Annotated in this window: 225 protein-coding genes, 4 tRNA genes, 1 pseudogene and 1 riboswitch; of the genes and pseudogenes, 108 read left to right on the top strand and 122 right to left on the bottom strand. The window is 36.5% G+C overall.

Annotated elements, in window-relative coordinates; translation table 11 throughout:
- Nucleotides 1-971 (bottom strand): ABC transporter substrate-binding protein (locus B8780_RS06515; RefSeq protein WP_236719402.1); only part of this gene is annotated, 971 nt, incomplete at its 3' end.
- A 106-nt stretch (nt 972-1077) separates the two neighbouring features.
- Between B8780_RS06515 and B8780_RS06510 the strand changes: the two genes are divergently transcribed.
- Complete coding sequence (locus B8780_RS06510) at nt 1078-2049, top strand: NAD(P)/FAD-dependent oxidoreductase (RefSeq protein ID WP_084273076.1); 972 nt, start codon at nt 1078-1080, stop codon at nt 2047-2049.
- Here B8780_RS06510 and B8780_RS06505 read toward each other — a convergent pair.
- The 3 genes from B8780_RS06505 to sdx all read right to left on the bottom strand — a co-directional run bounded on the left by B8780_RS06505 (nt 2039) and on the right by sdx (nt 4817).
- Entirely contained in the window at nt 2039-2479 is a 441-nt protein-coding gene (locus B8780_RS06505) for a MarR family winged helix-turn-helix transcriptional regulator (RefSeq protein ID WP_011177977.1), read from the bottom strand. The two genes, B8780_RS06510 and B8780_RS06505, sit on opposite strands and share 11 nt — an antisense overlap.
- Nucleotides 2480-2561: 82 nt before the next feature.
- Complete coding sequence (locus B8780_RS06500; RefSeq protein ID WP_084273075.1) at nt 2562-4436, bottom strand: acetoacetate--CoA ligase; 1875 nt, start codon at nt 4434-4436, stop codon at nt 2562-2564.
- Nucleotides 4437-4481: 45 nt separating this feature from the next.
- Nucleotides 4482-4817 (bottom strand): sulredoxin, encoded by a 336-nt coding sequence (sdx, locus tag B8780_RS06495; RefSeq protein ID WP_084273074.1) that lies wholly within the window; start codon nt 4815-4817, stop codon nt 4482-4484.
- 152 nt (nt 4818-4969) lie between these two features.
- Here sdx and B8780_RS06490 point away from each other — a divergent pair, with 152 nt between their 5' ends.
- Nucleotides 4970-5284 carry a hypothetical protein gene (locus tag B8780_RS06490; RefSeq protein ID WP_011177974.1) on the top strand — a complete coding sequence of 105 codons (315 nt, stop codon included), beginning with the start codon at nt 4970-4972 and terminating at the stop codon, nt 5282-5284.
- On the opposite strand, the gene B8780_RS06485 is transcribed toward B8780_RS06490, so the two are convergent.
- The 4 genes from B8780_RS06485 to B8780_RS06470 form a co-directional block, all read right to left on the bottom strand.
- Nucleotides 5281-6156, bottom strand: coding sequence for an EamA family transporter (locus B8780_RS06485; protein ID WP_084273073.1), 876 nt, complete (start codon nt 6154-6156; stop codon nt 5281-5283). The two genes, B8780_RS06490 and B8780_RS06485, sit on opposite strands and share 4 nt — an antisense overlap.
- A 258-nt stretch (nt 6157-6414) precedes the next feature.
- Entirely contained in the window at nt 6415-7812 is a 1398-nt protein-coding gene (gene gcvPB / locus B8780_RS06480) for an aminomethyl-transferring glycine dehydrogenase subunit GcvPB (protein ID WP_084273072.1), read from the bottom strand.
- A gap of 1 nt (nt 7813) precedes the next feature.
- Entirely contained in the window at nt 7814-9103 is a 1290-nt protein-coding gene (gene gcvPA / locus B8780_RS06475; protein ID WP_084273071.1) for an aminomethyl-transferring glycine dehydrogenase subunit GcvPA, read from the bottom strand.
- A gap of 600 nt (nt 9104-9703) precedes the next feature.
- On the bottom strand, nt 9704-10843 hold the full coding sequence (locus tag B8780_RS06470) for an MFS transporter (protein WP_161939689.1): 1140 nt from the start codon (nt 10841-10843) through the stop codon (nt 9704-9706).
- Nucleotides 10844-11087: 244 nt separating this feature from the next.
- Here B8780_RS06470 and B8780_RS06465 point away from each other — a divergent pair, with 244 nt between their 5' ends.
- Both B8780_RS06465 and B8780_RS06460 read left to right on the top strand, forming a co-directional pair.
- Nucleotides 11088-12275 (top strand): glycosyltransferase family 2 protein, encoded by a 1188-nt coding sequence (locus tag B8780_RS06465; RefSeq protein WP_084273069.1) that lies wholly within the window; start codon nt 11088-11090, stop codon nt 12273-12275.
- Nucleotides 12276-12283: 8 nt separating this feature from the next.
- The gene (locus B8780_RS06460) at nt 12284-12892 is read left to right on the top strand and encodes a CDP-alcohol phosphatidyltransferase family protein (protein ID WP_084273079.1); all 609 of its coding nucleotides are present in this window, start codon (nt 12284-12286) and stop codon (nt 12890-12892) included.
- On the opposite strand, the gene glmM is transcribed toward B8780_RS06460, so the two are convergent.
- From glmM to B8780_RS06440, 4 genes are read right to left on the bottom strand one after another with little or no spacing between them, the layout of a single operon-like run.
- Nucleotides 12884-14215: a phosphoglucosamine mutase gene (gene glmM, locus B8780_RS06455; RefSeq protein ID WP_084273068.1), complete on the bottom strand. Its 1332-nt coding sequence runs from the start codon at nt 14213-14215 to the stop codon at nt 12884-12886. The two genes, B8780_RS06460 and glmM, sit on opposite strands and share 9 nt — an antisense overlap.
- An 18-nt stretch (nt 14216-14233) precedes the next feature.
- Nucleotides 14234-15247 (bottom strand): glycosyltransferase family 2 protein, encoded by a 1014-nt coding sequence (locus tag B8780_RS06450; RefSeq protein WP_236719401.1) that lies wholly within the window; start codon nt 15245-15247, stop codon nt 14234-14236.
- Between the two features lie 50 nt (nt 15248-15297).
- Complete coding sequence (locus B8780_RS06445) at nt 15298-15564, bottom strand: elongation factor 1-beta (RefSeq protein ID WP_201788789.1); 267 nt, start codon at nt 15562-15564, stop codon at nt 15298-15300.
- Nucleotides 15565-15568: 4 nt separating this feature from the next.
- Nucleotides 15569-15745, bottom strand: coding sequence for a zinc finger domain-containing protein (locus B8780_RS06440; protein ID WP_011177964.1), 177 nt, complete (start codon nt 15743-15745; stop codon nt 15569-15571).
- A 232-nt stretch (nt 15746-15977) separates the two neighbouring features.
- On the opposite strand from B8780_RS06440, the gene B8780_RS06435 reads away from it, so the two are divergent.
- From B8780_RS06435 to B8780_RS06415, 6 genes are all read left to right on the top strand, one after another.
- Nucleotides 15978-17117 carry an NRAMP family divalent metal transporter gene (locus B8780_RS06435; protein WP_236719400.1) on the top strand — a complete coding sequence of 380 codons (1140 nt, stop codon included), beginning with the start codon at nt 15978-15980 and terminating at the stop codon, nt 17115-17117.
- A gap of 57 nt (nt 17118-17174) precedes the next feature.
- A complete protein-coding gene (locus B8780_RS06430) occupies nt 17175-18965 on the top strand; it encodes a PINc/VapC family ATPase (RefSeq protein WP_084273064.1) in 1791 nt (596 codons plus the stop codon).
- A 42-nt stretch (nt 18966-19007) separates the two neighbouring features.
- On the top strand, nt 19008-19391 hold the full coding sequence (locus tag B8780_RS06425) for a DUF302 domain-containing protein (protein ID WP_084273063.1): 384 nt from the start codon (nt 19008-19010) through the stop codon (nt 19389-19391).
- A 29-nt stretch (nt 19392-19420) separates the two neighbouring features.
- Nucleotides 19421-20410, top strand: a complete 990-nt coding sequence (locus tag B8780_RS06420; RefSeq protein WP_084273062.1) for an aldo/keto reductase — start codon at nt 19421-19423, stop codon at nt 20408-20410.
- A gap of 79 nt (nt 20411-20489) precedes the next feature.
- The gene (locus B8780_RS08240) at nt 20490-20651 is read left to right on the top strand and encodes a hypothetical protein (RefSeq protein WP_011177959.1); all 162 of its coding nucleotides are present in this window, start codon (nt 20490-20492) and stop codon (nt 20649-20651) included.
- Nucleotide 20652: 1 nt separating this feature from the next.
- A tRNA-Ser gene (locus B8780_RS06415) sits at nt 20653-20735 on the top strand.
- Between the two features lie 26 nt (nt 20736-20761).
- Here B8780_RS06415 and B8780_RS06410 read toward each other — a convergent pair.
- Together B8780_RS06410 and B8780_RS06405 are read right to left on the bottom strand one after the other, a co-directional pair.
- A complete protein-coding gene (locus tag B8780_RS06410; protein ID WP_084273061.1) occupies nt 20762-21442 on the bottom strand; it encodes a stage II sporulation protein M in 681 nt (226 codons plus the stop codon).
- A gap of 21 nt (nt 21443-21463) precedes the next feature.
- Nucleotides 21464-23236, bottom strand: a complete 1773-nt coding sequence (locus B8780_RS06405; RefSeq protein WP_084273060.1) for a chloride channel protein — start codon at nt 23234-23236, stop codon at nt 21464-21466.
- Nucleotides 23237-23391: 155 nt separating this feature from the next.
- Between B8780_RS06405 and B8780_RS06400 the strand changes: the two genes are divergently transcribed.
- Nucleotides 23392-24426: a Y-family DNA polymerase gene (locus tag B8780_RS06400; protein ID WP_084273059.1), complete on the top strand. Its 1035-nt coding sequence runs from the start codon at nt 23392-23394 to the stop codon at nt 24424-24426.
- On the opposite strand, the gene B8780_RS06395 is transcribed toward B8780_RS06400, so the two are convergent.
- From B8780_RS06395 to B8780_RS06390, 3 genes are read right to left on the bottom strand one after another with little or no spacing between them, the layout of a single operon-like run.
- The gene (locus tag B8780_RS06395) at nt 24423-24620 is read right to left on the bottom strand and encodes a hypothetical protein (RefSeq protein WP_084273058.1); all 198 of its coding nucleotides are present in this window, start codon (nt 24618-24620) and stop codon (nt 24423-24425) included. The genes B8780_RS06400 and B8780_RS06395 overlap by 4 nt on opposite strands.
- The gene (locus B8780_RS08360) at nt 24617-24745 is read right to left on the bottom strand and encodes a hypothetical protein (protein ID WP_269087913.1); all 129 of its coding nucleotides are present in this window, start codon (nt 24743-24745) and stop codon (nt 24617-24619) included. Before B8780_RS08360 ends, B8780_RS06395 begins: the two co-directional genes overlap by 4 nt.
- A gap of 4 nt (nt 24746-24749) precedes the next feature.
- Complete coding sequence (locus tag B8780_RS06390; protein WP_084273057.1) at nt 24750-25025, bottom strand: hypothetical protein; 276 nt, start codon at nt 25023-25025, stop codon at nt 24750-24752.
- 75 nt (nt 25026-25100) lie between these two features.
- On the opposite strand from B8780_RS06390, the gene B8780_RS06385 reads away from it, so the two are divergent.
- A complete protein-coding gene (locus tag B8780_RS06385) occupies nt 25101-25820 on the top strand; it encodes a carbon-nitrogen hydrolase family protein (RefSeq protein WP_011177955.1) in 720 nt (239 codons plus the stop codon).
- Here the strand turns inward: B8780_RS06385 and B8780_RS06380 are convergent.
- Nucleotides 25807-27204 (bottom strand): annotated as a pseudogene (locus tag B8780_RS06380) (MFS transporter). The gene B8780_RS06385 and the pseudogene B8780_RS06380 overlap by 14 nt on opposite strands.
- Nucleotides 27205-27408: 204 nt before the next feature.
- Here B8780_RS06380 and B8780_RS06375 point away from each other — a divergent pair.
- Genes B8780_RS06375 through B8780_RS06365 form a run of 3 tightly spaced genes read left to right on the top strand, consistent with a single transcriptional unit; the run spans nt 27409 to nt 29863 of the window.
- The gene (locus B8780_RS06375; protein ID WP_084273056.1) at nt 27409-28455 is read left to right on the top strand and encodes an aldo/keto reductase; all 1047 of its coding nucleotides are present in this window, start codon (nt 27409-27411) and stop codon (nt 28453-28455) included.
- A 43-nt stretch (nt 28456-28498) separates the two neighbouring features.
- A complete protein-coding gene (locus B8780_RS06370) occupies nt 28499-29503 on the top strand; it encodes an alcohol dehydrogenase catalytic domain-containing protein (protein WP_084273055.1) in 1005 nt (334 codons plus the stop codon).
- Between the two features lie 36 nt (nt 29504-29539).
- Nucleotides 29540-29863 carry a hypothetical protein gene (locus B8780_RS06365; protein ID WP_048059499.1) on the top strand — a complete coding sequence of 108 codons (324 nt, stop codon included), beginning with the start codon at nt 29540-29542 and terminating at the stop codon, nt 29861-29863.
- Here B8780_RS06365 and B8780_RS06360 read toward each other — a convergent pair.
- Nucleotides 29860-30168 carry a winged helix-turn-helix transcriptional regulator gene (locus tag B8780_RS06360; RefSeq protein ID WP_084273054.1) on the bottom strand — a complete coding sequence of 103 codons (309 nt, stop codon included), beginning with the start codon at nt 30166-30168 and terminating at the stop codon, nt 29860-29862. The genes B8780_RS06365 and B8780_RS06360 overlap by 4 nt on opposite strands.
- A gap of 93 nt (nt 30169-30261) precedes the next feature.
- Here B8780_RS06360 and B8780_RS06355 point away from each other — a divergent pair, with 93 nt between their 5' ends.
- A complete protein-coding gene (locus B8780_RS06355; RefSeq protein WP_084273053.1) occupies nt 30262-31122 on the top strand; it encodes a pirin family protein in 861 nt (286 codons plus the stop codon).
- On the opposite strand, the gene B8780_RS06350 is transcribed toward B8780_RS06355, so the two are convergent.
- Together B8780_RS06350 and B8780_RS06345 are read right to left on the bottom strand one after the other, a co-directional pair.
- Nucleotides 31119-31736, bottom strand: coding sequence for a metal-dependent transcriptional regulator (locus tag B8780_RS06350; protein ID WP_084273052.1), 618 nt, complete (start codon nt 31734-31736; stop codon nt 31119-31121). The two genes, B8780_RS06355 and B8780_RS06350, sit on opposite strands and share 4 nt — an antisense overlap.
- A 37-nt stretch (nt 31737-31773) precedes the next feature.
- Nucleotides 31774-32616, bottom strand: a complete 843-nt coding sequence (locus tag B8780_RS06345) for an NAD(P)-dependent oxidoreductase (protein ID WP_084273051.1) — start codon at nt 32614-32616, stop codon at nt 31774-31776.
- Nucleotides 32617-32725: 109 nt separating this feature from the next.
- On the opposite strand from B8780_RS06345, the gene B8780_RS06340 reads away from it, so the two are divergent.
- The 7 genes from B8780_RS06340 (at nt 32726) to B8780_RS06310 (ending at nt 38813) form a co-directional block, all read left to right on the top strand.
- Nucleotides 32726-33379, top strand: a complete 654-nt coding sequence (locus B8780_RS06340) for a DedA family protein (protein WP_084273050.1) — start codon at nt 32726-32728, stop codon at nt 33377-33379.
- Between the two features lie 28 nt (nt 33380-33407).
- Nucleotides 33408-34640 carry an MFS transporter gene (locus B8780_RS06335; RefSeq protein ID WP_084273049.1) on the top strand — a complete coding sequence of 411 codons (1233 nt, stop codon included), beginning with the start codon at nt 33408-33410 and terminating at the stop codon, nt 34638-34640.
- Nucleotides 34640-35845, top strand: a complete 1206-nt coding sequence (locus B8780_RS06330; protein WP_084273048.1) for an MFS transporter — start codon at nt 34640-34642, stop codon at nt 35843-35845. The genes B8780_RS06335 and B8780_RS06330 overlap by 1 nt, the downstream gene beginning before the upstream one ends.
- A 38-nt stretch (nt 35846-35883) precedes the next feature.
- A tRNA-Arg gene (locus B8780_RS06325) sits at nt 35884-35958 on the top strand.
- A 216-nt stretch (nt 35959-36174) separates the two neighbouring features.
- Nucleotides 36175-37407, top strand: coding sequence for a hydroxymethylglutaryl-CoA reductase, degradative (locus B8780_RS06320; protein ID WP_084273047.1), 1233 nt, complete (start codon nt 36175-36177; stop codon nt 37405-37407).
- Nucleotides 37408-38121: a hypothetical protein gene (locus tag B8780_RS06315; RefSeq protein WP_084273046.1), complete on the top strand. Its 714-nt coding sequence runs from the start codon at nt 37408-37410 to the stop codon at nt 38119-38121. It begins immediately after the preceding gene.
- Complete coding sequence (locus tag B8780_RS06310; RefSeq protein ID WP_084273045.1) at nt 38118-38813, top strand: alpha/beta fold hydrolase; 696 nt, start codon at nt 38118-38120, stop codon at nt 38811-38813. The genes B8780_RS06315 and B8780_RS06310 overlap by 4 nt, the downstream gene beginning before the upstream one ends.
- Here the strand turns inward: B8780_RS06310 and coaBC are convergent.
- From coaBC to B8780_RS06265, 9 genes are all read right to left on the bottom strand, one after another.
- A complete protein-coding gene (gene coaBC, locus B8780_RS06305; RefSeq protein WP_084273044.1) occupies nt 38803-40002 on the bottom strand; it encodes a bifunctional phosphopantothenoylcysteine decarboxylase/phosphopantothenate--cysteine ligase CoaBC in 1200 nt (399 codons plus the stop codon). The genes B8780_RS06310 and coaBC overlap by 11 nt on opposite strands.
- 62 nt (nt 40003-40064) lie before the next feature.
- Complete coding sequence (locus B8780_RS06300) at nt 40065-41552, bottom strand: glycosyltransferase family 2 protein (RefSeq protein WP_084273043.1); 1488 nt, start codon at nt 41550-41552, stop codon at nt 40065-40067.
- Nucleotides 41549-42973, bottom strand: coding sequence for an RAD55 family ATPase (locus B8780_RS06295; protein ID WP_084273042.1), 1425 nt, complete (start codon nt 42971-42973; stop codon nt 41549-41551). The genes B8780_RS06300 and B8780_RS06295 overlap by 4 nt, the downstream gene beginning before the upstream one ends.
- Nucleotides 42974-43016: 43 nt before the next feature.
- Nucleotides 43017-44051 (bottom strand): SIS domain-containing protein, encoded by a 1035-nt coding sequence (locus B8780_RS06290; RefSeq protein ID WP_084273041.1) that lies wholly within the window; start codon nt 44049-44051, stop codon nt 43017-43019.
- A 58-nt stretch (nt 44052-44109) separates the two neighbouring features.
- Complete coding sequence (locus B8780_RS06285) at nt 44110-44331, bottom strand: hypothetical protein (RefSeq protein WP_011177938.1); 222 nt, start codon at nt 44329-44331, stop codon at nt 44110-44112.
- A complete protein-coding gene (locus B8780_RS06280; protein ID WP_084273040.1) occupies nt 44328-44678 on the bottom strand; it encodes a hypothetical protein in 351 nt (116 codons plus the stop codon). The genes B8780_RS06285 and B8780_RS06280 overlap by 4 nt, the downstream gene beginning before the upstream one ends.
- A gap of 1 nt (nt 44679) precedes the next feature.
- Complete coding sequence (locus tag B8780_RS06275) at nt 44680-44871, bottom strand: hypothetical protein (protein WP_084273039.1); 192 nt, start codon at nt 44869-44871, stop codon at nt 44680-44682.
- Complete coding sequence (locus B8780_RS06270) at nt 44868-46061, bottom strand: cytochrome b (protein WP_084273038.1); 1194 nt, start codon at nt 46059-46061, stop codon at nt 44868-44870. Before B8780_RS06270 ends, B8780_RS06275 begins: the two co-directional genes overlap by 4 nt.
- 9 nt (nt 46062-46070) lie before the next feature.
- A complete protein-coding gene (locus B8780_RS06265; RefSeq protein ID WP_084273037.1) occupies nt 46071-46928 on the bottom strand; it encodes a Rieske 2Fe-2S domain-containing protein in 858 nt (285 codons plus the stop codon).
- A 337-nt stretch (nt 46929-47265) separates the two neighbouring features.
- Between B8780_RS06265 and B8780_RS06260 the strand changes: the two genes are divergently transcribed.
- Both B8780_RS06260 and tatC read left to right on the top strand, forming a co-directional pair.
- On the top strand, nt 47266-47547 hold the full coding sequence (locus B8780_RS06260; protein WP_084273036.1) for a twin-arginine translocase TatA/TatE family subunit: 282 nt from the start codon (nt 47266-47268) through the stop codon (nt 47545-47547).
- A gap of 2 nt (nt 47548-47549) precedes the next feature.
- A complete protein-coding gene (gene tatC, locus B8780_RS06255) occupies nt 47550-48365 on the top strand; it encodes a twin-arginine translocase subunit TatC (protein ID WP_084273035.1) in 816 nt (271 codons plus the stop codon).
- Here tatC and B8780_RS06250 read toward each other — a convergent pair.
- A complete protein-coding gene (locus tag B8780_RS06250) occupies nt 48362-48661 on the bottom strand; it encodes a hypothetical protein (RefSeq protein ID WP_084273034.1) in 300 nt (99 codons plus the stop codon). The two genes, tatC and B8780_RS06250, sit on opposite strands and share 4 nt — an antisense overlap.
- A 96-nt stretch (nt 48662-48757) precedes the next feature.
- Here B8780_RS06250 and B8780_RS06245 point away from each other — a divergent pair, with 96 nt between their 5' ends.
- Nucleotides 48758-49264 (top strand): HPP family protein, encoded by a 507-nt coding sequence (locus B8780_RS06245; RefSeq protein WP_084273033.1) that lies wholly within the window; start codon nt 48758-48760, stop codon nt 49262-49264.
- On the opposite strand, the gene B8780_RS06240 is transcribed toward B8780_RS06245, so the two are convergent.
- Complete coding sequence (locus tag B8780_RS06240) at nt 49255-49935, bottom strand: dienelactone hydrolase family protein (RefSeq protein ID WP_084273032.1); 681 nt, start codon at nt 49933-49935, stop codon at nt 49255-49257. The genes B8780_RS06245 and B8780_RS06240 overlap by 10 nt on opposite strands.
- Before the next feature lie 131 nt (nt 49936-50066).
- Nucleotides 50067-50558 carry a hypothetical protein gene (locus B8780_RS06235; protein ID WP_084273031.1) on the bottom strand — a complete coding sequence of 164 codons (492 nt, stop codon included), beginning with the start codon at nt 50556-50558 and terminating at the stop codon, nt 50067-50069.
- Between the two features lie 128 nt (nt 50559-50686).
- Between B8780_RS06235 and B8780_RS06230 the strand changes: the two genes are divergently transcribed.
- Nucleotides 50687-51946, top strand: a complete 1260-nt coding sequence (locus tag B8780_RS06230) for an MFS transporter (RefSeq protein WP_011177927.1) — start codon at nt 50687-50689, stop codon at nt 51944-51946.
- Here the strand turns inward: B8780_RS06230 and B8780_RS06225 are convergent, their stop codons facing one another.
- From B8780_RS06225 to sfsA, 3 genes are all read right to left on the bottom strand, one after another.
- Nucleotides 51947-52345 (bottom strand): hypothetical protein, encoded by a 399-nt coding sequence (locus tag B8780_RS06225; RefSeq protein ID WP_153274228.1) that lies wholly within the window; start codon nt 52343-52345, stop codon nt 51947-51949.
- A gap of 96 nt (nt 52346-52441) precedes the next feature.
- Nucleotides 52442-53206 (bottom strand): MBL fold metallo-hydrolase, encoded by a 765-nt coding sequence (locus B8780_RS06220; protein ID WP_084273029.1) that lies wholly within the window; start codon nt 53204-53206, stop codon nt 52442-52444.
- A gap of 63 nt (nt 53207-53269) precedes the next feature.
- Nucleotides 53270-53950 (bottom strand): DNA/RNA nuclease SfsA, encoded by a 681-nt coding sequence (gene sfsA, locus B8780_RS06215; RefSeq protein ID WP_084273028.1) that lies wholly within the window; start codon nt 53948-53950, stop codon nt 53270-53272.
- A gap of 47 nt (nt 53951-53997) precedes the next feature.
- Between sfsA and B8780_RS06210 the strand changes: the two genes are divergently transcribed.
- Nucleotides 53998-54873 (top strand): MBL fold metallo-hydrolase, encoded by an 876-nt coding sequence (locus tag B8780_RS06210; RefSeq protein WP_084273027.1) that lies wholly within the window; start codon nt 53998-54000, stop codon nt 54871-54873.
- Here B8780_RS06210 and B8780_RS06205 read toward each other — a convergent pair.
- Genes B8780_RS06205 through B8780_RS06195 form a run of 3 tightly spaced genes read right to left on the bottom strand, consistent with a single transcriptional unit; the run spans nt 54866 to nt 58203 of the window.
- Nucleotides 54866-56902 (bottom strand): xanthine dehydrogenase family protein molybdopterin-binding subunit, encoded by a 2037-nt coding sequence (locus B8780_RS06205; RefSeq protein ID WP_084273026.1) that lies wholly within the window; start codon nt 56900-56902, stop codon nt 54866-54868. The genes B8780_RS06210 and B8780_RS06205 overlap by 8 nt on opposite strands.
- On the bottom strand, nt 56892-57347 hold the full coding sequence (locus B8780_RS06200) for a (2Fe-2S)-binding protein (protein WP_011177921.1): 456 nt from the start codon (nt 57345-57347) through the stop codon (nt 56892-56894). The genes B8780_RS06205 and B8780_RS06200 overlap by 11 nt, the downstream gene beginning before the upstream one ends.
- A complete protein-coding gene (locus B8780_RS06195) occupies nt 57340-58203 on the bottom strand; it encodes an FAD binding domain-containing protein (RefSeq protein ID WP_084273025.1) in 864 nt (287 codons plus the stop codon). The genes B8780_RS06200 and B8780_RS06195 overlap by 8 nt, the downstream gene beginning before the upstream one ends.
- An 88-nt stretch (nt 58204-58291) precedes the next feature.
- Between B8780_RS06195 and B8780_RS06190 the strand changes: the two genes are divergently transcribed.
- Nucleotides 58292-58954, top strand: coding sequence for a metal-dependent hydrolase (locus tag B8780_RS06190; RefSeq protein WP_084273024.1), 663 nt, complete (start codon nt 58292-58294; stop codon nt 58952-58954).
- Between the two features lies 1 nt (nt 58955).
- Here B8780_RS06190 and B8780_RS06185 read toward each other — a convergent pair whose 3' ends face one another.
- The gene (locus B8780_RS06185; RefSeq protein WP_084273023.1) at nt 58956-59312 is read right to left on the bottom strand and encodes a hypothetical protein; all 357 of its coding nucleotides are present in this window, start codon (nt 59310-59312) and stop codon (nt 58956-58958) included.
- Nucleotides 59313-59458: 146 nt separating this feature from the next.
- Between B8780_RS06185 and B8780_RS08135 the strand changes: the two genes are divergently transcribed.
- Nucleotides 59459-59596, top strand: a complete 138-nt coding sequence (locus tag B8780_RS08135; RefSeq protein WP_153274132.1) for a hypothetical protein — start codon at nt 59459-59461, stop codon at nt 59594-59596.
- Here the strand turns inward: B8780_RS08135 and B8780_RS06180 are convergent.
- The gene (locus B8780_RS06180) at nt 59593-60486 is read right to left on the bottom strand and encodes a 2-hydroxyacid dehydrogenase (RefSeq protein WP_011177917.1); all 894 of its coding nucleotides are present in this window, start codon (nt 60484-60486) and stop codon (nt 59593-59595) included. The two genes, B8780_RS08135 and B8780_RS06180, sit on opposite strands and share 4 nt — an antisense overlap.
- A gap of 84 nt (nt 60487-60570) precedes the next feature.
- Here B8780_RS06180 and B8780_RS06175 point away from each other — a divergent pair, with 84 nt between their 5' ends.
- Together B8780_RS06175 and B8780_RS06170 are read left to right on the top strand one after the other, a co-directional pair.
- Nucleotides 60571-61416 (top strand): CBS domain-containing protein, encoded by an 846-nt coding sequence (locus tag B8780_RS06175; protein WP_011177916.1) that lies wholly within the window; start codon nt 60571-60573, stop codon nt 61414-61416.
- Nucleotides 61417-61418: 2 nt separating this feature from the next.
- The gene (locus tag B8780_RS06170) at nt 61419-62837 is read left to right on the top strand and encodes a glycine--tRNA ligase (protein ID WP_236719399.1); all 1419 of its coding nucleotides are present in this window, start codon (nt 61419-61421) and stop codon (nt 62835-62837) included.
- On the opposite strand, the gene B8780_RS06165 is transcribed toward B8780_RS06170, so the two are convergent.
- Genes B8780_RS06165 through sufC form a run of 3 tightly spaced genes read right to left on the bottom strand, consistent with a single transcriptional unit; the run spans nt 62829 to nt 66213 of the window.
- Entirely contained in the window at nt 62829-64031 is a 1203-nt protein-coding gene (locus B8780_RS06165; protein ID WP_084273021.1) for a SufB/SufD family protein, read from the bottom strand. The genes B8780_RS06170 and B8780_RS06165 overlap by 9 nt on opposite strands.
- Nucleotides 64028-65470, bottom strand: coding sequence for a Fe-S cluster assembly protein SufB (sufB, locus tag B8780_RS06160; RefSeq protein WP_011177913.1), 1443 nt, complete (start codon nt 65468-65470; stop codon nt 64028-64030). Before sufB ends, B8780_RS06165 begins: the two co-directional genes overlap by 4 nt.
- Entirely contained in the window at nt 65470-66213 is a 744-nt protein-coding gene (gene sufC / locus B8780_RS06155) for a Fe-S cluster assembly ATPase SufC (RefSeq protein WP_084273078.1), read from the bottom strand. The genes sufB and sufC overlap by 1 nt, the downstream gene beginning before the upstream one ends.
- A gap of 87 nt (nt 66214-66300) precedes the next feature.
- Here sufC and B8780_RS06150 point away from each other — a divergent pair, with 87 nt between their 5' ends.
- Nucleotides 66301-66888: a helix-turn-helix transcriptional regulator gene (locus tag B8780_RS06150; RefSeq protein WP_011177911.1), complete on the top strand. Its 588-nt coding sequence runs from the start codon at nt 66301-66303 to the stop codon at nt 66886-66888.
- Here B8780_RS06150 and B8780_RS06145 read toward each other — a convergent pair.
- From B8780_RS06145 to B8780_RS06130, 4 genes are all read right to left on the bottom strand, one after another.
- Nucleotides 66883-68022 carry a pyridoxal phosphate-dependent aminotransferase gene (locus B8780_RS06145; protein WP_084273020.1) on the bottom strand — a complete coding sequence of 380 codons (1140 nt, stop codon included), beginning with the start codon at nt 68020-68022 and terminating at the stop codon, nt 66883-66885. The two genes, B8780_RS06150 and B8780_RS06145, sit on opposite strands and share 6 nt — an antisense overlap.
- A gap of 62 nt (nt 68023-68084) precedes the next feature.
- Complete coding sequence (locus B8780_RS06140; RefSeq protein ID WP_084273019.1) at nt 68085-68693, bottom strand: HAD family hydrolase; 609 nt, start codon at nt 68691-68693, stop codon at nt 68085-68087.
- A gap of 29 nt (nt 68694-68722) precedes the next feature.
- Nucleotides 68723-69016, bottom strand: coding sequence for a hypothetical protein (locus tag B8780_RS06135; protein WP_153274227.1), 294 nt, complete (start codon nt 69014-69016; stop codon nt 68723-68725).
- Nucleotides 69017-69029: 13 nt separating this feature from the next.
- Complete coding sequence (locus B8780_RS06130; RefSeq protein ID WP_011177907.1) at nt 69030-69884, bottom strand: ParA family protein; 855 nt, start codon at nt 69882-69884, stop codon at nt 69030-69032.
- A gap of 82 nt (nt 69885-69966) precedes the next feature.
- Between B8780_RS06130 and B8780_RS06125 the strand changes: the two genes are divergently transcribed.
- Genes B8780_RS06125 through pth2 form a run of 3 tightly spaced genes read left to right on the top strand, consistent with a single transcriptional unit; the run spans nt 69967 to nt 71436 of the window.
- Nucleotides 69967-70545, top strand: a complete 579-nt coding sequence (locus B8780_RS06125) for a CBS domain-containing protein (RefSeq protein WP_011177906.1) — start codon at nt 69967-69969, stop codon at nt 70543-70545.
- Nucleotides 70538-71092, top strand: coding sequence for a CDP-2,3-bis-(O-geranylgeranyl)-sn-glycerol synthase (locus tag B8780_RS06120; protein ID WP_011177905.1), 555 nt, complete (start codon nt 70538-70540; stop codon nt 71090-71092). Before B8780_RS06125 ends, B8780_RS06120 begins: the two co-directional genes overlap by 8 nt.
- A 2-nt stretch (nt 71093-71094) precedes the next feature.
- On the top strand, nt 71095-71436 hold the full coding sequence (gene pth2, locus B8780_RS06115; protein WP_084273077.1) for a peptidyl-tRNA hydrolase Pth2: 342 nt from the start codon (nt 71095-71097) through the stop codon (nt 71434-71436).
- Here pth2 and B8780_RS06110 read toward each other — a convergent pair.
- Nucleotides 71431-72588 (bottom strand): PLP-dependent transferase, encoded by a 1158-nt coding sequence (locus B8780_RS06110; RefSeq protein ID WP_084273018.1) that lies wholly within the window; start codon nt 72586-72588, stop codon nt 71431-71433. The genes pth2 and B8780_RS06110 overlap by 6 nt on opposite strands.
- 60 nt (nt 72589-72648) lie before the next feature.
- On the opposite strand from B8780_RS06110, the gene tmk reads away from it, so the two are divergent.
- Complete coding sequence (gene tmk / locus B8780_RS06105) at nt 72649-73257, top strand: dTMP kinase (RefSeq protein WP_084273017.1); 609 nt, start codon at nt 72649-72651, stop codon at nt 73255-73257.
- Here the strand turns inward: tmk and B8780_RS06100 are convergent.
- From B8780_RS06100 to B8780_RS06065, 8 genes are read right to left on the bottom strand one after another with little or no spacing between them, the layout of a single operon-like run.
- Nucleotides 73248-74384 (bottom strand): M20 family metallo-hydrolase, encoded by a 1137-nt coding sequence (locus B8780_RS06100; RefSeq protein WP_084273016.1) that lies wholly within the window; start codon nt 74382-74384, stop codon nt 73248-73250. The two genes, tmk and B8780_RS06100, sit on opposite strands and share 10 nt — an antisense overlap.
- Nucleotides 74385-74407: 23 nt before the next feature.
- Nucleotides 74408-75334 carry an alpha/beta hydrolase-fold protein gene (locus B8780_RS06095; RefSeq protein WP_084273015.1) on the bottom strand — a complete coding sequence of 309 codons (927 nt, stop codon included), beginning with the start codon at nt 75332-75334 and terminating at the stop codon, nt 74408-74410.
- 28 nt (nt 75335-75362) lie between these two features.
- Entirely contained in the window at nt 75363-76097 is a 735-nt protein-coding gene (locus B8780_RS06090; protein WP_084273014.1) for a metallophosphoesterase, read from the bottom strand.
- A gap of 35 nt (nt 76098-76132) precedes the next feature.
- Nucleotides 76133-76942: an ABC transporter permease gene (locus tag B8780_RS06085; protein ID WP_084273013.1), complete on the bottom strand. Its 810-nt coding sequence runs from the start codon at nt 76940-76942 to the stop codon at nt 76133-76135.
- The gene (locus tag B8780_RS06080) at nt 76939-77922 is read right to left on the bottom strand and encodes an ATP-binding cassette domain-containing protein (protein WP_084273012.1); all 984 of its coding nucleotides are present in this window, start codon (nt 77920-77922) and stop codon (nt 76939-76941) included. Before B8780_RS06080 ends, B8780_RS06085 begins: the two co-directional genes overlap by 4 nt.
- Nucleotides 77900-78331, bottom strand: a complete 432-nt coding sequence (locus tag B8780_RS06075) for a PadR family transcriptional regulator (RefSeq protein ID WP_084273011.1) — start codon at nt 78329-78331, stop codon at nt 77900-77902. Before B8780_RS06075 ends, B8780_RS06080 begins: the two co-directional genes overlap by 23 nt.
- Nucleotides 78332-78383: 52 nt before the next feature.
- On the bottom strand, nt 78384-79346 hold the full coding sequence (locus B8780_RS06070; RefSeq protein WP_084273010.1) for a BadF/BadG/BcrA/BcrD ATPase family protein: 963 nt from the start codon (nt 79344-79346) through the stop codon (nt 78384-78386).
- A gap of 39 nt (nt 79347-79385) precedes the next feature.
- A complete protein-coding gene (locus tag B8780_RS06065; RefSeq protein WP_161939688.1) occupies nt 79386-80438 on the bottom strand; it encodes an ATP-NAD kinase family protein in 1053 nt (350 codons plus the stop codon).
- A 69-nt stretch (nt 80439-80507) separates the two neighbouring features.
- Between B8780_RS06065 and B8780_RS06060 the strand changes: the two genes are divergently transcribed.
- Both B8780_RS06060 and map read left to right on the top strand, forming a co-directional pair.
- Nucleotides 80508-81191 (top strand): metallophosphoesterase family protein, encoded by a 684-nt coding sequence (locus tag B8780_RS06060; protein ID WP_084273008.1) that lies wholly within the window; start codon nt 80508-80510, stop codon nt 81189-81191.
- A gap of 32 nt (nt 81192-81223) precedes the next feature.
- Nucleotides 81224-82096 (top strand): type II methionyl aminopeptidase, encoded by an 873-nt coding sequence (map, locus tag B8780_RS06055; protein WP_084273007.1) that lies wholly within the window; start codon nt 81224-81226, stop codon nt 82094-82096.
- Nucleotides 82097-82112: 16 nt separating this feature from the next.
- Here map and B8780_RS06050 read toward each other — a convergent pair whose 3' ends face one another.
- From B8780_RS06050 to B8780_RS06040, 3 genes are all read right to left on the bottom strand, one after another.
- The gene (locus B8780_RS06050) at nt 82113-82892 is read right to left on the bottom strand and encodes a hypothetical protein (RefSeq protein ID WP_084273006.1); all 780 of its coding nucleotides are present in this window, start codon (nt 82890-82892) and stop codon (nt 82113-82115) included.
- 99 nt (nt 82893-82991) lie between these two features.
- The gene (gene glcS / locus B8780_RS08235) at nt 82992-84572 is read right to left on the bottom strand and encodes a glucose ABC transporter substrate-binding protein GlcS (RefSeq protein WP_201788787.1); all 1581 of its coding nucleotides are present in this window, start codon (nt 84570-84572) and stop codon (nt 82992-82994) included.
- A 144-nt stretch (nt 84573-84716) separates the two neighbouring features.
- On the bottom strand, nt 84717-85079 hold the full coding sequence (locus tag B8780_RS06040; protein ID WP_011177888.1) for a DUF302 domain-containing protein: 363 nt from the start codon (nt 85077-85079) through the stop codon (nt 84717-84719).
- 186 nt (nt 85080-85265) lie between these two features.
- Here B8780_RS06040 and B8780_RS06035 point away from each other — a divergent pair, with 186 nt between their 5' ends.
- From B8780_RS06035 to B8780_RS06025, 3 genes are all read left to right on the top strand, one after another.
- Entirely contained in the window at nt 85266-86582 is a 1317-nt protein-coding gene (locus B8780_RS06035) for a M20/M25/M40 family metallo-hydrolase (RefSeq protein ID WP_084273005.1), read from the top strand.
- A gap of 44 nt (nt 86583-86626) precedes the next feature.
- Entirely contained in the window at nt 86627-88303 is a 1677-nt protein-coding gene (locus B8780_RS06030) for an adenine deaminase C-terminal domain-containing protein (protein WP_161939687.1), read from the top strand.
- A 100-nt stretch (nt 88304-88403) separates the two neighbouring features.
- The gene (locus B8780_RS06025; RefSeq protein WP_236719398.1) at nt 88404-89705 is read left to right on the top strand and encodes an MFS transporter; all 1302 of its coding nucleotides are present in this window, start codon (nt 88404-88406) and stop codon (nt 89703-89705) included.
- 2 nt (nt 89706-89707) lie between these two features.
- Here B8780_RS06025 and B8780_RS06020 read toward each other — a convergent pair whose 3' ends face one another.
- The gene (locus tag B8780_RS06020; protein WP_153274226.1) at nt 89708-90631 is read right to left on the bottom strand and encodes an aminotransferase class I/II-fold pyridoxal phosphate-dependent enzyme; all 924 of its coding nucleotides are present in this window, start codon (nt 90629-90631) and stop codon (nt 89708-89710) included.
- Nucleotides 90632-90694: 63 nt separating this feature from the next.
- Between B8780_RS06020 and B8780_RS06015 the strand changes: the two genes are divergently transcribed.
- On the top strand, nt 90695-91174 hold the full coding sequence (locus B8780_RS06015; protein ID WP_153274130.1) for a hypothetical protein: 480 nt from the start codon (nt 90695-90697) through the stop codon (nt 91172-91174).
- On the opposite strand, the gene B8780_RS06010 is transcribed toward B8780_RS06015, so the two are convergent.
- Together B8780_RS06010 and B8780_RS06005 are read right to left on the bottom strand one after the other, a co-directional pair.
- Nucleotides 91145-92833 (bottom strand): MFS transporter, encoded by a 1689-nt coding sequence (locus tag B8780_RS06010; RefSeq protein ID WP_084273001.1) that lies wholly within the window; start codon nt 92831-92833, stop codon nt 91145-91147. The genes B8780_RS06015 and B8780_RS06010 overlap by 30 nt on opposite strands.
- 57 nt (nt 92834-92890) lie before the next feature.
- A complete protein-coding gene (locus tag B8780_RS06005; protein WP_052266632.1) occupies nt 92891-93490 on the bottom strand; it encodes a MarC family protein in 600 nt (199 codons plus the stop codon).
- A 76-nt stretch (nt 93491-93566) separates the two neighbouring features.
- Between B8780_RS06005 and B8780_RS06000 the strand changes: the two genes are divergently transcribed.
- Complete coding sequence (locus B8780_RS06000; RefSeq protein ID WP_084273000.1) at nt 93567-94298, top strand: sugar phosphate nucleotidyltransferase; 732 nt, start codon at nt 93567-93569, stop codon at nt 94296-94298.
- Here the strand turns inward: B8780_RS06000 and agl3 are convergent.
- Both agl3 and B8780_RS05990 read right to left on the bottom strand, forming a co-directional pair.
- A complete protein-coding gene (agl3, locus tag B8780_RS05995; RefSeq protein WP_011177879.1) occupies nt 94270-95424 on the bottom strand; it encodes a UDP-sulfoquinovose synthase in 1155 nt (384 codons plus the stop codon). The two genes, B8780_RS06000 and agl3, sit on opposite strands and share 29 nt — an antisense overlap.
- A 29-nt stretch (nt 95425-95453) precedes the next feature.
- Nucleotides 95454-96014: a DJ-1/PfpI family protein gene (locus B8780_RS05990; protein WP_084272999.1), complete on the bottom strand. Its 561-nt coding sequence runs from the start codon at nt 96012-96014 to the stop codon at nt 95454-95456.
- A 71-nt stretch (nt 96015-96085) separates the two neighbouring features.
- Here B8780_RS05990 and B8780_RS05985 point away from each other — a divergent pair, with 71 nt between their 5' ends.
- From B8780_RS05985 to ilvC, 4 genes are all read left to right on the top strand, one after another.
- A complete protein-coding gene (locus tag B8780_RS05985) occupies nt 96086-96817 on the top strand; it encodes a DNA adenine methylase (protein ID WP_084272998.1) in 732 nt (243 codons plus the stop codon).
- A 167-nt stretch (nt 96818-96984) separates the two neighbouring features.
- Nucleotides 96985-98706, top strand: coding sequence for an acetolactate synthase large subunit (locus tag B8780_RS05980; RefSeq protein ID WP_084272997.1), 1722 nt, complete (start codon nt 96985-96987; stop codon nt 98704-98706).
- Entirely contained in the window at nt 98663-98962 is a 300-nt protein-coding gene (locus B8780_RS05975) for a hypothetical protein (RefSeq protein ID WP_153274225.1), read from the top strand. Before B8780_RS05980 ends, B8780_RS05975 begins: the two co-directional genes overlap by 44 nt.
- Nucleotides 98934-99932 (top strand): ketol-acid reductoisomerase, encoded by a 999-nt coding sequence (gene ilvC / locus B8780_RS05970; protein ID WP_084272995.1) that lies wholly within the window; start codon nt 98934-98936, stop codon nt 99930-99932. Before B8780_RS05975 ends, ilvC begins: the two co-directional genes overlap by 29 nt.
- A gap of 23 nt (nt 99933-99955) precedes the next feature.
- Here ilvC and B8780_RS05965 read toward each other — a convergent pair whose 3' ends face one another.
- Genes B8780_RS05965 through gdh2 form a run of 3 tightly spaced genes read right to left on the bottom strand, consistent with a single transcriptional unit; the run spans nt 99956 to nt 102232 of the window.
- Complete coding sequence (locus B8780_RS05965) at nt 99956-100285, bottom strand: YidH family protein (RefSeq protein WP_084272994.1); 330 nt, start codon at nt 100283-100285, stop codon at nt 99956-99958.
- Nucleotides 100286-100322: 37 nt separating this feature from the next.
- Entirely contained in the window at nt 100323-101153 is an 831-nt protein-coding gene (gene folD, locus B8780_RS05960) for a bifunctional methylenetetrahydrofolate dehydrogenase/methenyltetrahydrofolate cyclohydrolase FolD (RefSeq protein WP_084272993.1), read from the bottom strand.
- Nucleotides 101153-102232 (bottom strand): glucose/galactose 1-dehydrogenase, encoded by a 1080-nt coding sequence (gene gdh2, locus B8780_RS05955; RefSeq protein WP_084272992.1) that lies wholly within the window; start codon nt 102230-102232, stop codon nt 101153-101155. Before gdh2 ends, folD begins: the two co-directional genes overlap by 1 nt.
- A 91-nt stretch (nt 102233-102323) precedes the next feature.
- On the opposite strand from gdh2, the gene B8780_RS05950 reads away from it, so the two are divergent.
- The 8 genes from B8780_RS05950 to B8780_RS05915 all read left to right on the top strand — a co-directional run bounded on the left by B8780_RS05950 (nt 102324) and on the right by B8780_RS05915 (nt 107846).
- Entirely contained in the window at nt 102324-102659 is a 336-nt protein-coding gene (locus tag B8780_RS05950; protein ID WP_011177870.1) for a carboxymuconolactone decarboxylase family protein, read from the top strand.
- Nucleotides 102656-103789, top strand: a complete 1134-nt coding sequence (locus tag B8780_RS05945) for a class I SAM-dependent methyltransferase (RefSeq protein WP_084272991.1) — start codon at nt 102656-102658, stop codon at nt 103787-103789. Before B8780_RS05950 ends, B8780_RS05945 begins: the two co-directional genes overlap by 4 nt.
- Nucleotides 103790-103943: 154 nt before the next feature.
- Nucleotides 103944-104660 (top strand): TrmB family transcriptional regulator, encoded by a 717-nt coding sequence (locus B8780_RS05940; protein ID WP_084272990.1) that lies wholly within the window; start codon nt 103944-103946, stop codon nt 104658-104660.
- Nucleotides 104641-105462 carry a deoxyribonuclease IV gene (locus B8780_RS05935; RefSeq protein WP_084272989.1) on the top strand — a complete coding sequence of 274 codons (822 nt, stop codon included), beginning with the start codon at nt 104641-104643 and terminating at the stop codon, nt 105460-105462. Before B8780_RS05940 ends, B8780_RS05935 begins: the two co-directional genes overlap by 20 nt.
- A complete protein-coding gene (locus B8780_RS05930; RefSeq protein WP_161939686.1) occupies nt 105452-106561 on the top strand; it encodes a DUF1015 family protein in 1110 nt (369 codons plus the stop codon). The genes B8780_RS05935 and B8780_RS05930 overlap by 11 nt, the downstream gene beginning before the upstream one ends.
- Nucleotides 106552-106624, top strand: a tRNA-Thr gene (locus tag B8780_RS05925). The genes B8780_RS05930 and B8780_RS05925 overlap by 10 nt, the downstream gene beginning before the upstream one ends.
- A gap of 47 nt (nt 106625-106671) precedes the next feature.
- Nucleotides 106672-107106: a 6-pyruvoyl trahydropterin synthase family protein gene (locus B8780_RS05920; protein WP_011177865.1), complete on the top strand. Its 435-nt coding sequence runs from the start codon at nt 106672-106674 to the stop codon at nt 107104-107106.
- Entirely contained in the window at nt 107097-107846 is a 750-nt protein-coding gene (locus B8780_RS05915) for a 7-carboxy-7-deazaguanine synthase QueE (protein ID WP_161939685.1), read from the top strand. Before B8780_RS05920 ends, B8780_RS05915 begins: the two co-directional genes overlap by 10 nt.
- Here B8780_RS05915 and B8780_RS05910 read toward each other — a convergent pair.
- Both B8780_RS05910 and B8780_RS08225 read right to left on the bottom strand, forming a co-directional pair.
- Nucleotides 107822-108661: a cryptochrome/photolyase family protein gene (locus tag B8780_RS05910; protein ID WP_201788785.1), complete on the bottom strand. Its 840-nt coding sequence runs from the start codon at nt 108659-108661 to the stop codon at nt 107822-107824. The two genes, B8780_RS05915 and B8780_RS05910, sit on opposite strands and share 25 nt — an antisense overlap.
- Nucleotides 108662-108874: 213 nt before the next feature.
- Nucleotides 108875-109105: a deoxyribodipyrimidine photo-lyase gene (locus B8780_RS08225; RefSeq protein ID WP_201788784.1), complete on the bottom strand. Its 231-nt coding sequence runs from the start codon at nt 109103-109105 to the stop codon at nt 108875-108877.
- Between the two features lie 82 nt (nt 109106-109187).
- On the opposite strand from B8780_RS08225, the gene moaC reads away from it, so the two are divergent.
- Genes moaC through B8780_RS05895 form a run of 3 tightly spaced genes read left to right on the top strand, consistent with a single transcriptional unit; the run spans nt 109188 to nt 110528 of the window.
- Nucleotides 109188-109613 (top strand): cyclic pyranopterin monophosphate synthase MoaC, encoded by a 426-nt coding sequence (moaC, locus tag B8780_RS05905; protein WP_011177862.1) that lies wholly within the window; start codon nt 109188-109190, stop codon nt 109611-109613.
- Nucleotides 109610-110086 carry a MogA/MoaB family molybdenum cofactor biosynthesis protein gene (locus tag B8780_RS05900; protein ID WP_084272986.1) on the top strand — a complete coding sequence of 159 codons (477 nt, stop codon included), beginning with the start codon at nt 109610-109612 and terminating at the stop codon, nt 110084-110086. The genes moaC and B8780_RS05900 overlap by 4 nt, the downstream gene beginning before the upstream one ends.
- Before the next feature lie 28 nt (nt 110087-110114).
- Nucleotides 110115-110528: a molybdopterin synthase catalytic subunit gene (locus tag B8780_RS05895; protein ID WP_011177860.1), complete on the top strand. Its 414-nt coding sequence runs from the start codon at nt 110115-110117 to the stop codon at nt 110526-110528.
- Here B8780_RS05895 and B8780_RS05890 read toward each other — a convergent pair.
- Entirely contained in the window at nt 110489-111832 is a 1344-nt protein-coding gene (locus tag B8780_RS05890; protein WP_084272985.1) for an MFS transporter, read from the bottom strand. The two genes, B8780_RS05895 and B8780_RS05890, sit on opposite strands and share 40 nt — an antisense overlap.
- 99 nt (nt 111833-111931) lie before the next feature.
- On the opposite strand from B8780_RS05890, the gene moaA reads away from it, so the two are divergent.
- From moaA to B8780_RS05875, 3 genes are read left to right on the top strand one after another with little or no spacing between them, the layout of a single operon-like run.
- Nucleotides 111932-112864 carry a GTP 3',8-cyclase MoaA gene (gene moaA, locus B8780_RS05885; RefSeq protein WP_084272984.1) on the top strand — a complete coding sequence of 311 codons (933 nt, stop codon included), beginning with the start codon at nt 111932-111934 and terminating at the stop codon, nt 112862-112864.
- Between the two features lie 3 nt (nt 112865-112867).
- Nucleotides 112868-113095, top strand: a complete 228-nt coding sequence (locus B8780_RS05880) for a MoaD/ThiS family protein (protein ID WP_084272983.1) — start codon at nt 112868-112870, stop codon at nt 113093-113095.
- A 29-nt stretch (nt 113096-113124) separates the two neighbouring features.
- The gene (locus B8780_RS05875) at nt 113125-113892 is read left to right on the top strand and encodes a winged helix-turn-helix transcriptional regulator (protein WP_084272982.1); all 768 of its coding nucleotides are present in this window, start codon (nt 113125-113127) and stop codon (nt 113890-113892) included.
- A gap of 108 nt (nt 113893-114000) precedes the next feature.
- On the opposite strand, the gene B8780_RS05870 is transcribed toward B8780_RS05875, so the two are convergent.
- Nucleotides 114001-115905 (bottom strand): M13 family metallopeptidase, encoded by a 1905-nt coding sequence (locus tag B8780_RS05870; protein ID WP_084272981.1) that lies wholly within the window; start codon nt 115903-115905, stop codon nt 114001-114003.
- A gap of 73 nt (nt 115906-115978) precedes the next feature.
- Between B8780_RS05870 and B8780_RS05865 the strand changes: the two genes are divergently transcribed.
- From B8780_RS05865 to B8780_RS05855, 3 genes are all read left to right on the top strand, one after another.
- Nucleotides 115979-117055 carry an alkaline phosphatase family protein gene (locus tag B8780_RS05865; RefSeq protein ID WP_084272980.1) on the top strand — a complete coding sequence of 359 codons (1077 nt, stop codon included), beginning with the start codon at nt 115979-115981 and terminating at the stop codon, nt 117053-117055.
- A 407-nt stretch (nt 117056-117462) separates the two neighbouring features.
- Nucleotides 117463-117783, top strand: a complete 321-nt coding sequence (locus tag B8780_RS05860; RefSeq protein WP_161939684.1) for a winged helix-turn-helix transcriptional regulator — start codon at nt 117463-117465, stop codon at nt 117781-117783.
- The gene (locus B8780_RS05855; protein WP_084272978.1) at nt 117780-118625 is read left to right on the top strand and encodes a fumarylacetoacetate hydrolase family protein; all 846 of its coding nucleotides are present in this window, start codon (nt 117780-117782) and stop codon (nt 118623-118625) included. The genes B8780_RS05860 and B8780_RS05855 overlap by 4 nt, the downstream gene beginning before the upstream one ends.
- A gap of 2 nt (nt 118626-118627) precedes the next feature.
- On the opposite strand, the gene B8780_RS05850 is transcribed toward B8780_RS05855, so the two are convergent.
- The 6 genes from B8780_RS05850 to B8780_RS05825 form a co-directional block, all read right to left on the bottom strand.
- Complete coding sequence (locus B8780_RS05850; protein WP_084272977.1) at nt 118628-122788, bottom strand: S53 family peptidase; 4161 nt, start codon at nt 122786-122788, stop codon at nt 118628-118630.
- A 313-nt stretch (nt 122789-123101) separates the two neighbouring features.
- Nucleotides 123102-123431 carry a helix-turn-helix domain-containing protein gene (locus tag B8780_RS05845; protein WP_084272976.1) on the bottom strand — a complete coding sequence of 110 codons (330 nt, stop codon included), beginning with the start codon at nt 123429-123431 and terminating at the stop codon, nt 123102-123104.
- 262 nt (nt 123432-123693) lie between these two features.
- Nucleotides 123694-124653, bottom strand: a complete 960-nt coding sequence (locus B8780_RS05840; RefSeq protein WP_084272975.1) for an FAD-dependent oxidoreductase — start codon at nt 124651-124653, stop codon at nt 123694-123696.
- Between the two features lie 40 nt (nt 124654-124693).
- Nucleotides 124694-125401 carry an asparagine synthase C-terminal domain-containing protein gene (locus B8780_RS05835; RefSeq protein WP_011177848.1) on the bottom strand — a complete coding sequence of 236 codons (708 nt, stop codon included), beginning with the start codon at nt 125399-125401 and terminating at the stop codon, nt 124694-124696.
- Nucleotides 125402-125462: 61 nt separating this feature from the next.
- Nucleotides 125463-126626 carry a (Fe-S)-binding protein gene (locus tag B8780_RS05830; RefSeq protein ID WP_084272974.1) on the bottom strand — a complete coding sequence of 388 codons (1164 nt, stop codon included), beginning with the start codon at nt 126624-126626 and terminating at the stop codon, nt 125463-125465.
- Nucleotides 126616-128010 (bottom strand): FAD-binding oxidoreductase, encoded by a 1395-nt coding sequence (locus B8780_RS05825; RefSeq protein WP_011177846.1) that lies wholly within the window; start codon nt 128008-128010, stop codon nt 126616-126618. The genes B8780_RS05830 and B8780_RS05825 overlap by 11 nt, the downstream gene beginning before the upstream one ends.
- A gap of 187 nt (nt 128011-128197) precedes the next feature.
- Here B8780_RS05825 and B8780_RS05820 point away from each other — a divergent pair, with 187 nt between their 5' ends.
- The 4 genes from B8780_RS05820 to B8780_RS05805 all read left to right on the top strand — a co-directional run bounded on the left by B8780_RS05820 (nt 128198) and on the right by B8780_RS05805 (nt 131049).
- A complete protein-coding gene (locus B8780_RS05820) occupies nt 128198-128608 on the top strand; it encodes an MBL fold metallo-hydrolase (RefSeq protein WP_161939683.1) in 411 nt (136 codons plus the stop codon).
- Nucleotides 128577-128843, top strand: a complete 267-nt coding sequence (locus tag B8780_RS05815) for a hypothetical protein (RefSeq protein WP_084272972.1) — start codon at nt 128577-128579, stop codon at nt 128841-128843. Before B8780_RS05820 ends, B8780_RS05815 begins: the two co-directional genes overlap by 32 nt.
- A gap of 89 nt (nt 128844-128932) precedes the next feature.
- Entirely contained in the window at nt 128933-130639 is a 1707-nt protein-coding gene (locus B8780_RS05810; protein WP_084272971.1) for an MFS transporter, read from the top strand.
- A 2-nt stretch (nt 130640-130641) separates the two neighbouring features.
- Nucleotides 130642-131049: a MarR family winged helix-turn-helix transcriptional regulator gene (locus tag B8780_RS05805; RefSeq protein WP_011177842.1), complete on the top strand. Its 408-nt coding sequence runs from the start codon at nt 130642-130644 to the stop codon at nt 131047-131049.
- Here the strand turns inward: B8780_RS05805 and thrC are convergent.
- Entirely contained in the window at nt 131041-132189 is a 1149-nt protein-coding gene (thrC, locus tag B8780_RS05800) for a threonine synthase (protein ID WP_084272970.1), read from the bottom strand. The two genes, B8780_RS05805 and thrC, sit on opposite strands and share 9 nt — an antisense overlap.
- A gap of 111 nt (nt 132190-132300) precedes the next feature.
- Here thrC and fdhF point away from each other — a divergent pair, with 111 nt between their 5' ends.
- From fdhF to fdhD, 3 genes are read left to right on the top strand one after another with little or no spacing between them, the layout of a single operon-like run.
- On the top strand, nt 132301-135231 hold the full coding sequence (gene fdhF, locus B8780_RS05795) for a formate dehydrogenase subunit alpha (RefSeq protein WP_084272969.1): 2931 nt from the start codon (nt 132301-132303) through the stop codon (nt 135229-135231).
- Nucleotides 135232-135633 (top strand): helical membrane plugin domain-containing protein, encoded by a 402-nt coding sequence (locus tag B8780_RS05790; protein WP_084272968.1) that lies wholly within the window; start codon nt 135232-135234, stop codon nt 135631-135633.
- Nucleotides 135630-136418 (top strand): formate dehydrogenase accessory sulfurtransferase FdhD, encoded by a 789-nt coding sequence (gene fdhD, locus B8780_RS05785; RefSeq protein ID WP_084272967.1) that lies wholly within the window; start codon nt 135630-135632, stop codon nt 136416-136418. Before B8780_RS05790 ends, fdhD begins: the two co-directional genes overlap by 4 nt.
- A gap of 14 nt (nt 136419-136432) precedes the next feature.
- Here the strand turns inward: fdhD and B8780_RS05780 are convergent, their stop codons facing one another.
- Nucleotides 136433-137824: an ABC transporter substrate-binding protein gene (locus B8780_RS05780; RefSeq protein WP_084272966.1), complete on the bottom strand. Its 1392-nt coding sequence runs from the start codon at nt 137822-137824 to the stop codon at nt 136433-136435.
- A 192-nt stretch (nt 137825-138016) separates the two neighbouring features.
- Between B8780_RS05780 and B8780_RS05775 the strand changes: the two genes are divergently transcribed.
- Genes B8780_RS05775 through B8780_RS05765 form a run of 3 tightly spaced genes read left to right on the top strand, consistent with a single transcriptional unit; the run spans nt 138017 to nt 140646 of the window.
- Nucleotides 138017-138850: a carbohydrate ABC transporter permease gene (locus B8780_RS05775; protein WP_011177836.1), complete on the top strand. Its 834-nt coding sequence runs from the start codon at nt 138017-138019 to the stop codon at nt 138848-138850.
- Nucleotides 138840-139655 carry a carbohydrate ABC transporter permease gene (locus B8780_RS05770; RefSeq protein ID WP_011177835.1) on the top strand — a complete coding sequence of 272 codons (816 nt, stop codon included), beginning with the start codon at nt 138840-138842 and terminating at the stop codon, nt 139653-139655. The genes B8780_RS05775 and B8780_RS05770 overlap by 11 nt, the downstream gene beginning before the upstream one ends.
- Nucleotides 139645-140646 (top strand): ABC transporter ATP-binding protein, encoded by a 1002-nt coding sequence (locus B8780_RS05765; protein ID WP_084272965.1) that lies wholly within the window; start codon nt 139645-139647, stop codon nt 140644-140646. The genes B8780_RS05770 and B8780_RS05765 overlap by 11 nt, the downstream gene beginning before the upstream one ends.
- Here the strand turns inward: B8780_RS05765 and B8780_RS05760 are convergent.
- From B8780_RS05760 to B8780_RS05750, 3 genes are read right to left on the bottom strand one after another with little or no spacing between them, the layout of a single operon-like run.
- On the bottom strand, nt 140643-141113 hold the full coding sequence (locus B8780_RS05760; protein ID WP_011177833.1) for an AAA-associated domain-containing protein: 471 nt from the start codon (nt 141111-141113) through the stop codon (nt 140643-140645). The two genes, B8780_RS05765 and B8780_RS05760, sit on opposite strands and share 4 nt — an antisense overlap.
- A gap of 47 nt (nt 141114-141160) precedes the next feature.
- Nucleotides 141161-142774: an ABC transporter permease subunit gene (locus B8780_RS05755; RefSeq protein WP_084272964.1), complete on the bottom strand. Its 1614-nt coding sequence runs from the start codon at nt 142772-142774 to the stop codon at nt 141161-141163.
- A 15-nt stretch (nt 142775-142789) separates the two neighbouring features.
- Entirely contained in the window at nt 142790-143596 is an 807-nt protein-coding gene (locus B8780_RS05750; RefSeq protein ID WP_011177831.1) for an ABC transporter ATP-binding protein, read from the bottom strand.
- A 735-nt stretch (nt 143597-144331) separates the two neighbouring features.
- Between B8780_RS05750 and B8780_RS05740 the strand changes: the two genes are divergently transcribed.
- From B8780_RS05740 to B8780_RS05730, 3 genes are read left to right on the top strand one after another with little or no spacing between them, the layout of a single operon-like run.
- Nucleotides 144332-146197, top strand: a complete 1866-nt coding sequence (locus B8780_RS05740; protein ID WP_084272962.1) for an NADH-quinone oxidoreductase subunit 5 family protein — start codon at nt 144332-144334, stop codon at nt 146195-146197.
- Complete coding sequence (locus B8780_RS05735) at nt 146194-147675, top strand: NADH-quinone oxidoreductase subunit M (RefSeq protein ID WP_084272961.1); 1482 nt, start codon at nt 146194-146196, stop codon at nt 147673-147675. The genes B8780_RS05740 and B8780_RS05735 overlap by 4 nt, the downstream gene beginning before the upstream one ends.
- The gene (locus tag B8780_RS05730) at nt 147672-148019 is read left to right on the top strand and encodes a hypothetical protein (RefSeq protein ID WP_084272960.1); all 348 of its coding nucleotides are present in this window, start codon (nt 147672-147674) and stop codon (nt 148017-148019) included. Before B8780_RS05735 ends, B8780_RS05730 begins: the two co-directional genes overlap by 4 nt.
- Here B8780_RS05730 and B8780_RS05725 read toward each other — a convergent pair.
- Genes B8780_RS05725 through B8780_RS05705 form a run of 5 tightly spaced genes read right to left on the bottom strand, consistent with a single transcriptional unit; the run spans nt 148016 to nt 153701 of the window.
- Nucleotides 148016-148879 (bottom strand): dihydrodipicolinate synthase family protein, encoded by an 864-nt coding sequence (locus B8780_RS05725; RefSeq protein ID WP_084272959.1) that lies wholly within the window; start codon nt 148877-148879, stop codon nt 148016-148018. The genes B8780_RS05730 and B8780_RS05725 overlap by 4 nt on opposite strands.
- Nucleotides 148880-148909: 30 nt before the next feature.
- On the bottom strand, nt 148910-149854 hold the full coding sequence (locus tag B8780_RS05720; RefSeq protein WP_011177826.1) for an acyl-CoA dehydrogenase family protein: 945 nt from the start codon (nt 149852-149854) through the stop codon (nt 148910-148912).
- Nucleotides 149855-149856: 2 nt separating this feature from the next.
- Nucleotides 149857-150930: an acyl-CoA dehydrogenase family protein gene (locus B8780_RS05715; protein WP_084272958.1), complete on the bottom strand. Its 1074-nt coding sequence runs from the start codon at nt 150928-150930 to the stop codon at nt 149857-149859.
- On the bottom strand, nt 150931-152118 hold the full coding sequence (locus B8780_RS05710) for an acetyl-CoA C-acetyltransferase (protein WP_011177824.1): 1188 nt from the start codon (nt 152116-152118) through the stop codon (nt 150931-150933).
- A 5-nt stretch (nt 152119-152123) separates the two neighbouring features.
- Nucleotides 152124-153701, bottom strand: a complete 1578-nt coding sequence (locus B8780_RS05705) for a fatty acid--CoA ligase (protein ID WP_084272957.1) — start codon at nt 153699-153701, stop codon at nt 152124-152126.
- A 151-nt stretch (nt 153702-153852) separates the two neighbouring features.
- Between B8780_RS05705 and B8780_RS05700 the strand changes: the two genes are divergently transcribed.
- Both B8780_RS05700 and B8780_RS05695 read left to right on the top strand, forming a co-directional pair.
- A complete protein-coding gene (locus B8780_RS05700; RefSeq protein ID WP_236719397.1) occupies nt 153853-155781 on the top strand; it encodes a 3-hydroxyacyl-CoA dehydrogenase/enoyl-CoA hydratase family protein in 1929 nt (642 codons plus the stop codon).
- Nucleotides 155782-155818: 37 nt separating this feature from the next.
- Nucleotides 155819-156781 carry a uracil-DNA glycosylase family protein gene (locus tag B8780_RS05695; RefSeq protein ID WP_084272955.1) on the top strand — a complete coding sequence of 321 codons (963 nt, stop codon included), beginning with the start codon at nt 155819-155821 and terminating at the stop codon, nt 156779-156781.
- Here B8780_RS05695 and B8780_RS05690 read toward each other — a convergent pair.
- Nucleotides 156775-157956, bottom strand: a complete 1182-nt coding sequence (locus B8780_RS05690; protein ID WP_084272954.1) for an MFS transporter — start codon at nt 157954-157956, stop codon at nt 156775-156777. The two genes, B8780_RS05695 and B8780_RS05690, sit on opposite strands and share 7 nt — an antisense overlap.
- Nucleotides 157945-158047, bottom strand: a riboswitch (TPP riboswitch). It overlaps the preceding gene by 12 nt.
- Nucleotides 158048-158141: 94 nt before the next feature.
- Nucleotides 158142-159740, bottom strand: coding sequence for an outer membrane protein assembly factor BamB family protein (locus B8780_RS05685; RefSeq protein WP_084272953.1), 1599 nt, complete (start codon nt 159738-159740; stop codon nt 158142-158144).
- A gap of 107 nt (nt 159741-159847) precedes the next feature.
- On the opposite strand from B8780_RS05685, the gene B8780_RS05680 reads away from it, so the two are divergent.
- The 3 genes from B8780_RS05680 (at nt 159848) to B8780_RS05670 (ending at nt 161187) form a co-directional block, all read left to right on the top strand.
- The gene (locus B8780_RS05680) at nt 159848-160321 is read left to right on the top strand and encodes a helix-turn-helix domain-containing protein (protein ID WP_084272952.1); all 474 of its coding nucleotides are present in this window, start codon (nt 159848-159850) and stop codon (nt 160319-160321) included.
- 81 nt (nt 160322-160402) lie between these two features.
- Nucleotides 160403-160669, top strand: coding sequence for a DUF211 domain-containing protein (locus B8780_RS05675; protein WP_011177817.1), 267 nt, complete (start codon nt 160403-160405; stop codon nt 160667-160669).
- Nucleotides 160666-161187 (top strand): hypothetical protein, encoded by a 522-nt coding sequence (locus B8780_RS05670; RefSeq protein ID WP_011177816.1) that lies wholly within the window; start codon nt 160666-160668, stop codon nt 161185-161187. Before B8780_RS05675 ends, B8780_RS05670 begins: the two co-directional genes overlap by 4 nt.
- On the opposite strand, the gene B8780_RS05665 is transcribed toward B8780_RS05670, so the two are convergent.
- Both B8780_RS05665 and B8780_RS05660 read right to left on the bottom strand, forming a co-directional pair.
- Nucleotides 161182-162258, bottom strand: a complete 1077-nt coding sequence (locus tag B8780_RS05665) for a TIGR04053 family radical SAM/SPASM domain-containing protein (RefSeq protein ID WP_084272951.1) — start codon at nt 162256-162258, stop codon at nt 161182-161184. The genes B8780_RS05670 and B8780_RS05665 overlap by 6 nt on opposite strands.
- A 69-nt stretch (nt 162259-162327) precedes the next feature.
- Nucleotides 162328-163128 (bottom strand): prephenate dehydratase, encoded by an 801-nt coding sequence (locus B8780_RS05660; protein ID WP_084272950.1) that lies wholly within the window; start codon nt 163126-163128, stop codon nt 162328-162330.
- An 81-nt stretch (nt 163129-163209) separates the two neighbouring features.
- Between B8780_RS05660 and B8780_RS05655 the strand changes: the two genes are divergently transcribed.
- The 4 genes from B8780_RS05655 (at nt 163210) to B8780_RS05640 (ending at nt 165438) form a co-directional block, all read left to right on the top strand.
- Nucleotides 163210-164364: an alpha-hydroxy-acid oxidizing protein gene (locus tag B8780_RS05655; protein WP_084272949.1), complete on the top strand. Its 1155-nt coding sequence runs from the start codon at nt 163210-163212 to the stop codon at nt 164362-164364.
- Nucleotides 164365-164448: 84 nt separating this feature from the next.
- Nucleotides 164449-164643 (top strand): hypothetical protein, encoded by a 195-nt coding sequence (locus tag B8780_RS08170; protein WP_161939682.1) that lies wholly within the window; start codon nt 164449-164451, stop codon nt 164641-164643.
- Entirely contained in the window at nt 164577-165089 is a 513-nt protein-coding gene (locus B8780_RS08130) for a hypothetical protein (protein WP_153274223.1), read from the top strand. Before B8780_RS08170 ends, B8780_RS08130 begins: the two co-directional genes overlap by 67 nt.
- A 97-nt stretch (nt 165090-165186) precedes the next feature.
- On the top strand, nt 165187-165438 hold the full coding sequence (locus B8780_RS05640) for a hypothetical protein (protein ID WP_084272946.1): 252 nt from the start codon (nt 165187-165189) through the stop codon (nt 165436-165438).
- 107 nt (nt 165439-165545) lie between these two features.
- Here the strand turns inward: B8780_RS05640 and B8780_RS05635 are convergent, their stop codons facing one another.
- The 3 genes from B8780_RS05635 to B8780_RS05625 all read right to left on the bottom strand — a co-directional run bounded on the left by B8780_RS05635 (nt 165546) and on the right by B8780_RS05625 (nt 168867).
- Nucleotides 165546-167771 carry a thermopsin gene (locus B8780_RS05635; RefSeq protein WP_161939681.1) on the bottom strand — a complete coding sequence of 742 codons (2226 nt, stop codon included), beginning with the start codon at nt 167769-167771 and terminating at the stop codon, nt 165546-165548.
- Nucleotides 167772-168315: 544 nt separating this feature from the next.
- Nucleotides 168316-168388, bottom strand: a tRNA-Arg gene (locus tag B8780_RS05630).
- The gene (locus B8780_RS05625; protein WP_011177812.1) at nt 168388-168867 is read right to left on the bottom strand and encodes an adenosine-specific kinase; all 480 of its coding nucleotides are present in this window, start codon (nt 168865-168867) and stop codon (nt 168388-168390) included. Before B8780_RS05625 ends, B8780_RS05630 begins: the two co-directional genes overlap by 1 nt.
- Nucleotides 168868-168941: 74 nt before the next feature.
- On the opposite strand from B8780_RS05625, the gene B8780_RS05620 reads away from it, so the two are divergent.
- The gene (locus B8780_RS05620; RefSeq protein ID WP_084272944.1) at nt 168942-169361 is read left to right on the top strand and encodes an FAD synthase family protein; all 420 of its coding nucleotides are present in this window, start codon (nt 168942-168944) and stop codon (nt 169359-169361) included.
- On the opposite strand, the gene B8780_RS05615 is transcribed toward B8780_RS05620, so the two are convergent.
- The 6 genes from B8780_RS05615 to B8780_RS05590 form a co-directional block, all read right to left on the bottom strand.
- Nucleotides 169358-170179 (bottom strand): GTP cyclohydrolase IV, encoded by an 822-nt coding sequence (locus B8780_RS05615; protein ID WP_084272943.1) that lies wholly within the window; start codon nt 170177-170179, stop codon nt 169358-169360. The two genes, B8780_RS05620 and B8780_RS05615, sit on opposite strands and share 4 nt — an antisense overlap.
- Entirely contained in the window at nt 170176-170547 is a 372-nt protein-coding gene (locus B8780_RS05610; protein WP_011177809.1) for a prefoldin subunit beta, read from the bottom strand. The genes B8780_RS05615 and B8780_RS05610 overlap by 4 nt, the downstream gene beginning before the upstream one ends.
- A complete protein-coding gene (locus B8780_RS05605) occupies nt 170541-170753 on the bottom strand; it encodes a KEOPS complex subunit Pcc1 (RefSeq protein ID WP_084272942.1) in 213 nt (70 codons plus the stop codon). The genes B8780_RS05610 and B8780_RS05605 overlap by 7 nt, the downstream gene beginning before the upstream one ends.
- Before the next feature lie 57 nt (nt 170754-170810).
- Nucleotides 170811-172307, bottom strand: a complete 1497-nt coding sequence (locus B8780_RS05600) for a sodium:solute symporter family protein (protein WP_084272941.1) — start codon at nt 172305-172307, stop codon at nt 170811-170813.
- Entirely contained in the window at nt 172291-172506 is a 216-nt protein-coding gene (locus B8780_RS05595; RefSeq protein WP_084272940.1) for a DUF3311 domain-containing protein, read from the bottom strand. The genes B8780_RS05600 and B8780_RS05595 overlap by 17 nt, the downstream gene beginning before the upstream one ends.
- Nucleotides 172507-172674: 168 nt before the next feature.
- Entirely contained in the window at nt 172675-173832 is a 1158-nt protein-coding gene (locus tag B8780_RS05590) for a nicotinate phosphoribosyltransferase (protein ID WP_084272939.1), read from the bottom strand.
- A gap of 111 nt (nt 173833-173943) precedes the next feature.
- Between B8780_RS05590 and sucC the strand changes: the two genes are divergently transcribed.
- The 5 genes from sucC (at nt 173944) to B8780_RS05565 (ending at nt 179232) form a co-directional block, all read left to right on the top strand.
- Complete coding sequence (gene sucC / locus B8780_RS05585) at nt 173944-175050, top strand: ADP-forming succinate--CoA ligase subunit beta (RefSeq protein ID WP_084272938.1); 1107 nt, start codon at nt 173944-173946, stop codon at nt 175048-175050.
- The gene (gene sucD, locus B8780_RS05580; protein WP_084272937.1) at nt 175051-175905 is read left to right on the top strand and encodes a succinate--CoA ligase subunit alpha; all 855 of its coding nucleotides are present in this window, start codon (nt 175051-175053) and stop codon (nt 175903-175905) included. It abuts the gene before it with no gap.
- A 36-nt stretch (nt 175906-175941) separates the two neighbouring features.
- Nucleotides 175942-176226, top strand: a complete 285-nt coding sequence (locus B8780_RS05575) for a hypothetical protein (RefSeq protein WP_084272936.1) — start codon at nt 175942-175944, stop codon at nt 176224-176226.
- Between the two features lie 200 nt (nt 176227-176426).
- Nucleotides 176427-178322 carry a 2-oxoacid:ferredoxin oxidoreductase subunit alpha gene (locus tag B8780_RS05570; RefSeq protein WP_084272935.1) on the top strand — a complete coding sequence of 632 codons (1896 nt, stop codon included), beginning with the start codon at nt 176427-176429 and terminating at the stop codon, nt 178320-178322.
- A complete protein-coding gene (locus B8780_RS05565) occupies nt 178312-179232 on the top strand; it encodes a 2-oxoacid:ferredoxin oxidoreductase subunit beta (protein WP_011177800.1) in 921 nt (306 codons plus the stop codon). Before B8780_RS05570 ends, B8780_RS05565 begins: the two co-directional genes overlap by 11 nt.
- Nucleotides 179233-179234: 2 nt before the next feature.
- Here the strand turns inward: B8780_RS05565 and B8780_RS05560 are convergent, their stop codons facing one another.
- From B8780_RS05560 to B8780_RS05530, 7 genes are read right to left on the bottom strand one after another with little or no spacing between them, the layout of a single operon-like run.
- On the bottom strand, nt 179235-179564 hold the full coding sequence (locus B8780_RS05560; protein WP_084272934.1) for a succinate dehydrogenase: 330 nt from the start codon (nt 179562-179564) through the stop codon (nt 179235-179237).
- Nucleotides 179561-180433, bottom strand: a complete 873-nt coding sequence (locus B8780_RS05555) for a CoB--CoM heterodisulfide reductase iron-sulfur subunit B family protein (RefSeq protein ID WP_084272933.1) — start codon at nt 180431-180433, stop codon at nt 179561-179563. Before B8780_RS05555 ends, B8780_RS05560 begins: the two co-directional genes overlap by 4 nt.
- A gap of 2 nt (nt 180434-180435) precedes the next feature.
- A complete protein-coding gene (locus tag B8780_RS05550) occupies nt 180436-181380 on the bottom strand; it encodes a succinate dehydrogenase/fumarate reductase iron-sulfur subunit (RefSeq protein ID WP_153274222.1) in 945 nt (314 codons plus the stop codon).
- A complete protein-coding gene (locus tag B8780_RS05545) occupies nt 181376-183058 on the bottom strand; it encodes a succinate dehydrogenase flavoprotein subunit (RefSeq protein ID WP_011177796.1) in 1683 nt (560 codons plus the stop codon). Before B8780_RS05545 ends, B8780_RS05550 begins: the two co-directional genes overlap by 5 nt.
- 26 nt (nt 183059-183084) lie before the next feature.
- The gene (gene mdh, locus B8780_RS05540) at nt 183085-184059 is read right to left on the bottom strand and encodes a malate dehydrogenase (RefSeq protein ID WP_011177795.1); all 975 of its coding nucleotides are present in this window, start codon (nt 184057-184059) and stop codon (nt 183085-183087) included.
- Nucleotides 184060-184099: 40 nt separating this feature from the next.
- Nucleotides 184100-184840 carry a precorrin-3B C(17)-methyltransferase gene (cobJ, locus tag B8780_RS05535; protein WP_084272931.1) on the bottom strand — a complete coding sequence of 247 codons (741 nt, stop codon included), beginning with the start codon at nt 184838-184840 and terminating at the stop codon, nt 184100-184102.
- Complete coding sequence (locus tag B8780_RS05530; RefSeq protein ID WP_084272930.1) at nt 184837-185718, bottom strand: phospholipase D-like domain-containing protein; 882 nt, start codon at nt 185716-185718, stop codon at nt 184837-184839. Before B8780_RS05530 ends, cobJ begins: the two co-directional genes overlap by 4 nt.
- Before the next feature lie 76 nt (nt 185719-185794).
- Here B8780_RS05530 and B8780_RS05525 point away from each other — a divergent pair, with 76 nt between their 5' ends.
- The 4 genes from B8780_RS05525 to B8780_RS05510 are packed head-to-tail and all read left to right on the top strand — an operon-like array spanning nt 185795 to nt 188105.
- Nucleotides 185795-186106, top strand: a complete 312-nt coding sequence (locus B8780_RS05525; protein WP_011177792.1) for a hypothetical protein — start codon at nt 185795-185797, stop codon at nt 186104-186106.
- 35 nt (nt 186107-186141) lie between these two features.
- Nucleotides 186142-186840: an SDR family oxidoreductase gene (locus tag B8780_RS05520; protein ID WP_084272929.1), complete on the top strand. Its 699-nt coding sequence runs from the start codon at nt 186142-186144 to the stop codon at nt 186838-186840.
- A 6-nt stretch (nt 186841-186846) separates the two neighbouring features.
- The gene (locus B8780_RS05515; protein WP_084272928.1) at nt 186847-187503 is read left to right on the top strand and encodes a uracil-DNA glycosylase; all 657 of its coding nucleotides are present in this window, start codon (nt 186847-186849) and stop codon (nt 187501-187503) included.
- Between the two features lie 23 nt (nt 187504-187526).
- Entirely contained in the window at nt 187527-188105 is a 579-nt protein-coding gene (locus B8780_RS05510) for an alpha/beta fold hydrolase (RefSeq protein WP_011177789.1), read from the top strand.
- 6 nt (nt 188106-188111) lie between these two features.
- On the opposite strand, the gene B8780_RS05505 is transcribed toward B8780_RS05510, so the two are convergent.
- Both B8780_RS05505 and B8780_RS05500 read right to left on the bottom strand, forming a co-directional pair.
- A complete protein-coding gene (locus tag B8780_RS05505) occupies nt 188112-189389 on the bottom strand; it encodes a cation:proton antiporter (protein ID WP_011177788.1) in 1278 nt (425 codons plus the stop codon).
- Nucleotides 189367-190116 (bottom strand): NAD+ synthase, encoded by a 750-nt coding sequence (locus B8780_RS05500; protein ID WP_084272927.1) that lies wholly within the window; start codon nt 190114-190116, stop codon nt 189367-189369. Before B8780_RS05500 ends, B8780_RS05505 begins: the two co-directional genes overlap by 23 nt.
- 53 nt (nt 190117-190169) lie before the next feature.
- On the opposite strand from B8780_RS05500, the gene B8780_RS05495 reads away from it, so the two are divergent.
- From B8780_RS05495 to B8780_RS05485, 3 genes are read left to right on the top strand one after another with little or no spacing between them, the layout of a single operon-like run.
- Nucleotides 190170-191714, top strand: a complete 1545-nt coding sequence (locus tag B8780_RS05495) for an oligosaccharide flippase family protein (RefSeq protein ID WP_011177786.1) — start codon at nt 190170-190172, stop codon at nt 191712-191714.
- Nucleotides 191715-191758: 44 nt separating this feature from the next.
- On the top strand, nt 191759-192136 hold the full coding sequence (locus B8780_RS05490; RefSeq protein WP_048059490.1) for a 30S ribosomal protein S8e: 378 nt from the start codon (nt 191759-191761) through the stop codon (nt 192134-192136).
- Complete coding sequence (locus B8780_RS05485) at nt 192133-192387, top strand: signal recognition particle subunit SRP19/SEC65 family protein (RefSeq protein ID WP_011177784.1); 255 nt, start codon at nt 192133-192135, stop codon at nt 192385-192387. Before B8780_RS05490 ends, B8780_RS05485 begins: the two co-directional genes overlap by 4 nt.
- On the opposite strand, the gene priL is transcribed toward B8780_RS05485, so the two are convergent.
- Genes priL through B8780_RS05460 form a run of 5 tightly spaced genes read right to left on the bottom strand, consistent with a single transcriptional unit; the run spans nt 192379 to nt 195914 of the window.
- Nucleotides 192379-193338: a DNA primase regulatory subunit PriL gene (gene priL / locus B8780_RS05480; RefSeq protein WP_084272926.1), complete on the bottom strand. Its 960-nt coding sequence runs from the start codon at nt 193336-193338 to the stop codon at nt 192379-192381. The genes B8780_RS05485 and priL overlap by 9 nt on opposite strands.
- Nucleotides 193335-194408: a M24 family metallopeptidase gene (locus tag B8780_RS05475; protein WP_084272925.1), complete on the bottom strand. Its 1074-nt coding sequence runs from the start codon at nt 194406-194408 to the stop codon at nt 193335-193337. The genes priL and B8780_RS05475 overlap by 4 nt, the downstream gene beginning before the upstream one ends.
- Before the next feature lie 27 nt (nt 194409-194435).
- Nucleotides 194436-194873, bottom strand: coding sequence for a GAF domain-containing protein (locus B8780_RS05470; RefSeq protein ID WP_084272924.1), 438 nt, complete (start codon nt 194871-194873; stop codon nt 194436-194438).
- Nucleotides 194874-194896: 23 nt separating this feature from the next.
- Nucleotides 194897-195292: a metal-dependent transcriptional regulator gene (locus B8780_RS05465; protein ID WP_084272923.1), complete on the bottom strand. Its 396-nt coding sequence runs from the start codon at nt 195290-195292 to the stop codon at nt 194897-194899.
- A gap of 31 nt (nt 195293-195323) precedes the next feature.
- The gene (locus B8780_RS05460; RefSeq protein WP_084272922.1) at nt 195324-195914 is read right to left on the bottom strand and encodes a hypothetical protein; all 591 of its coding nucleotides are present in this window, start codon (nt 195912-195914) and stop codon (nt 195324-195326) included.
- A 181-nt stretch (nt 195915-196095) separates the two neighbouring features.
- On the opposite strand from B8780_RS05460, the gene B8780_RS05455 reads away from it, so the two are divergent.
- Entirely contained in the window at nt 196096-197673 is a 1578-nt protein-coding gene (locus B8780_RS05455; protein ID WP_084272921.1) for an ABC transporter ATP-binding protein, read from the top strand.
- Complete coding sequence (locus B8780_RS05450) at nt 197666-199339, top strand: ABC transporter ATP-binding protein (RefSeq protein WP_084272920.1); 1674 nt, start codon at nt 197666-197668, stop codon at nt 199337-199339. The genes B8780_RS05455 and B8780_RS05450 overlap by 8 nt, the downstream gene beginning before the upstream one ends.
- Here B8780_RS05450 and B8780_RS05445 read toward each other — a convergent pair.
- The 4 genes from B8780_RS05445 to B8780_RS05430 all read right to left on the bottom strand — a co-directional run bounded on the left by B8780_RS05445 (nt 199320) and on the right by B8780_RS05430 (nt 201871).
- The gene (locus B8780_RS05445) at nt 199320-199691 is read right to left on the bottom strand and encodes a MazG-like family protein (protein ID WP_084272919.1); all 372 of its coding nucleotides are present in this window, start codon (nt 199689-199691) and stop codon (nt 199320-199322) included. The two genes, B8780_RS05450 and B8780_RS05445, sit on opposite strands and share 20 nt — an antisense overlap.
- Nucleotides 199692-199716: 25 nt before the next feature.
- Nucleotides 199717-200919, bottom strand: a complete 1203-nt coding sequence (locus B8780_RS05440) for an MFS transporter (protein WP_084272918.1) — start codon at nt 200917-200919, stop codon at nt 199717-199719.
- A gap of 102 nt (nt 200920-201021) precedes the next feature.
- Nucleotides 201022-201495, bottom strand: a complete 474-nt coding sequence (locus B8780_RS05435; RefSeq protein WP_011177774.1) for a hypothetical protein — start codon at nt 201493-201495, stop codon at nt 201022-201024.
- Nucleotides 201476-201871: a ribbon-helix-helix domain-containing protein gene (locus B8780_RS05430; protein WP_084272917.1), complete on the bottom strand. Its 396-nt coding sequence runs from the start codon at nt 201869-201871 to the stop codon at nt 201476-201478. The genes B8780_RS05435 and B8780_RS05430 overlap by 20 nt, the downstream gene beginning before the upstream one ends.
- Nucleotides 201872-202104: 233 nt before the next feature.
- On the opposite strand from B8780_RS05430, the gene B8780_RS05425 reads away from it, so the two are divergent.
- The 3 genes from B8780_RS05425 to B8780_RS05415 are packed head-to-tail and all read left to right on the top strand — an operon-like array spanning nt 202105 to nt 203778.
- Nucleotides 202105-202722: a translation initiation factor IF-2 subunit beta gene (locus tag B8780_RS05425; RefSeq protein ID WP_084272916.1), complete on the top strand. Its 618-nt coding sequence runs from the start codon at nt 202105-202107 to the stop codon at nt 202720-202722.
- Nucleotides 202719-203081: a type II toxin-antitoxin system VapC family toxin gene (locus tag B8780_RS05420; protein ID WP_011177771.1), complete on the top strand. Its 363-nt coding sequence runs from the start codon at nt 202719-202721 to the stop codon at nt 203079-203081. The genes B8780_RS05425 and B8780_RS05420 overlap by 4 nt, the downstream gene beginning before the upstream one ends.
- A gap of 31 nt (nt 203082-203112) precedes the next feature.
- Nucleotides 203113-203778 (top strand): winged helix-turn-helix domain-containing protein/riboflavin kinase, encoded by a 666-nt coding sequence (locus B8780_RS05415; protein WP_084272915.1) that lies wholly within the window; start codon nt 203113-203115, stop codon nt 203776-203778.
- On the opposite strand, the gene B8780_RS05410 is transcribed toward B8780_RS05415, so the two are convergent.
- Nucleotides 203779-205029: a glycosyltransferase family 2 protein gene (locus B8780_RS05410; protein ID WP_084272914.1), complete on the bottom strand. Its 1251-nt coding sequence runs from the start codon at nt 205027-205029 to the stop codon at nt 203779-203781.
- 76 nt (nt 205030-205105) lie between these two features.
- Here B8780_RS05410 and B8780_RS05405 point away from each other — a divergent pair, with 76 nt between their 5' ends.
- Nucleotides 205106-205732, top strand: a complete 627-nt coding sequence (locus B8780_RS05405) for a diphthine--ammonia ligase (protein ID WP_011177768.1) — start codon at nt 205106-205108, stop codon at nt 205730-205732.
- On the opposite strand, the gene pyrI is transcribed toward B8780_RS05405, so the two are convergent.
- The gene (gene pyrI, locus B8780_RS05400; RefSeq protein ID WP_011177767.1) at nt 205725-206180 is read right to left on the bottom strand and encodes an aspartate carbamoyltransferase regulatory subunit; all 456 of its coding nucleotides are present in this window, start codon (nt 206178-206180) and stop codon (nt 205725-205727) included. The two genes, B8780_RS05405 and pyrI, sit on opposite strands and share 8 nt — an antisense overlap.
- Nucleotide 206181: 1 nt before the next feature.
- The gene (gene pyrB, locus B8780_RS05395) at nt 206182-207096 is read right to left on the bottom strand and encodes an aspartate carbamoyltransferase (protein ID WP_011177766.1); all 915 of its coding nucleotides are present in this window, start codon (nt 207094-207096) and stop codon (nt 206182-206184) included.
- Between the two features lie 196 nt (nt 207097-207292).
- Between pyrB and ppcA the strand changes: the two genes are divergently transcribed.
- Together ppcA and B8780_RS05385 are read left to right on the top strand one after the other, a co-directional pair.
- Nucleotides 207293-208813 carry a phosphoenolpyruvate carboxylase gene (gene ppcA / locus B8780_RS05390; RefSeq protein ID WP_048059615.1) on the top strand — a complete coding sequence of 507 codons (1521 nt, stop codon included), beginning with the start codon at nt 207293-207295 and terminating at the stop codon, nt 208811-208813.
- Nucleotides 208814-208827: 14 nt separating this feature from the next.
- The gene (locus tag B8780_RS05385; protein WP_011177764.1) at nt 208828-209247 is read left to right on the top strand and encodes an NUDIX hydrolase; all 420 of its coding nucleotides are present in this window, start codon (nt 208828-208830) and stop codon (nt 209245-209247) included.
- The last annotated feature ends 120 nt before the right edge of the window (nt 209248-209367 follow it).

Genomic DNA, 209367 nt, shown 5'->3' with positions numbered 1-209367 from the left:
CGGTCTGTATGTGATAATCCGTATTTTATTACTATCTCCGGTATGTGTGCTGGCTGTGCTATTGCAGGTATCTGTGATGCATGGCCATTTACCCAGTAGTTTGGATTCTTTACAAGAACTATGGTGCTTAGACCGGATGATACACTCTTTATTGTGTATGGACCTGAGCCTATTGCACCATTATTATTTATATATGAGTTTTGAGTATTGTAAACAACACCCCCATGCTCATCAATGTATCCTGGATATAATATATCACCCCACCAGCCTGCTATATCCTGTAACAGGAATGGATATGGTTTCATTGTGTTTATTGTCACATTGTCATTTGAGTTTACAACAACTGCCTGGTCTTTATACTCCATGACCTTCATCTCTGTTGCATTGTAATTGAAGTTTGATAATATATTATCAAGATCAACTGCAGCCTGCTTGTACTGTTCTGTTAAATTGCCTGTTAATGAATAACCTGCATTTACCAGTGCTGCCCTTAATCCCCATGGTAATGATATACCTGTTATTCCCTCGTTTGTAGCATTGAATAATATTCCAGGGTAGTCTGCAACGTAGGGGCCCTGACCCATTACTATGCCGCGGTAGAATGAAAACCATACAGATGTTGCATTCAATGGTTCATTGTTACTGAATTTTGCAAAGCTCCATATATCAAATGTATAGTTCTGATCATTGTGATTATAAACATGCTGTGCAAGAACTGGAACGACCTGGGTTGCGCTTGAGCCATTGAATTCCAGTAATGTATTAAAAATTGCGGCAAATAATGGTCCGTTGGTTGTAAAAAAGCCGCTCGCAGGATCAAGGGAGCCAGGCGCCATGGTTTGGGCCGTGTCCGTAAATACATGTGCTGTCTCAACCTTCTTTGGATGGTACAGTAAAGCAAAAGAAAATCCTGCTACTATAATTATTATTACAACCACCACTGCTATTATAATCCTTGCTTTGCTATTCATTACCATGATAACAAATAGACATATATAATACTTTTAATTTTATATATCATTTTTAAGTTTTTAAATAAAATAAATTAATTAATATCTATTAAAAATATAACCTGTTATGGAAAGGATATTAATAGCGGGTGCAGGGCTTTCTGGATTATATGTAAAAAAATATGTAGGGAATTCCATAATTATAGATAAAAACAGTAAAATTGAGATCAAGCCAAATTTTATAGATTTTATGCTTGGTGACAATGTAGAAACATCAATTGAAAGGCATGTTGACATGCTTTTAAAAATTGATTCCATAGATTTTTCAAACAGATGCGTTATCTCTGGAAATAAAAAGATTGAATATGATAAAATCGTTGTTTCCCTTGGAAGCTCTTTTAATACGTCATTTATAAAGGGTGAAAATTTTCTTTACAAAATAAATTCAGAGAGAGATTTAAATAAACTTATAAAAGCCTCTAAAAAGGCAGAGAAAATAACAGTCATAGGTGCAGGTTATCTTGGTGTTGAACTTGCCGGTGCGTTTTCAGACAAGAATGTTACCTTAATAGATGCTGCGGATACCGTTCTGCCACATTTAAACAGGAAATTAATAGAAAGGGCTTTTATGGATCTTAATGAACTTAACATTGATGTTAGATTAAAAACAATGATTGATGAGGTTAATAAAGAATATTTAATTGCAAATGGAGAGAAGATAAAAAGCGATGTTACAGTCTTTGCCGGTGGCTTCTCCGGGAATAATATAATAAATGACAGTATAAAAAACAGGAATTCAAGAATAATAGTTAACAGGTATCTTAGATCAATAGAATACGATGATGTATATGCTTGCGGTGATTCCATGTTCTTTGATGCTTCCGTGCCAATGTCAGGAATAATTGCAAGGCAATCAGGGATAACCGTGGCAAAAAATCTTCTTGGCATTAAAACAGAGTTTAAACCGAACAACTTTGCAAATATCATTAGAATAAAAAATGATTACTTCGGAATGATAGGAAATGCCTTTGTTTCAGGAGGCGTTGCAAGATTCTTAAAAAAGGCATCAATGGCAATAACAAAAAATATTATTCGCTAAGTTTATTTACATTTTCCTGAACACGCTGCAGCAGCTTTATCATCTCGTTCATATCGTAATCTGTAAAGTCCTGAAGTGTCATATCTATGTAATTTAAATGAAGCTCCGCTATGTGTTTAAAGAACTCTATGCCCTTTTCAGTTATTGATATGTTTATAACCCTGCGATCATTCTGACTGCGATCCCTCTTAACGTAGCCATTTTTCTCCATTTTATCCACAACACCGGTAATCCACCCCTGGGTTACCATGTTAATGTTTGCAAGCTCAATCATGGGCAGAGGACCACGCTCGTAAAGGTTCTTTAGTATTCTGTATTCAACAGTTGATATTCCAAGATTTATTAAATTCTTTTCAGATGCCCTGTACCAGATCTTCCAGGTTTTTATGAATTCCTTCCATACCTCATAAGATTTTGGTGTTGTTATCATTTCTTTTATATATTATAATTTTCTATTTTAATATTTCCATCCTCTAAATTATTTTGATTTTAATTTTTTATAGATAAATAATTTATTTTAGTTTCATTGGTTTCATCTTCATTACCCTTTCGCGGAATTTTATAAAGAATTGCATGGATTCAGGATTAACCATTGAATCTTTATTATATGCATTTTTTATATCATATCCTGATAGTATCCTTTTTACAGGAACCTCCATCTTCTTGCCGCTGAGCGTCTCCGGTATGTCCGGGACCTGGATTACCTCATCAGGAACATAGCGCTTTCCAAGATCCTTTACTATTTCGTTTTTTATATTTTTTATTATATCATCGTTGATTCCTGTATCAAGCTTTACAAAAAGCGGCATGTAATAATCACCATTTTCAAGCTCTATGCCAACAATTAATGAGTCAATGACGTGATCTATTTTATTTAAAATTGAGTAGTAGTCACCTGTTCCTATCCTTATACCTTTCTTATTCAGCGTTGAATCAGATCTTCCATATATAATTACTGAACCGTCATCAAAGATTTTTACCCAGTCACCGTGCCTCCAGACGTTCTTAAAATATGAAAAATAGGCATCGATATATCTTTTATTTCCCGGATCATTTAAAAAATAGATTGGCATTGATGGCATTGGCTGTCTTATAACAAGCTCACCAACATCTCTTGTTTCAAGGCCATTTTCATCATATGATGAAACATCTGCACCAAGGGCTATACACTGCATTCTACCACGAATTACAGGTAATAGTGGATTTGCCGTGATAAATGCCGTGCAAATGTCTGTTCCACCACTTATTGGCGATAGCCATACATCATTGTTTTTATATATATAATCAAAAACCTCAGGCGGCATTGGACTACCGGTTGATCCTATATAATCACCATAAAATTTAAAATCATATCCTGATTTCATTAAACCTGAGAAGTATGGAGCCCCTGCACCAAAATGGGTGACTTTGTTTTTATTTATAGCCTTCCAGAAATCATCATTTCCCGGATAGTATGGATTTCCGTCGTATATTACCAATGTCGAGCCAAGAAGCAGGCCGCTTACCATAAAGTTCCACATCATCCAGCTTGTGTTTGTCAGCCACATAAACCTGCTGTTTTTTGAAATGTTTAAATGAAGGCCCAGGCTTTTTATATGCTCAAGAATGATGCCACCTTGGCTCTGCACCATGGCCTTTGGTATGCCCGTGGTTCCTGATGAGTATAGTATCCACAAAGGATCGTTAAAAAATGTGTTTGAATTGACATTTTTTGATGACCTTATATTATCAAATATAAATGAATCAATGTCACACTTATCAGTAACTATAACATTTTTTATTGATTTAACAGAAACGATAATTCTTTTTATTTCATTCGTTTTATCATAAAATACACCATTGTAGTAATAAAATGGTGATGCAATAAGAACCTTTGGATTTGACTGCTGGAATCTTGATATCACAGCACCAAGGCCAAAATCCTGCGATACACATGTCCATGTGCATCCTATAAGTGATGCTGCCAGGAAAGATATTATGGCATAATGATTGTTATTTATATAGCCTGCCACGACATCACCTTTTTTTAAGCCAATCTCGATGAGGAAGCCTGCAAGATTATAAACCATGACTGAGAGCTCATTCCATGATATTCTTTTTTCGTTTAATTTTTCATTTATATATATTATTGAATAACCATTTAAATTTTTATTTTTTAAAACAAGATCTGTATAATTTATCCTTGTTTCATTGAACCATGATGAATCTATAAAATTTTCACCTCTTTTGTATGATCCATTTAGCTCTATGCCATAAAAAGACGCAAGGGATTTCCAGAATCCATTTAGATCTTTTATTGAATTTTTAAATGCATCATGGTAATTGTTATTATTTATAAATTTCTCCATGTCTGAATTGTTTATATCAGGTTTAAATAATATACCCATAATTTATGATAAAATTTTTATTTATTAATATTTGTATCATTTTAATTAATAATCTATTTGCAGGAAGCCATCCTCTTCCTTTATATTATATGTCTTTAGACCCAGCTTTTCCATTGGTGAGTCCGGTGCTATGTATGGTGGCTTTACCATCTTTCCTGTTTCGAGTTCAAATTCGGCAAGATGGCATGGGCATCTTACATGCTTTTTATCATCGGTTACCTTTCCAAGTATGCACCTTAAATGTGTACATATACCATTCATTGCGTAAAGTTTTCCATCAACCCTGGCTATAAAAACAACAGTATCGTTGTCTATGCGCACAGAAAGACTGTTTCCTGCATTTTCAAGGGCCTTTGCACCCAGAATCTTCTTCCATGCCATGATAAATAATTAAAAACAAAAATTTATAGTTTGTTAAAAAATCATTGAATAATAAATATTATACAATCTTTTATATGGTTAAAAATATTAAAGGTCTTGTATCAATTTAAGTTAAATATTTATAAAAATATTCAATAATGAATCGATAAGAGATGATTATAAGCTTTGTCACCTTCAGGGATGGCAAGATGATTGAGCCCGAGCCCGGAATGGTTATGAATATGGATGACATAAAAAAGGCACTTGCATATGCATTTTTGTATGATTATAATGTAACGGTTTTCTCAAGCTCTGGAAACTACAGTAATGTTAAGATCCTGTCAATCAAAGTCAATGAAAAGGGGAATTTATTTTTCTCAGGGCTTGTTAATTCAGGCAGCTCAAAGAAGAGGCAGAACTTCTCATGGCGTGAGATATCAAGCGTGGTTATAGAGATAGAGAAGGCCATGGGCAACGTTTATTTTTAAACGATAAGAAGAGCGCCGGCTATGGATAGAATTATACCAAATAGCTGTTTTATTGATAATTTTTCCTTAAATATTAGTGAGCCTGTAATTGCAAGAGTGGCCGGTAATATTGCAACAAGTGCACCTGCTATAACAAGGAATCCAGAGGATATTGAAATTGAATAGAATACATTGCCAGTGCCATCCAGTATGCCTGCAACAACTGCAAGCCCAAAGGAGTATGATACTATGTTTCTATATTTTTTACTATAATGTACTAAATTGCCTTTTTTATCCCTTATTTTTTTATACATAAATATGGACTCAAATGCTATTAAAGTTATTACAAATCCTGAAATCCTTGCTATTAAAAGCGGTACATATGATGATCTTATCGAAAGTATTGCAAATGATAACGGCATATAATATATACCCCAGGAGATATTTGCTATTGCTGCAAGCAATAAATATTTATTTATCCTGAATTTGCCCTGGAGCGTCACAAGCAGGGACCCGGTTATTATTAATATAACGGCCGGCAGTATCAGTGATGATACCCTTTCCTTTAAAACAAAGAGGCTGAATGATATTATTATAACCTGCTGCATGTTTATTGTTACACCAGCACTTCCAAGATTTTCTGATTTTAACGATTTATAGAAGAGTATATAGCCAAGTCCGAGGAAGAATCCTGATGATATTCCTAAAAATAAAACGGTATCGCTTAATTTTGCCGGATCAAAAAGCAAAGACATTATCATCGGGATTATACCTGCACCTATAACAGTGACGGCTATAAGATCACTGTTCATCCTGCCGGATATGGACTTTATAAGACTGTTGGATGCGGTCCATATTAATAGCACAATGAATGGAAGCGCCAGCTCTATCATTTCAGCGCATATTTTTAATTTGAATATATAGATATCCAGAAAATGCAAGGTTTATCTTTAAAAAATAAAAATTTTTAACACAATATATACTATTTTTTAATAGATTTTTTATTCAAAGTTTTTAAAATCTTTTTATGGGTATATTAATATATCTTTTATTTTCTATTATAAATAAAATTTTAAACAATCTTCATTTATCAATAATAATTAGAAAAATGAGTGAAAACTGCTGTCCATTTTTATAAATAATTAAAATATTTACCAGTGAAGTTTTAGCTGCCTTGCAGCCTTAAGCTCGTCTATTCTTGAAACTGATGTGTTCAACGGAGCCATTTTTAGATCATTGTCATCTGCTTTCAGCGCATTTACCATTGCCTCTATGTAATAATCAAGATCCTTTTTTGTCGCACTCTCTGTTGGCTCTATCATCATTGCCTCCTTTACTATCAATGGGAAGTACGTTGTTGGTGGATGAATTCCGTAATCAAGAAGGTACTTTGCTATATCAAGGGCCTTCTTTCCTGTGTTCTCTGTTGAAAGGACAAATTCATGCTTTTTTAATTCCTTGTACGGTATTTTATAATATCCTGACAGCTGATGTGACATGTAATTTGAATTCAAAACGGCCTTTACAGTTCTCTCCTTAAGGTAATTCCCGTTTTTGATAATATACGATAATGCCCTTATAAGTATTGAAAAAGAACCATAATATGATGAGACCTTGCCAATGGTCTTTGGTATGTTATAATCAAGGTAATACATACCATTTTTGAATGATACCAGCGGCACCGGAAGATAATCTTTTAAAAATGATCTTACTGCGACAGGGCCTGCTCCAGGACCGCCACCACCATGTGGCGTTGCAAAGGTTTTATGTAGATTAAAATGAACAATATCAAAACCCATTATGCCAGGAGTCGTTATGCCAAGTATGGCATTGAAGTTTGCGCCATCATAATAAAGTAATGCCCCATTTTTATGCATAATCTCTGAGATTTTCATTATATTATCATCGAATATACCAAGGGTATTTGGATTTGTAATCATAAAGGCTGCTGTTCTTTCAGAGACTGCATTGTTTAGCGCATCCAGATCAACAAGGCCATTTTCATCGGATGGAACCTCTATGACATCAAAGCCGCCCATGGATGCCGATGCTGGATTTGTTCCGTGTGCACTGTCAGGTATTATTATCTCCATGCGTGTATCAAGCTGGTTCAAATCCTCAAAGTATTTTCTTATTATTAGTATTCCGGTGAACTCCCCATGGGCCCCTGCTGATGGCTGCAGTGATACATAATCAAGACCTGAGATCTTCTTTAGATAATCCTGAAGAAGATACATTACCTTTAATGTGCCCTGTGAACATTCATCATTCATTAATGGATGCATCTCCTGAAAGCTTTCCATGCCAGATATTTTATCGGCATATTTTGGATTGTATTTCATTGTGCATGATCCAAGAGGGTACATGCCAAGATCAACGGAGTAATTCATCTGTGACAGTCTTGTATAATGCCTTGAAACATCGAATTCATTATAATCCATTAATTTAATACTCTTTCTTTTAAGATTAATATCAAAATCAATACCTTTTATTGAATTAAAGCCAAGATCCTTAAGATACGGTTCATTATAATATGCCTGTTTGTACATTTTAATCACCAAGCTTTAATAGTGCATTAAAATCATTATCGTCATTCATCTCTGTAACGGAGAAAAAGCGCCAGGTATCTTCCCCAGAACCTGTAATATCCCTGTATTTTATGCCGCCTGCAATATCATTATTTTTAAGCTTCTCATCAAAGTCTTTTATTTTTACATTGAATAGGTTATCAGAAAAGCTCCTTTGATTAAATACAGGCTCTATACCAATGGATTTCATGAATCTCCGAAGCTTTTCGGAATTCTCAATTGTTTTCATTGCAATATTGTACAATCCTGATGCGCCATTAACCGAAAGATATACAGAGGCCGCTATTGCAAGCAATGCCTGGTTTGAGCATATATTGCTTGTTGCCCTGGCGCGTCTTATGTGCTGTTCCCTGGCCTGTAGCGTCATGACAAAGGCGCGCCTGCCGTTTACATCGTTTGATTCACCGATTAATCTTCCTGGAGATTTATGTATATAATCCTTCTTGAATGAGAAAAGACCAAGGAGCGGGCCACCATAGTTCATATGTATTCCAAGCTGTTGGCCTTCTGCAACGGCTATGTCTGCGTCATACTCACCTGGCGGCTTTATTATTCCAAGTGATACCGGATCGTAATAGCTTATAAGAATTGAATCCTTTTTTATGTCCTTGATTTCAAAGACATTTTTATCCAGGATTCCATATGAATTGGGAATTTCCCCAATAATGGCACATGTGTTATTGCTGATCTTATTGTTTAGATCTTCCAGATCTATCAAACCATTGTTAAATTTATATTCAATTAACTTTATGCCAAGGCCATGAATGTAATTATTTATAACGCTCCTCTTTGATTTATATAGATTCTCCGGAATTAATACCTCACTGCGGCCGTTTATTCTATATGCCATCCTCACAGCCTCTGCAAGGGCCGTGAAACCATCATACATTGAAGAATTTGTCACGTCCATCCCGGTTAAATCGCATATCAGGCTCTGGTATTCAAAAAGGGCTTGAAGTATTCCCTGAGATATTTCAGGCTGATATGGCGTGTAAGAAGTTAAAAATTCATATCTTGAGATAATTTCATCAACCAGTGATGGTATATACCTTCTGTATATACCATTACCAAGGAAGAAATGTTCCGGTTTTTTGTTCATTTTTGAAATCTCATAAAACTGCTTTATAAGCTCCATCTCGCCTATTTCAGGGCCAAGATCGATGTCTATTCTAAGTGATTCAGGTATATCCTTAAATAGATCCATTTTGTCCTTAAGGCCTATGGTCTTAAGCATGACATCATCATAATCCATGAAAAACGATATTTAGAGGATATTTAAATATTTATCATGGAAGTTTTTATATTTATAAACATTTTATTTTAATATGTATGAATTAAAATTTATAAATTGAACAAAAGCAAACATTCGTTTTATTACCTTGATAAAAACCATATCCTTAATATCAGGGAAATTTAAAAACTATGATATATGTCATAAAAGAGATAATATTGTATTAATAGCATGATCCATGCTTTGTATATAAATTGGTATATAATCAAGGATAGCGCAGGTAACTGGCTTTATCATGGAAAGCCTGCCATGCTTTGTATATAAATTGGTATATAATCCATGGATATATGATAAGAAGAATCAAGGTATAAAAAAAGAAATATTATAATATATATTGTTTCAGCATTTGCAGGACTTAAAACATAATATTATAAATAATATTGATTATTCAAACATAAAGGATCAGAGTCTTTTAAAAATTACATATAAAATTATATCATTCATGATGAAAAAATATAATATTATTCCTGGAAAATTATTATAAATGGTTTTTACCCATGATCATGAAATTGTGTAAAGATCTGTTAACGTTTTTATAAAGCCTTGATACTGGAGTTTAATTTAAAATGATTCAGTATATCTGTAAATTTCTATAAATACCTTCGATGAGACTATTATTCCGGTAAGTGATGCAATTGATATTAACATTGTTGCAATTCCAAGACCTATGATGGAAACAATTGTTGGAAATGCAAGCACGGCCAAGAATGATGGAACATTGCCTATGAAATTGCTTAAACCTATTGCAGTTCCACGGTATTCCCTGGATGAGACCAGGGCCTGAGCCGTCAATAATGGCTGATTGTTCCAGTGGTTTCCAAAGATAAAGATTACCATGAAGATTAATGTTATATAATAGCGGCCAAGATAGATCGATAAACCTGAGCCAATAAGTGATATAAAGGCAATTATAAATCCGTATGAGCCAAGTCTTTTAAGCCCAAGCCTTGGCAGCATCAATGGACCTATAATGCCTGCAGGTACACCAAAAGCGTATATTAAAAGAGTTATTATCCTGGAGCCTATTATATTATATATATGAAGTCTTGTTACTATATATGGAATGAAAAATGCAAATGTGCTTACCTCAACGCTGCTGCATATGCCGCAGATCCAGGAGTATAAAGTTGCGTGCCATTTTAAATTGTTTTCCCTTAGCTTTTTTATGAAGTTTATGTATCCATGATTATTTACACTTATATTATCAAGCCTGTTATAGTTTATTAATAATATTATATTTGGAATAACTGATGAAAATATAACTAATCTCCATATAATCTTTGATAGGTGTATAAGCAGCATTAATAATATAATAGAATTTATTGACAGTATTGCAAGTGTTGCCATTTCAGTGTTCATTGTTCCAAAGTACTCGCGTTTTCCTGGTGATGAGCTCTCCATTATATATGAATAAACGTTTGGTATGTCTGAGCCAACAGGAAATCCTGCAATGAATCTTGATACCGTGAACATCAAGACATTCCTTGAAAAAAGAGACGCAATTGCTGCTATTATAAAAATTATATTATTTATTAAAAAACTTTTTCTCCTGCCAAGAGAGTCATTAATAATGCCGCCCAGTATTGAGCCAATGGCAGCACCACCTAACGTTGCGCCTGTTAAAATGCCTGTCCACGCTGCGTCTGCATTGAAATATCTTATTAAAAATATGCCCAGCATTGGTACTGTAAATACATTCATATGCCCAGCATTGGTACTGTAAATACATTCCATTCATCGACAAAGATGGATAAAAGCATTAGTTTTGGCGTATCATTCTTCATGAACATTGATTATTTCGATAAATATTCATATTTTTAAAGGTGCATGAAATGATGACTATAAATAATATTGTAATAAAAATTTATTAATCGATAAAGTTTTCTCCTGCTTTATTAATAAAGATTATGAAATAATTTATATATAAATATGGGATTAGCACCGGATGGATATTGCACAGGATATTGGAATACTTCTAATTGTTGTTGGTATAGTCTATTCAATATACCAGTTTCCAATCCTGCTGATTGGTTACCTTCATTTTCATGATTATGATATAGATTTTGACTGGGATAATTATAAACCGCTTGTCAGTATAATAGTACCTGCAAAGAATGAGGAAACTGTTATAGGCAGGTGCATAGAATCCATACTTAGTCAGGCTTACGATAATTTTGAGCTTTTTGTTGTTGTTGATAACTCGGATGATGATACATATAGAATAGCAAAGTCCTATGAAAGGGATGGAAGGGTTCACGTCTTCGAGAGGCATGGAAACTTAACAAAGGCATCTGCATTGAATTATGCATACTCAATGAGTCATGGCGAGATCATAGCAACTTACGATGCCGATACAGTGCTTGAGAAAAACACATTGAAAAATGCGGTTTATGGCATGAGGTACATGGATGCCGATGTCCTTCAGGGATACAACACATACATAAACAGGGAGGAAAACATCTTCACAAGGCTTGCAGCCATAGATGAGATTATTGTAAAGGTTTCAATGATAGGCAGGATGTATTTACATCTATTTGTTCCCGTTGCAGGATCAAATCAGTACTTTAAAAGGGAAACAATAAGGATCATAGGTGGCTGGAACGGCAACTTTCTTACAGAGGATCTTGAAAGCGGCGTCAGGATGGCTGCAAAGAGGATGAGATCTGCATATCTGCCAAGCGCCAAAGTTTACCAGGAAACCCCGGCCACATATTCAGAGTACATAAAGCAGAGAATAAGATGGCTGCGTGGCTACCACCAAGTCCTCCTGCATTCAAAAAAGGAGCTATCAGGACTGAGCGGTCTTGATATATTAATGATTGTACTCGCGCCGACATTTTCCGGAATACTTCTATTCTCATCGATATATATATCGATACTAAACTTTTACAATCCATATGTCCATTCAATGAGAACATATTTTATATCGCTTTTATTCATATTTTTTATGATATACATTATTGCATTTGTCCTGGCATTAATAAAAAAGAAGGAAAATGCGCTTTACATACCATTGGTTTATATATACGTTGTTTTAAATGCAATTATATCAATATACACATTCTTCCTTGAGATTCTTGGCGTTAAGCGTGTCTGGTACAAGGTTAAGAAGACCGGTAAAACAACGATGTAGGTGTGTCAATGGTTCTTGATTCATACAGAAAGAGCGCGGATAAAATTATAGATCCATTATCAAGGCTGTTTTTAAAATTCAGACCGAATACAATTACAATATTATCACTGATCTTTGCACTTATGGCAGGTATATTCTATTATTTAAGCCATTTCTATTTAATAATATCTTTTATTTTTTTATTGTTTTCATCGCTGTTCGATGCCCTTGACGGAAAGATTGCAAGGATAAAAAACTTACAGTCATTAAAGGGCGATCTCATGGATCATACCTTTGATAGATATTCTGACATATTTATAATAACCGGCATGATGCTTTCATTCTATGGAAATATCTACCTTGGTCTTTTTGCAATCATTGGAATATTAATGACCAGCTATATGGGAACGCAGTCACAGGCACTTGGTTTGAAGAGAAATTACTCCGGAATAGCAGGAAGGGCTGACCGTCTTGTTCTCATAATAATATTTACATTGATACAGTTCCTTGTACCCGGATATTTTCTTATACATGGAATAAAAATAGATGCAACGGATATTTTATTAATATGGTTTGGCGTTGCCGGGAATATAACTGCGGTAACAAGGTTTATTGATGCTTATAAAAATTTAAATTAATTCGTTTAACAATGATTTGTATTTATTTGAAAGCTCTGCTGCCTTATCCCTGCTTTTAGATTCTGCGTATATTCTTATAATTTTCTCGGTTCCTGAGGGCCTTATAAGAACCCAGCCTTCATCTTCAAGGATCTTTAAGCCATCGGTTTCATCGATCTTTTTATCTATTCTTTCAATTAGATCCTTTCTTATTTCCTCCCAGCCACGCCTTCTTTCCACCGAGCTTTTTACTATCGTGTAATCCGGTATATCATTTAAAAGCTGTGAAAGCGTTTTCTTCTCTGATGCAAGCAGGTTCAACATTAACGATAGGGTCATTGCACCATCCCTGCAGTACTGATGTTTGCCGTATATTATACCGCCATTTTCCTCACCGCCTATTACTGCCATGTTTTCTATCATGGTTCTTGCAACTATCGGTGCCCCAACCCTCGTTTTTATAAGTTTTGCATTCTTTTCAGCACATATATCTGAAAGTGCATCAGAGCTGCTTACAGGTGTTACAACCGTATCTCCATTTTTTACTGTGTACTTTACTATAAGCGCAAGGCTCTTATCCCCATCAATAAAGTTTCCGTGCTCGTCTATAAAGACACAGCGGTCGGCATCGCCATCATGTGCTATGCCTATATCAAAGTTGCCGGATCTCATTAATGATATTAGGTCACCAAGATTTTCCGGTTTTGGCTCGGAATTTCTTGATGAGAATGTACCGTCAGGATTTGCATTCAATGATACTATGTGACAGTTATACTTTGATAGAAGGTACGGGCTTGTAAAATATGCTGCACCATTTCCGGTATCTATAACAACCTTAAATTTTCTATCGCGTATCTTATCAACATCAACAAGAGACATTATTCCGTTTATGTATTCATCTATGGCATTGCTCTCTGGATAAAGCCTTCCAGATGATTTCCATGAAACCTTTTTAAATTTTTTGCTATCAATGAGATCCTCTATTTCCTTTTCTGATTCCTCTGATATTTCAGTTCCATCACTGGCAATGCATTTTATGCCATTGTACTCCGGTGGATTGTGGCTTGCAGTTATCATTATTCCTGGCAAATTATGTTTCTTGCAGTAATACTGAAGCCCGGGCGTTGGAAGAATCCCAAGGTATTTAACATCGGTTCCGGTCGACATCACACCAGAGATAACAGCGTTCATTATCATATCGCCGCTGATTCTTGTATCCTTGGCAACAGCAATGGTTTTTGAATTAAAATACGTTGAGACGGCCTTGCCAACGGTCATTGATAGTTCTGTTGTGAGATCCTCGTTTGGAATGCCACGGATGCCGTTTGTACCAAAATATTTCATGGTGATTAATCGTTTTTATTATAATAAACTTTTATCATCAATATTATAGATACGGCCGCGCCACATTATGTTTTTCATCCTGCTTGCCTTTATTAAATTCGATGTGTATATAAAAGGAATCATAATACCTATAATTATATAAATTGGTCTAAACTTTTTTAACCTCAGTATACTTTTTGAAATATAAACAATGCATGGTATTAAAAATAAAAAGAATAAGGGAGAATAAAAGATGCCCATAATAATTCCAGAGAAGAATAAAAACATGTATGAAAAGAAGAACAAAAGGCCGTAATATAAAACCTTTCTTGATGCTGATATTGAAAGGGCCGTTTGCCTGTTTGCCCACTCATAGAATTCATTGAAGTGCTCTGGTGAATTAACGACCGGCATTGCAGATTTTACATATGCTATCTTCTTGTTTTGAGATTTACACATCTTTGTTAATACAGTATCATCTGAAACATGCTCGCTGAAAAAATCTATCTTATTATCTATAAGATCCCTTTTAAATGCAAGGGAGCCTCCCCAGCCAAACCTTGTCAGGTCAGACTCCATCAATCCCTGGCCAACAAAGCCCCAGAGCTCCTTTACCCTTGACCAAAAGCCGGCAACAGGCATGAAGTATGGAAAGGTTGTTGATATGCCAATGTCTTCGGATGACAATGGTCTTAAAAGGTTTTCAAGCCAGTCTTTATTTACTGTTATGTCTGAGTCTGCTATAACGTATGAATCATACACATATTTTGAAAGTGCTGTTGCAATGGCCCTAACCTTGCCGCTGCAGTTTTTGCAATGGTAATCGCTTTTAATATAGTCTATATTAAGCCTTTTTATAATATTTAATGATTGGTCCTTATCATCATCAACAACACATAGAACATTATAATTCTTATAATTCTGGTCTGTTATTGATCTTAGATTCTCTTCAAGGGAGTAATCAATTCCACGGCATGGAACAATTACAAGGCAGCTTTTATTGTAATCACCATATCTATTACAATTTTTAACAGGATGGAACTCTATGTACAAAAAACCTGCAGAGATCAGTATTAAAAATATAATATATATTATAATAAGGATCATATTAATGATATGTCTTTTGTATCCACCTGGCTTACGCCCTCTATGCCTGCAAGTATGGACTCGACCCTGTCTGCCCTGCCCTCCTCGTCGGGCATTATTGCCTGGACATTTAGCGCCTTTAGCCCAAAGCCGATTTCCTCTGTTTTTATATCGTTTATCTTGCAGACACCGTTTAATTTCTCCCTTATTTTGGATTCAAGCTTAGAAAGATCGTTATCGACATCCTCTGGAAGAACCCTGAAAACAACAAGAACATCTCCCATGATATCACGGCCCCTTAAAGCCACATTTCGGGCAGACATAATCTGTTGAGTGCTCGCGGCACTGCTTGCATCTACCAATAACAGCCTCGCCACAGTTTGGGCAGTCAAATATTGAATATCCTGGCTCGACAAGCCCTATACCACATGATGTACAGTTATCCGTGCTCTTAATATTTATCACCTGCCATAAAGCAATTTAAAGCCTTATGATTATATTTTATATAAATATTTGTTATTTTACAGGCATTGCAATTTTCAATGTTTAATAATGGATTATTATTTTAAATGGTTTTTACCAAAGATTTATTTAGGTATACCTAATTATGATTTAGTGATGCTGCTTGGCTGAAAATTTTAACAGATTCAATAAAATCAAATTTTATTTAAAGTTTGGGGGCCCGGCGTGGCTTGTAATGATGGCAGATATGGATGCCAGCAGCACACTTGGCGCGGCAGAAACCGGAGTGACTTTTAAATACAATTTAATATGGTTTATTCTTCTTTTAATTATACCGCTTTACATTATACAGGAGCTCTCAGGGCGTATAGGCATAGCAACATCAAAGGGCTTTGGTGATGTTATAAGAGAGAATTATTCTAAAAGAACATCTGTATTAATGTCCTTTCCGATGGCCATTTCGGATGTTGTTACTTACGCAATAGAGTACATAGGCATAGCCATAGGTTTGAATTTAATCGGCATTCCAATTATAGTATCCCTGCCCGCTGTTTATATAATACATTTATTTGTTGTATCAAAGAGGAAGTATGCAAGAACCGAAAGGATACTTATACCTGTATCATTTGTCCTGATACTTGCATTCATTATTGACCTTTTCCTTAGGGGTTTTATAGATTCAAACCCGGTTTACATAAAGTTTTCATATTCATATATATTCATGCTTGCGGTCAACGTTGGGGCCGTTATAATGCCCTTCATGCTGTTTTTCCAGGCATCGGCAACCGCGGATAAATATAAATTCGTAAGAAATGCATTCTCCATGGCAAATATAAAGAATGTGGCATTAAAATCCATGAGGAGGGAGACCTTTCTGGGCGCCGTTGTTTCAGAGCTATTAATGGTCATTGTGGAAATGGTCTTCTCCGGGATAAAATACAATGGAAGCTTTGCATCGGCGGTTGAGCTTTCAGGCGCCCTTGATAATGTTGCCGGGCCTTTCTCACCATACCTTTTTGGAATCGGTTTAATATCTGCCGGCTTCATAGCATTAATAGTAATATCGCTGGGCAGCGCCTGGGGCATTGTTGAATCACTTGGCATTGATAAAAAGCACACATTCAAGGTATATATTATTGAAAGCCTTCCGGCGGTGATGGCTGGAATGATTCTGCCACCATCGTTTTTAATAAATATCGTGCTTTACCTGCTTGTTGTCTTTGTCTTTGTATTGATAGGCCCCGGCATAATACTTGGTATTATAGGCATAAACAAAGAGATCATGGGTAATCTTAAATTATCCAAGGCAAATGCAATTGCATACTTTTTTTCAATAGCATTTGTTATAATTTTTGGTATTCTTGCAATAATATAAAATTAAATAAAACAATTTCTTTGAAATTATTTAAATAATAATATACAATGCATAAACGTGGAATACGTACCTGATACCTCTGTAATAGTTGATGGAAGATTCACATCGTTTATATCGGACAAGGCCGGTTCAAGGGTAATACTCGCAGAGGCCATGCTTGCCGAGGTAGAGCACCAGGCAAATGAGGGGAGATCCATTGGATTCGCGGCCCTTGAGGAATTAAAAAATCTCAGAAAGCTTGCAGATGATGGAATAATATACATAGATATCTATGGAAACAGGCCCCAGGACTGGCAGATACGCAGGGCCAAGAGCGGTGAGATCGACAATATTATAAGAAACATAGCACTGGAAAACGATGCAGTGCTTGTTACAGGAGATAACATACAGAGAGACATAGCAATGATAAAGGGCATAAAGGTTGAGTATCTAAACGCCATTGAAAAGAACACAAGAAACATTGAGGAATTCTTTGGTGAAAATACAACGTCTGTTCATTTAAAGGCAAACATGAAACCTGTGGTAAAGAACGGTTACCCCGGCAGGAACGTCCTGGAGGAGCTCGATGAAATAGTAAGCTATGATGAGCTTGAGAACATAGCAAGCAATATTGTAAAGCGCGGAAAGCTTGAGGATGAATCATTTATTGAAATGGACATGTATGGTGCCACGGTCATACAGCTAAAAAATATAAGAATCGTAATAACCAGACCGCCCTTCTCTGACAGCCTGGAAATAACAGCCGTCAGGCCAATAAAAAAGCTGGACATAGATGATTACAATCTTGATAAGAGATTAATAGAAAGACTTGAAAATAAAGCCTCCGGAATACTCGTTTCTGGTGCCCCTGGTGCCGGAAAGAGCACCTTTGTAACTGCACTGGCAGAGTTCTACGCTGGAAAGGGAAAAATTGTAAAGACCATGGAAAAGCCAAGGGATCTGCAGGTATCAAATAAAATCACGCAGTACACAAGCCTGGAGGGTGACATGGAAAAAACCGGAGACATATTGCTTCTTGTAAGGGAGGATTACACGGTATTCGATGAGATGCGTGTAACCAGCGACTTTAAGGTTTATTCGGATCTTAGACTCGCAGGCGTTGGTATGATTGGTGTTGTTCATGCAACAAAGGCCCTTGATGCAATACAGAGGTTTATAGGCCGTGTTGAGCTTGGCCTTATACCACAGATTGTTGACACCGTAATTTATATAGAAAATGGTGGCATATCACAGGTTTTGACAACAGAGTACACTGTTAAGATACCGGCAGGTATGAAGCAGGAGGATCTTGCCAGACCGGTTATAATAGTAAAGGATTTCCTGTCAAACAAACCTGTTAGCGAGATATATTCCTTTGGAAATGAGATCGTTGTTGTTCCTGTTGCCCAGGAGATATCAGGAAATGCAATATATGATCTTGCGTCACGTAAAATAGAGGATGAGGTTAAAAGATTTTTAAATACAGATAAGGTTCTTGTTAGAATAGATGATGACACCAGGGCAACTGTAAGCGTTCCTGAAACAAAGATACCAAGGCTTATAGGCAAAAAGGGAGAGAACATATCAAATCTGGAAAAGCAGCTTAACATAAAGCTTGACGTTGAACCATTAAAGGAAGATTTAAACGAAAAGCAGGAGGCAATTATAGAAATAAAAAATAAAACACTGTACATAGACGTTGGAATAAAAAACAAGCCTGTTAGATTATACGTTGATGGTATAATGATAATGCGCGCAAGGACATCAGCAAAGGGCATGGTTAGAATAAAAATAAACAGCGATACAGGTTCATCGTTATATAAATACATAAAGGATGGTAAAAAGATAGAATACATGGTTGAAGAATAAAATAATACTAAAAATTTATTTAATTAAATAGTATAACAAAACATGTACGCATATGAAAAGGTTGTTGATTCAGGGGCAGATCAGCTTTTCTCAAGGATATATAAAAAATTAAAGGATGAGAACTGGGTGGTTGTTTCCTATATTGATATATCAGAGATGATGAAGAAGCAGTATAATATTACAATGGAGCCTTACTATATAATGGATGTGTGCTACCCTCCCGCCGCCAGGGAGCTGCTTGATGATAACTACGACATAGGCGCCTTTATACCATGCAAGGTAATACTTGCCCAGAGGGACAAAAAAACAAAGGTTATAATTCCAAGGCCATCTATATTAAGCAGGGAGTTTTTGAATTCCAGTGGAAAGATAGCAGAAAAGTACGAGGACATTATAATAAATCTTGTTGATGCGGAAATAAAATAATCTTATATATTATTAAAATAATTAACATTATGGATTATACAAGACTTGGTAATTCAGGAACTATTGTATCAAGGTTATGTATAGGTACATGGCATCTGCCAGGAAATGGATCATTTAACAACGGCATAGAAAATGTTGATGAGGCTGCATTTTCAAGGATATTCAAAAAGGCATATGATAATGGTATAAACTTCTTTGATACATCAAATATATACCATGGAAGGGTGGAGCATAACGAGGACTGCATAAAATGCACCGGAAACTCGGAAAGAATACTTGGCAACATTATAAAGGAATATGAGCGCGAAAGCCTTGTAATAGCCACAAAGGTCAGGGGCCCCATGGCAGGGTTTCCAAACGGTGAGGGTTTATCAAGGAAGCATATAATGTGGCAGATAAGAGAATCATTAAAAAGGTTAAAAACCGATTATATTGATTTATACCAGATACACTGGAGCGATAATAATACGCCACATAATGAAACAATGAAAACATTGAGTCATCTTGTTGATCTTGATCTTGTTAGATACATAGGATCAAGCAATGTCTCTGCATCAGATGTAACTGATTTTATGAACATAGCGGAGAAAAATAATTATGAAAAATTTATAACAATGCAGGAGCCTTACAATATATTGAACAGATCAATAGAGGAGTCAAAATTCGATGTTGCAAGGTCAATGGGGCTTGGAATACTTGCATATGAACCATTGGAACAGGGAATATTATCAGGAAAGTACATGAAATCGAGTACTGGTAGGATAAGCTATTACAAGGATTTATCAAGAAGGATAGATGAAACCTCTGAAATGGTCATAAGGCTCAGTGAAATAGCAAGAAAACTTGATGTTACCATGGCACAGCTTGCAATAGCCTGGATATTAAAAAGGTCTGAGGAGGCATCTATAAATATAATACCAATACTTGGAGTAACAAATGAAAATTACCTTGATGAAAATCTTGAGGCGCTTAACATAAATATAAATAATACATACATGAAGATGATCGATGAATTATAATATAAATTTTTAATAATATTAGAAATAATAAGAATTTCATATAGAAAAAGATAATATATTAAAAATAATTACACTAAACATGGGAGATAAGCTGGCAGAGGTGGAGATCTCAAAAGACGGTGATATATACTACGTCAGGATCACACTACCAAACGGTGATGTTGTAAACATGGAAAACGAGAGCTTCGAGGAGGTGCTTGAACAGATAGCAAATGATCTCCAGGAGAGGTACAGCTCATAATGCGAGGATGGCCCAGGGGTACGGCGGCAGCCTGCTAAGCTGTTTCTCGTAATGAGAGCGTGGGTTCGAATCCCACTCCTCGCGCTTTTAATTATAAATAAAAATTATTTTTAGTATTCATTTGAATAATCCATATCCCGGATGTTGTTCTTCCTGTCTTCCCTGTTTATGTATCTGAACAGGAATATTAAAAGTAAGAATGCCGGTATTGAAACAGGCCAGACACGCTCCAGTATATAGTTCAATGGGTAGTTTGCCAGCTCCATGGTTATCGTCCATGTTTCAACTGCACCTGCAATGGCAAGCTCCAGCACAATAAAAAGGTACATCTCTATTAACCTTGTGAATAGCCTTTTTGTGCTGTAATTCCTTTTTCTTAGCGTTATTAGATAATATATTATATAAATATTCATGGCAGATGCTATTGCATAGCTTGGTATCTCGAGCCAGGTATCAGGTAATAAAAATAATGATATCGCCAGGAATAGTCCTGATACATGGTAATGCACGGTACCCTCGGCTGCAAGAACCAGTGATGTCTCTGTTATTGAATAAACAAAGAATATTACACCGATAACAGGAACTATAAATTCTATTGTTGCTATTAATAGATTGTGTGGAAAAATAGAAAGCCACATCGTTATAAATGGCTGGGAAACAATTGAGCTCTGCTCAAGCTTGAATGCATTGTAAAGTCCGGGATTGTTATAAGGTATTGAGGAAACACCAAGATAGATGGCTATTTCAAGTACGAAGAATATTATAAAGAGCTTGCCTGCAGTAACCTTCATGAAAGATAATTTAAATTATACTTAATAATCTTTATTAATCTCCGGGTTTTCCTCAAGGTATTTTTTGTAAACATCAAGAATTGTTTTTAATCTTACTATGCCTATAAAATTACCATCCTTGACAACGGGACACCAGGTTGTTCTGTTCTTCATCATAAGCTCCCATGCTGCCTCGGCATTGCTTTCAGGCCTTATAAATGATGTTGCCGGTACATAGTAATCGTTAACCGGGCCGTACCTTGCATTTTCAAGATCTGTTACATAGACCGTTCCCAAAAATTTCTGGTTCTGGACAACAGGCAGCGAGTAAAGTTCATAATAGTTCATTAGTTCCCTTGCGGAATATATTTCATCGTATGGTTCAACGTATATCTTTTCTATGTTTAGATCCTTAATAATTATATTTTTAAGCAGTGGGGATGAGAATTCACCCATGTTTGCAGGTGAATCCCTTCTTGTAAGTACCTGTGATTCATATATGCTGTATTTTGTACCTGAAACAATATATGATATTGCAACTGCAAGCATGGCACCAGGGAGTAATTGAAGGCTACCGGTCATTTCAACGACCATTAAAATAACAGAAAGCGGCACCTTTCCGGCAGCACCAAAAAAAGAAAGCATTCCAATGATAACAAATGGTGCAATGTTTGGTGCTATGTATGGAAAGCCAAGATGAACTAGATAACCAAGAAGCGCACCAAGTGATGCACCTATGAATATGCCAGGCGCAAAGACACCGCCTGAGCCACCGCTGGCTACAGTAAATGATGTTGCAAATACCTTCATAAATGGAAGGAAAACCAAAAATATTACCAGCGGCATGCCATAATAAACAAATTCATTGAACCTGCCGTATTCAAGGAGCTGAACCCAGCCATATCCTGTGCTCAGAACCTCCGGGAAAAACAGTGCAATAATTCCGGTAAATGCAGCACCTATTATCGGTTTGTAATACGGTGATAAATTTAACCTTTTAAAAAAATCCCTTGTGCCGTAGAAAAACCTTACGTAGAAAATTGCAAAAAGACCTGTTATTAAACCAAGGGTTGCATAGAACGGCAAACGCAGTGGATTGAATGGTAAAAGATAATAACCAAAAATTGGCTCAAAGCCGACAATTGAGGCAAATATTGAATAGCCTACTGATGCAGCCACTATTGAAGGAAATAAAACCTCGGTTTCCATATCCCTTCTGTACAATATCTCGGCTCCGAGAACAGCACCACCTATTGGTGCCTTAAATATTGTACCTATGCCAGAGCCTATGCCAACAGCAACTGCTATTCTTCTATCCCTTGGTGTTAGCCCAAGAAGATCTGCTATAAATGAGCCAAGGCCTGCTGCTATCTGGGCTGTTGGCCCCTCACGGCCTGCAGAGCCACCCGAGCCTATCGTTATTGCAGAGGCTATTGTTTTAACAACAGGTATTCTTCTTCTTATCTTTCCATAGTTGTAGTGAAAAGATCTTATTGCACTATCCGTTCCATGACCCTCGGCCTCAGGCGCAAACCTTTGGACAATGAAGCTTGATATTGCGGCACCAGCAATTAAAACGACCGGTATTAAATAGAATCTAAGTGCATAAAAATGATAGATGAGTGAGCCATTTTCACCGAGCGGTCTGGGAAGGTTTGTTCCAACAATCCTTGCAAGAAATATGTATTCGAAAAATCTTATTGAAAAATAAAAGATAGTAGCACCGAGACCTGATATAATGCCTATGATTAGTCCCATGATAAACCATTTCTCGAAATATGGCAGTGATGATAGTTTAAAGCTAATTCTTCGCATATATTCATTGGCATTATATAGTAATTTAAATATTTAACCAATTAAAATAAACTATAAATATCCCTATAAATATCCTGCATCAGGATATTTAAATATGGAATTTCAAGGACTGGTAATTGCAAAAAAATTTTATAGATATTAATATTTAAAAATTAATGATAATGCTTATAGACTTTGATTATTTCTTTGCACAGGTTGAGGAGATAAATGATCCATCACTAAAGGGAAAACCTGTCGTTGTATCCGTTTATTCTGGCAGAAATGAGAGAAGCGGCGCTGTTGCAACATCAAACTACGAGGCCAGGGCCCTTGGCATAAAATCAGGAATGCCACTTTACAGGGCACTTGAAATAGGAAAAAACCGTGCAGTTTTTTTACCGATAAGAAAGGATTTTTATCAAAAGTACTCTGATAAAATAATGGATATAATATCAGAATACTCTGAAAAAATGGAGATAGCAAGTATAGATGAGGCATATATAGATATTGATGGAAACGACTGTAAAATTGGCATTGCAAATGAAATAAAAAACAGGATATTAAATGAAACCGGAATAAAGGTCAGCATAGGAATAGGTATAAACAAGGTAATAGCAAAGATGGCCGCAGAGATGGCAAAGCCAAATGGCATAAAATGCATATCAGCTGATGAAACAGAGAAATTTTTAAATGACATAAAGATAAATGATATACCTGGAATCGGAAAGGTTCTTTCTAAGAATTTAAATGAGATTGGCATCGAGTATTTAAGGGATATAAAGAATTTTGATGTAAATAAGATAAAATCCATACTTGGTGAATCAAAGACAAATTATCTTTACGAATTGTATGAGAATAAATATTTTAGCCCTGTTGAGCCAAGGGTAAAAAAGAACTTTGGAAGATATTTAACACTGCCAGAGAACACAAGGGACATTGATAAGATAGTTCCATATCTTAAAAAGAGCATTGATGCAGCATATGAAAAGGCACCTGGAATACCACAGGAAATAAGCGTTGTTGCAATAATGGAGGATCTTGACATTGTATCAAGATCATACACAGGAAATGCAATAAAGAGGGATAATTCAATAAATATAGCATTGAACCTTTTAAATAAAATAATCTCAGAGGATAATAGAAACATAAGAAGGATAGGCGTAAGATTAAGCAAGATCTCAAAAAATAATACATTAGATGATTTCTTCTAAAGTTTTTTAAGATATTTATCGAAATAATATTTTATCTTTTCTTCAAGTTCTTTATCGATATCTATATCATTCAGCCTTGCCATTGCAATAAGTCCTGATGCCCTTATGATCTCATTTTTTATTGCCTCTGATGTTTCCAGCATCTCAGTATTTATCGCTGCAATTCTTGATTCAATCATGGCAAGCTTTATCATTTCCTCTCTCTTAGTTTTCTCGATATTATCGACTCTATCTCCGTTATTGTTTTTAGATCCTCCTTCATCTCCTGGAGCCTCTTTTCCATGTTCGCTAATTTTTCCTCCTCCTCCTGATAATTCATAATTTCACTTGCTTAACTTAAATTTTTTATCCATGTCATCCATACCCTGAACAAGCTCCTCAAGATCCCTGAGTAAATGCATCATATCAACCTCAACGGCCTCTGATAAAAGGCTTACCTCTGTTAATATTTGCTCATCATCGTCGTTTAATTCTAAATCATCTGTTTTATCATTTATTGATGTTACTGCATCCTCCATGGCATCGTTTAGCTTCGATATAAAGTCTTCAAGGATCTCCTTCTGTTTTTTAAGGTTTTCAATATCCGTTCTCACAGACATTATGCATAATCATAAACAATATAAATAAAGCTTTGCATGAATTAATTATTATATCTTTAAAGGTAATACAAAATTATGATTATAAAAGGTATCCAGGCTCAAAGGATGAACTATAAAGATGCTGTTAAATATCTCAATGATCTTTGTTTTGATTCAGATATAACATTAATGCCTGAAAAATGGATAACAGAAAGATTAAACAATGAAAATATTGAAAATATTATAAATATATTGATTGAAAAATCAAGGAATAAAACAATAGTCCCGGGATCATTCTCATTCATCGATGAAAAACTTTTCAACCGTTCATATATAATATCAGATGGTGCCTTAATTGGATATCAGGATAAGATAAATTTGTACATGGGAGAATCCATTTATTATAATCCAGGTAACAAAATAAATGTTTTTGAAACAATGCATGGAAAAATTGGCATAGCAATATGCTATGATCTGGATTTTCCATACTATGCAAAGATTCTTATAAAAAAAGGTGCGTCATTGATATTAAATCCCTCTTTAATAAGGTACGAGTTTCACAATGAATGGCATCTCTATGTTGAATCAAGGTCCCTGGAGAATAGAATACCTGTAATCTCTGTAAATTCTGTTTCAGATGATTTTAAAGGTGATTCAATTGCAGCTGTACCATATAAATATAAATACGGTGTAAAAATAAAAACATTCTGTGAAAAAAATAGGGATTTAATAATAGATTTAAAAGATATATTATACGATGAAATAAAAAAGAGAATTAATGAGGACAATGGTATTTACGATTTTATTCCTCCTTGAGCTCGGTTCTCTTTGCTGTGTGCTTTAGGCCACTCATTGAATTCATTGCATTCTCCTCAAGGGAGCGCCCACCTGTTTCCATTGATAGTGCATATAATATGATTCCGCCTATGATAACCATGACTATATCGTAGATTAAAGAGTTAAAAAGGCCTATTGCGGCGTAAATTACAAGTGCCGGAAGTGCCAGTCCGAATTCAAAAAGTTTTTCCCAGCCAACCGCGAGACCTCTTGAATTTGTTGTGGATATTTCTGCAGCCGGCAGGTACTGTAATGTCCCTATGAAACCAACGTTTATGAAGAAGAACAGGCCAAACATGCCTATTACCAGGTCAACGCTTATGAAGTGGTAAATATATGCGAATAAGAGCACTATTAATGGTATTGCACTTAAAACAAAGCCGAGAAGTCCCATAAGCCTTCTTCCAACACGGTCAGCAAGGATTAATGTTAGAACAACGCCGAATGTACCTATCAGATCTATTAGGAATGTGCCAAATGTTGCGCCTGCATATGATACATGGAAATCATCCTTTAAAACAGCTGACGAGTAAACTGAAACAAGGTTAACAGTAAGTGCATATGCTGCACCTATCCAGAATATGTATGCTATTGCCCTAATGTTTCTTCTGTTGAAGAACTCTCTTACATGCTCACCAATGCTTGTTTTCTTCTCAAGTTCTATCTTATCTGGATCTATGTATATTCCATGCTTTGCCAGCTTCTTCTCTATCTTTGGTATTAAATCCTTTCTTCCATTGGCCTTTGCCCATCTCAGGCTTGGTGGCATATCAAACCTTAGGCCGAAAAGTATTAATACCGGAACAGCTGCTATGAAGAAATCATACCTCCAGGCCAGTAAAGCGCCTACTTATGCAGTTAAATAGAATCCTATCAATGTTGTTGCAAGTGTTCCAAACATGAAGAAGATCTTCTCCATTGATAGTAATGATCCCCTTCTCTTTATAGGTGCGTATTCAGATACCAGTGGCAGGGCTGCAGCATAGTCAAGTCCTATGAATATTCCGAGTATTAACCTTGTAACAAAGAATGTAATAAAGCCCGTGGATAACCCGCTCAAAATTGCAAATATGGCCATGCCCAGAGTATCATACAGGAAAAGCTGCTTCCTTCCTATAGCATCAGATAGGATTCCACCAAAGATTGCACCACCGGCAACACCGACCCAGTATGCAGCATTTGCAAGTGCAGCGGCAACCAAGGACAATTCAAATAATGTTCTTACCTCTGTTAATGACACTGCCGCACCAAACTCGTTGAATGCATCCGTGAAAGGGCCAAGTGCGGCCGTTATTGTCAGCAATAACTGGAATCTTCCAAGCTTTGCACTGTCTATAGTTTGGAATTCCGTATTTGCATTCATGAATTTATATTAAGCCATACCTAATAAATATTATGAATAAACTTTATATATTAAATATTAAATTTAATATTAAATTTAATTAAATGCACTAATATTCTTATAAAACTTATTCCTGTAATTTAATAAATTATAGATATAATATTTAATAATTGTTTTTATAACATTTATGGATAATTATTTTAACATTAAATTATATTAATATATATGAAATACATACGTTTTGGCAACTCTGGATTAAAAGTTTCAGAGATAGCACTTGGCACCTGGCATCTTCCAAGCTCAAATGATGTTGATTCCTTTAATATAAACAAGGTCGATGAACCGGCGGCATTAAACATAATAAAAAGTGCCGTTGATTCCGGAATAAACTTCTTTGATACAGCCAATATTTACCACGGTGTAATGCAGAATCCAGATGTTTATCACACAGGCAACTCCGAGAGAATCCTTGGAAGAGCATTAATAGGATATGACAGGGAAAGCCTGGTAATATCAACAAAGATCATGGGCAGAATGGCAAATCATCCAAATGGCATGGGCCTTTCAAGAAAATACATAAGATGGCAGGTAAACGAATCATTAAAAAGGTTGAAAACGGATTATATAGATATACTGCACATGCACATGCCAGACATAACAACACCAATTGAGGAAACTATCGATACACTATCATCACTTGTATATCAGGGGTATATATATTATGCAGGAGAGAGCCATTTTCATCCACAGGATATAATTTACATTCTAAAGTATTCAAGGGATGTTCATTTGCAGATGATATCAATGCAGGAGCCCTACAATTTAATAGATAGATACATAGAAAAGGATAAGATTGATATAGCAAGGGTCTATGGCCTTGGCATAATGGCATACATGCCGCTGGCACATGGCTTTTTATCAGGAAGGTACATAAAAGAGGTGCCGCCAATGTCAAGGAGCGATAACCTATCAGTTTATATAAATAATGATAATATAAAAATACTTAATGAGATAAACGAAATAGCAAGAAGTCTTGATGCAAGTCTGGCACAGATCTCGATATCATATATATTAAAAAAGAGCGAGATCATGAACATACCAATTGTTCCGGTTATTGGTGTGACCAGGGTTGAACAGCTTAATGAGCTTGTTGAATCATTAAATATAAAAATACCTGAAGATTATATTAAAATGCTAGATGATCTATCCATACAGTTTAAAAATAAATACATTGAGGATTACAAAAGGATAATAAAGTATAATATCAATTAATTACCCCTGGAAAAATAGATTAGATTAATCATCATATTATACCATGAAGGCAGCATTTTTGAAAAAACTGAACTCAGAGCTTGAAATAGATGATATAGAGGAGCCAGAGCCAGGCGATGATGAGGTTGTCATAGAACAGAGATATACTGGAATATGCTACAGGGACATATTAACAATGCAGGGCTTCCAGCCCAGGGTTAATATACCTGTTATACCAGGTCACGAGATATCAGGAAGAATTATAAAAAAGGGAAAAAACGTTGAGTCATTTAATATCAATGAAAGGGTTTCAAGCCTGATATACATACCATGTGGAAAATGTGAATTCTGCCTTTCCGGAAATGAAAACCTTTGCGTAAACAAAAGGATCTTCGGTGAGTCCGTAAACGGCGCATACAGGAAATATATAAACGTAAATATGAATTCATTGGTCCACGTACCTGACAACATTCCTGAGGAAAGCTCCGTAATAGCGGCCTGCGTAACAGGCATGATAATACATGCACTCAGGATTGGGAATATATCAGAGAAAAAAACAGTTTTAATAACAGGCGCCGGCGGGGGCGTTGGCATGCACGCTATTGAAATAGCAAAAACCTATGGTGCCACGGTCATAGCTGAAACAACTTCTGAATGGAAGAAGAAGGCCATCTATGAAGCAGGTGCTGATTACGTTGTTTCAGGCAGTTATTCAAAAGACGTAAAAAATTACGGCGGTGCCGACATTGTACTTGAAATCGTTGGAAAGGATACATTTAATGAATCCTTAAGGTCCTTAAAGACCGGCGGCTCACTGGTATTAATAGGAAATGTGAGGCCGGCAAGTGCAGAGATGCCAATAGGTTTAATCATAATGAAGGGAAATAAAATTATAGGAAGCCTGAGCTCAACAAGAAAAGACGTCTCAGAGGCGCTTCAGCTATCATCTGAAAAAAGGATAAGTCCAAGAATCTTCGATAAGGTCTCTTTAAATGATGTTAACAGGGCATTTGATGATATGATAAATAAAAGGAACAACGGCAGGATTTTAATAGATTTAAATAAATAGGAAAATACTAAATACCATGAAATTAATTTATTTTCAATGGCTGTGGTACCAAAAAGATCAATAGCACCAAGAACTGGATTTATCTACAGAAAGAAGAGAAAGCATTCCTCCAGGCAGAGGTTCGAGCCCGGATATATAACAAGGCAGAGCGAGAAGAATAAAAAGGAAAAGGAGAATATATCGAATTTAAGAAAGAAATTAAATAAATGCAGGAACAGAATGGACTGTGTAAAAAAGGTCGTAAAATCATCAAATCTATGCTTTCACAACATCGGTGAGAATAGCGATAGAATATATCTAAAAAATGGTGGTTATTTCTATTTATACGAAAACAGATGGTTTTATCATAAAAAGCATTAATCCCATTTTTTCTCCCAGGATTCAAGGTTCTCTATAACATTTTTAAGATCCCTTCCCTTGTCTGTAAGTGAGTATATAACCGAGAACGGTTGCGTTGATACAACATTCCTTGATACTATGTTTGCATTTGATAGCCTCTTCAATGCACCTGACAGCGTTTTAGAGCTTATTCCATTTATTGATTTTAAAAGCTCGTTGAATCTCATGTCCTTTTCCAGGAGAAACCTTATTATTATAATATCCCACTCACCGCCGATATCCTTTATTGCTGATGACAGTGGACATTTCATTTTCTCATTGATCATGTTTACTGTAATATATCAGATGTATATAAAGTATCATAAAGTATTTAAGTATCATAAATATATTAAATTTATAAAGTAAATTGAGGGTAAATCATGGAGAAATTTATAGAGAAGGTAATAAATGGCAGGTACACGTACGATGGTGCAGGGGTCAAATTGATGAGGGTATTTTCAAACATAACGGATTTAACAGACCCATTTTTACTGCTTGACAACTTTGGATCAAACAGAATAGAAGATTACATCAATGGATTTCCGTGGCATCCACACAGGGGCATAGAAACAGTTACATATGTATTAAATGGAAAGGTTGAGCATCATGACAGCGAGGGTAACAGGGGAACAATTTATCCAGGTGATACACAGTGGATGACCGCTGGCAGTGGCATATTTCATGAGGAGATGCCAGGGTACATTGAGGAAAATAAAAAGATATACACAGAGATGTCCGGCTTCCAGCTCTGGGTAAACCTTCCAGGGAACAAAAAGATGACAACACCGGTTTACAGATCATTAAAGGCAAATGACATACCTTTAATAGAAATAGAAAACAGCAAAATAAAGTTAATAGCTGGAAGATTCGGCAAGGACTACGGGTACTACGATGGCGGAACCCAGGATGTAACATACATGCATGTAATGCTAAACGATGATGAGATAGTATTTAAAACAGTGGAATCCTATAGAACGATAATATACATCTTCGATGGATATATAATGATAAAAAATAACAGATACGAAAAGGGTGATGCCATTATACTTTCAGAACCGGGCGATCGCATAACGATCTATGGACAGGGTCAATTCATGTTTATGAGCGGAAAGCCTTTGAAGGAGCCGGTTGCATGGTACGGCCCAATAGTTATGAACACAATGGATGAGATAAACCAGGCAATAATAGATCTCAGAAGAAACACCTTTGTAAAGGAGAAAAACCCAATATTCGAATCCTAAAAAACCCTTATTGCCATTGCCTCCTTATCTGAAAACGATACATAGCCCTTGCAAATAACATTTATTTTATCGTTTTTTTCTATTTTTATCTCTGTGCCAGGAAATGCATTGATTTCAACAAGCTTTTTTAATATTGATATATCCTCATAGACTATCCTTGAGAGCGTATAAACGCCTGGTTCAACAGAAAATATGGATTTATCATTCATTTTTTGATCGGGATTTATTGGATTTCCATGGGGGCATCTATCAGGATTTCCCAGATTTTTAATAACGTATGGAACGTACTTATCGTTTATTGCGTGCTCTAAATCCATTACCTCCGAATCTGTTTCCTCCCATGGCACCTCAAAGATCTTTAATGCCATAACCTCGGCTATTCTATGTCTTTTTATAACTGGGTATGCAAGCTTCATACCCCTGTCCGTTAAAAGTATATCACGGCCTATACTCTTTATTAAACCGCGGTTCCTTAATTTATCAAGATACTCTGAAACTGTCGGCATTGAAACCTTTAACCTTTTACTTATCATTGATTCATTTGCACTGCCGAATGCATCCATGTTGTTATAAATCTCCTTTAAATAATCCTCAAGATTGTTCTTGAAGTTCATGTATATATATCATTAATTTTATAGATAACATTTTCCATTATTTATTTAATTTCTTATAGAGCTCTGCTATTTCTGATACATCCTTTGAACCAAGATTCATTTTAAGGCCCAGCTTCATCATGGTATTATTTAACTGAACCATGGGAATCTCCTCTATACCAAGCTCCCTTGATGAGTTTATTGCCATTTCTATTACGTGCTGGGCAAGTTCAAGAGAGAACGATGGCTCGTATTTGGATGAGATCTGCCACGGCAGCCTGAACAATTCAACGGTGTTTGCACCGCCAAGGGATAATGCCCTTATGGCAGTGTCCTTGTCTATACCAGCCCGTTCTATAACCACCGAGACCTGACCGAGAAGATCGACTATGGCCGTGCCTATCATATTGCTTATTAACTTCATCATTGTTGCCTGTTCATGGGTGCCTATGAAAACGTGTGTGCCAAGGGCATCAAAGAGATTATTTATTTTATTATATGTCTCCATGTCACCGCCGACAAACATTGCAAGGTCGCCCTCGTTTGCCTCCTTTGGGCCGCGTTCGAGCCTGCATGTTAGATAATTTTTTGAATTGTTTATTATTGCCAGATTTTCGTGCAGTTCCCTTATATCAAGTGTTGTTGTATCTATTATTATCGATTTATTATTATAACTTGAAAGTGCCTGCTTAACCTCAAGACCGGTTGGCAATGAAAATATAACTGCATCGTTATTATATAGATCGTCAATGGAGTCCGCAGGCTTGAAGTTTTTTATACCGTTAAATCTTCCGTAGGCCATCTTGTTTACATCGTAACCTGTAACATTAAAGTTCTTTTTTAGTAGCGTGTATGCCATACCACTGCCCATCCTTCCAAGACCAAGAACGCCAACGTTCATGATAATATAAAGATGACATGAATATTAAATTTACCACGAAGCCAAAAATTATTAATCATTGTAAAATAATTAAATATGGTTATATACATAATTTAAATTTCATTTTTAAATGAGCATAGGCAACATAATAGTAGCAATTATTCACTTCGTTGAGTATATAATAATAAAGCTTGGATATCCGGGAGTCTTCTTTTTGATGCTCCTTGAAGGCATGTTATTGCCGGTTCCATCAGAGGTTGTCATGCCATTTTCTGGCTACCTGGCATACTATGGCATGCTTGATCCTTTTAATAGATACGCTTCTATTATAATATTATTAATAGTTGGCACTGTCGGCAATTTAACAGGGGCCCTCATAGCATATGCAATAGGAAGGTATGGCGGCGATCCATTTATAATAAAATACGGAAGGTACCTAATGTTGAATAGGGATACAATAGATAAATCCAAGATCTGGTTTGAAAAATATGGCAAGCTGTCAGTTTTCACAACCAGGTTTTTACCTGTTTTCAGAACATTTATATCTATACCTGCAGGAATAGCAAACATGGATTTGGGTCAGTTTTCATTATATACTATCGCAGGGGATCTTGTCTGGGATTCGATATTAATATACCTTGGAATACTGCTTGGATCAAGATGGGAGACCATTCTTGGATTCTTTAATAATTTAACATACATTGCAATAATAGCCTTTATAGCGGCAATAATCATTGTTTACTATTACCTTGCGATAAAACCCAGGAAGACTTTAAACAAATAAATAATATAGTAGTAAATAATATCTATATATGTTCACCGATTCCTACGATGAGGTAGACAGATCATTTAAATTCCTCTTAATATCAAGGGCGGCCAGATCCGTTTCACTGATATTCGTTACTTTATCATTATCGCTGTACCTTCATGCGCTTCATTATCCGGTTACCTTTATAGGTCTATTATATGTCCCAATAACAATCTTCAATGTCTTTTTAACATTTTTCCTTGGAACGGCCGGTGATCGTATAGGTTATTCAAGGGTACTATTCATAGGAGAATTATTTCCTCTTGTAGGAATGCTGATACTGGCTGTTTCAACAAATATATATTTAATAGCCCTGGGTGCAATTATAGCCGGAATAACAGGCGGTGCTGGCGGAATGCGTGGAGCCTTTTCCCCTGGAATGACGGCATACGTTGCAAGCAGCTATGATGTTGACAATTTAAGGGTTCAGAGACTGTCTCTTTTGAATGCAACTGCATCATTCTTTTCAATATTTAGTGGCCTTATGCTTGGATCATATATAATATTCAAAAGCTATGTGAATATAATTGAGTTTTATCACATATTCTTCTACGTTTCATTTGCACTTGTTCTTGTATCTGTGATTTCCCTTGCAATGCTAAAGGAATTTAGAAGACCAAAGAAGACAACAAGGATGATGAAAAAGGAGAGCTTTAAATATTTATTAAAGATCATAGCGCCGAATACAATAAATGCAGCAGCGATAGGAATAATGATGCCACTTCTGCCACTCTGGTTTGAGTTAAGCTTTCACATAGGGCCATCTTATGTCGGTGATATATACACTGTTGCATATGCAAGCACTGCCATTGGCTCATTTGTATCTGGCAGGTACATAAACGGCAGGGTGAACTCGTTATTCATAGCGTCCGTTGCCCATGTTATTCAGGGAGCGTTCTTTGTTATACTTGCCTTTACGCCGTATTTAATTATTGCATCGGCATTATATATAATAAGAATGGGAATAGCCGGTATTGGCTCACCAATGCGTGGTGCCATAAATGTGCGTGGAATAAACAGGGAGGATTATGGCACGGGAACAAGCATACAGGGAGTTTCAAACAGGAGTGCGCAACTTACAACAGGTCTTTCTGGCTATTTAATGGATTACTCTCTGGGCCTGCCTTTGATAATAGGCGGCATAATACAGGCTATTGGAGGCATAGTTTACTATGATTTATTGAAATCATACTATAAGGGAAGGATCTTCACAAAAAGGGATGTTGATGCAAAGTGATGGATAAAAGGGTATGGTATCTAGGCCTCACAAGGCTGATAAGAACTACAGGTCGTGTTTCGTCGTTTATATTTCTTCCATTGATATTCGTTTTTATATACCATTTATCATTTATTTTAACAGGCATAATACTCGGTTTTTCAACGTTTTTAATGTCCCTTGTTCAGTATTACTCTGGCGCAATGACTGATAAAATAGGCAGAAGATTCTTTCTTATATTTATACCGATACCGGCCGGTTTCCTTTACATATTGATGTTTTTAACTGTTTATTATAATTTATCATATATAATATTAATAGCACTGTTTGAAATGACAATAATAGTAAATGCACTTCAATATCCGGCCATCGAGGCAGCAATAGCAGATATAACATCAGAATCACAGAGATTATCAGGTTATACCATAGTCAGGGTTCTTGCAAACGCCGGTGCGGCCATAGGCCCAATAGCAGGTGCTGTGCTTGCAACATACAATTTCGGATACATATTCTTGCTTGCCGGAATAGCAACATTTATTGAAATAATAATACTTTACTTCAACGTTAAGGAAACATACATACCAATAAAGGAGAAAATATATGCGAAAAAGCTAAGCCATCTCTTCAATGACAGATTCTTTTTAATATTTTCAATAATTGGCATAGTTCTTATGCTGTTTTTAAGACAGAGGGGCGCTTCATTAACACTGTTCGCATTTGATATAGAGAAATTGCCAATACTTTATCTTGCATATATATATGCCGTAAATGGCCTGCTTGTTGTTATTTTTCAGTATCCAATATATAATATATTAAACAGGATGAGCCCTGTTATAGGCAGATCAATAGGGGTTGTATTTTATTTTATAGGATATATAATACTGGCCTTTGGACATGACCTTGAATTCTTCTTAATATCAATGTCTGTAATGACAATAGGCGAGGATTTTGTTGCACCAACAACACAGACAATAATCACATTGATAGCACCATCAAATTTGAGGGGTACATACATAGGAATATACAATTTAATAACAAGCTTTGGCTCACTTTCAGGATCAATTATTGGGCTTTACGTTCTGTCATACTTTTATTCGGATGCATCAATATTCTGGATAATCTTTGGTATTGGCACCTTAATAACCGGCCTTTCCTACATTGCAATAAATTCAATGTTCTATTACAGTAAAAGAAAAGTGAACACAATAAAAATAGCAAGCAGATAGCATCGAAACTCTTAAATTTATATATAACATTACGAACTGGGCTCGTGGCCTAGCATGGATAAGGCACCGTCCTTCTAAGTCGGTGATCGTGGGTTCAAATCCCACCGAGCCCGTTTATATTATAATAAAATAATCAATGCTTTAATAAATATTTTAATTGCAATTATCATAAAAATTTCAACGTTCTCGGAAGCTAAGGGCATCATTTAATTATAAGATAACATCAGGTATTGATATAACATATGAGTATCTTCTTTATATTAATTATTAAAGATAATTTACAAAAATAATAAAAGAAAATTATTAATAAAATATGTTATACTCAATTAATGGAATCAAATATACATAATTTCCATAAGATGAGCATAAACGAAAGGCTTCAAAAATTAATGGAGTTTTCAAATTTAACAGATGAAGATATAAATAAATTATCATCCTGGGTTATGCCAATGGAAACCGCAGATCACATTATAGAAAATGTTGTCTCAAGGATATATTTACCAATGGGCATTGCCACAAATTTTCTTATCAATGGCAGGGATTATCTAATACCAATGGCAATAGAGGAGCCATCAGTTGTTGCCGCATGCTCAAACGGTGCAAGGATTGCAAGGGCAGGAGGTGGCTTCACTGCATATGCAAGCGAGCCAATGATGTATGGCCAGATACAAATTGTTGATATTAATGATCCTGAGCTTGCAAGGATAAATATAATGAAAAACAAGGCCAGGATCCTTGAGATGGCAAATACAAGAAGCAGTACGTTAAAAAGCCTTGGTGCCGGTGCAAAGGATCTTGAAATAAAGATCTTTGATGACATGATGATAATTTATTTAAAAATAGATGTCCAGGAGGCCATGGGTGCAAATATAATAAACACAATGTGTGAGTATGTTTCACCTTTTATAGAGGAGATAACAAAGGGACGTGTTATTTTAAGAATAATGAGCAATTTAACCCCGCTGAGAATGGCATATGCAAGGGCCGTTTTTCCAAAGGATTTAATAGGGGAGAGAACTGTTGATAACATTATATATGCATATAAATTTGCTGAGCATGATGTATTCAGGGCAGCAACACATAACAAGGGCATAATGAACGGTATAGATGCCGTGCTTCTTGCGACACTCAACGATTTCAGGGCACAGGAGGCAAATGCACATGCCTATGCATCATTGAATGGATACAAACCATTGACCAGATATTATAAAAATGAAAACGGGGATCTTGTTGGCAGCATAGAGATACCTGTTGCCATAGGTACAGTCGGTGGAACAACAAGGAGCTCAGAGATCTCAAGAATAGCAATGAAGATATTAAATGTAGAAAACGCAAGGGATCTATCATGTGTCCTGGCATCGGTTGGTCTGTCCCAGAACTTTGCCGCACTGAGGGCCCTGGCGGATGAGGGCATACAGAGAGGACACATGAAGCTCCATGCAAGGAATGTGGCCATTGCCGCAGGTGCAACAGGTGATGATATAGATAAAATAGCAGATAAAATGATAAGGGAGAATAAAATATCAATAACCAGGGCAATGGAAATATTAAAAGGTGATTAAATGGATGATTATAAAACACATATTAATAACGGTGATAAGCTAATGGATAAAGAAAAGTACATGGATGCAATCAGGGAATACTCCGAGGCTTATAAAATAATGCAGCCAGGTTCAGAAAAGGCCGAGCTCTGCTATAAACTTTCACAGGCATACCTTGCACTTGACCATAAAAATATAGAGAATCCTGTGAAATATGCAAAAGAGGCCCTTGAAGAGCATGAAAGATCAGGAGAAATGGAATTAAAAATACTTGACTTGATGAACCTTGGATATATATATCTTGATTCAAACAGGGATGAGGCATTAAAATACATAGAAAATGCATATAGAATAGCGGATGAGATAAAGGATGTACAGCTTAAGGCCATGGCACTTAATGCAAAGGCCGAGGCGATAAATGATAATAATGAGGCATTAAAGATATACAGGAACGTCATGGAAATTTCTGAGAAATCAAATGACTGGGACAACTACTTTGAGGCTGCCCTTGGTGAAATAAACATATTAAGGGATAATGACATAAACAGTGCAATGGAGGCCGCATACAGGGCAATGGATAAAATAGATAAAATACTCGAAACAATAAAAACAAAAAAGGAAAGAACAGAATTTAAAAAATCCCTGTCATATATATATGATTCGGCCTCTGATATGGCCATGGAGCTTGAGAATTTTGATGAGGCAATGAAGATTGCCGAGAGGGCAAAATCATGATAAGGAATTATTCTGAAACAAGGTTTGGAAGAATATCATATTTAATAAGGGATGGCAAAATACCATTGATCTTAATGCATGGTTTTGGCGGCACCGGAAACACGTTTCTAAGAATTGAGCCATACCTTAATGAGAATTTCAAGGTGATATTCCCTGACCTTCTTGGCCATGGCCATTCTGACAAGCCTGATATAGATTACACAATTCATCAGCAGGCACTTGCAATAAACGATATGATAAAATCATTAAATCTTGATAAAATAATAATTGGTGGCAACTCATATGGTGGCTGGATTGCCCTTGACTATGCACTTAATATAAATGAGCCGGAGGCACTGATTTTAATTGACAGCGCAGGAACAAACAGGACGTTTGCCGAGGATGGCATGGTAAATGAGGTTGTCGATGAAATAATGAAGGTTAGAAATTACAAAAACAGGGATGCATTAATAAAAATAGCTGAAAACAACGGAAGGCCATCCGAGAAGATAAACCTAAATGATTTAAAGAGGCTGAGCTGCAAAACAATCATAATCTGGGGTAAAAACGATAATACGATACCCATTTCAAAGGGATATGAATATAAAAATTATATAAGAAACAGTGAGATGCATGTACTTGACTCTGGACATACACCACAGATAAGCAATCCAGAGGAGGTTTCATCAATAATAAATAAAATTATAGAATAAAATCGGAACTTTTGTTAATTGATGATGCCCTTTCAAGTATTATTCTTGATAAAAGGCTCTTTTCAGCATTTATATTTTCCTTATTATTACCTGAAACTATTATATATTCCTGGGATGACTCACCAAAGGCGCTGTTTTTATATGAATTCACTATAACCATATCAGGCCTTGAATCCTTAAATTTTTCATCATTGTATTTAAGATCGCCCTCAAGTTCAAAGAGCACAAGAATGGATGACGGCGACATCTGCCTTATTCTGTTCCTTAGCTTGTTCCTGGGCTCAAGCTCTATTACATGTTTTTCACTGCTTGTTATCTTTTCCTTTTCCTCCTTTATATCAAAGTCAAGTACGGCCATGCACATTACAATTATATCAAATTTGTAAACGTTTATAACGGTATTAACCTCAATAATGATCTCCCTTAGATTCGTTCTTTGTATAAAGTTAACATAGTTCGGCATTCTGTAATTGGAGTTGCCGACATAGACTATTTGATCCGCCCCAAGCCGGAATGCCATTCTGGCAAGCCAGTATCCTGTGTATCCGGTTGATCTGTTTGATATAAATCGAACAGGATCTATTGAAAGCTCTGATCTTCCACCTATTATTAGTATATTTTTATTTTTTAATTTTTCCCCGTAGAATGAGCGGCATACATAATCAATGATCCTGTCATTGTCCGCAATCTTTGCCTTTTCCTCATCGTACTCGGGTTCAACAATTAAACAGCCGAGGTTTTTAAGCTTTTCAATATTTTCCAGATTTATTCTGTTTTCCATCATGTTTCTGTGCATTGCCGGAACTATGACTATATGCCCGGTGGCCTTTAATGCGTATGAAAAGAAGAGTGATGGTATGTTATCTGCTATGCCAGATGCCATCTTACCTATTGTATCGTAAGTTGCCGGTGCAAGAAGTAATAATGTATCGCTATCAAAGAGTGTAATATGCTCTATATTTCCGGTAATATCTGTTACAACATCATGACCTGAGGCCCATTTCATAACCTCCGGACTCACCATCTTTTGCGATGCATCGCTCATTGCAACCTTTACATCGGCCCCCTCCCTTCTTAAATCCCTTACAAGGTCAGGCACCCTGTATATTGATATGCTTGCCGATGTTGCAACAACAATTTTTCTGCCCTTAAGCATGCCTGCAAATCTTGTTTTATCTCCGGTCAACATTGATTGATTAGCATTTATTAATATTTATTTATTATTAAAATATGTATAAAAATATTAATTTATCATCTATTATAATAAAAAATGGACATGGATAATAATAAAAAGTACAGCATAAATGCACCATTGAAAATGAATTCCATGTTTCCTGATATTATATATCTGTAAATGGCGTATGCAAATCCCGCGGCGCTTATAAACATTATTGCATATTGTGCCTTTAATCCTGAAAACGGTATTTTCGATGAATCTCCTTTGGGCGTGACCTTAAATGAAGTCCTTTTATTAATAAATGCATAAAAGGCAGATTTTACAAATACTGGTGATGTTATAAAGGTTAATGATATATTTCTCAGCACAGGTATTATCGATTTTGTTTTTTCATATACCGTTGCGGTGAAGACAAAGAATTCAAATATTATATAAAATGCGAGCACAAATATGTATATTTCCGGTGTTATTAAAGAAATAACATTAAAAAATATAAAAAGCAATGGAAACAAGAGCATTATTATATTAACAACGCCTATAAAATACCAGGAGGTTGTTACAAAATACCCTATTTTCTGCCTGTAATTCATTCCGTTCCTTGAAAAAATACTTTTTAAAATACCATAAAAAAGGGATATAGAGCCCTGGGACCACCTTGACTGCTGTATAAAATACGCATTCAATGTTTCAGGGGCCTCACCTCTTACCAGTGGCAGATTATAATATATTGTTTTATATCCACGTTCATGGAGTTTTATTGTTGTGGCCATGTCCTCTGTTATATTTGTTTCAACAAAGCCGCCAATGCTTTTTATCGATTCTGTCCTGTATATTACATTTGAACCGCATGAAAACATGCTGTTTTCAAGGCTTTTTCCCTCTGTTATAAAAGTATAAAATACCATCTGTATGTCATTTGCGCCTCTTGCAACAGGTGTGTTATTATTATCATATATCTGTGGCACCTGTATCAATGCAATGTTCTCATCATCCTCAAGAACTGGTATCAGTTCATTCAAAAAATTCTCCATCGGCCTTTGATCCGCATCGAATACTGCAAAATATTTTGTATTTATAAATTTCAATGCGTCGTTCAATGCCCCTGCCTTGTATCCCCTTCGATTATCTCTATGTATATAATTTACACTGTATCTCATGCATAGATCCTTTATTGCTTTTGCCTTTTTAATATCTGTTGAATCATCAAGAACATATACAATACCATTTGCCTGTTTTGACATGTTAATGCAGGCTATTAATGTGTCTTCAAGAACGGTTTCTGATTCATTATAGCTTGCTATAAATACTGCAGTTTCAAAATTAAAGTATGTATTAAAATATTTATAGGTGCTTTTTTCATAGAATGTCCTTGCATTTATGTAATAATGAAGATATTCTATTGAATGTATTATAAAAAAGGCATTTATAATTATAAGCAGAAGACTGAGAAATTTTTCGATATATGTTTCATCAAACTTAATCAATGATATTATTAAAAAATATAAATAAAGTATTATTGCGATTATTGATATAAAATACAGTAATTTTGGGTTCATATTCATCTAAATACAAACTCACCATTGCTGTCAATTTCAACATCAAATACCTTTTTGCCTGGAATAAATTCACCGGATTTTTTTAATATAAATATCTCGTGCAGCTGACCGTTTGTTATCATTGTTCCCATAACGCCTATACCTGAAAAGTACATGTCCTCTATAGGATGCGAATCTATATTATCTATGTATTTTGTTGCTACAATAACACAGTCCAGCTTCCTTAAACCGTTGAAGAGGTATCTTATTATATTCTGGTTCTGACCAAGCTCCAGCGGCTCTATTGAGTCTATAACAAGCCTCCTTGCACCGTACTTTTTTACTGCCTTTGATATTTCATTGAGAATATCAGAGATGTGTCCGGAAAGCTTGTAATAATCAGATCCAAGATCTATTTTTTCTATTGTTGAGTTTAAATCCATGATTGCTATGTTTTTTGAATCTATGTATTTTTCAAGATCTATATTATATGATCTTGCATTTCTTATAATATAATCAGGTGAGTTCCTGGTTGTTATGTAAATTCCTGGCTCAGCGTTCTCGGCACCGTAGATAAGAAACCTGACGAGAAAATATGATATATTGCCTGATGAAAATGTTTCAAAGCCATATACATTATTTATTTTTAAGCCTGTTTTTATAAGATTATCAAGTGCAGGTATGCCAAACATGAATGATTTATTATTTACTATATCAAGTACGAATTTTTTAAAATTGCTTAAAAATTCCTCATAATTAACAGACTTTATGTATTTTATCCCTGGAATTTCAAATTCGGAGTTATTTTCATCTATGTTAAAAACAACGGTGTAAGATCCAGGTACATCATCCGGTATTGAATAATGATGCTCTGTTATGACCTTTACATCTCCTCCATAATATATATCTATAAGATATGAAAAATCCTTTTTTATTATTATATTAAAAACATGCTCCGTTTTTATTCCGGATATTTTTCCACCAATTTCATATTTTAGATTATATTCATTTAATATTGAAATGGCATCATGTAAAAGTTCAACCATAAAATTCTTTTTTTCAGTTAATTTATAACTTTCAGAGATTTCCATTGATTTCATGGATTCGTTTAATTTCATGCATGATGAGCATATATCCATCAATTTGTATGCCTCAATATCTCCCGTAACAGGGCATATAATTTTATTGTCCTTTAGCTCCATTGGCATTCCATGCTCATTGCAGTATGGAATAGCGAAAAACCTATCGTTTCCACAATAATTACATTTTAATACAGGCCTTTCAGCACTTTTAATTATATAACCTGATGACTCAAGTTTTGACAGAAGGCTTTTTATATCAATATCAAGATACGATGGATCACTAATGTTATAAAATTCATTGTTTATCATAAAATTTGAAAATCTTCCATATTTAATCTCATATAAAAGCATTTCCTCTATGTTCATTAATTAATGACATAAATAATAAAATATAAATTTTTTTATTATATTAGTGTGCGCCTGGTGGGAATATTATATCATCAAATTCACGATATTTTTTTTCGTCAAATCTTAATAGATCAGGATTTACCTTTTTTGCCAGTGCAAGGTAATATGCAATGTAATAAAGCACTGCCATGTTTGTAAATGGTTCAATGTACTCATCATTTGACTCGTTTAGGTCTATTGAAAAATCACCATCGCCACGGATAACAATGGTTTTTGTTCCAAGAACCTTGCATGCCCTTACGATATCTTCTGTCCTCTTATTTACGGTTTTGTTATTTATTATTATCAAAAGTGAGTTCTCGTCTATTACCGAGGTGCATCCATGATTGAATTCCTCAAGCTCTATGCCCTCCGCATGTAAATGCGTTGCCTCCTTAATCTTCTGTGCAGCCTCCCTTGCAGCTATGTAATTTGGCCCTGCACCAAGCACAAAGACATTATTTATATGCGATAATTTTGATGTTAACTCAGAGATTTCCTTTTCCTTTTTATTTATAACATCTATTATATCATTTTTAATATCCTTTACATCAAAGTATATTCCGGAATAATTCATTGCAATGTAAAGTGATGCAAATGCATTATCAAAGAATGCCTTTGTATTGCAAAGTGATTTATCAACTGAATCAATGAATACCGGTTTATTTGATATTTTGTATAGTGGTGAATCCATGTAATGTGTTATTCCAACGGTATATGAATACCTCTTTGAAAATTCTATTGCATCCACTGTACTCTTTGTTTTTCCTGTATGCGATATGCCTATTACAGTTCCATCAGGGATGTAATAATTTAAAAGCTCATAGGCCTGGATAAAATCAAAATGATAGTTTGTCTTTTTTAGAAACTGCATGCCAAGATATCCTGCATGATATGCAGTTCCATTACCGGTCATTATCAAAGGTGCATTTAAGAATGAATAATCCATTGATTCCATAACATCAATGGTCTTTGATATTCCATTTGGTATATCCCTTATCATATCATACATTATATATGGATGTTTATTTCTCTTCTCTGGAACCTCGTCAGTCATAAAAGATCATAAATTATTCATATAAAATGATTATCAAAAAAATTTATAATTTTTTATTTTAAAGGTCCTCCTGACCGAATGCCATGATTAAAAGTATAAAGCCAACAAAGGTAAAGAAGAATGAAATCCAGCTGCCAAGCTGGTGCGGTCCTATGCTGGCATCGTACCTCGGAAACATATCATAGTCTATAAAGGTTGGCACCGATATTATTAAAAATATTATACCGGTCACCATCATGTACTTAGAGCTTTTCTTCATGCTTTTTATTCTATCCATCATGTTGCAGCACCCACCACTCCGGCCATTGCCGTTGCTATATATGCAAATAAATAAAGTATAACTGGAAACATCAGCGTTAGTTTTGAAAGTTTTTTACCGCTGGCTCTTGCAAGGAATATCGAAACAATAAATAATGCAAGGGATATTGTTATTAAAACAAGCTCTATGATTTCAAGTGAACTTATGTAAACGCCAAAATTGCCGAAAACTGGTGATATCATACTATATGTGTTTTCATGGTATGATACAGACAGTGGCTTTATAACAACTGCGTAAAGGACAAAAGGAACCGAACCGAAGAGATACAAAACCATTGATGCATAAAACATATTCAATGCCTTGTTCATATTAAACCTCCCTGAGTGTCTTTCTAAACATTATTAACGCTATTATTCCAAACATTAAGATGTTCAATCCCAGCGTTACGGCCCAGAGACTCTCGTATTGATATGGTCTTACCTGTGTGAAGTACCACATCAATGGATCAAGGACCACAAGCTGGAATATCGCTATTCCATAAACCACATGACTTGCCTTCATTTTTTATCACCTGATAGATCTTTCTTTGCAAATCTCATTGCATAGACGCTTAGGAATGATATTACCGTTATTGACCACCATAGATATTCGGTCATTATTCTTGACTGCGTCAGGCCTGGCTGCGAGTATCCCCAGATCGTTGTTACTGCTATGCCTATTAATAAGTATATTCCAAAGGCTGTGACCCATGGCCTCTGCAGCGGACCAAGCTTTTTGTATCTGTCTATGAATGGCAGGAAGAATAAAAATATGACAATGCCTATTACAAGTGGCACACCGCCCGTGCTAAGACCATAGCCCGCAACATCCATTAATTTGTAAACAGGTGTTATGTACCAGTCAGGCACAGGAAAAGTTCCATAGGCAAGCGAACCATATGCAAGTGTTAGTTTCTGAGGGAATGCAGCCGCAAACACTATAACAACGAACACAAGAACTACGCCCATGAAGATCATGTATAATAGATTGTTCGGATACCATGGAACCATCTTTCCCTTCTCGGGTTTGTCAGTTGCAAGCCCTGACCTTTCAAAGAGCATGAAATGCACGGCGAATATGCCAAGCAGTAATGTTGAGAAAACTGCAACGTGAAGCGCAAGGATATGCGAGAATTCTGCCTGCGTTGTATAGTTACCAACAAGTATCGCCTCAAGCCAGTTTATAAAAACGCCCGGCAGTATTCTTCCAAGAACGCTCCTCTGCATGAACAATAATCCTATATGAAGTGCGGCCATTGCTATTGTTGTATCTGCAAGCATGTATCCAAGAATTGCTGTAAGTATAACAAGCAGAAACATTATGACACCAAGCATCCACTGAAGCCAGCGCCATGCACCCTTATATGATCCAATGAAATACTGGCGCATCATATGGAAGTAAACAAGACCAATCATTGCGTATGCCATGTAAAGATGCGATGTCAATATTATATGCCCGAATGGTACATCATTTATTATATATAACGTTGAATCGTAAGGCGCAATCTGGCTGTAATAGAAGAATAATATTATTCCTGAAATAATCTGGTAAAATAATGCGGTGGCAACAAATGCACCGGTCCACTCATCTATCCTTAAACCACGTAATGTTACAGACCTTATGCCTATGCTATAGGAACCCTCAGGGAGCTCCTCTGGCTTCATTATCTTTGTGAGATCATAATTATTCCTTTCAGCCTCTGTTCTTTCCATTAAATCACCCTAAAATGATCCCGGCCACGGGCCGTTTGAGCTGCTTACAACGGTTGTTTTGTACAGAACCCTTGATGCTGTTATCGATGAAAGCGATGATGGAACTGACCTCCTTGATTCCCTTATCGGTGTTCCACCGCTTAGATTTTCCTTTATAACCTCCGGTCCGTGAACCTCTCCACCAGGATACCATAGATGTGTTCTTATAACCGCATTCTTTGAGTTTATTCCATATGCATAGACATAATCCTGATCATCCGTTGCCAGCATGATCTGTGGCAATGAATGATTTGCAGGGCTTGGTGCCGGCCCATTATTGTAAAGGTTTTGATAACCGTGAGATGGATCGTACTGGCTTCCATGGCACTTGCAGTATATAAGACCGTATTTTGGCCAGTTTGTTTTATTGTAGCCTATTAATTTTGCCTCAAACGGTATGCTTTCACCAGGGTGATAGTCAAGGAATGGCGGTACACAGCCAAGATGCTGGCATATGGCACTAAGTGCAATTATTGATGTATTATCAGATGAATTATATATTATGCCATCTGTTGGTGTTATCTTTATGCCCTTAAGCTTTATCAAAAACGTCGGCTCATCCTGAAGTGGATAGTTAAAAACCATTATTGGATAGGAAGTACTGGATGGCTCGGCGGCAGGTATCTCAGATGCCTTTATTGGATTTCCATTGGGGTCCTCCAGAATTGCCAGGGGATAGCTATCCATGACAGGAATGTTTCTATCCTTTGGGACAGCATACCTTTCTATGGAAAGCCCGCCTATAAAAAGTGCCGCAATGGAGAGCCCAGCACCCTTTATAAAGGCCCGCCTTTCAGGTTCTGGTATGTCCTCTTTGTTTGGCCTCATGATTGTTTATCATAATAATATATTAAACTTTTGCCATTAGGAGAGCTAATTTTATGCATGAAAATATTCAAAAGAAAACAAAACTTTTTATATTAAATATGTAAATTATTAATAATATATACAATGACTGAGTGATACTTTCATTCATTTTAAAAACATTTTAATATTTTTAATTTACAAAATTAGAAAAATAAAGAATTTTTTGAGTATTATTGTTTATTTAATTTTTTATTAAAAAGATATAATCATAATAAAACTAAAAAATTGGAATTTTGGATCTAATTTGTTCAATGTAAAAAAAATTATATATACTGGAAAGCATTATTAATTGATCATCATGATAGGATCAATTGATGACTGGCTTATTTTGATTGTTGTTGCCGTCATAATCTTTGGCGGTACAAAGAAGATACCGGAGCTCGCAAGGAATCTTGGCAGGGCGACAGGAGAATTCAAAAAGGGCCAGATGGAAATAGAAAATGAAATACATTCAAACACAAATAAAAATCAGATAGATTACATGAAGATAGCACAGGATCTTAACATAGATATAAAAAATAAGACGATAGACCAGATAATTGGTGAAATAAATGAGAAGTTAAAGGTAAAAGAGAATTAAATATGGAAAACGAGATATTCAATTATCTTGTTAAATACTCCGATGAGATAAGGTACAGGCTTATAAGATCCTTAACAGTCTTTGGTATTTTCTTTGCCATATTTTTAATGTTCCAGATAAGATACATATCTCTATTTAATTACAGGTTTTTATTTATATATCCTGATCCTTTCCATAACATTGGTGCGCAGTTCCTTTTTATAATAAAGGATCATGTGCTTCCAGAGGATACAAAATTGCTTGTTATAAAGCCAACGGACGGTGTTATGGCCGATTTTTATTCCTGCATGTCGCTTTCATTGATTATCTCGATGCCTTATATAGCATACCAGTTAATGCAGTTTGTATCACCGGCATTAAAAAATAGTGAGAGGGAGCTTATAAAATCCATAATAATACCGGCATCGCTTCTGTTTGCAGCAGGTGCTTTTATGGGCCTTTACTTTGTTGCGCCAGAGATATTTATAATATTCCAGGACTTTAATGTCGGCCTTGGGGCATCGACGACATTAAGCATATCAAGCTTCGTCTCCTTTTTATTTATATATGTAATTGCCTTTGGCCTTTCCTTTGAACTGCCCGTAATCATGGTTGGGCTTACAAGATTCGGCATAGTAACATATGAGCAGTGGGCTGCAAACTGGAGGTATGCAGTTATAGGTGCATTTATCTTTGGCATGATATTCTCACCGGGGGTTACTGGATTCACAATGATTATACTTGCAGTGCCAATAATAGCACTTTACTTTGCCGGGCTTTACATATCAAAAAGGGTTGAAAAGAAGGAAAAATTAATTTCCATAACAAATGATTATTAAAGGTGTATGCCCTTTATCAATATTTTTCTATTCGACATTCTTATTTTTATGTTCTCCCTTTCCCTTGAAATCATATCGTAAACGTTTGTATCTATTTCTATTCTTGGATTAAATAGTTTTATGGAATTTTTCATTGTGTAATCCTTATTTATCTCAGCGTATGGAACCCTTATCAGCTGGCACATGTTATCGTTACATGGGCCGTTCTTTAATATAACGCCTATTGATAAAACATCGTCGTTTTTTATTATTTCATCATCTATATCAAGTGTTGAAAGGCCTATGTTAATTTTCATGTTTTATCATTAAATAATTTTATTTATAATTAACTATTTTGCCTTGAATTAATTATTATGCAATAAATAAATATATTAAAACAATTTTAAGATGTAATGTACTATAAAAATCATGAGGAATTTATTAGGAATAAGATGATACCTGCATTGTTTGTTGGAATAACAATTGCCATTACAATATTTCTATTACATTATTTTTACAATCTTGTAATACCGATTGCAAGATTTATCATCTTCGGTTCCTTTGCATCGAGTGCCTTTCTTCTTTTTATGGAGCCGGAGAATAAATCATCAAAATTAATGACATTTATAAGAAGCTATATTATAGCAGGGATTATAGGACTGATAGTTTCCTTGTTAACATATTATATAAATATATATTACAGCGTTACCATTGTTGAATTCATTCTGGCCTTGGCCCTGGTTTCATTACGGGCAGAGCATCCACCTGCAATGGGCATAGATCTTGTCTATGTAATAGAAAAATTAAATATATATTCAATAATTTTTGTTGTTCTTGGGGCATTGATAATAGCATCACTTGATAAAATCCTGGAGAAATTTGTTTATATAGAAAGAAGATTTGATAAAAATTATAAATGATTGTTAAAAAACTGGACTAAAAGCTCCCATGAGTCCCTTGCCGCAGCATCATTGTATATTTTTGGCCTGGTACTGTTGAAGAAGGCATGATAGGTCCCGGGATATATTTTTACTGTAACCTCCTTGTTGTATTTGTAAAGCTCAGAGATTAAATCAGGAGCCTTTGATGTTATTCTTTTATCCTCGCCGGCGTAGAATCCTATTACAGCATTAACGTTTTTTAACTTTTCCAGGGGCTCTGGATTTTCACCGTAGTATATTGCCATGACGTCCACGGTTCCGGTGCATCCAAGGTTTATTGACATCCCGCCTCCAAAGCAGAATCCAACAGAGCCAACTTTTTTATACCCCCTTGATTTTAAATATAGAACACCATCCTTTAAATATTCTGTAAGAAGATCCACAGGCCTGTTGACAAATAGCAATTCATTAACTTTTTCTATGGATCTTCTTTCATTTTCGTCCATTTCCATTAATCTATGCATTCTAAAATCGTTGTCACGCTGTTTCTCAGGCGGAATTGACATGATAAAATCCATTGTTTTGTATATATCATTCTTTGATATCCTTGATGAGAAATACCTGCTTGAAAATAGATCCGACGCCATTGCCGTGTACCAAATATCTGTCAGCAACGCTTTTTGTATGCTCATCCAGGCCAAATATTTCATGTATTACAATTACTTTTTCATTATTGCTTCCTGTTATATATGCATCTTATCACCGCTTCTGTATCTTATATCTGCCATAAAAACAAAACCAAGGAATCTTAATAATAATTTTGTAATGAATATAAATAAATTTATTCCATGTCTTTATTTAATTTCCCATCATTGAAAATTTTGTACTTTTTGTATGTTGCTATTGCCTCGCCAATTATTATTCCGGTGGTCAGTGCCAGGACCGCATTGACCGTTATAATTATATAAATATTTCCTGGAAACATCAAAACAAGAATCTCCCTTGCAATAAGCGAGAGAAGCCAGAATATCATTATGATAACAGGCCTTTTATAATACAGCGTACCACCGGACATGAAAAATTCTATTGAATCCATGGATCTTGAACCGGCAATTATGCCCGGGAATATAAATAACATTGTCATGGCATTAATTTCATAATTGCCTGATGAAAAGAGTGAAAGCAAAAGCAGGAACACATATATTAATGGCCTTCTTATTAACCTTGATATTCGAAATTTATATCCAGAGTAATTCCTTGCAAATCTTGCCACAACAATTATGCCAATTATTATAATAAAAATGATAATACCATATGAGCCGCCATTTATCATTGTAATGATATATTACTAAGTATATAAAATTTTTTTGATATAACAAAACATGTAATTAAAGATGGCGAATAAATAAAAAATATTCTTGGCAATGATTATAAATATATAATAAATAACGATTGATCACCATGGAAAAATACTGGAAATTCACGATAGCAGCCTTTCTTGGCGTTTTATTGTTTGCCTTCGATTTTGAGATATTCCTGGCAAGCATACCGGGTTTAATTGTTCTTTTTAAATTAAACCTTGGTGATGTTTCAATAATAAATGACACGGCCTTTGGTGTTTCAGCAGTTTCCGCTTTTCTCTTTGGTTTTCTTGCAGATAGATATGGAAGAAGGCTTTTATTCATGCTTACCGTTCTAATATATTCAATAGGATCGTTTTTCACGGGTCTTTCTTTCTCAACAGCAATGTTCGCAGCATCAAGAAGCTTTGCATCAATAGGGGCCGGAAGCGATGAGCCACTTGGATTTACATTAACCGCTGAAACTGCACCACATGAAAAACGTGGAAGGCAGATGTTAATAACATCAATAGGATTTCCCGTTGGTCAGACGCTTGGAGCCGCGGCAGTATACCTTTTCGAATATACCGGAATAAAAATAACTTACATATTCTTTATTGGCGTGCTTCCTGCACTTTTAATATTATACTTTAGAAGGGCCCTGCCAGAAACTGAAAGATTTCAGGATTATAAAAATGCAAAAAGGGCATATCTTGAACATAAAAATTACAATGAAAAGTATCCTGTTGATATGAAAAAGGCAATAAAGAACAGTTTTTCGCAGATGTTTGATTCCGATTTAAGGAAGAAAAGTGCAATATTTGCAATTTACACTGCAATACTTTCAGGAAGCGCAACGATATACCTGGTTGCACTGCCAATATATTTCATAGAGGTTAAGCACATAGCATTTTTGGATGCACTGTCATTTGAATTCATATCATTTGGCATTGGAATAATTGGATACGTATTTGCAGGCCTTACCGGAAACAGAATCGGAAGACGCAATGTTATGATAATATTTATGATACTGAGTGCCGTTGCAACAATACTTATAGTTGAATCAACAATGTACTATCTTATACTTGCATTCAACGTTGTTTTTATCTTCTTTCTGCTAAGCCAGTGGGCGGCATGGCCTTTCTACGTTAATGATATGTTTCCAACAAGGGTAAGGGCAACTGCCAGCACCTATGGCTATGCGTTTATGTGGATAGGAAACATAATATTACCAACATTACTTTTAAGCCTTGTATCAGTAACTGGCTGGAATTATGCAATAATCTATGTGCTCTTTATACCTTTAATAATAAGCGCTGTTGCTGTATCAGTCCTTCCACTGGATAAACCAAATAACGTCCTTGAAAATAATGCCATATAATCAATGACATATATAACTTATTTTATTTAATTTAAAATCCATTACTATTCTTTTTACATTCATGAAATCTACAAGAAATGATCTTGATAGTATTATATCATCACCGTTATATGTAACCATTTTTACATTTTCTATCTTTATTGGATGTATTGTCCTTATTATTAATGTTGGTTTTACAACAGACCTTTTTTCTATCATGCCACGTCTTTCAAAGTTTTCAAAGGAATGTACCCTGAGCTCAAGTTCATTTTTTATATTTAATGGAATAACACCATAGATGTTATTACCAAAGTAATCTGTTCCAAGTGAAACTTCCACATCATAATATATACTTCTCTTCTGGCCAACTATAATCAACGGCAACCTCGGTATATCATAGTTGAAGGTTATTATATTCATTTCATACATGTGATTAATATAATTTTATTAAATCTTTTCATTATGCTAAAAAAATAATTTCAATATTTGTATAAATGCTTAATATTGATGTCTTATTTAAAAAAGTTCCTCATATTTTGGATTTGAAACGTTGCCAGATAGCCTGGCCATGGGTACTTCAGGATCGTGGTCAAATATGGCAATCATTTTTTTGTCAATTGCCATTTTAATAAGATCCTTCTTCATTTTCAACGTTTCAAGGGGATAGCAGTCCACGCCAGGTATATATGCAGGTTTCAAATGAAAGGGCGTAGGAACAAGATCACCGAAATATATGTATTTCTCACCATTCAACTGGAACCAGACTATCCTGTGTCCGGCCGTATGGCCACCGGTTTTTATTATATGAATGCCGTTAAACCTTTTATTGTATATTATCTCCTTTTTTAATCTCCTTTTTATATAACTGCCCCTGGTGAATTCATTAACGTGGTAATATGCATTAATTTCCTCCCTGCTGACAATAATCCTCGAATTTTTGAACGGTCCATCATCAAAGATATGGCCTGAATGATCAAAGTGCATGTGTGATAATATTATATAATCGATTCTGTTAACCCCAAGATCAATTAGTGATGATGCAAGATCATAATTTTTTACAGGCTCGAAGATTTTTTTAAACCTGTCGTCAAAAACGCTGCCCATTCCTGCATCGATCATTATTGAAAGGTCATCGTCTATTAATACAGGAACGTTTAAAGATATCCTTATTCTGTTATTCTCATCGTTGAAATACCGCGACCACAGCTTTTTTGGTGTTATACCAAGGAATGCACCTGCATCTATTGTGTAGGAACCATCATTAAGAATGTAAAGCTCCATTATGTTTTATATAAAACGATTATTAATACAATTTCTATTTTACGTAAATTTACATTTAATTTATTAATTAACGCACATTGATATTTCCTTATCAAAATATATAGAATTTCCCCTTATATAAAAAACCAGGAATTTCGATGAAACACCGTTTTTAACTGCCCTGCAAAATGTCCTGGAAAATTCAGGATCCCTGCATTTATTTGGTGTAAAGCATTCCGCACGCTCGTTGAATATCAAAAACATAATGTATGGTCTATAACCATCTTGTATCGAATTTAATAGCACATTTAAATGATGTGTTCCCCTCCTTGTTACAGCATCAGGAAACATGGCCTTTTTAGAATTTACAAGGGTGCAGGATTTTACCTCTATTAGATATTCATCAAGAAGAAAATCTATTCTGGAATCCATGTATTTATACTCCTTTTTGAAGCCCGGTCTTAGAAACTGTGATGCTATCATTGAATGAAACCTTGCATCATTTAATGTGTAATTAAATCCGTCATGGCCAAAGGTAACAGAATAATTATATTTTTTACCATCAGTTTTTCTTAATTTTATTTTATTTCCTGGATATATTATTTCATTAAGCCTTCCCGGATCATGCAAATGCGCATAGACCTCCTCATTGTTTACCATGCATTTTACAACGAAGCGGTTTATTCTTGATACAATTACAGCGTCAATTAGATTTTCAAAACTTAAAACCATGAATCCATGCCCGCGTTTTATAAATGGCGACATAAAATATGATTTGAAAAAGCTTAATAATTTTTTTATTATAATTTATCATGAGGCTTTTAAAGGTTCCAGTTGAAATTCCAGCTTTAAGGACTGCAAATATTTACCTGAATGACAATTTTATTATAGATTCGGGAATGTCAAGATACAGCTATGATTACATAAAATCAAGCATAAATGTTGATGATATAGATTTTATTGTAATAAGCCATATGCATATAGATCATATAGGCGGTGCATTGTACTTCCAGAAGGAAAATAATATCGATGTTTATATAGGCATCAATGAATTAAAATATATAGAAAATATTGATGAATATATTGATTTTTACAGGTCCTTAATAAAAGATTCCGGTGCCCCTGATGCCATTATAGAAAAAATAATTAGTGATAATATAATTGGTAAATACATTGATTACTACAGGGAAATAAATCTAAAGCCATTGAATTATATAAATGGATATTCAATTATAGACACGCCCGGCCATTCCCCGGGATCGATATGCATATACGATTCATACAATGAACGTTTATTCTCAGGTGACCATGTGCTTGAAAGGATAACGCCAAACGTATCCATGTATTATGGAAACCCGCTCGATGATTATATTAAGAGCCTGGAAAAATTAAAAAACATTAGTATAAGATCAATTTACCCGGGCCATGGAAATGTTATAAATAATGTTGGCAGTAGGATAGATGAAATAATAGAACATCATAACATTAGGTTAAATCAGATAAGATCATTATTAAAACATGATATGACGGCCTTTGAAATTGCATCAGGAATAACATGGCATTACAATTTCAATGACATGGATGGAAACCAGCTTGGTTTTGCAATAATCGAGACAGTATCACATTTAAAATACCTTGAGGAAAAAGGTGAAATAAAAAGATCTGGAATATATTATAGATTTATTTAATTAGATATTCCTGGCTAACCGGTGTTTCACGTATCCTCTTTCCGGTGGCCATTTCAACTGCCCTTGAAAGCGCTGATGGAACACCTATTGCAGGGGATTCTCCAAGGCCCTTGGCACCGTTTAGGGCATTTGATGGATTCTCAACGATTATATTATGATATCTTGGTATCTTATCAGCAGTTAGTAATCCTGCATCGTATATTGATGATGTCATTAACTGACCGTCCTCAGAATATCTTACGCATTCTGAGAGAACCTGGGCCATTCCCTGAAGCGAGCCACCATAGATCTGGTTATTAACGTTTTCACGGTTCATTACATGGCCAAGATCAAAGTATGAATATATGTCCTTAACCTTTATATTCCCAAGGTCGTCAACATCTGCCGTGACCATGCATGCGTTAACGGAGTTTATTGGTGAGTCTATCTTTGCAAATACATATTCATCATGCTCATCCCTTAATAGTAGCTCCGGACTGTAATCCCCGTATTTTTTGTAGACATCGTCCTTTAATTTCCTGCATAGGGCGTACAATGCTGAGCCTGCAGCTATGGCTGACCTGCTTCCCCAGGTGCCTATGCCGGACTCCATGGAGGATGTATCGCCATTTTCATAGCTTATTATATCAGGATCAATACCTAACTGGTCTGAAAGTATGCTTTTTACAAGGTATTCATGACCCTGGCCGTGGTCATTGCCACCAAGCCAGACCTTAATTTTATTATCCTTTATCAGTGCCCTTGCCGTTTCACCTGGAGATACAGCCGGTATAAGCACAAAGAATGATATACCGGTATGCTCGTACTTTGACACCTGGTAATAATTAAAGGCCTTTAATGCGTTTTCAAGGAACGGCCTGGTTGCCTCCTTTACCTCAAGCCCAAGCGGTGACCTGAAGGGCCCATCACTTGCATTTATTAGTCTTAACCTTGCGGGATCCATGTTTAATTTATCTGCAAGGAGATCGATCATCCTTTCCATAAAAAATGATGCCTCGGGCCTGCCGGCGCCGCGGTAGTAACCCATGGGTGCCTTGTTTGTGAAAACTGATATTGCATTTATATATGCATTTTTTATATCATAGGGCCCGGTAAGCTGGAATGCGACGAAATTTGCTGTGGATTCTCCAACGCCTGCCTTGTAAGCACCGGCATCAACTATGATCTCGCCCTTTATGCCAGTTATTTTACCGTCCTTTTTTGCATATAATTTTAAATGGGCTTTTATGCCGCGGCCGGCATGTGCTGCCATTAAATGCTCACGTCTTGTCTCTATCCATTTCACAGGCCTTTTATACTTCATCGCAGCGTACACAGCTATTATATACTCTGGATACATAACAGCCTTTAAACCAAAGGCACCGCCGGTATCGGCCTGTATAACCCTGAGCCTGTCCTTTGGTATCTTCAGGGCAGAGCATATACCATCCTTTATTAAATGTGCGGACTGCGTTGATATGTATACCGTAATATTATCGTTCTCCGGTACTGCAACGATGCCCCTTGTTTCTATTGGATTCTGCACTATCCTGTTATTCATTAATGTGTCCTCAACGACAACGTCGTACTCCGGGTTAAAATCCCTTCCAAGATATGAGCTGTTAACAATATTATTCTTTGTTCCATTATGTATTGGACCTTTTTTAAATGCATCATCTATTGTTGCAACGGCCTCCAGCGGATCGTAATCAACCTCAACAGAATCAAGAAGGTCCTCGCTCTCGTATTCATTATTTCCAAAAACTGCCGCAACAGGCTGTCCCATGTAATTAACATAATCAATTGCAAGGACAGGTTCGAAAAGTGAGGTTCCTGAGGATGATGAGCCCAGTGAGCCAAGTTCACCACTGCTGGCCATCTCCTCTGATATGTAGTATGCCTTTAACTCGCTGCTGTTTAAGCCACCGTTTATCCTGTTTATCTTTGCATGGGCATATGGACTTCTAACAAGAGACATGTATAGCATGCCGTCGAATTTTATATCGTTAATGTATTTTCCCCTGCCATTTACAATGTCATTATGGTTCATTCCTTGATACCTCCCTTATTGATTTTATTATTCCATCATAACCCGTGCACCTGCATAGATTACCCTCAAGATTTCTTTTTATCTCATCATCGTCCCTTATCTTTGAGTTAACAATATAAAATGATGTCATGAGCATGCCAGGCGTGCAGTATCCGCACTGGAGGCCGTTGTTCTTTAAAAATGATTCCTTTAGATTTGATAGTGTTTCATCGCTGTTTTCAACGGTCATTATATTATGATTGTTTGCCTGAACAGCAAGCACTGTGCATGATTTTACAGGAAGGCCGTCCATTAGAACCGTGCATGCACCGCAGTTTGTTGTATCACAGCCAATATGCGTTCCTGTTAAACCAAGATCCTCCCTTAAAAATGAGACCAGGAGCTTTCTTGGCTCGACCTCCTTTTCATAAAGCCTGCCGTTAACCTTTATCTTTAGATTAAACATGGTTATACCTCCTGTATGCATTCTCCATGGCATGTTTAAATACCATGCCTGAGACCCTTCTCTTAAAATCTGCAGAGCCGTTTATATCATCTGATGGGTCAACAGATTTTGATACAATATCTGCTGCCTTATCTATATTTTCTTTATTATATTCTTTATTCTCAAGGAACTCCTCGGCATCAACACATTTTAATGGTATATTTGCAAGTGATGTTAAGCCTATGCCAACATTGCTTAATACATTATTATCCAGATTGAATGAAACCGCAACGGCTGCAATGGAATAATCGCCTGCAGGCCTCTTGTATTTAAAATATGCCCCTGTGGAATTCCTGTTTTTTACATCTATTGATAACAGTATTTCATTGGATTTAAGATCCGTTACAAAGGTATCCTTGAAAAAATCAGATGCGTTTATCCTTCTTTCTGATGACTTGCTCTTAACATTGAATACTGCATTTAATGATAATGATACCGCGGGCATATCATTTGCAGGATCCCCATGGCACAGGTCCCCGCCTATGGTTCCCATGTTTCTGACAACTGGATCTGCTATCTGCATGGCCGCATCGTGCATTACGGGAAATCTCCTTGATATCTCATCATCGTATTCTATTTTATGCTCTTTAACAATGGCACCGATCTCAGTATCATCATTTCTATGCTTTATATAGTTTAAATCCTTTATATGACCAATGTCTATTATATAAGGTATGGTGGTAAACCTGAGCTTTAAAAGCGGTATTAAACTCTGGCCACCAGCCATAACCTTTGCATCCTCTCCATACTTTTCAAGCAGATCGAGGGCCTCCTCGACGCTTGAAGGTGCAAAGTATTCAAAAGCCGATGGGTACATGAATTTATATATTTTAAAATTATATAATATTTTTCAAAGTCCATTTTCTATTAAACAAAATTTTTATAGTTTATAGAGATAAAAAATCATGGAGATAATCTGGCACGGACATGCATGCTTTTCAATAAATGGCAGGAAGAATGTCTTAATAGACCCGTTTCTTGCAGGGAACCCGCTTTCAAAAATAAAACCAGAGGATATTGATGCAGATATTATTTTATTAACGCACGGGCACTTCGACCATGCAGGTGATGCTGTTAACATAGCCCAGAGGTTAAAAATTCCTGTTCTGGCCGCATTTGAGCTTACAGAGCTTTTAAAAAAAGACGCAAAAACAATTGATATAAATCAGGGCGGCACCGTGGATTTCGATGATATAAAGATAAAGGCTGTTAATGCAATACACTCATCAAGCTACAATGGTATGTATGCAGGAAATCCACTTGGCTTTATTGTAACTGATGAGAGGATGTATTATCATGCAGGCGATACACAATATTTCTCTGATATGGAACTAATATCAAAATATGACAAACCAGAGATTGTTATGCTTCCAATAGGCGGCCATTATACCATGGACGTTAATGAGGCTTTAATAGCTCTCGATATTTTAAGACCAAAAATAGCCATACCGATGCATTACAATACATTTCCAGTAATAAAAGCAGATCCACAGGATCTAAAAAAGGAGGCTTCAAAACTTGGCATAGAGGTCATTATACCTGAAATAGAGGAAAAGATAAATTTATAAATTATGATTTTATATTAATTTCATAATACCATTTGTATATATTAATGGCGTGTATCATATAACCAAAATGTGTACCGAATCCGGTAAGTATTGGTCCCTGGTATGTGCCATATATCAAAACCGTTGAATTCACGGCCTGGCCAGGGCCATTGTATGAAACATAGATGTTGTTGCCATTGTCATTTACAAGCATCTCTGTTTTATTGTTTATTGTTACAACGCTTTCGACAGTTCCATATATATAATACGTTTTTCCCTTTTGCATTGAGGCTGGATTCGTGTTAACCAGCGATGGTAAAACACCATAAATGAATAAACCTATGATTATAATTACTGCTATTATTGCACCCTTTTTCATGGTTAATAGAAATAAAATTTTATATATATTTTTTGCCTGAAAAACTGCAATAAATTTGATAATAAATATTGATATAAAAAAATTTCGGATAATATCAATTATAAACAAAATATTATTTTTATATTTTGTGAAAAAGCCTTAATAGTATGAAAAGATTAGGTTTTATGTGCTCTGACTGCTTTGATGAGACTTGTAAATGCGATAAATGCTATCTATACAGGCATAACCAGGCATGCCCTGTATGCGGGCACACAATATTTCTTGACTGCTGCCAGGGATTTTAGATATAATCCGATCTCTTCACTATGTTTTTTGGTTTGCCATTGATATAGTTCTTAATGTTCTCTATTGCCGCCACTGCGGGCTGGTAAATGTTATCCGACATTCCTGCACTGTGCGGTGTTATTATTACATTATCAGGTATATTTTCATTTATTATAGGTTCATTCCACCACACATCTGTTAAATAATATTTATCATTATGATTCCTTAGAAAATTTAGCATGCTGTTTCTATCAACCACGCCTGCCCTGCCAACGTTTATTATGGCAAGGCCACGGAACAATGACAGCATTTTGTCATTTATTGAATTCGCTGTTTCTTTTGTCAATGGCAATGATATAAGGACAAAATCCGATTTTTTCATTATATCTTCTGGTTCCATGTAAGATGATATGCCATCGTTTTTATATGATCTTGAGTATGCATATATATTCATGCCAAAAGATTTTGCTATTAACGCAGTTCTTCTGCCTATGCCGCCATAACCAAGTATGCCAAGACTTTTATTATAAAGCGATACATACTCTTTATAATCAAGCCTTTTATAATTATTGTTATGTATATTATAGTTTGAAATGCATATCTTTCTTGCCCATGCAAGCATCAAACCAATGGCCGTTTCTGCAACAGGTATTGAATATGCATCAGCGTTTGATGCGATGATTATATTATCAGGTATTTTTGAAAAATCAAGATGGTTAACGCCTGCCGATAGACTCTGCATAAATTTCGTCTTTTTGCCTGGAACAGGCCTTCCGGAGAATAGAATAATCTCGGCATCATCATCAAAGCCAGGAACAGCATCAAGACCTGTTATATCCCTGCAGAGCTCAAGAAGCTTCTTTGACATCTCGTTATTATAATAACTGTTAACCTGAACAGATACCTTCATGTAAATATATGCAAATAATGCTTTTTAAACTTTTTTTAGTAACAATAGCATAAACATTATTTAATTAAAACATATTAACCTGCAATGTCTACCAAGGTTATTGATATAATGACGCACAATCCAATAAAATATAGCGTTCCAAGCACCATATCAGATGTTGTCAGGGTGCTTATTAAAAACAATGTTACAGGGATACCTGTTGTTGATTCAAATAATAAATATGCAGGTGTAATAACAAGGAGGGATATCTTCTTTAATCCAAATGAAACACAGACCGCAATAGTGATGAGAAGGGCAAACACAGTCTATGAGGATGATGACATAGAAAAGGCTGCAATGGAGATTGTCAAACAGAACAGGAGGCATCTTATAGTAATAGACAAAAATAACGAGGTTACAGGAATACTGACACCACAGAATTTTTTATCCGTTGTTAGGGAAAGGTATTCAGACATTCTTGTCAAGGAAATACTATCAGCCCCGGCATTTCCAATATGGGATGAAACCCCATTGAACGTCATATTTTCATCGATGCTTATATCAAAGACGTTTTCCTTTCCGGTTCTGGATAGGGATGGTAACTTCACGGGCCTTGTAACGGATCGTGACATCTTTGACAAGGTAAAAATGTCATCCGTTGAGATGCTATCACAGGCAGGCATAGCCGATGACGAGGATCCATGGACCTGGGATGGCATAAGAAATGTCTTCACATATATAATAGAAAAATCCAATGTAAAAATACCAAATATACCGGCAAGGGAGATCATGGTTAAAAACCCTGTTGTAACATATATCAATGCAAGGCTGGGCGATGCTGTTAAGTTAATGATGCAGAAAAATTATAACCAGCTGCCGGTTCTTGACGGTCATGGAAACCTTGCGGGCATGCTTTACGATATAGAGATACTATCAGTCTTTGGTAGATGAATATGTACAGTGATGTTGTTGAGATAGCAAAGAGGCGTGGCTTTTTCTGGCCTTCATTTTCCATATACGGCGGCTTTTCAGGTTTATATGATTATGGGCCCCTTGGCGTTTTGTTAAAGGATAATATAATAAATAAATGGAAGAAGGCATATCTAGATGAGGGCGCAATATTTATTGACACGCCAAATATAACACCTGGAGAGGTCTTTGATGCGTCAGGCCATCTATCAAGATTCTCGGATATAGCTGCAGAGTGCGATTCATGCAAATCAAAATTTAAGATAGAAAATGTGCTTGCCTTTAATAAGATAGAGATTATACCAAAAAGCGTTGATGAGGCATTATCAATCTCGGAGAAAAATAATTTAAAGTGCCCTGTATGCGGCAATATAATAAAGAAAATATACAATTATAATTTAATGTTCAAGCTTGAGAATTCAAATTTTTACCTGAGACCTGAAACCGCCCAGGGCATCTTTGTTAATTTCAAGCTGCTCAGCAATTATTACCGTGGAAAACTACCAATGGCGGTTGCACAGCTTGGCAAGGGCTTCAGGAATGAGATATCACCAAGGCAGAGCCTTATAAGACTTAGAGAGTTCTCGCAGGGTGAGGTCGAGGTATTCTTTGATCCGGAGAACGAGTACTGGAAGGATCTGTTCGATTACGATGAAATAACATTGAAACCAAATACCGGCGTTGAATATAAAACAAGCATTAAGAATGCCTTTGAAAATAGAATAATAGACAACATAGCCATGGCATATTTTATATTAAAAACACAGAAGATATTAAACGATATTGGCTTTAAAAATGATAATATAAGATTCAGGCAGCACGATCCGGATGAGCGTGCACATTACGCATCAGACAGCTGGGATGCGGAGGCAAGGATCGATGATGACTGGGTTGAGATCGTTGGAATTGCGAACAGGACGAATTATGACTTAAAGAACCATGATGCAAAGAGCAGCGAGAGAATGTCATTGAAGATCAATAACAGGGATGTAATACCAAACGTCATAGAGCCTTCTTATGGAATTGACAGAATAACCCTGGCATTGATGGTTCAGTCATATCATAAAAATGAAAAGGGATACAACGTTTTATCATTTAAACCAGAAATGGCGCCGTATCATTTCGCCGTGCTCCCGCTTATAAAAAAGGAGAATTTTATAAAAAAATCCATGGAAATATATAATATGATCATGTCAATAGACAGCTATGTATACTATGATGAAACAGGCTCAATTGGCAAAAGATACTCAAGGCAGGATGAGATAGGAACACCGTTCTGTATAACAATAGACTATGAAACACTTGAAAACGATAGCGTGACCGTTAGATTCAGGGATACAGGCAACCAGGAAAGAATAGATAAAAAGGATCTTCTTGATTATCTATCAGGAAAATTAAAATGATAATCTATTTATAAATTCATCCAGAAACTCTGCTGTTTTTTTGCTGCAGCCCTTTTCCTCGATATAGCTTAGAAATCCATTTATAAATAAACGCCTTGCATCACTGTATGATATTCCCCTGGATCTTATATATGTTATCTTTTCCTCATCTATGGTCGATATATATGATCCATGCTTTGATCTTGTATCATTGTTTTTTATTAATAGTGCCGGTTTTGAATTTGCATAGCCCTTTTCACTCATTAGTATTATTGAAGAATCGTAGAATCCTGTGGATTTAAAGCTCTTTTCCTCTATGTCTATGTTTCCATGGTGAAGTATTGTTCCATTGTTTAATATAACGCCCCTGGTCGATATATCGGCTGCGGTATTTTTGCCTATCTGAAGGCTATTGTCCTGAACGTCCAGCGCCTGATCCCATTTAGAAATGTTAACACCGTATGATTTGTAATATGTATTATCGTACATGACGGGTTCACTGAAGTAGATAACCTTGCTGCCGCCGGTGTTTACATTGTAGACGCTAACAGATGAATATGGCATTTCATAGGATCTTATGAATGAAACAACATTTATTTTATTTGATTCGTCCTGTATATAATTATATTTTACACTGGCATTTTCCTCCGCTATTATATATACATTTCTGCCATGGGTTGCCATTTCAGAACCGTAGCTTCTGTAAATATCTGTTATTTCAACACTGGAGTTTTTTCCTGCAATTATCACGTTCTTTGCCGTGAAAGATGATGATGGATTTAATGATTCAATGCTTATTGATATGGAGCTGTTCTCTGGAACATATATAAAATAGCCGTTTAACCATGCTGCATTTATTAAATATTCAAGCCTTGCATTTCCATATTTGTCTGATAAATACTTTTTGTAAAGTTCATTGGTCTTGAATGCTGTTTTCATGTCCGATATTAATACATTATCTGTTTTCCTTTTTATTTCGAGGTCCTTTATGAAGATATCGGCATCGCTTTTGTATTCAAAATCGTAACCTTCTATATTTCCATAGACCATGTTTTCTATGCTATCATCAGGCACATCAACGTATGTCTTTCTTGTTGGGCTTTCCTTGTAATCAGGCCTCGGTGTTTTTAGATAATATATATATGCCTGCTTCCTGTATTCAGAGTCGAAATCCCTGAATTTTCTGTTTAATATTTCAAGATACTCTGTGATCATCCGACTGCCCCCATCTTGGACATTTCAAGCTTTACAAGCCTGTTCATCTCAACGGCAAATTCCATGGGAATCTCCTTCATAACATCGTCCATGAAGCCCAGAACTATCATTGATGAGGCCTCATCCTCGCTTAGCCCCCTTGATCTTAGATATGTAAGCTCATCGGTGCCTATTCTGCCAACTGTTGCCTCGTGGCTGAAAACTGCTGTTGGATCATATATCTCATCGTATGGATATGTATAATTCTTTGATTCATCGTTTATTAAAAGTGCATCGCACTGGACAAAGCTCTTTGAGTTCCTTGCGCCATCGTTTATTCTCACAAGGCCGCGGTATACTGTTAATCCATCATCAAGGCTTATTGATTTTGATACTATCTTTGATGTTGTGTTTGGTGCAAGGTGCAGCGCCTTGCCGCCAGCGTCCTTCACCGTATTATGCGTTGCAAGGGTTATCTGTAAATTTGATGTTGATGCGTTTTTACCCCTTAGATACGACGATGGATATATCATTGTTACCTTCGAGCCAAGCTCGCCCGTGATCCATTCCATCTTTGCGTTTTCATCGACCCATGCCCTTTTTACAGGCAGATTGTAAACGCTATCCGACCAGTTCTGAACGCTTGTGTACTTAACCTCCGAGTTTTTATGTGCATATATCTCAACTATTGCGGTATGCAGCGAGTTTGTTTCATACTTCGGCGCTGTGCAGCCCTCTATGTAATGTACCTTGGCACCCTCATCTGCTATTACTATTGTGTGCTCGAACTGGCCGCTCTGCTCACCGTTAAGCCTGAAATATGTCTGTAAAGGCATATCTATCTTTACGCCCTTTGGAACGTAGAGGAATGAGCCGCCAGACCAGACCGCACCGTTTAACGCGGCAAACTTATTATCGCTGGGCGGTATTGCCCTGCAGTAGTATTCCTTTACAAGATCCGGATACTTCTGAACTGCAGTATCAAGATCCGTGAATATTACACCCTTTTCCTCCCATTCCCTGCGAAGGTTGCTGTAAACACCCTCGCTATCGTACTGTGCAACAGAGCCTGCAAGGTATTTCTGCTCCATCTCCGGTATTCCAAGTTTTTGAAAGGTCTGCTTTATCTGATCTGGGACCTCGTCCCAGCTCCTTGCCTTGATTTCATCTGGCCTGGTGTAATATGTTATATTATCAAAGTCTATTCCTGAAAGGTCAGGACCCCACGTTGGCATTGGCTTTGATAAAAATATTTCAAGAGCCTTCAGCCTTGCACGGCGCATCCAGTCAGGCTCCTTCTTTATCTCAGAGATTTCCTCGACGGTCTTTCTGGTAAGACCGCGGCCTGTTGAATAAACAGGTTTTATATTATCTCTAAATTCGTATGCAGATTTATCATTATTTTTTAATTCCTCTGTTAATCTCTCTATTAATTCATCCTTGCTGTACTCCTCAACCATCATGCCACCTCCTTAAGCCAGTCATAGCCCTCTGTCTCTATTTTATCTGACAGATTCTTATCACCATTCATAACAATCCTTCCATTCATTAATACATGGACAAATTCGGGCCTTATATCCTTTAATATCCTCTGATAGTGCGTTATTATTATAAAGCCTATACCCTCATTGTATTCCCTTTGTATATGTGATGAAACCTGCTTTAATGCATCAATATCGAGACCAGAGTCAATTTCATCAAGTATGACGATCTTTGGTCTCAGCACAAGCATTTGAAGTATTTCAAAGCGCTTCCTCTCACCGCCGGAAAAACCATCGTTAACCGATCTTGATATAAAGCTTTCATTAAGTCCAACGGATTCCATATTGCTTTTAACAAGATTGAAGAAATCTTTTAATGATAATTTTTCATCGGGATGCATCTGATTGTATGCCGTTCTCAGAAATGTTGATATTTTAACACCCGGTATTGAAACAGGATTCTGGAACGCAAGGAATAAACCAAGCCTGGCACGCTCCTCGGGCGCTGCACCTGTAATATCCTTGCCGTCAAGGATTATCCTTCCGGATGTGACCTTGTAATCTGGATGACCAATTAAAACGTAGCCCAGGGTGCTCTTGCCCGCCCCATTAGGGCCCATTAATGCATGTATCTCACCGCTCTTTACCGTTAAGTTTACGCCCTTTAATATCTCAGTTCCCTGAACTGAGGCTTTTAAATCAATAACATTTAATTCGGTCATTGTATTGAATATTAATAAATCATATTTAAACATTTTATTATGTTTAAAGTAACCAAAGTATAAATACTCATTTTTAATATTATAATTATGAATGATTTAATGCTTGGTGATACCAAGAATAGAATACTAAAATTACTCATTGAAAAGGATATGAGCACTGATGAATTATCAAGATCATTAAAAATCAACAAAAATGCCGTAAATGAGCATATAGTTGTTCTTGAAAGAGATGGCTTTATAGAATCATATTTTATCAGAAAGGGTTCCGGAAGGCCAAAAAAGTATTATAAAATCACGGAAAAGGGCATAGAATTGTTTCCAAAAAAATATGCTGAATTTGCTTACTATCTTTTAATGGAGATCGAGGAGAAATTTGGCCAGGAAAAAACATCAGAGATAATAGCAGATATAGCAAGAAAGATGGTTTCACCCAATGGCCTTGAAAAATTGAATGAATTTATAGATACAATGAACGATCTTGGCTACTACGCAAAGCTGGAAATTGATGGCAATAAGATAAGAATAATAAGGCACAACTGTGTTTTCTACGACCTTGCCAAGGGAAACAAAACAATCTGCGAGCCATTTGAAAAGGCAATGTTAAATAAAAATGATTTAAAAATACTTGAAAACTTTAATCTTGGAAACAGATGCGTTGTTGAAATAGAACTATGATATTGATTTAAAATACTCACCTATTAATGGTATTCCATTTTTTATATCATCCTCGGACGTTGCAAATGATATCCTGAAATGATATTCAGAACCAAATGGCGCCCCTGGAGTTACTATTACATTTTTGTTTTCTAAAAGATTCATTGCAGCATCGTATGATTTAACATCGCTTTCATATCCAGGAAAAACATAGAATGCACCCTCAGGTTCGTAAAAGTGAAGGTTTGTTTCCTTTAATAGTGAGACAACAAGATCCCTGCGTTTTTCAAACGTCTCCCTTATGTGCTTTACACTATCATCATCGTCCAGGGCATGCAGTGCAGCGTACTGTGATATTGATGGTGCACATGTTAATGTTTGCTGCTGAATCTTGTCCGCGGATTTTATTATCTCCTCCGGTGCGACCATGTAACCAACACGCCAGCCTGTCATGGCATAGCTCTTTGAGAATCCGCTTACTGTAACTGTTTTATCAAAGGCCTCTGGTATTGATGCAGGTGAGAACATCTTTCCCCTGTATATAATATCCTCATATATTTCATCTGATATCATATATAGATTGTTTTCAAGGGCAAAATCAACTGTTTCCCTTATGTTTTTCTCTGATAGAACCTTCCCGGTGGGATTTACTGGATTGTTAATTAGTATTGCCCTTGTTTTTGGCGTTATCGCCCTTCTAAGATTATCAATATCTATATTGTATTCATCATCGCAGTCCGCAAAAACAGGTTTTCCAGAGTTTATTTTAACAATGTCAGGATATGAAACATAGTATGGCGATGGGATTAAAACCTCGTCCCCTGGATCGATTATTGTATAAAGTGCAAGATTTATTGAAAACTTTGTTGGCGTAACAAGAACGTTCTTTGCAACAACGTCTATATTGTTTTTTGATTTCATCTTCAATGCTATCTTTTCCCTGAGTTCAGGTATGCCTGCCGATGGTGTGTAATGGGTTTTTCCGGACATTGCATCGTCAAAAGCCATCTTTATTATATTATCCGGTGTTGTCATGTCCGGCTCCCCGATACCAAAATTATAAAGTTTTTTGCCGGCTTTTCTAAGCTCGCTCGCCCTGTTGCTCATGCTTACTGTTGCTGACTCGCTAATCTGGCTTAAACGTGATGAAACCATAATGACAGATACATATTTTCCTTTTATATTTTTGCAATAAACTTTTGTTTTTTTATATTAAATTATAAATCTTTTTTATCATTGAAGATGTTCAATACCTCTTTTATTTCCTCTATAATTATATCTGCATGATCTGAGCTTACATTTCTATTATGCCTGACAAGAACGGATAAACAGCCAAGCTCCCTTGACGGTATTAGATCATTGTCTATATCTCCAACAACTATAGTCTCATCAGGCTTTACGTTCATCATTGACATTGCCTTTATGTATGGTTCTGTATCCGGTTTACCATTTTTTACATCGTCAATTGTAACAATGGCATCGGCCTTTATATTAAGTCTCATTACAAAATCTTTTCTTGATGATGTGACCACGGCAATTTTTACACCAAGCTTTCTTAGCTCTTTAAATGTATCATCAACGTCCGGAAAGAATCTTAACTCATCTAAATGCATTTTAAAATAGTATTCCTCCCTGAATTCAATCTCAGGATTCATTGCATTGACCTTTTTTATAAGCATTGAGCCAGGATAGCCAATCATGAGTCTTATAATCTCTGGATCTGCTGATATATTATAATCGTCAAATGCCTGCTGCCATGATCTAACTCTTAATGGTATTGAATCAAGTATTGTTCCATCAAGATCAAAGATTACTGCTTTGAACATGACCGGTGATATTAAGTCGAATTAAAAATTTATCTCATGAAGGAGCTGCCCTTTTTATACTTTTTCTCTATGCTGGATTTTATTGCATTTATCATATCGTTTTTATCCATGCCCCTGGTCGATCTTATATTGTATTTTTTCATTATATACTTCAATGATTCAAGATCCATGCCATAAAGCTCATCCATCCTGTTTTCGCTGTACATCTTGAAGACATTTATATCCTTTTCATGGCCCTGGTATGAGATATTTATCTTTATTATATCGCACAGCTCAGGGTTTTCCTCGATCTTTCTCGCAAGGTACCTAAGAATGTTTACCATTTCCCTAGCTTTTTTATCTGACATACTCAAGCAGTTCTCTGGCTAACTCATCGTATCTATTAAATATTTCCCCCTCATATTTCTGCTTTATCGTGTTAAAACCGGAGTTAAAATCAGCCGCCTCCGTGATTTTTGCGCTTAATGGTATATACGATTTAAAAAGCTTTGGGTACTCACCCTTCTCAGCCTTGGACTGAAGACTCTCTATTACGTTTCTGTGAAGCCTGCTTCCAGATCTGTACATTGATATTAAAATACCAAGTGGATTTATCTTTATTCCGGCATCCTTTTTAAAAGATTCAATTCTTGATATGATCTGTGGTATTCCATATGTTGACAGTATATCTGGAATTGTTGGTATTATATAATAATCTGATATGTATATTCCTGACAGTGTTATTAAACCAAGGTTTGGCGGGCAGTCTATTATAACAAAATCGTATTTTTTTATGATGCCTGATAGTGAGTCTGCAAGCACGGTAACCGGTGATTTTACATAGTATCCTGTGTTTGATATCAATGGAAGCTTGTCCTCGAGATCTATTAACCTAAGGCTTGATGGTATCAAATCAAGGTTTTCTATACCGCCATTGATGTTTGAAACGCTTTTTACTACTGCCCTTTCACCGTTGAATGTATCCATGCCGTATATTTTATCATTAAAGAGCTGGAACAGTGTCTCGCCCCTTCTATCCTTTTCATACCATTTCATCTCGTCCATTAAGGAAACTGTTGCATTTGTCTGTGGATCAAGATCTATGACAAGAACACGTTTTTTATAATTATAAGATAAAAACTCGGATAATGCAACGGTCGTCTGTGTTTTACCAACACCGCCCTTTAGATTTATTATGCTTATAACTGTCACGAATTAAAAACGTACATAAATATATAAATATTCCTTTTAAAAACTTCAATAATTATTAATAGTAATTAATCATAATGATTTAATGCTTCCCAGTATTGAGGAACTAAGAAAAATGAGGAAATCCCTTGGTATAAGCCAGAAGGAGCTTGCAAGTATAAGCGGCGTCAGCCAGTCATACATAGCAAGGCTGGAAAAGGGAGATATAAATCCAACATATGATAAGATAAAAAAGATCTATGAGTATTTAAACAGTTCAGGCAACAGGGCCGGGAACATAGATATAAGGGCAGAAAAGATCATGACGAGGGATGTAATAACCTGTGAGGTTAATGATTCAATAATATCTGCATTAAACAAGATGAGGGAGAAGGGCTACTCACAGCTGCCTGTTTTAACCGGGGACAAAAGGATAATAGGAACAATAACCGAATCTGATATAAATGATATGCTTATAAAGGGAACATCTATAGAATCATTAAAATATATGACTGTTAGGAAGGTCATGGGTAAGGTTTTACCGCAGCTTGATAAGGACAGCCCGATATCAATGGTCTATCCATTATTAAAGTATTCAAGCGCGGTTTTAATTGTGGACGGATCAGAATTAAAGGGCATAATAACAAAGGCAGATATATTAAAAGCGGTAGAGATCTATGGTTAATATTATCATGGTTTTATATTCAATATTTCTGTTTCTACCGGCATTTATAGCAAATCCAGGGGCTGTTATAACTGGTGGGCATTTTATACTGGACCGCGGAAAAACCATTCACGGAAAGAGGATCCTTGGTGATGGAAAATCATTATCAGGCTTTATTGGAGGCTCGCTTATAGGCGTTTTGGCAGGCATTATTGTATATTATATAATATATATATCAAACATCGGCCTTGGCAACTATGGTAATAATATAATCTCTGCACTCCCGGTACTCTTTGCAATGAGCTTTGGCTCGCTTACAGGGGATATAACAGGTTCCTTTATAAAGAGAAGGCTCGGCATGAAGCGCGGTGCAAAGGGATCATTACTGGATCAATGGCCCTTTGTTTTGATGTCCTTTCTTTTTATATTTATATTTGCAAGGCATTTCTTCCTTGAATTCTACGGAAATTTTATAGCCATTATATTGATACTGGTTTTAACACCGCCGCTTCACCGTGGTGTAAACATACTTGGATATAAATTAAAGATGAAGGATGTGCCTTGGTAAAGATGGTCATAGCCGTTAGAAGGGATCTCGATCTCGGTAAGGGAAAGATAGCAGCACAGGTAGCGCATGCTGCAGTATCATGTGCATTGATCTCGATGAAAAAGAATAAAAAAATATTTAGGGAATGGATAAACACCGGTCAGAAAAAGGTTGTTATAAAGGTGGATAATCTCGATGAGATCTACAATTTAAAGAGAAAATTTGATGAATTAAAGATAATAAATGAGATAATTGTAGATGCCGGATATACACAGATAGATCCTGGAACGGTAACATGCATAGGCATAGGCCCGGCGGATGATGATGTTCTTGATGGCATCACCGGAAAATACCATCTATTATAATTTTGAAAGTGCATTTTCAAAATCTTTTATAATATCATCGATATCCTCTATGCCAGTTGAAAACCTTACCAGCGAGTCTGATATTCCAAGTGATCTTCTTTCTTCAGGTGAAAGCGATGCATGTGTTGTTTCAACAGGCATGGTTATCAATGATTCCACCCCGCCAAGGCTTGCAGCATAGGCAGGTATCTCAAGGTTTTTTATTAGCTTATGCGCATCCTCCATGCTGTTTAATGTGAATGACAGCATGCCACCGTAGCCCCTCATCTCCTTCCCGGCGATTTTGTGGTATTTATTATCATCAAGGCCGGGGTAGTTTACATTCAATACCTTTTTTGAATCCCTTAAAAACCTGGCAAGCTCCATGGCATTTTTATTATGCCTCTCCATCCTCAGGCCGAGGGTTTTTAGGCCACGGTATGATAGATATGCCTGGAATGCATCCGGCGATGCACCAAGTGTCTTTCTCATTTCTATTAAATTATTATAATAATTGTTTGTGCCGGCAATGCCAATAATTACATCGGAATGGCCTGATATGTATTTCGTTGCGCTGTGAACAACGATATCAGCACCGAGTTCCACAGGATTTTGATTATAAGGCGATGCAAAGGTCGCATCATCTATAAATAAAACATCATTTTCATGGCAGAACGCTGCCACGTTTTTTATATCAATTACCTTTAAAAGCGGGTTTGTTATTGATTCTGCATATACAAGATCGTAATTTTTGGCATCAAAGTCCAGGTTGTTTAATTTATCAACGTCTATGAAGTCCACATGAATTCCAAGAGTTTTTAACGTCCTTGAAAAGAACTGAAACGTTTGTCCATAGAGATCCATAATTGATAGTATTCTTTTCTTTTTTATATTTGATAGCACTGCGGCTGTTATCGCGCCCATTCCGGATGAAAATGCAACAGCATGCCCGGTATTCTCAAGGGCCCTGTATTTATCCTCAAGGGATTGCACAGTAGGATTTCCCCACCTTGAATATATGTATGGCATGCCGCTTGAGCTATCCATGTACTCGGATTCACTGTTTGGATAGATAAATGTGCTGTTTTCAAATATCGGTGTAACAACGTTTCCAATTTCCCTTATTTTTAAATCACCGGCCTGTACGGCCCTTGTATTAAAACCATTTAACATGATAAAATAATGATTATAATATTATAAACCTTTCAATTAAAACGTGAAGATTATTAAACAATGATCGATAATGGTTCAATGTTCATAGCCATAGAGGGCATTGATGGATCGGGTAAGACCACGCTTGCGGGCGATATTGCCAGTTATACAGGTTTTTATCTGACAAGGGAGCCAACAGACAGATTCTGCTATGATTACATAGAAGCCGATTACAATGATGAAAGCAGCATAATAAATTTTTTCCTCTTTACACTTGACAGGTACATGCACCAGAAGGAGATAAAAAACCATCTAATAAATGGTGTAATCTCAGATAGATATGTATTTTCTTCCATTGCATACCAGGGATCCGGCATGGAAAAAAGGTTTAAAAATATGGATGAAACAATATCATGGATGCTTGACGTCTCAAGATTTATAATAATGCCGGATCTAATAATTTATTTAAAAATCGATCCGGGGCTTGCGTTAAAGAGATTGAATCTCAGGAAGAATGAGAAAAAAAACACTGATGCCTTTGAGAGGCTGGAGATGCTTAAAAACGTTTCAAAATACTATGATTACATATTTTCAGGGATTATAAAGATACCTGTTATAAAAATCAATGCGGAAATGGAATATAATTATGTAAAAGATGAGGCGATAAAAGGATTAAATGATTATTTATAGATTATCCTCTCTATTGTTTTTGCATCCTTTATTATGTTGCTTATCCTGACAAATTCATCGGCCTGGTGTGCAACATCAACGTCTGTTGTTGACCATACAACCGCCGGTATTCCATTCTCCCTGAAGAATGCTGCGCATGTCCCGCCGCCAATGCCAACTACTTTTGGGTTTTCTATGGCATCTGATAGAAGCCTAACAATTTCACTGTCCTTCCTTGTTGGTTCAGGGGCATCCTCCCTCTGTATAATTTCATAGCTTATCCTTGCCGGGCTTTTAAAACCGGCTATTTCATCATCTATGAATTTTAGTACATCGTTTACATCATAATCTGGTAATATCCTGCAGTCAAGAAACTGGGAATCAAGGCCTGGTATTGTATTTATATTATCAACATTCTTTCCATGCTTTGTTATCTCAAAGGTTGAATATGGTGGATCAAAAACATCGTTTATTTTATTGTATTTTTCCTTGAGCCTTGATTCCAGATTTAAAACAAATTTGTATAACTCCTTTGTGGCGTTGATTGCCTCTCCTGGCATGCTGGCATGATACTGCCTTCCATGGGAATTTATCTTCAACCATAATATGCTTTTTTCTGCGATTTCTATCGTTCTTCCATCAGGTGTGCCGGCATCTGGCACTATTATTAAATCATCCTTTTTAAATATATTATTTTTAATTAAATACTTTATGCCGAAGTTGCTGCCCGTTTCCTCGTCTGATACAAATGCAAGGCCAAGATTAAATTTTAAACGGTCCGGCTTTAAATTTTTAAGCAGGAGCAGCGAGGTGAAGATGCCCTGACCGTTATCCTCGGTGCCACGGCCGTATATAAGATCGCCTGAAACCGTTGCCTGGTATGGATCATAATGCCATAGATTTATATCACCCTCAGGAACTGTATCCATATGTGATATTATCCATAGTGTTTTCTCCATGCTGCCTATCCTTACTATAATGTTTGGCCTGCCATCGATATCATATCTTTCGTAATTGTATCCAAGCTCTTTTATTATTTTGCATATCTCCTCGGCCTTCCTTGATTCACCAGGACCATCAGACAATGGCCCAACAGATTTCAATGGTATTAACCTCTTTGCGGTCTCAATTATAAACGATTCGTCCATGGCATGGTATCTTATTTAAAAATTTAATAGTTTTTAAGTATAACAGGAATTGAATCAAGATAAAAATGATTTGTGTTGAAATGCCCTGCATCGTATTCCATGTAAACATGGTCTATATTATTTCTTTCCAGTGTTCTGCTTATTATCTTCATGCCTATGTACATTTTGAATTCATCATGGATTCCTGTTTGAAGAACTATTCTCTTTTTCCTTAGATTTTCCAGATAATTGTTTACTGTTGAAACCGGGTCAAAGGAAAGCCAGTCATTCCAGTATTGGTTTAATGAGCCATCTGATAAATCGAATGGCAGGTTTATCTTATCATTCCTTGAATAGAATGCAGACATTGCAACCATGTTCATTGCCGTTAGTTCATCATTTGAATGTATGTATTTTTTATTAAAATTATCAATAAAATCATCTATTCCTGTTTTCTTTAATATATTATAAGCAACAGGAAAATCATTAAGATATGAATAATAAAAATATGAATCGCCGGAGATGTCTATAAATCCAGAGAATTCATCATGTTTCATTGATAGATTTATTGCCCCAAAGCCCCCTGATGATTTTCCAAATAAATATTTATCCCTGGGACCATATAGATCATCAAGATGTTTTAAAACATCTTTAACTATGAAGTCCTCGTAGTTGCCCACTGCCATTGAGTTTAGATACTGGTTTCCCCGCAGTGATGTCATTGTATCTGGAAGGGCTATGATAAAGCTATAATCTTTTGATATAATATTTAAAACAGATAAAAAATCCATGCCTGTATAGCTTCTGTTTAAAAAGCTCTCTGAACTTCCAAAGAAACCGGCAAGGCCTATAAGCACAGGGGTTCTATCATTTACATTGTTCTCTATGACTATTAAATCTCTTTTGAAATCGTCATTAAGTCTGTTGTTTTTTAATGATTCTCCATCAATTTTATATCTTTTTATCTCCATGGTTTAATATGCAATCATGGTTTAAAATTTATATCTCCATGCTTTTTGATATGTCCTCGATGTAGCCAAAATCAAGCAGGCCGAACTCATCTGTTATTCCATAGGCCCTGAATTTTTTTGAAACGTTCCTGAGAACGGGTGTGAAGTGCTCATCACTTAATAATGACTGCGTCACATCTGTGCCTGATGAGAAGAAGCTCATTGCCGGTGTTATTAAAACCTTATATTCCTCATTGTAGACAAATGCCGGTATCTTAAAAACACCACCGACACGGTCTCTCAGTGCAATTGATGGATGCTCATGCCCCAGAATTGTAATCTTTTTTATGCCAAGATCCCTGTCGCCATGGTATATATAATAATGATCGTCCTCGTAATAATTATAAATCCTTATATTCCTCGATTTTAGTATGTTTATTAGATAATTATCATGGTTTCCCCTTATATAGATTAATGAAACATCGTTTTCATATTTATCTATGAATCTATTTATATCATCCCATTCCTGTGGCAGGTTTCTTGAGAACTCCTGCTTGAAATCGCCATTTATAATGATCTTTTCAGGATTATACCTTGATATTATATTATCAATTATATTTGTAATATGGTTAAACTGCAGCTTTGGCAGAAATATACCATGAAGATTCATCTCATCCTCGAAGCCAAGGTGCAGATCAGAGACCACAGCGGCACCTATATCTGCCAGGTATGCACAGTATAAATTCGAAATGTAAACATTATCATCTATTCTTATGTCCTTCAATGGATATGTATAAAAATAAAGATATTAAAGATTTTTTAATTCTGAATTCCCTTTTCAGATGCAAAGTACGTTATTAATATCATAACAACGGCGAAGATAAATAGATATAAAAGATTAAGGCCAACAGAGTGCATCTGGGCCGCATTTAGATCACCGTTTATTATAACGGTTCTTATTGTATCAGCTGACCAGGATATTGGATTGTACATTGCAACGTGATGGAGCCAGGGCTGCATTATGGCACCCGGGAAAAGAGCTGTGCTTGCGAACATCAGTGGCAGGTTAACAAGATTTACTATTCCCATGATTGTGTTTACCTGTGTCATCTTTATTGCTATTACAGAGAATATTGAACCAAAGATCACCGAGATTAAAAGCATTGCAGTAAATAATATCAAAGCGTCAAATACTGTAAATCCGTGTGGAAACTTGAGGCCGTCAGGTATAACTGCGGCGATGCCTATTAGTATTGCAGCCTGAACAGCTATTTTAACAACCGATGCAAGCATTCTTGAAAAAACTATTGAGCTTCTGTGTATCGGTGATGCAAGAAACCTTGTTAAAACACCAAGACGCCTGTCCCATATAATGTTTATTCCTGAGAACATGGCGGTAAACAGCGATAGCACTGTCAATATGCCTCCAAGCAGGAATGTTATATAATCGGGTGCGCCGTTAAAGAATGACGAAACTGGAGCCCCTGGAAATGCGAATTTTGCAATGTCTATTGCACTGCCAAACAGGAGTACCCAGAATATCGGCTGTATTACGCTTACTATTAAATACGTTGGATTTCTATACCATTTCTTTAATTCCCTTCCGGTAAGTGGTAAAAGTCCGCTCATCTGCTTATCCTCCTCATATAATTCATTGTCTTTACATAATCCATTGGCGTTTCATCATTTATCTTCCTGCCGGTGTATTCGAGGAACGCCTCATCAAGTGATGGCTTTTCCACGGTCATCTTCCTGGGCCATATATGATTCCTGTATAATATATTCATTAATTCAGGAAGGATTGCATCAGAATTCTCAACCTTGAACCTTATACTGCTTCCATTTATGCTTGTCTCCTTTGCAGGGAAGTCCTTTAAAAGATTAACCTCTGATTCACTGTTCAATTCCATTGATATTATGTCCCCGCCAAGGCCTTCCTTTAATTCCTCTGATGTGCCAACCTTTAATAGCCTTCCATGGTCTATAATTGCTATATGATCTGCAAGTGCGTCGACCTCCTCAAGATAATGCGATGTTAATATTATTGTTATCCCAAGGTTTTCCTTTATTGCTTTTATATATGACCAGAGGTTTGTCCTTGTCTGTACATCAAGACCAAGGGTTGGCTCATCAAGGAATAATACCTTTGGACTGTGGACAAGACCTGCTATTAATTCAATACGCTTCCTCATACCTCCTGAATAGGTTGAAACAGGCCTTCTTGCCGCATCCTCAAGATCAACCATCTTTAAAAGTTCAAGCGCCTTGGCCCTTGCATCGCTCTTTTTTATATTATAAAAATCTGCTATCAGCATTAAATTCTCATAGCCTGATAAATCCTCATCTGTTGTCAGTTCCTGCGGCACTATACCTATTGAATCGCGAACCTTCATTGATTCCTTTACAATGTCGTGGCCATCAACTATGGCAGTCCCTGACGTTGGTTTTATTATGGTTGTTAGCATCTTTATCGTTGTTGTCTTGCCGGCACCATTCTGACCTAAAAGGCCGAAGATCTCGCCACTTCTAACGGTCATGTTTAAGTTATCGACGGCCCTTAAATTTTTATAAATCTTTGTTAAATTCTTAGTCTCTATTATATTCTCCATTTTCCATCACTATCCTTTTCTTAAGGTTTTCTATATCTGCTATTATGCTTTCCTGGTTTTCCTTTATGTATTCAGAATTTGCTTTTACAAGCTCGTTAAATAGATCCTTCATCTCCTTTCTTAAGGTCTTGAAGAAGGAATGGTTCTGCACGTAATTAATTGAAAACCTTTTGTATTCATCAAAGTTTTTATTAAAGTATTCCTTGCCCTTATCCGTTATTTTATATCCAGACTCCATTTTTATTATGTAATTTTCCCTTTGAAGCCTTCTTAATGATGGATATATCATTCCGGTGCTTGGTTTATAACGCTCGTCAAACTTTTCTATTATACCTTTTATTATTCCATATGGTTTCTTTTCCTCATAGTATATCTGATCGAGTATTAGCATGTCTGATACATTTACCATAGATGTATATATCTAAATTGTATTTAGATATATCTATTATAAAAAAAGATATTTATATGAATAGAAACTCCTTTTCAGCATCGCTTAAAAGCACGAGTTTTTGATCAATTTCGCTGATAATTTTATCCCTTAAGATTTCATCTATACCATTTTTCAATGATAGCATTTTTAATATGCCACCGGCGGCCACATGATATCCAAAAAAGATCTTTATACCAGGAAATCTCTTATAAAGCCTTTCCCTTATATGCTTTGAGCGCATTACGCCTCCAACAGAGCCTATTATAAATTTGCCATTGAAATGCCTAGACATTCCCAGAAGCATTAATTCAATCTCGTTGTATGCAAGGTCAAGAACATTTAAGGCTATTTTATCTTTATATGAAAGCTCATCCACCCTTGCTGCAATTGATGCAAAGAACCTTTTATTAAAATTGTTCTCAAGCTCGGCTACGGCATCCCTGAGACCAAGACCTGTAATTTCCTCTATTAGGTCTATCAAGGTTGTTTTGTCTATTAATCCATCATGGCTCTTTTCAGCAAGCTGTATTGCCTTTCTTGATATCCAGTAGGCAGAGCCGCAGTCATCTGTCAGGTAGCTCCAGCCGCCTATTCTGTGATTAACGCCGTTTATAATGTAACTGCCAACCGATCCTGTGCCTATCGCAGTTACAACGCCATCATTTCCCAATGTAACAAGAAATGTGCCTGCGTTACCGTCATTTTCTATTATATAATTCTGGCTTATTGAGGATACTATTCTGTTAAGCATCTCGCTGTGATATTTTGAATCGCCATAGCCGGCTATTCCAAAGAATGAATTGTTTATCTCCGGATTTCCGGCCATGTTTAAGGCGTTCTCCATGGCCTTTAAAATGTTCTTTTTTGATACATCCTCTGATACAGACCTTACATTGCTTGGACCTGAAACACCAATACCGGCAACCTTTTTGTTTAAATCATCGTAGACAACGGCAAATGTCTTTGTGGCACCACCATCAACCGATAGTAACATAACTCATGAATGAAACTTAAATAAAAAATCTTTTGAATGTCATTTAATTAGACGTTTCAAAGTATAAATGCCGTAACCTGTTATAACCTTTAAATATTTTGGTATTTCAAGCGATGTATCAATATCTATGTACAGATTTTTAATATTATTTATTTTATTCTTATCCGAGATTAAAATCAAATTTTTAAATCCAATTAGATCAAAAACCCTGCCAGAGATCTGTTTGTTGCCGCGGCCAAGAACAAAGCCCTGGCCTCCTATTGGCGATATTATTAATTTTGTTTTTCCGTTCAATGAGATATTATACAAAAATTCCTCATCAACATCATACTTAATTAATTTCATGTTTTTTATTACATCGAAACCAAGAATATTTGTTTTGTAACCAAGCGATTCAACTATAATTTTGCATGTTCTGCCAGGCCCTATTATATAATATGAATCATCCATGTTCTCAATTATGTACTCTGCTATATCGTATGCATCATCGTTATTATACTCGGCCTTTGATGATGAAACAATGTTATTTGAAACCGGTACCATTAATGATCCAAAATATTTTATCTTTAAAAGGCCGGACCTGTATGCATCCTCATCTATATCGTATACCCCAGAATCCATTGACTCAACGTTTTTATGAACATCCATGTAAAGGTCAATTGCATGGTTAACATTTATGCAGAAGATTGAGCTGTACATCTTTACACCTGCAGGTATGGCTATAACAGGTTTTTTAATATTTGATGAAACAATGTCCCTGGCGGTTCCATCACCACCTACAAAGATTATGTAATCTACATCGAAATCTTTCAGTTTATTTAAAAAATTTAATGTGTCATCCCTTGAGCTCGGCCATTTTGATTCGTATATAATTTTATAATTATCCCTGCCACTTGATTTAAATATTTCCTCTCCCATGTACAATGATGGTATATAAAAATTGTCCTCATCAAGGATGTTTTTAATAAATTTCATTGCGATCTTTATTGATACAGAGGCCCCAGGGTCTGATATTTTTAAATTGTCAGAGCCCTTATTATTTATCATGCCACCGTAGCCTGCCAGTGGATTTACAAAGAAGCCGAAATTCATAAGAAATGATGCATTTTTTATATATAATATATACCCAAGATTAATATAAGAAACAATTAATAAGGTTATATGAAAATTCTTATTATATCTGATATACATGGTAATTACGATGCATTAAGCTCTATAAATGAAAGCTATGATAAGATGATCTTTTTAGGTGATGCCGTTGATTATGGGCCTGAACCTGATAGAGTCATAGATTTTCTTAGAGAGAACAGCGATATCAATATAATGGGAAACCATGATAATGCCGTTGCATATAATCAGGATTGCATGTGCTCTTTTGATATGCACGATCTAAGCGAGAGGACCAGGGAGAAAATAAGCATGAAACTTCTAGGAAAAAACGATATAGATTACATAAAGGGCTTCAAAAGTTATGCTGAGATAAATATAGACAATAAAAGATTCTATGCCACCCATGGAAGCCCGATGAACAACCTAAATGGATACCTGTTTGCAACCGAGGCTGAAATGTTATACAAAAAAAGGGAATTTATGGAAAAATATGATTTTATACTGGTTGGCCACACGCACTTCATGATGATGTACCGAAATAAAATAATAAATCCAGGAAGTGCAGGCCAGCCAAGGGATAATAATTACATGCCATCGTATTTATTATATGACTCAAGGGATAACTCGTTTTTGTTTAAAAGATTTAATTACAATTATGAAAACACATTAAAGAAGCTAAAGAATCTGCTTGACGATGATACATATAATAAAATAAAGCGCTTTTACAGCCCATAGAAAATTAATAAATGATCATTGAATAAGCATCCATGGATCATGATGTAAAGGAAAAATACCTCCAGGCTGGAAAGATAGGAAAAATGGCGCTTGACTATGCACAGAGCCTGATAGAGCCTGGGGCATTATTTTACGATGTTGCTGAGAAAACAGAGGCATTTATAAGGGATAATGGTGCACTTCCATCATTTCCGGTAAATCTTTCAATAAACAATGAGGCTGCACATTACACACCTTACGAAAATGATAAAAAGAAGTTTAAAACCGGTGATCTTGTAAAGGTTGACCTTGGTGCAATGGTTGACGGATACATGTCTGATAATGCAACGACGGTTGAGGTCGGAAACACTGGAAAGTTCTCTGATTTAATAGATGCAACCAGGGAGGCTTTAAATAATGCAATAAAAATGATAAGACCTGGAATTGAATTATATAATATAGGAAATACAATAGCCGATACAATAAATTCCTATGGGTTTAATCCAATAAAGAACCTTGGTGGCCATGGAATAAACAGATATGATTTACATTCAGAGATATTTATACCGAATTACAACGATGGAAACGGCGAGCGTTTAAAAATAGATAAGGTAATAGCAGTTGAGCCATTTGCCAGCACCGGCATAGGCATGATACATAACGGCATGCCTGGTAATATATACATAGTCGAGGAGACAAGAATAGATAAAAATGAGGAGATATACAAAAATTTCAATACAATACCATTCGCCGAACGCTGGGTCGCAAAGCTTATGCCTGACTATAAGGAATATATAAGGAAAAAACTAAATGAAAGGTATATATCAGCGTTTCCTGTTTTGAAGGAGCATAAAAATTCTTACATATCGCAGGCAGAGCATACAATAATGGTATTAAGCGATGAGATTATAGTAACAACAAAATAAAAAATATAAATTAATTTTATGGATCAGATATAACATCTATGGAAAACGTGAGTGTCATATCTGAGTTCTGATAGTAATTTACATCCTTACCGTTTGAATTTCCAAGGCCAACCCATAGATCGAGGACTGCCATGCCTGATGGATTCAATGAAACGCCAACGCCGGTGCTCTTTGAGTATGATAGATTGTATATATATCCTGTGTATGATTGAAGGGCGCTCATGAATTGTGATTCTGCCACCTGTGTTGCATTTATTTTATACATTGGCATTGCAGACGGAGGTGCTGGTGATTTTGATGGAGGAGGTGTTGGTCCGGATGGAGGTGCTGGAGGTGGTGCAGGTGGATCATCATATGTTGCATTATATGATGTTGTGTTCATTAATGCTGTTGGCGTTGCTATTAAACCAACAGTGCCTGAGTTATATACCACGAATTGTATCTCAAAGTATTCTCCAGGTGCAAGGTTTGTAACGTTTACCCTGAAGTTATACACAGTTGATGTTGTGTATTTCACCGAGCCAAGAAGTAAATTATATTTGCCATTATCTGCATGGTATGGCTCTGCGACGCCTATTTCATATATCATTCCATTGGGTCCTATCACTGTTATAGGTGTGTTGTTTGCATTCGTTTTTATCAATGTTCCGTTTAGCTCCCATGTTAGATGCCCGGCGGTGCTATTCACTGTTATGCTTGATGAGCCGGAGAATGCTGAAAAGGCAAATGTACCGCCCATTGCAATCAGTATCGGCACAACAAGCAGTACCGCTATCTTTTTATTCAGGTTTATCACCTAATTAGAATTATTTCATTGTAAATATTAAAAAATAATGAAATAATAATAAAAAACTTATTTAATTAAAATATATACTTACATAAGATAAGTATAATTTTAATATTTAACTTCCGCTATTACGTTATCAAGGAATTCCATTAATGTTGAATATATGTTTCCATTGAATGCACTGGTTGAATTGACATTTGAATTGTCTGCAACTGCATTTGATGTTATGACTGAGGCAGATGTATTGTTTACCCATGGCGGCAGGTATCCACCGAATGGATCGCTTAATGTGCCCATGAAGCCATAGCCAAGACTGTTTGCCTTTAACCAGTCGCTCTTTTCCTTTGCAAGTGTTGATTTTAGATCTGATACAAATGCAGCCCTTGCCGATGAGTCATTTACATTTGGATGTGCATATATTGTTGCAAGGAATGCACTGTCAAGATCTGCGTATGGCCCTGCAAAGAAGCCACCATCTGATAGCTGGTACAGGAAGCTATGCGCATTGCTTGAGTGGTTTAATAATGATTCATAGTTGTACCACTGGCCTGGTGTGTTGTAATAATCATTTGTTATGTTTTTATAGAATGTAACTGCCTTCCATTTTGTGAAAACCAGCTGTCCGGAGTATGATGAAAAGTATTCTGCGAATGTTAATCCCTCGTTCTGTGTTGGTCCTGCTGGCACAACTATTGAATCGTCCAGTATTATATAATACCTCGATGTTCCAGGGAATGGCATTGACATTAATTTTATGTCATGGCTCATTATGTACGATGTATTATTGTAAGGTGCCGCATTTGGATATGTTGTTGTGTTATCAAAATCGTATGCATAGTTGCAGTACGAATTTATAACAGCCTCAAAGCCGACCTTTCCAGAGATAATCTTTGGAACTGCCTGCGTCCATGTCTGTGAGCTCTCCCCAGGATATCCATCACTAACAAATTCCTGGAATATTTCATTCGTTTCATTTAATACATTTAAAACCTTTGGATTGCTCAGATTCAATGTTCCGTAATTTAATTCATCGTACATTGTTGTGTTCTGGCTTACGGATAGAAATATGTTTCCCCAGAGAACTGTTTGATCATAGCCACCGTCATCGCCTGGAACGGCCCATGCATATATGCCATGGCTTTCAAGTGCCCTGCTGTCTGATATTAATTCAGATAAATTATCCGGAAATGGCAGATTATACTTTATTAATACCTGTGGATTAAAGTAAAGCTCATTGCATCTGTGAACGTCCACAGGCAATGAAAACATTGTGCCATTAAATGTACCGGCCATTAAAACCTGTGTAACAGCGTTTGAATATAATCCAGTGCTTTTTGCTATCGGCGTCATGTTTACAAAGTCCTTTGCACCGTTTGGTGCATCCTCTATATAGCTAAGAACCTGCGGACCAAACAGGGACTGGAATAAATCAGGAGGATGCCCTGCCTTTATATCAGCGAGAATTGCATAAATTGCCTCGGTACCGGCAGCGCCAGGTTTCAACTCGCTTTTAACAACATATCCTGGGTGCGAGGTTTCAAATGCTGCGTATTCCTTATCAAGAGCCACCTTGCCATCCGTTGCCCACCATGTATAAAAGTATATTGTCTTCACCTTTTTAGGCGGATGATAGACTAAACCAAAGTAAACACCGAGAACTATGACGATTATAACAACAACGATAACCACTGGAATTACCCATGGCTTTCGTTGTTTACCTTTATATTACTCTGGTGCCTTCATATTAAATATAATATATAACCATATAAAATATTTTCATTTTATGTAATTAATTTCCAAAAAAAATACTTTATTTGAAAACTATAATTAATTTTAAATAGAATCCATTGCTATTTCGTTAATTATTTTATCTATTTCATCACCAATTTTTATTAAGCCTGTATTTTCGAGTGTTTCCTTAACATCCTGTGTTATTATGTAAACAGCATGCTGCAACTCATAAACGCATATTCTTACAGGGAGTATTATTGTCATATCTGGGTCAGTATTTATTAATGAATAAACAAGATCCGGTCTCGAAAGTTCAAATATCATGTTATTCATTATATTATAACCAAATCTTTCAAGATTTTCCCTTACATTTATTATTGATATAATCCTCATGCCGTGCCTTGTTACTGATTCGTGCATCTTTTTAATAACGGAGTCAAAATTATCCTTTGATTCGTATTTCATTGAAAAGATAAATTATTTATTATATTTAAACGCTTTTTAACTATTTTGTGAAAAAATAAATATTCTTTGAACCATATTTTTAAAATATAATAGAAAATATTTAATTTTGAATTAATAATAACAATTTGTATTTTGAGTAAAATCATAGCATAGAAAAGGTCTTTAATGCAATAATATTATAAATACATGGAAATTTCAAATGATTTAAGGGATAGATCACTGGGCATACTTAATGAGTTTTTAAGACTTGAATCTGTTTCGGCAGGCAATTCTTGTATAAATGAGACGGCATCCTATTTAAAGGATCTTTTAAATGACCTTGGAATAAATTCTGAAATAAGAAGGAGTACTGGAAATCCTGTCGTAATTGGCAGAATAGACAGCAGATCACGCAGGATAATTATTTACAATCATTATGATGTGCAGCCTGCTGATCCTCTAGATGAGTGGAAAACGGACCCATTTAATCCAATGATGATTGGCAAAAGACTTTATGCCAGGGACGTCTCTGATAACAAGGGAACGCTTATAGCAAGACTTATTGGCATATACCAGGCATTAAAGGATAAAATACCGGTAAGTACAACATTTCTATACGAGGGTGAGGAGGAGATAGGAAGCCCAAACCTTGAGAATTTTATAAAAAGCAACAAGAATATTATAAATGGCGATTCTTTAATAATGGAAGGTGGCACACTGATGGGTTCTAGACCGGTTATATCCCTTGGTGTTAAAGGCCTTCTTTATATAGAATTATCCTATGAGATAGGTTCAAGTGATGTGCATTCATCAATGGCACCTGTTGTTGAGAATCCGGCAATGGAGATTATAAAGGCAATATCAGCATTATCTGATGGCACTGACATAACAATACCTGGCTTTTACAAGGATATAAGAAATTTAACAGAGGATGAGATCAATATTATAAAGGAGTACCCTGTTGATATGGAAAATATAAAGAGGAGCCTTGGTGTGGATAATTTAAAAAAGGAGGGCAGCTATGAGTATGCAATGTCGCTTTTCACAGAGCCAACGTTCAATATTGATGGTTTTTCCTCCGGTTATTCCAGTAAAGGCTCAAAAACAATAATACCAAAAAGGGCCGTGGCCAAGATTGATATGGGGCTTGTCCCAGATCAGGATCCAAATAGTATATACAGGAACATATTATACAAGCTTGATAGTGTCCATTTCAAGGGAACTGTAAAAATGCTTGGTGCCGAGTATCCTGTTAGAACATCACCGGATGGTGATTTATCAAGGGCCATGATAGAATCAGCTGAAACCGTTTATAAAATCAGGCCTGTTATAATAATAAACAGTCCGGGAACACAGCCCATGGGTCTTTTCACAAGATATTTAAAAATAAAAGACGCTGTTAGTGCCATAGGCGTCGGTGATGAGCATTCAAGGGCACATGCACCAAACGAGAGCATAGATATCGATAATTTTTTCCTTGCAATAAAGCATACGTATGAGTTCATAAAAATGTATTATCATTAATGCTTTTAAAAAATATAAAAATATCAAATGATTATAACATTTTTATGATAATTGCCTCAAGAAAACCCTCATTAAAGGACATTTATAAAATAATAAAGGTTTCTAAATTTGATGAGCCCGCAGATTTAATAATAGAGGATGCAAGTTACATTGATATTTACACTAAAAGAATATCCAGTGGAAATATAGCAATAGCGTCAGGAAGAATAGCATATATAGGAGATGAGATGCCTTTAAAAAATAATGATACAAGGATAATAAAAAATGATTTTTTAATTGCACCTGGATATATAGAGGGGCATGCACATCCATTTCAAATATACAATCCAGTTACATTTAATGAGATTATGATCAGGCACGGCACATCAATGGTGATCAGCGATGACCTGCCGATGTACATAAAAATGGGCTTAAAAAACATAAAAAGATTTATGCGATTTATGGGAAGACTGCCTGTAAAGAATTTCTGGTCTGTGAGGCTCGACTCACAATCAATGATAGACATGGAAAAATTCAGTTATATTAAAATAAAAGAATTGTTAAATGATGATTATGTTTTACAGGCCGGTGAAATAACAGGATGGCCTTATATAATAAACATGGAAAAAAACATGTTAAAAAATATCTATAATTCACAGTTTCTTGGCAAAAGAATTGAAACACATAATCCAGGTGCATCAAAAAACACTTTAAACAGAATGGCCGCTGCGGGGATAACCTCTGATCATGAGGCCATTACCGGCGAGGATGTTAAAACAAGGCTATCACTTGGATACCATGTCTTTTTAAGATATTCTTCTATAAGAAAGGATCTAAAGGATGAATTAAAATACATCATTGATGAGAAACTTCCATTGAACAGGCTCATGCTTACAAATGACGGCAGCCCGTATTATAATGACTACATGGGTATGGACGATTTAATAAAGATTGCGATATCGGCAGGTCTAAATCCATTTGATGCCTATTCCATGGCATCCCTAAATCCTGCGGTTTATTACAATATCGATGGCATTTATGGCGGCATAGCCCCGGGAAGGCTGGCGGACATGAATTTTATAAGGGATCTTTACAATCCAGAACCTGTATTTTTAATGCTTGATGGTAAGATCATTGATAAAGAGGTAAAACTTGATCCGCCTGACTGGAAGGGCTATGGCATGCTATATAAAAACAGGAATATTGATATTAATAAGATAAATTTCAACGGTAGTGATGAAACGCTTTTTATGAGAAATCAGGTTATCATGGATTTAAACAAATATAAAATGGAGGATTCAATGGAGATACATTTAATAACCAAGGATCTTAAAAGAATTGTATCTTCAAATATCCATGGCATGGGCCACTTTGATGCCCTTGCAAGCTCATATAATATAGAGGGATCTTACATTGTTATTGGGTCATCACATGATTTAATGAAAAAGGCATTAAAAGAGGTAATTAAAAATGGCGGCATTGTATTCAATGGCAATAAAAATATCAGAATTGAGCTCAAAATACTTGGCATAATGTCAGATAAGCACAGTGATGATGTAAGAAACATCACGGAGGAATTCCGCAGCACGATGAGGGGTTCCGGATATAAATTTGATGACCCTGTTTATTCAATGCTTTTTCTAAATTCAATTAATTTACCGTATTACAGGATAACATCATCAGGCATTGTTGAGGTAAAAACCAGGAAAATTATTAAAAAACCTGTTAGTTTAAAGATTTAAAAAACCTTTTTATAATTTGAAAAATTACAGTTATATAAATTGGTAATGATTTTTATAGCTGAAACCCCCATACGGGTTTCCATTCATGCCGGTGTTTATTATGTATGAGTTTAAATCCCTGGATAATGGAAGATTTGGGAAGGTTCAGCGAAGAATGTTTTATCTATCATCACTGGGCCTTTTTCTCGATGGCTATGATCTGTCGATAATAACCATGGCCATGCTTGTAATACCTTCACAGCTGCACCTTGGATTCTATGAGAAGATATACGTTGATACATCATCATTTATAGGTATGCTCATTGGGGCACCCGTTCTTGGAAGGCTCAGCGACATGATAGGCAGGAAGAGGATCTTTGGCCTTGATCTGTTATTCTTTGTGGTCTTTGCAATAACAGCAGGCCTTTCAGGAAACTTCTATGAGCTGTTTATATCAAGGCTTTTAATGGGCTTTGGCATAGGCGGTGATTACCCAATAAGTTCAACAATGATGTCCGAGTTTTCACCAAAGAATTCAAGGGGCAGGCTTTTACTGGGCATGGTTGGCATGTACTGGCTTGGTGCATTCATATCTGCTGTTATGAACTATATCTTTGTTATTTTTACAGACTTCTGGAGGTACACATTTATAATAGGAGGTATAATAGCACTGCCATTGATATTGCTTAGATTAAAGGTTCCGGAAAGCCCAAGATGGCTCGCCTCAAAGGGGAAGATAGGGGATGCTGAATCAGTATTAAAAGATATATCTGGCGTTTCGGATGTGGAAAAAAGCAGTAAAACGGTAAAAAGGGTCCATGGTTTCTATTTCACATTAATATTCGTTGTTGCCGCCTGGTTCATATTTGATGTTGCCGCATATGGCCTTGGCTTCTATTATCCATTAATATTCAGCGAGCTTGGTTTCAGGGATAATTTCAGGTCGATAGCCGAGATATCAATGATTATATCAATAGGCGGAATGCTGGGCTATGTTATAGCATTACCCGTTGCCGATAAAATAGGCAGAAGATTCTTAACAATATTTGGTTTCTTTGTCATGACACTTTTATTATCCCTTGGCAGCATAATAAAGATATCAGGAATAGCCTCTGTTCCATTTTACTTTCTGTTCGTGCTCTTCGAGCAGTGGGTTGGCGCCGTTACATTATTCTATCCAACAGAGCTTTTTGCAACAGATGTAAGATCAACGGTTCAGGGTATAGCAACTGCCGCATCAAGGGCCGGCGCAATACTTGGAATAGTAATCTTTCCATTTTACCCGGTATTTCACTCGCTTCTGGTTTTTGCAGTTGCATCATTTATTGGACTTATTATAGCAATATTCATGGCTCCAGAGACAAACAGAAAAAGCCTTGAACAAAATGTTGAGATGTATACAAATAAAAATCCGAAATTATGAATTTAATTTTTTTCCAAAAACTCCATGAATTTGGAAAAACTTTCCTGAAAGTTTGGTCTTGTCATGCATAATCTAAGGTATGTTCCCTTCAGGCCGAAGAAATCAGCAGGTACAAGTGTAAAACCAGCCCTGTAAAGTCTTTCTGAAAAATCCATCGAATCATCGTTTAAATAGTATGAATAATCTATAAATGCAACAGGCGATCTTAATGGTTTTATATCATTGTAAAATTTAAGGTGGCCCATGTTTTTAAATAAAATTTTGTTGTTTTCCTCGACAATGCCCCTTACATAATCAACTATTGAATCATGGTCCTTTAATATATAATGGCCTATCGATGTGTTAATATTTGAAACGGGCTCTGTTAATAGACCTTTATAGCCATTTATCTGATTCGCATTCTCCTTATCAGGACATATTATGTATCCTAGTCTAAGGTCATCCCCGCCAAAGACCTTTGTGAAGGTATTTATTATATAACCATCATATTTCATTGAGAATGATAGCTCTCTATCAAACTCAAGAAATGTTTCATCTATTATATTGTTCCTGTTTTTTATCTCTGGCATCGATCCTGTTGGGTTGTTAAGCATGCTGTATAGATTTAATGCATCGCCATGATCATATCCAAGCATTAACGGAACCTTATAGATCGGCTCATATTCCGGTAATCTAACATTAAACGATTTTAGATGCCTTAGATGAAATAGTACCAGTGACAGTGCCTCCGTGGCGCCATGTGTTACAACAATGCGCTTTTCATCTATTCCGTGAAGGGCGGCTATATCATTTATAAAGGCCGATTCCTGAACCGCATCATAGTTCTTAAAATATTTCTTTAGATCAACAACACCATACATGCCGCTATTACTTAGATTATAAAAAGCGTGATGCGATGATAACCAGTCTCCTATGTCAAATCTCATGTAAAAATGATGTATAATTATAATATAATTTTATGCATTAAATTTAAAAAGCATTTAAATAAAATGTGTGTATACAAAATTACGGAAAACGTAAAAATTTATTCCATAAAGGGAATACCTGCAGGATTCACATCGGCGATATTCGAAGCCATAATGTTTTACATCTTTGATCTTTTTGATAAAAAGGCCTTGGGATACCAGTTTACGGCCATAGGTGAAAGATTATTTCATTTGGGCTCATTGGATGGCGAGATCACAGGTCTTTTAATGCACTTCCTTGTCGGTTCAATAGTAGGTTTTTTTGCAGCCCTGATATCATATTATATAAAATTGAGGCCGAAAAACTACCGTCAGAGTATATTAATAGGAATTCTGGCAGGTTTTTTGATATTATTGCTCTTCAGCCTTCCGGTGAATATATTCATGCTGCATCTATACGTTTATGAAAATTATGATTTAATATCAACAGATTTTTACTATTCAATGCATATATTCTATGGTCTGCTATGGTGCCTATTTCTTTACATATTCCTTGGATCTTAATGAATTTTTTATTTTATAATTCAGTGGCTCTCTAAATATCGAGATTATTCCGCTTATCAGGGTTATTGCAAATGCTATGTAAAAGACCATTGAAAATGATGATCCGAAGGCAGGTGCAAGAACATGCGGATACCATGTGTTACCTGATATATATAATATCGTTGATTTTTCTATTTTTGACAGCACAGACTTATTTACCGTGCTAAGTATCGACGGCACAGGATTTATACCAAGGAAGGCACTAAAAAGAGCCTCGGTCGCGGGCATCTTTGATATATACAATGATAATGAGGATGCACCTATTGAGTTTAAATGTGTTTTTATGCTTCCCGGGAGATATAATGATAAACCGTATATTAAAATTGAAAAGAACAAACCCATGCTTGCAGTGTATCCAAGATTCCTCATGGTGTTAAGCATCCCTGATGCCGAGCCCCTGGAATCCCCTGGAACAGATGACATCACTGCAGAGATGTTTGGTGCGTTGAAAAGACCGTAGCCTATGCCGAATATTACAAGGTAGAATGCCAGCTCCGGATATGAAAAATCGTACGGTAGAAAGGCTATAAGTATAAATGAAAATGATGATATAAAAAGGCCAAGGGACGTTAAAAGTCTTATGTTATTCCTGTTCGCAATTCTTCCACCAATTATTCCAAAGATCCCCATAGCAATTGTCATTGGAAGTATGTAAACGCCTGCCCAGAATGGTGTTATATAATAAGGATAACCATGTATTGGAAGCCAGACACCCTGGAATAGTATTGTTAACATATACATTAGGCCCATCATGCCCATGGCTGATACAAAACCTGTGAAGTTTCCTATGCTAAAGCCAGTGTTTTTAAAGAAGTCCAATCTGAACATTGGATTGTCAACATGCTTTTCTACGTATATAAAAAGTATTAAAAGTGCAAGGCCCAAAAATACTGAAATTACAACATATGGATCCTCCCAGCCCATTGGAAATGCATTGTATGGAACTATACCGTATGTAATGCCCAGGAGAATTAAAACGATGCCTGCGGCAAACGTTATATTCCCTGGCAGATCTATTCTATGCCTTACCCTTGGCGATGTTTCCTTTAATTTTAGGAATGACCATACAGTTCCAAAGATTCCGACGGGCACGCTTATTAGAAAGACGTCACGCCAGTATATTATTGATAATATGCCTCCAGCAACAACGCCGACGCTCACGCCAATGATTGATGCAACACTGTTTATTGATAATGCAAATGCCCTTTCATCATCCGGAAAGTTATCAGTTATAATTGCAAAGCTGTTTGCCATCAGAAATGAGCCGCCAACGGCCTGAAACATCCTGAAGATTATTAGCTCGAGGGCCGCTGTTGTGCCGGTTCCTGGGAGTACATATAACAGTATTGAACCAATGGTAAATATAAGAAAGCCAAGGTTAAAAAGCCGGACGCGGCCGTACATGTCACTTAATCGTCCTATTGTTAAAAGAAGCACGGATATAACTATCATGTAACTTATAATTGACCATAAAAGGTATGGAAAGGTTCCATGGGCCAGTGGATTTAAATGTATCCCACGGAATATAGGTGGCAGGGCAACAACAATTATACTTGTGTTTATTGTTGCCATGAGCTGGCCTATCGTTGTGTTCGAAAGCGCCACCCACTTCTGCTCCATGGTTGTGTATTTTCATATAGTATATAAATGTATAGAAAAAAAATATTTATTACTAAATTATTTTATGAGGCCAAGCGATATTAGGGCGTCAAGGAAGTACTGTATTGCAAAGCCTGCAAGTAAAAGACCGAATATCCTTGTTATTGCCGTCATTATCTTCTCTCCAAGGATCTCGAGTATTTTTGATGAAAATATGAAAAATATGTAGACCAGGGCCAGAACTATTAAAATTGAGACTATTGTAAATATCTTTGTTGTTAATGAGCCCTTCATTAATATTATAACAAGGGATATTGCACCAGGGCCTGCGAGAAGTGGTGTTGCAAATGGCACTATGCCAAGGTTCTTGCTGCCAGAGCTTGATTCTGGCTTTGCACCCTCACGCACCATCTCTATACCCATTAATAGTAATATTATACCACCGGCAATTTCAAGCGCCTCTATTGATATGCCAAAAAATTGTATTATTATCTCCCCTAGGGCTGCAAAAATGATTAATATCATTCCACCATAGAGTACAGCATCCCTTGAAATTGATAATTTTGTATCCTTATTATAACTTGCCGTCATTGATACGAAGATTGCCAGGCTGCCAAACGGATCAATAACAACGAGCAGCGGCATGAACACCTTAAGAAAATCAATTATTAATGACACAGATATGTATTCAAAGCGTATATATAACCAATTTTGTATTTAATAATAAATTAATATATCAATTTAATAACAGCTCATGGACGCACTAATAACAGCAGCAGGTCTTGGAACAAGGGCAAAGCTACCAAGAAATATGAGAAAGGAGATGCTGCCTGTTTATTCATTCAGAGATAATGATGTCGTTCTAAGACCAATAATAGATGAGATAATGCACAGCCTGGATCTCAATGCCAGGGTAAAAAAATTTTATCTTGTTCTTAATAAAAATGATTCATACACTGCAGATTATGTAAGATCCCTGGATTATAAAACAGAGATTATATACCAGGAAAAACCGCTTGGATACGGAAACGCGGTAAGACTTGCAGAACCATATTTAAAGGGATTTTTTATACTAAACGCCGGTGATGGTCTAATAATAAAAGATCAGCTGCTGGCCGGCGCAGTTAAAATGCATTTAGATTGCAGGTGCCAGGTGCTTGCATTGATGCCTGTAAAAAATCCAGAGAATTATGGAATAGCAGTAATAAAAAATAATAATGTTATAACATGTATTGAAAAACCGAAAAATTATATTGGAAGAAATGCAATGACCGCGTTTTATATACTAAATTCTAAAATCTTTGAGTTTATTGAGGATAGCAATGTAACTTCCGCAATAGATAAAACAATAAAAACAGGCATTGAAACAAGATATATTAAAATAAAAAGAAATGACTGGATCAGTGTTGGTACATCGGAATCATATTACAGGATCCTGGAAAGAACATATAAAAATATCATGACTTCCAGAATGTCCTCGGCATGATGGAATCTTTAAGCCTTAATAATCTAAGCCTGTTTTCATTCAAATCATTCATAATATTATATATCTCATCATCAAGTTTTACCCTGCTTTTAAATCCAAGTTCATACAATTTTTTGTGCTCAGGATTGTAGTAATGATCATCCAGCTCTATTCTTGGATCATCGATGTGTGATATTTCAACATCTTTATTATAAATCTCCTCATATTTTTCCTTGACCTTTTCTGCAAGATAATTCAATGAATAATACTCATCAAACTGGTTTATTACATTGTAATTTTCAGGTTCAGGATGCTCTGCTATCAGTGAAAGGCATGTTATGCTATCCTCAAGGCTTAAAAACCCACGTTTTTGATTGCCGGCGCCGTATACCGTTAAAGGCATTCCAAGAACGGCCTGTGAGGCGAACCTGTTTAATACTGTACCATAAGTTTCATCTATGTCAAACCTTGTTGTCATTTTATATTCGTTCAATTCCTCTGTCCTTGTTCCATAAACAACGCCCTGCATTACATCTGTAACTGTTAAACCCCATATTTTTGTTGCAAGCATAAGATTATTTGTATCATGCACCTTGCTCAGGTGATACCATGACTGCCCGGATCTTGGAAATGGCAGATAATCTCTTCTTCCATGGTACTCTATATTAAAAAAGCCTTCAGGTATGTCTATATTTGGTGTTCCGTACTCACCCATGGTGCCAAGCTTTATTATATGAGCATCCCTTTTTATATCCTTTACAGCATAGATTAAATTCATTGTGCTGTTTATATTATTATCAAGGGTTTCTATTGCCTGCCTTAAACCAATCATTGAATATGGCGCGGATCTCTGCTCCGCCAGATGCACTATGACATCCGGGGATGATTTTTTTATAATATCATACATGAACTGTGGATTTGAAACGTTGCCCTTAAAAAATGTAATGCTTTTCCCAGTTTTTTCCCTTATCTTTTTTAATCTAATGTCCATTGTATTTATTGGTATCGCTGTATCAGAACCGACAGCCTTTACACGCCTCCTTGTATAAAAGTTATCTGCACCGTAAACATTATATCCCATTGATAAAAACCTTAGGGCAAGTGGGAAGCCTATATAACCATCAATGCCAAGAATTAAAACATTCATAGACCTTTATCGATATTATAATAAAAAATTTATGATTTGTTTTTCTCCCTTAACATTTTTATAAATGCACGCATCCATTCCGGATGATCCGGCCAGGCCCTTGCAGACACAATATTTCCATCTATAACAGCCGCGCCATCCACGAACTCACCACCGGCGATTGTTACATCAGGCGCAAGTGCAGGATAGGCTGCCGTTTTTCTGCCATTTAAAACGCCTGCAGCCGCAAGCCCAAGCGGAGCATGGCATAGCTCAGCAACAGGTTCGTTCTTCTCAAAGAAGTATTTTACAATCCTCTTAAAATCAGGATCGTTTCTTATATATTCCGGGGCCCTGCCACCAGGTATAACAAGAGCAATATACTCCTCAGGTCTTACATCCCTAAAAGCAAGATCGACATCTATTTTATATCCTGGCTTTTCCGTGTAGGTATCGAATCCGTCCTCAAAGTCATGAACAACAAGCTGTATCTTTTTCTTTTCCGGTGCGGCTATGTGAACCTCATAGCCCTCCTCCTTTAATCTTTGATATGGATACATCACCTCAAGGGATTCTCCGGCATCACCTGTTAATATTAGTATCTTCTCCATAATTAATAATAATGTAAAAAATAGATAAATCTTTTGAAAGAAGATTTATTTTTAAATGATATTCATGTTTGATGAATATATTAATAAAATATCCAGGATCAAAGGGCTCTCTCTTAAATGACATAAAAGACGTTTTTAACAGGTCATCATGCTCAAGATTGGTTGATGTATTCGGTGGTTCAGGTATAGTTCTGCTAAACCTCGATGCAGGTGAAAAGATATACAATGATATAAACATGGATCTTGTAAATCTCTTTAAAACATTAAAATACAAATACAATGACCTTTATAAAATGATTAAAACATTAAAGAACAGGGAGGTTTTTGATTATTATAAATATAATATAGATTCCATGGGTAAAAATGATGTGGAGAGGGCATTTAAAACATTTTATTTATTAAACACAACATTTGGCGGCCAGGGAAATACCTACATAAAACATGATAAATCAAAATTTAACCTTGTTTCAAGGATAATAAACAACATGGAAAATTTGAGAATTAATATATCATCATGGATTATTGAAAACCTTGATTATAAGTATTTAATAAAAAAATATGATGGTAAAAACACATTTTTTTACATAGATCCACCATACAATGGTAAAAGATGGTATGATTTTGATATAGATTCATACAAAACGTTAAATAGTTTAATATCAAAAATGCAGGGCAAATACCTCATGAATTTTATAATGGATGATGGGATTATTAATATATTCGGCAATCCGGCCTTTATAAGAAAGTATATAAGCACTGGTAATTCATACAGATATTACTATTTTTATACAAACGTGAGATGATTAATATTTGTAATATTAAACATTTTATTATAATTTAAAAAGACCTTAAAATTTTGTTTTTAACTTAAAATATAAAATGAATAATTTTAAATATTGCTTAACAATATCACTCCATGGCGAAAAGGTTAATCTAACATCTACGGCTTTTTTAAGGGGTGGTCCCTGTGATGGGATCACGTTTGATAGTTGAATCGCTTAAGAAGCAGGGTGTTAAGGCTATATTTGGCATACCTGGATTATACAACATGCCTGTGTACGATGCTTTTTTGGAGGACGTTGAGAGCGGGCAGTTAAGGCACATACTGATGCGGCATGAGCAGGCCGCCGCCCATGCTGCCGATGCATATGCAAGGGCCACTGGATTTCCTGGTGTTTGCACTGCAACATCCGGTCCTGGCGTAACAAACCTTGTTACAGGACTAATAACAGCATACCAGGATTCATCGCCGGTTGTTGCAATAACAGGCCAGGTTAACAGTTCATCAATAGGAAAGATGTCATTCCAGGAATCCGACACACCGGGAATAATGTTTCCTGTAACAAAATACACCGTGCAGCTAAGATCTGTTGATGAGATACCGTTCTGGATAGAAAAGGCATTTTACATAGCCTCCACCGGCAGGCCCGGCCCCGTGGTCGTTGACATACCAAGGGATTTACAGAACACAAAAATAGATGATTTAAAATCATTAAACAGGAAATTGAATTATAAACCCTTCAGGACAATAGTTGACAGGGACAGGATATCAAAGGCATTATCCCTTCTTTTAAATGCTGAAAGACCCATAATGCTTGTTGGTACCGGCGTGGCATGGTCAGGTGCCACCGATGAGGTGATAAAATTATCAAAAATGCTTGGAATGCCTGTTGTATCAACGCTTCCAGGTAAATCATCAATGCCTGCCGATTATCCGCTTTATTTGGGTGCAATGGGTTATTACGGAAAGGCTGAAGCGAGCATGGCTGCCCTTGAGAGCGATGTCATGCTTGTTGTCGGGGCAAGGCTCAGTGATAGAACGTTCACATCGTATAATGAGATGGCAGAGACCGGTAAAAAGTTCATAGAAATAAATATAGACCCCGGGGACTTCATGAAGGGTATAAAACCAGATATAGGCATACAGGGCGATTCAAAGCTGATATTAAAAGAGATGATAAAAAATATACCTGAGCACGCATTAAAACATAAAAACGAATGGACAAAAAGGGTAAAAGAGCTTAAAGATTACTATGAAAAATTCTATTATATAGAGGATAGAAAATTAAAACCGTTTAAGATATTAAAAACAATAAGGGAATCGCTTCCAAGGGATGCAATAATGACAACAGGTGTTGGCCAGCACCAGATGTGGGCAGAGGTCTTCTGGGAAAATCTTGAGCCAAGGTCATTCTTTTCATCAACCGGCATGGGAACCATGGGCTTTGGATTGCCTGCAGCCATAGGTGCCAAGGTTGGCAGGCCTGACAAAATAGTTGTCGATTTTGATGGAGACGGCTCTTTTTTGATGACAGGAAATAATCTTGCAGTTGCCGTTGATTATAATATACCTGTTATAGCAATAGTAAATGATAACAGAACCCTTGGGCTTGTGAGACAGGTTCAGGACATGTTCCAGAATAAACGTATAGTTGGTGTTGACTATGGAAATTCTCCGGATCTTGTTAAATACGCTGAGGCCTTTGGTGCCCTTGGCTTTGATGTTGAAAATTATGATGATATAAAAAATGCCATAAAAACTGCAATAAAGGAGGATGTGCCTGCTGTTATAAGGGTTCCTGTCGATAAAGAGGAGCTGGCGCTTCCGACGCTACCGCCTGGCGGTAAATTAAGGGAGATGATAGTAAGTGATCCAAGAAAAAAGAATAATGGTGATAGCAAGCTACCGTGATCCTGGTATAATAGAGAGGACGGCCGCAAACTTCAGGCGGCTCTGGATTGATCTTGACAGGCTCTGCTACAGAAGATCTGGTGAGAACTGCATCATAGAGATGACGGTTTCATCGGATAATTCTGATAATCTTGCATATTCGATATACAATCTAAGCAAGATGGTAGATGTTGAGCGTGTTAGCATACTGGATAGCGATGACAACATCCTTTTAACATATTCAGGTGGTGAGGTTCTTGGAGAAGGTTTACACTGAGAATGATTTAAAGGAGAATCTAATGAGGAATAAAAAGATAGCAGTGCTTGGCTACGGAAGCCAGGGACGTGCATGGGCGCTTAACATGCGTGATTCAGGATTAAATGTAACAGTCGGACTTGAAAGGCAGGGTAAATCATGGGAAAAGGCCGTTGCTGATGGCTTTAAACCGCTTAAAAGCAGGGATGCCGTGAGGGATGCCGATGCTGTTATCTTTCTTGTACCGGACATGGCGCAGAGGGAGCTTTATAAAAATATAATGAACGATATTAAGGATGATGCCGACATCGTCTTTGCCCACGGATTTAATGTGCATTACGGATTGATAAATCCAAAGAATCATGATGTTTACATGGTCGCACCAAAGGCACCCGGACCAAGTGTAAGGGAGTTCTATGAAAGGGGAGGAGGCGTTCCTGTTCTAATAGCAGTGGCAAATGATGTTTCCGGGAGATCAAAAGAAAAGGCACTTTCAATAGCATATTCCCTTGGTGCATTAAGGGCTGGTGCAATAGAGACAACTTTTAAAGAGGAGACTGAAACAGATCTTATAGGTGAGCAGCTTGACCTGGTCGGTGGCATTACCGAGCTTTTGAGGTCAACATTCAATATCATGGTTGAGATGGGATACAAACCAGAAATGGCCTATTTTGAGGCCATAAATGAGATGAAGCTCATCGTTGACCAGGTCTTTGAAAAGGGAATCTCTGGAATGCTCCGTGCGGTATCTGACACGGCAAAGTACGGAGGCTTAACAACTGGAAAATACATAATAAACGATGATGTAAGAAAAAGAATGAGGGAAAGGGCTGAATACATAGTGAGCGGTAAATTCGCGGAGGAATGGATCGAGGAATACGGCGAGGGCTCAAAGAACCTTGAATCAATGATGCTTAATATAGACAATTCGCTTGAGGAACAGGTCGGAAAACAGCTCAGGGAGATAGTATTAAGGGGCAGACCCAAATAAATTTAAATCATTTCTAAATAAATTTAAATTATTAATAGTAATAGCACGATTGCCATTGCTATTATTGCAAATGAAAAGACAATGGATTCGAGATTTCTCGAATTGTAATTGTTTTCATTGAGATCCTTTTCATTCTGCAAATATTCATAAAGGCCGTAAATTATTGTTATTATTCCAATTACAATCATTATCTCCCCGGGGATTATGCTTGATTTTGATATGCTGCTCTTTATTAATATATGTATAAAGATCTCGAATTTTGCTATGACAAAACCAAAGCCCATTAATGCTATTCCAGTTCTTACCCATGATAAAAAGGTTCTTTTGTTTGCAAGATGATCTGATGGCGACATGTATATATAATAAATAATATAAATTATTGTTTTTGTTTTAACCCTTTATCTGGTATTTTAGGCCGTTAATAAAGTTTTCAAAGATGTCTGTTGCCGTAACCGGCCCGACGCCACCAGGCACCGGCGTTATTGCATTAACATAATCCTTTATATTTTCATAATCTGCATCACCGCATGTCTTTCCATTGAGATAGTTTATGCCAACATCTATAATTATATTTTTATCTGACACATAGGATCTATCAAGGAAGTTTGGTTTTCCAACGGCAACAACAACGATATCTGATGACCTTGTTATCTCTTTTATATTCACTGTCTTGCTATGGCATACTGTAACCGTGAAGTCCCTGTTCAACAGCATCATTGATAAGGGCCTGCCAACAACAGGAGATCTGTTTATTATTGCAACATTACCGGATTTTATATTTATATAATCAAGAATGTCAACAACAGCCCTGGCTGTTGCAGGCGCAATGAACTCATTTTTTAGGTAAAGGTTTCCAAGGTTATAAGACGTCATGCCATCAACGTCCTTGTAGAATGGTATTTCATTTACAACATCATAGTAATTTATGCCAGGTACTGGTGTTTCTATCATTATTCCATGGATATCATCGCTTTTAGAGTATCTTTTTAAAAGCTTAATAAGATCTTCCCGGGATATTGAATCGTATCTATCTAAATCAACATCTATTCCAAGTTTTGAGCCACGCCTCATCTTGGCTTTTGAATAAACAATGCTTCCATAGTCGTTTCCTATTAAAATAATCTTCATTTTTGGATTTATTCCGGTATTTTTTATTTTTTCTATCTCATTTTTAAGCCTTTCCATCTTTGTCTCGGATATTTTAACACCGTCTATAATCATTATGACCACTTGATAACACTTTTTATCTCGTTCTCGGGTTTCTTTGTAAATATTGATACATCCTCAGGTTCAAAGACACCTGTTATCAAACGGTTTATCACAGATCCTTCTGAGTAGTTCCATTTTTCAAGGTATTCAACTGCCCTGAGGTAATGCCTTTTTGCTCCGTCCACTGAGCCAACAAGGCTTATATTTCTCTCAATTATATAATCGATATCCTCACCATCTATTGACGTCGCAGGTGCCCTTCCATTTGTTCCAAAGAGTATTACAACACCGTTGTAATTCATCTTCCTTACAAATCTAAATATTGTTCCAGGGTCGCCGCTTGTATCTATTAAAAGGTCTATGCCCTTTAATGGATCCTCCCTGGTGTAATCATAAAAATCAGCATTTATTCTTGATATTATGGATAATTTCTCCTCACCTACTGGATGCCTGTTGGTCATAAAAACGTTGAAACGGTACTCCCTTGCCATAAAGGCATAGAGAAAGGCCTCACTGCCTGTACCTATTATTAAACAGTTCTTTGTCAGATTTGTTGAGTCATCTCCCTGGAATATGCTCCTCTTTGAAACTGTATCAAAGACCTCAAAGGCCTTCATAACGCTCTTCGTTGGCTCTGTTAAAACAGCGACCTTTACCATGTTCTTATCATTTATTTTAACAAGGTTCTTTGCCTCATCATAGAAGTAATCACGCATAAAGCCATGAAGGCCTGTTATGCCAGCCTCATGTTTATCACCGTCTGAGCAGTCATCCTCACGGCCTATCCTGCAGTTAACACATTTGCCTGGTCTTCTTACAACCGGAACCACATAGTCACCGGGTTTTATCTTGTATGGATTTTCAGATGCTTCTATTACCTGGCATATTGCCTCATGGCCAAGGACCAGATAATTGTATCCAGGCTCATTATAGGCAAAAGATAAATTGCCAAGGACCTCGCCACGGTCAGTACCGCAAAGACCTGTGTAAACTGGCCTTAATTTTACCTCATAATGCTCAGGTTCAGTGATGTTTACATTTTCTATTTTAACTCCACCATTAGGTGCATTTGTTATTATAGCCCTTACCATGGCATGATAATTATAAGCGTTATAAAAAGATTAATAATAAGAATAATTGCACGTTTCAAAATTGTTATATAAAAATAATCAATTATTCAACATGGACGCAAAGAAGAAGCTTGAAGAGGTAACAAGGGTTATGAACGCCATTGGCTCTGACGATTCAAAGGTTCAATCATCATTTATAGGATTTATGTCCTATGTAATGTCCCCAGGGTCACTTGATGCAAAAACAAAGAACCTAATTGCAATATCATTATCGATAGCGGCAAAATGCGACTGGTGTGTTTCATATCATGTTAATAACGCACTAAAGGCAGGTGCCACAAAGGATGAGATCATGGAGGCTGCATACATAGCGGTTTTAATGTTTGGAAGTCCTGCAATGATGGAGATAAATAGAGTTCTTGATACACTTGAACAGTTAGGAAAATGATGGTTGATTTTTTAAGGCTCTGCCTTGATGATGATTTCAGATACAGGGTCAATTTAAGGTCAGAGCATTTTATTAACCTTATAAGATCTGGTTATGCTAAAAATAAGATAATAAGAAATGAATATGATAAATACATTTATGAAATAGCAAAATCAAGAATAAAGGTTTCAGGTAAATTCTCAAAATATAACGAGCTGTTTTTTGATGAGTATGCGGCAAGCTATTCAACACCTGAAATTCCTGGAATTTACCGCTCTAAAAGGTTAAAAAACAATGATATACTGGATCTTGGATCCGGTGCCGGTATGCAGGACATCTTTTTTTCCATGAACTCGCATGTTACAGGAATAGAGATTGATGAAAACAGATATTTAATGTCTGAGTTGAATAAAATACCATATAAATCAAAGGCTGAATTTATAAATGGCGACGCAAACAATTTTTTGAAAGAGTTTGACGGCATAATATTTTCAGATCCGTTAAGGCCGGGATCCTCAATGGAAAGAACGGTAAATGAGCTGATACCAAATCCATTAAAGATTATATCAAAATATAAAAATAAATATGCATTCGATCTGCCGCCGCAGATGTCATGGGATAATATAATTATACCTGGCGAAAAGGAATATATATCAATAAATGGGAAGTTAAACAGGCTTACCGTTTATTCGATGGATCTTTCATTATCGGCTAGCTCTGCGGTCATGCTTCCCAGGAATTTAATAATAAGGGGTGAGCCCGGTGATTATAAATTTGAAAAGACCGATGTTAAAAAATACATATATCTACCTGATATATCAATAATATACGCAAGACTTTTAAATGAGATATCACATTATGACCTTGGATTGTTAAATCATGATCAAAGGAGGTATATATTAACCTCATACAATCTTTATAATGATTTTCCAGGGGAAATTTATAGATATCTATTTTCAGCCCATGAAAATGATCTTGTAAAAAAGTTAAAAGAAAATGATGCAAAGAGGATATTTTTCAGATTTAACGTTGATGATTACTATAAAAAAAAGAATTACATCGAAATGGAGCTAAATGGTTCCAGAGATATTTATATATTTAAATCAGATGATTTTTTAATAGGTGCGGAAAAAATAAACTTTAGCAATTAACATTTTATTTTTAAACTATTATAAATTTCATATATTATTTTTGTTTAAAATTAATGAGTTATTAATATATTACTTTATTTATTAATTTATTATTCATGATTTCATTGATTTAAAATAAAGAAAAAGTTTTTAAATAATTAGATTATTAGTAGTTATGGAAGCTAATACATCACTAATATCTAAAACTGCCGAGATGATTAAGATATTAGGACTTTCAACATATGAGGCACAGGCATTTGCCGCACTTGTTTACCATGGTGTTGCCAATGCAGATACAATAGCAGATACCGCGGGAATACCAAGAACCTCGGCATACAAAATCATGGAATCACTTGTTAAAAGGGGCTTCGCAAAGGAAACTGACGGCAGGCCAAGGATGTACAAGCCTGAAGACATGAACAAAATAAAAAATGAATATATAGATAATATAAACAAACTTTTTGATGAATTAAAGGAGCTGCAGGATCTTTTACCATCAAAGGGTGAACCACAGCTTATATATACAATATATGGAAGAAGCAAGGTCATGGCAAAGATAGCAGAGATGATAGATCTATCTGATAAGGAAATATACATATCAACACCAAGAATAAGGGATATAAGAACAGAGCTTAAAAAGAACATAGAAAATGCAATAAAAAGGGGTGTGCACATAATATTTGTAACACCACCAAATAAGAGGGTACCGCCAAACACAGAGGTTCACAGAAAGGAGGGTTTAATTGCAACAGATATAGCAAGTGATGGAACCAGGGCACTTCTCTCTGGACCTGATCTGGACGCCTGTGGTTATACTGACAACCCGGCGCTGGCCCTTCACGTTTACCAGTTTATAAACATGATGATAAACAATGAGGATTTTAAACTATAAACTTGGTGCACACATTTCAATAGGAAATGGTATAGAAAATGTACCGGAAATAGCGCATTCAATGAATTTTAATGCGTTTCAGATCTTTGTAAAATCCAGATCATGGCAGGAAAAGGAATATAAATATGATGAAATAGCAAATTTCAGGAACAACGTAAGGAAATTTAACATAGAAGGTACCGTTGCCCATGCAATATATCTAATAAACCTTGCCTCTGAAAATGAGATAAGAAAAAAATCGATAAATGATCTTAATAATGAAATTAAGATATGCAATGATCTCGGCATAGATTATCTTGTTGTTCATCCGGGATCAAATCCTGACAGGAAAAAGGGCATTAAAATGGCGATAGATGCCTTTCAATCAATGGAAACCGGAAGTACAAAGATATTAATAGAAAATTCGTCCGGCAGGGGAAATACCTTTCCATCAGATATTAATGAAATGTCCGATATCATTGATCCCCTTGACAAAAAACATTTCGGTCTGTGCCTTGATACCTGCCATGCATATTCATACGGCTATGATCTATGCAAATACGATGATTTTATTTACTACATGGGGAAAAAACTGGAATTAAGCCGGATTAATGTAATACATCTAAACGATTCAAAAACGGAATTCGCAAGCAGAAAGGATCTGCATGAAAATCCGGGCTCAGGAAGGATTGGAAGCTGCCTGAAATCGATATTTTATGATCGAAATTTTAAGGATTCAACTTTTATCATGGAATCTCCTGATATTGAGAGAAGCCATGAAAAAAACCTTAATTTTTTGCTTGGTGATAATATTGAGGATTGAAAGCTTTAAACCATACATATTTAATGTTGACATTTCAAGGGTCGTGTCGCCGCCATTTGATACACTAAACTGGACACAGGAGTATGAGCTCAGGCAGAACCCGTACAATATAATAAATCTAACGGTTCCTGATATGGTTACAGGCACAAGCGGATCATATAAAATACTGAAAAACTGGCTCAGTGAAAATGTAATAAAAAGATACGATAAAGATATAATAATAATTATAAAGCAGATCTTTACACATAATAAAGAGAGGTTTCAAAGATACGGAATAATATCGCTTGCAAACATTATGGATATAACACCGCATGAAATGACATTTAAGGAATACGTTGACGAAAGGATGTCCGTGATGGAATCACTAAATGCAAATCTTGAACCAATATTTTTGGTTGTCAACGATGGTGGCTTTTACAGGATGATAAAAAGGGAGGTTGTTAAACTAAACGAGGTTTACCGCTTTGAGGAACCAAGCGGCGTAACAAATATTGTATACTTCCTCGAGGATGAAGAAAAGATAGATAAAATAAAAAAATCACTGGAGAATGCAGGCTGTGTTGTGGCGGATGGGCATCACAGGCTTCAGGCAGCAAGGAACCTCTATGATAAAACCCATGATGAATTCTGGTTAAATACCCTTGCATATATAACATCAATATATGACGATGGTCTGATGATAGGTGGTGTTCACAGGCTTATAAAGAGCAATGCAACCATTGAGAGTCTTTCAGGATGCATGAATCTTGAACCATCAAAGACCATTGAAAATGGAAGGTCATACCTTTACAATGGTTCACTGTATTCAATTAATACAAAAGACATGATACCTGTTGAATTCACAAACGATATAATTATAAAAAAATGCCTCGAAATGGATTATAATGATATGTTAAGGAACGTTGGCTACGCCTATGATGTTTCACAGGCAATATCAAACGTTGATTCAAAAAAATATGATTTTGCAATAATAGTACCTGAATGGAAGCGCGAGGATTTTATAAAGATATCAATGGAAAAAAGGATGCTGCCACAGAAATCAACATATTTTTATCCTAAGATTCCATCAGGTATTGTTATACATTTAAAGCCACTGTAGCTCAGCAGGCAGAGCAGCTGATTCGTAATCAGCAGGTCGGGGGATCGAAACCCTCCAGTGGCTTTATTGAAAACCTATAACTTTAATTCTTATTATTGAATAAAGATTCTATGTGGCTTGAGATAGATGGTAAAACAAGGGGCCTTCACTGGTCAGCGGCACATATAATACCGGGGCATCCAAAATGCGGAAGGCTCCATGGTCACGATTACATTTTAAACATAAGGCTATATTTTGATGAGAACAATTCATTGAAAACCAGGGGCTACGAAATAGATTATGGCGATATTAAAAGGGCCGCAAAGGCAATAATAGAGAGGATGGATCATCATTTTATGGTTCCAGAGGATGCCATTGAGGATAATGGAAAGATTCATTATAATAATATAACGGTCAGTGCAGACCAGGTGTGCAGGATACCGGTGCCGGTAGTCTCTTCCGAGAATCTTGCAATATACATAAAATCTGAGCTGAACCGTTATTTCAGCGAATATAAGATAGAATGCGGTGTTTTCGAGGGGGAGGGGCAGGGCGCATGGGCATAAGGCTGGTTGACCTGTTTTACAGCATACAGGGTGAGGGGCGCTATGCCGGAAAGCCTGCCTTTTTTATAAGATTTCCTGAATGCAACCTTTTTTGCGGGCTTGAAAAACCATTAAAACCTGGAAATTATGACCAGGAATATATAAATAATTTAAAATCTGTCAATGCTGGCTGGGTCTGTGACACGATGGCCCAGTGGCTTTCAAATGGCTTTGAAATAGATATTAACGATATCGTTGATTATATATCAAGATTATCATCCGGATCTTATAACATCGTTTTTACAGGTGGTGAGCCGTTGATAAATAGATCAAACATTTTAAAGATAATTGATGCTGTTAACAGCAAAAATTTAAAGCCTTATATCTATGAAATAGAGACAAACGGTACAATGGAACCGATTGAAGACGATTCAATATCATATAACATATCATTAAAATTATCCGGTTCCGGGATGAAGAGATCCAAAAGGATAAACAGTAATATTATAAGAAAATTTTTATTATTAAAAAATACATGGTGGAAATTCGTTATATCCAACAGGAACGATGCCATGGAGGCCATTGAAATAATGGATGAATACGGTATAAAAAGGGATAGCGTGTATTTTATGCCAGCAGCCTTTTCCAGGGATGAGCTGGTAAAAAATAGTGTCGAGGTCATAGAGATGTGCAAGGAATTTGGAGTAAACTACTCACCAAGGCTTCAGATCTTTATCTATGATAAATACGTTGGCGTTTGATTTATAAGCTTCCTGAATTCCATAACCGCAGTTTTATGATCAACCAGTGGTGCAGGATAATTGTTTAATCGAATTTTATATAAATTATGTATTATTTCAGGTTCAAGATCCGACAGCTCATTAACGTATCTTTTTATAAATTTGCATTCAGGATCGAATTTTTTTTGCTGAATCCATGGATTTATTATCCTGTACATTCCCCTGGAGTCGACACCGGTTGATGCTACCCATTGCCAGTTACCATTGTTCGATGCTGGATCGTAATCAATTAATTTCTGTGCAAAGTATTTTTCACCAATACGCCAGTCCACATGCAAATCCTTTACAAGAAAGGACGAGACTATCATTCTTAACCTGTTGTTTATATACCCTGTTTCATTAAGTGATCTCATGGCCGCATCAACTATCGGATATCCTGTAAGGCCATTTTTCCAGGCATCTATGTATTTTTCGTTGTTCTCCCATTTTATATTGTATTTCCTGTTGAAGTTTGAGCCAAAAACGTATGGAAAATGGTATGCTATGTAAAGATAGAAATCACGCCAGTACAGCTGACGCCTGAATTCTGGATCTTTAATATAATGATATGCCTCCCTTATTGATATAGTGCCAAATTTTATGTCTGCCGATAGAAATGATGCCATGTTCAATTCCGGAAAATCCCTTAATGAGTAATCCTTTTTTATAAAATTATGCATTTTTTCAATTGCGGTTTTCCTGCCATAATTATTATATTTTAGTTCCATGTCATCATCAATAGAGATTAAGTTTGATTTTTTTATTTCATAAACAGGTTTTTTTACATTTATTTCCATGGCCCTATTATAAAATGCTGTGAAATTCTTAAAAAAAGATCCTGATCCGGTCCTTAGCTCCGGGTCAGATAAAAAATAATCGTCAATGGCATTGAATTTTATATTATTTTTTATTGAAAATTCTTTTATCCCTTTTGATTGAGAATGGTGTGTAATCCCTGTTTATATAGATCTCATTAATGTTTTCCATATTAACAAGCCTTTTTAGAACATCTACTGGATCACCATGGAATATGCCAGTTTCCCATGATTTCCTTCTATATCGGTCATAAGATCATAAAGGCTTGATATCATAAAATTCAGGGCCTTTTCACTCCTGTATTCATTATTTTTTACCTGCGCTGGATCCATTATAAATATCGTTGCCGTTTCATTGTTAAGTGATTTTAAAAGCGCGGTATTATCGTAAAGCCTTAGATCCCGGCAAAATATAAATAGATTCATTTTTATTTAATTTTATTTCATAGATTAAACTTTGTTATAAAAAGTTTGATAAACAATAAATCAAATAAAATAATGACATATCATGATAGATATATCATCAAAGGAGATAATAAAAAGGGAGGCCTCCGCATCAGGTAGGATAAGATTAAAAAGCGAAACATTAAACGCCATAATAGAAAATAACGTTAAAAAGGGAGATGTAATAGAGACTGCAAGGATAGCCGGTACCATGGCCGTTAAGAATACTGCTGGCGTGGTTCCATACTGTCATAATGTACCGCTGAGCTCAATAGACTTTGATTTTAAGGTTTTAAATGATTGCATAGAATCAATCTGCACTGTAAAGGCAATATACAGAACCGGCGTTGAGATGGAGGCAATACATGGTGTAATGGTGTCATTATTAACAATATGGGACATGGTGAAGTACATGGAAAAGGATGATAACGGCCAGTACCCTGAGACATTAATAAGCGATGTAAAAGTTCTATACAAGGTGAAGTCATGAACCACCATGGCGAGAAACACTATAATCTTAAATTCATGGTGGCAACGGTATCAAGCACAAGAACCATGGAAAATGACAGATCTGGAAAAAGCATGATGGACATGCTTTTAAATGATTATAAAAGTGTTGATTATGGTATAGTTCATGATGATGAGATAGAGATACTCTCACTGCTCTTTAAAAACATAAATGATCATGATGTTTTTATATTCATTGGCGGTACCGGTGTAAGCCGTAGGGACATAACATCGGCATCAATAAGAAAAATAGCTGACAGGGAAGTAAAGGGCTTTGGTGAGCTCTTCAGGATAAAATCCGGTGGAATATTTCCTTATATATCTGATGCATCGTTATTTATATACAGGAAAAGGATAATATTCACATTGCCTGGATCAGAAAATGCACAGCCGCTGGCATATGAAATCATAAAAAATATTATAGATCATCTATACTATGAAATAAATAAGGAATAATATTTTAATTAAAAATACATCTTCATTCATGATTGAGTTTACAAATGATAAAATAAATAAAGATAAAATAATAGATTCTTTAAGATCCGGTATGGCAGGTGCGATTGTAACGTTCTCTGGAACTGTAAGATCGTTTGATGAAACCTCTGACAATATCAGGGCCCTTTACTATGAGGCATATATAGATATGGCGGAATCAATAATAAGAGGTATAATCGATGATGCAAAATCCAGGTATAATATAATAGATGCGTCTGTATCCCAGAGACTTGGAATAATACCTGTTGGTGATGAATCAATATACATAGCCGTTTCTGCACCACATAGAAATGATGCATTCGACGCATGCAGGTTTATAATAGACAGAATAAAAACGGAGCCACCCATATGGAAAAAGGAGATTTATAATGATTCTGAACTCTGGAAATCAGATTTTAAATAACGGCCTGATATTAATGCCATTACAGAAAAAATCATTATTATTATAAACAGCATTAATGTATTATATACATCACCGATTTCAATTATTATTATTCCGGCTGACAGGCCGCTTATTGCCTCGACAATCTTGTTAAACATGTAATTCCAGCCGTTTGCCTGGCTCCTGTACATTGGATCTATGTTATTGTTAAGTACCGCATTGTATGCCATTGGACCAAGATAATTAAAGAATATTATCAATATTGTTAATGGTATCACGGCAATTAAATTAATATATCCGAAGAATGCCAGAAGCAAAAGCATTATGCAAAATGCCGCGATAAATGATGATGTTACTGAAAGCCTGTAAGATCCATACATTTTAAATAAGAATCTTGATAAAATTGCACCCAGGAGGCCAAAGCCGTATATTAACGCATCAATGGCAAGTATTGATTCAAATGAGTAAACATGCAGCTCAAAGAGCATATAGGTAACATAGAATGAAAATCCCCAGCCAATGAATCCAACTATGCCATTCAATGATAGTGTAAAAAGCATAAGATATTCATTGTTTTTGAACATCCTTATCATATCATAAAAATTTGGTTTGTAATAAAATCTTGATTTTATTTCAATATGCTTTTTATAAACGTTCTCTAGCACATACTCAAGCTGATCGTTCCTGCCATGTTTGTATAACCATAATGGCGTCTCGAGCAATTTATATCTCAAGGTAAGGATCACAAGTGCAAATAGTGCTGCAATGATGAAAACTGATCTCCATAGATAATAATGCGGCAGGATATAATAAAGTATGTAAACTGTTAAAATCGCCAGGAGTGCAACACCTGAAAACGCATAGGCCCAAAGTGGATACAATGATGATCTCTGTTTTTCACTTGTGTATTCGTATATATATGTAAAGCCTGTAACAACATCATTGCCTATGCTAAATCCCATTATTATTCTAAATATTATAACATATATTATATTATTTGAAATTGATATTACAATGGCCGATATGATAAAAATTACCATGTTTATTAAAAGCATCCTCCTTCTGCCAAGGGATTCCGTCATGTATGGACTTAAAAATGAACCGGCTATGGCACCAATATTTGCCGATGCCACTGAAATACCTATTAAAAATCCACTGGCTGATGAAAAGTATGATTTAAAGAATGTTAAAACAAATGACAGTGATGTTAGATCCCAGACATCAAGAAATATGCTTGCTGAAACTATTATTATAATAAAAATGCCATACCTGTTATCGTTGCTTAAAATGAATCTATTAATCTTTTCAAAATCATTGTTAATCATTGAATCACCGTGATAATAAACATTAATATTAGAACGATATAAATTTTTTAGTTTTTAAAATAACAAATGATTTATAGTGATTTTAACATATATAAATATATGATGGATCATGTTTCATATATATACGATAACTTTAAAAGACCTGTTAACAGTTTAAGACTTCAGGTAAATGCAATATGCAATTACAACTGCATGTTCTGCCACATGGAGGGCACTGACAGGAATTTAAGCTATATGACACCGGATGAGATAGAAAGGGTCGTCAGAGTTGCGGCATCATTCGGTGTTTCCAGAATAAAGATAACAGGTGGTGAGCCACTTTTAAGGCACGATATAATAGATATAATAAAAAGAATAAAGAGGCATGTTGATGATATTTCAATGACCACAAATGGTGTTATGCTCCATAAGCTTGCATACGAATTAAAGGATGCGGGCCTTAAAAGAATTAATATATCAATGCATGCATTAAACGATAATGATTACCTTAAAATAACAGGAAATACAAGGAATTTTAGGCCAGATGTCATAGATGGAATTAAATCCGCGCACCTTGCAGGTCTTGAGCCTGTAAAGGTAAACTTCGTTGTTTTAAAGGGCATAAATGACGATAAGATCAATGATATGATGGACTTCTGCCTTGAAAACGATGCCGTGCTTCAATTGATAGAGTACGAGGCACCAAGGAATATGGAAAACTCCTATGAATATATTAAATACCATGTCGATTTAAGAAACATAAATGATGATTTAATGAAAAAATCCATAGAATACAAAAAAAATACATTACATAACAGGCCTGTTTATTCAATACCTTGGAAGGACGGCATTGTCAGGGTTGAGGTTGTCATGCCAATGCACAACAGTGATTTCTGCATGCACTGTACCAGGTTAAGGGTAACGGCGGACGGTAAATTCAAAACCTGCCTGCTTAGAGATAATGACTATTTCGACATAAAGAGCTTTGACGATGATTATCTAAGAGATTTATATATCAAGGCAGTTAAGAACAGGATACCGTACTGGAGGTAATCAATGATAAGAATCATATATTTTGCAGCCGCCAGGGATAGATCAGGCACAGATAATGAATACATTGATTACAAAGGAAGCCTGACAGAATTGAAAAAAATTATATATGAAAGACATAATGATTTAAAAAGCATGGATCTGCTCTTTGCAGTTAACAAAAGATACGTTGACGATTGCATTATAAAAGATGGTGATGAAATAGCAGTCTTCCCGCCTGTCAGCGGTGGATAAGTTTTTTAACGAATTATGATTTTCTTTCCATGGATGAAATAGACAAGAGGATAATTTACTATTATTTAAAGGACGGTCGTTCCTCACAGAGGGCAATATCAAATGAATTAAAGATATCGCCGCAGGTTTTAAAATACAGATTCGATAAGATGGTTTCATCTGGTATAATAAAAAAATTTGTGCTGCACATTGATCCGTCACTGCAAAATCTTAGCAAGGCCTTCGTTGCGGTTAAAAGCAGGTACGATTTAAAAAATATCTTTGCCGAGATATCATGTCTTGAGGAGATAAGTATTTATGGTATTTACGGAACATACGATGAGATAATAGACAGAATAAAAGATATAAAAAATAAGCTTGGTAATTTAACAATGGAATACATACCAAGAATTAATGATAATATAAACATAACACCTAACGACAGGTTAATAATAGATGAATTAAAAAAGGATCCAAGGAAGCCTGCATCAGATATAGCAAATGATCTTAACCTTAGCTATAAGTTCGTTAACAGGCGAATAGACTATTTAATGAAAAAACATTTAATAAACGTAATACCAATAATAGATCTATCAATGACGGATATCTCAATCTTTGCAATATTCTCATCAAGGTTCAATGAGTTAAAAAATATTATAAATGATATATCAATAATAAACGTTGAGGATCAAAACTACGGGCTTGCAGTTCTGCTATCTGAAAATCTTTTGAATGCAAAGGCCATCATAGATAAATGCAGATCTGTTGATCCAAATGTGAATGTTATGGTCGTTTATAATTACTCATTTTACTCATGATTTATCATGGTATTATTAATTATATAAAATCATATTCAAATTGCTATTTATCCACAAATTATCGGCATGGTCAATACAATTTTCTGCGTTGATTATATAAAAAAATTATTACCATATTATTATCTTATCACGTTTCCTCTTTGAATTAAATGCCCTTTCAAATGCTGGATGGTTATAAACCGGTATCTGACCACGGAACTTTCCTGGTGAATGCGGATCTATCGTTGCAAGTCTTTTTACCTCATCATCCCTTACCTTTTCCCTCCATATCTGTGCGTATGATATAAAGAAGATCTGCTCATTTGTTAATCCGTTTAACTTTTCGTTTAGATTTACCCTCATCTTTAATGCATCATATGCTATTAGAACACCGCCAATATCGGCTATGTTCTCCCCAAGGGTTAGGCCGCCGTTTAGTTTTACGCCAGGTATTATCTCAAGACCGTTGTAAAGTTTCTTTATTTTTTCAGATAATTCCCTAAATTTTTGCCTGTCGTTATCATTCCACCACTGGACCATGTTCCCGTGGCCATCGAAATTGCTTCCCTGATCATCGTAGCCATGGGTTATCTCATGGGCTATTACAGTGCCTATTGCACCATAGTTAACCGCATCATATGCCCCGGGATCAAAAAACGGAGGCTGCAGTATTCCTGCCGGGAACACTATTTCATTGTTAACAGGATTGTAATATGCGTTGACTGTTGGAGGCGTCATCTCCCATTCACCCTTGTCAACCGGCCTGCCTATCCTGTTTAACTGCCTCTTTAATTCAAAGACCATGGATCTTAGCACGTTTCCTGGGTAATCATCCCTTCTTATCTCAATTGATGAGTAATCCCTGAAATGATCTGGATAGCCTATCTTTGTTTTAAACATGGATAATTTTTCCAGGGCCTTTTTCTTTGTTTCATTGCTCATCCATTCTATGTTTTCAAGCCTTGATTTAAAGGCCGATAGCACATCATTAACCAGTGTTTCGGCCTTTTGCCTTGCCTCGGGACCAAACCTCTCATTCACGTATAGCTCACCAAGGGCCTCGCCTATGGATGAATCGATAACCCTTATGGCCCTTTCCCAGCGTTCCTCTATTTTTTCCTTGCCTGTTAATATTTTGCCAAAGAAGTTAAAGTTCTCCATTACAAAGTCATTGGAAAGGTATGGTGCATATGCGTTAATTGCGTGCCATTTAAAGTATTCTTTTATATCATTTATATCAACACCTTTTATAAAATCATTTAAAAATGATAGATAATCCGGTGTTGTAACTATGGCATAATCGGCATTGACACCAAGACTATTTAAATACCTTGATATTCCGAGATTATTATACCTTTCATCAAGATCATTTATACTCATCTTATTATACAGTTTTTCCAGATCTCTGAGATCCTCCCTTGATTTGCTATGTTCTGCAAGGCTCTTTTCAATGTTTATTAAATTCTTGTAATCTATTGAATATCCAAGAATGTCCATCATGTTCTTTACGTGATCATTGAATTTTGATATAACGCCTGAAAACATATCATTTATATAATAATCACGGTCAGGAAGTGATAGGCCGCCCTGGGATATGTAAAGGGCATACACATCGCTGTTTTTTAAATCACCCTCAGAGCCAATGTCAAAGAAAATTGGTATTCCAGACATTGTAAGCTTGGCAAGATCCTCGGGCAGTTTATCGAAAGAGATGTTATCAATGATCTCAAAAACCTTTTTTAATGGCCTTGAGCCGTTTTTCTCTATTAAATCGATATCCATTGCAGATGCATAGAAATCGCCAACAATTCTTTCCACGCTGTTTTTTGGATTTCTTGATGACCTTTCACATATGTCTTTTAGTATCTCCATGTTTCGTTCATAGAGCATCATGAACGTATTATACCTTGACCTGTGCGCCGGTATAACAGTCCTTTCAAGCCATTTTCCGCAGGCGTATTCATAAAAATTCTCATCAGGATTTATGTTGCGGTTCATATATTCCAGAGAAAAACCAATGTTTTCTTTATCCATGCAACATTATGTATTTTTTTATATATATTATTTTGCCAGCAAAATTATATAATGTAATATAGATTACCGGATTATGGATATAAATTATGATATCTACGAGAATTCAATAATGGAGCTTTCAAGCTCAATCTTTTCACATTTTGGCATAAAGGTCTCATCAAAAACCATGGATTTAAAATTGAAAAAACGTGTCTGTTTTATACTGCTCGATGGGCTTGGCTGGAACATATACGAGAGAACTGGCATTAAAATGGAATCCATGAAAATAAACACGGTATTTCCATCAACAACTGCCAATGTCCTTGCATCAATATTTTTAAATATGTATCCTGGGGAGCACGGTATAATAGGATACCAGGTTTATATAAAAGAACTTGGCAGCATAATAAACACACTGGGATACACTTCATCATCTGCATACATAAGGGATTCCATGGAAAAGGCCATTCCCATAAAAAAGATATTCAATTTTGAATCTGCAATGGAGAGATTAATCAACAATGGCACTGACGTTGTGAATATAATACCATCAAATATAAATCACAGTTCATATTCAAATCTTATATATGGAAATGTACAAAGCCAGTCATACAATACATTCTATCACGGCCTGCGTCTTCTTGAAAGGGAATTAAAATCCGGGCACGATTTTATAAGCTTTTATGCGCCTTACGTGGACCTTGTTGCGCATAAGCTTGGGCCATATGATGATTATACAATAGAATCTGCAAGGTACATATTATCAATGATAAAGAGAATATCGGAGAAATACACAGACTACACGTTTTTGATCACTGCAGATCATGGACATATAGAGGTCTCGGATATTATAAACCTAAATGAGGATAAATCATTATCTGATATGTTATTACTCCCGCCATTTGGTGATGCACGTGTTCTTTTCTTTTACAACGATGTTTCCAGTTACATAAATGATAACTACCATGAAATGCTAATATTTAAAAGATCAGAGAATTATAAAAACATGCTTGGCAGGATAAATAACAGGATAAACCTGCCTGAGATAATAACGGCTGCAACATCGAATAATATATATCATTACTCACTGAATGAAAGGGAGTACAGGATGCTTGGGGCACACAGCAGCTTGCTTCCTGAGGAGATGGAGATACCATTAATATATTTATAATAATTAATCGATTTTTAAGGTTTTTACCAAAATATTTACACAAATTACTTTTTTTCATGAAATAAAATCATGCTTTTTATCAATGCCATTGCAAATGAATCTCGATTTATATTAAATTATATGAATTAAAAATTGTTTTAATGTTCTGTGCATATTATTGAAATATTATAATATATAAATGGCCATTCATCATTGTTGAACCTTAACCTGCCTTGAATTATGCCTGGCTGCCATATCATTTTTAATATAAAAACCTGTTGCGATGCAAAAAACGGGCTTTATATTATATATTCATTAAATCTTTCCATGCTTTTATTTTTGTGATATATTTAACCATTCGATGATCTATTAATTGAAAACATGTTTAAATACCAGAAAGTGCTATGAATAGAGCAGGTGAGTTTAAATTGAACTACCAGGTATTAATAGAGAATAAAAAAATTGATGAAAACACATTTAGGATTTACAATAAAATAATGAGGCGCTGGACGCCTTTAATAATCATGAACATTGGCGATGGAAGATCATTCAATGAGATTAAAAAACTGTTAAAAATAAACCAGACAACGCTTTCAGAGTATTTATCCAGTCTTGAGAATTATAACATCATTGAAAGGGTAATAATACCATCGAGACCTGTGCATGTTAAATACAGATTAACAGAAAAGGGCAAAAAGCTTCTAGAATTAATATATGGTCTATTTGATCTGATGGAGGATGATCAATGAGGATAGGAAATGGATATATAAATAATAAGATTGGTGTAATCATCTATAATCATGATATATACTCATGTCCGGATCTTTTAAATGAATTTAATATTAATAATACAACAGATTTGATAAAAAACAATGATGCTTTAGAGTATTTAAAGAACCATTATAATACATGCATTAAAACTGGGATCGATAAATATGGCCCGGCCATCAGCAATCCTGAAAAGATCATATGCGTGGGCAAAAATTATAAAGAGCATGCACTTGAGACCGGATCAGGGATACCTGAAAGCCCGGTACTTTTCAGCAAGTTTAATAATACACTGACCGGGCATTTAAATGATATAATAATTGATTTCTCTGATAGCATCGACTATGAGGGTGAGCTTGGCATAGTCATAGGTAAAAAGGCAAGGAACGTGGATGAAAACGATGCCATGGATTACGTCTTTGGCTATTACATTGCAAATGATGTATCTGCCAGGGATCTCCAGTACAGGACAAGCCAGTGGCTTCTTGGAAAAATTCCTGATGGTTTTTATCCGAATGGCCCGTTCATAGTAACAAAGGATGAGGTAAATGACCCAATGAACCTTGATATAAGAACGCTGCGCAATGGCGATACAGTTCAGCATTCAAATACAAGGAATATGATCTTTGATATAAAATATCTTATAGGCTATATATCAAAATACCTTACATTAATGCCTGGCGATGTAATATCGACAGGAACACCGGAAGGGGTTATCCTTGGCACTAATGAAAAGAACTGGATAAAAAACAATGAAACAATAGAGGTAAAAATAGAAAAACTGGGCTCTTTAAAAAATAGATTTATAAAATATAAAAATTAAGTTTATTTCTTTCTGTATGCTATTATTAAACCTATAACCACGGCCATCAAACCTATTATTATTAAGGTTGTGTATCCGCCGATATCGTTTATTATCGATGTTACTGTTGGGTGCCTCATTTTGTAGATCTCGGCCTGCATTGATGATATCTTTGATTCAAGTGATGATATTGTATTCTTTTCCATTGTTATGTTAGCCTTGTAATCCGAGATTTCATTTTCAAGATTGTTTATTGTCACTGTATTGCTTGCATTTAATTCTATATACTTTGTAAGATTTGCCTGTGCAGATTCAAGTTCATTGTATGTTGCATTGTACCTTGATTCCATTGATACAAGGTCAAGCTTCATTAACGACAGATTATTATTTAATTCCGATATTTTTAATGTTAAATTGCTGTTAAGATTTTTCTCGCTGGTTAATCTTGACTGGAGCTGCTTTAGCTCAGAGACCGTGCTGTTATACTCTGCCATTATATTGTTAAGCTCTGCCTGGAGCTTTTCAGCTGTATTATCTATGTATATTAAATCCGAGGCCTTTGATGTTAAACCTGTGTTCGTTGTTACAATGTAGTTAATCATATAGTAACCATCCGGCAGATTTAGTGTGTTTATGTTTATTGATCCTGAAAGCCCTGCATCGCTTCTTAGTATCCTGTAACCGCCAGCGTATGCTATTTCTATTACAGATGATGATATATTCTCATTCGATGATGCATTATAGTTTAATGTTATATTGCCTGAAACCATGCCTGATGGACCGGATATATCTAGATGCGGTAGTGTTCCAGCATTGAATATTATATACGGATCTGACCAGACTATCGGGCTCTGTATATCCTGGATTAAGAATACAAAGCCAAAGAATGAAAATTCAAATGATAGATCATTGTACCCGGATGCAACCATCCTGAGATCAACGTTTCCAGACGGTATTGTTAAATTAACAGGTATTATTCCATTGAATACTCCGCTTACAGGTACCTTTTTATATACCGTTATATAGTATCCATTTACAAAGTATAACTCCGGAACGTAATCATAGAATTCAGGTGCAAATGTAACATTTTTGTATTCTCCCGGGGCACTGCCTATCGATATGTTAACGAAGTTCACGTACTTCATGTCGCTGAATTCAACGTTTCCAACAAGATATTTTCCAGAGACGATGTGCAGATCAGGATAGAAATTACCTGCCTGTGGCTCTATGTATACTATGACCTTATTGCTTGTTAGGTTGCCGTAGGTTGCATAAAGCTCCTCAACCTGCGTGTATACTGGCCCATTGAATTCGGCAAGCGATGAATCTGTCCAGTAGTTAAACATTCCACGGCCATCACTTAAAAATGTGCCTATCTGAACACCAGGTGCATATGATGATACCGGTAATCCCGAGTCCTCTGCTGAGAACTCACTGTTGTTCAATGATACCTCATGGACCACGGCACCGCTTACAGGCATGCCATTCAATTCAACGATTCCTGTGGCACCAAAGTAATTGTAATAGCCTGTCATTGTATCTGTGAACATTGGCACCTCAGCAATATTGTATGATAGATCGCCAAGTGCATTTGTAACACCAAGGGTTAAATTGCCAGTTTCATTTTTGGCTTTTACCGCGAACTGCGAGAAGCTCCAGTATGAGCTTGCCGGGGTTGTCACATAGAAGTATCCGTACTCGGAGGCGGACATTGATGGAGAACTATAATTGTAAACAGGTGTGTAATTGAACATTCCATTTGAATTTGTTGTTATCATGGTTATATTTCCTCCACCGTACACACCATTACCGGCACCGCCTGAGTATGCCTCAACAGTGTAATAGCTTCCGGGCTGGCCATCTGATAATAATATCTTGAATGTGTATGTTTTCCCTCCCTGGAGATATATGAATGGCTCCAAACCTGATGGTGTAACCATTAAAACCTTAAATGGCTCATTTAATAGTGAATGATCAATGGTTGGCAGCTGGCCTATTAGTTCAAGATCCATTGTATTGACCTTTATCATCCCAAGACCCTGGAGATAGCTCCAGCCATTGCCCTCAGGGCCATTTATTGTGAATGTCCACCATGGAACCACCGGATCCGAGGGCTCGTTTATTGATAGATTGAAGTAATACCAGTCAAAGCTGTTAACCGGGCCGTAGTTAAAGCCCTTGCCTATGTTTTCCATATCTATGAATGGATTGTTATAGAATGCAGTTACATGGGCCTCGTATGCATTATGGGCACCATACAGTAATGGGTTTATATCTCCCATTGCGGCAGTGCCATAAGCCATCTTTGCCTGCTCCTCTATTAATGCCCACTCACCTGCGCTTATTGGTGTTGCAAATGATGTGCCACCATAGAAGATATTCCATATGCCTGTGTAAACGGACATGTTAAATGCTGCAGTACCGGATATAACAGGATCCATTCTTGCACCTGAACTGTACGTATCAAGGGCATTCTGCCACCAGGGCTGTGATAGCATTGCCGACTGGCCAAAGCCACCGCCAACGTATCCTTTAAATGTTCCACTAAAACCGAAACCATATGACCAGTATGTAAAGCTTGCAACGCCTGTTGCAGGCGCAACCTGCATTTCTATGTTATACAACGTGCTTAATGCGTAAACACCGGTATCAGGAAATTCAACACCATTGCTCTCCGCTGTTAGCTGGCCTCCACCAACACTTGTTGATCCTGTTGCTATTGCCGGTATTCCTGCGCTTGTTGCACCGTACTCGCATAATGATGCATATGAGCCGTAATCTCCGGAGGCAAAGAAGTTTGTAACGCCGACTGCATTTAATTCTGATAATAATGTATCCTCAACTGTTATGTACATTGGCGCACCCTCAAGCGCTGTTGTTATTTCATCAGCACCGTATGAGTTGCTGGTTATTGTAACAGAGTCCGTTGCATTGTTTCCAGATGTTAAATGATCTGCTATGTACTGGTATGCATAATCAAAGGACGAAAAATCAGGATTCGGCACGGCAACAAGATCTATGTGTGCATCGGGTGCCATTGCGGCTATGTACTCTATATCAAGGGCCGTTTCAAGCGTCCAGCCATATATATAACCATCGAAGAGGTTTGCACCAAGAAGGTTTATAACGCTTAACCTTGATGTTACCTGGTTTGAATTGTTCCAGACCTGCTTTGCAAATTCCTGGAGCCATGATAATGGAAGATCACCGACCTCGATAACTGCAACTGTTATTCCCTGACCGAGATCTGGTTCGCTGTCAATTGTTGTTTTGCCTGACCACAGATTTGATGCGCCTGTTAAAACGTGCATTGTACTTGGGAACAGAAACTGGTACCCGCCTGATGGGTTCTCAAATGCCGCATTTGTTGGTGTTTCACTGTTTAATGCCCATGTGTAATTTGCATAGGTTATATTCTGTATCTGTGATAACGTGTATGGATTATTGTATGATCCATTGCCGGTAATTGATGGCTGAACGCCTGACCTAGGTGTCATGTTGAAAGGCATAACAAGGGCCGGTGCTGCCATTGCACCATCCAGACCGGATATTCCGCCTATATACTGTGATATGTATTCAGGCAGGCTTAAATCACCGGTGTTAACATATATCAATGGAGATACTGATACATTGCCATTTAAACCGCTGTTGTTGCCGAATAACGGGATCCACATGCCCTTGCTTTTGTATTCTATTGCAAATGCGCCTATTTTTGTGTTAAAGGCCTTATCGAACTGTGAAACCGTGCCTGATAGACTCATTGTTAATCTTGCAGGGCTTTTATAGACCTTTATATTATAATTTGAAAAGTACGATGCTATCATGTTGTATGTTGACTGCGATAAACCGAATTCGCTGCCTATTTCGTCTATATTCAGATAGTTTCTGTACAGCGGTGATGATGGGTTTGATATCTCATTTATATAGCTGCTTAATGAGTTTTTAAAGCTCAATGTAACTGTAACAGTTGCATTTAAATTCATCTTTGACTCTTCGTTTATCAGCTCAAAGTTACCAAATGTCTTTGTGTTTCCGGTTATCACTGGTTTCTGCACTGTCACCATGGCATTATCCCTGCCAGGTGCACTCTGGACATGCCCGATGCTGGCCCCAACAAAAAATAGCGATGCTATAAAGATTGCCACCATCGAGTATGCCGCAATCTTTTTATACGAATTTTTCATTGTATTTTTACCTCTAGGGTGCCGGGATCTCTCTTGGTAGGGGCGGTCCCGGTTTAATGATTATAATATTTTATTTTATAATAATATGCTGTTCCATATTTTGCTACGACAATGATTAAATTTAGGCATTCATAATAATTATTTTTTTAAAATTAATAAGGAATTCTGGAAATGATTGTGACATAATATATGTACATTAAAATAAATTAGTAAAATTAAGGCTTTACATCAATTTTTATAATATTATCATTTTATTCTTTTTTTGAAATATATGAGAATACTGTTTTTATTAATTACACTTAAAAAAAACTTATTAATAATTTTTGTCACCATTCTTTTTATCCTTTAAAAGAATCTTTTTTAGCCTTATAAGATGCCTTTTTGAATAAACAATGTTATATCTTTTCTTTATCTCATTTGAGAGCTCTGATAATGTATATTTTGATACGTCAATATCACTTAGGTCTATAAATGCCTTTGGCGGTCTTCCACGCCTCTTTGGATTTAAGAATTCATCGATGCCGTGGGATTCAAGCGATCTGAGCCATGAGTAGCCTGTGGATCTCGTTATGCCTATCATCTCTGATGACTTTGATACGCTGTAACCGCAGTTTATAAGCGATAAAAACTTAAGCTTTTTCATTAGTTTTGAGCTGTGCTTATTTTTTTAGGTAATACTCTATTTCATCCTTATTAATTAATAATTTTTTATCCATGTAAAATCACCATAAATGCCATTTAAAACAATTGGCAAACCTTAATAATATATGTGATATATTAAATAAATAAAATTAATAATTATGAGAAATATTTAATATTTGTACTTATAAAATATAATTTTAAAATTTGATCGTTCATTTTTATAAATATTAATATTTATAATAAAAAATTATTGTATTTTAATTTTATAATGAATTTATTTTCCCTATTGCATGATCTGTAGACCTTGATCTTGCATTTTTTATAATTTTTATGAATGTCGATTCATAATTTTTTGAGATGCCTTTACTATTTATAAGATAAAAATTGTTGTTTATATTTACTATATTCCTATTATCCGGTTTGTATTCTATTTTATGCCCCATAATATTCTTCATCGCAATTATTCCTGATTTCATGGCATTGTAAACGGTCATTGGTTCATTAAAATATGCAGATGCGCCACAGGCATAAACATCATCGTATTCCACCGATCTAAGATATTTATCAACAATTATTGATGATCTATTACTTTTTATATCAAGATTTGATATTAAATGGTTTCCTGTTGTTCCACCGGCGTAAATGGCGAGGTCGCATTCAACCTCACTGTTTTTTAGAATTAACTTTTTATTTTTGTATTCAAGCGCCCTGTCCTTTATAATTGAAACGCCCATTTTTATTAACAGCCTTTCAAGATAGGTACCTGCAGCTTTATTTTTTTCCATTATAAACGGTGATACAATTATTGATCTCTCCCTGAAAATGCCTGCAAGTTCAACACCAAGATAGCCACCACCTATTATACATATTTTTTTCGCATTTTCTGATAAATTTTTTATGCTGTATGCATCATCAATTGAGTTTAATCCAACTGTTCCAGGAAGAACATTCTGTGATGAGCCAAGTGCAATTATGATCTTATCGTAATTATATTTATTATTTACGGTTTCTATTAACCTGTTTGCAAAATCAATATTAATGATTTTATCTTTTATATCAAGCTTTCTTTCCATTATTGCATTTGAATCATTTCCAGATATTATATTTATTAATCTTGAATTTATTATTATTTTTTCATATTTATCCATTAAAAATGCTTTTCTGTTCGTTAATTTTGAATAAATACCTGAAATTCCTGCACCAAGAATGAAAATCTTCTCCATGAATCATTATAACAAAAGAATATTTATATTGTAATCAAAATTATTTGTTCATAACCTTTTTTAATGCATTGCTTATGCCTGACCCGTACTGCGCTGCCTTTTTGTTTTTAAGGTATACCTCTTCAGGCAGGCCGATGTTCTTTGCTATGTTCCTTAGGATCATTTTATTTACACCGTTTATTATATTTTTATCCTTGGTAATATCGTTTCTAAGATCCATGATGCCATCTGATAAATATGGTGTTATCAGTTCTTTATTATAATAATCGGCAATCTTTCTTTCCCTTGGAAGAGTTACCTCGATTAATTTTTTTATATAATGCTCGTTTCCAAGGTTATCATCGTCTATAAAGCGCCTGTATCCAAAGAAAATCTCATCAGCCCCCTGACCGGTTACAACGTATTTTTCGGATATATAATCTAGGGTTATAAAAAGAACGAGTTCATAGCCAATCTCAGATTTCTTTATGTTTTTATCGATCTTAATTAAATCATTCAGGTAGCTGTTTATGTTTACATTGTCAAGTATGATTTTATTCACATTAAAATTTAGAATCCTTGATGTTTCCTCTGCATTTTTTATGTCCCTTGAGTTTGAATATCCCGTTGTATAAGGATTAAATGAAAAGTTTGATATGTAAAGAAGAAGCGTGCTGTCAAGGCCACCGGAATATGATATGGCACATTTCTTTGATCTAACCTTTTCTATTTCCTCTTTAAGTGCATTATAAACGGCTTCCTCTATCATTATAGTATTATTACAATAAGATATTAAAGGCTTTTAAATTCTTTTAAAATATTTAATTATTTTAATTACCATAAATAAACTCTGAAAAATCAAGGACGTTTTCATTTTTTGATAGATTTGCAAGACATATTGGACAGAATGTTATAATTTTATTTGATACATCGTTTAGCTCATTGAACCTTATCCTTGACACATTTCTTGAAATTTCAGGGAATAAAAGCTCATCAGGTCCACCACAGCACATTAATTTTTTCCCTGACCTTTCAGGCATTTTAACATGTGCAATTCTTGATAGTTTTTCAACACCTGTGAAATCATAATTGTATAAAACCATGTGGCATGGTTCATGCGCTGTGACCGTTTCATTTTTATTTTTATTATTTACTTCAATAAGCTCTGTATAATAATATACTTCCATGTCAAAATCCATGTATTTCCTGTATTTATTAAAGATATCATATGTGTGTGGATCTATGGTTATTATCTTTTTAAAGCCCCTTTCCCTTAAATATGAGTAAACATGCCTTGCGTAATCTATAAATTCATCAATATAGCCAAGGTCGTAAAGGAATGTTCCAGGATAAGGCTCCTCATCACGAAGGTATGAAAATCTGTATCCGGATCTTTTTAAAAGGTTTACAATGTTTTTCAGTATTTTTTCATACCTTTTTTTATCATTTTTATCACAGAACATGTAAGAGTATTTTATAAGTTTAAGATTCCTCGCTATTATTTCTGAAAATTTTGATTCGTATCTTTTTTCTATGTATTCCCTTAAAAAATTGATCTTTTTTAGGTATGGCATTAACTGGTACATATCACCTGTTATTAGAACCGTGTCTGAATCATCAAATAGAATACCATCAGACCATGAGGCACATTCCCTGTTAAGGCCAAGTGGATTCTTAAATTCCAAAATGGCATTTTTTATAAGCTCGGCAACATCGTTTTTAAAACCATTCTTTAGAAGATTATACCTCATCAGATGGCTTACCTCGCCGGCATTTATTCCAGCAGGGCATACGTTTATACAGGCATTGCATTCCAGGCATGAGTAGAATGAGTCAAGACCATTTATATCCTCACCTGAAAGTATATTATTTGCAAGGATAACCCTGCCCCTGGCCCCAAAGATTGGATTAAAACCAGATGCCGGCAGTGTTGGGCACACAGACTCACAGAAGCCGCATTTTATGCATTTGCTTACAATATCCTCAGGTTTCATAGAATATCTTACCCCTGTTCATTATATTATTTTTATCAATTGTATTTTTAATCTCACGCATGAGTTCTAGGGCTTTTAAATTATTTCTATCCCTGTATTCTTTATATAAAAGATCGTTCTTTTCAAGGCCGATGCCGTGCTCTGCAGAAACTGAACCGTTGTGTTTTATTGCTATATCCGCAAGCTCAATCTGGAATCTATGCACTTTTTCAAGAGATTTTTCGTCGGCATCTGTTATAATATTTGCATGCAGGTTTCCATCACCGATATGCCCGAATAATGGCACTTTCAAATTATATTTTTTAATCAGGTTCTCTGCCTCGTGAAGCGCCCCTGGAAGCTCTGAAGCAGGGAATACAACATCCCCGATTACAACGATCTGCCTGTCGTTTTCCCTGTTAAGCAGCAGTGATGAGTATAAACCCTTTCTTGCCCTGTATATTTCATCCATTCTCTTTTTATCTGTTGTAACCTCTATTTTATCTGTTATTTCTTTTATTATTTTTATTGCATCGCCTGATTTCCTGTCAATGGATTCAAGATCAGAATCTATATCTAGAATAAGCATGTAATTCATGTTTTCAGGTATATTTAAATTGACCGAATTTTTAACGGCCTCCATGCTTGTCCTGTCCAGGAATTCAGAGATCAACGGTGTTATGCCGCTTTTCTTTATTCTTGATACTGCAATGCCGACATCGTCTATGGTTTTAAAAAAGGCCATTATCCTTGAGACCTTCTCCGGGAGAGGAGCTATTTTTAATACAGCGGAGGTTATTATCCCAAGAGTGCCCTCAGAGCCAAGGAATAATGCTGTCAGATCATAACCTGCACTCCTCTTTAATGTGTACTCCCCAGTTCTTATTATGCTACCATCCGGTAATACTATTTCAAGTCCGAGAACCCATTCCTTTGTTGTTCCATAGCGTACGGCCCTGAGGCCGCCTGCATTTGTTGATAATGTACCACCAACAGTTGCTGCCAGTGAGCTTGCAGGGTCTGGCGGATAAAAAAAATTGTATTTTGATAGATAAATATTAAGATCGTCGAGCCTTACACCTGGCTCGGCAACGACGTATCTATCCTCAAGGCTTAGATTTTTTATTTTGTTCATTTTTAACATATCAATAACTATTCCGTCATGGTAAACCACACTTGAACCTGTTAGAGATGTACCACCGGATCTTGGCACAACATTTATATTATTATCATTGCAATATTTTAAAACCTTTGATACATCATTGACATTTTCAGGCATGACTATTAGATATGGCTCGCTTCCTGATATATAGGATGCATCGTTTTTAAACGGAATTTTTTCTTCAGTTTTGTTTAATATTATTCTTGGATCTATTATTCTTGAAAGATCATTGTAAATATCCATAAATTAACAGGACTATTCTTAATATAAAATTTTTTATCTGTAATCAAATTATTTTGTATTTATTATTACGAAAAATATACTTATTTAATATTAAAAATAGTAATATATTTTTAATATTTGATAAATTATGAAAACTCATAAAATACATTTGCTTGATGCTTACTTGGAGGTGACTGCTGGTGGTGTCATGGCATACACAAATAGAAATCCCGAGAGGGGCTGGATGGAAATACCTGTAACTGCCGCTGTGGTTGAACATAAGGATGGAAAAATTCTCTTAGATACGGACATAGCCCTTGATGCAATGGAAACCCATGCAAGGGATCTAATTGAGGCTTTTCCAATAACAAGAATCTCCGAGGATAATGGAATAGAGAGGCAGCTGGGGAACATTGGTATGAAACCAGGATATATAATGGTCATTTCGCATCTGCATCTTGATCATGCAGGCCAGGTAAAACCTTTCATGGAAGAGAAGATACCTGTGATTGTTCAAAAAAGGAGCTGGAATAAGCTCTTTCCATGCTATGGCAGGGAAAAGGTGACCATACGATCTCTCAGATCTAATGCCAATAATGGGATATGGCAGATTTCTTGAGGTTGCAGGCATCAATGCCCGGGATGTAAAGGAATTGTCAGAGGCCATCTTTGAATATTACATAAATATTCTTGGGGAATTAAATATACCAACGACATTAAGAGACCTTGATTTTAATAAAGATGATGTCGAAATGCTTATTGATGGAACATTGGCACAGCAGAGGCTTCTAAGTCTTTCACCAAAGATGGTAAAAAGGAACGATTTGAGATTTTTATTTAACCAAATGATTTAAAAATTATTTTTATATAATCTCCAATATTACTTTAGCTATAAATGTTTGAGTTACAAAACCTTTATATTGATTAAATATATTACAAAACCATGGTTCAGGAAAAGTGGGTGGCCCTATCAAATACTACAATAGGCGTATTGATGGCCACGATCAATGCAAGCATATTGATAATTTCACTTCCACCAATATTCAGGGGCATAGATTTAAATCCTTTCCAGCACGGCGCCTTTGCATATCTACTATGGATACTCATGGGCTATATGATTGTGACATCTGTTATACTTGTTACAATTGGAAGGTTAAGTGATATGCTTGGCCGTGTCAGATTCTTTAACTTTGGTTTTGCAATATTTACATTAGGATCAATACTGCTTTATTTAACTCCAGGGAAGGGCGATACCGGCGCACTTGAATTAATATTATTCAGGGTTGTTCAGGCCGTTGGCGGCTCATTTCTAATGGCAAACAGCTATGCAATTATAACGGATAACTTCCCGGCAAAGGAGAGGGGCTTTGCACTCGGCATAAATGCAATAGCAGGCACTGCAGGCATGAGCCTTGGTATATTAATCGGCGGCGTTCTTTCAGCAATAAACTGGAGATATGTCTTCCTTGTCAGTGTGCCTGTCGGAATACTTGGAACTGTCTGGTCATTCCTAAAATTAAAGGAAACATCGCCAAGGATAAAGCAGAAGATAGACATTCCAGGAAACATACTGTTTGCTGCAGGGCTTATCATACTTTTAATAGGCATAACATATGGAATAGTTCCATACAAATCATACTCAAGTGGCTGGTCTGATCCATATGTAATAGCCGCATTGACAGTAGGTGCAGCGCTTTTAATAGCGTTCCCATTCGTTGAGAGAAGAATGGAGAACCCAATGTTCAGACTTGAACTGTTTAAGATAAGGGCATTCACTGCAGGCAGCCTCTCCGGAATGATATCCGGTATGGGCATGATGGGTTTAATGTTCATGATAATATTATTATTCCAGGCAATATGGTTACCGATACATGGATACTCATATGCAAGCGCTCCTTTCTGGGCAGGTATATTCATGCTGCCAATGACGCTTGCCATGGGAATCTTTGGACCGATAAGCGGCAGATTATCTGACAGATATGGCCCAAGGGGGATAGCAACGCTTGGATTAACTGTTTCAGCAATGGCACTAATACTAATGGTGCTATTACCATATGATTTCAATTACATATACATGGCACTTTTACTATTCATGTTTGGCTCTGGCATGGGAATGTTCACGGCACCAAACACGTCCGCGGTCATGTCATCAGTACCGGCAGAGACAAGGGGTTCTGCATCAGGTATGCTTAACACAATGAGAAATGTTGGTAACACCGCAAGCATGGGCATATTCTTCACGATATTAATACTTGGCTTAACATCAATATTACCCCACACAATAACAACAGCACTTAACTCCGCAGGTGCATCAAAGCTTGCGCCGTACATGGCATCACTGCCACCGACTGATGCAATCTTCGGCGCCTTTCTTGGTATAAATCCTGTTAAGGTTATATTGTCAGTGCTGCCAACATCCATTGTTTCATCTGTGCCATCAAGCGCAATAGCAACAATAACGGCAAGATCATGGTTCCCTGGTATCTTTGCGCCGGCATTCATGAGGTCACTGCACGATGTCTTCATAATAGCATTTATAATAACCATAATAGCAGTTCTATTATCACTGTTTAGATCGCCTTTGAATCTCAGAACAGGCAGCAAGTCAAAGAATGTAAACTTAATAAAGTATGATAAACTAAAGAAGTAACCATGGACACGGACACTATCTGGCAGAGGCTTGAGGAAATAATAAATAATATTAAGAATTCATTAAATAATATTTTATTACGATATAATATAAATTTAACCGATTATAAGGTTTTAATAGCAATAAAATCCGGTAATGATTCAATGTCAAAGATCGCTGAAAGGCTAAACCTTGCACCTGGCTGGGTCACGGATATAGCAGACAGGCTTGAAAAGGCAGGATACATAGAAAGAAAGAGATACGAGCATGACAGAAGAATTATAAACATTGAATTAACTGAAAATGGAAGGATGGCAGTGCATAAAATAAGAAAGGATTTAAAATATCTTTTGGATTACACGTTTTCAGATATGAGCAATGAGGAGCTTGTTGAATTCTATGAAATGCTTAATAAGATAAAGTTAAGATAAAATATTAATATCCATGAAATTTATATTTTCTATATGTATATCCTTTAAAACGTTTCCGGTTAATATACAAAAAACCTCATCGTTTCTGTCTATTATACCTGCATCTGAGAGCTTTTTTACACCTGCAAGTGATGCGGCAGAGGCCGTTTCACAACCTATTCCTGATCTGTCTATAATTCTTTTTGCATTTAGTATCTCGTCATCTGTAACCTTCTCGACTATACCGTTTGTGAATTTTATGTATTTTAATGCCTTTTTCCAGTTGACAGGGTTTCCTATTCTTATTGCCGATGCAATTGTTTCAGGATTTACCGGATTAAGACTATCCTCATGGTTATTCACAAGATTATAGAATGGGCTTGCACCCTCGGCCTGAACTGAAACGATTCTTGGTATCTTTTTTATTAAACCAAGATCGTGAAATTCCTTTATTGCCTTGCCTATTGCCGTTGTGTTTCCAAGGTTTCCTGCAGGTAGTGCTATAAAGTCCGGTTCATTTTCCTCAAGTATCTCAAAGGCAATGGTTTTTTGACCCTCAACACGCCAGGGATTTATTGAATTTAAAACATAAAAATTATTATTTTTAGATATTATGTTCATTAGCTTCCCCATTGCATCGTCGAAATTGCCAGGAACCTTTATTATTTTTGAACCATAAACGTAGGCCTGGGCAAGCTTGTTTACCGCTATTTTACCATCTGGTATCAGGACGAAGTTTTCAATGCCTGCCATTGCAGAATAGCTTGCAGCAGATGCGGATGTATTTCCGGTTGATGCGCATAGGGTCTTTTTATATCCGAGCCTCATGGCCTCGGATACTGCAACTGTCATGCCACGATCCTTAAATGAACCTGTTGGATTTTCACCCTCATGCTTCAGTTTTATATTTTTTATTCCTGAATATGATGATATATTTTCATGACCGTACACAAAGGTATTGCCCTCACCCCTTGTAACAATTAGCCTTTTATCTATGCCCGGATGTATAATGCTTTTGTACCTCCAGACACCCTTAAAATTTTCTTTTACAAAATCATTTTCATGAATTACCTCAAGTATGTTTCCGCATTTATCGCAGAGATAATTGCTTCTGTTTATATCATATTCGTTCCCGCATACCGGGCATTTTAAGACACTCATTAACACGGTAATAATAGAAACAATATAAATCTTGTTTTTTATTTAAGCAATGGTATTAAAAAATTATATAACAATGGAAAACATGATATATAATTAAAAATTTTTAAATGTATGGGCACCTTAACGATAGAAAAAAACAGGTATAATTTTTTGGAAGGCGATACATTGTTAAATGTTTTCATTAAGGCTGGCATAGATATACCTCATGTATGTTATAATCCTGCACTTGGTCCATTGCAATCATGCGATACATGCATTGTAAGCGTTAATGGAAGGCTTGTAAGGTCATGTTCAACAATTGCAGAAGATAATATGAATATAGAATATAAAAACAACGATGTAAAAAATGCCCAGATCGAGGCAATAAACAGGCTTTTAAGAGAGCATAACCTGCATTGCACAGTTTGCGAAAATAACAACGGCGACTGCGCACTTCATAACGCCGTGGATTCATCCGGTCTTGAGAGACAGAAATATAAGTATGAAAAGAAGCCATATGAAATTGATGATTCAAATCCATTTTACAGGTACGATCCAAATGAATGCATCCTATGCGGCAGATGTGTTGAGGCATGCCAGGACGTTGAGGTAAATGAGACAATTCACATAGACTGGACACTTGAAAGACCCAGGGTTGTCTGGGATGATGGCAAAATGATAAACGAATCATCCTGTGTATCATGTGGTCACTGTGTAACTGTCTGTCCGGTAAATGCATTGATGGAAAAATCCATGCTTGAGGAGGCTGGATATTTTACATCACTTACAAGAAAGGCCAAGGAATCATTGATAGACTTTGGAAAGAATCTTGAAGATCAATTAACAATAAGACCAATCATGGAGATAAGTAATATAGAGGCAAGGATGAGAAACGAACAGATAAAAAAGACAAAGACAGTGTGCACATACTGCGGTGTCGGCTGCTCATTTACAATGTGGACCAAGGGCAGAAAGATATTAAAGGTTCAGCCTGAAATAGAGTCCCCTGCAAATGGTATATCCACATGCATAAAGGGAAAATTCGGCTGGGGTTTTGTAAATTCCGATGATAGATTAAAAAGACCATTGATCAGGAAGAACAATAAATTTGTCGAGGTGTCCTGGGATGAGGCGCTTGATTTTGCTGCAGCAGGTTTAAAAAGAATTTCAGATAAATACGGCGGTGACAGTATAATGTTCATAGCATCCTCAAAGGGCACAAACGAGGAGGCCTACTTAATTCAAAAGATGGCAAGGCAGATATTCAAAACAAACAATGTAGATAACTCATCAAGATTCTGCCAGGCACCGGCAACGACGGGTCTCTGGAGAACAGTTGGCTATGGCGGTGATGCCGGATCAATAGATGACATATATAACTCTGAGCTTGTAATGATAGTTGGTGCAAACACAGCCGAATCACATCCTGTAATAGCAACAAGAATAAAAAGGGCACATAAATTAAACAATCAAAGGCTGATAGTTATAGACCTGAGAAGGAATGAGATGGCACAGAGGGCTGATCTATTTTTGCACCCAAGGCCGGGCACTGATCTATTTTTACTGTCTGCAATTACAAAATATATAATAGATAACAACTGGCATGACAAAAAATTTATAGAGGAAAGGGTAAACAACTTTGACGAATATTATAAAAGCCTTGATAATTTTACACTTGAAAATGCCGAGAAAATAACCGGAATAGACAAAAATGAGATAATAAAGGTTGCAAGTATGATACACAGTGTAAAAAGCATGTGCATACTATGGGCCATGGGAGTAACACAGCACTCTGCAGGTTCAGATGTATCAACAGCGATATCAAATCTTCTTTTAATAACTGGAAATTATGGCAGGCCAGGTACCGGTGCATATCCACTAAGGGGGCACAACAATGTTCAGGGTGCCAGCGACTTTGGTGCCATGCCGACATACCTTCCAGGATACCAGCCAATAAATGATAAGAATGCAATAAAGAAATTTGAAAAGGCATGGAACACAAAGTTACCAATGAATCCTGGAATAGACAACGTTTCGTGCATAGAAAACATAGACAACGATAAAATAAAGGCCATGTATATCATTGGACAGGAGCTTGCCGAAACAGGTCCTGATACAAACATGATAAACAAATCACTTGAAAAGCTGGAATTTTTGATAGTGCAGGATGTATTCTTCTCTGAAACCGCAAGGTATGCCAATGTCGTTCTGCCATCATGCGTGAGCCTTGAAAAAGAGGGCACATATGTAAATACAGAAAGGAGAATACAGAGAATATACAAAGTTATGGAACCATACGCTGAAACAAGACCTGACTGGGAGATAATACAGGATATTGCAAGAAGGCTTGGATATAACTGGAATTATAAAAGCCCATCAGACATTATGGACGAGGCTGCATCACTATGCCCAATATTCAGCGGCGTTTCATATTCAAGACTTGAGGGTTTTAACAGCATGCAGTGGCCGACATATGAGAATGGAGACTCATCAAAATATCTTTATAAGGATGGATTTAATTTCCCTGATGGAAGGGCAAGATTGTATATCTTAAAGTACAGACCGCCAATAATGGAGGATGATGATTATCCACTGCATCTAAACAACGGAAGGATGCTTGAGCACTTCCATGAGGGCAATGAAACCTTTAAGACGCCTGGAATAAGGGACAAGGCCCCGGATACATTCCTTGAAATATCGCCTGAGCTTGCAGACGAATATAATATAAAAACAGGGGATTTTGTTAGGGTAACATCCAGATATGGCAGCATAAAGGTCAGGGCCCTTGTAACGGATCGTGTTAAGGGTAAGGAGCTTTACATGCCAATGAACGCTGCATCAAGCGATAACGGAATAAACCTTTTAACATCTTATAACAGAGATCCTGATTCAGACACGCCTGCCTACAAGGAACTGCCTGTAAGGATTAAAAAATTAAAGGATAATGGTGGGTCTCCGCTGCCAAAAACAAATCCCAGATTTGGGACTCCGGTTCCACAGATTGGTATTAATATTGAGATGAAATGGAAGCGTGCTGATTATAAGAAGATAACGGGTGATTAAATGGCAAAACCTATAAATTATAATGTGGAAAAAACCAATGAGGAAATAAATAATATTAAAGATCTTATGGAAACAATAAGATCTCTTGATGAGTCCGGAATACTTGATCTTATAAAGGGCATTTCAAATAATTACAAATACATTTTTGATGTGATATCTGATCAGCTTAATAAACCGGGCTCGAAGAACATGGCTGCAAACATTGCAAATATAATTTACGTGCTTGCAAACATAGACAGTGAAAGATTATTCAATGCTGCAAGAAGCATAACTGAAATATTCAACTCAATGAATGACGAAAGGTACGGAATTGCCGAGCTGATACATTTGATAAACACAGATCCTGATGCCGGGAGGGCCGTTGCAATAATATTAAAGATGCTGTCAGGGTTCTTTAAATGATGCCATATATATCAAAAAATGCTGTTATAATAGGCAGGGACAGGAAATTCATCACAGATAATGTTACGGTGGAAGAGCCATTGCAGATCTCAATAGAGAATGAGAACAGAATTTATAATGTATCGATTATCATGAGAACACCTGTTGATGATGAGGCCCTTGCCACAGGCTTCCTTGTAAACGAGGGAATAATCGAACCTGATAAAATAATTAAGGTATCAAAGAGATCAGAAAACAATGTTTGTGTTTCAGTTGAATCATTTAATGAGGATTTATTAAAAAACAGGAATTTCTATGTAAATTCAAGCTGTGGTGTATGTGGAAAAACAGATATAGAAAACGTGTTTATAAAGAGCCATGGAATTGTTAGATCACAATCAAGGACGGATCACAGCATTATACTGGGTCTTCCGGATAAGATGATGAAAAATCAGAAAATATTTTCATACACCGGGGGCATTCACGCTGCGGCCCTGTTTGATCTCAATGGAAATATGATATCAATAAGCGAGGACATAGGCAGGCATAACGCGGTTGATAAAACCATAGGAAAGATGATTCTAAAAAATGTATATCGTATGGAGGATTCAATATTACAGGTAAGCGGCAGGGCTGGCTTTGAGATACTTCAAAAAGCCTCGATGTTCGGTGTATCCATAGTAAGCTCTGTATCTGCACCATCATCCCTTGCAATAGATGTTGCAGAAACATTTAACATTACATTAATATCATTTGTAAGAAAAAATAGAATGAATATATATTCACATCCTGAAAGGATACTATAAAAATAATTATAATTTTAAACAACTATTGGCTTGAAGTATCCGTTTTCGTATTCTTTTGCAACAGTATTATTGTAATGTGACTGGAGGTAGCTGTACATCTGTGCATTTGCGTCTGAGAGTACATGTGCTATTGTTGTATAGTTCTGCGGTGTACCGCTCTCTATGATTTTGACAAAGGCCGAATCCATTATAACCTGCCACTCGCTTATCCATGACACCGGGTCCCTTATGAAGACACCCTCTGAAAGTGCCTGTAATGATATGTTTACTATTGAATGTGAGCCTGTTGCATTGTACTTCATGCCAAGTGCTGTTAAATTGACTGAGCCGGGCCACTGGTAATCCATAACCGCATACTTGTTTGATGCAAGGCCCTTGTATGTTGCCCAGTATGATGTCTTATATTCAGGGCTGAAATACTTGCTAAGATTGTAAAGGCAGTACATACCCTGGATATCACCGGTATTGTTGAAAACTACCGGGTTTCCACCGAACTGCACCAGTATCTGATAAAGCTCAGTTGCGGTGCTGGCACCACCATGACCCTGCATGTTTACCATGCCACGGCCGTACTTCTTGTAAAGTATCTTTGCATCCTGAAGCATCTGCTTGTATGTTGCCGGCATGCTTGTTATTCCTGCGCTCTTTAATGCACTGTAGTTTATCCAGACCAGTGGTGTGTTTATTATCTGCGTTATGAATGGGACGCTGCCACCAAATATGTTTGCCTCATCGTTTGTAAGCTTTACTATTGATGTTATAACGTTCGATGGTGTTACCTCACTTACAACATTTTTAAGATTTACAAGGTATCCACCATATGCAAGTATTCCAACGTCGAGATTGTCAATGCTCATTACTATCGGTGTTGTTGATGCTGCCTTTACATCGGCCTCAACTGTGGAAACTATACTTGTTGCTGCTATGTCAGTTGGCTTTATAATTATGTTTGGATAAAGACCCTCGAAGTTGCTTATTGCCTTCTGTGTAAAGGCCTTGTAATCTGTTATTGATATGCTTGTGTAGTAATCTATTGTTACTGTTGCATTTGATCTTGAATATATATCAGGCACATGGTAATTTGAAATGTCAGAGCTGCTTATTGGTATAAAGCCTGTTGCCTTCATGCAGTCATACTGAACCGGTGGTGAAAGCATGTATGCCATGAACTGCTCCTCTGCAGCCATCTTTGCTGATGATAAATGTGCAGTATCAGCTATTGCCAGAACGCAGCCTCCAAGTATATGATCTGCATTAACAGGACCTGACGGCCCCGGATAAACGGCAAGCTCGTACTTCTGTGCAGGCTTTGGTGCTATCCTTGGATATTCATATGCGATAACAGAGCCAATTACAATTATTACTATAACTATGGCTACTATTGCTATAATCTTATTTTTTGCCATATAATTTTTAATCGAATCATTATATAAAAAATTTTCTTTTATATACTATTATTTGTATCATATATATTCAATGAAAAAATTTTGTAAAATTATAATTTTATAAATGTTTCGTTAACTATAAAATTTATTCATAAATTAAAATTTCATTAATATGGAAATCTATTTATAATGTTTTAAAATTATGTAATATAAATGAGGATTGGACGGTATAAGTACCTGCTCTTTGTGCTACCAGCACTTGTTTATGTTCTTGTTTTTTCATTTTTCCCGGCAGCGTCAGTTGTTTATCTAAGCTTTAAATCTCATGGTAACTTCACATTGAGCAATTACCAGGGGATAATAAAAAGCGATCTTGCCGGTGCAATAGGTGACACTTTAATTGTAAGTATCGGTGCACTTTTCATTCAATTGTTTTTTGCAATACTCATAGCCAATATATTAATAAAATCACTTAAAGGAAACAAGGTATTCTCAACAATTTTCATAATACCATATGGTATATCCACTGTGGTTGCCGCCTTTGTGTTCTCTTTAATATTGAGTCCACTTGGAGGCTTTGCCAATTCAACTCTTGTTTCCCTTGGATTAAAACCGGTGGACTGGTATTCAAATTACTATTCAGAACTTGGTGTTGTAATGTTTTCTGATTTCTGGAAAAACACACCGCTTGTTGCATTGATATTATACGGCGGTCTTTCCGGAATACCTCCATCCATAAGCGAGGCTGCAAGCGTTGACGGTGCAGGTCCATTCAGGAGATTTATCTATATAACGCTTCCAAACCTTGCTCCTTATATAGCAATAGCGCTTTTGATAAGGGGTGTAAGCGAGTTTAATATATTTGCACTTCCACTGGTATTAATAGGCTACTATCCACCTTTAATGAACACACTGGTCTATGAATTCTTTACAACCCCTGCAACGACGCCGTATGCATACGCAGCCGCAACAATACTATTGATAATTATACTTGTGTTTGCATTTATAATAATAAAGCTTGGAGGTGCATCCAGATATGAAAAGTAAGAACATTGGATCTTATATAATCGCCATAATATTATCGATTATATTTATATATCCATTATATGTATTAATATTAATAACTTTTGAGCCGACATATTTAACATTTGATAGGTTATATCCATACCAGCTGCCGGTAGTTTTCACACTGTCAAATCTGGAGGTTTCGTTTAGAAATTTAAGCCTTGTTTATCCTGTAATAAGAAGCACTGAGGTTGCATTTATAGTTGCATTCCTTGCATTGCTATTATCGATACCGGCTGGATACGGCCTGGAAAAGCTTACAGCAAGGCTTTCAAACAGGATAATAATATTAATGTTCGTTGTAAACATGATGCCGGCCCTTGTTATAGCCATACCGATATCGGTATATTTTATAAGGCTTGGCCTTGAAAACACGGTAATAGGCATAGCACTTGCACAGGAGCTTGTTGTTTTACCAATATCTGTTTTTATAATGCTTGGTGGCTTCAGATCACTGCCACAGGATATTGAAAACCAGGCCCTTGTGGATGGTGCGACATTAAAAAGCGCATTTGCAAGAGTTTTATTACCGTTAATAAGGGTTCCTGCGCTTGTTACATTTTTAATCGCCTGGATGACATCATGGGATGAATTCACATATGCGGTTATAATATCACCCGTAAGGCCGACATTTCCGGTTGATCTATACGACTATGTTAGCAGGGGAGAGCCCTTCGTTGCATCTTCTTTTGCATTGATAGTAACGATACCTGTTATAATTGTTACTGTTGTGCTTCAGAAATACCTGAAGGGAGAATATTTAAGTGGTGGTTTAGGTGGAGTATAAACTTGAGCTTGTTGATGTTTGTAAATCATATGGCAGTAAAAAGGTGCTTGATAATCTAAATTTGAAGGTTCCGGCCGGTGAGTTCCTTGTTATACTTGGGCCATCAGGTACTGGCAAATCAACGCTGCTAAGAACCATAGTTGGAATAGAGGATATAGATAGCGGGAAGATTATAGTGAATGGCGAGGATGTAACAAGAAGACCACCGAATAAGAGGAACATATCCATGGTTTTTCAGAACTATGCACTGTATCCAAATATGAACGTGTTCAAAAACATTGCATTCCCATTGAAGATGGCCGGCGTTCCAAGGGATAAAATAAGGGAGAAGGTTGAGAGTGTTGCAAGACTTTTAAAAATAGATGCAGAGCTTAATAACAGGGTCACAAGATTAAGCGGTGGCCAGAAGCAGCGGGTTGCAATAGCCAGGGCACTTGTGCGTGACCCACAACTGTTCCTGCTGGATGAGCCTTTAAGCAACATTGATGCCAGGGTAAGATACACATCAAGGCAGGAGCTAAAAAGGCTTCAGAAGGAGCTAAATTACACATTTATATATGTAACACATGACCAGGCCGAGGCATCAAACATAGCAGACAGAGTGGCCGTTCTGCACAACGGTATTATAGAGCAGATAGGAACCTATGAGGAATTATATAACAGACCGGTCAATACATGGGTTGGGGATTTTATAGGCAACTTCCCAATGAACTTCATTGATGGCTCTGAACTCGGTTACAATGAAAAAATCATAGGCTTCAGACCAACCTGGGTAAATGAGGATTCAAATGACATAGAGGTTGAGGTCTCTTTGATAGATATAGAGGAATCAAATTATTTTATACATTGTATATACAAGGACAGAAACATAGTTTTTCAATCAAGGAACAAATACAACGTTGGTGACAGGATAAAAATAGGTCTTAAAAGGTTTAACGTCTATGATAATGGAGTTCTTAAGGAGATAATAAATGAGGAGGCAATAAACTAGATATTTATTTCAAAACCGTCATCAGTCTTTTTTATCATACCTGAATAAACACCCCATTCTATCAGTATGATCTCAAGATCATGTATTCCAGATGGATTATTAAATGTTTGAACACCGTTTTTTATAAGGGCCTCATTTAGATCTTCCAGATTAAATGAGCCAAGTGATATTGCGGTCTTGAATGGCTCAACATCCTTTAAAGAATCCTTTATAATCTTTTTCCTTTGAATGATTCCGGATTTTATGTATTCTATACCCTTCTCGGATATTGATATATCACCTGACTCTGCATCTATAAGGCCAAGCCTTGATGCAGTGTAAACTATTGGCATCAGGTCATCTATATCAACTTCCATCTCCTTTTCCAGCTGATAAAGATCTGTTTTTCCATCAAAAATGTTGTTCATTACATATAGTATACCAACAAGGTCCGCTATTCTGGCATTTGGATCTATTACATCTGGCATGCTATGATAAATGTATATATATTAAAATACTTTGGTATTTTAAAAAATTATGCGGCGTAGATGCCCTCCTCGGCAACGTACTTTTTCCTTGCAAGGTCCATCATCTTCCTGGTGAATAATATTGAATAGATAACAACAACTATTGAAAAGATAAATGATGCCCATGCTGCAAGCTCTATGTTTCCATTTGCCGTTGCCACATCTATGAGCTTCATCAGTCCTGTATGGACATACAGTGATTTATCACCATAAATGTTTGGCCAGTACTCGCCTATCATTAAGCCTCCCCAGGCACTGTTTATTGTTGATGATATTCCGCTGATCAAATATGGAAACGCAGCAGGTATTATTATATACCTCATTTTTTTGAAATATCCCATGTTCATGTTCTTCATTAACTCCCAGTATTCTGATGGCAGGGCCTTTACACCCATCCAGAAAGAGTAAAACACATAGTAGAATGTGCTTATAAAGCCTATTGCAAGCACATAGAATTCATCTGTGTATGGCCCAAAGAATTTTGATATGAATGGCAATGTAAATATAAAAACAAACGGAAAATAAATCGGTGCCGGATATGCACTTAGCGTCTGTATTATTGGAATGCCGACGGATTCTGCCCTTTTGTTCACGGCAAGATAGTATCCAAGGAATATTGCTATAGCAAGAGATATTAAAAGTATTGTAGCAACCCTGGCATAATCATATGCAAGGTATATTATAATTTCAGGTGTTTTTGAAAACAGGTAGAACCACTGATCCGCCTTTACAGATATTATTAATGATGCACTGCCATAAAGCAGCAATATCAATATAAACAGGCCAATGGCAATGTAAACGTATCTGTAATACTTTTTCTTTTTTTCCAGTTTTTCAAATTTTTCCTCTATATCGAGATTCTGGTATCTATAATATGAAGACAATCTTGAAAATGGATTCTTTGATATTACGGATGCTATCCTTGATGTCTGCCTTGTGTTTAATCTGCCACGCCTTATTATTGGTGCATCCGTATCCAGGGTATACCTTGCAACAGCCCTCTTTGTGTATTCCCTTAAAATTGCTATTGTTGCTATAACAAAGAAGGACATTACAAGAAGTGACATTTCTGTTAAAAATATATTGTTTGAAAAATCTGTTAAAAGTGTTCCTATACCGAATGTCTGGTATGTGTGTGTTCCTACCTCAATGACCTCACTTACAGTTATATAAAAGAAGCCATCTGAAACGCTTGGAAACAGGTTTGCGGCTATTCTTGGTATTGAAAATGGTATGTAAAGCTTTGAAAGCTTTCCAAAAAATCCAAGATCGATATTATCAACAACCTCTTCCATCTCTCTTGGAACTGTTTTAAATGCCTGATACTCAGCCATCCATATATTCCAGACAACCGCGGTGAAAACTAAAAAGTCTGCGGCAAGTTCAACACCAAGTGGCCCGCCTATCCTTGTTATGAATATCACAAGAACTATCGGGAAAAAGGATATAACAGGCACTGATTCAAAAACCTCTATAACCGAGATATAAATATTTTCAAAGTATTTGCTTTTTATTGCACCGTATGCAAGGAACCAGCCGGTAACTATTGATAATAACGTTAGGCCAAGGACCCTTATGGTTGTTGCACCGGTTGCAAGAAATATTAAAAGGTAAGGATTCATGGACTGTCACCTCCATCATTTTTTCATCCTTGGCGGGGTTAAATAATTGTAAAGCTTATCAAGATAACCATTAAATTCATCGGTCTTTGGATTCCTCGGCCTTGGCATATCGACATGGACTATGCCAACAACAGATGCCGGCACACCATTAAGTATGAATATGTCATCTGCAAGCTCAAGAACCTCTGTAAGATTATGCGATACCATAACAACGGATTTTAAGGTGTTATCGCTGAAAAGTATATTATAGATATCCTGCCTTAATCCCTCGGCCGTCAGTTCATCAAGATGGGCAAATGGCTCATCCATAAGAAATACATAAGGATCGGCGGCAAATGCCCTGGCTATTGCAACCCGCTGGCGCATACCACCGCTCATCTCCTTTGGATAGAGATCTTCAAAGCCCTCAAGGCCCACCCTTGCCAGGGCCTCCCTGGCCTTTTCCTCGGCAGTTTTTTGATCGATTCTTTTTGATTTCATGGATAGCATTACATTCTCCAGGGCGGTCATCCATGGAAACGTAACTATTGACTGGTGTATTAATGCTATCTCAGGAATTGGCTTTAAAACGAGTTTGCCCATTAATTTTACATAGCCTGAATCAGGCTTTAAAAAACCACCAAGTATCCTTAAAAACGTTGATTTACCAATTCCCGATGGGCCAATGATGGCGACAAACTTGCCCTCACCGGCCTCGAGGTTTACATCCTGGAAGACACGATATCCGTTTTCGTATGAGAAGCTTATATTGATTGCCTGCAGCACTGGGACTCTTGAACTCGGCTCGTTTATCTGATTTATCTGGTAATCCTCGCTGGTCATGATTAACCTCCTGTGACACCCGATCATAAATTTTAATAACAACCCAGCCGAGTTGCCTATCCTATCACGAGGCTGTCACCATGCCTGTATAGGCAGATTATATATAAGTATTGTTGTTAAATTAAAAGAGCCGGTAATATATTACGTTAATAAACGATTTCAATAAAGATTGTTTATTAATAAATTATCTCTTAAATCACAGCAATTTATGCAATTAACGAAGTAAATGCCATTAAAATAAATAATATTTAAATTTAACTTAGGTATGAAAACCACATATAGGACCTTATTTATAAATATTACCATTATTTTCATGTAATAACCATATTTGTATCTTATTATATATATTATATGTTTTTTATGAATACAAATAAATTTAAATTTAATATCTATTAACATGACATATATTATCATGATTATGCATTTAATTAATTAACATGTTTTGAAAACTGAAATACTCTATAGCACATTATTAATTATATCATGGAAAAAGGTTCATTAATGCACATTTTATTTTTTAGTTTTGTTTGATTTATTTTAATAGAAAGTAAATATATTTCTTTCAATCTTTAACAGTGTACATCATTTTATTATAAAATAAAATAATCATCTGATAGAAATTTTAATATAATATTTAAAAATCAATATCTATATGCCAGAAGGTGAAATTATGCATATTTCATATGACGATATCGTTCATCTATCTTCGAATAATCCACAGAAGGGTGATGATAAATGAATGGAGATTCATACTTTTTTATATTCATATCACCATTGATAGCGGCACCTTTGGAGTACATACTATCTAAATATTATAAAAGGATTGCAGGCGTTTTGATGTCCCTTGCAATTCTTGCATCCTTTATATTATCAATACTGGCATACATGCAGATAAATTCGTCTGGCATTATATACAAATCATACCAGTGGTTTTATGATATTAATTTTGGTATATACATAGATCATCTTTCTGCAATAATGTCGCTTTTTGTGTCTTTTGTTGCCCTTATGGTAAATTTATATGCAATGTACTATATGAAAGATGATCCAAGAAAGAACCTGTATTTCGCAGAGATAGGAATATTTATATTCTCAATGCTGGGCCTCACAGTATCATCAAATCTTGCATTTTTCTTCTTCTTCTGGGAAATAGTTGGATTTATGTCTTATATTTTAATAGGATTCTGGTATTTTAAGCCAAATGCAGCATCTGCCGCAAAAAAGGCATTTATTGTTACAAGGGTTGGCGATGTTTTATTCATCGTTGGAATTGGTGTCTTATTCTCTGGCCTTGCAAACTATGTTTCATCACCGTTAAGCATACCTTTTATAATAGCACATCCACATTTTATTCTAACAAGGATCGGTTCATTTAATTTAACGCTGTCAACGGCACTTATATTATCAGGTGCAATAGCAAAATCGGCACAGTTTCCATTGCATGTCTGGCTTCCTGATTCCATGGAGGGCCCCACAACGGTATCTGCGCTGATACATGCTGCAACAATGGTTGCGGCAGGCATATATCTTGTTGCAAGACTGTTCCCGCTCTTTGATGTGACATCCGGAACCATGGTGGCCGTTGCCATAATAGGCTCATTTACAGCAATATTTGCCGGAATACTTGGCACTGCAATGAATGATATAAAAAGAATACTTGCATATTCAACAATAAGCCAGCTTGCATACATGCTTGCGGCACTTGGCCTTGGAACATTTATTGGATATACAGCTGTGCCGCTTGCAATGTTCCAGCTTGTTGTACATGGTATATTCAAGGCATTATTGTTCATGGCTGCCGGTGCGATAATGATAATGACCCTTGAGAACCGTGATATAAGATACATGGGCGGTTTGTTTAAAAGGATGCCGGCAACTGCAATATTAATGCTTATAGGCTCCATAACGCTTGCAGGCATTCCGCCGACTGCAGGCTTCTATTCAAAGGATACAATAGTTTCATTTGCATATTTATATTACATAAGATCTGGAGATATAATCCCATGGCTTTTATTATCCCTTGGTGAGATATTCACGGCGCTTTACATATTTAGAATGTACTTTAAGGTCTTTCTTGGAAGGCCAAGGTCAAAGCTTGCAGAGCGTGCAAGGGACCCAAAGCTTGTATATTTAATACCTGTAATGGTTCTTGCAGTTCTTTCCTTAATACTTGGTATATTCCAGGTACCATTCTATCATTACATATATAACAATGCATACGTTTACACGCCGCCTATTTTAATAGATGCACTTCCATTGATATATGTGGTAATAGGTATATTTATAGCATACCTTGTATCAATCGGCAGAATAAGAATACAGGATAGCAATATATTCTCAAGAATTGTAAGAAACAAATTCTATCTTGATAGGTTATTTACATATTACATAGCACAGGATGCCTTTGTTTCATTCTCGCATGGAATTTCATACATAAACAAATATTTCATAATTGATACAGATAAAGCCTTTTCAAAATTCATAAACCTTGGAAATGCATTTAGAAAAATACAGGCAGGGCTTTTAAACTATTACATGATATTTATGATTGGTGGCATAGCCATAGTATTTCTCATAGTCGAGGTGGTGAGAATAATATGATGTCATTGCTTTTTTTAATATTCATATTAACAATAATTGCAACTGCTGCAACATACTTCATTAAAAGATATCACAGGGCTTTTGGAATAATATCATTCTTCATTTTATTCTTGATTTTCGCTGTTTATTCTATTTTAACATTTTCATCCTATCATTCAGGCATAATGGATGCATCACAGTTCCCGCTTGCAGTTAATAAATACATAGACATAGATTTTAGCATAGGTTTAACCGGCTTAACAGCTTCGCTAAGCGCCGTTGCATATATAATAACAATCTTTGCGCTTTTAATATCAAACATGGAGGATAGTATATCAACCGGTTTGATAGCAACCGCAGGCCTTGGTCTTATAGGTCTTTTTATCTCCAGGGACTTTCTTTTCTTCTTTATATTCTGGGAGATAGCAATACTTGCTGTTTTCTTTATAATTTACAGGTACGGCAGGCTACAGAGGCGCTCAATTTCAATAAAGTTCTTTATATACATGCATGTTGGCTCTCTCTTTCTATTGCTTGGATTCTTTGCACTTGCAACCTACTATTACATAGATTTTCATATAATATCATTTTCATTCCAGCAGCTTCTGAACTATACATTCTTTTCAACAATACCTGTATTTGGCGCCGGTTTTATAATATTCTCGCTGCTCCTGGTATTTTTAATAAAATTGCCGATCTTTCCATTGCATGGATGGCTTGCAGATTCATACAATTCAGCGCCATACTCCGGAACGGTGATGCTTGCAGGTGGCCTTGGTATGATGGGGGGCTATGGTCTATTCGGCATAATGTACCCACTTTTAATAAACGTATTATCGCATGATGTTTCATATATATTAATAGGCCTTGGCATACTGAGTTTAATATACTTTTCAACAGCCTCTGTTTTCCAGGAAAGCATTAAGATGATGCTGGCATATCTCAGCGCTGCCGATCTTTCCTTTGTATTGATTTCCTTTGGCGTTTCACTGATATCACATGGAAAGGTTAGTGTGCTTGCAGCGTCCGGTGGCATGTACCAGATCATTGCCGCATCGTTTTTAATAACAATGGCCTTTGCATCGTTGTTTATAATTTATAAAAAGACCGGAACAGAGATGATATACAGGCTTGGTGGCATAACAAGAAATGCGCCCTTCCTTGCAGGATTCACATTAATGGCATTTGTTGGCATACTTGGTCTTCCTGGTTTTACACCTTTTATAAGCGAGTTTTCCATAATTATATCATCGTTCCAGAGCATTGGCGCTTTTTCCATAATAATAGTTATAGGCCTTATGATAATAGCAGCCTCACTGATATGGGCAGCGCAGAGGGCTTTGTTTGGCCCTTATAACGAGAACCTTGGGTCCATTAAGGATCTAAATAAACCTGAGTTCCTTATACTCCTTGGCCTGTTTGCGCTGGCGGTTCTTTCCGGTATCTATCCGGATATATTTTTCAAAATAATAAGTATTTATGCGGGTGGTGTTATATGAACATGTATGAAATATTAACAAATTTTGAGATGTCAATATTGATGGGTGATGTTGATCGCAGTTATAAGATCCTTGATAATGCAAAGGAGCATTATTTAAAACGTGGAAGGGATAACAATGTGGCATTTATAGATAACATAATTAAGTTCCTCCAGAGTGAGCTGAATGCACAGGAACTTGAGAACGAGCTTCTGCAGAAGAAGTACAGAAGGCTTCTTCTAGATGATGTAAGCGACTACGAGGATTACATAAAATCCCTGGTATACTATCTGGAATACTCTGTTAGCAGATACAATATAAGGTATCCATACTTTGATTCAAAGCGTGCAAATGATGTTATTTAAACATTATCACCGTCTTTTAATATATTTTTAATAATTTTTTCCAGATTATTTTCATCAGATTCTGTTAATGGATAGAACGGTGGCCTGGGCTCACCACAGTAATATTTCTTTATGATTTTTACAAGGCTGTAATTAGCAGAGTATATTCCAAAATGCGCCGATGCATCTATAACACTGTTTATTAAAATCTGAAGTTTGAATGCATTATTTGAATAAACATGATCTGATAGATATCTAAATATATTTGGCATGTAATTTCCTGCTGCCGACACTGTACCATCAACACCAGATCTCAATGCAGAAAATATGTGTGTGCTGGGCCCTGCCAGTACAATGAGATCATCTTCAATGTTTTTATATTCGAGCATGTGCATTATATCATTCACAGTATCCTTAACACCTATAATATCCCCACCTGAATCAATAATCCTTTTCAACATCCTTGCATTGACGTCATGGCCTGTCATTTTTGGATAATTATAAACAATTGTTTTATAATGCCTGGAAAGATCCAAAAAGTACCTTATTATTGTATTTTCATCAAGATCGCTGTAATAGTATGGGGGCACAGATGCTATGGCAAAGTATCCTTTTGCCCTTGCAGCCCTGGCAAGCTCCATGCTCTTCTCTAGATTCAATGATCCTATCTGGATTATTAATTTATCACCGTCGATATCAAGCTCGTTTATTATTTTTAGCTTTTCGCTGAAATCCAGGGATATCCCAAGGCCGTTGGTACCTGCCAGAAATACCTTATCGATGCCTGAATTCAAGAGCCTTTCACAGTGTTCTCTTAAAATATCCATATCCAAAACATTATTCTTAAACGGCGTTATCACAGGCACAATCTTTAATGGCATTAATAAAAAATGCAATGATGATATAAAAATTTATATAAAGCCGGCTTTATCCCCATAAACATAATTTGAAAGCTCGTTTTTTATGTTCATAAATAACATTGATTTCAGTGTTACAGCATCCCTGTAGTACTTTTCAATGCCGAAATCAACAAAGAATCCATAACCACCGTGTATGTTTACTGCAGTTCTTGTAACGTCAACCAGCATTGATGATATAAAATTCTTTGCAAATTCAATCTTTCCATTGCTGTATAGATAGTGCCTTGCAATTTCAAGCCTGCTCATTATATCTGAGATCGTATATGCAACAGGGCCAAAGTCCTTTATCTTTGTGTTAAATAGTGATCTGATCTTTGAGTATTCAAAGGCCTTTTCTATGGAGCCATACATTAAACCAAGAGACATCGAGCAAAGCTCAGGATCCATGAATCTAACTGCGTTAAAAAATGATTCTGATTCGCCTATTTTTGTTTTTTTCTCTATTTCCATATCCCCGAATTTCAGGCCTTTAAATCCAAGGGAATCCCTTATTTCATATTTACCTGAAACGTAATATAAGTCATTATCGATAACGGCAAGTGCATTTTCATTGCTTAAGAAAAAAACATCGTATATTTTATTATCATTATTTTTGTATGAAAAGCTTATTGATGCGGTTTTTTTGCCTGCTGCTATGTCATTTGATGTATCCTCTATTTCAGAACCTGAAACAGCCTTTATGTATATTCCAGTAATATATGAATAAAATGCCGCAGATGGCGAGTACTTTGAAACCTCCTCTATTATGGCCATGCCAGTTTTTTTATCAAGCTCCAGGCCACCGTACTTTGATTCAATTGTGCCATTTATTATACCCTGGGCCGATAGTTTTTCAAGCATATTATTTAATCCATTTGCCTCTATTTCCTTTTCATCAAGATTTTTTGATGAGAATTCCTTAATATTGTCACGTATTATATTAATCTCGTCCTCCATTATTAATCACCCTTTAAAAGTGTTCTTGCTATGATTAAATTCTCAACGTCTGTTGTTCCCTCCCATATCTCCATGATCTTTGCATTTCTGAACGTTATATCAAGGTTGTACCTGTATCCGGATAACCCTGTTATTTCAAGTGCCTTCTCAGCAGCATAAACGGCTGCTTCACCTGCATAGGCCTTTGCCGCACTTGTATCCTCTGGCTTTGTAACGCTGTTTACAAGGTTCATTGTTGCATTGTAGGTTAAAAGCCTTGCTGCCTGTACCCTTGTATAAACTCTTGCTATGTCAAACATTGTATTTTCATCCCTGATGTTATTTTCCTTAACGTATTTCATCATGGAGTCAAGGGCACCCTCGGCTATGCCAAGTGCCTGTGCCGCAACGTAGACCCTGCTTATATCAAAGAAGATCATTATATAATAGAATCCCATGCCCTCCTCCCCGACAAGCATGGACTCGTCAACTTCAAGATCATTAAATTTTAACTCGGCCGTGTCGGTTGCCCTAACACCAAGCTTTCCATGTAATTTGCTTGCCGAGAAGCCCTTTGATTTTGTATCAACAAGAAAAACACTTAAACCAAGATGCCTCTTTGATTCATTTGATGTCCTGGCAAGAACCAGTATGTAATCCGCAATACTGCCGTTTGTTATAAAGATCTTGCTGCCATTAATTATGTATTTGTTTCCTGATTTAACCGCCGTTGTCTTTAATCCTGCAACATCACTGCCGCCAGTTGGCTCTGTAACACCCAGGCCCAGGATCTTCCTGCCTGACATTACATCTAAAAGTATCTTTTTCTGTGCATCGTTTCCAAAAAGGTTTATAATCTCATTTCCAAAGTATGGCGTGGTTACCGCTATGCCAAGGCCGGCATCGACCCTGCAGAGCTCCTCTATGGCCAGAACGATCTTTATTGGATTTGCCATATCAATAAATGAAATAGCCTTTTTTCTTAGTTCGTCTGGATATGTTTCATCCATATCGTATTTCCTTATATCATTATTTGTGAAATTCTCGAGCGCAAATTCCCTGATCTTCTTCCTGAAATCATCATATTCCTCAAACATTTAGATACGCTCCATTAACAATGAGTATCCCTGGCCTCCGCCGACGCACAGCGTTGCTATGCCATACCTCTTTCTTTTATTAGCAAGCTGCCTTGCAAGTGTACCTGCTATTCTGGCACCTGTTGCACCCAGTGGATGGCCTATTGATATCCCGCCACCGTTGATGTTAACCTTTTTTAAATCCAGATTAAATGATTTTACAGCGTTTAAAACAACAACGGCAAAAGCCTCGTTTATCTCCCAGAGATCTATATCCTGTGGATCGATTTTATTCCTTGAAAGGATCTTCCTTGTTGCAGGCACAGGACCATCGCCCATTATCGTCGGATCGACACCGGCAGCGGCAAAATCAACTATTCTGGCCATTGGTTTTAAACCATATTCATTCATGGCCCTCTCAGACATGAGCATTACCATTGATGCACCGTCGTTCAGTGGGGCCGAGTTGCCGGCTGTTATTATTCCATCTGGTTTGAATGCCGGTTTTAAAGCCTCCATGCTTTCAAGTGATGCGTCGTCCCTTATGCTAAGATCCTTTTCTATTTTTATTTCCTCGCCATCCCTTTCCACTGTAACTGGCATTATCTCATCCTTCATAAAGCCAGATTCATATGCCTTTCTTGCCCTTAAATGTGAATTGTATGAATATTCATCCATTTCCTTTCTGGTTATTCCCCTTAGTGCAGCAAGCTTTTCTGCTGTTAATCCCATGTTATATGAAACGTTCATGTCATATTTTGAATATCTTGGATTCAGCATTAAGGACATATTCGGTTTTATATAAGGATTTGATATGCCAAGCGGCACATGGGTCATGTGCTCCATGCCACCTGCTATTACTATATCAGATTTTTCTGACATGATCTCCATTGCGCCAATTGAAACCGCGTTTAATGAGGATGAGCATGCCCTGTCCAGCGACATTGCAGGCACACTTACCGGCAATTCCGATAAAAGAACCGGATGCCTGCCGCCGTATGTCCAGTTCTCACCTGCCTGGAATGCACAGCCTGTTATAACGTCTCCGATCTCCTCTGGATTTATTCCTGTATCATCAACAGATTTTCTTATCAGCCTTGATAAAAGATCGTCCATCCTTAAATCGTTGTACATATCCCTTTCAGGGTCATTTGGCCTTGCCCTTGAGAATGGTACCCTTTTGAAATAAACTATATATGCATCCTCCATTTTAATCACCTCAATTTTTCCCTTAGCACCTTTTTATCTATCTTACCGGTGCTTGTCTTTGGCATTTCATTAACAAAGATGAAATCATCAGGGATCCAGAACTTTGCTATTCTGCCTGTATCCACAAATTCCATCATCTTTAATTTTAATTCCTCCACGCTGAGGTTTCCATTTATAAATGCCACAGGTCTCTCGCCCCATTTATCATCGCTCTTTGCCACTACAGCAACCTCGTTTACACCAGAGATCGTGCTTATTAGATCCTCAAGTATCAGGGATGGTATGAATTCACCACCTGATTTTATTGCGTCCTTTTCCCTGTCAACAATTTTTACATAACCATATTCATCAACAACTGCAAGATCACCTGTGTGCAGCCAGCCGTCTTTCCATAGTTCCCTTGTTTTTTCCTCATCCTTTATGTATCCTTTTGTCAGCCATGGTGCCCTTACAATGATCTCGCCTATCTCCTTGCCATTGTTTTCAACGTCCCGGTTATTATTAACAACTCTAAGGCTGACCATTGGTATTGGTATTCCTGTTTTTAGCCTGAATTCAAATTTTTCCTCATCGCTTTTGTTTATTACCTTTCTGTTGTAAACACCGAGTGTGAGTATCGGTGCCGTTTCAGACATGCCGTAGCCGCTTACCACATCAATGCCATAGGCGCGTGCACGTTCTGCAAGACCACGGCTTAATGCAGCACCGCCAATTATCACCTTTAAATTTAAATTCTGGAATGCCTGCTTTGCATTTTTATCCGATAAAAGCATATAAAGTATTGTTGGGACCATTGCAGACATTGATATCCTTTCAGTCGCCATGGTTTCAAGTATCCTTGGCACATCGTACTTTCCCGGGAGCACGTACTTTAATCCATTCATAATCGATGTGTATGGAATTCCCCATGCATGGACATGAAACATTGGAACCAGGGGCATTATAACATCATTTATATTGTATTTAATAGGCTCGTTTGATAATGCTGCTATTGATGCAATTGAGTGGAGTACAAGCTGCCTGTGCGTAAATGACACGCCCTTTGGAAGTCCCGTGGTTCCTGATGTAAAGAACAACGTTGCGGTATCATTTTCGTCAGGCTCTTCAAACTTTGCATCGGAATCCTTTAAAAGATCGTCAAAATAATAAACAGGAATATTTACATCAAAGTGCCTGTGCCCTGCAGAATTTACGATGATACCCTTTATAAAGTTTAGATAATCTCTGTTCTTAACAATTAGACCCATAAAGCTCTCATCGATCATTATGTATGAATCATCGGCCCTCTGCATTGTGTAAAAGATTATTTCAGGCGGATACCTTATATTAACGGTGTGTAGAATTGAGCCAATCATCGGTATTGAATAGTATGCATACATGTACATCAGCGAGTCATAGTCTATTACAGCCACAACATCATTTTTCCTTACGCCTATCCTTATAAGGTTTCTTGATAAATTTAAAGCATTTTTATAGAATTCATTATAAGTCACTGATTTACCCATGTACACAATCTTTTGATCTCCATTGTCCCTTGCAGCGGTTTCCAGGAGGTTATTTATTGTTAAATCGAAACCATTCATGCATTTACATATAACATTTATTAATAATGTTTTCGGTCATTATAATTTAAAAACTTTTTATTAGTAATCCAAAATAATAAAATAAGTTTCATAAACCGTTTATTCTGATAACTTAATAAACATTTAAATAATAATTTCTGATTTAATGATCATGATAAAGAACATAACAGTTATTGGTGCCGGCCTCATGGGCCATGGCATAGGCGAGGTTTTTGCGCTGAATGGATACAACGTTAATTTATATGATTCATTTCCGGCGGCAATTGAAAATGCAAAAAAATCCATAGATAACAGCCTTTCAAGGCTTTTAAACTCCGGAAAGATCAAAAAGGAGGATTTAAACGAGATAAAATCCAGAATAAAATTCCACGGAAACCTTGACGAGGCATTAATGGACTCTGATTTCGTAATAGAGGCCGTTCCTGAAAGGCTTGATATAAAAACATCGGTGCTATCAGAGGTATCAAAGAAAACAGATTCAATCATAGCAACGAACACATCAAGTATAAGAATATCAGAGATAGCGGAGCATATAGACAAACCAGAGAGATTCCTTGGCATGCACTTCTTTAATCCGCCGGTTGTACTTAAACTCGTCGAAGTTATAAGGGGAGAAAAAACGGCAGAAAGCGTATTCAATGAGGTTTATAACCTTGCAAAGTCCATTAAAAAGATACCAATAAAGGTCATGAAGGATACCCCGGGGTTTGTTGTAAACAGGATATCCGGACCGGAGACGCTGCTCTTCTGCTTTATATACCAGAGCGGCCTTGCAAAACCTGAGGAGGTCGATTCATATATAAAGGCCCAGGGCATGCCCATGGGCCCATATGAGTTATTTGATTACGTTGGCCTGGACGTAATAAAGGATCTCTTTGATTACTATGGAAATGAATTATCTCAGGATTATAAGAAATGCACTGTTATATCAGATCTTGTAAACTCAGGGAAAAAGGGCATGAAGACAGGCCAGGGATTTTACAAATGGGAGAACGGAAAGGCCTTAATTCCAAGGGCTAATCCAAGTGATAAGATAAATCTAATGGATATCTTTGCGCTTGAGATAAATGAGGCGGTTAAGCTCATAGAGGATGGCGTTGCAACACCTGAGGATATTGAAACCGGTGTAAAGTACGGGCTTAACAGGCCATTCGGGCCGATAAGCGTGGCAGAGGGCCTTTCAAACAGGGAGGTAAAGGATACACTGCTAAAGCTCTATGAAATGTCCAAATTTGAAACGTTTAAACCTGCAAAATCAATAGATTCCGGCAATTTAAAGGCCATAATACATAAAAAGATCTCTGTTCCAGAGGTTCAGGAAAAGAAGAATAAATATATTATTGAGGAAAAAAACAACAGGGTTTTAAAATTATTACTTAACAACGGTAAAAACAATTTAATTACGAAGGAACTTGTCGATGAGCTTAATGATGAGATAGACATGATATCAAAGAACGATGATATAAATGTCGTTGTTATAACAGGAAGGGATACCTTTTCTGCAGGTGCCGATCTATCACAGTTCTTCAGGAATTCAGCAGATTTTATGAAAAATGCAGAGCGTGTTGAGAGGGTCTTTGACAGGATACGAAAAACAGGTAAAATATTTATTGCGGCAATAAAGGGATATGCCCTTGGCGGTGGCCTTGAGCTTGCACTGGCCTGTGACATAAGAATGGCAACCAGGTCTTCAATTCTTGGATTTCCGGAGACATCTCTTGGACTTATACCCGGCTACGGCGGTAGCCAGCGTCTTTACAAATTAATAGGCATGTCCAGGGCCGTTTCAATGATACTTACGGCGGAGAGGATAACGGGTGAAAGGGCTCTTGACTATGGCATAGTTAATAAATTATTTGAAAATGATGATGAGGTCATGACATATGCCGTTGACCTTTCTGAAAGGATCGCCCCTGTGTCTGTTAATCTGGCAAAGAAATTAATATACTCAGAGATGAATTTTGATTCTGGCCTTGATTTTGAGGCTGCTGCCGTGGGTGTTTTGTACTCAACAGACGACCTTAGAGAAGGAATCTCCGCATTTCTGTCAAAAAGAAAGCCTGACTATAAGGGTCATTAAATTAAAAATTATTAATACAATCTTTTTATTCTTATTAATGGACGAGTACAGTTATGGTATTATTATATACAAAAAAGATGTTGAGTATGAGTACCTTGTTCTTTTAAGGTCAGAGGGCTGGCTTGATTTTCCAAAGGGGCACATAGAAAAAAACGAGGATGAATTTGATGCGGCGATAAGGGAAACGTTTGAGGAAACAAACATAATGATAGACAAAAATGATATTGAAGCCTTCTTTTCTTATACAATGAACTACTCATTTAACAAAGGCGATGAAATTATAAACAAGCATACAAAGATGTTTCTTGCAGAGTACAATAATAACGAGATAAAAATTTCAAAGGAGCATGTTTCTTATGAATGGCTGAACTATCACGAGCTTCTGAGGAGGCTAAGATACATAAACCAGAAGGACATGGTTTATTACGCGGAAAAGTACCTTACAAGAAGGGATGCAATTAACGAGATAAACATGGAATACATGAAGCTACCTGATATGATAAAGACCTGGAGGCTCAGCAGGAATTTTGTTCCAGGCGAGGGTAATTACAATGCAGAGATCGTTTTCGTTGGCCAGGCGCCAGGAAAAACTGAGGATGAAATGAAAAGACCATTTGTTGGCAGGAGCGGAAGGATATTAAATTCCATGCTTTCAATGATAAATATAAACAGGGAGAGCGTTTACATAACAAGCGTTGTTCAGTTTTACCCTGAAAAAAATAGGGTTCCGGATAAATCTGAAATAGATGCCTGTTTTCCATATCTGAAGAGGCAGCTTGATGTAATAAGCCCCAAGATCATAGTAATTCTTGGAAGAATAGCAGCACAGTCTTTGCTTGGGATCAATGACATAAAAAATAACCATGGAACGATTATAAACAAAAGATATTTTATTACATATCATCCTGCGGCAGCGTTGAGGTCAAAAACCGTGCTTAGCAAAATGGAGAATGATTTTATAAAATTAAAAAATGAGATTAACAGAATAAAAAATCAATGAATTAATATATTATTTGTTTCCCTTCCATAGAGCATGTATATTACTGCACCTGCAAAGCCTATTAAATATATGATGAGTAAATAGTATGCATAAACCGTAATACTGCTATTATAAAGCGCGAATACTGTGAATATGTATATTAAATATCCAATGGATCTAACAATGCCAACACCGGTGCCCCTAAATGACGTTAGAAAATTTTCAGGTTCCAGCATGCCACGTGCCATCCAGCCAAACTCACCTGTGACGCCATTGATTATTAATATTATTATCAACAGGGAAATGCTAAAAAGCACATCTTTTAGAAATATCACAAGGAAAAGCCAGGATACAAAAAGACCTGTGAATCCAAACAGGGCAAGATTTTTCCTTTTTGAGCGGCCAAGAATTAAACCTGCAATTATACCTGTGAGAGACTCGGCAAGAACCGAGAAAAATATTATTATTGCAGAATATTTTGGAAACTCGAATGGACCAAGCACAAGATCAGAGAATGCAAAGCCAACTATTATTGCAATGCCCATAAAGCCAAGCGGTAAGTATCTAAATAAGTTTTTATCAGGCTTTTCTTTATGATATGCCTCCCATCTTATGCTCTCCCTGATTTTTAACCTTGAAAAGAATGCTATTATAAAACCCAGTATTGCAATTATTAGCAGTGATACCTTTTCATTGTATAATGAGTAATTTACAAAGATGAATATTCCTGCCATTATGGTTATTGCTATATTTGCCATGTTTGTTGTTTCTGCAATGGCCGTGCCACGGTAGCGTTTTGGCAGCATCTCGGCAATGTATGCAAGAGAAACAGTTTCATCACCGCCAAGCCCAAATTCGGCCATGAAGATTCCAGGTATTATTAATAAAAGCGAATATGAAAGTGCTATTATTAAAAGACCTATTGCAGTAATGACTACAGTTAACATGAATAAGCGCTTTCTGCCAAAACGATCTGAGAATATGCCGAGAAAAAGATTACCAAATAGCAGACCTGCAGGTGATGTGGCTATTATAAACACATCATATTTAACAGGTATAAAAGGCCATGTTGTTATCAACGGCGCTATGCTCAGTGCAACGCCCCACATAAAAAATGAGGAGGCGAGTGCTATGATTGAAACACTGTCAAGATAGTCCCAGCTTCTTTTTTCATAAATGTCGACATTCAATTCCACTAAAATCCCTCCGCCGGTATTACCCGGATCAGGTTCAAAGGGTCGATCTTTTTAGATCCTCTCAGCCTTTTCGGCTCCCCCATAGACATATTTTAAAATATTATATATAAATTTTCTATTTTTTTATGTAAAATAAGTTTTTATTATAATTTAAATGAAAAATATTGATGAAAATTTTATATTATTTATATACCTGGATCTATTTCAGTAAGCGGTAAGGCTGTAACCCAGCCGTATGAATTTGTTAAAAACATTGTGTTTCCTGCTATTACAGGATTTACTATTCCAAACCTGCCGCCTATGTAATACTTATTTATTAAAGATCCTGTGGTTGCATTTATTGCGTATATGTATGAATCAGCACCGACAAATAGAACGCCATTATAATAAACAGGTGATCCCCTTGGGCCTCCTGGTGATTTTGGTGGCAGATGCACATCCGGCAATCTCAATGACCATGCTATTGTTCCATTGTTTGCATAAAGTGCAACAAGGCTTCCGGTGGATTGATCCCCGGTGTAAACCATGTTATGATAAATTAATGGTATGCCGCCCTTAAATGCCGGTGGAACATAACCACGACCTATGTTTGTCTCCCAGACAACACTTCCATTTACAGCGTTTATTGCCATTGTCACAGTATCGACCCTTCCTGAGGTTGAGTTATAGTTTGCTATTGCGGATTGATATATCATTCCTGTTTCAGGATCGACCGCAAGAGGTACATCGCCCATGCCGGTATCATATGGAACGTATGGCTTTTTCATTGATGTTTTCCACAATACCCTGCCATTGGTACCATTTACTGCTATAATTAAACCGTGGGGTGCACCAACAAATGTATAACCTGCTATAAATTCTGTTGTTCCATTTGGAAGGACGTAATATGTAACGCTGCCCATGTTGTCAAAGAAGCCACCGAAGTGATCTGACCATAAAACCTTACCTGTCGTTGCATTTAATCCAATAAATTGGCCGCCGCCATCGGCGTATGCAATTATACCGTCATGAACTGCTGGTGATGGCATTGTTTCTCCGGTTGTAAAGTTCATCCACAGTAATTTACCGTCTGTTGCATTAAATGCGTATATTGCACCGTAAGTTAAACCACGCCTTACCTTATTTGATTCATTGTGAAGTGCATGCTCTATCTGTGCAAAGCTAAAACCCGTGTCCCCAACGGTAACATAAACAATACCATGGTATACTATTGGATTGTTCATTGCCTGTGATGCAAGGCCTGTGGCGTACCATACGATGCTGCCGTTTGATGGATTCAATGCAAATATTGAGCCTGGGCCTGTATCCTCCTCAACGTAAACCAGATTGTTCGATAGTGTTACACCAAGTGGTTCACCCATGTACTGTGTCATCGTTGTCAGCGCGGATTTATTTCCTATGTTATGTGCTGCCGGTAAATTTGAATCTGTAACATTTAATGGTATGGCATTGCCCCCGGCATAGTTTATAATAGGTATATTCCATGAAACGCCTTTGTTTAAAAGTTTATTTGTTGTTGTAAAAACTGTTTCATGTGTTGTATTATACGATGTAACAGGCCAGTTTGATGGAAAACCATAATTCTTTGATTCATTGTTTTTATAAAATGTTACCTTAAGGGCATATGGAAAGTACATGCCATTGTATTCCCTGTATACTGTCACCCTTGGTTTTACCTCAGGTTTTACCACTGGTTTATGTATTGATACATAGGTAACCCCGGCACCGATTCCAGCACCAACCAGCACTGCTATAACTATTGCGACAATAATTTTCTTATTCATCGAAAGTTTATCAATATCTATGACTTAAAATTTAAAATTCTGGAAAAAAACAAATTTACATTATTTTTATGTATTATTTATAAATATCATGATCAATGTGATATTTAATGACAAAATATGATGAATTACTTCAAAATATGACTTTTTATTCATTAGAATCCATTAATAACCGGATAAAATACCATGAAAGGGAGCTAAAACGCCTAAAATTCATAAGGTTAATATTATCAGGTGTAAGCGTTAATAATGCATCGCGTATTTGCGGCTTTTCAAGGCAGTATGGTTATAAAATCATCAAAAACTGCATTAAAAATAACAAATCAAAAAAAGGAAGGCACTGTAAACTAAATAGTTCCCAAATGGAAATATTAATAAATTACCTCAATGAAAAAATGCCATTTTCTATTATAGATGTTAAGTGCTTTTTAGAGGACCAGAATATAAAATACTGTGAAAAACAGATAAGGAGGATAATAAACGGTCTCGGTTTTAGTTACTGCAGGCTTTTAAAGGGTTATATAAATGTTTATGGCCACAAAAAATTGATTGAAAACATCGATGATAAAATCAGTTTAAAATGATTATATAATGTTTTAAGAAATAGAAAAATAAATAAATGCTTTTTAAATATTGAATTATTATAATCCGGTGTGATATTGATTATGAACTTACGGCGTATATTGCTTGATGTTGATAAGGGCCTGAACAGGCCAACATTAACGGAGCTTGCCGGTTCCATTGAGGAGGTTCCAGGCGTGGAGGCTGTAAAGATAACCGTTACAGAGATGGACATGGAGACCATGGGCACCAGCATAATAGTCGAGGGCACAAACATTAATTATAATCAGCTTATAAAAACAATAGAGGAGATGGGCTGTGCAATACACTCCATTGATGAGGTTGCCACCGGAAGGCACATAATAAAATGAGGCAGAATCTTTTATTCCCATTTTCAATAGGTGTTTCAGATGGAATAATAACTGCATTAATACTTGCGTCAGGTGGCATTGTATCAATGGGAATAACCCCATTTCTTGCACTTAAAATCTCCTTTGGATCGGCATTTGCAGGTATGTTCAGTTTTTTCATAGCAGATTATGCAGGTTTAAATGAGGAACTGCACAGAACTGCAAGGCAGCTTAATCTCAGATCAACAAGGTATCTTTTAAGGGGCAGACTTGGCCGTGACATACTTCTTGAGGCATTTATAGGCACTTTGATATCGTCCTTTTTTGGCTTCACCGGTGCTTTGATACCTTTAATGTCAAGCATGCTGGTGCCGCATAATATATATATTCCACTTTTAATATCCTATGCCGCCCTGGGACTGGTTGGCTACTTTATAAGCAGAACCACGGCCGGTAGCTGGCGCTTCTGGATTTTTATAATGATTGCCATAGGCATCATAGTTACAATTGCAGGTTCATATTTAAAATTAATATCATAAATAGCCTGTTATACATGCAGGGTCGTATCCAAGTATATCATGAAAATATGAGTATGCCCTTGCCCTTGATCCGCCACATGAATCTGACCAGTAGCATGTACCACATGGCGCCTTTAGATTTTTACTGTCTCTTAACGCCTGTAAAACACTGTTTTCCTGGTAAATGCTTATAAGGCTTGTGCTCCTTATATTTCCAAGAGAAACCGGTAAAAAGCCACTTGGATAAACATCACCATTGTATGAAACAAAGATTATGCCCTTTCCATCCCTGGTATTTACTGATCTAAGAATCCTTCTTTTTTCAGGTTCTCCAAGCAATGATATCGTTGATCTAACAAGGTCACTGTATAATTTTCCAGAATAATTTTTATTTCCCTGGTCAATAATACGCCTGAACATTGGGGATTCAACCGTTCTTATATTTATATAACCACTGGCAAATAACAACCAGTGATTTACATCCTCGTATTCCTGTGGACTTAAATCCTCCTGGTCTATGCCGCGACCGGTCCTTATTAAAAAGAAAAGCTCCCAGACATCGATTTTGTTGTCAGTCAATATTTTTAGTATATATGGCAGATCCATAATATTTCTTTTATAAACAAGGGTATTTATTTGAAGTTTTATATTCATATTTTTTATTTTTTTAACAAGATCTATTGTCTTTTCAAAGAGGCCGTTTTTATTTCTTAGCCAGTCATGATTTTCCTTAAGACCGTCAAGGCTCAGTGAAATCGATGCAACACGATTTCTTGCATAGTTAAGAAAATCATCATCGAGAAGATCTGTTGCCGCAGGGCTTATGGAAACTGGTATACCGTAATAATTTGCCTCATCTATTAATGTTTTTATATCCTTTCTTTTCATGACGTCCCCGCCGGTTAATATCAAAACCGGATATGGCTTTCCGAAATATTTTATTGATCGAATGAAATCGAGACTTTCTTTTGTATTTAATTCATCCGGTAAGGGCTCACTTATTGATGATGCCCTGCAGTGCCTGCACTGTAAATCACAGGCCTTTGTTGTTTCATAGAATATTAATAATGGCTTTTTATTATAATTGTACATAATTTATTATCATTTGCATGGATATTATTTATTCATAATCATTGAATATTATCAATATTATAAAAACATTTAATAACCTGTTTCAATGCCCGATTTCCTGTAAAGGCCAATGAGCTTGAAATTTATTGTTTCACGTTTTATTATATCAATTAATACATTGCCATAGCCATTGTCCTCAAAATCTATAAAAAATATGTAAGAAAATGGATTTTTTGCGTATGGCCTTGATTCTATCTTTGTCATGTTAATATTAAAGGCTGATATAATATTTAATATCCTTGATAACGAGCCTGGCCTGTTTTCAAGAGAAAAACCTATAGAATATTTATCACCATGATCGTTCATGTGTTTTGATATTGATATAAATCTTGTGTAATTATTTATATTATTCTGTATCGATTTTGATATTATCTTTAGATTATATAGATTTGCGGCCTCCTCACTGCCTATTGCGGCATGCTCATCATTGTTAATCTCACTGATTGTTTTTATTGCGTATGATGTGCTATATTCAGGCACGGGTATAAACCCGTTTTTATTTATAAAATTTGAGCACTGTGCCAATGCCTGTGGATGTGAGTGCACAAACCTTATTTTGTTTATCTCTGAATTTCCAATGAGGCAGTGATCAATCTTCATGTAATATTCTGAATTTATATATATATCCTTATAATAAATGATGTCATATGTCTGTCCAACCTGCCCCTCTATTGAATTCTCTATTGGAACAACGCCAAAATCCAGTTCATTCCTTTCTATTGCATTCACTATATCAAGTATTGACCTGTAACTAACGTATCTGCCACCAAGCATGAGCCTTGCCGCCATTGAGGTGTATGATCCTGGATCGCCAAAGTAACCTATTATCATAATATGTGTAAAATGATTTAATTAATATTTTTATTTATTCAGGTTTAAAAGATTATTAATATCATCTGGCATTATAATATAATGACAAATTATGGTTTAAATTACCAGCTGAGAACATATTTAAAAATTGATGGCAACGACATGCCCGTATCAATTAATGACTGGCATGACCTGGCAATGAAAAAGCTTGATAATGGTCCATGGGGATATCTTGAGGGTTCCGCCGGTTCCAATGATACCGAAAAAAATAATGAAAGATCTTTTTTAAAGTATAGAATAAGGCCAAGGTATCTTAGAGATGTCTCGAATATAGATATGTCAATAAGGCTTTTTGGAAAAAGATTTGAGACGCCCTTTATACTTGGGCCGATAGGCGTAACGTCAATTATTCATAATGATGGCGATATTGCAATAGCAAAGGCAGCAGAAAATCTTGGAATGCCCTTTGCATTAAGTACTGTGTCATCATACAGCATAGAGGATGTTGCAAAAGCAGCGCCAAATGCGGAGAGGTGGTTTCAGCTCTACCCGGGCAGGGATAAAAATATTATGAAAAGCATGATTAGAAGGGCAGAAAAATCAGGCTACAGTGCAATTATAGTGACTGTTGATACAACCATGCTTGGCTGGCGTGAAACGGATCTAAAAAATGCCTACCTGCCGTTCTTGCTTGGTTATGGAATTGCAAATTATATAACAGATCCTGAGTTCAATGCAAGACTCGATAAAAGTCCGGAGGAGGATATGAAGGCAGCAATAGAGGAGTTTCTTTCCATTTACGTGAATCCAGGATTTACCTGGGACGACTTTTCAGAGATAAGGTCATGGACTAGGCTTCCATTAATTATAAAGGGTATAACACATATTGATGATGTGAAAAAGGCCTTTGATTATAATGCAGATGCCGTGGTTATATCGAATCATGGAGGCAGACAGGTTGATGGTGCAATTTCATCAATAGATGCACTTCATGAACTTTCTTTAAATGATATAAATGGCACAATATTATTTGATAGCGGCATAAGGCATGCGGCTGATGCCTTCAAGGCCATTGCCCTTGGTGCATCCGCAGTTCTTATAGGCAGGCCATACATATACGCACTGGCCGTTGCCGGCCAGGCGGGAATTGAAAGATACATGGATCAGTTAAGATCAGAATTTAATTTGGAAATGGCCCTTTCCGGATATGGATCTTTAAGTGAATTAAACAGGGAAACAATATATGTTCAAAAATGAGAAAAATTTATCTGAGTTTGAGCCTTATAAAGAGGCTCAAAATAATAGATAACGAGATACATACTGACATGATCAAATTTAATGATGAAATATTCACAAAATCAGATTGATGAAAACAAGCTGGAAAAATTAAGGCAGGAGCAGATGGCTCTTCTTGAAAATATAGGCAGGGCAAAGGATGAGGAACATAAATTAAAATCTGAAATTGAAGAATGCAGAACCAATACATTGAAATTGAAGCCAAACTTGACGATATTAATAAACGCAAAGAGGAATTAGATAAAGAAGTCGGCAACCTTGAGGATCCAGATGTTCTGAAGAAAATAAAAAACTTCAATGAATCTTTTATTTCTCTTGTAAAATCGATATTTGATAACAATCTCAAGCCTGAAAATGTGAACATCATAATGGTTCATGAAATTAAACTTACATCTGACCAGAAAAACACCTTAAAATTATTATCAGAACAGGCAGAAGAAATAAAGAAGATGATTGAGGATATGCTTTCAGATTATAAATTAAGCGAGAAAAGACAGGCATTAAAGGATCAGATTGAAAAGGAAATGGAAGACGCAAAAAAGGAAATGGATGGCTTTATGGCACATAACCCACAAAAGGTTTTGCAGAATGTTATAGATAATATCAAACAATTCATATACCAGTTCCAGAAAGGTGATATTACCATAGATGGCGGATTGAGATTTGGAAAATCAGGTATAAATTAGGTATTGACACCAATTGAAGAATCTTTAAAACATCTAGAAAGACTGTCTGGTCAGGTTAAAAATAAAGGTATATGGGCGAAGTTAAAAGGCTAGTAAAATGGCAGAGGCAAACGGTGCAGTAGAAGAAAGGGAGAAAAAGGAAGAGGAGGAGCCAGTTATTGAGGAAATGCCAGATAGGGAATTTGACGACACGATAGATACCAATAAAATAAATCAGGATGGCAGATGCCCAGATGGTTATGTTTATGTAAAACCACATAAAACTTTTATGGTGTTTACACAAAAAGTTATTGCAGGAGGAACAAACATAATAATTTTTAATTTATATCTTGAACCATATTTAATTTAAAGGTATAATAACTATTCAAATAGTCAAAATTAAAAATTAATAATAAGATATAACATTTTAATTGGGTATATCTATCAAAGCTTAAAGTGCATTATATAGTAAATATATTATTTCCTCTTTCGAATTAATACAATAATAGCCCCAATTACTGCGATGATGATAATTCCTGCTATTATATATTCTCCAATGTTGATTCCAGAGACTGCATTTTTTGTATATGTTATAGTTTTTGATATATTGTTTCCATTAACTACTATAGAACCAGATGATACAGAATATCCTGGTATATTACCAATTTTATATGCGTATGTTCCATTTTGAATTGAGAATATTATTGTATTTGTATTAGATGACTCATTTATATTATTTAATATTACATACCATGCTGTACCTGATGGTAATCCTGTTTCTGTGAATGTTACTGTGTATGTCTGCAATATGAATGATAGGTCAACTGTTTTACTTGCACCGTTAACTGTTACTGATCCTGATATATTCTTGTAATCTTTAGATGTTGCAGAATAACTATATGTTCCATTGGTTAGTTTGAATGTGTATGAAGTATTAGTTAAAGAATGTGTATTACCATTAAAATCAAGAGTCCAGGATGTACCTGATGGTAATCCTGTTTCTGTGAATGTAATATTATATGTCTGCAATGTAAATGTTAATGAAATTGATTTGCTACTGCCAGAAACTGTAAAAGTTCCTGATATATTCTTGTAATCTTTAGATGTTGCGGAATAACTATATGTTCCATTTGTTAATGAGAATACATAGGATGTGTTTGTTAATGTGTAACTGTGATTATCAAAAACTAATATCCATGATGTTCCTGATGGAAGACCTGTTTCTGTGAATGTAATATTGTATTTAACTAATGAGAATATAACAGATTCAGATACTGATTTACCATTTACTGTAAATGACCCAGAAAATGGTGATGGTGAATATATTTTATTTGTTGTTGCTATTGTATATGAATATGTTCCATCAGGTTCTGTGAATGATATAACGTTTGTTGAAGAGGAAAATGACTGCCCATTTGAAAGATTAACATACCATATTGTATTAGAGGGGAGATTAGATTCTGTGAAGCTTACAGTATAGTATGAAATTGAGGCTGAAAGTGGTAAATATTCGCCTGCTGTTAGATTGAAATCACCCTGGGCTACCAAAACACCCTCTGAATTATATAGCTGTAGATCATAATATCCAGGAGCTAATGTAATATTTACATCACAATTTACAAAGTTATATGAAGTCCCATTAACAACCAATGAACCTGATTTTAAATTTGATGTTAGATTAATTATACCTATATCATACTGGTTATATATCTGCCCCAGACTGCCTGTTCCGTTAGTGACTTCGGAGAATAGAGTTCCATTGTATGTATAATAAGCAGCTGAATCAGAAACATTGCATATGCCCTCTGCCGTATCAGAACCATAATTATATGCATTCAATATCTCCTGGTAGTTATGTCCATTCCAGTACTCCAACTGCAATTGAATATTAGATGATATATCATTTGTTTGCGAACCATCTCCGGGGCCGCCTAAAATAAGTGCTGCATCATAATAATCGCCATGCGGATTGTAGTTGTTACCATTAACCACAAAACCACAGTCAGATGTCAGATCATTCACGAACTTAAAAACCACGTTATCGTATGTGACCCAGCCGTGGCCATCATTGTACATAAATATTACCTCTGGCTGGTCATTGCTTGTTATTGCAGAAACGATCTTGAATTCGATTGTAGATGGATATTGTAAGTCAATGCAATTTCCAGGCAAGGATGAGGATGCATAGTCATAATAAAAGTATGTTCCAGAGGAATTGCCCACAGTTCCATTCCCGGATATTGTAGAGTTATGCATGTTTGCATTTGGAGCTGAGCTGTTCCAGACATTATCGATGAAATAAATCAAATGATTTCCGGAACTTGTATTCAAAAATGCAACATCCTGCACCCAGTACACGTATTCAGTGTCCCCTTCGTAGAAAACCAGGTTGATATTAAGCTGAAAAGACATAAATTTAGATGCATTACTTAATGAATTATTATATGTGCAGAGATAATTGATATTTGCTATGCCAAGAAATGATGTTGTATTATATTCATACGACTCATTATTATAGCCTATGCCGTAATCGGCAATACCCATGGGAGCAGGCTCTTTTGAATTATATTGAAAAACGTTAATCTGATTGGACTGCATACTAGTAGATGATTTCTCTGCTGCATATGTTTGTGGAAGCTCTTTTATCACTGCTGGTGCAGTGCTTGTGGCAGCATGCCCTCCTGTAATTAACGGAAAAGACAACATTCCAGAGACGGTTAACAAAACAATGAGAATAACAGAAACATTAGTTCTAACAATCCGACTTTTTCCCATTATGAGAATATAATTTATGTTAATATAAAAATTATTGTTTTGTATTTTTTGTAAATAAGCTTGAAGATGGACAAGCATATACTTTTGATGATATATATGAACAAGTATTGGGAAGTCCATCTCAAAAAAGTAAAAACAAATCAGTCATAGACACTACTGATAAGGACTTTAAATGAACAGATGCTCTTTCATTAATTATAATATTAGGCATAATGATATATCTAGGAAGGTATATTCGGAGTATATTGAAGAAAAATGAAACTATTATATGCATACAGACTTTCTTAAATAAATTATAAATTAAATAATCCCTTATTTTTATTTAACTATTTTTATATTTATAAAACCGGTTCAGAACCATCCCAAGAGTATATAAATAAAATTGGAAAAATATCTAATTATAGGTACCATTTAACTTATTAAAAATGTAGTATTTTCTAATAAAATAGAAAAAATAAAACGCAATAAAGAATGAGCCCGCCGGGATTCGAACCCGGATCATAGGCTCCGGAGGCCTATATGATGATCCATTACACTACGGGCCCTATGACTTGTAGCCAATATCTCTTAAAAGCTTTTTCCTTTTTTCCTTTGCAGCCTCATCCTCTATCCCAAGTGGTGAGTACCCATCGATAACGCCAAGGATTCCATTGCCATTGCTGCCTTCGTATACAATAACGCTTAAAGGATTTGCAGTTGCTGCAAATATTGTTCCAACCTCCTGACACATCTTGATGGCATTGAGCATGTTTATAGGGTATGCATCCCTTATGATTATTATAAATGTATGCCCGCTCTTTACATTTAAAAGATTTTTTACTGCAATATCAGTTAGTTCCCTGTCATTGCCATCAAATCTAATGAGCCTTTCACCGGAGGCCTCAGAAAATGCTATGCCAAACCTGCATTTTGGTACACTTGTAACAACAATCTCCTTTAAATCCTCTATGGTCTTTATAAAATGTGAATAACCAAGAATTACGTTTGAATCATCTGGTCTTTCAATTACTATTTCCCTTATCATAATAATAAATCAATACATCGATTAAAAGCCTTTTGAAACTAAAAACTCATTAAGATGTTTGACATAACATTTTCATGAAGATCATGGCCACAGGAGTCTTTGATATATTGCATCCGGGTCACATACATTATTTATCAGAGTCAAAAAAGCTTGGTGACTATTTAATAGTTATAATAGCCACGGATAAAACGGCAGGCAGCCATGGAAAAAAGCTTATTTTCAATGAAGAGCAGAGGAGATTTATGGTATCGCAGCTAAGGATGGTCGACGAGGCGATAATCGGCCATGAGGATGATATTTTTAAAACTGTATACGAGGTAAGGCCTGATATAATAACACTTGGCTATGATCAGCACTTTAATGATTCTGAGATAGAAAAAAAATGCAGGGACCTTGGATTAAACACCAGGGTCGTAAGAATATCAAAATATGATGGGAAGATAAAAAGCTCATCTGATATAAGAAGGAGAATTATCGAGCTTTATAATCGTTAACGATTTTTTAAATATGACCTTATATTGGCTGTGTAATCCTCTATTTCCGCGTATGCATTGTGTGGATGTATGCTCTCAAAGCTTTCAGATCTTACATCCATGTAAAGGTTCATTTCAGGCTCCATAAAGGCTGCCTTGTAGGCTATCTCCCTGACAACGTCCTCAACAAATTTTGGCCTTTTGTGGGCCTCTATTATCATCTTACCCTCGTCATAGCGCTTTAGCATGTTCCTTACAGGATATGAAAAAGATGACTCAAGTATATCTATTAATCTCTCAAGATGCGCATCCTTAATGTACTGAATTTTCAATGAAGCTTTATTTCTCTGGTTATGTGATATGCCTATATCACCGTATGATACATTATAGTCATAGAGCATTATTGATCTTATTGTTTCCATGGCACATGGGCATACGGTCATACCCTCGGCGGAGACCTCAACATATCTTTTAACATCATTTTTATCGCCCTCGGCAATTAATGAAACCGGATAGATCTTGTTATTATAATAAAAGTCAAATGAAAGATTAACATAACCGCTGCTGGAATAATTTATTCTTGAAAATAGATCATTGTATATATCGTATGCAACGTCATTTAAATTATATGAAGATCTTACTGATTCAATAGTTCTTGACATGTCCAGGCCCTTCCTGTCAGGATTCAATGAAACAGATATTGATACATCCACATATGAGTCAAATGACTCGTTATTATAATTTAATTTAACACGCCTTTTAAATGATTTTATACCGGCCCTTTTTATTGGTATCTCATAATCAGGTCTAAACCCCTGGACATCCTTAAGCTCTATCAATTACCTTCACCCTTGCTGGCTTCCTGATACTTTTTTTGTAATGATTCCTGCACCTCGCGGTACTTTTGTTCAAGTGATTTTTGCTGGTTTTCTAGGGTCTTGCTCCTCATCTGGCTAAGTTCCTTCTGTTCCTCAAGATCATTTATAAGTTTATTTTTATCCTCAACAAGGTACATAACTGGTCCAACACTTTTATAAACAGGTGTTCCTTCAGAAATTGACTTTAATTCCTTTATGGTCTTGTCAAGCTCCCTTATAAGGACATCGAGCTGGTACCTCTGAGAGGCTATGCTCTCTATCTGTGCCTCTATGTCCTGTGCCTGCTTTATCTGGTTCTGTATATATGCACTTAAATTTGGCTCTACCAAACATTCACCTCCATAATCTTCCTTGTCACATTTAACACCCTGGCTATTGTGGATATCGCTGCCCTGGCCGCATTAACATCAAGGGCCTCTATGATTATATTATTTCCTGAAATGTACACCTTTGTCCTTTTATTTTCTTCATCAATGTCGGGTTCAACAGCCCTTAGATAACTATCATTATCTAGGGTTATTGTGATCTTTATCATTAATACTTAATAATATATAATTATTTAAGATGTTTCCTTTTATAAAAAATATAAATTTTATTCATCTAAAAATTCATGATCCTCGATTATGCCCTCGTTCTTTATCCTGTGCATTGCGGCCATTATAAGCATACCAAGGCCAACAACGGCAAGGTTTATCAAAAGCGCTATTATGCCGACGTACATAAAGAAGAATCCTTTATAAAGTGATGTCTTAAAGTGCAGATCAAACAAAAGGATCATTGTTGTTGCAAGACCTGCAAGCCAGCCCAAACCAACAGGATATTTATTCAGTTTTCTTGTAAACAGTGCAAGGTAAACAGATGGCAACGTCTGCATTATTATTGCACCGCCTATTGTCTGTAAATAGACTATCTCACCAGATGCCGCCGGAACCAGTGAAAATGCCAGAGCCGCAACTATCACAACAACGACCAGAACCCTTGAGAGGTTTGTCTGGGCCTTTTCTGTTGCATTTGGATTTATATATTCAAGATACAAATTCCTGGTTAAAAGATTTGCAGATGCAAGGGCCATTATTGATGCAGGCACTATGCTGCCGACAACTATTGCCGCAAATGCAAACGCGGTGAACGTTGATGGGAATACATGAAGCACCAAAAGAGGTAACGCCTCGCTGCTTACCTTTGGATAGGCATTGAAATAAACAACAGACATTATACCGATAATTGCAACGAACATTAACAGCACGTTGTATAAAGGTAAAAGAGCCGCATTTCTTTTTATTGTCTTAACATCCTTTGAGCCAAGTGTTCCTGTTACAGCATGTGGATATAAAAACAGTGCAAGTGCAGATCCAAGGGCAAGAGAGACATAGCCTATATCTATTGTTGGTGATATATCAAGAAGATTTGGGCTTATGGTTGCAGCCTTTGAGAATATGTTTCCAAAGCCATGCAGCTTCAATGGTATGTAAACTATTATTACAAGAACTGCAGCCCATATTATGGCGTCCTTTATTATTGCTGTTAGGGCCGGACCCCTGAGTCCGCTTACAAATGTAAAACCTGCAACGAGCAAAAATGCTATGATTAAGCTTATTGATATTGGCAGTGAAAGCGATGCCAGAACGTATTTTATGCCTGTTATCTGCAATGCTATGTATGGTAATTCTGCAAGTACACCGGTTAATGCTATTAACATGGCCAAAAACCTAGATGAGAACCTGTCCTTAACAAAATCGGCTGCCGTTATGTAGCCACGTTTCTTGGATACATTATAAAGCCTTGGCATTGTCCCGTAAACTATAGGATATATCATTATGCCGTATGTTATTGCGAACATTGCAAAGGCACCACCACCTATGCCCGGGGTTGCAGCGGCACCAGGAACTGCTATCAATGTGTATGCAGTGTAAAGGTCGCCACCAAGCAAAAACCAGACAACCACTGTGCCGAATCTTCTCCCGCCAAGGCTCCACTCACCATGCTTATGTATGTCATCTGGCTTTCTCCAGAAGTATGCTATGTAACCTATGAACAAAACTATAAATATTATGATGAAGAACAGTGCCAGATCAAGGTCTGTGAACATTTAAGCCCCTCCTTTCGTGCGACTCTATTGCATAGACCGTGTATGTCAGTATTGCAGCAAGAAAGATCCAGACCAGCTGATACCAGTAAAAGAACGGTATCCCAAAAAGCTCTGGCCTAACACGCATATAAATACCCACGCCCAGAACCATAAAAAAGTATGGCAGGGCCAGAAGTATAAACTTCAGTATGGCATTCATTGTCAATATTATAACTACGTTGTATAAATATTTATTGAGTAGTATTATACTAAAACCTGCGCGGGTATTATTTATAAATATTTCTAATAATATACGTTGATGCTGGTTTTATTTGAATTTTAAATATTAAAATGTTATGCAATATTTAAATATAAACTTTTTATTATCTTATAAAATATCAAGCCTTTTTATTGCCTCTATTGATCTCGATCTTATGCTTTCTATATCATCATTGAAGATTACATTTCCTGAATCCATGTATTTTATCATAATGCTTTTCAGCTCACCCCCGCATTCACATCTATCATTGCTGTTAATTGGTAAAACGTATATATTTCCGCAATCATTGCATTTATAAACGTCCTTGATGCCTGAAAACTTACCCCTCTTTGTTATATTCGTTCCCTCAACGTTTACAATATCCAGTGAGAAGTCCACGGGCTCTGCTGATGCTATTGATGTGCCGATACCAAATGCGGAGACGCCTGCATCAACCAGATCCTTAAGATCCTCAAGTTTTAGACCGCCTGAGGCCATGATCTTTATATTGTTATAACCCCTTATATTGAGCTCCCAGCGAAGCTCTCTTACAATATTTTTAAAGTTTCCGCGCCTTGATGCCGGTGTGTCAAGTCTTATGTAATCAAGGCCCGGAAATTTTTCAGCTGCCTTTATCGCGGCGAACTTTTCATCCATGAACGTGTCTATTAAAATGGTCTTTACGTCACTGTTTTTATAAACGGATTCCCATGCAGCATCATCACCGAGTATTATCGAAAGCGCATGCGGCATCGTACCAACAGGTTTAATGCCAATTAAACGGGCACCCAGTATACCTGAGACTCCAGATGCGCCACCTATGTATGCGGATCTATCAATCATTGGTGATATTGCAGGGTTCATTCTTCTTATTCCAAATGAATAAAATGGTATATCTCCAAGTACTTTATATATCATTGATGAATACGATGATATCCCGGAGGCCTGGCATAAAAATCCAAGCAGTGCTGTTTCATATATTGCAAAATCAAGGTATCTTCCATGTATTATTAAAAACGGCACCGGAACACCTTTTTCATCGCGGTTTTTTATTAATGTACCCTCTGGAATTGCATAAACATCAATTTTTTTATCCCTGAGGAGGTTTAGGACGTCGTTTAAACCTGTAAAATTTATATATTTATATTTGGTTGATGAAACCGTTACCTCAGCGTAAACTTCCGGATTCTTACCATTGAGCTTAAGATCCTCAATTGTCCTCTCAAAGTATATATCTGCCGTTTTTCCATTTAATATATCATCCTCAGATGCTATTGCGAATCTCATTTTCAAGATAAGGTCATTTGATTATTATAACTTTTTTAAGTGATTATAAAGGATAATTTTAGGATTTAAAATAGAATTATATATTATTTATTAATTATAACGGGATAAATTATGAATCTTTATGAATACATGGGCAAGGAAATATTTAGAAACTATGGAATACCGGTACCTGATGGGTACACAATAGAAAAAACAGATGAAATAAGGGATGTATCCTACCCTGTGGCAATCAAATCGCAGATATTAATAGGAAAGCGTGGCAAGGCAGGCGGCATAAAATTTGCCGATAATAAAAGCGATGCTGTTAAATATGCCTCAGAGCTCCTTGGTTCAAAGATAAACGGCATGACTGTGACAAAGCTTCTTATAGAAAAAAAGCTCGATATTAAAAAGGAGCTTTACCTTAGTATAACAATGGATAGAACAAACAGGGCTCCTGTAATAATAGCATCCACGGAGGGTGGCATGGATATAGAGGAAGTCCCGGACGATAAGATTGTAAAGAGGGTAATAGATCCATTAATAGGTTATTCACAATACATAGGCAGGGAGATAGTAAGCTCGATGAAGCTTGACGCCGATCTTTCAAAGAGTTTTCTTGAAATACTTGAAAGGCTTTACAGGGTCTTTATGGGCGAGGATGCACTCCTCGTTGAGATAAACCCGCTGGTCATAGATGGTAATAAAAATATAATAGCAGCTGATTCCAAGATTGTCCTTGATGACAACGCACTTTTCAGGCATAAGGAGATAAACATAAGAGACCCGGAAAAGACAGAGCTTGAAATAGAGTCCCAGTCAAAGAGCTTTACATTTATTGAGATGGATGGCGACATTGGCGTTATAGCAAATGGTGCCGGACTAACCATGGCAACTTTAGATGCGTTAACACTGCACAACCTTAAGCCGAGGAATTTCCTTGACCTTGGTGGAACAGACAGCATTGATATAGTAAAGGATGCATTTTCCTTTGTAATGAAGGCTGATCCGGACATAATCTTTGTTAACATCTTCGGCGGTGTTACAAAGGCAGATACCGTTGCAAATGGTATAGTTGCCTCAAAAAAGGAATTTAACATCACAAAGCCAATAGTTGTAAGGTTAAGCGGAATCCATGAGGATGAGGGAAGAAGAATATTAAAGGATAACGGCATAAATGCGTTTTCAAACATGAACGATGCTATACTAGACATCGTTAAAATAAAGGAGGGAAAATAGATGGTATTAATAAACAGGAATACAAGGGTAATTATACAGGGAATAACAGGCCACCAGGGATCTTTCCATTCCGGCGAGATGCTAAAATTTGGAACAAACATCGTTGCAGGGGTTTCACCAGGAAGGGGTGGCTCAAAAATTAATAATATCCCGGTCTATGATACAATTGATGAGGTAATGGATCTAAAGCCTGATGCAACAATGGTATCTGTTCCGGCACCGTTTGTTAAGGATGCAGCACTTGAGGCAATAGATCATGGAATAAAATTTATATATATATTAACGGAACATGTGCCAGTCCAGGATACAATGGAGATTGTAAACCAGGCCAGAAGGAAGAACATATTCATGATAGGCCCAAACGGTCCTGGAATAACAGTCGTTGGCGAATCAAAGATCGGCATAATGCCAAACAATATATTCAGAAAGGGCAGGGTTGCTGTTGCATCAAGAAGTGGAACATTAACCTATGAGATTGTAAATGCAATAACACAGGCCGGCCTTGGTGAGAGCACCGTCATAGGTCTTGGCGGCGATCCAATAGTTGGCACAACATTTACGGAGGTCGTGAGGATATTTAATGAGGATCCTGAGACAGATATGATCGTCATGGTTGGCGAGATCGGTGGCAGCGAGGAGGAGCGCGCGGCATCTTATGTAAAGGAGCATGTAAAAAAGAAGGTTGTTGGATATATAACCGGAAGGAGTGCACCACCAGGAAAAAGAATGGGCCATGCTGGCGCAATTATAGAGAAGGGTGCAGGCACAGCAGAATCAAAGATAAGGGCATTTGAGTCCGCAGGTATAAAGGTCGCAGAGTATCCATACCAGATACCGGATCTATTAAAACAATGAAAAGGTTAAATAACTTTTTTAATATTATTATATATCATGAAACCGCATATAAATAAAAACAGGCTTGAGGAATATGTAATAGAAAATCCATCCTTTAAATTATATGAAAAAAATGATTATATAGAGCTGCATTTTTTCCCAAATACACCTGAGGCACAGGCGCATTTTCCTGATGGCGAGCAGGTGGAGCACGTCATGTACGGCGAGATAATAGATGATGACATATACTTCTATAAATTTGAAACAAACAGCAGCCTTGGTAAGACCGAGACTGAGATACTGGATGATGATCCCATAATGGAATGGCTAAAATACATATAAATATATAATGGAAATAATATAATTAATCGTCTATCAGCGAATTACCTGTATTCCCTTATAATATATAAACATTTTTTGATTTTTTAGAGATAATATCTTTAATAAAGAATTCGTCATTTGATATTTTTATTTTTAATCATTTTCTTTTATCCTTAAGAAAAATATTTAAAACGTGGTGTAAATATACTAACCGATAAAAAATGTCAGAAACAGATATAAACCTCCTGATTGGCGGCCCGCAGGGTGGAGGTATAGACAGCGCGGCAAATATGATAAGCAGGGCCTTTGCACTTGCTGGTTATAATGTTTTTGGTGTCAGGGAATATCACTCAAATATAAAGGGCAGGCATAGCTATATACACTACAGGATCATGAAGGAAAGGCCAAGATCGCTTAAATATCCAGTTGACTTCATGGTTGCACTTGACCCGGATACAGTTTTTGAGCACATGGATAATGTTGGCAATGGCACAAAGGTCATCTATGATTCATCATTCGATTCCTTCGAGTTAAAGAATGCAAGGATGATGAACCATGACACGATGTCCAGGGTTAGATCAATACTTGAGGAGGCATCCCTAACACCGGATATGAAGGGAATCTCGGCATATTTAAAATCAAAGGGCGCCGAGATATATTCAATACCATTTGAAAAATTAATAACACAGAACAGTGTTGATGGTCCGGCAACACGTTATTATAACACACTTGGAGCGGCAATAACTGTTGCCATGCTGGGCCTTGATGAGGATCATATGGATGATGGTATTAGATACGCATTCCGTGGCAAGGACAAGGTTATAGAAACAAACCTGAAGGTTGTAAAATCTGGATACGACTATGTAAAATCATTAAATCTAAAGATAGATAATCTTGAGGTTTTTGAGAGGAAGCCAAGGTTAATGCTCAGCGGCAATGACGCCGTTACAATAGGAAAGCTGATGGGCGGCCTCAGATTTCAGACCTATTATCCAATAACACCTGCAAGCGACGAGAGCACGCTGCTTGAGGCTCATGAGGATGTAAAATTATTATCAAGGGAAAATGAAAAATTAAAGAGTGCAGGCGTCGTTGTTGTTCAAACTGAGGATGAGCTTGCTGCTGTTAACATGGCAAACGGTGCTGCCCTAACAGGTACAAGATCTGCAACAGCCACGTCCGGACCTGGATTTTCTTTAATGGCAGAGGGTATTTCATTCGCCGGAATGACTGAGATACCGGTTGTTGTTACATTTTACCAGCGCGGTGGTCCATCAACAGGCTTACCTACAAGGAATGGCCAGGCGGATCTCCTGTTTGCACTGAACACTGGCCATGGTGAATTCCCAAGGATAGTCATTTCCTCAGGAGATGTTGAGGAATGCATATACGATGCAATGAAGGCATTAAATTATGCACAGAGATACCAGATGCCTGTAATACACGTCATAGATAAAAACCTTGCAAACACAATGGATTTAATACCGACAGTAGATCCAAAAAGGGTCAAATTGATTAAATCCGAGATCAGCAATGAAAAATTAATAAAAAGATACATGCTTGATACATCAAATGGCATATCACCAATGGGCGTCTTTGGAAGGAACATATTCTGGATGACCGGAGATGAGCACGACGAGCTTGGCCATGTAACAGAGGATCCTTTCATAAGGGACAGAATGATGGAGAAGAGAATGAAAAAACTTGAAACCGCAGATGCAGAGATACCGCTTGAGGACAAGGCAATCCTTTTCGGTGATGAGAACGCTGATATAACATATGTAACATGGGGAAGCCAGAAGGGGCCGATACTTGATGCAATAGAGGAATTAAAGAAGGATGGAATAAATGCCAATCTGCTTTACATAAAGATGTTTGAACCGTTTCCATCTGAATTTGTGAAAAAGGTTCTCGGCAGGGCAAGGCTTATTATAAACGTGGAGAGCAACATGACAGCACAGGCTGCAAAGGTAATAAGAATGAACACAGGTATAGAAATAGAGAATAATATATTAAAATACAACGGCAGGCACATGACGCTTGACGAAATTTTGAAGGCCACGAAGGATATTATTAAAAAGAATGGATATATGGTGGTGCTTAACAATGGCTCATAATTTTAGGAATGATATAACAATAGATTGGTGCCCGGGATGTGGCGATTTCGCCATATTAACGGCACTGACAAACGCGCTTGGTGAGTTAAATTTAGATCCAACAGAGGTTGTTGCGATCTCTGGCATAGGCTGCTCTGGAAAAACACCGCATTATTTAAATATTGCAGGTGCACATACACTTCATGGCAGGGCAATACCTTATGCCGTTGGTGTAAAATTATCAAATCCAAAATTAAAGGTGTTGACAATAGGTGGTGATGGCGATCTTCTTGGCATAGGTGCAGGTCACTTTGTTGCCGAGGGCAGGAGGAATTCCGGCATCGTTGTAATAATGTTTGACAATGGTGTCTATGGATTAACAAAGGGTCAGGCAGCGCCGACACTGCCGTTCGGTGAGAAAACAAAGAGCCTTGCAAGACCAAACATTATGGGAAAGATAAATCCTGTTGGCCTTGCACTTACCAGCGGGTACACTTTTGTTGCCAGGGCATTTTCATCAGAGATAAGACAGCTAACTGAAATAATTAAAAAGGCATTAAATCACAATGGCTCGGCATTTATAGATGTGCTGCAGCCATGCCCTACATACAATGATGTAAACACACTTGACTGGTACAGGAAGCGTGTTTACAAGCTTGAAAATGACAAATCCTGGGACCCTGTAATTAACAGCGATGATGAGCTTGAAGCAAAGTTCATAAGGTCATATGAGAAATCCATGGAATGGGGAGACAAAATACCAATAGGTATATTCCTTGAGAACAGAACAATTCCATCGTACCCTGAAAGATTAAAGGATATAGTTCCACAGTACTTTGAGAATCCACCGGCACTTCAGGAGGTCTCCGATGCTGATGGTTATACAATAGTTGATCCAATTGCAACCTTTGTTGATAAAAATATAGAATAAAATTATTCCTTTTTACTATTTTTCATCTTTTCTAAATAATCCTTTAAAAATTTTACATCGTCATTTATATATTTTTCATCTTCCTGAACCCAGAGAAAGCCACCTGCGGAATCAACAATCTTTCCCTTTAATTTTAAGTCCTTGACCAGCGGCTTCCAGTTAAATGGTATCTTGGATGTGACGAGCATGTACATTTTACCGCTGTTTCTTATATGTATCTTTCCCCAGAAGAGGTCACCAACGCGGTAATCTATTTCCCTTGCAAATGGCTTCCCGCCCGGTCTTTCAGATACAGGCTTCTCCTCACCAAGCTCTGCTTCATCTATTTTCATGAGATACCACGCTCCGCAAGGTATTTCTTTGCCAGTTTGCCAAGGCCAAGCTCGTCAGGTGTGTATCCAAAGGAAAGACCTATTAATTGTGATATGTATATTGCTGGCAGTGTCCAGTCCTGGTTGAAGTGATCTTTTATTTTTAGCTGTGTTACATCGAGCTGCAGATGGCACAATGAGCACGGATGTACAAGAATCTCTGCACCGTTGTTTTTTGCAGAGCTCAAAACGTTGTTTGCAAGCTTGAGTCCGGCATCGGGATTGCTGCCCATTAATGGAAAACCACAGCATGCAGTGGCCATCTGGAATGCAACCGGCTCTGCGCCTGTTGCCGCAACGAGATCCATGACACTATGCGGGCTGAACGGTGATTCAAAGCCCATGACCCTGTATGGCCTTAGAAGCTGGCAGCCATAGTATGTTCCAACCTTTATGCCCTTTAATGGTCTTTTTACATGCTTTTTTATATTATCTATGCCGACATCCCTTATTAAAACCCATATGAAATGCTCCGCTGAAACGCCACCCTCGTAATCTATATTTGCACGCTCAAGCCTTTCGTCTACCTTTTCCCTTAAAACAGTATCATTGTTATACTTGTCAAGTGCTATTCTATGGCTGTTTAGGCAGACACTGCATGGTGTTGCCATCTTTTCAAGGCCCATCTTCTTTACATTGTTGAGATTTCTCAGATTTAATGCTGTGTGTATCTCCTCACTGCGATCATCCATGAAACCGCCGCCACAGCAGTTCCAGTCATCAACCTCCATCAGTTCAAGATCAAGATCCTTCGCTATGAGCTGCGTTGCTATATCTATATCCTTTGCTATACCGTGTGATGCACATCCTGGATAGTAAGCAACCTTCATTTTTATTCCTCCATAATCTTCTTTATTTCATCAATACGTTTCACATTATTATCTTTTGAAAATGCGTACTTTAATTTTCCCTCCTCAAACATGTATTTCATATCCCTCATTGCCTCGGTTATACCAAACGTTTTAAGATAAAGTGATGATTCCTTTATTTTTCCTGTTTCGGCTATTGACTCACTTACAGCATCATCATGCTTCTTTGCCATTACAGTAACAGGTGTGTCCTTTTTAAAATCATTAACATAGGCCTTTGTCTTCTTTATTGCTATAACAGGCTCGATATCCCTTGGGCAGACCTCATAGCACATGTAGCATGATGTACAGCGCCATGCACTGTCCATTAGTATATTTATTCTTTCATCCCTTATTGTATCCCTGGAATCTGCCAGGAATCTGTATCCCTTGGCATGTGCGGCAGGGCCCAGGAAGTTTTCATCTATGCGAACAGATGGGCATGCGGAAACGCAGAGGCCGCACCATATACACTGTGCAAACTTCCAGACCTCTTTTTGATCCTCTGGAGTCATCCTTGGCTCGAAGTCGCCCTTCAAAACCTCGTCATCAGCGTACAGTCTTGGCTTTACCCTGTGCATTCTGTCATAGAACTCATCTATATCCGGTATTAAATCACGCTCGGTTTCGAAATAGCCCATTGGCTGCAATGTAACCTCATTTTTTTCATCTGCTATATCCAGTGCAAGCGTCTTGCATGCCAGCCTGGGCTCACCATTTATTATCATGCTGCAGCTTCCGCAGACGGCCATATGGCATGCAGCACGGTATGATAATGATGGATCCTGCTCTGTCTTTATTCTTCTTAAAACCTCGGTCATCTGTGTGTATCTATCAACCTTGACCTTATATGACTGCCAGGATTCACCATTAGCCTTTGAATACTTTCTTATTTTTACTGTTATTTCTTTTTCCTCAACCATTTTAATACACCCTAACCTCAGGCTTCCACCTGGTCATCTTGACCGGCTTGTAATCTATCCTAACATCCTCATTTGATAGATATGATATTGTGTGCTTTAACCAGCTATCATCGTTTCTGTCAGGAAAATCTGTTCTGTAATGCGCACCACGGGATTCCTTTCTGTTTAGGGCGCTCTCGGCTATAACATATGCAACATCAAGCATGTTTCTAAGCTCAAGGGCATTGAAGAATTCGGTATTATAGTTATTGCTTTTATCTGTTACGTATAATGATTCGGCACGCTTTCTTAAGGATTTTATGTCAGAGACGGCCTTTGAAAGCTTTTTCTCATCACGGAATATGCCAACATTGTCCCACATTGTTTCCCTTAAATCGTTTAGTATCGATCCAAAGTGCTCGCCTGTCTCCCTCTTAACGTATTTATATGCATCATCCAGTGATTTTTCAGGATTTAAATCCGGGATGTCATGCTCCTTCTTTAGGAATTCCACAACATTTTTGCCTGTCTCCCTACCATAAACCAGCGTTTCAAGAAGGGAGTTTGAACCAAGACGGTTGGCACCATGAACTGATACACAGGCAGCCTCTCCGGCCGCAAATAATCCCGGAAGTGGTGATGCACCTGTTATATCAACATCTATGCCGCCCATGAAGTAATGCTGGGCCGGCCTTACAGGAATCATCTCCTCTGTTGCATCCACACCGGCAAATGTCTTTGCAGCCTCATAGGCAAGGCTTAATCTTTCTATTATATAATCCCTGCCAAGATGTGTTAGATCAAGACCAAGATAGCCTCCAGGAAATCCACGGCCCTCGTTTATTTCTATGGTCATTGACCTTGAAACAATGTCCCTTGGTGCAAGATCAAACTTATGCGGTGCGTATTTCTCCATAAACCTTTCATTTTTATTGTTTCTTAGTATGCCACCCTCGGCCCTGGCGGCCTCACTTATCAATATATCAGATGGATAGAGACCTGTTGGATGGAACTGAACAAACTCAGGATCCTTTAACGGAACACCGGCCCTAAGCGCAATGCCATAGCCATCACCGGTGTTTATATAACTGTTTGTGCTGTGCTTGTATATCATACCAAGACCGCCTGATGCTATTATTATGGCTTTGGCAGTAAGATATATGGGCTCAAGTGAGCGCATTTTAAGTGCCACAAGACCTGCGGCCTTCTTCTCCTTTAATAGATCTATTACATACCATTCATTGTAGAAATCTATGTTAAAACCAGATGCCCTTTCATAAAGCGTATGAAGAAGGGCCATGCCTGTTTTATCACCAACAAACCTCGTTCTTGGATATGTCTGGCCGCCAAAGTATCTTAATGCTATCCTGCCGTCAGGCTGCCTGTTAAACGGTGCACCCCAGGAATCAAGGGTTCTTACTATTTCTCCAGATTTTGATGATAATAGCTCTGCAGCATCCTGATCTACTAAATAATCACCGCCCTTTATCTCATCATAGCTCATGTAATCTGGATCGTCATTTGGATCAGAGTTTCCTGGAATGTATGCTGCTATACCACCCTCTGCGGCTGATGAATGCGACCTTGTTGGAAAAACCTTTGAAACAACTGCAACGCTATAGCCGGCGGATGCAATCTCATTTGCGGCCATGAGACCGGCAAGGCCTGCACCCATTATAACTGCGTCATACTTCATCTTTTCCATTACTTTCGCCCCTTTAAAATAAATATTTATTGATTTTTTGCAAAATAATCATCGGCTATTGCACTGTTCTTTTTAACAGATTCAACGCTTTTCTTCCATGCCTCGAGCTCATCTTCATTGAATTTTAGATCGTATATCTTTTCAACACCATTTTTGCCAATCTTAATTGGAACGCCTATGAAGAGATTATTTACCAGATATGTCTTTGAATGCTCGCCTGTTATGTAAGCCGCGCACGGTATCACGCGCTTGCGGTCATTTACTATTGATTCAACCATTACCGCTATTGATATGCCCGGTGCATAGAATGCGGATCCGGTCTTGTAAAGGTTGACAATCTCACCGCCGCCGAATCTTGTCCTTTTTACTATCTCATCTATTTTTTCCCTTGGCAAAAGATCCTCTATTGGTATTCCAGAGACATTTGAATATCTTATAAATGGTACCATGTCGTCCCCATGGCCGCCTATAACGAATGCATTTACATCCTCAAACGATACGTTTAGCTCCTGTGCAAGGAATGTTCTGAACCTTGTGCTGTCCAGTGAGCCACCAAGGCCAATTATTCTTTCAGGGCTTATTCCTGATGCCTTGTATATTGCATATGCCATGATATCAGCAGGGTTTGTTACAACAACGATCTTTGATTCCGGTGAGTATTTTTTTATGGCCTCGCCCACAGATTTCATTATGCCTATGTTCTTTAAAAGCAGGTCATCCCTGCTCATTCCGGGCTTTCTTGCAAGGCCTGCCGTAACAACTATGACGTCTGAGCCCTTCATCTCAGCATACTTTGATTCATCTGCAGTGCAGAATCCCTTTATATCAAGATCATAGCCCCAATGGGGTGCACCTTCAAGGATATCAAGTGCCTTGCCCTCTGCAAGGCCATCAACAATATCGAAAATGTATATATCACCTGTCTGCCTGATAGCAAGCGTCTGTGCAACAGTAGCACCAACAGCGCCTGCACCTATAACTGAGATTTTGCTTCTTGCCATGACTAAATATTAAACGGTAAATTAAAAATCTTTTTATTAGCTAATTTATTTTTTTGACATATATCCTCGGCGTTATGATGAAATTTTTGAATGTATATGAATTTGAGTTGCCTATTAGAATTATTGTGAACATATCTATATTGTATGATAAAAAGTTTTTTATATTAGTGATTGTAATGGATTCATTTTCCCTGTAGGCATTTCTAATTACAGCAACAGGCGTTTCAGGCTTTCTATATTTTATTAAAAGATCGTGCAGCTTTAATATAAGCTCCTTTCTTCTACGACTCCTTGGATTGTATACTGCAAGGGCAAAATCGCCGAGTAATGCATATTCTATTCTTTTTATTATTGTCTCTCCAGGGGTTATTATATCACTGAGGCTTACAACAGCAAAATCATTCATCAAAGGTGCACCAACCAAGGATGCTGCAGCGTTTAAAGCAGATACCCCTGGTATGACCTCAATATTTAAATCAATGTTCCTTGAGGATAGTATTTCAAGCACAATGCCGGCCATGCCGTATATTCCGGAATCACCACTTGATACAAGCGAAACCTTTTTCTCCATTGAGAGTTCAATGGCCCTCTCCGCCCTTTCAATCTCACTGGAAACGTCGTTTGATATAACATATTTCTCCCTTAAAAGATCCTTTATAAGATTAATATAATATGAATAACCAACGACAACGTCCGAGTCCTTTATTGCATTCAATGCCCTTAAAGTCATATTTTCGATGCTGCCTGGCCCTATCCCGATGATGTACAATTTCCCTGTCATTTCCTGCCACCCGGCCTTTTTTCCGCCATTTTCCAGTCCTTTTTAAAAGTCCTTTTTAATAGCGATTTGTATTTATAACTTTTAAATATGAGACCGACCTCCCTGTTGTTGTTTAGACTGGCCTTTGTGAAGTTCTGGGAGCCTATGAATCCATACTTTGAGACCATCATCTTTGCATGCATGTAAATCTTATTTTTTGGCATGTACCTTATCCTGACACCGGCATCCCTTAATCTTAAAGAATTTCTGTAATCTGTTTCTGAAAGTGTGTCAGGCAGTATTATTTTTAATTTTTTACCCTTTTTTATCATTGCGTTTAAAATCTTTTCATCGTCTCCAAGCTCCTCACTTTCTATAAGTATCTTCCTGCTGTTCTCTATAAAAGATAGTATTGCATCTTCTGATCCAGGAGAGACAACGAGAGAGTCAGAATCACCGGCCATTTTATCATTCCAGTCCGCATCGAAGATTTTTTCAAGATTTTTTCTTATTGACCTGGTCTTTTCTATTATTATGTACTCACGGTTTCTTGAAAAAGCAGCCTCCGTGAGATTGGCCGTGCCTATCATAAAATATTTCTCATTAAATAGATACTTTGCATGGTCAAAGGATGAATCCGTTTCAAATCTTTTTGGCGCCTTTTTTACGGCAGCACCTGTCTTTAACAGATTTTCAAGCTCGTTTTCTGCATTACTGTCACCGCATGGCCTGCCATCAATGATGATTTTTACATCAAGGCCCCTGGAAACAAGCTCTTTTATCTCGGAGAGTATCCTTTGGTCATCTATTAGATAAAAGTTCATGTAAAGCCTCTTTTTCGAGGATCTTATTATATCTATAACTGGTGATAGAGTATCCTCAGGTTCCCTATAAATCATGTTATGGTATGCAATACTTTTATAAAATATATTTTGAAATTGAAAGTTTTATATACAGATTTTGGATAAATATCAGATGATCTATCCATCCTATCTTGAACCATATCAGGGCTACATAACGTTGGTTCTGGTCTTTGTCGATGGCCTGTTATTCGGCATGGTTGCAAAAAAGGCCATTGTTGCAGTTGTCTTGCTGGTCGTTGCATTGATTATAGCATCATTTATAGATTTATCGTTTATACCACATATAAGCGCCGCTGATGTAATATCAAATGTGACAAAATATGCATCAACCTATGCCTCAGATCTGCACCTGCAATCTTTAACAATAACGTTCTTTTTGATTGTTTTTATCATAGGCCTTGGCATAGGAATATGGAAGGGATAACAATAACTTTATTATTTATTAAAAAATTTTAGGTTATGAGGAATGTTCTAATAGCAGGTACTGGTTATCTTGGTGAATCCATAGCATACGATTTCCTGCGCCATGGCTTTCATGTAACAGTAAACTCAAGAAACGAAAAAAAGCTGGATGATATAAAAAATAGATTATCAGCCTACGGTTCAATAGACCACATAGCAATGGAATTAAAAGATATGGAAAGCTGCAAGAATTTAATGGATGAAATGCATAAAAGGCATGGAAGCATCTTTGGATTAATAGTTTCTGTTGGCGGTTACGTTGAGGATAGCATAGAAGATCCAACAGGTCTTGACGTTATGATAAACAATCATTTGAAGATACCTGTCTACCTTGCATCTGCTGCATTAAAATACATGGAACACGGCTCATCAATAATGTTTATATCAAACTCAACCGCTGATCGCAAGAGTAATTTAAGGACGTTTTCTTACACAATATCAAAGTATGCCCTTAATAAGGCTGTAAAGATTGCTGCTGTTAACCTTATAAACAAGGGCATAAGGGTAAATGCAGTTGCGCCTGATTACATAATAGAAAGCTTTGAACCTAACAGGGACTATCATGCTATGCATAAGTACGGAAAACCGGAAACGCCGGTTGAGGATATTTCAAGGGTTGTTTATGACATCATGGCTGAAAATGACTGGATCAATGGAGAGATCATAGCCGTGGATGGCGGCCACAGCCTGCTTTAGATTTACATGATTAATGATGAAATAATAGGATGCACGAAATGCGATAGATTAATAAAATACAGGGAATTTGTTGAAAAACATAAAAAATACAACGAGGAATACTGGTCAAGGCCAATAACCGGATATGGAGACATAAATGGAAGACTGCTTATAATAGGCCTGGCACCGGCGGCGCATGGCGGAAACAGAACCGGCAGGATATTCACGGGCGATAAAAGCTCTGACTTTCTTGTTTCATCGCTTTACTCTGCAGGCATAACAAACCAGCCCGAATCAAGGAGCAGGGACGATGGATTAATCTACATTGATTCTTATATAACACTGGCTCTTAAGTGCGCACCGCCTGAAAATAAACCTTTGAAGTGCGAATTAAAAAACTGCTCAGTTTTTTTATTCAATGAAATAAGATCCATGGTTAATCTAAGGGCCGTTCTTGTACTTGGAAGAATAGCATTTGATTCATATATTAATTATTTAAAGACTGAGAATGTAGATACAAAAAATATAAAGTTCAAAAATTTTGCTTATTATGATATAAACAATATAAGATTATACTGTTCATACCACCCAAGCCCAAGAAATGTGAACACTGGTTTATTAAAAAAAGATGATTTTGTAAATTTTTTGATCTCAATAAGGTCTTATATAAATGGGAACATTTAATATTAAAAAAAACATTTAAGATTATGATCGATGATATGTACACAGAGGTACATTCAAAAAAGGTGCATTACATAGAGTCAGGAAATGGCAAACCCTTCCTGCTTTTTCATGGGGCCAGATTCAATGCCAGAACCTGGGAGGAAACAGGAACAATAGATGCCTTATCAGGCGCAGGCTTCAGGGCAATATCCGTTGATTTTCCAGGTTTTGGGAAGTCCGATAGATCCGATCAAAACCTTCCAGATTTTATAAATGAATTTATAGATGCAATGGGTCTTGAAAAGCCGATCGTGCTTGGTGCATCCATGGGCGGTGAGGCGGTTCTTGGTTTCTCTGTAAAGTATGAAAACTACTCCGGAATTGTCCTTGTTGGTGCTGTCGGAGTTTCACAGTATGAAAATGAGCTAAACAAGATATCAGGGAAGCCATTCCTTCTCATCTGGGGTAAGAACGACATGGTATCATCACCCGCAAATTACCAGATGTTAATGAAGTACAATAAAGATGCGAAGTTTATAAACGTTGGATACCAGCATGCATGCTACCTTGATGATAATAAATCCTTCAACAATGAGATCGTGAATTTTGCAAAATCGTTATAAAATTAATTATTTTCTTCCAAGAAGATTTTTGCCGATTAATGGAACGTATATCGTCTGTGCTATTATTGTTATAAGAACCACAAATGATACTGAGACATATATTAATGGCCCGTATTTTATTAATATATTTATATCATCATCAAGGCCAACAACGTATGGAACCGTGGATAATACAATTGGAACTATACCCCTTGGCCCAACAAGTGACATAAATGTCTTTGTTTTATTATTAAATCTGATTAATTCCCTTTTGAAATTGAATATGCTCAATGATGAGAAAACCGCTGCCGGCCTTACCAGAAACATCACCAGTAATGATAATATAATGCCAAGTAAAATGTAATTTTCCATTTCCCTTAATGTAAGTATGCTTCCCAAGAGTATGAATATTATGGACTGGGCCATAAATGAGAGATTTTCATTAAAGCTCATCTCCCTGCTCCAGAATATGCTCTTGTCCGAGTAATTTCCGACAATTGCACCGGTGGCTATTATTGCCGGAAACGGCGTTATATTAAATGCCGTGAGTGATGTAAATTCAAAAAGCACTATTCCCAGCGTTAATGCTATAATAAAATTTTCAAAATTAAAATATTTATTTAAATATATTATTATAAAGCCCAGCGCTATGCCTATTAAGGCCGGTATGGCCATCTGCAGAATCATGAACACAACAGAACCAAGGATCAAACCGATATGCGATGAAAAAAGCGTAAAAAATGAAACATAACTTGATTCAGGTGCTATTAATGCTATGCCAACATCAAGAAGTATTATTCCAAGTGGATCATTGAACAGGCTCTCGCCTATTAATGTGCCTGAAACGTCCTCACGCATGGATATTCTTCTAAAGGTTGGTATAAGGGACGCCGGATCTGTTGGTGATATTATTGCACCAAACAGAAATCCTATTCTGAAGGGAACGCCTGTTATTAATGAGAATATCACACCTGCACCTATGGCAGTAATAACCATGCCTATGGTATCAAGTGCGGCTATATCATATAAATATCTTCTTATGATCCTTGGATTTATATTATGCGATTCATAGTAAAGTATTATCACCAGGCCCAGTATGCCAATGCCGACTGTTCCAAATGATGATAAAAGGAACAGGGCAAATGATTGGTTAATAAAGCCAAGGATGGGCCCGAAGACTATACCAAAGAGCATTAGCACTGGAATATAAACTATTGAAACCTTCCTTGAAAGCGGTATCGCAAAGGCTGCTATTATCAGTATAAAGCTTATCTGGTAATACTCATACGTTATATCTGAAATCATCGTTCATCATTGATTTTGGAAGTTTCCTCTTATGCTGTGATCTTATATACATGTCATAAACCATTTTATATCTATCATCAAGTATTCCGGTCTTTTTTTCGAAAAGATCCTTTAATATCGAGTCCAGTTCCTCATAGCCCATCCCAAGCTCATCCTCATCGTACTGATCGCTCCAAAGACCTGCGGATGGCTTCTTCCTTATTATTGATTCAGGAACTTTTAGATATGAGGCAAGCTCACGCACATCGCTCTTGTAGAGATGCTCTATCGGCTCAAGATCGCATGCACTATCACCGTACTTTGTGAAGTAGCCTATTAAATACTCCGTTCTATTCGTTGTTCCAACAACAAGGCCATTAAGCAGGTTTGCGTTGTAGTATAATATAACTGACCTTACCCTTGATCTTATATTGCCCTCGTATTTTTTATCTTTTATTCCAAGGGTTGATTTGTATCCATTAACAATGTTCTCTATGTTTATTTCATTTATCTTTACACCTGTAGATCCTTCCAGGGATCTTATATCATCGAAGTCTGCACTCCTTGTAAATCTATCAGGCATGAAAAATGCATGTATTCTATCTTTATCTATTGCCTTTGATAGTATTGTGAGTACAAGTGCACTGTCTATGCCTGAGCTTACACCAATAACAGCGTTCTTACCATTCAATTCCTGTCGCAGAAAATCTGATATACTTTTAAAAACACCATCTAGTCTCTCCACCATTCATTAATATTTTTAATTAGATAAATATTTGTCATAAAATCACAACAAACTTTATGATTGTATTTTTATTTACCTCATTATTGATCTCAAAAAAGTCCCCTATTGTTGTATCGGAGCAGCTTATAAATTCTCTGATGGGCTATGCGGGCCTGTTCTTTGTTATAAGATTTATAGGTCTGCAGGAGTGGGGATTTCTCAGCTTCGGACTTGCATTTGTCGGCCTATTTTCCATAGTCACCGATCTTGGCTATGGCACGGTCTTTATTAGAGAGATCTCCGGTAATAACAGTGAAAAAGAGGAAAAGGTGTTAAATGGCACCTTTCTTTTAATAAAGATTGTTTTATCCTTTATCGCTGTTTTGCTGGTTCTTTTATCATTATATGTCTGGGTTGATTTGCTGCACCATGGATTCCAGAGCAAGATAGAACTATACGCAATATTAATACTGATACCGTATCTGTTTTTTAACAGGGTAAACGACTTCACCAGAAACTATTACCAGGCAAAGATGAAGAGCGCAAGAATGGCGCTTCCAAGAATGCTTGAGGCAATTATAAGGAACTCAATATTTATAATCCTTGGCATATTTTATGCCTTTAGGATACCTGGCTATAATAATGTAAATGGTGCAATTGTACTTTCAGCTGCATACAGCCTTTCATATCTTGTTTATTTTATGATATCATATATTCTTGGAAGGCCATGGAATATAGGAAGGCCAAGCATGTCCATCTTTAAAAAATATTCAAGGATTGCATATCCACTGGCTCTCTCAGGAATTATAGGAACTGTAAGTGCAAACATAGACAAGGTTTTAATACAGTTCTACTGGCATGCTGTTGCAACCGGTGCATTTTATTCAATGCAGGTTTTTACAAAACCAATAATGTCTTTCTCTGGTGCAATATCCTTTCTTTTTATACCAATGCTCATGAAGACAAGATCTGAAGATCACAGAAGCTCAATACTTGGCTTTGAAAGAACGATATCGCTATTTATACTTCCCTTTGTAATTGCACTTATTGGCCTAAGGGTTTACTTTGTTAATCTTGTTTCCGCATCCTTAATACCATATTCTGATGTTCTGATCTTCCTTGTACTTGCCGCATATCTGAATGTTATAAACATGCCTTACAATTCCGGTTTAATTGCAAAGAATCATACAAAGACCATAGGCTTTCTAACAGCAACTGGAATAACAATAAATATAGTCCTTGATCTTATATTAATACCAAGATCGATATTTGGTTACAGATACCTATCACTTGGTGTTCTTGGTGGTGGGGTCAGCACCTTCGTTGCGGCTGCATACGAGGCAATCGGCTATAGAATAGCACTTGGCAGGCATGGCGTCACGCAGGACTTTGCAATATTTAAACAGATAGTCCCTGCAATGGTTCAGCTGCTTTTTATATACATGGTATTATTATTTATTAAGCCATACGATATATTGGTTTTTATACCCTTTTCACTTGCGTCCGTTATAATATTCCTGGGCATTTCAATAATAATAAAAGAGATAACGCTTTACCAGATAATAGATTTTATAAAGGCGCTGAATCCATTTTCAATTAAAAAGACCATGTACAATGAATGATTATATTTAAAAAAGTTAATATATCAATGATCAATGTGCTTTTTATGACTATATTTCAGGGTAGGGCCACAAGAAAACCATCAGGTGGAAAATTAAGACCGAATCATTCAAAGAGAAGATACGAGCTTGGAAGGGAGCCAACACTTACAAGGCTTGGAGACAGGGAACTCAGAAAGATCAGGTCTTACGGCGGAAACAGCAAGTTTGCGCTCTTGAGATGCGATTATGCAAACGTTTACAATCCAAAGGATAAAACCACAAGGAAGGTTAAGATAAACACTGTTAAGGAAAACAGTGCAGACCCACACTATGTCCAGAGGAATATAATGAACAGGGGAACAGTAATATCAACAGAGCTTGGTGATGCAAGAATAACATCAAGACCTGGTCAGGATGGCGTTATAAACGCAGTGCTGCTATGACACTTGTTCTTTACTCGCAGTATTTTAATCCAAACATTTCGAGAAGGCTTGGCCGGAGGATAAATAAAACTGCGGCCGTCAATTTTACAGATGAAAGGCTAAAAAACATACTTGATTCCATGAAATTGCAGTATGAGGTAAACGAGGGAAGATATCCGAGAATACCATATGAAACAACAAGGATCTATGTTATAGATGGAAATATTAAAAAAACATCACTGATAAAGATTATAGAGAAAAGATTAATGTGACCTCTTTTTCATGTAATACTGTAATGGATGCTTTACCTGCCTGCATAATGGATCATCATCCATAAAGCAGAGATGGTTTGACCTTAATGTATCGCATTTTGGCGGGGAGTATTCTGTCCCTGAGATCTTTCCTGTTAGATGGTTTACCTGATAGGTTGCACTGTTTTCATCAAAATCAGCCGTGCCGCTAAAAACCTTTACAATTTCATCATTTGGCATGCCTATGTGATGCAGAAACGTTGCCAGTGTAAGCCTTGCAAGATGTGCCGGATTTCCGCCATCGTTTATTTCGTTTATATATGCCTTGATGCATGGTGGAAAGTTCTCCCATCTTATTTTTCCAGATGGTGTGTATTTTCTTATGCTTTCTTTAAATTCACGCCTCATTGACTCTATTTTATTAATGTAATTGTTCATTGCCTTAATGGCCTGATCCTTATCTATTGAATTGTATATATTTAATAATCTTGAAACTATGTATTCACGCATTATGTTTGAAAATGTCTCTATGTCAAGATTTATATATCCATGGTCAAGACTTTGATATACCAGCCTGTATTTATATCCTGAGATCCTTTTATTATATGATGCAAAGAAGGAGAAGTCCATCTTATAATTATTTCCATTTATAAATACAGGTATGCCAAGATTCCTTATAAGATCTGGAAAGTCCTCATCCCTGGCAGTTTTCATTATATAGTTTTTAAATATGTCTCTCTGGTCTATTAAAAACCTTGACGTTAGCTGTGGTTCGTCTATGCATCTTAGAAACCATATCGCAATGGAAAGGCTCTTATTGTCATTTATCGCAAGCCGGTCCTCGTGCTTTATAAGGCTGTTTATGTATGCCTGTGCATTTATAACACAATTCCTATCGTCGATTTTATTTGAATTTATTATTTTTATTATATCGTCGTATTTTGATATAATATCAAAGTACATGCTGTTCATAGTTCTATTAAATCCCTCGGTGCTGTTGTTATTCTTGTATGGCCGGAATCAGTAACTATCACATCATCCTCTATTCTCACGCCGCCTGTTTCAGGTATGTATATTCCAGGCTCAACGGTAACGACCATGTTCCTTTTTAATATAAAATCATAGGAAGGCGAAAGCGCAGGATGATCGTGAACATCCATGCCGACGCCATGACCAAGGCTGTGTATGAATTTACCAGGGTATTTTTCATCAATGATGGATCTTGCTATGGCATCTATATCACGGCCGTTCTTTCCAGCCTTTATTGCATCCATGCTTTTTTGCTGAGCCTCCTTTACAGTTTCATAGATGTCACGCTGCTCCTGTGATGCCCTTCCAAAAACCATTGTTCTTGTTACATCTGAACAGTATCTGTTATAGAGGGCACCGTAGTCTATAAGCACAAAATCACCTGGCCTTAGCCTTTTATTCCCTGGAGAATAATGGGGTATTGCCGAGTTTTTCCCAAAGGCAACTATTGTATTAAATGATGGGCCTGTGGCGCCAAGCTTCATCATGGAGTATGCAACCTCGCTGGCAAGTTCGCTTTCTGTTATGCCTTCCTTTATCTTTTTTATTGCATCCTGAAGTGCATCACTTGCTATTTTGGCCGCATTTTTTATCTTCTCAAGTTCCTCAGGTTCCTTTATCTTTCTTGCCTCCAGAATTGATTCAGAAACATCAATGAAATCCTTATCAGGTATCATCCTCATTAGATCCCTGTAAAGGCTTAGCGTCATGCTTGAATAGTTTATTCCAATGCTGTCGAAGTTTTTCGTTTCGTTTCTTATGATATCCTCCATCTCACTTCTTTTATTAAATATAAGTGTTTCTATACCGGTTTCACTGGCAGCGGATTCCTCAAGCTTTGATGTTACTATTTTTATGCTATCCCTTGTAACAATTAATGCGGAATTCTCAAAGATTCCGCTTCTTGCACCTGTCAGATAGAAAAACGTTTTATCAATGCTTTCCTCACCGCCATTGAATATGATTATTGCATCTGCCCTTCTTGTATAATCAAAAATCTTTTTATAATCCATGATATGTAAGATTAAATTACAATATAATTATTTTGATACGTATGAAACAAGCCTTGCTATGTAATTGCATATATCTGATATGTATCTCTCATCATCTTCATTAAATGCAGATTTTTTATCAGAGTCTATATCTATTTCTCCTATGATCTTATTATCGTATTCTATTGGCACAACAAGCTCGGAGTTTGTTTCCGGGAAGCATGCAAGATAATCGTTGTTTGATTTAACATCGCCCTCGTTTATTATCATTCTTTTTGTAACTGCAAGGCTGCAAAGACCTGATCCAAGATTTATGATCTCATGCTCTGTTCTTTTCCCGGAGTATGAAATCAATGAAAGGTTTCCATTATTAACAACGTAAACTCCAACCCAGTTGTACTTTTCATTCTCTGATCTTAAATAACTGCACAGATCGTTTAAATAATCCCTTATCTTTAAGTATAAATTCTCTTCAAGTATGGCCATGGGAATATATATAATATGAATATTTATTCTTTGGGTATCGGCTTTCCATGCGGGCACTTTTCAGGGCTGCCCAGGCTTTTGAGAACGTGCCTCATGGATTCCGGCTCCATCAGATAATCTATTTTTTCCGCCTGCAGGCAAGCATCCTCTGTTGAAACACCGCTCATCGATAACAATGTTTCATAGGTTCTGTGGGCCAGCATGATCTTTGAATATTCATTATTACCGTTATCGGTAAGAATTATCATACCATGCTCCTTCTTTATAAGACCCTTGCGCTCCAATCTTTCAAGGAGCTCTATTGCCGTTGGTGGTTTTATGTTAAGCCCAACCGCCAGATCCGATAATCTTGGTGGAAAACTTCCGGAAAGCTCCTTTATCTTTACAATACAGTCCCTTTCCTTCTTTGTTATCTCCATAATTTAGTATCATGCTAAAATATATAAAGTTTCATAATTTTGGGTTGTTCTCACGGACATCGTATATAAACTCCCTTGGCAGGCCCCTGCTGACGAGAAACTCTGCATTTGGTATTATCTCCTTCTCTATTGCTATGTTTATTATCTCACCAAGGCTTTTATAGTATGGGCCGAGCATCCATGGTGGTATATCAAAGTAATTGCTCATTTTATTTGGCACGGCATTTCTTAATGTTTTGTTTAATATCTCTGCAACCCTTTCATTGTAATACCATTTCTGTGATTTGGTGTTTAAACTCCTTGATATGTATACCTTCCATTCTATTCCGTATTTTATCTCCTTGCCTATGAAAAGTGCACTGCCTCCAAAATCGTCTATAACCGTTTTTGGTGGCTCCTCCTCTATTCCTGTTAATGCATTTATAACCTTTAAAGAATACCTGTTGTAAAATGATATCCTTTCACCTATCTGTTTTTCAAGATCCTCCTTTTCAGAATCCGTTAAATTGTTGTCGTTCTCCAGGGCCTGCGATATGGAAAGACAAAGTTCTATGGCCCTTTTCATATCATATGGTGTACTGTTTATCAATCTCATATAATAATAGAATCTCTCAAGAGACATTAAAGTAATAAATGAATGACAATATATAACATTATCGCTTTGTATACTGGAACGCATATTTTTTATAAATATCAAAGCCTGGTTTAAAAAAGATAAAGTATAATAATTGCATTTTTAAGATGTGAAGCCCCAGTATAAACTGATATATGACCTGCTCCGTGATAGGTGGTATTTAATAATCATGGTTTTAATCTCTGGCATATTATCATCGTATCTAACAATACTTGTACCTGTCTTTATAGGTGACGCAATAGACAGTGTTCCAAGGTATTATAAAATATTTGATTATATAATATTAATATTAATTGTGTCTTTATTATCATCTTTATTTGGCTTTATACTTGAATACTATTCAAGCAAGACCGGAAACATATTTGCCAGGAGAATAAGAGACATGTCTTTTAAAAGGGTTCTTTCAAACAGCTATGATAAACTGGAAAATCAGGATTCCGGTGATTTACTATCAAGGATTACCATGGATGTGGATGCATCGAGGCGTTTTGTAACCATAAGCATATCAAATCTTTTTAGCACAACTATCCTTCTTTTCATAGCATTATATGAGCTGACAAGAATATATTATTTGTTCTCAATAATCTTTTTAATTGTAATGGTACCAACGATATATCTAACATTTAAAATGCAGAGGATGCAGCGCGGCTACTGGCGTTCATTAAGAAAAAAGTATGGCAATATGAACAGCAAGATCGGTGAAAATATATCAGGCATGCGTGTTGTGAGATCATTCAATGCAGAGGATTTTGAGATTAAAAGTTTTAAGGATAAAACCCAGGACTATTTTTCAGATTATGTTGGCATAGCCGCTGTTAGATCATTTTATACACCACTTCTGGCCGCAATAATAAGCATATCAATAGGATTTATAATAATTACCAGTGGCATATCATCTGCCGCAGGAATACCAATAGGTTCGATAGTTGCGGCAATAAACATATTCACACTTGTACTGCGGCCTGTAAGATTTTACGGCAGGTACATATCATTCTATGAGAATGGCATGGCCAGCCTGGAGAGGCTTTCAGAGATTGATTATAACAATGAAAACTATTCAAAAAAGGAGCCCACCGGCTATGATATAATAATAGAGAACTTGTCATTTTTTAGAAATAATAAAAAGATAATTAATAATATATCATTAAACATCCATGAGAATGAGCATATCGCATTGACAGGAGGAACAGCCTCCGGGAAAACAACGTTTTTAAACCTTATATCCGGGCTTTATAAAAACTATGATGGAAGCATAAGGCTTGGCGGTATTGAGATAAGAGACATAAGTCCGGGATTATTAAGAAAGATTATAGGTATAATACCACAAAATCCATTTATATTCTCCGGATCGATATTTTATAATATAGATTTTGGCCGCGGTTATTCATTATCACAGGTCATTAATGCGGCAAGGCTGGCGAAGATAGATGATTTTATAGAAACCCTGCCTGATAAATACAACACGGTAATAGGTGAGCATGGAATAAATCTTTCAGGTGGACAGAGGCAGCGCATAGCACTTGCAAGGGCATTAATTGGAGATCCAAAAATACTTGTAATGGATGATTTTACCTCAAGCCTTGATATTGTTACAGAGGAAGAATTAATAAACGATATAAGACCGCTGCTTGACGGTAAAACCCTTGTTATTTCAGGATACAAGAAGAAAACCCTTGAGCTTGCAGATGATGTTTATTACATGTCAAATGGCGCACTTCTACCCGTTGAGAGTGGTGTAAATGAATAATTACAGCATAAGGCGTGTTTTAAGAGATTTAATGATATATAAAAAAAGATTGTACCTAGTCTCAATGGCAATAATAGGTTCCTCGATAGTTGCCATGATAGGGCCTTACATAATAGGCCTTGCCGTTGATGCAATAACGCATCGTGATCTTTCACTTATACTGGATTTTGGTATTATTTATATAATAATATATATCATAAACTATGCCTTTGAGAGATTAAGGACCTACAACATGACATATATATCACAGGGATTTATAATGAATCTAAGGAACAGAGAATTTGAGCGGCTGCAGTATGTACCGCTTGGATATTATACATACAGAAAGGCCGGCGAGATCATAAGCAGGATAACCAATGATGGGGAGGCAATGAGCGATTTTCTTACATTCCAGATGCCACAGGTGCTTGCCGGCGTAATAGGCATAATATTTTCGATGGCGATCATGCTTTATCTTGACTGGAATCTTGCGCTTTATTCATTTATTGTTATACCGCTTTTACTTATAACCGTATTTTCCATAAGCGGAAAAATAAGAAATTATTACAATGAAACCAGGATTAAAATAGCGAGACTTACAGGTTTCGCAAGCGAATCAATAAATGGCATATCATCAATAAAGGAATTCGGCAGTGAGCAGCGCTTTATCGATGAGTTCTCGGTAAAGAACTATGAGAACTACCTTGCGAATATAAGGGCAAACAGGCTTGGATCCATCTTCTCATCGCTTGTTGATATTATCCAGGCTCTTGGCATAATTATAGTTATAGGTGTTGGCGCAACACAGGTGATAAATCATACAATTCAAATAGGTCTTCTTGTGTCATTTATTGTTTATGTTCAGTCCTTTTTTAATCCTCTGGCACAGCTATCACAGTTTTATAATTCTTACCAGTCTTCAAAGGTTGCAATTAAAAGGATATATTCAATTATAGACGAGGAGCAGGATGATAATAAATATAAATACAAAATTGAAGATTTTGGCAGTGAGATAAAATTTGAAAACGTCTCATTTTCCTATGGATCAAAACTGGCCTTAAAGAATATAAATTTTTCATTAAAAAGGGGTGAAAAGCTTGCAATAATAGGCAAAACCGGTGCTGGAAAATCAACGCTTATCAACCTGCTTTTAAGGTTTTACAGGCCCGAATCTGGGGAGATAAAAATAGATAATATTAATATAAACGACGTTGACATCTACAGCTACAGATCGCTTTTTGGTGTTATTTTACAGGAACCATTGCTTTTCAATGGATCGATAATGGACAACATAAAATTTAATGGTAATTACACCGATGATGATGTAATAAATTTAATAAAAAGATTCAATCTTGAGGGCATCTTTTCAGAAAAGGATCTCTATGAAAACGTGGGCGAGAACGGCCACGGGCTTTCGCAGGGCCAGAGGCAGGCCGTATCAATACTAAGGGCAATGATAAGGAATCCTGAAATCGTAATTATGGACGAGGCAACATCACAGCTTGATCCGGAAACAGAGGAAATAATACAGAATGCAATAAGATCTGTAAACAAGACTTTTATTGTAATAGCACATCATCTTTCAACAATACTTGATTCAGATCAGGCAATACTTCTTGAAAATGGCGAGATAAAAAGTACCGGCACACCGGAACATGTATTAAAAATCAACGGTCTTCTTGATTAAGATGCTCCGGTGATGGTATCTTTACATTTTTACCCTTTACATTATTGATATCATACCTTTTATTTAATTCGTCCATTTTTTCCAGAAATGCCCTTTCAAGATCAAAATTTAGGTGATCTGCCATGGATAGACATGCAAAGAGTACATCTGACGTTTCGTTCATGACCATTTTAAGTAATTTTTTATCATTTAAAATTTCATTGTCATGGTTCCTGTCCCATAAAAATAGTTCCAGAAGCTCATTTGACTCAACGGATGCACTCATGGCAATATCCCTTACAGTTTGAAATTTTCTCCAGTCCCTGTCATCTATAAATTTTGATACAATGTTTTGTAAATCTTTTAAGTCCATGATGGTTAATTCATTAAAAATATAATTAGTTTTGATTTCTTATATTATTTAGCTTGTTTAATGTATATGACCTTTCCATACTCTTTATGGTCAATGCCGTACCTATAACAGCCAAAAGGCATATAACATCCACCCAGTTGATTACATAAAGTATACTTATGGATGGCACGATCTGTACTATAAGACTGACAACAACAGAGATAACACCGCCAACAAGTGCACCAAGGTTGTATGATATCCCTGAAACGAAGCTCTTTGCCTGGTCTGCCACCCTTTCCATTATTATCAGTGGTATCACCGTAAGTATGCCAACGGAGAATGAGAATACAAAGATTCCAGGTATTGAATACATATGAATTACACCGAATGCCGGAATGGCAAAGAACGATGAGATCATTGCGGATGCAGAACCTGCTATTACAAGCAGCTTTTTGCTCGCAATATCAGAAAGCCTGCCAAATGTGATGAATGCTATTGAGACGATCACGTTGGATGCTATTATTACAATACCTATTATTGCACCTGAAATTCCGATCTCCGGGGCAATTGTTGGATAGAATGAAAAGATCGAAAAATATGCACCAAAGAGGCCTGACATCATTATTGATGATTTTAGTATTGCAATTTTGTATGTGCCTAATTTTATATTTAATTTTTTATAACTTTTTAGATTTTCCTTTGGTATCTTCAAAAATGCATATGGCGCTATTGCAATTGGTATAAGCCCGGTTAAAAGGAAAAGACGCCAGTCATATGAGATCACTGATAGAAAAACGATGTATGAGGCGCCTGTTAAAGCATAACCAAGGCCATAACCGCTCTGCACAAAACCAACTATCGCACCGCTGACGTTCTTTGGCGCATAGTTATAACTTAATACCGTGCCTGTTGTCCATTCACCGCCCATGAAGATGCCCTGTACTGTTCTAAATGCAAAGAGCATCGGGACATTAATTGAAAAGGCCATGCCCGCGGATGCGATGCTATAACCAAGAGTGCCAATGATCATACCGTTTTTATTGCCAATATAATTTATATACCTGCCAAAGATGAGCCCACCAAAGAATCTGCCTATTAAGCCAATGGAAAATAAAAGCGATACCTCAAAGATGCCTATGTGAAAGAATCTCTCCAGCTCTGAATAAATATATGTTATTATTATAAGATCGTATATATTTCCAGCCCATGCAAATGTTGATGCAAAGGTTGCGTGAAGGTAATCTTTCATATTTCGTAATTACATGATCAATAATAAACATTACAGGGTGAAAATTGTTAACAAAGCTTATGTATTTCATAAGATACATAATTAAATATAATAATATCTTTATTAATATAATATATTTTTAAATATTTTTTCATGCAGGCTGTTTATTATTGATTTTAATGAGCTTTCACTGGGTATTCTTATAACTGGCAAATTATTTTTCTCAAGGAAATCAGCAAAGTTACCTGTTATTATTGAATCAGTTATGACAATATACACAAATGATGGCTCCAGCATGCACATTATCTGTTTCATCATATCATCATTTATTTTTATTGACATTATGTTTTTAAAGGATTTTTTATCTGTATTTTCATATTCTATTGTTATTTCCATATCATCAAATTTTGATGTTTCTATGGATTCTATCGAGCCCATATACTCGTAAAGATTTACGGTGCCACCGAAGCTCTTTATTAAATAATATGATGAGGAATCGTCCATACAGCCTCCAAGGCTGGATTCCTTAGATGCAACAAAACATATCTGTTTTTCAATGCCTATATCTGCCATATAATTAAAATTTGTATTTATCATATTCCCTGTCTACCTCCATATCATCCTTTAATGCCTTTTCAAGGCTCTTTAAACCGCCCTTCTTTGCATTTATCATCTTTAATAGAAGCTCTTCTCTCATTGCATTTTCAATTACCTCATTTACTGCGGATTCTATGCTTGTGAAATAACCATTGTCAACGGCCATTTTAAAGAAATTTTCAAAGCGTTTTGCTATGTGTATTGCATTATCATCATTTACAAGGAATACCCTTTGAGAATTTATAAAATTAAGTGCACTATGCCTTAGAAATTCAGATCTGCTACCATACTGAGGATTTCTTTCCAGAAAATCATCTATTTCATTTAATTCTTCCTCGGAAATTCTTAAAGTTATCTTGGTTGTTTTTTCCACCATTAATAATATAAAGATTAATAATATTTAAATATTTCTTTTTTGTCATGACATATTTATACCATGTGTACATTTTTATAGAAAAAGTAAATAAAAATTTTGTTCTTAGACCTTTGAAAATACAGGTTTTATAAAAAATTAAAATTGTTAAATTTATAAATGTATGTACATACGTATATTTTTAAAAGACATAAATATTAAAAAAACCTTAATATTCTAATTTAAAATACCGATCCATGAACTTCGATTATAATAAGTTACTTGAAAGGGCATCCGGTGTTCTATCCTCAAAGACAAAAAATGAGAGCAGGCTTAAGATTCCGGAGCCGGATGTTATATACGAGGGGAAATCAACAATAATAAGGAATTTTATAGACATAACAGAAATGATGAATAGAGACCCCGAGGATGTAATAAAATATTTAACAAAGGAATTTGGTATAGGCGCAGTACTTTCAGGTCAGAGATTGATAATAAATAGAAAGGTTTCAGAGGATGAAATACAATCAAAGATGAATGAGTACATGGCAACATATGTAATCTGCTATGAATGCAAATCACCGGATACTGAGATACAAAAAATAGGCAGGACATATCTTTTGGTTTGCAAGGCATGTGGTGCACAGCATCCAATAAGATCGAATCGTGAGATTATTGAGAACAGCAATGGCATAGAGATAGGTAAAGAATACACTGTTACAATAGAATCAACTGGAAGCGCCGGTGAGGGTATTGCAAGGTATCAGGGATACACAATATACGTTCCAAAGGCAAAAAAGGATGAGAGGGTAAAGATAATAATAAGAAAGATAAAAAGAAATGTTGCCATAGCAGAACTGGCAGATAAAAAATGAATGAAAATCTGATAATAGATACAAATGCATTAATATATTCAATAAAAAACAAGATAGATATAAGGGAGAAGCTGCTGTATTTACCATACACATTTAATATATACGTTCCAGAGTGCGTTATATCAGAGCTGCGTGGCCTCTCAAGATCCCATTGGTACGCAAAGGCAGCATTGCAGCTTGGACTTAAATTTAATTTATTAAGATCCCAGGGCCGTGGCGATGACTGCATACTTGAAATGGCAATGAAAATTAATGCATTTGTTTTAACAAATGATCGTGGTTTAATATCAAGACTAAGGGATCATGGTATAAAGATACTAATAATATCAGGAGAGAAAAGAATACATTTCTACAAATAAAAAGATTTTAAGATTAATTGCATTTCATGTTATGGAAAATATATATATTGCATTAAAAACGATAAAAAAGATGGCCGGGGAAAAAAACACGGTTTTTATATCATCAAAGGAACTTGCAAATGAAATGAATGTAAGCCAGCAAACAGCATCAAGAATTATTATATCACTTGACAGGCTTGGATACATAACCAGAACCCTTGAGAACAGGAAGCAGAAGATAACAATAAACGATTCTGGCCTTGACGTTCTATACCGTGAGTACAATGAGATATCAAGCATATTAAGGTTCAGCCAGGAGCTTAAGCTCGTTGGTGCCGTTCAGAATGGTCTCGGTGAGGGGAAATACTACATATCAAAAAAGGGTTATAAAGACCAGTTTATAGCGAAGCTTGGCATAGACCCGTATCCAGGAACATTAAATATTAAGATATTAAATGAATACGAGAACAATCTAAGAAGGATAAAGAATTCAGACGGCATTTATATAACAGGGTTTAAGGATCAGCAGAGGACATTTGGCGGTGTTTTTTGCCATGCTGCCAGAATAGACGGCATAAGATGTTTTATAATATTCCCGGAGAGAAGTGTATACAGAGATACATTCGAAGTTATATCTGAGAAATATTTAAGGAAGGAGCTTAACCTTGAGAATGGAGAAATTATAGAGGTCCTTGCAAGCATAGATGGAAAATTATAATTATCTTGTCAGCCAGGACCCCTGCCTCCAGAATGTAAACAGACCATATATGTTGGCGATAAACATTATAAGAAGGCCGAGCGCACCATATGCCAGGGTTCTAAGCCTCTTCTTTGGAATCCTGCCCATAACAGTTAAGATGAAAAAACCCTCCCCAACGGTGCCAAATATATCTGTTACAGCGCTTGTTAGGATGTGTATGTAATAAAACTCGTTAATAAAGTGATGCCTAGCTATTGGTATTATGTCATGCATTATAAAACGCATCATGTAATAGGCATCATAATCAAGATGCCTGAAAACAAAGAGGTAAAATATAAGTCTTAAGGATACAAGAATTAATCCTGCTATTGGTATTATATACATGTATAAAAGATCAAAACTGTAGAACCAGCCAGCCCTCCTTGCAGTCCCGTTTGATATATTTTTAAAGAAGTAGTACCATCCATTCCTGGACCAGCGTATCTGCTGCCTGAAGAATCTTTTGAAGTCCCTCTGAGGCTCTGTCTGTACCGTGACATTGTAGTCCTTTACAACCTTATAACCCGACTTTATTAAATAACTTGTTATCTGGATATCATCACCAAGCATGGTTTTTTTCCCAAGGATCTTCTTGTTCATAAAATCATTGGATAAAAGCAATGGCCTTACAGCCTCTGTTAGGTACATTGCACAGCGGCCATCTGCAACAAGTATGCTGCCATGATAGGACATCGCCCTGAAGATTACCTCACGAACCCGCTCTATGAACTCGGATGCATATGCTATACCTGAACCGTCATTTTTTATATTTATGTTTACACCAACACCGCCGACATTCCTCTTAAATTTTGAAAGCATGCTCAATGTTGCTTTTTCTGGAACTAAAGTATCGCTGTCCACAAAAAGAACGTACCTTGTTTTTACGTTTTTAATGCCCTCAACCAGTGCCAGCCTCTTGCCTGAATGCTTTTTTAAATATATGAATCTGCCATTAAATTTTTCCGTTATTGACCTGTATGGTTCATATGATGAATCGCCAACAACTATAAGTGAGCCGCACTGGTTTATAAGAGATTTTATTACAGATTCAAAAATTTCTGGATTTTCATTATAAACAGGTATTACGGCAGTAACATCCTTTATATTACCTTTTATTTTGTTATCATCATCATTGTAAACCCTGGCATAGTATGAATTTAATATGTAATAGAAAAATGAGACTAAGGCAATGAACGCAAGTATAATATAAAAGTAATAGAGATGAAACATCCGTGCTATATTCTTTTTGTATAAATAAATGTTGTTAAATACATGAAAATAAATACGAACTTTGTATTATATATCAATGAAAGCTGTTGCCTTATTTTCAGGTGGAAAGGATTCATTTTTATCAGCCATGATTGCCATGGAGCAGGGCTTTGATGTTAAAAGGGCCGTTACAATAATACCTGAGGAGTATTCAATGATGTTCCATTACCCAAATGCCGAAAAATCCAGGTACGCGGCATCCCTTTTATCAATTGACGTTGAATATATATATGAATCAAAATTTGAGGAATATATATTAAAACTTAATGATGTTGATGCACTTGTGTCCGGTGCAATAGCCTCAGATTATCAAAAAACCAGGATAGAAAGGCTTTGCACAATGTCCGGTATAATATCCTTTGCACCGCTGTGGCGGAAAAACCAGATAGAGATCATCAGGGAGATCATATCAAGAGAGATAAGGGCAATGATAGTATCTGTTTCTGCCGAGGGTTTAAATATTAATGACCTCGGCATGGAGATAAACAATAATTATTTAAAAAGGCTCTTAAATTTGAATGAAAGGTATAGAATAAACATAGCCGGCGAGGGCGGGGAATATGAAACCTTTGTATTTGGCCTTGGTAAAAATGTATTGAATATAAAAAATAAGAATATTATATGGAAGGGCTCCGGAGGATATCTTGACTTTGAAATTATATAAGATTCTTTATAATTTCGTCGCCAGACATGGATCTGTTACAGTAAAGACATCTTAATGTTACAGGGCTTCTGCTGTCAACAATGAATTCTGTTTTTACGGGCTCATTTGCATTTGTTATGCAGTTCTGATTTGAGCATTTTACTATTCCGTAGATCTTTTCTGGCATGTCAACATTGAATTTTTCAATGATCTCATAGTTTTTTACAATACTTATTGTTGCCTCTGGTGCAATTAATGCAATTCTATCAAGATCCTCCTTTTCAAGGAAGACGTTTTCAATTTTAAGCACGTCCTTTAGACCCATTTTTTTGCTGTTTACTCTTATACCTATGCTTATTGATCCATTGTTTGAGCCAAGTATGTTAAGAACCTCAAGGGCCTTTCCTGCAGATATATGGTCTATAACGGTTCCATCCCTTATCTTTGATATCTTTAACGTTTTTTCCATATCAATCACCCAGTATTAATGATATTAATGCCATTCTTACAGGTATTCCATTTGCAGCCTGGATAAAATATTTTGCATTCTTTGTATTATCCACGGAACTCGATATCTCGTCAACCCTTGGCAGCGGGTGCATTATTATTGCATTTTCCTTCATTTTTTCCGTGTCTTTTTCAGTAATTCCATATGTTCCTATGACCTTGTTATAATCATTTTTATCTGTAAATCTTTCCCTTTGTATCCTTGTTACATAAAAAACATCAGATGATTCTATAACATTATTTAAGTCATTGTACTCATTGATTTTTATATTTTTTAGCCTTGACATAACGTGTCCTGGCAATCTAAGAAGATCCGGCGATACAAGATTTATCCTAACATTGTACCTTGAAAGTGCAAGGAGCAATGAGTGAACGGTTCTGCCATATCTTAAATCTCCTATTATTGATATTTCAAGATTATTTATATCTCCAAAGCTCTTTTTAATTGTATAAAGATCAACAAGAGTTTGGGTTGGATGCTCCCCGGAACCGTCACCGGCATTTATAACAGGCCTTGATGAAAACTTCTGAACAAGCCTTGCGGCGCCCTCAAGCGGATGCCTGACAACAATTATATCAGAATATGATGAGACCATTCTTGTTGTATCTGCAAGGGTTTCACCTTTTGCAGTTGATGATGATTTTGAATCCGCCATGCTTATAACAGAGCCTCCAAGCCGCTGCATCGCACTTTCAAATGACAGTCTTGTTCTTGTACTTGGCTCAAAAAACAGTGTTGCCATAATCCTGCCTGACATTGTTTTTATTTGACTTCCATTTTTAAGGTTCCCGGCCATTGAATCAGCTGTGTTGAAGATTAGATTTAAATCCTCATCGCTCAAATCATTTATTGATATAACACTATTATTTTTTAACATTAGATCTGGTAATCTATACTTTAATCTTAATTTTTTGCATTTTATTTACATATAAACTGATAAATTATTATTCCGGTCTATTATTGGAAACATAATTCAGGATTCTATCATTAACATTTTTCAATGCCTTAATATAATAATTTGTCATATTTTTAAAATAATATCGTAAAGATTTTAATATTATTCAATAATGGCAATTGCAATGATACCAAAAACCATGTCAACACAGCACCCGGACAATGCAAAAATGCCAGCATGGGCATCTGAAAAGAGCATGATAAGGAATGATGATGAGGTTGAGGAGGCATACCAGTGCTATACCATTGGTATAAAGGAGGTCATGTGGGATGCAGAGGGCAAGGATGTTGATACACATGTTTTAAGGAAATTAATCTCAAAAAACCATGAATTCTTTGAAAAAAACGTCCTTGGAAGCGATATATTTCTAACATACAGGGTTCCAAATCCTGCGATAGAGGGCACTGAGAGAAAGGTTCTAACAGAGACACTTGAAAGCATACCTGTAAACTACGATGTTTTTAACACCGTTTATAAAAGGGACATACCACCGATCTTCGAGGTTATTCTACCATTTACAACATCATCAAAAGATCTGCTTAATATTGCAAAATATTATGAGAAGGCTGTTGCAGCCAGGGATGAGATAGAGCTTTATGATAATGTCATGGTAAAAAACATACTTGGTGAGACAAAACCAAAGAAAATAAATATAATACCATTAATCGAGGACAAAGACTCAATGTTTAACATCGATGGCATAGTTAAAAACTTTGCAAGGGCAGTCTCTGCTAAAAAAATGAGGGTTTTCATAGCAAGATCGGACCCGGCAATGAACTATGGCATGATACCCGCCGTTCTAATGTCAAAGTATGCGGCCAGCAGGCTCTGTAAAATGAACGATGATATAGAAAACTATCCAATAGTTGGTGTTGGCTCATCAACCTTCAGGGGCAGATTTTCGCCTGAAAACATTGAAAAAAGCCTTTATGAATACTCAAATTATTATACATTTACACTGCAATCCGCATTTAAGTATGATTATCCACAGGACTCTGTTAAAAACTCTATAAATATTATTAATAGGCATGAGCGCTCATTTGATTATCTTGAGGATTACGAGGAGGAGATAATAAAAAACGCTGTTAATAAGTACGTTATAAACTACCAAAAAATAATAGAGAAGCTGGCACCTGCAATAAACAATATAACAATGTACCTGCCAAAGAGGAGGTCCAGAAAGCTCCATATAGGTCTATTTGGATACTCAAGGAGCACTGGAAATGTGACACTGCCCAGGGCCATCTCATTTGTTGGGGCCATGTATTCAATGGGGCTTCCGCCAGAGATAATAGGCATTTCATCACTGTTAAACATGAAAGATGATGAATTGGACATTATCGAAAAAACATACATAAATTTAAGGTCAGATATCATGGAGAGCTCATCATATTTGAACTATGAGGTCTTCGATGCACTTAAGGATGTATATAAAATAGATCAGGAAACAATAAACATGATAAAGGCCGATGTTAAATACATAGAGAATAACTACGGCATAAAATCTGATCTTGGCTATGAAAGGGAAAGGCATAATTATCTTTCATCACTGATGAACCTGGCCTTCAAGAACCATGACTTTGAAAATACAAGGAAGTATATACTTGATATGGCCCTGATAAGAAAATTTATAGGATAAAAATATATACTTTTATGATTCCAAGGGTTGCCGCCGGTGCACTTGTTTTAAAAAACAACAAATTTTTGCTTGTAAAAAGGATGGATGAACCTGATGCAGGACTCTGGGCAGTTCCTGGTGGGAAGCTTGAGTATGGTGAGACCCTTGAGCAATGTGCGGTTAGGGAGATAAAAGAGGAGACAAATATAGATATTAAAATAAATGGAATAGCCTCAATAACAGAGATTATCTTAAAGGACTTTCATTACGTTATAATAGACTATCTCGCAGAATATCTATCCGGCAGCATAAAAAGCAGTTCAGACGCCATGGATGCTGGCTTCTTTGGCATCGATGAAATAAAAGGCATGAATGTCAACAAAACAAGCCTTAAGCTTATAAATTGTATCATAAATAATGAAAAGCTTCCTGTAAATATAATAGAAAATAAATAATTTTAGATTTAGTTGTTCCTGTATTTGTTTAATGTTTCGGCTATGCCCTTTTCCTGGTCTGCAAACTTGCAGAGCATTGCCTCTATGTCGTCATGACCCTCGGACTTTGCGTTCATTGCA

It is taken from the genome of Picrophilus oshimae DSM 9789 (genome assembly GCF_900176435.1).
Lineage (GTDB): Archaea > Thermoplasmatota > Thermoplasmata > Thermoplasmatales > Thermoplasmataceae > Picrophilus > Picrophilus oshimae.
The sequence above is the reverse complement of the archived record's forward strand: the minus strand, read 5'-3'. Positions and strand labels throughout refer to the sequence as shown.

Coding starts and splice junctions, on each gene's coding strand:
- gcvPA (WP_084273071.1), bottom strand. CDS start 9,103: ATGGATTATGATGATGTCATGCTTAAGACCATAGGCCTTAAGGACAAA.
- B8780_RS05915 (WP_161939685.1), top strand. CDS start 107,097: ATGGGCATAAGGCTGGTTGACCTGTTTTACAGCATACAGGGTGAGGGG.
- B8780_RS06025 (WP_236719398.1), top strand. CDS start 88,404: ATGTATGAGTTTAAATCCCTGGATAATGGAAGATTTGGGAAGGTTCAG.
- B8780_RS05575 (WP_084272936.1), top strand. CDS start 175,942: ATGAAACCGCATATAAATAAAAACAGGCTTGAGGAATATGTAATAGAA.
- B8780_RS05705 (WP_084272957.1), bottom strand. CDS start 153,701: ATGAATGGTTTCGATTTAACAATAAATAACCTCCTGGAAACCGCTGCA.
- B8780_RS06340 (WP_084273050.1), top strand. CDS start 32,726: ATGAGCATAGGCAACATAATAGTAGCAATTATTCACTTCGTTGAGTAT.
- tmk (WP_084273017.1), top strand. CDS start 72,649: ATGATCGATAATGGTTCAATGTTCATAGCCATAGAGGGCATTGATGGA.
- B8780_RS05980 (WP_084272997.1), top strand. CDS start 96,985: ATGGGATCACGTTTGATAGTTGAATCGCTTAAGAAGCAGGGTGTTAAG.
- B8780_RS08130 (WP_153274223.1), top strand. CDS start 164,577: ATGCAGAACCAATACATTGAAATTGAAGCCAAACTTGACGATATTAAT.
- B8780_RS06075 (WP_084273011.1), bottom strand. CDS start 78,331: ATGGTAAATGTATCAGACATGCTAATACTCGATCAGATATACTATGAG.
- B8780_RS05490 (WP_048059490.1), top strand. CDS start 191,759: ATGACTATATTTCAGGGTAGGGCCACAAGAAAACCATCAGGTGGAAAA.
- B8780_RS06010 (WP_084273001.1), bottom strand. CDS start 92,833: ATGGAGCAGAAGTGGGTGGCGCTTTCGAACACAACGATAGGCCAGCTC.
- moaA (WP_084272984.1), top strand. CDS start 111,932: ATGATGGATCATGTTTCATATATATACGATAACTTTAAAAGACCTGTT.
- B8780_RS05475 (WP_084272925.1), bottom strand. CDS start 194,408: ATGGATTATAAAAAGATTTTTGATTATACAAGAAGGGCAGATGCAATA.
- B8780_RS06190 (WP_084273024.1), top strand. CDS start 58,292: ATGGAGATAATCTGGCACGGACATGCATGCTTTTCAATAAATGGCAGG.
- B8780_RS05455 (WP_084272921.1), top strand. CDS start 196,096: ATGGTTTTAATCTCTGGCATATTATCATCGTATCTAACAATACTTGTA.
- cobJ (WP_084272931.1), bottom strand. CDS start 184,840: ATGACAGGGAAATTGTACATCATCGGGATAGGGCCAGGCAGCATCGAA.
- B8780_RS06120 (WP_011177905.1), top strand. CDS start 70,538: ATGGTTAATATTATCATGGTTTTATATTCAATATTTCTGTTTCTACCG.
- B8780_RS06065 (WP_161939688.1), bottom strand. CDS start 80,438: ATGAATTTCGGCTTCTTTGTAAATCCACTGGCAGGCTACGGTGGCATG.
- B8780_RS05560 (WP_084272934.1), bottom strand. CDS start 179,564: ATGAAAATAGATGAAGCAGAGCTTGGTGAGGAGAAGCCTGTATCTGAA.
- B8780_RS05520 (WP_084272929.1), top strand. CDS start 186,142: ATGAGGAATGTTCTAATAGCAGGTACTGGTTATCTTGGTGAATCCATA.
- B8780_RS05965 (WP_084272994.1), bottom strand. CDS start 100,285: ATGTCGCCATCAGATCATCTTGCAAACAAAAGAACCTTTTTATCATGG.
- B8780_RS05675 (WP_011177817.1), top strand. CDS start 160,403: ATGAACTTACGGCGTATATTGCTTGATGTTGATAAGGGCCTGAACAGG.
- B8780_RS05935 (WP_084272989.1), top strand. CDS start 104,641: ATGAGGATTTTAAACTATAAACTTGGTGCACACATTTCAATAGGAAAT.
- B8780_RS06410 (WP_084273061.1), bottom strand. CDS start 21,442: ATGAAGGTTACTGCAGGCAAGCTCTTTATAATATTCTTCGTACTTGAA.
- B8780_RS05570 (WP_084272935.1), top strand. CDS start 176,427: ATGTCAGAAACAGATATAAACCTCCTGATTGGCGGCCCGCAGGGTGGA.
- B8780_RS06315 (WP_084273046.1), top strand. CDS start 37,408: ATGGATGATTATAAAACACATATTAATAACGGTGATAAGCTAATGGAT.
- B8780_RS05810 (WP_084272971.1), top strand. CDS start 128,933: ATGGTTCAGGAAAAGTGGGTGGCCCTATCAAATACTACAATAGGCGTA.
- B8780_RS06485 (WP_084273073.1), bottom strand. CDS start 6,156: ATGATAGAGCTGGCGCTTCCATTCATTGTGCTATTAATATGGACCGCA.
- B8780_RS05950 (WP_011177870.1), top strand. CDS start 102,324: ATGGACGCAAAGAAGAAGCTTGAAGAGGTAACAAGGGTTATGAACGCC.
- sufC (WP_084273078.1), bottom strand. CDS start 66,213: ATGACCGAATTAAATGTTATTGATTTAAAAGCCTCAGTTCAGGGAACT.
- B8780_RS05920 (WP_011177865.1), top strand. CDS start 106,672: ATGTGGCTTGAGATAGATGGTAAAACAAGGGGCCTTCACTGGTCAGCG.
- B8780_RS05700 (WP_236719397.1), top strand. CDS start 153,853: ATGATAAAGAACATAACAGTTATTGGTGCCGGCCTCATGGGCCATGGC.
- B8780_RS06400 (WP_084273059.1), top strand. CDS start 23,392: ATGATAATGCTTATAGACTTTGATTATTTCTTTGCACAGGTTGAGGAG.
- B8780_RS05425 (WP_084272916.1), top strand. CDS start 202,105: ATGAACTTCGATTATAATAAGTTACTTGAAAGGGCATCCGGTGTTCTA.
- B8780_RS06060 (WP_084273008.1), top strand. CDS start 80,508: ATGAAAATTCTTATTATATCTGATATACATGGTAATTACGATGCATTA.
- agl3 (WP_011177879.1), bottom strand. CDS start 95,424: ATGAATGTTTTAATTCTTGGCATTGATGGTTATATAGGCTTCCCACTT.
- glmM (WP_084273068.1), bottom strand. CDS start 14,215: ATGAAATATTTTGGTACAAACGGCATCCGTGGCATTCCAAACGAGGAT.
- B8780_RS06180 (WP_011177917.1), bottom strand. CDS start 60,486: ATGAAGGTATCTGTTCAGGTTAACAGTTATTATAATAACGAGATGTCA.
- B8780_RS06280 (WP_084273040.1), bottom strand. CDS start 44,678: ATGAACAAGGCATTGAATATGTTTTATGCATCAATGGTTTTGTATCTC.
- B8780_RS05385 (WP_011177764.1), top strand. CDS start 208,828: ATGATTCCAAGGGTTGCCGCCGGTGCACTTGTTTTAAAAAACAACAAA.
- B8780_RS05485 (WP_011177784.1), top strand. CDS start 192,133: ATGACACTTGTTCTTTACTCGCAGTATTTTAATCCAAACATTTCGAGA.
- B8780_RS05945 (WP_084272991.1), top strand. CDS start 102,656: ATGATGGTTGATTTTTTAAGGCTCTGCCTTGATGATGATTTCAGATAC.
- folD (WP_084272993.1), bottom strand. CDS start 101,153: ATGATTATAGACGGTGTTAAAATATCCGAGACAAAGATGGAAAGGCTT.
- map (WP_084273007.1), top strand. CDS start 81,224: ATGGATCATGATGTAAAGGAAAAATACCTCCAGGCTGGAAAGATAGGA.
- B8780_RS06170 (WP_236719399.1), top strand. CDS start 61,419: ATGTACAGTGATGTTGTTGAGATAGCAAAGAGGCGTGGCTTTTTCTGG.
- B8780_RS05820 (WP_161939683.1), top strand. CDS start 128,198: ATGGCATACACAAATAGAAATCCCGAGAGGGGCTGGATGGAAATACCT.
- B8780_RS05440 (WP_084272918.1), bottom strand. CDS start 200,919: ATGAAAGATTACCTTCACGCAACCTTTGCATCAACATTTGCATGGGCT.
- B8780_RS05620 (WP_084272944.1), top strand. CDS start 168,942: ATGAAGATCATGGCCACAGGAGTCTTTGATATATTGCATCCGGGTCAC.
- B8780_RS05850 (WP_084272977.1), bottom strand. CDS start 122,788: ATGAAAAATTCGTATAAAAAGATTGCGGCATACTCGATGGTGGCAATC.
- B8780_RS05880 (WP_084272983.1), top strand. CDS start 112,868: ATGATAAGAATCATATATTTTGCAGCCGCCAGGGATAGATCAGGCACA.
- B8780_RS05725 (WP_084272959.1), bottom strand. CDS start 148,879: ATGCCATTAAAGATTGTGCCTGTGATAACGCCGTTTAAGAATAATGTT.
- B8780_RS06195 (WP_084273025.1), bottom strand. CDS start 58,203: ATGTACCCATCGGCTTTTGAATACTTTGCACCTTCAAGCGTCGAGGAG.
- B8780_RS06390 (WP_084273057.1), bottom strand. CDS start 25,025: ATGTCTGTGAGAACGGATATTGAAAACCTTAAAAAACAGAAGGAGATC.
- B8780_RS06445 (WP_201788789.1), bottom strand. CDS start 15,564: ATGGGAGATGTTCTTGTTGTTTTCAGGGTTCTTCCAGAGGATGTCGAT.
- B8780_RS06210 (WP_084273027.1), top strand. CDS start 53,998: ATGAGGCTTTTAAAGGTTCCAGTTGAAATTCCAGCTTTAAGGACTGCA.
- B8780_RS05895 (WP_011177860.1), top strand. CDS start 110,115: ATGATTGAGTTTACAAATGATAAAATAAATAAAGATAAAATAATAGAT.
- B8780_RS08135 (WP_153274132.1), top strand. CDS start 59,459: ATGAAAAGATTAGGTTTTATGTGCTCTGACTGCTTTGATGAGACTTGT.
- B8780_RS05605 (WP_084272942.1), bottom strand. CDS start 170,753: ATGATAAAGATCACAATAACCCTAGATAATGATAGTTATCTAAGGGCT.
- B8780_RS05775 (WP_011177836.1), top strand. CDS start 138,017: ATGAGGATTGGACGGTATAAGTACCTGCTCTTTGTGCTACCAGCACTT.
- gdh2 (WP_084272992.1), bottom strand. CDS start 102,232: ATGGTAAGGGCTATAATAACAAATGCACCTAATGGTGGAGTTAAAATA.
- B8780_RS05900 (WP_084272986.1), top strand. CDS start 109,610: ATGAACCACCATGGCGAGAAACACTATAATCTTAAATTCATGGTGGCA.
- B8780_RS06200 (WP_011177921.1), bottom strand. CDS start 57,347: ATGTTTAATCTAAAGATAAAGGTTAACGGCAGGCTTTATGAAAAGGAG.
- B8780_RS06070 (WP_084273010.1), bottom strand. CDS start 79,346: ATGTTACTATCGGTTGATGGTGGTGCCACAAAGACATTTGCCGTTGTC.
- B8780_RS08170 (WP_161939682.1), top strand. CDS start 164,449: ATGAAATATTCACAAAATCAGATTGATGAAAACAAGCTGGAAAAATTA.
- B8780_RS06290 (WP_084273041.1), bottom strand. CDS start 44,051: ATGACTGACGAGGTTCCAGAGAAGAGAAATAAACATCCATATATAATG.
- B8780_RS05430 (WP_084272917.1), bottom strand. CDS start 201,871: ATGGTGGAAAAAACAACCAAGATAACTTTAAGAATTTCCGAGGAAGAA.
- pth2 (WP_084273077.1), top strand. CDS start 71,095: ATGGTCATAGCCGTTAGAAGGGATCTCGATCTCGGTAAGGGAAAGATA.
- B8780_RS05685 (WP_084272953.1), bottom strand. CDS start 159,740: ATGAATAAGAAAATTATTGTCGCAATAGTTATAGCAGTGCTGGTTGGT.
- B8780_RS05875 (WP_084272982.1), top strand. CDS start 113,125: ATGGATGAAATAGACAAGAGGATAATTTACTATTATTTAAAGGACGGT.
- B8780_RS05695 (WP_084272955.1), top strand. CDS start 155,819: ATGGACGAGTACAGTTATGGTATTATTATATACAAAAAAGATGTTGAG.
- B8780_RS06140 (WP_084273019.1), bottom strand. CDS start 68,693: ATGTTCAAAGCAGTAATCTTTGATCTTGATGGAACAATACTTGATTCA.
- B8780_RS06220 (WP_084273029.1), bottom strand. CDS start 53,206: ATGGAGCTTTACATTCTTAATGATGGTTCCTACACAATAGATGCAGGT.
- B8780_RS05805 (WP_011177842.1), top strand. CDS start 130,642: ATGGACACGGACACTATCTGGCAGAGGCTTGAGGAAATAATAAATAAT.
- B8780_RS06235 (WP_084273031.1), bottom strand. CDS start 50,558: ATGATAAATGGCGGCTCATATGGTATTATCATTTTTATTATAATAATT.
- B8780_RS05640 (WP_084272946.1), top strand. CDS start 165,187: ATGGCAGAGGCAAACGGTGCAGTAGAAGAAAGGGAGAAAAAGGAAGAG.
- B8780_RS06085 (WP_084273013.1), bottom strand. CDS start 76,942: ATGAGCGGACTTTTACCACTTACCGGAAGGGAATTAAAGAAATGGTAT.
- B8780_RS06490 (WP_011177974.1), top strand. CDS start 4,970: ATGATTATAAGCTTTGTCACCTTCAGGGATGGCAAGATGATTGAGCCC.
- B8780_RS05565 (WP_011177800.1), top strand. CDS start 178,312: ATGGCTCATAATTTTAGGAATGATATAACAATAGATTGGTGCCCGGGA.
- fdhD (WP_084272967.1), top strand. CDS start 135,630: ATGATGCCATATATATCAAAAAATGCTGTTATAATAGGCAGGGACAGG.
- B8780_RS05865 (WP_084272980.1), top strand. CDS start 115,979: ATGGATATAAATTATGATATCTACGAGAATTCAATAATGGAGCTTTCA.
- B8780_RS05445 (WP_084272919.1), bottom strand. CDS start 199,691: ATGGACTTAAAAGATTTACAAAACATTGTATCAAAATTTATAGATGAC.
- B8780_RS06510 (WP_084273076.1), top strand. CDS start 1,078: ATGGAAAGGATATTAATAGCGGGTGCAGGGCTTTCTGGATTATATGTA.
- B8780_RS05420 (WP_011177771.1), top strand. CDS start 202,719: ATGAATGAAAATCTGATAATAGATACAAATGCATTAATATATTCAATA.
- B8780_RS05740 (WP_084272962.1), top strand. CDS start 144,332: ATGAATGGAGATTCATACTTTTTTATATTCATATCACCATTGATAGCG.
- B8780_RS06015 (WP_153274130.1), top strand. CDS start 90,695: ATGTGTGTATACAAAATTACGGAAAACGTAAAAATTTATTCCATAAAG.
- B8780_RS06320 (WP_084273047.1), top strand. CDS start 36,175: ATGGAATCAAATATACATAATTTCCATAAGATGAGCATAAACGAAAGG.
- pyrB (WP_011177766.1), bottom strand. CDS start 207,096: ATGTTAAAAAATAATAGTGTTATATCAATAAATGATTTGAGCGATGAG.
- B8780_RS05595 (WP_084272940.1), bottom strand. CDS start 172,506: ATGAATGCCATACTGAAGTTTATACTTCTGGCCCTGCCATACTTTTTT.
- B8780_RS06230 (WP_011177927.1), top strand. CDS start 50,687: ATGGAAAAATACTGGAAATTCACGATAGCAGCCTTTCTTGGCGTTTTA.
- B8780_RS05845 (WP_084272976.1), bottom strand. CDS start 123,431: ATGAAAAAGCTTAAGTTTTTATCGCTTATAAACTGCGGTTACAGCGTA.
- pyrI (WP_011177767.1), bottom strand. CDS start 206,180: ATGGAAAAAACGTTAAAGATATCAAAGATAAGGGATGGAACCGTTATA.
- fdhF (WP_084272969.1), top strand. CDS start 132,301: ATGGGCACCTTAACGATAGAAAAAAACAGGTATAATTTTTTGGAAGGC.
- B8780_RS06460 (WP_084273079.1), top strand. CDS start 12,284: ATGGTTCTTGATTCATACAGAAAGAGCGCGGATAAAATTATAGATCCA.
- B8780_RS06270 (WP_084273038.1), bottom strand. CDS start 46,061: ATGGAAAGAACAGAGGCTGAAAGGAATAATTATGATCTCACAAAGATA.
- B8780_RS06275 (WP_084273039.1), bottom strand. CDS start 44,871: ATGAAGGCAAGTCATGTGGTTTATGGAATAGCGATATTCCAGCTTGTG.
- tatC (WP_084273035.1), top strand. CDS start 47,550: ATGGAAAACGAGATATTCAATTATCTTGTTAAATACTCCGATGAGATA.
- B8780_RS06165 (WP_084273021.1), bottom strand. CDS start 64,031: ATGATCACAGAGTATCTTGAAATATTAAACAGAAAATTCAGGGATTTC.
- B8780_RS06405 (WP_084273060.1), bottom strand. CDS start 23,236: ATGCGAAGAATTAGCTTTAAACTATCATCACTGCCATATTTCGAGAAA.
- B8780_RS05750 (WP_011177831.1), bottom strand. CDS start 143,596: ATGACCAGCGAGGATTACCAGATAAATCAGATAAACGAGCCGAGTTCA.
- B8780_RS06135 (WP_153274227.1), bottom strand. CDS start 69,016: ATGGTAAACATTCTTAGGTACCTTGCGAGAAAGATCGAGGAAAACCCT.
- B8780_RS05870 (WP_084272981.1), bottom strand. CDS start 115,905: ATGGATAAAGAAAACATTGGTTTTTCTCTGGAATATATGAACCGCAAC.
- B8780_RS05990 (WP_084272999.1), bottom strand. CDS start 96,014: ATGGAGAAGATACTAATATTAACAGGTGATGCCGGAGAATCCCTTGAG.
- B8780_RS06245 (WP_084273033.1), top strand. CDS start 48,758: ATGTACTATAAAAATCATGAGGAATTTATTAGGAATAAGATGATACCT.
- B8780_RS05780 (WP_084272966.1), bottom strand. CDS start 137,824: ATGGCAAAAAATAAGATTATAGCAATAGTAGCCATAGTTATAGTAATA.
- B8780_RS06145 (WP_084273020.1), bottom strand. CDS start 68,022: ATGGTTTCATCACGTTTAAGCCAGATTAGCGAGTCAGCAACAGTAAGC.
- B8780_RS06375 (WP_084273056.1), top strand. CDS start 27,409: ATGAAATACATACGTTTTGGCAACTCTGGATTAAAAGTTTCAGAGATA.
- B8780_RS05835 (WP_011177848.1), bottom strand. CDS start 125,401: ATGATAGAGGAAGCCGTTTATAATGCACTTAAAGAGGAAATAGAAAAG.
- B8780_RS06260 (WP_084273036.1), top strand. CDS start 47,266: ATGATAGGATCAATTGATGACTGGCTTATTTTGATTGTTGTTGCCGTC.
- B8780_RS05530 (WP_084272930.1), bottom strand. CDS start 185,718: ATGATTTATAGGGAACCTGAGGATACTCTATCACCAGTTATAGATATA.
- B8780_RS06435 (WP_236719400.1), top strand. CDS start 15,978: ATGATGGCAGATATGGATGCCAGCAGCACACTTGGCGCGGCAGAAACC.
- B8780_RS08225 (WP_201788784.1), bottom strand. CDS start 109,105: ATGAATCTATTTATATTTTGCCGGGATCTAAGGCTTTACGATAATACC.
- B8780_RS06465 (WP_084273069.1), top strand. CDS start 11,088: ATGGATATTGCACAGGATATTGGAATACTTCTAATTGTTGTTGGTATA.
- B8780_RS05545 (WP_011177796.1), bottom strand. CDS start 183,058: ATGGAAAAGATGAAGTATGACGCAGTTATAATGGGTGCAGGCCTTGCC.
- B8780_RS05830 (WP_084272974.1), bottom strand. CDS start 126,626: ATGAAACCTGAGGATATTGTAAGCAAATGCATAAAATGCGGCTTCTGT.
- B8780_RS06420 (WP_084273062.1), top strand. CDS start 19,421: ATGGATTATACAAGACTTGGTAATTCAGGAACTATTGTATCAAGGTTA.
- B8780_RS05735 (WP_084272961.1), top strand. CDS start 146,194: ATGATGTCATTGCTTTTTTTAATATTCATATTAACAATAATTGCAACT.
- B8780_RS05910 (WP_201788785.1), bottom strand. CDS start 108,661: ATGGAAATAAATGTAAAAAAACCTGTTTATGAAATAAAAAAATCAAAC.
- B8780_RS05495 (WP_011177786.1), top strand. CDS start 190,170: ATGATTGTATTTTTATTTACCTCATTATTGATCTCAAAAAAGTCCCCT.
- B8780_RS05815 (WP_084272972.1), top strand. CDS start 128,577: ATGCCAATAATGGGATATGGCAGATTTCTTGAGGTTGCAGGCATCAAT.
- B8780_RS05660 (WP_084272950.1), bottom strand. CDS start 163,128: ATGATAATAGGTTACTTTGGCGATCCAGGATCATACACCTCAATGGCG.
- B8780_RS05410 (WP_084272914.1), bottom strand. CDS start 205,029: ATGTTTCATCTCTATTACTTTTATATTATACTTGCGTTCATTGCCTTA.
- B8780_RS06000 (WP_084273000.1), top strand. CDS start 93,567: ATGGACGCACTAATAACAGCAGCAGGTCTTGGAACAAGGGCAAAGCTA.
- B8780_RS06470 (WP_161939689.1), bottom strand. CDS start 10,843: ATGAATGTATTTACAGTACCAATGCTGGGCATATTTTTAATAAGATAT.
- B8780_RS05625 (WP_011177812.1), bottom strand. CDS start 168,867: ATGATAAGGGAAATAGTAATTGAAAGACCAGATGATTCAAACGTAATT.
- B8780_RS06040 (WP_011177888.1), bottom strand. CDS start 85,079: ATGAAATACGAATCAAAGGATAATTTTGACTCCGTTATTAAAAAGATG.
- B8780_RS05465 (WP_084272923.1), bottom strand. CDS start 195,292: ATGGAGATAACAAAGAAGGAAAGGGACTGTATTGTAAAGATAAAGGAG.
- sucD (WP_084272937.1), top strand. CDS start 175,051: ATGGTATTAATAAACAGGAATACAAGGGTAATTATACAGGGAATAACA.
- B8780_RS06240 (WP_084273032.1), bottom strand. CDS start 49,935: ATGAAATATTTGGCCTGGATGAGCATACAAAAAGCGTTGCTGACAGAT.
- B8780_RS05730 (WP_084272960.1), top strand. CDS start 147,672: ATGAACATGTATGAAATATTAACAAATTTTGAGATGTCAATATTGATG.
- B8780_RS06350 (WP_084273052.1), bottom strand. CDS start 31,736: ATGAACTTCAAGAACAATCTTGAGGATTATTTAAAGGAGATTTATAAC.
- B8780_RS05790 (WP_084272968.1), top strand. CDS start 135,232: ATGGCAAAACCTATAAATTATAATGTGGAAAAAACCAATGAGGAAATA.
- B8780_RS06100 (WP_084273016.1), bottom strand. CDS start 74,384: ATGGACGAATCGTTTATAATTGAGACCGCAAAGAGGTTAATACCATTG.
- sufB (WP_011177913.1), bottom strand. CDS start 65,470: ATGGTTGAGGAGTACAGCAAGGATGAATTAATAGAGAGATTAACAGAG.
- B8780_RS06175 (WP_011177916.1), top strand. CDS start 60,571: ATGTCTACCAAGGTTATTGATATAATGACGCACAATCCAATAAAATAT.
- B8780_RS05985 (WP_084272998.1), top strand. CDS start 96,086: ATGAATATATTAATAAAATATCCAGGATCAAAGGGCTCTCTCTTAAAT.
- B8780_RS06505 (WP_011177977.1), bottom strand. CDS start 2,479: ATGATAACAACACCAAAATCTTATGAGGTATGGAAGGAATTCATAAAA.
- B8780_RS06265 (WP_084273037.1), bottom strand. CDS start 46,928: ATGAGGCCAAACAAAGAGGACATACCAGAACCTGAAAGGCGGGCCTTT.
- B8780_RS05500 (WP_084272927.1), bottom strand. CDS start 190,116: ATGGTGGAGAGACTAGATGGTGTTTTTAAAAGTATATCAGATTTTCTG.
- B8780_RS05825 (WP_011177846.1), bottom strand. CDS start 128,010: ATGGATATTTACAATGATCTTTCAAGAATAATAGATCCAAGAATAATA.
- thrC (WP_084272970.1), bottom strand. CDS start 132,189: ATGAGTGTCTTAAAATGCCCGGTATGCGGGAACGAATATGATATAAAC.
- B8780_RS06035 (WP_084273005.1), top strand. CDS start 85,266: ATGGAAATTTCAAATGATTTAAGGGATAGATCACTGGGCATACTTAAT.
- B8780_RS05525 (WP_011177792.1), top strand. CDS start 185,795: ATGATCTATCCATCCTATCTTGAACCATATCAGGGCTACATAACGTTG.
- B8780_RS05760 (WP_011177833.1), bottom strand. CDS start 141,113: ATGCCAGATGTAATAGATCCAAATGCCAGAATAGCGGACCTTGTTGGT.
- B8780_RS06300 (WP_084273043.1), bottom strand. CDS start 41,552: ATGAATATGAACCCAAAATTACTGTATTTTATATCAATAATCGCAATA.
- B8780_RS05770 (WP_011177835.1), top strand. CDS start 138,840: ATGAAAAGTAAGAACATTGGATCTTATATAATCGCCATAATATTATCG.
- B8780_RS06225 (WP_153274228.1), bottom strand. CDS start 52,345: ATGAATATAATAACCTTCAACTATGATATACCGAGGTTGCCGTTGATT.
- B8780_RS06395 (WP_084273058.1), bottom strand. CDS start 24,620: ATGATAAAGCTTGCCATGATTGAATCAAGAATTGCAGCGATAAATACT.
- B8780_RS05450 (WP_084272920.1), top strand. CDS start 197,666: ATGAATAATTACAGCATAAGGCGTGTTTTAAGAGATTTAATGATATAT.
- mdh (WP_011177795.1), bottom strand. CDS start 184,059: ATGGCAAGAAGCAAAATCTCAGTTATAGGTGCAGGCGCTGTTGGTGCT.
- B8780_RS06370 (WP_084273055.1), top strand. CDS start 28,499: ATGAAGGCAGCATTTTTGAAAAAACTGAACTCAGAGCTTGAAATAGAT.
- B8780_RS06250 (WP_084273034.1), bottom strand. CDS start 48,661: ATGAAAATTAACATAGGCCTTTCAACACTTGATATAGATGATGAAATA.
- B8780_RS05840 (WP_084272975.1), bottom strand. CDS start 124,653: ATGGAGAAGATTTTCATTCTTGGTGCAGGAATTTCAGGTATTTATTCA.
- B8780_RS05670 (WP_011177816.1), top strand. CDS start 160,666: ATGAGGCAGAATCTTTTATTCCCATTTTCAATAGGTGTTTCAGATGGA.
- B8780_RS05600 (WP_084272941.1), bottom strand. CDS start 172,307: ATGTTCACAGACCTTGATCTGGCACTGTTCTTCATCATAATATTTATA.
- B8780_RS05460 (WP_084272922.1), bottom strand. CDS start 195,914: ATGTCTCTTGAGAGATTCTATTATTATATGAGATTGATAAACAGTACA.
- B8780_RS05665 (WP_084272951.1), bottom strand. CDS start 162,258: ATGTACAATTATAATAAAAAGCCATTATTAATATTCTATGAAACAACA.
- B8780_RS06385 (WP_011177955.1), top strand. CDS start 25,101: ATGATTATAAAAGGTATCCAGGCTCAAAGGATGAACTATAAAGATGCT.
- B8780_RS06095 (WP_084273015.1), bottom strand. CDS start 75,334: ATGGAGATAAAAAGATATAAAATTGATGGAGAATCATTAAAAAACAAC.
- B8780_RS05510 (WP_011177789.1), top strand. CDS start 187,527: ATGATCGATGATATGTACACAGAGGTACATTCAAAAAAGGTGCATTAC.
- B8780_RS06080 (WP_084273012.1), bottom strand. CDS start 77,922: ATGGAGAATATAATAGAGACTAAGAATTTAACAAAGATTTATAAAAAT.
- B8780_RS06030 (WP_161939687.1), top strand. CDS start 86,627: ATGATAATTGCCTCAAGAAAACCCTCATTAAAGGACATTTATAAAATA.
- B8780_RS06365 (WP_048059499.1), top strand. CDS start 29,540: ATGGCTGTGGTACCAAAAAGATCAATAGCACCAAGAACTGGATTTATC.
- B8780_RS06425 (WP_084273063.1), top strand. CDS start 19,008: ATGTACGCATATGAAAAGGTTGTTGATTCAGGGGCAGATCAGCTTTTC.
- sdx (WP_084273074.1), bottom strand. CDS start 4,817: ATGGCATGGAAGAAGATTCTGGGTGCAAAGGCCCTTGAAAATGCAGGA.
- B8780_RS06330 (WP_084273048.1), top strand. CDS start 34,640: ATGGATAAAAGGGTATGGTATCTAGGCCTCACAAGGCTGATAAGAACT.
- B8780_RS05755 (WP_084272964.1), bottom strand. CDS start 142,774: ATGAATCCTTACCTTTTAATATTTCTTGCAACCGGTGCAACAACCATA.
- B8780_RS06205 (WP_084273026.1), bottom strand. CDS start 56,902: ATGAACCATAATGACATTGTAAATGGCAGGGGAAAATACATTAACGAT.
- B8780_RS06125 (WP_011177906.1), top strand. CDS start 69,967: ATGCTTCCCAGTATTGAGGAACTAAGAAAAATGAGGAAATCCCTTGGT.
- B8780_RS06360 (WP_084273054.1), bottom strand. CDS start 30,168: ATGATCAATGAGAAAATGAAATGTCCACTGTCATCAGCAATAAAGGAT.
- B8780_RS06110 (WP_084273018.1), bottom strand. CDS start 72,588: ATGTTAAATGGTTTTAATACAAGGGCCGTACAGGCCGGTGATTTAAAA.
- B8780_RS06335 (WP_084273049.1), top strand. CDS start 33,408: ATGTTCACCGATTCCTACGATGAGGTAGACAGATCATTTAAATTCCTC.
- B8780_RS05940 (WP_084272990.1), top strand. CDS start 103,944: ATGGAAGCTAATACATCACTAATATCTAAAACTGCCGAGATGATTAAG.
- gcvPB (WP_084273072.1), bottom strand. CDS start 7,812: ATGTACAAACAGGCATATTATAATGAACCGTATCTTAAGGATCTTGGC.
- B8780_RS05680 (WP_084272952.1), top strand. CDS start 159,848: ATGACAAAATATGATGAATTACTTCAAAATATGACTTTTTATTCATTA.
- B8780_RS08240 (WP_011177959.1), top strand. CDS start 20,490: ATGGGAGATAAGCTGGCAGAGGTGGAGATCTCAAAAGACGGTGATATA.
- B8780_RS05855 (WP_084272978.1), top strand. CDS start 117,780: ATGAGGATAGGAAATGGATATATAAATAATAAGATTGGTGTAATCATC.
- B8780_RS06355 (WP_084273053.1), top strand. CDS start 30,262: ATGGAGAAATTTATAGAGAAGGTAATAAATGGCAGGTACACGTACGAT.
- B8780_RS05435 (WP_011177774.1), bottom strand. CDS start 201,495: ATGATAAATACAAATTTTAATTATATGGCAGATATAGGCATTGAAAAA.
- B8780_RS05405 (WP_011177768.1), top strand. CDS start 205,106: ATGAAAGCTGTTGCCTTATTTTCAGGTGGAAAGGATTCATTTTTATCA.
- B8780_RS05470 (WP_084272924.1), bottom strand. CDS start 194,873: ATGGCCATACTTGAAGAGAATTTATACTTAAAGATAAGGGATTATTTA.
- B8780_RS06500 (WP_084273075.1), bottom strand. CDS start 4,436: ATGGGTATATTATTTAAACCTGATATAAACAATTCAGACATGGAGAAA.
- sfsA (WP_084273028.1), bottom strand. CDS start 53,950: ATGTCGCCATTTATAAAACGCGGGCATGGATTCATGGTTTTAAGTTTT.
- B8780_RS06020 (WP_153274226.1), bottom strand. CDS start 90,631: ATGAGATTTGACATAGGAGACTGGTTATCATCGCATCACGCTTTTTAT.
- coaBC (WP_084273044.1), bottom strand. CDS start 40,002: ATGTTGACCGGAGATAAAACAAGATTTGCAGGCATGCTTAAGGGCAGA.
- B8780_RS08360 (WP_269087913.1), bottom strand. CDS start 24,745: ATGAATTATCAGGAGGAGGAGGAAAAATTAGCGAACATGGAAAAGAGG.
- B8780_RS05710 (WP_011177824.1), bottom strand. CDS start 152,118: ATGGAGGATGCATATATAGTTTATTTCAAAAGGGTACCATTCTCAAGG.
- sucC (WP_084272938.1), top strand. CDS start 173,944: ATGAATCTTTATGAATACATGGGCAAGGAAATATTTAGAAACTATGGA.
- B8780_RS06345 (WP_084273051.1), bottom strand. CDS start 32,616: ATGAACGTTGGCGTTCTTGGTCTTGGAAGGATGGGCAGTGGTATGGCA.
- B8780_RS06185 (WP_084273023.1), bottom strand. CDS start 59,312: ATGAAAAAGGGTGCAATAATAGCAGTAATTATAATCATAGGTTTATTC.
- B8780_RS06295 (WP_084273042.1), bottom strand. CDS start 42,973: ATGAACATAGAGGAAATGCTTTTATATGAGATTAAATATGGAAGATTT.
- B8780_RS05590 (WP_084272939.1), bottom strand. CDS start 173,832: ATGAGATTCGCAATAGCATCTGAGGATGATATATTAAATGGAAAAACG.
- moaC (WP_011177862.1), top strand. CDS start 109,188: ATGATAGATATATCATCAAAGGAGATAATAAAAAGGGAGGCCTCCGCA.
- B8780_RS05715 (WP_084272958.1), bottom strand. CDS start 150,930: ATGTTTGAGGAATATGATGATTTCAGGAAGAAGATCAGGGAATTTGCG.
- B8780_RS05555 (WP_084272933.1), bottom strand. CDS start 180,433: ATGAAGGTTGCTTACTATCCAGGATGTGCATCACACGGTATAGCAAAG.
- B8780_RS05655 (WP_084272949.1), top strand. CDS start 163,210: ATGACAAATTATGGTTTAAATTACCAGCTGAGAACATATTTAAAAATT.
- B8780_RS05515 (WP_084272928.1), top strand. CDS start 186,847: ATGATTAATGATGAAATAATAGGATGCACGAAATGCGATAGATTAATA.
- B8780_RS05505 (WP_011177788.1), bottom strand. CDS start 189,389: ATGATTTCAGATATAACGTATGAGTATTACCAGATAAGCTTTATACTG.
- priL (WP_084272926.1), bottom strand. CDS start 193,338: ATGAACAGCATGTACTTTGATATTATATCAAAATACGACGATATAATA.
- B8780_RS06310 (WP_084273045.1), top strand. CDS start 38,118: ATGATAAGGAATTATTCTGAAACAAGGTTTGGAAGAATATCATATTTA.
- B8780_RS06150 (WP_011177911.1), top strand. CDS start 66,301: ATGAATGATTTAATGCTTGGTGATACCAAGAATAGAATACTAAAATTA.
- B8780_RS05890 (WP_084272985.1), bottom strand. CDS start 111,832: ATGATTAACAATGATTTTGAAAAGATTAATAGATTCATTTTAAGCAAC.
- B8780_RS05415 (WP_084272915.1), top strand. CDS start 203,113: ATGGAAAATATATATATTGCATTAAAAACGATAAAAAAGATGGCCGGG.
- B8780_RS05720 (WP_011177826.1), bottom strand. CDS start 149,854: ATGGAGGACGAGATTAATATAATACGTGACAATATTAAGGAATTCTCA.
- B8780_RS06285 (WP_011177938.1), bottom strand. CDS start 44,331: ATGATGGATAGAATAAAAAGCATGAAGAAAAGCTCTAAGTACATGATG.